We start from the raw sequence: 229,866 nt of genomic DNA on the forward strand, positions 1-229,866 counted from the left end.
AGGCTCGGCCTCGGCGTCAGGTTCGGGAGGTCGTCCGCGAGCCGGATGCCGGAACTCGCCTCTGCTCCCTCGGCCCGGCCGGCACGGCAAGTACGGCGGACCGAGGGGCTGTCAGCACATCGAGAAGGTGCTTCGAGAGGTGCTTGGAGCTGCTTCGAGAGGTACTTCCAGTGGCGCTTCGAGGAGGTGTTACTCGACGACCTTGAGCAGCTTGTTCGGCGTGCCCTCGCTCGGGTTGGTGATCTTGTCCGGCGTGGCGCCCTCGGTCAGGGCCGTGGCGACCTGCTCCGGCGTGGCGTCCTGGTGGCCACCAAGGTAGACGGCGGCGGCGCCCACGACGTGCGGGGTCGCCATCGACGTACCGGAGATGGTGTTGGTGGCCTCGTCATCGGTGTTCCAGGTGGACGTGATGTCCGAGCCCGGAGCGTAGATGTCGACGATCTCGCCGAAGTTGGAGAAGTCCGACTGCTCGTCGGTGTTGGTGGAAGAGGCGACCGTGATGGCCTCCTTCACACGCGCCGGGGAGCCCTGGCCGGCGTCCGAGGACTCGTTGCCCGCGGCGACACCGTAGGTGACACCGGCCGCGATGGACTTGCGGACGGCCTCGTCGAGGGCCTCGTCGGCGCCGCCGCCGAGACTCATGTTGGCGACGGACGGGCCCTGGTGGTTCTCGGTGACCCAGTCGATGCCGGCGACGACGCCCTCGGTGGTGCCGGAGCCGTTGTCGTCCAGGACGCGGACGGCGACGATCTTGGCCTTCTTGGCGACACCGTGGGACGCGCCCGCGATGGTGCCGGCGACGTGCGTGCCGTGGCCGTTGCCGTCATCGGCGCTGTCGTCGTTGTCGACGGCGTCGAAGCCGTGCTCCGCGCGACCCTCGAAGTCCTTGTGGCTGATGCGGACACCGGTGTCGATGACGTACGCGGTGACGCCCTCACCCGCGGCGTCGGGGTACGTGTACTTCTTGTCGCCCTCGGTGTCGGCCTGGTCGATGCGGTCCAGACCCCAGGACGGCGGGTTGTCCTGGGTCGCGTTGATCGTGAACTTCTTGTTCTGGACGACCTTCGACACGGACGGGTCGGCGGCCAGGCGCTTGGCCTCGGTCTCCGAAAGGCCGGAAGCCGAGAAGCCGTTGACGGCCGAGTCGTAGTTGCGCTTGAGCTTGCCGCCGTACTCCTTGGCGAGGTCCGTCTTGCTGCTCTTGTTGGCCTTCTCGTCGAGCATGACGATGTAGCTGCCGGCCACGGCGCCCTTGGCGTCGGCACCGTAGATCTTGCCCTCGGCCGCCGGTGCGGCGCCCGCGAACGAGGTCGCGAAGACGGTGACGCCCACGGCGGTCGCAGCGGTGGCTATCGCCGCGGTGAGCTTGAGGGAACGAGCACGCTTGTGAGTTGCCATGAAGAGGGATCTCCTCGTGGTGTGGGGGTTGTGGGGGGTAAGCGTTACTGCCTCAACCCCCGTAGACCCGGAAGATCTCCGGGGGTTGGGACGAAACCCTGTCGGATTGACGCGCGCAGATCAATACCTACATACAGCTGTGACTTGTTCAACAAGGTTCCGTAATAACAAATAGGGCGCTCTGCGCATAACGCAGAGCGCCCTCAGGGGCACCCCTGAGATCCTCCCGGCCGCCCGAAACATTTGGCTGGAAAGGCCATTTGAAAATCGGGACAGAAGTGGCGACATCCGAGCAGATCACTGAACGGATTTCGGACCCGTCAGGCAGCGGCGGCAAGCTTCCGCTGCTCAAAGCTGTCGAGCGTGCGCGTGAAGTCACGAGTGGAGAGCAACAACTTGTAGATGATGGCGAGTTCGAAGACCAGCAGCAGCGCGCCGGAGATGATGGTGGCCGGAATCACCGCGTCGAAGAGCGGTCCGATCATGAAGACGCCCATCTGGAACTCGATCCCGCTCACAAGGTGCGTACGGATCCGCTTGCTCAGCAGATACGAACGGCAGCGCAGGTACCACGGAAAGCGGTGACGGAACTCCTGGTGCAGGTCGATGACTTGGGCCTTGGAACCGGTTACAGAGGAAGCGGAAGACTCGACCGTGAGGGGAGCGGAAGACTCGACCGCAGGGGAAGCGGCGGGCTGCACCGCCGCGCCGTCGGCGCCTTCGGCACCATCGACGCTCTCCCGCAGAGTGCGCTGCGCGAGCCCGCCGCGCGCCGCCTGCAGGTCCTGCTCGATGTCCGCTGCGGGGTTCTCGCGCAACAGGTCTTCCATGAAGGCCAGTTCCGCCTGGTTCTCCGCCCGTCGGGCCTCACGCATGCGGGACTTGATCTGCTTGCGCATGGAGTGGCGGATCTTGAAGATCTCCAGGGAGTTGATGTACCGAAGCGTGTCGAGGCCGATGACCACCAGGGACAGCCAGATGTAGATGGTCTCGCCGGTCCGCTGGTACTGGCCCGCCATCAGGGCCACCGAGCACACCATGACCCTGATCCGGTCGAAGACGAAGTCCAGCCAGGCGCCGAACACCGAACCGGTACCGGTCAGGCGCGCGACCTTGCCGTCCATGCAGTCGAGGATGAAGCTGAAGTGATAGACGACGGCGCCAGCGATCAGCCAGCGCCAGTCGGCCATCGCGAAGCAGGCGGCGGACGCGAGGCCGAGCAGGAACGCACCCCATGTGATCTGGTTCGGGGTGATCCGGGTACGCATCGCGGCCTGGCGCACGAGCGGCGTCGCGACAGGGTCGACAAGCAGCACCGTCCACCAGGCGTCGCGCTTCTTCTCGGTGATGCGGCGTACCTCTGAGAGAGGCGGTATGTCTCGGCGCATGTCAACTTCCCGGCGTTCGAGTGGAATTCACTTCACGCTAAGAAGGTCGTTGCCCAAGGCACAAGAAGCCGCGCGTACAACCTTTACCCGGGGGTAAGGGTCGTAGATTCCAGACGAGTCAATGCCCTTGGTGGACCAGAGGCCTGTTACCTGAGCGTTACAACTCCAGGTCTCAGGCCACCTGGACACCTCCACCCGCCACCGAGCGTCGTGGGCTACCTCCGGGGCAGCGCGGCCTCGATCAGGTCGACCGCCTGCCGGGTCCCTCCCTCCGTCGCCATCTGCTCCTGGATGGCCCGCAGTCGACGCGCCACCTCCGGGTCCGCGACGAGTTCGAGCACGGCCTGCCGCAGCACGTCCGCCGTGGCCTCCTCGGTGGGGATGTGCCGGGCGACGCCGAGACCCTGCAGCATGTCGGCGTTGCCCGGCTGGTCGACGGCCTGCGGCACGGCCACCATCGGCGTCGCCGTCGCCAGCCCTTCCTGACTGCCGCCCGCTCCGGCATGGGTGATGAACGCGTCGGCCTTCTTCAGGATCGCCAACTGCGGTACCCAGCGGTGTACTTCGACGTTGACGGGGATCTCACCGAGCTCGCTCTCTTCGACGTGCCGGCCGATCTGCAGCACCAGGTGCCAGCCCGGCAGGTCGCCGAACGCCTCGATGCACTCCCGGTAGAACGCCGGCTGCTTGGTGAACGAGGAGCCGAGCGAGACCAGGACGACCTTCTCGGCCTCGACGGGCCGCTGCCAGTCACCCTGCGCGGACCGGTCTCCCTGACATGCACCGACGAACGTGTGGACGATCTCGTCGACCCGATCGGCGTTCGGCTGCAGCGCTTTGGGGATCAGTACGAGAGAACGGGGCGGGCGGCCCACGAACGCGTCATGCCCCTGCGTGATGCCGTTCCCCTGCAGCCAGCTCTCGAAGTTCGCGAAGTACGCCTGACCGCGCTCGGTCGCCTTCAACTCCCGGTACAGCGGCTCCCCCACCTCCTCGTGATACCCCTCCCACGCCACCAGGTTCGGCGACAGGGAGATCTCCGGTACGCCCCAACGCCGGGCGAGCACCCGCGCCGGATAGGACGTGATGTCGTACAGGACGAGGTCGGGCTCGTCGCCCTCGTAGGCCTTGGCGAGCTGCGGCAGCGCGTGGACCGCGTCCTTGAAGAACGGCTCGATGTTGTCGATCAGCGTGGTGCCCCAGGCCTCCGGATCGTCGTCCGGCGAGGGCAGGGTCGTGGTGTAGAGGACGGGTTCCGCACCGGTCTCGGCCACTTTCTCCTCGAAGATGTGCGGGATCGCGTACGTGACCCGGTGCCCTCGGGCGACGAGCTCGCGGATCACTTCGAGGCTCGGGTTCACGTGCCCGTGGGCAGCGATGGAGAACATGGCGACATGGGCACGCTGGGGAGTGGTCATGACCAGCAAGCTATGCGAGACGATACGTCTCGTGCAATCGTTTTTATGTCGCCCCGATGCGCGGCACGCGCTCGCGGCTGTCTCGCCGCGCACCGCACCCGGAACACGGCACCGAGCATCTCGCCGCACGCCGCGCCGCACTTCACCAGCAAGCGTGCAGGCGCCCGCCCGCCTGCACGCGCCCCTTCGCAGCCGTCGCCGCCCCTATCTCTGATACCGGGCCAGGACCAGATTCCCGTCCTCGACCAGCCGTCTTCTCAGCTCGCCCATGCCGATCGCCCCGCTGTAGTACTCCTGCAGAGCAGGCGTCGCGACCTTGTCCTTCCACTCCGGGTAGCCGCGCACCGACTGGGCCGGGGCCGAACGCAGATGCTCGGCGAGCGCCGTCCCCGTCGCCCAGTCGTTCTTCTTCGTGTGCAGGGCGGGGGCCTTCAGGGCCTCGGTGCCCGTCGGCAGCATCCAGTCGCCCTGGGCAAGGCGCACCATGTTCTCCGGCTGCAGCAGGAAGTCGATGAACGCCATCGCCTCCTTCTTGTGCGGGCTGTCCTCCGCGATCGACAGCGTCTGCGGACTCACGCCCTGAGTCAGCCCGTCGGCCCCCGCGGGCGCGGGCAGCACCTGCCAGTCGAAGCCGTCGGGCGCCTGCTGGACGATCTGCTGCCGGTACGAGAAGCCGAGCGGCACCATCGCGTACTTGCCGCCGAAGAAGCCCGGCAGCGTGTCCGAGCCGCCCATGCCCAGGGTCGAACTCGACGCGCTCCCATCCGAGTTGACCTGATCGTGCACCGTCTTCGGCATCACCTGGTCGGCGGCGTCGAAGCGGACCTCCACCTTGCCGTCGGCACCCCGATGGAAGACCTTGCCGCCTGTCGACAAAGAGAGATTCAGCGTGGCCGACACCGGCTCCTTCAGCGGCCAGGCCACTCCGTACTTGCCGTCGCCTGCGCCGCCGCCCAGCTCGTCCGTGATCTTCCGGAACTCCTGCCAGCTCCACGGCTCGTCCGGCGTCGGGATGCGCACACCGGACTACTTCAGCCACTTCGCGTTGGCGATCAGGACGCGCGGCTCCTGCAGGAACGGCACGCCGTAGATCCCGTCGCCGAAGGTCGCCGTCTCCCAACTCCGCTGCGGGATGTCCGACTTCAGGCGGCCCGGCAGCAGCTCCTCCATGTCCGCGAGGTAGCCGCCGTACGCGAAGTCCGCGAGGTCGTCCGAGGCGTCGTGGATGATGTCGGGCGCCTCACCGCCCTCGAAGGACGTGAGCAGCTGGTCGTGCACGCTGTCCCAACTGCCCTGCACGTACTTGACCTGGACGTCGGGGTGGGCGGCGTTCCACTCCTTCACCAGTTCCTTGTTGGCTTCGATCGACTCCTGCTGCCACGCGAGGGACTGGAACTCCAGCGTGATCCGGCCGCCGGCCTCCTCGGGCTCCCCTGAGCAGCCGGTGAGCAGCAGCCCGAGCGCCGTGGCCGCGGCGGCGACGAGCCGGGCGCGCACGCGCGGGCGGGAGCGGGGGTGGGAGCGGAGGCGGATTCGGGGGGCCATCAGTGCTTCACCGCCCCGGCCAGCATGCCGCCGGTGATGCGCTTCTGGATGAGCGCGAAGATGACCAGCGAGGGGATGGTCGCGAGGAACGCGGCAGCGGCGAGCGGTCCCAGGTCGGCGACGCCCTCGGTGCCGATGAAGCGGTTCAGGATGACCGGCAACGTCTGCTTCTCCGGGGTCTTGAGCAGGACGAGTGCGAAGAAGAACTCGTTCCATGCGGTGATGAAGGCGAACATCGCGGTCGCCACGATGCCGGGCGCGAGCAGCGGCGCGGTCACCGAGACCAGCGTGCGCAGCTTGCCCGCCCCGTCCACCGCCGCGGCCTCCTCCAACTCGGGCGGCACGGCGCGGACATAGCCGACGAGCATCCACAGTGCGAACGGCAGCGCCCACACCACGTACACCATGATCAGACCGAGCAGCGAGTTGATCAGATAGAGGTTCTTCAGGATCAGGAACAGCGGGATGATGATCAGGACGAACGGGAACGCCTGGCTGATCACCACCCAGCCGGTGGCCGCCTTGGCGAGTCGATTGCGGTGTCGCGCCATCACGTACGCCATCGGCGTCGCGATGACGACCGCGACGAGCGCCGTGCTGACCGCCACGAGCAGCGAGTTCGTCATCGCCTGCAGCAGCGGCTGCTCGTCGAAGGCCTGCGTGAAGTTCTGCAGCGTCGGGTCGTGCGGGATCCACGTGGGGTCCAGGCTGCCCAGTTCCTTCGCCGGTTTGAACGCCGTGGAGATCAGCCAGGCGAACGGGAAGGCCAGGAAGACGAGATACGCCGCGAGCGCCACGTACTGCGCTGCGCGCGCCGACTTCGTCGTACGCATCATGCCTCGTCGCCTCCCTTCAGACGGCCCACGAGATAGAAGGCGAGGATCACCGAGATCACCGCGACCATCACGCAGCCCATCGCCGCCGCATAGCCGAACTGGCCGTAGCGGAAGGCCTCTTCGTAGGCGAACAGCATGGGCAGCCGGGTGCGACCGCCGGGGCCTCCCTGCGTGAGCACGTACACGAGGGCGAAGGAGTTGAAGTTCCAGATGAAGTTGAGGGCCGTGATGGACAGGGCGACGGGTTTGATCGCCGGCCAGGTGACGGTGTGGAAGCGGCGCCAGGCGCCGGCTCCGTCCATGGCAGCCGCCTCGTGCAACTCCCTCGGGGTGTTCTGCAGTCCGGCGAGCAGCGCCACCGTCGTCTGCGGCATGCCGGCCCAGACGCCGACGACGATCACTGCGAACAGCGCGGTGGCCGTGCCCGTCAGCCAGTCCCGGCCTTCGCCGAGGCCGAGGTTGGCGAGGGTCTCGTTGAGCACGCCCGCGTCGGGGTGGTAGACGAGCCGCCACATGATGCCGACGACGACTTCCGGCATCGCCCACGGGATGATCGCGAGCGCCCGCGCCAGCCAGCGGAACCGGAGGTTCTGGTTGAGCAGCAGGGCCAGGCCGAGCGCCAGGAAGAACTGCGGCACGGTGACGCCGACCGCCCACAGCAGGCCGATCCGGAACGAGTCCCAGAACAGGGTGTCCTGCAGCAGGTCCTGGAAGTTGAGGGCGCCCACCCACTGGGTGGCGGCGGTCCGTCCGGACTGTGAGTCGGTGAACGACAGCGCGATGCCGTACAGCAGCGGGCCGACGCTCAGAACCAGAATGGGGATCAGCGCGGGCAGCACCAGGAACCAAGCAGCGTGGTCCCCCGGTGTGCGTGTGCGCTGCTGCTTCGTTGACCGCTTCGTCGCGGTCGCCAATGCCACGGAATCGGCTCCTTCGGGCAGTTGATGTGGCGGTCGCTCTGGGGGTGGACTGTGCGTCTCCCGCCACCGCCCTTCCATGGATGCGCTGCGCGCCGTGACCTGTCCCAGGCAGTCACCGTCATCGTGCTGACGGCGCGTGAGCACGTCAAGCGTCTGTGCATGCCTTGTGGCCAGTGCGAACGCGCCCGCGACAGCTGCAAGACTGGGCGGCGTACACAGTGGTCGGCGAGGTGCTCGACGGGCTCGGTGGCGGTACGCGGGACTCCGGTTCGCGTGCGCCGCACGTCGTGCGCAGCGCGGTGCAGGAGGCAGGACATGGACGAGGCACGAGCGCGGGACGTGCTGGCCGAAGCCGGGGTGGCGGGCGTCGGCGCGGCCCCGGGCGACGCAGAACTCCTCGCCCTGGGCGAGAACGCGGTGTTCGCCGCCGGGGACCTGGTGGTGAAGGTCGGCCGGGCGGCCCCGGAGCTCCTCGACCGCGCCCGACGCGAACTGGGCGTCGCGCGTTGGCTGGAGGAGTGCGAGGTGCCCGCCGTGCGCGCCGCCGAGCCCGAACCGCGGCTCGTCGACGGCCATCCGGTGACGTTGTGGCAGCGCCTCGGCCCCGCGCTGCGGCCGGCTGAGCCGGCGGACCTGGCCGGGCTGCTCCGCCTGGTGCACGCTCTTCCCTCCCCTCCTGTGGAACTGCCGCGCCGTGAACTGCTCGGCGGCGTCGAGCGCTGGCTGCGCCTCGCGGGTGATGCGATCGCGCAGGCCGACGCCGACTATCTGCGTGAGCGCAGGGACGGCTTCGCCGCTGCGGCCGCGGCGCTCACCCCCCATCTGCCGCCGGGCCCGATCCACGGCGACGCCCTGCCCCGCAACGTCCATGTCGGTCCTGACGGGCCGGTCCTGGTGGACCTGGAGACGTTCTCGGCCGATCTGCGCGAGCACGACCTGGTGGTCATGGCCCTCTCCCGCGACCGCTACGGCCTTCCCCCCGAGTCCTACGACGCGTTCGTCACGACCTACGGCTGGGACGTACGCGAGTGGGACGGCTGCGCGGTGTTGCGCGGGGCGCGGGAGACCGCGAGCTGCGCCTGGGTGTCACAGCACGCGCCGACCAACCCGAAGGCCCTGGCCGAATTCCGCAGGCGGGTCGCCTCGTTGCGGGACGGGGACCCTGAAGTGCGCTGGTATCCCTTCTGAGTTCGGGCTCAGAGTCACGGCTCTGCGGTTCGTTTCTTCGATTCGGTTCTTCGATTCGGCTCTGTGGTGTCGGCTCGCCCCTGCCCGCGCGCCGGTTCAGCCCGATATATCCCGCAGCGGCCAGATCCCGTCGATCACCGCGGTCTCGTCTCCCTTGCCGCGCAGGAACTTCTGGAAGTCGGCAGCCCATTCCGCGTACCACTCGACCTGGCGGCGGTGCAGATCGGCCGGGCCGAGGCTGCCGACCTTCGGGTGCCTGACGGCTATGGCCGAGGCGAGGCGGGCTGCGGCGAGGGCGTCGGCGGTGGCGTCGTGCGCGGAGTCGAGCCGGACTCCGTACACGGAGCAGACCGCCTCCAGGTTCCTCTTCCCCCTCCGGTACCGATCGACAGAGCGGTCGATGGTGTACGGGTCGATCACCGGCGCCGGTGCGATCCCGCCGAGGCGCTCACTCAGGGACGGCAGTCCGTGCCGATGCAGCTCCGCGGAGAGCAGGGTCAGGTCGAACGCCGCGTTGTACGCCACCACCGGGACGCCCGACTGCCAGTAACCGGTCAGGGTGCGGGCGAGTTCGTCGGCCACCTGGTCGGCCGGGCGGCCCTCCGCCCTGGCGCGTTCGTTGCTGATGCCGTGGACGTCCACGGCCTCCTGCGGTATCGGCACGCCCGGATCGGCCAGCCATTCCCGGCGTCCGATCGGCTCCCCGTCCTTGACCTCGATCAACGCGCCCGTGACGATCCGCGCCTCGCGCGGGTCCGTGCCCGTGGTCTCCAGGTCGAAGCCGATCAGCAGCTCCTGGTGCCAGCCCATCCGTGGCCCTCCTTCGTGGTGCTCTCCCCCATGTGCGTTTCACGATGCCATGCGCCACTGACAATCCGACCGGCGCGTTCCGCTTCGCCCGCTGACCTGCGGTTCGTCAAAGAAGAGGACCGATACCTCGCGGTGGTCGGGACTTCAGGAGACGGGCCGCGAGTCCGCCCAGACGGACTCGAACTCCTCGCGGTACGTCTCGAAGAGTCCGTGCTCGCCGCTCCCGCCGGCCTTGACCACGCGACCGCCACCGCGCAGCACGAGCACGGGCGCTTCCATGCCGCGGGTGCGCCGCAGGTAGGACTGGACGACGGCCACGCCGTCCGAACCGTCACTGTCGACCAGGTAAGCGGTGAATCGCGGCGTTTCGTCGAATACGTGGATCTGGAAGGCGCCCGGGTCCCGGAGGCGGGCCCGCACCCGTCGCATGTGCAGGATGTTCATCTCGACCGAGCGGCTCAACTCACCGCGTTTGATGCCGAGTTCACGTTCGCGGCGCTTGACCGCGCTGCTCGCCGGGTTGAGGAAGAGCAGCCTTATGCGGCTGCCGGTCTCCGCGAGCCGCACGAGGCGGCGGCCGGAGAAGTTCTGGGCCAGGAGGTTCAGGCCTATCCCGATCGCGTCGAGGCGCCGCGCCCCGCCGAAGATGTCCTCCGCCGGGAACTGGCGCAGCAGCCGCACCCGGTCCGGGTGCACGCCCACCACGTCCGCGTACCGGTCGCCGACTATGTCCTCGACCGCGTCCACGGGCAGGCGGCGCGCGGAGGGCACGTCCGAGTCGGCGCCGAGGATCTCCAGGAGTCGCGCCGAGGCCCGCTCCGCCTGCGCGAGGACTGTCTCCGAGAGGGCGCGGTTACGGGAGACGACGTTCCGCGCGACCTCCAGCTCGTCCAGGGCGAGTTCGACGTCACGACGGTCGTCGAAGTACGGCTCGAAACAGGGCCAATGCTGCACCATCAGCTCGCGCAGCTGCGGCAGGGTCAGGAAGCTGAGGACGTTGTCGTCGGCCGGGTCCAGCAAGTACCCCTTGCGGCGGCTGACTTCGCGTACGGCGACGGCGCGCTGCACCCATTCCTGGCCGGCGGGGCCTGCGGCGGCCACCACCCAGTCGTCGCCGTGGACTGGCTCGTACACGGGCCGGACCACGGCGGAGACGACGGCTCGCAGCCGCTGCTCGACGAGGTTCAGCCAGATGTAGGCGCGGCCGGCGCGCTGCGCGCGTGTGCGCACCTCGTGCCAGGCGTCCGCACCCCAGTCCAGTTCCGGCCCTATTTGTGCGGCCGTGTCCATCGGGCGCGCCAGGGAGACCGTAGAGGGCGGGGCGTCGCCGGCGCCTCCCTCGCGACCCTCGTCGCCAGGAGGCAGCTCAAGACCGCCCGAGCTCACCCGCGCACCGCCTTCCGCTCCCCCCTTGGGACCCCGTTCGGGATCATGGTCCGGAGTCTTGGTCGAGACCCGGTTCAACGATCAAGGAAGGGTACTCCGGGAGCGGTCGGCGGTGCAGCCGGATGCACAGGCTCCTTTCTCAACCTCCTTGCGTCACAGGGGCGTTCTGGCCCTCGAGGGCTGTCGAAGTGAGCGGATTCATAGCGGTCACCTCCCACGGGGCGGCGAGACCCCCTGCCGATGCGCCGGCATCGGTTCCTGGTCCTCGCCCCGGGGATGCGGTGGAACCCTGTGTTGACCCGGGCGTTCGGGGGCTTGAGCGCTCGGCTGTGCCCCGGATGCGGAACTCGGCGCTGCAGTCGGGGCGTTCAGGCCGTCTGTTCGCTGGGGACGCCGAGTACGGCCCGGTCCGGCGCTGCGCCGGGGTCGGTGTCCTGGTCTGCGCCTCCGCCCTGCCCCGGCCGCGTGGCGAGGGCGACGACGAAGGCCAGTGCCGCCGCCGTGCTGCCGACGGCGAACGCGGCGGCGGGACCGTACGACTCGGCGAGACGGCCGGCGACGGCGAGTGTGACGGCTTGGCCGCCCACGAAGGCGCTCGATGCGAATGTCATGCCTTCCGCCAGCCGTTCACGCGGAACGGCCCGTTCGGTGAGGCCGAATCCGGTGATCAGGTTGGGCGCGAAGACAGCGCCGAAAACCGTCACTACGAAGTAGAGGCCGGCCAGCGATTCCGTCCACACGAGAGGGAGCGAAAGCAGCGCCGCTGTGGCCGTTGCGACGCGCCAGCGCAGCAGGAGGCCGATGCGGTCGGGCAACGCGACCATGGAGAGACCGACGACCGCGCTCATGACGCCCATCGCGGCATACACGAGCCCTGCCTGGTCCGGGCGCCCCAACTCCTCTGTGAGGGCGGTGATTCCGGCGCCGCAGCCACCGAGCAGCACTCCCAGAAGCACCAGTCCCACTCGCACCACGTACACCTGACGCGGCATACGCCGTCGTGCACCACGCGCGCGTGCGCGTTCCTCCGCCGCACGCGCGCGTGGCTGTTCTCGGCTCCCCTTGCCCTGCTGGTCCGCGTGCGCCGGCTCCAGGGTTCGAGCGGTCGGGTGCAGAGCGAATCCGGTGCCGCAGACGGCCACGAGGAACGCCGCGAGGAGCATCGCGTAGGCCGGGTGGCCGACGACCGCCGCGAGCCCCACAGCGGCGGGTCCGAGCACGAAGGACACCTCGTCCATGGTGCTCTCCAGCGACATCACGGCGTCGGCGAGCCGGTCGTCGGCCCGTCTGCGGCGCGCGAGCGCCACCACGCGGGCCCGCGCCAGCGGCCCGATGCCGGGAACCGAGGCGCCTGCCAGCGCCCCCAGGAGAACCAGCAGCGGCGTGACCGCACCCAGCAGGGCGCTCGCCGTGAAGGCACCGATCGCAACTGCGTTGAGCAGTGCGAAAACCAGCACTACGCGACGCTGGCCATGGCGGTCCGCGAGGCGGCCGACGAACGGCCCCATGGCCACCTGTCCGAGGGCCAGCGCACAGGCCACCATTCCGCCCGTGGCGAGTGAGCCGCTGGTCCGGGTGACCATCAGGACGCTGCCCATCTGGATGATCGCCGTGGGCAGCCGCCCCAGGAAGGAGATCAACGGAAGCAGCGCGCCCGAGAGTGCGATCACCTCCCGGTACGTCTGCAACGTCCCGGGAGCGGCATCTCGGCACGTGCTCTGGTCCGGCGTCCCCTGCGGCATCGTTCGAAGCTATCCCCCCGGTCAGGAGCGCCCGCATGCGGTGAAGGCACGAAAGCGGAGCGGTCCGGTACGTAGGTTCGCATGACGGTGGAGCACCGGCGCAGTGTCCGTGTTTCGGGGCCGCTGCGGGCTCCCCTGCTTCGGGACAGCTGCGGGTGCCCGCCAGGCACGTGGCCCTCAGCAGTCCTCGTACGCCTTGGGAGGCTGTCCGTATCGCCGCTGTGCGGGCGGTGCGGGCGGATCGTAGGGCGGCAGAACCTCCTGCAGCACGCGGACGAAGGCGGCGGCCGCGCCCGTCGGCTCCACGCGCGCGAAGACCGTCAACATGCGCTTCCAGGGCGGCTCCACGGAGAGCACCACACAGTCCTCACCGACCGCGCCTCGCACGACATGTGCGGGTGCCGTGGCGATGCCCACTCCGGCAGCCGCCATACGCACCGCCGTGGACGTGTGCTCGGTCCACACCGCGGTACGGGGTGCGAAGCCCGCCTGCCCGCAGGCCCAGTCGAGGAATCGCTGCCCCTGGACGACGGGCTCCATCGCGCACCGCACCCAGGGCCGCCCGGAGAGCTCGTCGAGGCGCACGCTCGTACGGCCCGCCAGGTCGTCGTCGAAGGGCACGGCGAGGACGATCTCCTCCTCGCCCACGGGGGTCACCGAGCCGGTCCAGAACTGCGGCGGCGGGCCCACCGCGAGGTCGGCCACGCCCCGCTCGACCTGCTCCTCCAGGGCCTCCGTCGTGCCGTACTCGTGGAGCAGCAACTGCACTCCGGGGTGGGTGCGGCGCCAGTGCGCGAAGGCGTCCGGCAGAACGCCCACAGCGACCGCGTGGACGGCCGCCACGTGCAGTTCACCGCCCTCGGCGCCGGAGGCTGCGCGCGCGGCGCGCCGGGCCTGTTCGGAGCTGCGCACGGCGAGTTCGGCGTGCGGCAGGAAAGCGCGCCCCATGGGGGTCAGCCGCACACCGCGCGACATGCGTTCCAGGAGCGGTCCGCCGACGCTCTTCTCCAGGGCTTTGATCTGGTGGGACAGCGCGGGCTGCGTGACGTGCAGCGCCTCCGCCGCGCGCGTGAAGGACGTTTCCTCGACGACGGCCAGGAAGTACTCCATCTGTCGCAGACTCACCGCAGCCCCACTCCCCCGCTGTGGGAGGTCGGGGGGAACCGGCTCCCATAAAGGTCATGCATCGGACCCACAAGAACATTGCCTTGGACTGATGGCAAGGTCCGGCAGGAGGGTGAGGATCATGAACACAGCACAGGGGACCCACCTCGAACTCCGGCCTGCAGCACCGGATTTCACTGCTGCGGAAACCGCCTCTACTGGTGTCGATGCGGACCCGGGCAAGGCGGTCGACGTCATCGTGATCGGCGGCGGCACCGGCGGCTACTCGACTGCTCTGCGTGCGGCCCACCTGGGCCTGACCGTGGTGCTCGCCGAGCGGGACAAGGTCGGCGGCACCTGCCTGCACCGCGGCTGCATCCCGAGCAAGGCGATGCTGCACGCGGCCGAGCTGGTCGACGGGATCGCCGAGGCGCGGGAGCGGTGGGGCGTGAAGGCCACGCTCGATTCCGTGGACTGGCCGGCGCTCGTGGCGACCCGCGACGACATCGTCACCCGCAACCACAAGGGCGTAGAGGCACATCTGGCGCACGCGCGTGTGCGGGTGATCCGCGGTAGTGCCCGTCTCACCGGGCGGCGTTCGGTGCAGGTCGACGGACACGGGGAGTTCACCGCGCGGCGCGGGATCGTCCTCGCGACGGGTTCGCGACCGCGTACCCTGCCCGGTCTCGAACCCGACGGGCGCCGCGTGGTCACCAGCGACGACGCACTGTTCGCGCCCGGCCTGCCAAGGTCCGTCGTGGTGCTCGGCGGCGGCGCGATCGGGGTCGAGTACGCCTCGTTCCACCGCTCGATGGGGGCTGCCGTCACATTGGTCGAGGCGGCGGAGCGGATCGTTCCGCTGGAGGACGTCGACGTCTCACGGCACTTGACGCGCGGCCTCAAGAAGCGGGGCATCGACGTGCAGACCGGCGCGCGCATGACTGACGCCACGCTGCTCGACGAGGGCGTCCGCGTCACGGTGCGCACCTCGCGCGGCGAGACCCGCACGCTGACGGCCGAGCGGCTCCTGGTCGCGGTGGGCCGCGCCCCGGTCACGGACGGCCTCGACCTGCCCGCTGCCGGCCTCGTGGCGGACGAGAGGGGCTTCGTGCCCCCGGCGGACTGGAAACGCCTGGAGACCGCCGTGCAGGGCATCCACGTCGTCGGCGATCTGTTGCCGCCGCCGTCGCTCGGACTGGCTCACGCGTCGTTCGCCGAAGGCCTGTTGGTGGCCGAGACGCTGGCCGGTCTGAGCTCGCAGCAGGTGGACTACGCGGCGGTGCCACGGGTCACATACTCGTCGCCGCAGACCGCCGCTGTGGGGCTGAGCGAGGCCGAGGCACGCGCGCGTGGCCACGAAGTGGAGGTGAACACGCTGCCGTTGACGGCTGTCGCCAAGGGCATGGTGCATGGGCAGGGCGGCCTGGTGAAGGTCGTCGCTGACGCGGGCGGCGGCCAGGTGCGGGGCGTCCACCTGGTGGGCCCGCACGTGTCCGAGATGATCTCGGAGAGCCAGCTGATCGTCGGCTGGGACGCCGAACCGGCCGATGTGGCCCGGCACGTACACGCACACCCCACGCTGTCCGAGGCCGTGGGCGAGGCCTTCCTGACGCTCGCCGGGCGCGGACTCCACCAGCAGTAGCGGGGCGGGCAGGCAGTTGAGCGGGCAGGCGGGCTGACGCGAGGTCCGCCGAGCCCTCTCTGGGGGGGGGACGATGTGCCCTTGATCCGTCACTCAAACGACACGCCAAATAAGGCAGTTGACCGCAAAGCCGCCGCAATCCTGCACCGTCCGCATAGCGGAGCGCTTCCATCCGCATACGCACAGTGGCGCCGATGCCTTGACAGGGGCTCCAGCCCGTGGGGTACTGCGGATGCGCACGCCGGGCGGACCATACGGGGGTGAGTCACCTGACGGAGCAGCACTACCCCAGTGTGGCGGAACTCGTCCTGTCCGCACGGAACTTGGCAGCCGAGCGGCCCGACCTCTGCGAGTTGCGACGGATCGGCACCTCGCGCGCGGGACGCCCGCTGCACCTGCTGTCGGTGGGGCGGGCGGAACAGCGTGTCCTGGTCGTCGCAGGCGCGCATTCCAACGAACCGGTGGGCGGTCCGACAGCCCTGCATCTGGCTCGACGCGCGGTGCACGAACCGCAGTTGCGGTCCGGCACCAGCTGGCACTTCCTGCTCTGCGCCGACCCCGACGGCGCGGCACTGCACCGCGCGTCCGCACCCCGTTCCCTGTTCGACTACCACCGGCAGTTCTTCCGCCCCGCGGGACCCGAGCAGCCGGAGTGGGCACCTTCCGTACTGCCGCCCGACGAGTGGCCGCCCGAGACCCGCGCCCTCCTGAACGTCATCGACGAGCTGCGGCCCTACCTTCAGGTGTCGCTGCACGGCACCGATCTGGGCGGCAGCTGGGTGCAGTTGACGCAGGACATACCCGGCCTTGCGGAGCCCTTCGCCAAGTCCGCGGCGCAGCTCCACATCCCCATAGAGACCAGCACTTCCGACGCCGCGGGCTGGCCGATATCGGGCCCTGGCGTGCACGTCATGCCGGATCCCGGCACGGACGCGCTGTTCCCGAGCCTGCCCGAGGACGTGACGCGGTCGACCTGGCACCACGTGCACCGGTACGGCGGCAGCACGGCCATCGTCGAAGTGCCGATGTGGGCGAGCGATCTGGTCGACGACCCGACGCGTCACCCTGCGCCCCGTGAGGCGCTCCAGAAGGTCTCCAGAAGGCTGCGCACGGAGGCCCTGCGGGTGGAGGTCATCCTGCAGGAGACGGGCCTCAGAGAGGCCAAGGAGCAGTCGCTGCCCGAAGGTTGCGGGCCACTGCTGCGCGCCTCGCGCTGGGCACTGGGGCTCGTCCCCGGCCTCGCTGAGGACTGGCTGCGCCCACCGCCGAAGGACGCGACCATGACGTACGTGTCCAGCATCGACGCCTTCGGCCGCCGGCTGCCGATGCGGGCGGCGGCGATGCTGCTCCAGGTGCTCGATCAGGCGGAGGACCAGGCGGCTCCCCGCCTGGAGCGGCTGGTCGCCCAGTGGAGCAACGCCTTCGAGAGTCACTTCAGGGCCCGCTGGGTGCCACTGGAGCACCAGGTGGAGCACCAGTCCCGCACCGTGATCGCAGCGGCCCGGCACGCGCGCGTGAAGGTGAACTAGCCGGCACACGCGTGAAGGTAAATGGTTCGGCACGCGCGCGTGGAGCCGAATACGTTCACCGCACAGGCACGAATCATCAGCACAGGCACGAACCCATCAGCTGCATCACGGTGTCCGGCCACAAGCTGGAGTAAGTCGCAACTCACTGCACAGCGAGCCGGAAAGTCATCGACCCGAAGCTCACATGGTCGCCGTCCCGTACCACTGCGGCAGCGACCACGCGGCGCCCGTTGACACTCGTGCCGTTGGTGGAGCCCAGGTCGCGCAGCACCCAGTGGCCGCCCTGCATGCGGAGCTCGGCATGGACGCGCGAGACGGTGTCGTGGCTGAGTCGCAGGCCGCTCGACGGGTCGCGGCCGATGCGCAGCGGATAGGGGCTCGGCGCGGGAAGCAGCAGCTTGGGCAGCCTCTCGGCCTGCCAGGCCCGACGCACCCGCACGGTGAACGCGGATGCCGCACCGACCGCTCCGGTCACCAACGCGCTCCAACGCCCCTGCGCGGCCGGCAGATCAGCGGTGAGCGCGGCCAGTTGGTCCGCCTGCCGCGCGACAAGCGCGAGCTCCATACGGCGGACGTACGTGTCGTGCGAGAGCCTCCCCTGGACCACGCCCTCCTGCAGCGCGCGCAGCGCCTTGTCGCGTTCGGCGTCCGAGAGCCGCGCGGGATACGTGGGGAACTCGAAGGAGGACGTCACGTTCGCGATTGTCGGGCAGCGCCGCCGGAGTGTCCAGAAAACCCGGACCTTGGCCGGTCGGCTGACCAGCACGAGACCCGATCCGTACGCCGATTGACGACTTGACGACCTCGACGTCCCCGGCGTCCTTGACGGCCAGGCCGAGTCGGGTCGGGCAGGCCGCGTCGACCGAAAAGTGTTGGACGGGCTCGCGCGGCGCGCATAAGGTCCCCAGCGACGCCCGGCTTGCGGAAAGGAGGCGAGAGCTATGAAGTGCACGACCCTGCCACTGCGCTCCCGCCCTGTATCTGCGGCGTCTTCCCTGGTCTGAACGGGAGCGTTTCGATTCATTCGATCCGTTCGATCGATCCGTTCGATCCGTTTCCGGAGGACTCTCCATGACCGATCTGGTCATCCGTGCGCTCACAGAAGCTGACGCGCACCTGTTCAACTCCCTCGCCGATCCCGGCCTCGTGGGCCGCGCCCTCATGGGCGTCGAATACCGCACACGGGCCTCGGGCGGCGACTACCTGCCCGAGTGGACCTACGTGGCGCTGCGCGACGGCAAAGTCGTGGCCAGGGCCGCTTTTTGGGGCTCGCCGCAGGACACGGAGCCGCTGAACCTCAACTGGTTCGACTTCGCCGACGGCGAGCACGACGCGGCCGTCACACTGCTGCGCGAAGCGCCGTTCGACGTCGAGTACGAGCTGATCCTGCCCTCGGACTGGCGGGAGCGCCCAGAGGCCCACACAGCGGCCCAGGCGCGGATCTCGGCGGCCGCGGCAGCAGGTAAACGGCCGCTCGTGGAACGGCTCCGGTACACGTGGAACCCGCAATGCGGGCTTCCGGCTCGGCCGGGACGGCTGGAGTTCCGCGAGGAGCACGACGAAGCAGCGCTCCTCGACGCACTGTGTCGGATCCACTCCGACACGCTCGACGCGCACGCCCAGCGCGCCAAGGAGCAGGGCGGCGCGGAGCAAGCCGCCCGGGAGGAGTTGGAGTACATCCAGTGGTGCCCCGAGGCCTGGCCGCAGCTGGCCTTCACCCCGCAGGGCGAGCTGGTGGGGCTGCATCTGCCGTGCCGGATCCCGTCGGGGTTCGCAGCCGGGTTCATCGGCGTGGTGCCGGAGCAGCGCGGCCACGGGTACGCGTACGACCTGCTCGTGGAATCGACGCACTTCCTGAGCGAGCGCGGCGCGGAGCGCATCGTCGCGGCAACTGATGTGGGGAACTTCCCCATGGCAGCGAATTTCGCGAAGGCCGGATATCCAGTGGTGCAGATGCGCATCGACCTGGTCTGACACACGTCGATCCGGAACAGAGCCCACGCGCGCCCAAGACGCACCGCAGTCACTTCAAGTGCACGGATCCACAGCCCCACAACCTCGTTGGCGTTCTGGAGCGATGTGCCGGATTCACCGGCGAAATGATCTCTGGTGCAGCACCATGGACGGGCGAGGTCACTGACAGCGTCCGGCCGGACACGTCGGCCGGCGACACAGACGGGGGTCCGTCCGTGCAATTCGAGGTGTGGGCACCACAGGCGCAGGACCGGGTCGCGCTCCAACTGGAAGGCACCACGCACGCGTTGGAGCGTGATCCGGACCGGCGGGACTGGTGGGTGGTCGAGGCAGAGGCCGAGCACGGAGCGCGCTACGGATTCGTCCTCGACGGCCATGCCGATGTCGATGTCGACTCCGGGCCCCGCCCCGGCTCCGGCTCCGGCTCCGGCTCCGGCTCCGCTGCAGCGGTGGCTTTCCCCGACCCGCGCTCGCTCCGGCAGCCCGACGGGCCTCGCGGTCTCAGCGCGGTGGTGGACCACGCAGCCCACGCCTGGCGGACACCATGGCCGGGAAGTCCTCTCACGGGCGCGTCAGTGCTCTACGAGCTCCACGTCGGCACCTTCACCCGCGAGGGCACGCTGGACGCCGCAGCGCAACATCTGGGCCATCTGGCCGAGTTGGGGACGACGCACGTCCAGCTGATGCCGCTGAACCCCCTGCCGGGACAGCACGGCTGGGGGTACGAGGGCGGCTCCCCCTGGGCGGTGCACGAGCCGTACGGCGGGCCCGACGCCCTGAAGCGCTTTATCGACACGGCGCACGAGCTGGGGCTCGGCGTGGTCCTCGACGTCGTGCATCACCAGCTGGGTCCGGCCGCGGAGGAACTCGCCGCGTACGGGCCCTACTTCGCCGGCGAATCCGAGGCCGACGCCGTCGTCAACCTGGACGGCGAGGGGTCCGACGAGGTGCGCTCGTACCTCGTCGGCAGCGCCCTCTCCTGGCTGCGGGACTACCGCGCCGACGGCCTCCGGCTCGACGCCGTGCACAAACTGCGCGACACGCGCGCGTGCCACTTCCTGGAGGAGCTCTCCGCAGAAGTGGACGCTCTGAGTGTGGAGTTGGGGCGGCCGCTGTTCCTCGTCGCAGACGCCGGCCAGTGCGACACACGCATCACCGCACCGCGCGCGGAGGGCGGACTCGGTGTGCACGCACAGTGGAACGACGACTTCCCTCACGCCTTGCACACCGCTCTCACCGGCGAGGAACAGGGCCACTACGCCGACTTCGCACCGGCGCCCCTGAAGGCGCTCGCCAAGACGTTGACGTCCGCGTTCTTCCACGACGGCGGCTACTCGCCCGCGCGGGGCCGCAGTCACGGCCGCCCTGTGGACCGGGTGAGCACACCTGCGCACCGTTTCGTGGGCTACGCGCAGAGCCACGACCAGGTCGGAAACCGCGCCCTCGGAGACCGCCTCTCCGCATCCCTCACCCCGGGCCTGCTGGCCTGCGCGGCGGCACTCACCCTCACAGCGCCCGGCACGCCGATGGTGTTCATGGGCGAGGAGTGGGCCGCCGGAACGCCGTGGCAGTTCTTCACCGACCACACCGACCCCGACCGTGCCGAAGCGGTACGTCGGGGCCGCAGAAAGGAGTTCACAGCACAGGGGTGGGAGGAGCGCGGCCTTCCGGACCCGCTGGACCCGGAGACCAGAAACCGCTCCTGCCTGAACTGGGACGAGCCTCAAAACGAGCACCACGCGCGCGTGCTGGCCTGGTACCGCACCCTCATCGCACTCCGCCGCAGCCAGTCCGACCTGTGCGACCCGGACTTGGCGTCCGTGCGAGTGGCGTACGACGAGGCGGCACGGTGGCTGGCGTTCCGGCGGGGTGACCTGCGCATCGCCGTCAACCTCGCCAAGGAACCGGCCGCCATTCCGCTCCTCGGTGGCAAGGCCCGGGTGCTCGCCTCGTGGGACACCATCGAGGCGCCGGCCGCGGACGGCATCCTCCGTCTGCCCGCGGAGTCGTGTGTGGTCCTCGGTCCGCTGCAGTGAGAACCGCTACTCGACGATCGCCAACTCGCGTGCCGTGTTGTTGAGGCGGTGCCCACCCTCCTCAGTGACGGTCACGATGTCCTCGATGCGCACGCCGAACCGGCCCGGCAGATACACGCCGGGCTCCACGGAGAAGCACATGCCGGGCACGAGCGGTAGCTCCTCGCCCTCGATCATGTAGGGCGGTTCGTGCGTGGTGACCCCGATGCCGTGGCCGGTGCGGTGGATGAAGTACTCGCCGTATCCGGCCTCGGCGATGACAGCGCGCGCGACCCGGTCGATCTCCTGGCAGGCGACACCCGGCTGCACGGCCGCACAGCCCGCGTTCTGCGCCTCCCGGACGAGGTCGTGCACCTTCTGCTCCTCGGCGCTCGGTTCGCCCACGTGGACCGTGCGTGAAGTGTCCGAGCCGTAGCCGTGCTTGAGGCCGCCGAAATCCAGCACCACCATGTCGCCGTTCTCGATGGTCCGCTCACCCGCCTCATGGTGCGGATTGGCGCCGTTGGGACCGGAACCGACCACGGTAAAGTCCACCTGCGAGTGTCCGAACTGCCGCAGCAGATCGGCGAGATCGGCCGCCACGTCGAGCTCCCTGCGGCCGGAGAAGCGCACCTTGAGGATCTCCTCGTAGGTGGCGTCCGCCGCGGCGCCCGCCGCCGCGAGCCGCTCCAGTTCATGCTCGTCCTTGACGGCCCGCAGCATCGGCAGGGCCTCGGTCAGAGAGGCGTACGAGGTGCCGGGTAGCGCCTGCTGGAGGCCGAGCAGATGCATGGCCCAGGCGTTGTCGCTGATGCCGAACCGGCCGTCGACGTCCATGAGCGGCGCGGTGACGGCGTACGGGTCCTTGCCGTCGGTCCAGTCCCGCAGGGTCAGCGCGGGCGCCCCGGCGGCGCGCTCGGCGTCCGGCGCCTCCAGGGTCGGCACGACGAGGGTCGGGTCCTGCCCTACGGCGAGGACGAGGAGAGTGAGCCGCTCGGTGGCCGCCGTGGGCTGGTAGCCGGTGAGCCACACGAGGTCGGGACCGGGGGCGACGAGGAGCCCTGCAAGACCGGCGTCGGCCGCCGCCTCGGCGGCCCGCTCCATGCGGTCCCGGTAGTCGTCGGCGGTGAACGGCACGGGCGCGGACGTCATGGCTTGCCTCCTGAGCCTTCCGGAACTCCCCGGCAGCATCATCGCCCGCGCCCCGGCCGCGGCGCGAGCGGGCCACTACGACCCCATCGAAATCCGGCACTACGCGCGCGTGCTGTGGACTTTCACCCCGCGCAGGTGCGGGACCGCGCCGCTACGCGCGCGTGGCAGCGGATTTCGGCAGCCGGGCTCACCCTTCCAAGGCCAGTCGCACGCCGAGCAGGAGCAGGACCACCGCTGTACGAGGCCCAGCCGGAGCGCACCGTGGTCCGCCACTCCTCGTCGCGAGCCCCTGCGGAGCCATCCACCGCGCGGGCGGCCTTTCCGCGTCGGGCCTGCCACAGGGTCTGCACGCCGAACACGACGAGCACGACAGCGCCGACGATGCGCATCACGTCGTACGCGAGCTGCGAGGCGGCGAGGAGCGCGGACGGCCCGCAGGCCGCGACAACACCCCAGATGAAGACGCCGGTCTCGTTGCCGAGGACCGTGAGGAAGCCGGAACGCCTGCTCTGCAGCGACTGTTTGATGATCAAGATCGTGGAGGGCCCGGGAGAGGCGGCGATCAGGGTGCATGCGCCGAGGAAGGCGATGAGCGTGCTGAGCATGGCACCCATGCTCAAGGCTCGGGCTCCGTCACACCAAGGGTTTTCCGCCAGCGTCACTAATGGTTAGATGAGCGAAAAACATTAGCCAGATTGTGGATCCGGTGCCACGCAGCAACCGTCGGCCCGGTCAGGGGAGGGCTCACCACCGTGCTCGTACTGGCGCAGATCAGCGACCTGCATCTCGACGGCACCCCGCGGGCGACCGAACGCGCGGAGCGGGTGATGGACCGACTGCGGGGCCTGCACGCGCGCGTGGACGCCCTGCTCGTCACCGGCGACATCGCAGACCACGGCACGGAGGACGAGTACGAGGAAGCGGCACGCATCCTCCAGGCGCCGTTCCCCGTGCTCACGTGCCCGGGAAACCACGATGTGCGCGCCCGCTACCGCAAGGCCCTCTTGGGCCTCGCCGACGCACAGCGCCCCGATGCGCCGGTCAACTCCGTCCACCGCATCGGCGGAGCGGCCGTCCTCATGTGCGACTCCAGCATTCCGGGCCGCGACGACGGACTGCTCGCCCCGGAGACGTACGCCTGGATCGACGCGACCCTCGACGATCTGGGCGCGGAACTGCCGACGCTGCTCGCCTTCCACCATCCACCGGTGGCACTGCACCACCCGCTTCCGGACGCGTACCCCCTGCGTCAACCGGACGCTCTCGCCGACCTGTTGGACCGCCGACCGCAGGTCAAGGGAGTCGTCACGGGCCATGCCCACTCGCCGGGCGCCACGGTCTTCGCGGGCCGCCCGCTCGTCGTCGGGCCCGGCGTGACATGGACCCTGCAACTGCCCTGGGAGAGCCCCGAGGTGGCGGACCGTGCGGCCGATCCGGGGCTCGCGTTCCATGTGCTCGACGACGAAGGGCGCCTGCTCACGCACTTCCGGAGCGTGCAGGCCGGATGAGCGGCCACGGTCACGACCGGCCTGCGTGACCGCCCGGGGCTACGTCACCACCCCGGGCGTGACCACGAGCGACTGACTCTCGCCGGTGCGGTGCCGCACGGTCAGCGTGAGCGCCGCACCGGGCCTGGCCTTGCCCACGCTCGCGGCGAGCGCGGCGGCCGACGCGGTCCGCACCCCGCCGACCGCGAGGATCACGTCGCCGCGCACCAGGCCTGCCGCGTAGGCCGGTCCCGGCACGTGCACGCCGACGACCTGCGCGCCGCCGCCCGTCGACAGGTCGACGGCCTCCACGCCGAGGGTCGCGCGCGCCGGCGCCTCACGCCCGGCCGCGTTCGCGTGCGCCTCCTTGTTCGCAGATGCCGTGCCGCCCGCGGCCGCCCCTTCCTGGCCGCCTTGCGGTTCCTGGCTCGGCGTCCGGCCGGAATCGCTCGACGCCCCCTGGCCCGACTTGCCCGACTCCCCGAGCGGGCTGGCGAGTTGAAGCCCCTGCTGCTTCAGGCCGGCGAGGCTGCTCATACCGATGACCGTGGAGCCGACGGTTCCGAGGCCGACCCCGGCGAGCACAAGCATGAGGGCCACGAGAACGCCGAGCAAGGCGCTCAACAGCCGTCTGCCGCGCCGCCGGACGGGTTCGGGCCGGGCACCTGCCACGGACTCGCCGGCACGGCCGGGCATCGGCCTGGGACGCAACACTGTCTCTTCCATCGCTCGCCTCCGCGGAGGCTCTACCCCACGACCACCCCCGGAACGATTCACGAAAGAGTGACATATTCCGTACGGAGACGGGTGTTTACGGCCGATCCAGGCACGCACCCGCCTCCGCCCTCACCACGGTCCGGCCCGGCCCGCCTCGGCTCACCTCGGCCCGAGCGATGAATTCGCTGGTCAGAGGCGATGCCAAGTCCGTTGTCAGTGGCGGCTGTTAGCTTCGTCGACATGACAGATCGAGGGGCGCGACCTCTCGACTTTGTCGGCCGCGTGACGGTAGAGAGCCCGCTGGACGACAGAAGTCGGACGACGGGAGAGCCGGAGCGGGAGCGCCAGAAGGCACATGAGTGCTGCCCGAGCTCCCGCCGCTTCTCCCCCTCCCCCTCTTCCCCTTAGCTTCTCTCCCCGCGTCCGACCGCACCCGACCGCACCATCAGCCGACCAGCCGGCCCGTCAGCGGACCGGTCGGCCGACCGACCGTCCACTCAAGCCGCGTGCCGTCCGTGTGGTCCGCCGTGTCCGGCCCCGTGATCGAACTTCAGGGCCTCCTCCGGCATGACCACGAACGGCCGCATCATCCCCATGTCCTCATGCTCCAGGAGGTGACAGTGGTACATGAACCGCCCGTAGGCGCCGTCGAAGCGCCCCATGATCCGCAGCATCTGCTTGCCGGGCACCCTGAACACGTCTTTCCAGCCGCGCTCGTTGGGCGCCAGCGGCAGCCGCGTGCCGGGGTCGTACGCGATGGGCGCGCGGGTCCCGCCGAGCTCCAGGTCGAACCCGGACACGTCGTAGGCGTCCCGGCCGAGCGCCTGGAAGTCGGCGAGGTGGATGTGCATGGGGTGCAGGACCTCCGACAGATTGAGGAAGCTCCACTGTTCGTGGGCGCCCTCCGCGATGGTGAAGCCGAGGCCGTCGTTGAAAGTCCGCGCGATCCGTCGGTAGGTCTTCAGCACCCCCTCCGCATCGCGCACCTGAATGATCCCCTCGGTGGGCGTCTGCACGTCCGCCGCCTCGTGCTCTCCGAGTTGGGCCATCTCCCAGATCTCGGGATGCCCGCCGCCGCCCTTGGTGCCGGGCGGGGTGAGCACGACCATGCGGTGCCCGTGCTCGATGTCGTGGCTGATCCGCCGGAAGGAGCCGGAGAGCACCTCGGGCACCTCGAAGGGGTCGCATGTGCCGCTCGGCCGCACCCGGAACTCCATGACCTGCGGGTAGCGCACGTCGTTCAGCGGGTCAGGCACGCCCGGCGCCTGCTCACGGCCCTTGTCGACGAGGCGGAGCCGCCTGCCGGCCAGGGCACGGAAGTCGACCAGCAGATCGAAGCGTTCGGCGGGCGCGACGGTCAGCACGGGCAGTGCGGCGTCGAAGTCGACGGGCACCGGGCGCGGCAGGAGCCCGCCGTCGCTGCCGATCTGCTTGATCACACCGGGCACGGGATTGTCGTCCTCGTCGATCAGCACGAGGTTGTAGGTCCGGGCGTTGGAGGCGTTGACGAGCCGGAAGCGGTACCACGCGTCGTCCACATCCGCGTACGGCCAGATCTGCCCGTTGACCGTCGTGTACGGGCCGGTGAAGGGCAGCGAGACGGGCTTGCCCGTCTCGGGGTTCTCCTCCTGGACGACGACGGTCTTGTGCAGGATGCGGCCGTTGAGGGTGCCGTCCTCGTCGGTGTCGAGGTTCCGGTCGGCGATGAGCAGCGGTATCTCCCGCTCGCCGCGCGGAAGTCGAAGCGCGTCCTCCTCGTCGTCCCGGACCAGGTAGGTGCCGTACAGCCCGGCCTGGACGTTCCAGCGGGTGATGTTCATGGCGTGGTCGTGGTACCACCACTGCACGGCCTGGTGGTCGTTCGGGTACTCGGAGAGCTGCGCGTCCCCGTACCCCACCGCGTTGTCGGCCCAGCCGTCGTTGCCGCCGCCGGTCTGTGCACCGTGCAGGTGCGTCACCGTCCAGGCCGGCAGGGCCGCGACGTCCTTGTTCGGTTCGACCTCGCCGCGGCCGGGCTCGGTGCCGGCCTGGGGTTCGCCCTGCGGCCTCGCGGGCACTTCCACCGCTGTGACCGGGTATTCGGAGCCCTCAGGAATGCGGTTGGTCCAAGCCACGCGGATGCGCCTGCCGCGCCGCACCTCAATGGTGGGACCGGGCACGCTTCCGTTGTAGCCCCACATCAGAGTGGGCGGCAGCTGCGGGTGCAGCCGCACCCAGGTGGGCCGCAGCGTGATGGCCGTCTCCTGGAGCACGTCGACAGGCTGCGGCCGGAGCAAGGGCGGCACGGTCAACGGGCTGATGTACGGGACGAGTTCGCCGTCGGCGACCTTCTCCTGGACCTGGTCGAGTCCATCGGTCAGCCGGTCGGCCAAGCGCTCGATGATGTCGGTCAAGACTGTTCCCCCATGGTGAGTGCTGTGCGTCGCCGCTCCCCCGGCGGCACCGGCACACGTCGCCCCGCGACGTCACACCCGGCGCGCGCCTCTGCGACGAACCCCGTCGGGCGGCTCACGACCCGCCCTCACCCCACAAGACACCGCACATCACAGGGCAGTTGCGTTAATCCCGCATTCCGGCTGAAACCCTGTGCACATGCCAGTAATCGGGTGCGGAATCTCCACGACCGGACGGCTGTCATCGACGCTCAAGGCCGTTCCGCTTCTGCCCCCATACTCCCGTCTGCCCTGCCGCTGCCAGCAGTTCAGACCGCCGAGTGCTCCGTCACGCCGCTCCGGGAGCAGGCACCAGGAAGGTCGGACGGGCCCGTCGAATACGGCCACCGAGGCAGGACCTCAGGCACGGAATGCGCGTACGTACCGCCGCTGCCAGGGTGTTTCCACGGCATGCCGGTCGTAGTGGCGGCGCACGAAGTCCACGGCCTGCTCTGGCGGTACGCCGTCGAGGACGGCGAGACAGGCGAGCGCGGTGCCGGTGCGGCCGCGGCCGCCCGCGCAGGCGACCTCGACTCGCTCGGAGGCGGCACGCTCCCAGACGGTACGAAACACCGCGGCGGCCTCGGCACGGTCGCTCGGCAGCCGGAAGTCGGGCCAGCGCAGCCAGCGAGACTCCCATGCGGTCGCGGGCGGCTGCTTGCCGAGGAGCAGCACGGCGAAGGTGGGCGGCGGCCCGTCGGGCAACGGCTTCCGCAGGCCACGCCCGCGCACCAGTCGGCCCGAGGGCAGGCGCAGCACTCCGGGGGCTTCCGGGTCCCAGAACTCGATCACACGCTTACGGTATGCGGCCCCGCCGCCGGACCGCGGCGGAATGCCACGCCCCGGCTCCGCACGCCACTCACCGCCCTAGTGCTGAGCGTGTTGTGCGCGCTGCGCCTGCTGTGCCTGCTGTGCCTGCTGTGCCTGCTGTCAACGCTGCTGCGACTGTTGCTCCGTGTGCCCTGCCGGCGTTCGGAACCCGTACCGCAGGATGCGGCCGATGTCGCGCAGGACGGGGATGTGGGCGAGCAGGCGCATGCCGAGACGGCCGGAGCGAGGCAGGTGGTCGAGTCCGGGCACGTCCACGCTGCGCACCGAGTCGAGCAGAGTGAGTCCTGGCGCCCAGGACTCGAGGGCCTTCGGGTCGTCGACGCCCCAGTGCAGCGTCGCTCCGGCGTTGCGCACGGCCGGCACCCGGTTCTGCAGGCGGATGCCGATCGTGCCGTACACGTCGAAGAGGAGGCTGCCGCTGGGGAAGCGGGCGGTGATGCTCCGGATGAGCCGGAGGGCGTCGTCCTCGCGCAGGTACATGGACAGGCCCTCGAAGACAGCCACGGTCGGCCGGTCCGCGGGGATCCCCTGGAGCCAGCCGTCCTCCGTGACGGAGGAGCCGATCGTGCGGTAGTCCACGCCGTCCGGTTCGCTGAGCAACCGGCGGCGCAGGTCGATGACTTCGGGGAAGTCGACATCGATCCAACGGACGGTCGACGCTGGCGCGATCCGGTGCACGCGCGTGTCCAAGCCGCACGCCAGGTGGAGCACGGTGGCGGAGCGTTGTTCGGCGAGGAACTCCCGGGTCCATTCGTCGAGTTGGCGGGCCCTGAGCGCGACGCCCACGGCGCTGGTGCCTTTGACTCCGGTCTTGCGGAAGTCGTAGTCGATGCGCCTGACGGCGCGGGCCGCTGCGTCGTCGTGCAGGACGGAGCGTGGAGAGCGGCTGTCGAGGGCCCGCCCGTAGAGGGTGGCGAGCATCGTCTCCTGGGCGCCGGTCAGCGTGATCTTCTCGCGGTCCATGAGTCCTCAAGCTACTCACGGGCGGGAGGGCGAGGGCGGCCACACGGAAAGGTGGCGCGAACACGCGGCCGCCTCCGTCCCGCAGTCCGCACGACTGCCTCCGGCGCGGCGTCAGGCCAGGCGGTAGCAGTGCGCGTCGTGCGCCGGTACGTCGAGATCCTGCCGCCAGGAGGCGAGCACCCCGGCGGACGGCTCGAACAGCGCGGCGGGAAGGGCGTCGAGGCGGGTCCACACCCACCTCACGATCTTGTCCGGTTCGGTCACCCTCGCGGTGGCCCCGGCCTGCGCGGGCACGACCGCCGCGGCGGACAGCCTGATGACGCCCTGCTTCCGGTCGACGAGTACGGCGACGACCCGCACATCGTCAGGGTCCACCGACAGGCCGGTCTCTTCGGCGAGTTCGCGTGCCGCGGTCTGCTCGAAACTCTCACCCGCGTCGACCTTGCCGCCCGGCAGCTCCCAGCGGTCGTCGTGGCCGAGGCCGAGGAGGACGCGCTCCTGATCGTCGACGACGATCACGCCGACCCCTGTGACGCCGTTCGGTGCGGGAAACGCCCGCTCGGCGCGCTCGGCCTCGGGGGTGACGGGCGCGGACTGTTCCCTGCGGGACATGGCGGCCTCCAACGTGGGGGTACGGCGGCCGAGTTCCGTGCGTCATCCACGGCTCGGCGATCGACGTCACCGTATCGTCGCGCCGTCGGCCGATCGAAAGCCCTGCCGTTCAAGTGCGGGCAGCCGCCTCGCCGCCCTCCTTCACGACACGCACTGCTCGACGCCAACTCGGCACTGCTGCTCCGCCTTTGCTGCGCCGCCTGCTGCACCGACGGCCCCGCCGAGCGGGCGGATCGTACGGTCAGCCCGCCGTGGAGACCAGAGGTGCCAGGTCGGCTGTCGCCGCCGCATGGCAGGCGCCCCGGCCGTCGGCGCGGGCGACGATCCGGCCTCCGGCGATACGTACGGCCGCTTCGGTGCCGTCGCTCACGGCGGGCAGGCCTGCTGCGGCTGCGAGGGAACCCGAAGCGTCGTACACCACTTGGAGTCGCGGCCAGGCCCACGGGGGAAAGGAGGCGCGCAGGCAACTGGTGACGTCGGCGACGGCGAGACGCGCGAGCGGAATGAGCTCGTCCGGGCTGCCGGAGACGATTACCGCGGTCACCGTGGTGCCGGGCGGCACCGCGCGTACCGCTTCCTCCACGGCCTCCAGACGGTGCAGACCGAGCACGACCAGTACCCCGTCACCACCGAGGCGAGCAGGGGCGGCCCGCACGGCATCCATGGGGAGCGGAGTCGAGGTCGCATCGGCACCGCCCAAGGAGTGACCCACAGAGCTCTCAGGTGAGGCCGCTCCCCAAGGCTCGTCGACGGGGCGCGCGTGGGGCACGTACGGCAGATGAGGCGGGGCCCAGGTGTCGTGCGGGGCGGCGTCGGCGAGGCGCTCGCAGGCGTTGATCACGGTGAAGGGCTCGATGAACCCGGGGGCGGCATCGGCGAGTTGGCGGGCGCCGTGGAGGGAGGTGAGCACGGATTCGGCGACCCGCACCATGCGGGCGCGGTCGGACCGGCCGTCCTGCAGGCAATCCTGTGGGCGCTCCTGCGGGTACGCCTGCTCGGCGGGACGCAGTTGTTCGAGGGCGAGAGCGAGGAGCAGGGCGTCCAACTTCAGGAGCTGGCCGTACGGTTGGCGGGTTCGCTCGTCGGCGAGCACCTCAGACATCAGGTGGGTGTCGAGCCGCGCATCAACGGCCTCACCCGCCCCAGCAGCCGCTGCTGCGCGATCACCTGCGAGCGGCAGGCGGGCCGTCCAGGCGCGCGCGAACGCGGCGATCGCGGTGCGCGGAGAGCACTCGCCCTCGCCGCCGCGACCCGTACCGGCCCCGCTGTCGGTTCCGTACCGCTCCGGCTCGGACTCGGCCAGCTCCGCCAGGACGGCGAAGTAAAGGGCCTGTTTGCCGGGGAAGTTGGAGTAGACGGCACCACGGGTGAGACCCGCGCGTTCGGCGATGCTGTCGACCTTCGCTCCGGGAAAGCCGCGAGCAGCGAACTCCTCCCGGGCCGCTGCCAGCACCTTGGCGCGGTTGAGTTGCTGCAACTGCGCCCTGCTGAGCCGACCCATTGCCCTCACTCGCTCAAGCCCTGTATGGATTGCCGTCCGTCACGGCGCAGGATACCTTCGTTTCACATGGTGACGTCATCTGATCCCGGCATTTGAGGTACGAGTGGCACGCATCGGCGACAGCGAAAACCTGCTGAAGTGCACGTTCTGCGGCAAGAGTCAGAAGCAGGTCAGGAAGCTCATCGCGGGCCCGAGCGGCATCTGCATCTGCGACGAGTGCGTAGGGCTGTGCAACGAGCTGATCGCCGAGGAAGCCGAGGAAGCGGCCCAGAACGCACCGCGCGAACTGCCCACTCCGCGAGAGATCTTCACGTTTCTCGAGCAGTACGTGATCGGGCAGGAAGACGCCAAGAAGACCTTGTCGGTGGCGGTCTACAACCACTACAAGCGGGTACGTCAGGGCAGCACGCCGGGCGGTGCCACGCAGGGCTCGTCGGAGGCGTCGGCCCTGCCGGAACCTGTCGAACTCGGCAAGTCCAACATCCTGTTGATGGGGCCGACCGGCTGCGGCAAGACGTATCTCGTGCAGACGCTGGCGCGCATGCTGGATGTGCCGTTCGCGATCGGCGACGCGACGGCGCTGACCGAGGCCGGCTATGTCGGCGAGGATGTCGAGAACATTCTGTTGAAGCTGTTGCAGGCGGCGGACCACGATGTGGAGCGGGCCCAGCACGGCATCATCTACATCGACGAGATCGACAAGGTGGCGCGCAAGAGCGAGAACCCTTCGATCATGCGGGACGTGTCAGGTGAGGGTGTTCAGCAGGCGCTGTTGAAGATCCTGGAGGGCACGGTGGCCTCGGTGCCGCCGCAGGGCGGGCGGAAGCATCCGCAGCAGGAGTTCATCCAGTTCGACACGTCGCAGGTGCTGTTCATCGTGGGCGGCGCGTTCGCCGGCCTGGAGCGGATCATCGAGCAGCGTGCGGGCAGCCGGGGCATCGGCTTCACGGGGTCGCTGGGCGCGGCTCAAGGTGCTGCCGAGGAGCGGCCGTTCTCGGGGGCGTTGCCGCAGGATCTGCTGAAGTTCGGGCTGATCCCGGAGATCGTGGGGCGCCTCCCGATGATGGCTTCGGTCGACCCGCTGGACGGCCCGGCCCTCGTCCGTATCCTCACCGAGCCGCGCAACGCCCTCCTGAAGCAGTACCAGAAGCTCTTCGAAATGGACGGCGTGGAGCTGGAGTTCACGGACGAGGCCGTCGAGGCGATCGCCGAGCAAGCCCTGTTGCGCCGCACCGGAGCCCGCGCCGCTCGCACGATCCTCGAGGAGGTGCTGTTGAACGTGATGTACGAGGTGCCGAGCCGGGACGATGTGGCCCGTGTCGTCGTCACCCGTGACACCGTGCTCGACAACGTCAACCCGACGCTCGTACCGCGCGACGAAACAGGCCCCAGCGAGAAGACGGCGTAGCCGCACCACCCGCACGCACACGCACACGCACGCGTTCCCGCACGCGTTCCCGCACGTCGGCGCTGCTTCGCTGTTGGCAGAACGGAACTTGCCCTTCAGTCGGCCCTGCGCTCCTACTCTGAAATGGTGAGCAGCGAAGAGCCGACCGAAGCATTCGAGGCGCGAGACGGCCGCGTCAGCAGCATGGACACCTCGTCGACCACGGCCCAGGGACAGACATCCGAGGGCCGCGACGCCCAGGTGATACCGCTGCGACCTGCCCACACGGCGCCCTCGACGCCGGCCAAGGAGCCGCTGTGGCGGGATGTCGTGGGCGATGTGCTGCGTCGCGAACGGCTCGTTCAGGAGCGGACGTTGAAGGATGTGGCGGAGGCGGCGCGCATTTCGATGCCGTATCTCTCCGAGCTGGAGCGCGGCCGTAAGGAAGCCTCGTCGGAGGTGCTCGCGGCTGCGGCACGCGCCTTGGGGCTGAGCCTGACCGACCTGTTGTCCCGTGGGCACGCGGAGGTCATCCGGCTCTCCGGTGCGGGCCCCGTCAGCAGCGGGGCAGGCGGTCGCTCCGGCCCCCGTGTCACAGACCCGACGGTCAGAGCCCACCAAAGCCACATGCGGCTGGCCGCCTAGAGCCGAGGCTGGCGGGCAGAGGGAAGAGCCCGAGGGGAGGGCCGGAGGAGGGCGAAGGGCCAAGAGAAAGAGCAAGCGCCCCCTCCCCCTCCCCTCCCCTTCCCCCCTCCCCCTCCAGGCGTCCTACCCCAGCCCTCGCACGCCCTCGTTCCGCCGCGTGAGCACCTCGTCCGCGAGGCCGTACGCCACTGCCTCCTGGGCCGTGAAGACCTTGTCGCGGTCCATGTCCTGGCGGAGGGTCGCCACCTCGTGGCCGGTGTGCTGCGAGAGCACATCCTCGATCTGCGCGCGGATCCGCATCATTTCCTTGGCCTGGACCCGCAGGTCGGCGACCGTGCCGCGCTGGCCTCCGCTCGCGGGCTGGCCGAGCAGGACGCGCGAGTGGTCGAGGACGAAGCGTCTGCCCTTGTCGCCCCCGGCCAGCAGCACGGCGGCCGTGGACGCCGCCTGCCCCACGCAGAACGTGGAGATGGGGGCGCCGACGAAGGTCATCGTGTCGTAGATCGCCATGAGTGAAGTGAACGATCCACCCGGGGAGTTGATGTAAATGGCGATCTCCTGACCCGGGTTGGACGCCTCCAGATGCAGGAGTTGCGCGATGACGACGTTGGCGACGCCGTCGTCGATCTCCGTGCCGAGGAAGATGATGCGCTCGGACAGGAGCCTGCTGAAGACGTCGTAGGACCGCTCGCCCTGCGGGGTGCGCTCGACGACGTTCGGGATCGTGTAGGAACCCATCTCAGAACCCCCTGCGCTGCCTGGCCGCTGCGGGCCGTACGTCGACGAGCGAGCTGACCACGTGGTCGACCATGCCGTAGTCCCTGGCCTGTTCGGCGGTGAACCAGCGGTCTCGGTCGCCGTCCCTCGCGATGGTCTCCTCGGACTGGCCTGTGTGCTCGGCGGTGATGCGCTCGATGGAGCGCTTCAGGAACTCCAGGTTCTCCGCCTGGATCTCGATGTCCGCGACGGCTCCCCCGATGCCCGCGGACGGCTGGTGCATCATGATCCGCGCATTCGGCAGGGCGTACCGCTTCCCGGGAGTGCCGACCGAGAGCAGGAACTGCCCCATGCTGGCGGCGAAGCCCATGGCCAGCGTGGAGACGTCGTTCGGGATCAGCTGCATCGTGTCGTAGATGGCCAGGCCGGCGTGCACGGAGCCGCCGGGGCTGTTGATGTAGAGGCTGATGTCGGTACGCGGGTCCTCGGCCGACAGCAGCAGCATCTGCGCACACACCCGGTTCGCGGACACCTCGTCGACCTGGGTGCCCAGCACGATGATGCGCTGGCCCAGGAGTTGGGCGGCCAGATGGTCGTCGAAACGCGTGGGCGCCGTGTCCCCTTCCTCCGCCCGTGGGGCCTGAGCGGACCGGCCCCAGCCGACCGCGACACCCGAACCGGGCCCGGTCATGAGCGAGTTCATGCCCATCGCTCCTCCTAGCTTTCTCGCGTCGTCGCTGCGCTTGTGACTCCAATGTCGGCCCACGACAGCTGCGAGGACAGAGATCTCTGCCCTGAGCAGATCTGCCCACAGCAGAGCGAGGCCGGAGTCGTACGCTCCGCACGCCGCGCACACGCAAAGCCGCAGGTGGGCGGCCGCGAGGGGCGACGCGGCGGCCGCCGAAGCGTTCGCCTCGCCCTCGGCCCGCTCACACGGCCCTTAACTCGAGGCTCTACATTGCGTGTTGAAGATCTGTGAGCAGCGCCACCAGGAGGAGCCCGTGCCCGAACAGCCCACCCCCGACACGACTCCGGAAGACCTGCGCGCCCGGATCAACACCTCCCAGCCGCACACGGCGCGGATCTGGAACTACTGGCTCGGCGGCAAGGACAACTACGAGGTGGACCGCGCCGCCGGCGACCAGATCCGCCAACTGCACCCGGGCATCGGGGAGTACGCGCGAGCCGACCGCCGCTTCCTCGGCGAGGCGGTGCGGCACCTGGTGGACAAGGTCGGCATCCGCCAGTTCCTGGACGTCGGCACGGGGCTGCCCACCGCCGACAACACCCACGAGGTCGCCCAGTCCCTGGCGCCGGAGAGCCGGGTCGTGTACGTCGACAACGACCCGCTGGTCCTCGCGCACGCGCGTGCGCTGCTGACCAGCACGCCGGAGGGCAGCACCACCTACCTCGACGCCGACCTGCGCGACGTCGACACGATCCTGGAGCACGCGGCCGAGACCCTGGACCTGAGTCAGCCGGTCGCCCTCGTCCTGCTCGGGGTGGTCATCTTCATCGAGGACGAGGCGGAGGCCCGCGCGGTCGTACGGCGCATCATGGACGCCCTGCCCGCCGGCAGCCACCTGGTGCTCTCGCACACCATCACGAGCCCCTCGATGCCGGACGTGGACGCCGCCGTGGCGTTCTGGAACGAGCACGGCACTCCGAAGCTCACCCAGCGCACACCGGCCCAAGTGGCGGGATTCTTCGACGACTTGGAGCTCATCGGTCCCGGGGTCGTGTCCTGCAACCGCTGGCGCCCCGACATTGCCGACGAGACGCCGGACGAGGTTGCCATGTTCGGCGGAGTGGCCGTGAAGCGCTGACCCCTGCGTGCGCGCCCGCCGCGGCGCCCGGCCAGAACGCCGAGGCACCCGGCCACAACGGCGGTGGGCACGGCCGAAAGGCCGTGCCCACCGTGGTCCCACCGGACTGACCAGGCAATCGATCAGACAGCTGACCAAGGCCGATCAGGCAACCGATCAGGCAACCAAGTCGCCCCTACTCGCCTACCTGCCTACTCGCCCGCAGCCTCAAGCCGCAGCGAAACCGAGTTGATGCAGTACCGCTGATCGGTGGGCGTCGGATAGCCCTCGCCCTCGAAGACATGGCCCAGGTGGGAGCCGCAGCGGGAGCAGCGGACCTCGGTGCGGACCATGCCGTGGGAGCGGTCCTCGATCAGCTCGACGGCCGCCGACTCCTTCGGGTCGTAGAAGGACGGCCAGCCGCAGTGCGACTCGAACTTGGTCTCGGAGGTGAACAGCTCCGCACCGCAGGCACGGCAGGAGTAGACGCCCTTGGTCTTGGTGTCGGTGTACTCACCGGTGAACGCGGGCTCGGTGCCGGCCTGCCGCAGCACCGCGTACTCCGCGGGGCTCAGCTCCGCGCGCCACTGCTCGTCCGGCTTCTCGACGTCGTACGACATGATGCGCGTCCCCTCAGTTCAGTTCGACTTGCTCGACACGTCCGCCTCGCCCGACACGGCCGACGCGTCGGACAGGCGGTCCAGGATCTTCGGGCCGAGGTCCGTGACGTCGCCCGCGCCCATCGTGAGAACGAGATCGCCGGGGCGGGCCATTCCCGCGATCACGTCCGGGACAGCGTCCTTGGCGTGCTCGGGGGTGACGTCGGCGCCGGCCGTGCGGGCCGCGTCGATGATGAGCGCGCTGGTGATGCCGGGGATCGGGTCCTCACGGGCCGGGTAGATGTCGAGGACCACGGACGCGTCGGCGAGCGCGAGCGCCTGGCCCATCTCGACGCCCAGCTCCTGGGTGCGGGAGAACAGGTGCGGCTGGAAGACGACGAGGATCCGGGAGTCCCCGACCGCGCCCCTGATGGCCTCCAGGTCGGCGTTCATCTCGGTGGGGTGGTGCGCGTACGAGTCGATGACCTGGACGCCGGCGGCCTCGCCCTTGAGCTGGAGGCGGCGCTTGACGCCGGTGTACTTGCCGAGGGCCGAGGCGAGGTTGTGCGCCGGGATGCCGAGGGCGACACCGGCGGCGAGAGCGGCGACGGCGTTGTGCGCGTAGTGCCGGCCGGGCACCGAGACGGTGAAGGTGAGCAGCTTGCCGCCGAGCAGGACGGTGACCTCGCTGGTCAGCCCGCGCGGGGTGATCTTCTGGATGCGGACGTCGGCGGACTCGGACTCGCCGTACGTGACGATCTTGACGTCGGAGCGCTCGCGGACGCGGCGGGTGAGCTCGGCGGCGCCGGACTGGTCGGCGGCGACGACGAGGGTGCCGCCGGGGACGATCTTGTCGGCGAAGGTCTCGAAGGACTCGTAGATCTCGTCCATCGACGCGTAGTTGGCGTGGTGGTCGAGCTCGACGTTGAGGACGATGGCGACCTCGGGCGCGTACTTGTGGAAGCTGCGGTCCGATTCGTCGGCCTCGGCGACGAAGATCTCGCCCTCGCCGTGGTCGGCGTTGGAGCCGGGCGCGTCCAGGTCGCCGCCGATGGCGTACGAGGGGTCGAGGCCCAGGGCGGAGAGCGAGACCGCGAGCATCGACGTCGTGGTGGTCTTGCCGTGCGTGCCCGCGACCGCGATGGCGCGCAGGCCGGTCATCAGGGAGGCGAGCGCGTCCGAGCGGTGCACCACCGGGATTCCGCGCTCGCCCGCCGCCACCAGCTCCGGGTTGTCCTCGCGGATCGCGGAGGAGACGACGACGGCGGAGGCGTCCGCGGCGAGGTGGGCGGCGTCATGGCCGATGTGCACGGTCGCGCCGCGCTCGCGGAGCGCCTCGGCGGTGGCCGACTCGCGTGCGTCGCTGCCCGCGACGTGCGCGCCGCGCTGCGCGAGGATCTTCGCGATCCCCGACATTCCGGCGCCGCCGATGCCGATGAAGTGCGGTCGGTCCATGGCGGGGGGCAGGCCGGGGGTCATGTACGTCTCCTGGGCGAGCTGGCTGTCCGGGGTCGGCCGCCGGTCTCCCGGGGCCGCGCCCCCGCGCCGGGTCGGGGGCAGGCCCAGCGTAGTCGGGCCGCACGCGACCGCGTACGCAGCACCGCCCGCGGTACGCGGAGAACCCGAGCCCCACCCGCGTACGCGGAGAACCCGAGCCCCGCCCCACGTACGCGGAGCACCCGAGCCCCGAGCCCCGCCCCCGGCGCGTAACGCCGAAGCCCTACTCGCTGTGCGCGTACAGCTTGAGGACCGGGACGCCGACCTTGTGGCGGGCGCGGGAGGCCCAGTCGCGGTGAAAGAACTCCTCGACGTAGTGCGGCGCGGTCAGCACGATCACCTCGTCGGCACGGGTCTCCGCGGCGACGCTCTTCAGGACGTCCATCGGGTGGTCCTCGACGAGCTGGCCGATGGCCTCGCCGCCCGCGTCGCGCAGGGATTTCAGGGAGTGTTCGAGGGCGAGGCGGGCGGGCTCGGTGGCCTCCCCGCCCTCGGGTTCGTCGCCCTCGTGAACGGCCTCCTCCAGCTCGCCGAGCGCGACGTCGTCGAGGGCGCGCAGCAGGCGGTCCTGGTCGCCGCGCGGCTGCATGAGGACGACGAAGGAGACCTTCTCGTCGCCGTGCAACGTGGTGACGAACTCCACGTCGACGGGCGACAGGGGCTTCTCGATCATCAAAACGCTCGTGAACGACACGGCGGGCGCCCTTCTCCATACGGGGGCTCGTGGCCCCTGCGGAATCCATCCTGACCGAGCGCCCGCGGGGAGTGCGTTCCCCGCGGGCACGACGTCTGCATGTCCCAGTGTGCCCAGCGGAGGCGAAACGGAACGACTAATTCCACCGAATGTCAGGGGCGTCGATAACGGGTGAACAAGAACCCGTCCTCTTCCAGCACCGAGGCGAGCGCGAACCGTTCAGGCAAGGTCATCCGCGGTCCCCCGGCGATCCGCCGGGCATCGCCCGCAGCGAGCATCGGCGACACGGTCAGGCAGAGCTCGTCGAGGACGTCGGCGGCCACGAACTGGCCGAGCAGCGTCGGACCGCCCTCGGTGAGCAGCCGCGTGAGGCCCTGCTCGGCCAGCGCGCCGACCACTCGCTCGGGCTCCACGCCCCGGCCCTCGCCGGCGATGAGGACGTGCGTGCCCGCCTTCTCCGCGGCCGCGCGCCGCTCCGCGGAGGCCGCCGCTCCGGTCAGTACGAGGGTCGGCACGAGGGGCTCGGTGAAGAGCGGAAGCGAGAAGTCCAGGTCGAGGCTCGCGCTGATCACCGCGATGGCCGGGGCGGCCCCCTGCCCGGCGGCCGCACGCCGCTCGGTGAAGGCGTCCCGCGCGCGGGCCGGCCGGTACCCCTCCTGGCGTACCGTCTCCGCGCCCACGACCACCGCGTCCGCGAGGCCCCGGAGGATGCCGAAGATCCGCATGTCGGCGGGGCAGGAGATGGGCTGCGAGCGGCCGTCGTGCATGGCGGCGCCGTCGAGCGTGGAGACCATGTTGGCCCGCAGTACGGGACGGTCCGTCTCGGGATAGGCGTACCAGTCGGCCAGCTCGTCGAGGCTCCACTCGCGGTCGACGCCAGGAGGAGCAGGCGCACGGTCGGTGCCGGGGACGGCCTCGGGGCCCCCGGCCGGTGTCTGGTCGGTCACAGGGAACAGGCTGCGCATGTCCCGCAGTCTCGCACGGCCTTTAGAGTTAAGAGCTGTGTCGTCCTCCCCTGCTTCCTCCGCCTCCCCCGCCGGTACGAGCCCGATAGCGGACCCGTCCCCGCTGTCCCTCTGCGCCCGCGAGCCGCACGTACCCGCCGACCGTCTGGTCGCCGAGATGGTGCCGCCGCCGCGCTTCCAGTCGGCCCGCTTCGAGACGTACGTCCCGGATCCCGGACAGCCGAGCCAGGCCGAGGCCGTCGACGTGCTCAGCGGCTTCGCGGGAACGCTCGGCGGGGCGCACGCCACCGGCTCGGGCAAGCGCCGCTGGTTCTCCCGCAGGGCCGAGGCCAAGCCGGCCGGGCCGCGCGGCGTCTACCTCGACGGCGGGTACGGCGTCGGCAAGACCCACCTGCTCGCCTCGCTCTGGCACGCCACCCCGGCCGAGCCCGCGCTCAAGGCGTTCGGCACGTTCGTGGAGCTCACCAACCTGGTCGGCGCCCTCGGCTTCCAGCAGACCGTGCAGACCCTCTCCGGGCACCGGCTGCTCTGCATCGACGAGTTCGAGCTGGACGACCCGGGCGACACGGTGCTCGTCTCCACCCTGCTCGGCAAGCTGGTCGACGCGGGCGTGGCCCTGGCCGCCACCTCCAACACGCTGCCCGGCAAGCTCGGCGAGGGCCGGTTCGCCGCGGCCGACTTCCTGCGCGAGATCCAGGGCCTGTCCGCGCACTTCCGCGCGCTGCGCATCGACGGCGAGGACTACCGCCACCGCGGCCTGCCCGAGGCCCCGCCGCCGTACTCCGACGAGCAGGTCACGAAGGTCGCGTACGCCACCGAGGGGGCCTCGCTCGACGACTTCCCGCACCTGCTCGAACACCTCGCGAAGGTGCACCCGAGCCGGTACGGGGCGCTGACCGACGGCATCCAGGCGGTCTGCCTCACCGGGGTCACGCCGGTGCCCGACCAGTCGACGGCGCTGCGGCTCGTGGTCCTCGCGGACCGGCTCTACGACCGCGAGGTCCCGGTGCTCGCCTCGGGGCTGCCCTTCGACCGGCTGTTCAGCGAGGAGATGCTGAAGGGCGGGTACCGGAAGAAATACTTCCGCGCGATCTCCCGCCTCACGGCCCTGGCCCGCGACTCCCGCAAGATCCCGGGCGCGCAGGAGGGCTGAGGCCGCTCCCCCGGCGCCGAGCCGGGCGCGGGCCCGGAGCCGAAACCGGGCGCGGCCCCGGGTCGAAACGGGGCGCGGCCCCAGGCCGAAACGAGGCGCGGCCCCAGGCCGAAACGGGGCTCGGGCCCGGGGGCGAAACCGGGCTCCGGGAGCCGTGCGCGCGAGAAGGACACGTGAAACGCCTTCTACGCGCGTGGTTCCCGGAGCGTCAGCTGCGTGATACACACAGCGGGTCGTATTCCTGTCCGCCAGCAGGGAGTTGCCCGTATGTCCGAAACACGACAGACCGCACGACCCGCCGCGACGAGACGCCAAGTCCTGGCCGGCACCGGCGCGTTGGGCGTCGGCATCGCTTTCACCGGCGCCTTCTCCGAGCTCTTCGCCGGCTCGGCGGCCGCCCGCGGCAGGGCCGGCTACGGGCCGCTCGTGCCCGACCCCGACGGCCTGCTCGACCTGCCGGCGGGCTTCCGCTACAAGGTCCTGTCCCGCGAGGGCGGCCAACTGCCCTCCGGCGAGGGCAAGGTGCCCAGCAACCACGACGGCATGGCCGCCTTCCGGGCCCGGGGCGGCGGCGTCCACCTGGTCCGCAACCACGAGAACCGGGTCACCGCGAAGATCCCCGTGCCGACGGTCGAGGGCCTGACGTACGACCCGATGGGCAAGGGCGGCTGCACGGCGCTCACGCTCGACAGCCGCAACAACGTCCTGGACGAGCGCGTGGCCATCGCCGGCACCGCGGTCAACTGCGCGGGCGGGCCCACCCCTTGGCAGACCTGGCTGACCTGCGAGGAGACCGAGGACAAGGCCGGCACCAACGGCTACACCAAGGACCACGGCTTCATCTTCGAGGTGTACGGCGCCGACCCGCGCAGGACCGGCGCGGTGCCGCTGGAGGCGATGGGCCGCTTCCAGCACGAGGCGATCGCGATCGACCCGCGCAGCGGCGTCGTCTACGAGACCGAGGACGCCTTCGAGAAGCCCTTCGGCCTCTTCTACCGCTTCCGGCCGAACAAGCCGCTCGGCGGCATCGGCTCCCTGCAGGCGGGCGGCACACTGCAGGCCATGCGGGTGCCGGGCGTGAAGGACCTGTCCGCGGTGCGCGAGACGGGCACGAGCTTCAAGGGCATCACCTGGGTCGACGTACCGGACCCGCTGGCCAAGGAGACGCCCATCCGCTTCCAGGACTTCGGCGCGGGCGGCATCACGCACGCGCAGAAGCTGGAGGGCTGCTACTGGGGCGGCTCCAGCGTCTACTTCGTCTCCTCCTACGCCAAGAGCGCGGAGGGCTCCGCCGCCGACCACTACGGCCAGATCTGGCGGTACGACCCGGACCGGAACGTCCTCACGCTCGTGATCGTCTTCGGCCCGGACACCGACCTCCAACTCCCCGGCGAGGAACCGGACAACATCTGCCTCGCGCCCAGCGGCGGCCTGATGGTCTGCGAGGACGGCGAGGGCGCGCAGCACGTGTTCGGCCTGACGCGGCGCGGCGAGGTGTACGCGATGGCCCGCGGCCGACAGAACATCGGCACGCCCGAGGAGCCCGAGTGGGGCGAGTTCGCGGGCGTCACGTTCTCCCCGGACGACGACACGATGTACGTGAACTGCTACACGCCGGGCACGACGTTCGCCGTGACAGGGCCCTGGAACGGCTAGCCCCCGTACGGCCCCTCAGGCCCCTGCGGCCCCGCACTCGCTCCCCCTCGGGGCCGGGTGCGGGGCCGTTCGCGGTCGCGGCCCCCGCCCGCCCGGCGCAGGATCGTGGGAGGACGGGCGGAAGGGGCGCACGATGCCGAAAGGGAAGAAGGGCAGAGCGGCGCCGCAACGGTTGAGCGAGCTGCTCCGCGTCCCCGAGGGTGAGCCGGTGGACCTGGCCGCGTTCGACCCGCGCGCCACCCCCGGCGGCCCGGACGCTCCCGGCGGCAAGAGCGCGGGCCGCGAGGCGACGGCCCGTATGGGCCCCGGCCTCGCGGACCTGCAGGAACGCCTGTACGCGGCCAGCACGGGCGGCGACCGCCGGCGGCTCCTGCTCGTCCTGCAGGGCATGGACACCAGCGGCAAGGGCGGCACGGTGAAGCACGTCATCGGCCTCTTCAACCCGTCCGGCTGCCGCATCCAGGCCTTCAAGGCGCCCACGGCCGAGGAGCGGAACCACCCCTTCCTGTGGCGGGTCAGGAAGGCGCTCCCGCACCCCGGCGAGATCGGCATCTTCGACCGCTCGCACTACGAGGACGTCCTGATCGCCCGCGTCCGCGAACTCGCCCCGCGCGACCGACTGGGCCGCCGCTACGGCCAGATCAACCGCTTCGAGCAGTCCCTCGCCGACGACGGCGTCACGCTGATCAAGTGCTTCCTGCACATCGGGTACGAGGAGCAGCGCCGCCGCCTCCTCCAGCGCCTCGACCGCCCGGACAAGCACTGGAAGTTCGACCCGTCCGACATCGACGAGCGCGCGCTCTGGCCCGCGTACCAGGAGGCGTACGAACTGGCCCTGCAGCGCTGCTCGACGGCGGCGGCGCCCTGGTACGTGATCCCGGCCGACCGCAAGTGGTACCGGAACTGGGCGATCAGCACCCTGCTGCGCGAACACCTGGAAGCCCTCGATCCGCGATACCCGGAGGCGGAGTTCGACGTGGCGGAGTGCAGGGAGCGGCTGCTCGACGAGGGGACCTAGTCGGGCGGGAGCGTGGGTGTCGTGCTGTCGGCCTTGGCGGCGTCCGCCACCGCCTCGGCGGCCGCCTCCGCGGCCTGAGCGGTGTCGTCGGCGGCCTTGGCCGCCCTGTCGTCGTCGGGTGGCTTCTCGCGGGTCGCCGGGGACTGTGGCAGTTCCACGTTGAAGGCCTTGGAGACGCCCTGCAGCGCGGAGGTGATCTCGCTGGGGATCACCCAGAAGTTGTTGCCCTCGCCCTGCGCGAGCTGCGGCAGCGTCTGCAGGTACTGGTAGGCGAGCAGCTTCGGGTCCGGGTCGTTGCGGTGCACGGCCTGGAACACCTCGTCGATGGCGCGTGACTGGCCCTCGGCCTGGAGGATCGCGGCGGTGCGGTTGCCCTCGGCGCGCAGTACGGCGGCCTGCTTGTCGCCCTCGGCGGTGAGGATCTGCGACTGCCGCTGGCCCTCGGCGCCGAGGATCGCGGCCCGCTTGTCCCGCTCGGCCCGCATCTGCTTCTGCATGGCGTCCTTGATGGTCTGCGGCGGGTCGATGGCCTTGATCTCCACCCGGTTGACGCGCAGGCCCCACTTGCCGGTGGCCTCGTCGAGCACGCCGCGCAGCTGGCTGTTGATGGTGTCGCGCGAGGTGAGCGTCTTCTCCAGGTCCATGGAGCCGACGACGTTCCGCAGCGTGGTGACGGTCAGCTGCTCGACGGCCTGCAGGAAATTCGCGATCTCGTAGAAAGCCGCGCGCGGGTCGGTCACCTGGAAATACAGGACGGTGTCGATCTCGACGACGAGATTGTCCTCGGTGATGACGGGCTGCGGCCGGAAGGAGACGACCTGTTCGCGCAGATCGATCACCGGGTGCACGCGGTCGATGTACGGGATGACGAGATTGAGTCCGGGATTGAGGGTGCGGTGATAACGGCCGAGCCGCTCGACATTCCGCGCGCGGGCCTGCGGAACGATCCGTACCGCTCGTACGACGGTGAAGATCGCGAGTAGCGCGACGATCAGTCCGACGATGAGGAACGCAGAAATCTCCATGGCTCAGCCCCGGGGGTAGACGAACGCGGTGGCGCCGCTGATCTTCATGACGTCGACGGTCTCTCCCCGAGGAATCACCAGCGTCTCGTCATAGGGGCGGGCCGTCCACTCCTCCCCGTCGATCCGGACCCTGCCGCCCGCGGCCGAGACCTCCGAGACGACGTACGCGGCCTTGCCGACCAGGGCGTCCACGCCGAACCGCGCGACCTGGGGCCGGTTCAGATGGCGCAGTGCGACGGGCCGTACGAAGAGCAGGGTGACGGTGGCGACGGCGGCGAACACCAGGAATTGGAGAGGCGGCGGAAGTCCGAGCGCCGCGGTTCCCGCCGTGACGAGCGCAGCCGCGCTCAGCATTCCGAGCGCGGCCGTGAGCGTGAGTATCTCGGCCAGCGCCAGAACGGCTGCGACGATCAACCAGATCAGCCATGGGTCCATTGCGCACGACTTTTCGTCGGGCATTTCCGTCGGAGAACTACCGCTGATTTACCCACCGGGCCGACACGCTACTCACCACCGGAATTCCACCCGCTCTCCTACTCGCCCTTCCGCTCGCCCTTCCGCCCGATCTTCCGCTCGATCCAGTCCACCGCGAACGCGACGACCTCTTCCGCCTCGAAAAGGTGACTCTCGGCGGCGCCGACGCGAGCGCTGCGCCCGTGGCCCGCCGCGAGCAGCGCGCGGGTGATGGTCTCGAAGGGGTCCTGCCCGTCGGGCGTCACGCGCGCGTAGTCGAAGGCGCCGTGCTCCGAGTCGATGTCGCGGAAGCGGCGCCAGACGCGGCGGCCCTCGGCGACGACGGGCTGTTCGTACGTCACGTACCGCTTGCCGGGGGCGTCGGCGAGGGCTTCCGCGTGGTGCAGGAGCGTCATGGTGTCGAGCGGGGCTCCGAGCAGCAGGACGCGGCCGCGTCGGGCGACCAGGCGGGCGAGCGGGCTGCCGGGGCCGTGCGGGTCGTCCCAGGGATGGTCGGCGGTCAGCTCGACGGCCGCCGGGCCGAGGGCGGCGAAGGAGACGTCGGGGTGCCGGCTGCGCACCGCGCCCGGCCTGCGGCGCAGCGCCTCGGGGAGCCGGCCGTTGACATGGTCCGCCTCGCTCGACTCCGGGTCGTAGGCGGGGTGTTCGGCGCGCACGGCGTCCTGCCAGGGTCGCGGCCAGGTGTCGAGGTCGTACGGCGGGGCGTCGTTCCAGCCGCAGGTGACCATCAGGGTGCCGGTGGGGCCGACCGCGTCCCGCAGGGCGTCGATGACGGTGGTGGGGCCCCCGGCGACGTAGCCGATGGCGGACAGCCTGGTGTGGAACATGACGGTGTCGCCGGACCGGAGGCCGAGCGCGGTCAGGTCGTGGAGCAGGCGGCTGCGGGTGACGGGCCCGCCTGACCGTTCGAGCAGCTCGCGTTCGTCCATGGGGCGCCTTCCGGATCAGTCTCGGGGGTCGGCCATGTGGGCTCGCCACACCTGACGCAGCTCTTCCGTGTGCTGCTCCACCAGTTCGGGGCGGCCGTGGTACTGGGCCGGCGTGTTCTGGAACAGCACCGCCCGCCACTGCCCCGAGCTGCGGCGCGCGACCAGCGACTGGACCGCGTTCGTCGCCGGGTTCAGCTCGTCGCGGCCGGGCGGCACCATGCCCACGACGGCGCGCAGCAGCACCACCCCGTCGGCGAGCTGTGCCACGTCGCGCACCTTCCAGACGTACGACGCCGTGGGGTGGTCCGCGAAGATCGGCGCGAGGTGGGCCTCGACCCGGTCACCGGAGACCTGGCTGCCGTCGAAACCGACGAGCGCGGCACCGGGTTCGAAGAGGGCCGCGTACCCGGCGGCGTCACGCGCGTTCCAGGCCCGCAGCAGACGCTCGTAGAGGTCGCGTACGGCGGCATCGGCGTCGGCGGAGGCGGCGGGTTCAGGGGAAGCCGGTGTTGCTGACATGCCGCCCATGGTGGCAGCAGACGGGCCGTCACACGCCTGCCTCCCACCACTCTTCGACCACGGTGCGGCTAAGCGATTAGTCCTATTTACGGCGTTATGGTCGCCGGGTGATCGCTCCCGTACGAAGACTCGCCGCCCTCTGTGTCCTTGGTGCCGTCGTCACCGGCTGCGGTACCGGCCACAACTCCGCGCCCTCCGAACCGTCCCGCCCCTCCGATACGGCCTCGCCCGGCGGTTCGGCCTCGCCCGGTGGTTCCGTCGCCGCGCGTCCGCCGACGCTCGCGCCTGGGCCTGCGGGGCTCGCGCCCGTGTTCAAGAACGGGAAGCGCGCCGCCGAAAAGACCGTCGCGCTGACCTTCGACGCCGACATGACCGCCGACCAGGGCGCCCGCGCCGCCGGGGGCGAGCGGTTCGACAACCCGGCGCTGCTCGCCACGCTGCGCCGCCTCAAGGTGCCGTCGACGGTGTTCATGACGGGGCGGTGGGCCGAGGAGTACCCGGACCAGGCCCGCTCGATCGGCTCGGACCCGCTCTTCGAGGTGGCCAACCACTCGTACAGCCACTACGCGTTCACCTCGCGCTGCTACGGCCTGCCGACCGTCGCCCCGGACAAGATGCGGGCCGATGTGGAGCGGGCGTTCACCGCGTTCAGGAAGGTCGGCGTCAAGAACGCGATGCCGTACTTCCGCTTCCCCGGCGGCTGTTACGACCGTACGGCCCTCCGCAACGTCGCCCAGGCCGGCGTGACGGCGGTGCAGTGGGACGTCGTCAGCGGCGACGCCTTCGCGACGGACGCGGACTCGGTCGCCGAGGAGGTGCTGCGCGGGGTGCAGCCGGGCTCGGTCGTCGTCATGCACTGCACACGAAGCGCGGCCCCGACGACCGAACGAGCGATCCGCAAGGTCGTACCGGAACTGCGCAAGCGCGGGTACCGGTTCGTGCGGGTCTCGGAACTGATCGGAGCAGCCGGCCGCGGGTGACAACCTCGGCACCGTCTCCCCCGCCTTCGCCCCCGCATATGCATCGACCTCGGGCCCCGAAGGGCGTAGATCCGACGAGGTCGTCCAGGGGCGGCAGCCCAAGCCCGATCCCCCCTCACCCCCGCCGCGAACAGACCCCGCAGACCGTCGCCCCCGCCGCCACCGCGAGCAGTGCCGCGCCCGCGAGGGGCAGGAGCAGGACCGGTGTCGTGCCGGTGCGGGAGCCTGTGATGAGGGCCCATACCGTTTCGCGTGCGGGGGAGCCTGTCGTCACGATCGCCAGGAGGGCGAGCAGGGCCGTGAGGGAGACGGACCAGCCGGGGCTGCGCAGCAGCGGCCAGGTGCACAGGGCGCCGACGGCCGTGCCGAGCAGGACGCAGACCGCGACCGCGAGGAGCGCGGCGAGCACCATGGGCAGCGGGGCGATCCGCACCTCGTGGCTCGTGTTCCACCAGCCGCTCATCGCCACCACCAGCGCACTCCCCGCCGTCCCGAGCGCCGCCGCACAGCCCGAGGCCGTGAGCAGCGCGGCCAGATGAGCGCGCCCCGGGCCCGCCGCCGAGGCGGTGACGTGGCGGGCCGCGGGCGGTTCCTGCGTGGCGCTGATCCGCGTCAGCCAGGCGGCGACGGGCAGCAGTGCGGCACTGGTGTAGCCGAGCGAGTCGAGCACGGGGTCGCCGGGCTGTGCGCCGACGGCGACCAGGGCGGCGTAGACGAGTACGGGTGGCAGCCAGCGTTGGGAGCGCAGGAGCAGGGCGGTGTGGTAGCGGAGGAGGGCGGTCGAGGTCGGCGGCTTCCTCATGAGGTCAACTCCTGGGCTGCAGAGCTGGGTTGCGGCCCTTCGACCGCCCGCCCCGGTTCCCGTACGGCGCGGATGTGCCAGGGCGGGTCGGCGTGCAGCAGGGTGCGCAGGAGCGTGTCCGAGTGGGCGGCGGGGACCGTGAGGCGGGCCGAGCCGGCCGCGTCGAGCTCGGCGTGCGTGCCCTCGGGGAGGCCTCCGGGGAGGGATACTCCCGCGCGGCCACGGGCCAGGACCGTGACCTGCGGCGCGGGCTCCGAGGACGTGGCGGTGTCGGGGACCAGGGCGGCGCCGTCGACCCGGTAGGCGGCGTCCACGGCACCGGCGAGGCGTCGCGGATCGTGGTCCACATACACCGCGGTCGCGCCCGTGGACGTCAACTCCCCGACCGCCAGGTCGAGTTCGGCGCGGGCGGCGGTGTCGAGGCCGGTCCAGGCCTCGTCCAGGATCAGCAACTCCGGCTCGGCGAGCAGCGCTTGGGCGACGGCCACCTTCTGGCTGGTGCCCTTGGACAGCTCACGCAGCTGCGTACCCGCGTGCCCGTCCGCGCCGAAGCGCTCCAGCCAGGCACGCGCGCGGGCGTCGGCCACCGGCCCGCGAAGCCCGTGCACCCGGCCCAGGTGCGTGAGGTAGCCGATCGCCGTGAACGGCAGCGCGGACGGGAAGCGTTCCGGTACGTACGCGGTGCGCGGTCTGCCGTGGATCCGGCCCTCGCTGGGCGCGTCGATGCCGGCGAGCAGCCGCAGCAGCGTCGACTTGCCGCTGCCGTTGGCCCCGGAGATCCGCAGCAGCGCACCGGCCGGCACGTCCAGGTCGACCCCGCGCAGCACCCAGGGGCCGCCCGGCGCGTACCGCCGGCCGACCTTCGTGAGTCGCACGCGTGGTGCCCCGGTCAGTTCTGGCCGGGCTTGTGCGGCAGGGCCTCGCTGGGGCGCACGATCACGAACCCGTCGCCCTGCAGCATCAGTTGGACCGCCTCGCCCGAGCCGCCGCGGATCATCGAGCCGATGCTCTGCGAGCGGTGCAGCGACGTGTGCAGCTGGGTGCTCCAGCCGACGACGGCGTCCGTGTCCACGTACACCGGGGCCTGCTGGCTGACCGGGATCACGATCGGGTCGCCCTCGCAGATCACCGCGAGCTTGCCCTGCCCGGTAAAGACGCTGTTGAAGAGCCCGCCGCCGGCCATGCCCGCGCCCTTCACGGTCTGGATGTCGTACGAGAGGGTGGGGTCGAAGCAGAGGACGTTGCGGCCGTTGATGGTCAGCGAGTCGCCCGGGTCTATGTCGACGATGAAGCAGTTGGCCGCCTCCTGCGCGAACCAGGCCTCGCCCTGTCCGCGCACCGCCATCAGCGCCAGGCCCTCGCCCGTGACGGCCCGCTTGAGCATGCCGCCGACGCCCTGCCCCTTGCGCTCGAACTGCAGATTGCCGCGGTAGGCGATCATCGAGCCCTGGCGGGCGTGCATCTCGCCGTTCACGACGTACTTGACGGACTTCGAGTTCTGCAGGCTCATGCCCGGCGCCGTGGCGGGCTGTGCCATGTTCTGCGAAGCGAACAGTTCGCTCTTCATCCGAACCCCCGGATCTGCTGCTGTCGACCGGCAGTTGCGCCGGTACGGCCCTCCGGGTCGGGAGGACACGGTCGACTCTAGCGGCGGGGCTGCACCCGGCGGGAGGGATGCCCGTGATGCCCGCGTCCGCACGCTGGCACACTGGACGGAGTGAGCAGCCTGAACCCCTCCGCCGAGCCCCACTCCAGCGCCCCGTCCACCGAGCCCGAAGCCGGTCCGCGCGAGGCCGGTCCGCGCGAGGCCGGTCCGCGCGAGCGCGACTCCCGCGACGACGCCCCGCAGTTCGTCCTGCCCCTCGTCGTCCGCATCGAGAAGGCCGCGCCGCCCGCGCGCACCGACGCCCTGGAGACCGCGGCCCGAGCCGTCCTGACCCTCCTCTCCGACGAGCGCGCCCTCGACGACGGCCCCTGGGCCCAGGCCGTACGGGACTGGCAGGACGCCCGCATCCGCAAGGTGGTCCGGCGGGCGCGCGGGGCGGAGTGGCGGCGGGCCGAGGCGCTGCCCGGCATCACCGTCACGGGCGAGGCCACGGAGGTGCGGGTCTACCCGCCGGTCCCGCTCGACGGCTGGCCCAAGGACCTGGCCCGCCTCCAGGTCTCCGGCACCGACCTCGACGACCCGGAGCCGCCGGCCGCACCGGACCCGGCCGCGCCGGTCCTTTGGCTCAACCCGGACCTCGACATGTCGGCGGGCAAGTCGATGGCGCAGGCCGGCCACGGCGCCCAACTCGCCTGGTGGGAACTGTCGGACGAGCAGCGCAAGCAGTGGCGCGAAGCGGGCTTCCCTCTCGCGGTGCGCACCGCCACCCCGGCCCGGTGGCCCACCCTGACGACGAGCGGCCTGCCGGTCGTACGGGACGCCGGCTTCACGGAGATCGCCCCCGGGAAAACGGTCGCAGTCGAAGGCGGCAGCCACTTCTGCCCCCTCCCGCACCCCCCACGGGCCTGACCGCCACCGACCAGGTCAGGATGTAGGTCACGGGCCTCGACTAACGCGGGAGAACTCCAGTGGCCGCGAGCATTCCCCGTCACGATTTTCCGGTGGACGAGGTCAAGCATGACTTGCCGTCGCTCAAAAGGAGCGTGAGCAGGATTCTTGACCGGCTTGAGGTTTCCGCCGCATCTCGGGGGCGCGCTCTCGACAGCACAGTGACCGCTGCCATGTCCCACTGCGCGAACGATCCACAGGTGGAAGAGTTCGAAACGTGGGAAGCGTGGGTGACAGCCATGCAAGTAGGCTCTGCGCTGTTCGACTCGGCCACAGCATCACAAGACGTGGTGGCCTGCAGGATCGGCGTGGACGGACAGATCAAGAATCTTCCTGCCACTGGCCCGACGCCCTACACACATGCCGGGGCGTGGCTCACCACTGTCTACCTGGCGACCATCTGTCGAGACAACGCGCGTCTTGATCGGCTGATGCGGGTGCCGACCTCTTTCCTTCGCGAGTCCGGCGCCGTATTCGACGACTACGTGTACGACTGGGTCGAGACCTTGCAGCGGTACTGGTCCGGCGAGTCGACCGAGATGTGGAATCACCTGGTTGAGGCGATCCAAGAGACCGCCCCGGAAGTTGCCCGCTTCGCGGACCAGGAGCTTCTACTCAAGGTTCTTTACCCACCGCTTGAACTCTTTCAGCTTTACAACCGGCAAGCCAATGAAGAGTTCAACGAATCCCTGAGCCTGTCCCTTGAGTGGCACAGAGAATACTGGACCGGCGATCAGGCACGGCCCATCGACCGAAAAGGCCTGGTTACACTCGGTCCGCTTGCCATTTCTTGCATGGCTTACGACAACGATTTCTCCATCGACGTCGAGTCCGACTACCTGCCTGAAGGCCTCCTGAAGTTTAGCTGGGCCGGCGAAGTCGAGACGTAATGGTTCAAGATCACACAGGATTCGCAATCAGTACCACAAGCAACCTCGGGCGTGGATGTCGCTCGAGGTGCCGCGAACAGGCTCGCCTGACAGAGCTGTGCGAAGTTCCGCTTGAATTGCTGCGCGAGTCCGGAACAGAGTACGACGACTACGCTTACCACTGGATCGACGCCCTGCAATCCTACTGGCTCGAGCGTTCCGGCCTCCTGGATAAACTCAAAACGGCAATTCAAGCCTCCCATCCTGACGTCGTGCGTTTCGCGGGCGCGGATCTTTTGGACAAGATTCTCTACCCTCCCATCAACCTCTTCCACCGCTTCCTGCGCAAGGACCAGGAGGGTTTCAATCAAGCCTTGACCGAAGCCTTGGAACTACACAAGGCATATTGGACCGCTACGGAAGAACGAGAGGTGAGCGTGGAAGGCCATCTCGCGCTCGTCCCTCTCGCCATCGCCTGCCTCGCCTACGATGCCGGTTTCCCCATCGCGATCGAGTCGGATTACATCCCCGGCTAGCTGCTCAACCGTGCACGGGTCGGTGAATTCGCCACCTGAGTTGCCGGCCCTGCCCAGTTCCGCTGCGGCAAGGCGGCGCCTGCGACGCTGGCCCACCTCACGTTGACCAGTCGAAATCGTTGCTGCCAGGTCTGAGCTCGCATCGAGCCGGCCCAAGGTCCCTGAAGATGAAGCAGAGGGAAAAATCGATGCCCGTCCGCATTAGCCGTCACGATTTTCCGGAGGGCTCGGATAAATCGGCAGCGCCTGCCTTCGAGACCGCTGAGTCGGCTCTCGCGGATATCGAGACGTCGGAGTGCGACCGGGCCGATGCCCTGCCGGTACCGCGAGTGAGGGCCCGGTTGAGTGCCGAGTCGGAGTCGAGGGCGGGGTGAAGCGTCTGCCCGCCACGGGACCTCAGGAATATCTGAATTCAGGTAGTTGGCTGACTGCCTTTTACCTTGGAGTGATCTGCCGCGAGAACGACCGCATCAACCAGCTGGCCCAGGTCCCCATCGCGTTCCTTCGCGCATCGGGAGCCGAGTTCGACGAGTACATCTATGCATGGGTGGAAACCCTGCAGAACCGGTGGTTCGGTAGGAACGAGACCTGGGACACCTTGGTCACGGCAGTCGAGGGAACTGACCCCGAGGCGGCGCGAGTTGCCGGCCCAGAATTCATGCTTCAGATCCTGTATCCCCGCTTGAACTCTTCCAGCACTACCTGCGGGGAGGGGAAGCTGAGCAATTCTACGAGTCACTCGCCAGGGCTCTTACGTCACACAAGAACTACTGGACGGCTGACGCCGCCAGGTCACTGAGCGGTGAAGGGCTGGTCGCTCTCGGGCCGTTGGCCATCGCGTGCATGGCGCGTGATGACGGCGGCATGCCCATTGAGGTCGAGTCCGCGTACCTGCCGAAGGAACTCCTCGAGTTCGGGTGGGCGGGTGAAGTCGACGCATAGCAGCAGTCGAGGCTTGAAGGTCCACACAGCCGGCGCAGGAGCCATTCTCAGTGATGCGACGAGAGATCAAGTCGCCATGAGTACGGCCAAGATGAACTTCGCGACCACGGCCACACCCGCTCATCCGGTAAGGACAGCAACGAAGTCCTCAGCTCGATACGTGCCCGGCCAAGCTCAGTTGCATCCTGGCGTACGTGCCTGACTTGATTCTTCTGCGCCCAGCCGTAGGCGGACACGGCACCACCCGGGTCTGCGCTCGTCGCCGTAATCGGCTCCTACGGCGACTTCGAGCACGCCGACGTGACCACCGGCGACTTCGACAACGACGGCTACGACGGCTACGACGGCTACGACGACATCGTCGTCGGCCAGCCCATCGCCTCCGAAGCCACCGGAAGCACCGACTCGGCCACCGGCCACTCCGGCGGACAGGTCACCGTCAAACTCGGCAAGCCCGGCGGCCTCTACTACCGGGGCGACGCCACCACCTTCCACCAGGACACCGCCGGTGTCCCCGGCGCCGCCGAAGCAGGCGACTCCATGGGCGCCTCGATCGTCGTACGCGACACCGACGGCGACGGCACACCCGACATCGTCACCGGCCTGCCCGGCGAGGACCTCACCAAGGACGGCACCGCCCGCAAGGACGCGGGCACCGCCCTGGTCCTGCGCCTGGCCGCGAGCGCGGACGGCATCACGGTCGCCTCCGCCGAGTCCCTCCACCAGGGCACAGGCGGCATCGGCGGAGCACCCGAGAGCGGCGACCGCTTCGGCTCAGCCGTCGCGGCAGGCGACCTCTCCGGAACAGGAGCCACCGACCTGGCCATCGGCGCGCCCGGAGAGAACTCCGGCGACGGCACCATCGTCCACCGCACCCCGAGCGGCACCGCTACGTACATCGGCCGGACCACGATCGACACAGCCAAGGGCGGCGAACTCGGCTCCGTACTCGCTCCGTAGTCCTTCCATGAGGGCTTCGAGGAACGGCACGTACCGTGACGCTCGCCGTGGGTCCTCCACAGGCAGTACGGCGAGCGAGGAACGTCGGTGTAACGCCGCAGTACGTCCGGAACGCAGAAATAGGCGAAGCGGGGTACCGGCCGGCGGAATCGGCGTGCCCTGGGCCGAGGGCACAGACGGGTGCCACGTCAGGACGGATATCGCCGTGAGAAACACCAACCCGGTTCCCGGAGGCGGGCCGGACAGCCAGCCGCCCGGTCCGGGCCTCGCGCCGTCCTCAACTGCGGGCTTCCCGCGGTCAGCTGTGTGCTGATCGGTTACGGGGTCGCGACCGACTCAACCGACCCCCACAGCGGTCCGGCCTCTTTGCAAATCACCGCGAGAGCGCGGCCGCCTCGGTGCGCGTACGTCCGCATGCACCGTCCTCGCCCAAGAACCAAGCCGTGGCAGGCCGACGGCCCGCCGAACCAGGAAGGCCAGAAGCACAGATGGACTACTGCTCCTCATGCAGTCGGCACCTCAACGGCGCCCTGGTGTGCCCCGGGTGCGGTGCCTACGCTCCGGACATCGCCCCGCTCTTCGCCGACGGCCCCAGCGCCTCTGCCCCGGCGACGACGGGTGCCGGGCTCTCCATAACGCCCGACCAGGCCCCCTCGGCCCCACACGACGTCTCGGCCCCGCACGACGTCTCGGACGTCGAGCACCTTCCGCCCGCACAGCAGGGGCGTGCGGCCCGCCGTCGCCAACTGGCCAAGTGGCGGAAGAACAAGCGCCGGGCAGCAGTCGCAAGTGCTGTCGCGCTCGTCGGAGGCGGGCTGACCCTCGCCTCGATGGACCGTCAGTCCGTCGACCGCACCCAGGCGGCCACGGCGCCGGACGTCCCGAAGGAGGGTGCGGTGGAGAAGCAGAAGCAGAAGCCTGAGGAGAGCCCTCGGGCCTCCGCGTCGGCGACCGCTCGACACCCCCACCAGCCGTCGCAGACCGCTTCTCCGTCGCAGGCGCCGACAACCGACGCACCGCGGCAGCAGACCCTCCAGGCCTCGCCCCGCACGACAGCGCCGAGCGCCCAGCCGGAGAACACAGCGCCTTCCCGCCCGGCCGAGACCGCGCCCCCTCAGCCCCGGAGCACCGCACCGGCCACCGACGACACGAACCCGGACTCCGGTACGTCAGCGCATCAGCAGCAGGCGCCCGAGGCCGCCGACACCACGAAGCCGGACACGCCCCAGAGCACCAGCCCTTCGCTGGTGTCGACCTCACCGGAGGAGGTCTGCGTGCTCGGACTGTGCGTCGGCTGAGCTCCCGTGTGGCAGGGCGACCCCGGCGGAGCGAGCAGCAAAATCGCGAACCGAGCACCCGCGCCCCGCCACGGGCTGGACCCGACCCGAGAACCCGCACCTATCCGCACCCTCCCCCCTCCCCCCCCCGGCCGGATCCACCCCGATCCTCAGGAACAGGCCCGCCCGAGCTCGAAGAAGCGGCGTGGCACCTCGGTCAGCATCAGGTCGAACTGCTCGCGGGTCAGGCCCTGTTCGAGGGCGTACGGAATGACGTCCTCGAAGAGGTGCGTGTAGCGCCACTGCGGCAGGAGTTCGAGGGCGGCCGGGTCGATCCAGTCGAGGTAGCAGGACGCGTCCTGGGAGAGGACCATCCGGTCGCCGTAGCCGCGGCGCACCATCTCGATGAGGGTCTTCGCCCGCGCCTCGAACGTGGTGTCCAGGTTGAGGCCGAAGCGATCCATGCCCAGGACGAAGCCCGCGTCGGCGAGGGCCGCGAGGTGGTCGCAGTCCGTGGTGTCGCCGCTGTGGCCGAGGACGATGCGGCCGGGGTCGACTCCTTCCTCGTCGCACATGACGCGCTTGACGTCCCGGCCGGTGTGCGAGGCGGGATGGGTGTGCACGGTGATCGGGGTTCCCGTCTCCAGATGCGCTCGTGCGACCGCGCGCATCACCCGCTCGACGCCCGGCGTGAGCCCCTTCTCGTCGATCGCGCACTTCAGCATTCCCGCACGGACACCGGTGCCCGCGATGCCGTCGCGGATGTCGCCGACGAACATGTCGACCATGGGGTCCGGCACCTCCGGGCCGAGCGCGGGGCCGCGGTGGTGGAAGTAGAAGGGGAGGTCGTCCCAGGTGTAGACGCCGGTGGCCACCAGGATGTTCAGTTCGGTCGCCTCGGCGATGGTCTGGATTCGCGGGATGTAGCGCCCGAGACCCATCACCGTGAGGTCGACGATCGTGCGCACGCCCGCGTCGTGCGCGCCCCGCAGCCGCTCCACGGCGTCGGCGACGCGCGCGTCCTCGGAACCCCACTCCTCGGGGTGGTTGGCCTGCACGTCCGAGGTGAGCACGAAGAGGTGCTCATGCATCAGCGTCACCCCGAGAGCACTGCTCTCGACGGGGCCGCGCACGGTCTGAACCTGCGTCATCCTGAATCCTCTCGACGGCGGTGTCGGCGGACGGTCGAACGATGCCGGCGGGCAGCTCAGAGCACCCCCGACGCACACGGTCAGAGCACCCCGACGCACACAGACCGAGCGGTCGGTACCCCGGCGCGCCCACCCTGCTGCGGGTGATCAAGAGTGTCAACGGACCTGACAAGGTCACCCACGCCATGGCTGAATCCGGGCGTTGACCGGATACCGAGCGCCTCAACTGCCGCCCGCCGCAGGGAAGTCGGTCGCCGACGGGCCCCGCCGAACCCCCCGGCCCCCGATCGGCGTACAGAATCGTGAAACCTCAAATCAACCTCTGAACGTCCCTGTCCATGGATTCGGCGACCACTGCCGGGGCCATGACACCTGCACGCACAGTGTGGTGCCGACACACATGGGGCGCGGCGAAGGAGGGGGAACATGCAGCAGACAGCACACCTGGGGACCGGCATGGGCTGGCGCCCGGAGATCGCCGAGGCCGTGGAGCGGATGCCGGGGCTCGACTGGGTCGAGGCAGTGGCCGAGAACGTGTGCCCCGGCCACATCCCGGACTCTCTGGTCCGGCTGCGCGAGCGCGGCGTCACCGTCGTCCCGCACGGTGTCGGCCTCGGCATCGGCGGCGCCGAACGCCCCGCCGCCGAGCGCCTCACCGCCCTCGCGGAGCGCGCCGAGGCGCTCGGCTCGCCGCTCGTCACCGAGCACATCGCGTTCGTACGCGCCGGGGGCGCCCTGACCGCCTCGCCCCGCCTGGAGGCCGGACACCTGCTGCCCGTGCCGCGCACCAAGGACTCCCTCGATGTGCTCTGCGAACATGTGCGGATCGCACAGGACGCGCTCCCCGTGCCGCTCGCCCTGGAGAACATCGCCGCCCTGATCTCCTGGCCCGGCGAGGAGATGACCGAGGGCCAGTTCCTGTACGACCTCGTCGACCGGACCGGTGTACGGCTCCTCATCGACGTCGCCAACCTGCACACCAACCACGTCAACCGCGGCGAGGACCCGTGCGCCGCGCTCGACGAGCTGCCGGTGGAGGCCATCGCGTACGTGCATGTGGCGGGCGGCTTCGAGCGGGACGGGGTGTGGCACGACAGCCATGCCCACCCGGTCACCCAGCCGGTGCTCGACGTGCTGGCCGAACTGGCCTCCCGGGTGAGCCCGCCCGGCGTGCTCCTGGAGCGGGACGAGAACTTCCCGGAACCGGAGGAGCTGGAGCAGGAGCTGCAGGCGATCCGCCGCACCGTCGCGGCCGGCGCGGCCCGGCGGCTGCTGCCCGCCACCCCGGAACGGGCCGCCGAACTGGTCACCGTCGGCCGTACCCCGACCGGCGCCGAGCGCGCGCCGACCGAGCACGTCACCGTCGGCCGCCCGTCGGGCGCCCCGATCGGCGCCCACGCGAGCCCGGCCACGGGCGCGGACCCCCGCACCACGACAACGGCAACGGCAACGGCAGACCCCGCCTCCCCCGAAGGGGACACGGGCACCGGCCCCGACTCCCCCCGCCAGCGCCTCGCCCTCGCGCAGGCCGCCCTGCTCTCCGCGCTCGTCGCCGGCACGCCCGCGCCCGAGGGCTTCGACCGGCAGCGCCTTGCCGTGCAGAGCCGCGCGCTCACCGGCAAGCGCGCCGACGTGATCGCGAAGGTAGCCCCGGAACTCCCGGCGATCCTCGGCGATACGTACCGGCCCAGCTTCTTCGCGTACGCCTCGACGCGTCCTATGACCGGCGGATACCGGCGGGACGCGCTGGACTTCGCCGAGCATCTGCTGCTTGACGGCCGGCCGCAAGATGCGGACGCACGGCGGGAGTTGAGCGACTGGTGGCTGGAGCGGTCCGGGCCCGCGCCGGTCTCCACGCACCCGGTGGCCCGCTTCATGCGCAGGGCCCGCTACACCCTGATCGGACGGTGAGGCAGCCATGTTCGCCTTTCTGATGGTCCTCTACTACCTGGGCCTCGGCGGCTCCGCGGTCCTGCTGCTCGTCGGCGTCCTCAAGACCCGCCGTGCGGGCGCGCCCGCGAGTCCGTACGTGTCCGACCCGCTGGAGGCGGCGTTCCTCGCGGGCGGCCCCGGCCGGGTCGCGGACGCCGTACTCACCGCGATGCACGCCGACGGCCGGCTCGCCCTCGCGGGGCCCGGAGTGGTCGGCGTGCGGCAGGCCGTGGCGCACCACCCGGTGGAGCAGGCGGTCCTCGACACGCACGCCACGGCCCCAAGCGGCGCCCTGCACTGGCTGCGGATCGGCGTGATGCGCAGCCCCTCCGTACAGGCGGTCGGGGACGTTCTCGCGCAGCGCCGGCTGATGGTACGACCGGGCGAACAGCGGCCGTACCGGCGTTGGGCGGCCACGCAGACCGTGCTCTCCTTCCTGTCGTTCCCGCTGGCCGCCCTCCTGACGGCGGTCCAGTTCGGGCTCCCGAACAGTCCGGATCACGGTGCGCCCCTCATCCTCGCGGTCCTGCCGGTGATCGGCGCCGGGATCGGGATCGGCTGGCGTGCCTGTCGATGACCGGGGGCCGTGTGACTGCCGCGGGCAAGGACGCGCTGCGCCACTTCCGGGCGATGGGCGACCCCGGGGACCCGGTGTACCAGGTGGTGTGCGGCGGCCCGCGCCTCGTCCCGGACCCGACGCTGCGCGAGCAGCTGACGACGGCGAGCCGGATGCGGGCGAACAGCACGGCGGCCTCGACGGGGGCGGGCGCCACCCCGCTCGTGTTCGTCGGCGGCGACACCTCGGTGACCTGGTGCGGCGGCGGAGGATCCTCGTGCGGCGGCTCGTCCTGCGGCGGCTCCGGCGACAGCGGGTCGTCGGGCGGCTCCAGCTGCGGCGGAGGCGGGGGCGGGGGCTCCAGCTGTGGCGGGTCGTCGGGCGGCTCCAGCTGTGGCGGCGGAGGCGGCGGGGGCTGCGGCGGCGGTTCCTGAGCCGGTGCTTTGGCGGTGCTCACGGCGGGGGCCGATCGCCCAACCTCACCTTGCGGGGCGTCGTCGATCGTCCGCATCGTGAACGCCCCATGGCGCGGTGGCCCCCGCGTCGCATACAAAATCCGCCATGTCCGCAATGTTCTGGGTTCTCTTCCTCGTTCCGGCCTGGGCCGTCGCCGGTACGGCCTGCGCCCGCCTGTGCGTCGCCGCGACCCGTGCCGCGGACAGCCCCGCCGCCGAGCAGCGGGCCGCCGCCCGGCATGAACTCACCCTGTACGAGGCCGCGTTCCTGGCCGGCGGCCCGCGCCGGGTCGCCGATCTGGCCCTCGTCTCGATGGCCGACGCGGGCCGGCTGCTGCTCGCGCACACCGGCTGGGCGACCGTCGTCGATCCGGACGGCCGGGACGAGATGGAGCGTTCCGTGATCGGCGCGATCGGGCCCGAGGGGCAGCAGCGGATAGCCCCGGTCCGCGCCTCGGCCGCCGCCACCGTCCCGGTGCGCGCCCTCGCCGAGCGGCTCACCGCGGCGGGGCTCGCCGTGCCCGCGGCGGCGCGGTTGCACGTCACCGTTGCGATCCGGCAGGTGCGGGCGGCGGCCCTCGCGGTGCTCGCGCTCGCCGTGGCGTCGCTCGTGCTGCTGCCCCCGGGCACGGACGGGGTGCTTCCGGTCCTCGCGTGGTTCGCGCTGCCGCTGGCGCTCACCCTCGGCTCGCTCGTCATCGCCCGCGCCGAGATCCAGCCGTACACACGCTGGGCCTCGCCCGCGGGCCGGCGGCTGCTCGGGGCGCTCGGGCCGGCGCTCGACGAGCGGGACCCGCTCGCGGCGGTCGCCGTACGCGGCGTGGACGCCCTGTCCGACCCGCGCCTGCGGGCCGCGTTCGCGCACGGACGTACTCGTCAGGGTCAATAGCCCCGGCTGGGCGCGGCGCTGCTTTACTTCGCCAACTGCCCACCGAAGGATCCCTTTTGTTCTGCTGCTGTCCGCCGCCGAAGGGATGCCGAAGCACGATGCGTGCGCCACTGCTGTACGGATTCGCCGGTTCACTGGTCCTCACCGCCCTGGTCGCCGCCCCCGCGGGCAGCGCCCCCGCACCACCGGGTTCCGCCGAGGCGCGCGGCACCGCCCTCGCCGCGCAGCGCGCCGCGACCGCCGGGCTCGACTGGAAGGCATGCCCGGCGGAGGAGGCCCTGCCGGACTCCGTGAAGTGCGCGACCGTGACCGTGCCCCTCGACTACGCGCAGCCCGACGGGAAGAAGATCGAGCTGACCGTCAGCCGGGTCAAGGCCAAGGGCGAGGCGTCCGAGCGGCAGGGCGCGTTCGTCTTCAACCCGGGCGGGCCCGGCGGCTCCGGCATGTACTGGCCGCTGGCGGCGGGCGTCCCGGAGTGGCGGAAGGTCGCGAAGGCCTACGACTTCGTCGGCTACGCCCCGCGCGGAGTGAGCCGTTCCGCCCCGCTGTCCTGCCAGGACCCGAAGGAGTTCGCGAAGGCCCCGAGCGACGAGCCCACCCACCCGGACCGCGCGCACAAGGAGAAGCGCATCGCCGAGGCGAAGGCGTACGCGAAGGGCTGCGAGCGGAACGCGGGCGCCGACCTGCGGCACTACAACACGCTGAACAACGCCCGCGACCTGGACGTGCTGCGTGCGGCGCTCGGCGAGAAGAAGCTGAACTTCATGGGCGCCTCGTACGGGACGTACTTCGGCGCCGTGTACGCCACCCTGTTCCCCTCGCACGTACGCCGCATGGTCTTCGACTCGGCGGTCAACCCGGACCCGAAGCAGGTCTGGTACCGCAACAACCTCGACCAGTCCCTCGCGTTCGAGGCGCGCTGGACGGACTTCCGCACCTGGGTCGCCAAGCACGACAAGGCCTACCACCTCGGCAAGACGCCCCGCGAGGTGCAGGACAGCTACGAGGAGGTGCGCCGCCGGCTCGCGAAGAAGCCCGCCGGCGGCAAGGTCGGCCCCGGCCAGCTGCAGTCCGCGTTCCTGCAGGCCGGGTACTACGACGACTACTGGCCGCGCCGGGCCACCGCCCTGTCGAAGTATCTGAAGGGCAACCCGCAGCCGCTGGTCGAGCAGGCCGCGCCGAAGCCGGTGGGGGCGGCGGAGAGCGAGAACGGCAACGCGGTCTACACCGCCGTCGAGTGCAACGACTCCGGCAACTGGCCGCGGGACTTCGCCACTTGGGACCGGGACAACTCGCTCATGGCCCGGATCGCGCCGTTCGAGACCTGGGACAACGCCTGGATGAACCTGCCCTGCGCGTACTGGCCCGCGCCCCGGCAGCAGCCCGTCGATGTGCGTACGGCGCCGGGTGCGCTGCCCGGCACGCTGATCCTCGCGGCGGAGCGGGACGCGGCCACTCCGTACGAGGGCGCGGTCGAACTGCACCGCAGGCTGGCGGGTTCGGCGCTGGTCACGGAGCGCGACTCGGGCACGCACGGCATCGCCGGCGGGCTCAACAAGTGCGTCAACAAGCACGTGGACACATACCTGCTGACGGGCCGCACCCCCGAGAACCCCCGCTCGGACTGTGCCCCGCACGCGGAGCCGGAAGCGACGAGCTGAGCGGGTTCCGCCTCGGGCACCGGCGTGGTTCTTTCCCCTACCCGCCCCTTCCCGAAAGTCCTGCCGGACGGGCCTCCTCAAACGCCGGAGGGGCTGAAAATCAGCCCCTCCGGCGTTTGAGGAGCGGGGTCCGGGGGCTGGCCCCCGAACGGAACCTCAGGCCAGACCCGCCACCAGGTCGGCCACAGACTTCCGGCGCCCAGTGAAGAACGGCACCTCTTCCCGCACATGCATCCGCGCCTCGGACGCCCGCAGGTGCCGCATCAGGTCCACGATCCGGTACAGCTCGTCCGCCTCGAAGGCGAGCAGCCACTCGTAGTCCCCGAGAGAGAACGACGCGACGGTGTTGGCGCGCACGTCCGGGTAGCCGCGGGCCATCTTGCCGTGGTCGGCGAGCATGCGGCGGCGGTCCTCGTCGGGCAGCAGGTACCAGTCGTAGGAGCGCACGAAGGGGTACACCGAGACGTAGTTGCGCGGGGTCTCGTCGGCGAGGAACGCCGGGATGTGCGACTTGTTGAACTCGGCGGGGCGGTGCAGCGCCATGTTCGACCAGACCGGCTCCAGGGCGCGGCCCAGCTTGGTGCGGCGGAAGAGGTTGTACGCCTCCTGCAGCTCGTCCGAGGTCTCGGCGTGCCACCAGATCATGACGTCGGCGTCGGCGCGCAGGCCTGAGACGTCGTACGTGCCGCGGACGGTGATGTCCTTGGCGGCGAGCTGGTCGAACAGTTCCTGGACCTCGTCGGCGTAACCGGCGCGGTCCTCCGGGAGCACGTCCTTCAGCTTGAAGACCGACCACAGCGTGTAGCGGATGACCTCGTTGAGGTCCTTGGCCTTCTTGCCGGCGTTGGGGATCTTGGCGGGGGCGTCGTCACTCATGCGGCTATTCTCCTCCGCCGCCGTGCAGACTCTGCACCGGGTTCGCGCTGAGCAGATCGAGCCCGCTACGGTCCCCGCCCAGCTGGTCCACGGCCGCGTGCGCGCTCGCGATGCAGGCGGGGATGCCGACGCCGTCGTACGCCGCCCCGCACACGGCGAGACCGGGCAGCTCGGCGATGTGCGCGCGGATCCGGGCCACGCGCGCGTGGTGCCCGACGGGGTACTGCGGCAGGCCGTCGTCCCAGCGCGTGACGCGGGTGGCGACGGGCGCGGCGGTGAGGCCGACGGCGGCGCGCAGGTCGGCTCGGGACGCCTCGACCAGCTCGTCGTCGTCGCGCCGGAGCACCTCCTCCTCGCCGTGCCGACCCACGGACGTGCGCACCACGACCAGCTCGGGGTTCTCCTCGGCGATCCACCCCCACTTCTGGGATGCGAACGTGGACGCCTTGATGGTGTGCCCGTCCACGGGCGGTACGAGGAAGCCGCTGCCCGCGGGCAGGTCCACGTCCCCGCGCCGGTACGCGAGGGTCATCAGGGCCATCGACGCGTACTCGACGGCGCGCAGTTCGGCGGCGGCACCGGGCGCGTCCGCGTCGAGCAGCCGGGCGGCCTGCGCGGCGGGCACGGCCAACACCACGGCGTCCGCGCTCAGTTCACGGCCATCCGTGCGCACCGACCAGCCGTCCGGGGTGCGGCGGACCGCGTCCACGCGCGCGTGGAGGGCGATCTCGCCGCCCTTGGCGCGTACCGCCTCGGCGACGGCGACGGGCAGGCGGCCGATGCCGCCCTCGATGCCCATGAAGACGGGCCCGGTCTGCTGGTTCCGGGCGGCGCGCTCCTGTACCGCGCGGACCCCGGCGAGCAGCGAGCCGCCGGACCGGGCGACGTCGAAGAGCTGGGGCACGGCCATGCGCAGCGAGAGGCGGTACGCATCGCCCGCGTACACCCCGCCGAGCAGGGGTTCGACGAGGCGGTCGACGACCTCGCGGCCGACGCGGGACGCGACGTACTCGCCGACGGCGATGTCCTCGCCGATCTCCCCGGCCTCGGTGGGCGGCAGTTCGCGCTCGGCCTCGACGCGGCGCAGGCCCTCGGCGGACAGCACCTCAGCGAGCACGGCGGCGTCGCCGGGCACGCCCATCACGTGTCCCTTCGGCATGGGCGTGAGGTGGCCGCGGTTCCACAGGGCGGCGCTCGCGACGGCGGGCGGCTGCAGTGCGGAGTCCAGGCCCACCTCGCGGGCGAGGGCGACCGCCTCGGGTCTGCGGGCGAGCATCGACTCGGCGCCGAGGTCGACGCGGACGCCCTCGATCTCGCCGGCGTGCAGCTTGCCGCCGAGTCGTCCGGACGCTTCGAGGACGGTGACGTGCGCACCGCCGGCGAGCAGCCGGTGGGCGGCGGCGAGCCCGGCGATGCCGCCGCCGACGACGACCGCGTGCACCGCTCGTGCCTGCTCAGAACCCGTGGGGAGATCCGTTTCGCGCATGACCCAAGACTCTCAGACCGAGAGCGCGTGCGGCGGTGCGGGCGCTTCGCTGTCAGCAGAGGAAACCGGGAACTCGGGGAAGACGGCGCGGACCTGGACGTAGCGTGGGCGCATGAGGGAACGACTGGTGATCATCGGGGCCGACGCGGCGGGGATGTCGGCGGCGTCGCAGGCCCGCAGGCTGAAGGGCCCGGACGAGCTGGAGATCGTCGCGTTCGAGCGGGGCCGGTTCGCGTCCTACTCGGCGTGCGGCATCCCGTACTGGGTCGGCGGTGACGTGGAGAGCAGCGACGAGCTCATCGCCCGTACGCCCGAGGAGCACCGGGAGCGCGCCATCGACCTGCGGATGCGCACCGAGGTCACCGAGATCGACGTGCCGGGGCGGCGGGTGCGCGCCCGTGACCTGGAGTCGGGCGAGGAGGCCTGGACGGCGTACGACAAGCTGGTGATCGCCACCGGCGCCCGCCCGGTCCGCCCCGAGCTGCCGGGCATCGACGCGCCGGGCGTGCACGGCGTGCAGACGCTGGACGACGGCCAGGCCCTGCTCGACACGCTGCGGCACACGCGCGGTGAGCGCGCGGTCGTCGTGGGCGCCGGGTACATCGGCGTGGAGATGGCGGAGGCGCTGACCCGCCGCGGCTACCGGGTCACGGTCGTCAACCGCGGCCCGCAGCCGATGGCGACGCTCGACCCGGACATGGGCGCCCTCGTGGGCGAGGCCATGTCCGGCATGGGCCTGGAGATGGTCAACGACGCCGAGGTCACGAAGATCCTCACCGGCGAGGACGGCCGGGTCCGCGCGGTGGCCACGGACGACGGGGAGTACGCGGCGGACATCGTCGTCCTCGGCATCGGCGTCCGCCCGAACACGGACCTGGCCCGCGCCGCCGGCCTGCCGATCGGCGAACACGGCGGTCTGCTCACGGACTTGGCGATGCGGGTCCGCGGCCATGACGACATCTGGGCGGGCGGCGACTGCGTGGAGGTCCTCGACCTGGTCGCCGGCCGCGAACGCCACATCGCCCTCGGCACGCACGCCAACAAGCACGGCCAGATCATCGGCTCGGGCGTCGGCGGCGACTACGGGACGTTCCCCGGCGTCGTCGGCACGGCGGTCAGCAAGGTCTGCGACCTGGAGATCGCGCGTACGGGCCTGCGCGAGAAGGACGCGCGCGCGGCGGGCCTGCAGTACGTCACGGCCACCATCGAGTCGAACAGCCGCGCCGGCTACTTCCCGGGCACGGCCCCGATGACGGTGAAGATGCTCGCCGAGCGTCGCACGGGCCGCCTCCTCGGCGTCCAGATCGTCGGCCGCGAGGGCGCTGCGAAACGTGTGGACATCGCAGCGGTGGCCCTCACGGCCCGTATGACGGTCGAGCAACTCACCGCCCTCGACCTGGGCTACGCCCCACCCTTCTCCCCGGTCTGGGACCCGATCCTGGTAGCGGCCCGCAAGACGGTGACGGCGGTACGGGACAGAGGCTAGGCCCGGCCGCCTCCGCCCTGGCGGAACTCCTCCAGCGCCCCGACCACGGCCCGCGACTCCTCCCCTCCCGACAGCTCGATGTGCGGCAGCATCAGCAGCAGCCCGAAGAGCCACGGGTACGCGGGCACACCGTCCCGGAGCGCTGCCTGCAGCGACCGCACACAGTCGAGTACGAGGCGGTCCTGTTCGTCCCAGGACCCGTACTCGCCGTCACCTGCTCGCGCCAGGCGTCGGCGATCTCCTCCCGCTCCGCAGCGCTCGTTTCCAGCCAATTACAAGAGCGTTGAGAGCTCATCCCCGTCCTCCAGATCCATCTCGAAATACGCCTCATCCAGCTCGGCCACCGACTCCCCCGCCCACTGCCCGAGCAGCCCGGGGCAGGACCACACCTCCGCCGGGTAGGCGTCCGCGGGCGCCGGGTGCGTGGCCGGTGCGTAGAGGTGGTCGAGGTGCTGCTTGAACTTCTCGGCCTGGTAGCCGCCCCGGAAGCGCCGTCTGTCGGGGTGCTCGTCGGCGCGGTGCGTGCAGCCCCGCTCCGACACCTCGTCCCCGACCCGCCGCAGCAGCGCCCGCACTTCACGGCCCGGCCCGTACGGCAGGTCGAGCCCTGCGCCCACCCACAGGGCGAGGTGCAGCAGGACGAGCCGCACGTGCGGGTCGACGGCGGTGGCGTGCCGGCGGGCGGCCCACAGGCCGACGTTCTGCGCGACGGCGCCGCCTGCGGAGTCGAACGGGTCGTGGACGAGCGCCCGCGTCAACCCGCCGATGTCCAGGGCCCCTTCGGGCGTCAGGTACGCGGCGTCGAGGGCGCTGGTGTCCCGTACCGCGAACAACTCCTCGTGCCGTCCGCGGAGTTCGCCGAGCGCCTCCTCGGCCTGTTCGCGCAGGAACGCCGGGCACACCCAGGCGTCCATCGGGCCGTCGTCCTCCAGGAACCCCCTGGCCTCGGCGCGCCCGCCGGGGCTGCGCAGATAGAAGCCGAGCTGGGCGTCCGTCTCGTAGTGGCGCTCCTCGGGGTCCGGGTGCTCGCCCTCCCCGTGTACGCAGTCGGAGGCCGGAGGGAGGAGTCCGAGCGCCTGCTCCAGGCCTTCGATCATCTCGTCGAAGACAGGGCGTGCGGTGATCCTGTGGATGACGTACCAGCAGCTGACGTGCTGGGTGAGGACGAACCCGGCGAGGGCGCCGCGCGTGGGGCGGTCCGACAGGCCGCGGGCGTTGATCTCGATCGTGGGGCCGGGATCGCAGGACGGGTAGTCGTGCAGGAAGTCGGTCAGTTCCGCCACACCCTCGACGTGCTCCTCGGGCACGCGCGCGGGAATGCCGTCGACGCCGAAGGGCTCGATGGCGTCGGCGGCGAGCCGCGCGTGCCCGGCGACGTTGCCCGGACACAGGTCGGCCTCCTGTCGCGGCCGGTCCGCCGGCTCGCCCAGGAGGTACGCGACGCTGGGGCGCCAGAACAGCTCGGACTCGTCGAGGAGCGCCAACTCCTCCTCGTAGGGGTGCAGTTCGTGCCCGCACTCCCGCTCCCCCAGCGCGGACGCCGCGGCGAGCAGCGCCGCCACGGCCGCCGCACGCGCCGCCGCACCGGGCCGCCAGGCCAGGTACTCGACCATCTCGACGAGCCCCGCCACCCACACGAACGCCGCCTCCCCACCGGGATCGGCGGAGAGACGGCGGGCGCAGTCGAGTACGAGCGGTTCGGCCTCGGCGGCAGGCGTGTCGGCGCGCACCTGGCTCCAGGCCGCGTGCAGCTCGGCCGTGCGGTCGTCGGGAAAAGTGATCATGCCCCGTACGACGCGGGAGGGCCGGCCGGAGTTCCTCAGCGAGCCGTGCGCGTGTGCACGTACTCCACCAGGCGGGTCAGCGCGTCCGGGTCCGTGGTCGGGAGGACGCCGTGGCCGAGGTTGAACACATGGCCCTCCAGGTTCTGCGCGGCGGCCAGCACCTCGTCCGTCTTCGCCTTGACCGCGTCCTGGGTGGAGAACAGGACGGCCGGGTCGAGGTTGCCCTGCAGCGCCTTGCCGGGGCCGACACGGCGGGCGGCCTCGTCGAGCGGGACGCGCCAGTCGACGCCGACGACGTCCGCACCGGCCTCGCCGAGGAGCCCGAGCAGCTCACCGGTGCCGACGCCGAAGTGGATGCGCGGCACCCCGTACCCGGCGACGGCCTCGAAGACCTTCTGCGAGGCGGGCATCACGGAGCGGCGGTAGTCGGCGGGCGAGAGGGCGCCCACCCAGGAGTCGAAGAGCTGCACGGCCGAGGCGCCCGCCTCGATCTGCACCTTCAGGAACGCCGCGGTGATGTCGGAGAGCCGGTCGAGCAGATCGGCCCAGAGCTGCGGGTCGCCGTACATCAGGGCCTTGGTGTGCTCGTGGTTGCGGCTCGGGCCGCCCTCCACGAGGTAGCTGGCGAGCGTGAACGGCGCTCCGGCGAAGCCGATCAGCGGCGTCGCGCCCAGCTCGCCGGTGAGCATGCCGATGGCCTCGGTGACGTACGAGACGTCCTCGGGCGTGAGGTCGCGCAGCTGCGCGAGGTCCGCGCGGGAGCGGATCGGCCGCTCCACGACGGGGCCGACGCCGGGCTTGATGTCGAGGTCGATCCCGATGGCCTTCAGGGGGACGACGATGTCGCTGAAGTAGATCGCCGCGTCCACGTTGTGGCGGCGCACCGGCTGCAGCGTGATCTCGGTGACGAGGTCGGGGCGCATGCACGAGTCGAGCATCGGGATGCCCTCGCGCACCTTGAGGTACTCGGGCAGCGAGCGACCCGCCTGCCGCATGAACCAGACCGGCGTGTGCGGCACGGGTTCGCGCCTGCACGCCCGCAGGAAGGCGGAGTCCTTGACCGCGGCGTCGACGGTCGGGTTCGGGTTCGGCTGCTGGCCCGCTCGGGCACGGTCGTTGGCACTCACGTCGGAAAGTCTCGCACGTGCCGCGAACTGCACGGCCGGGACCGGGTGTCCTTCCCTGCACGGGCGGCCGCTTCCCCTTAACCTTCCCCGCATGGCTGCGGCGCAGGGACGACTCTCGGAGGATGCTGACGGGATGGACGGTAGGGAGGGGAATGCTGCGGATGATGCTGTTCCGCTCCCGTTCCGCACGGCCGTGGACGCGCTGCGCGCGGCCCGCCTGCGGCCGGAGATCGAGATCGACCCGGCCCCGGCGCCGAAGCGCCTCGCCCCGCACGCGTACGCCCTGGAGGCAGCGGTCGTAGAGGACGACCAGGACCTCGCCGACGGCCGCCTCGTCCTGCTGCACGACCCGGCCGGGCACGACGCCTGGCAGGGAACGTTCCGCCTGGTGACCCTGGTCCGCGCGGAGCTGGAGCCGGAGATGGCCGCCGACCCGCTGCTCCCCGAGGTCTGCTGGTCCTGGCTGACCGGCGCCCTGCAGGGCCGCGGACTCTCGTACGGCGAACCCAGCGGGACCGTGACCAGGGCCAGTTCGCACTACTTCGGCGGGCTCGGCACGCGGCAGCCCAACTCGCAGATCGAGATCAGGGCGTCCTGGACGCCGCGCGAGGGGCTCGGCGGAGTGCCGGACTCGGCGGCGCATCTCGCCGCCTGGTGCGATCTGCTCTGCCAGGTCGCCGGCCTGCCGCCGACCGGCACGGCGGACGCCTCGGTGGTGTCCCTGCCGCAGCGCCGCGGCCCGCAGACGCACTGAACCTGCCGGTCGACAGCGACCCGGAAGAAAAGAAGCAGAGAGCGAATCCGCTCTCTGCTTCTTGCGTGCGAGTTCTTGCGTGCGAGTTCTTGCGTGCGAGTTCTTGCGTGCGAGGGGTCATCCGTACGGCCCATCGACGCTTCGAACGGATGCGGTACGGGACCGGCGTTGACCGGCGACTGACCGACGGGCGACTCGGTTCGATCTTCGGATGATCGATCACACGTCTGAATTGCCCGAATTGCGAGTCACCAAATCGTGATCATTCGCTAAAGGCGGGCGCGGATGCTGCCGAAGGTGTCTGTGACCTTGAAAGCACGGTTCCACCGGCTTCTTCCCCGAGCCGGCCCCGTCCCCGCCATCCCCCCAGGAGGCCTGGTGTCCGTTCTCCTCGAGCAGCCCGCAAGCCTGGTCGCCTACCGCCCGAACAAGCCGACCGCCATGGTCGTCGTGGCGGACCCGCGCGTCCGTTCCACCGTCACCCGCCACCTCTGGGCGCTCGGAGTACGCGACGTCATCGAGGCGTCCTCGATCGCCGAGGCCCGTCCCCGCATCGGCAACCCGCGCGACATCTGCGTCGCCGATGTCCACCTGCCCGACGGTTCGGGCCTGACCCTGCTGTCCGAGACCCGCGCGGCGGGCTGGCCCAACGGCCTCGCCCTCTCCGCCGCCGACGACATCGGCGCCGTCCGCAACGCCCTCGCGGGCGGCGTGAAGGGGTACGTCGTCACCGGCACCCGCACCAACGTCGGCCTCCCCACCCGTCCCGGCGCCGCACCCATCGGCGCCGCCGCGGCCCGTATGCACCGCCGCCCGCCGGGCGCCCCGAGCCACCCGGGCGGGTACCGCGAGCTGTCCGGGCGCGAGGTGGAGGTGCTGCGACTGGTCGCGGAGGGCCAGTCCAACAAGGCCATCGGCGTCTCGATGGGCCTGTCCGCCCTGACCGTGAAGAGCCACCTCGCCCGTATCGCCCGCAAGCTCGGCACGGGCGACCGAGCCGGAATGGTCGCCGTCGCCCTGCGCACCGGCATCATCCACTGATCCGACCGACCCTCCCCACAAGGGGACGTACCCCCCTGACAAACCAGCACACCAGTCCCGCGCCCGCCGACGGAACGTTCCGTCGGCGGGCGCTCGGTCGTTGTCGGCCACGCCTCCCGAACCGCCGCCGCAGGGCACATCAGTACGAGGGGCAGCGCGCAGCGGTGAGTGCCGTCCAGATACATTTTCGCAGGTCAGCCCAGCAATCCAGCGAAGGTGCAGGTCAGACACCCGGCCGGGCAGATACCCTTGACCGGTGACCGACGCCCAAGAGACCGCAGAAGACAGACCACTGCGAACCACCGGAGGCGCTCCTCCGGACGAAGGCGTCGCAGCCCCCGAGGGAGAGCCGATTCCGCTGCTCGAACCGCGCGAGGGCATCCCCGACGTGATCGCCGACGAGGACTCGCTCGCCGCGGTCGTCGCCGCCTTCGCCGCTGGTCGGGGACCCGTCGCCGTGGACGCCGAGCGGGCCTCCGGGTACCGCTACGGCCAGCGCGCCTATCTCGTACAGCTGCGCCGCGAAGGTGCCGGCAGTGCCTTGATCGACCCGATCGCCTGTCCCGACCTGTCGGGGCTCGGGGCGGCGATCGCGGATGCCGAGTGGGTGCTGCACGCCGCGACTCAGGACCTGCCGTGCCTGCGTGAAATAGGCATGATCCCCACCCGCATCTTCGACACCGAGCTGGCCGGACGGCTCGCGGGCTTCCCGCGCGTCGGCCTCGGCGCGATGGTGGAGTCGGTGCTCGGGTACGTGCTCGAGAAGGGCCACTCGGCCGTCGACTGGTCGACCCGGCCGCTGCCCGAGCCCTGGCTGCGGTACGCCGCGCTCGACGTGGAGCTCCTCGTGGACCTGCGCGACAGCCTGGAGAAGGAGCTCGACCGGCAGGGCAAGCTGGACTGGGCGCACCAGGAGTTCGACGCGATCGCGAGCGCCCCGCCCGCACCCCCGCGCAAGGACCCGTGGCGGCGCACGTCCGGGATGCACAAGGTGCGCCGCCGCCGGCAGATGGCGGTGGTACGGGAGCTGTGGACGGCCCGCGACAAGGTGGCGCAGCGGCGTGACGTGTCGCCCGGCAAGGTGCTCGGCGACGCCGCGATCGTGGAGGCCGCGCTCGCGCTGCCGCCCAACGTGCACGCGCTGCGGCAGCTGCACGGCTTCGGCAACCGGGCGAGCCAGCGTCAGCTGGAGCAGTGGCAGGCCGCCGTGGACCGCGCCAAGGAGCTGCCGGAGAGCGAACTCCCGCAGCCGGGGCAGCAGTTGACGGGTCCGCCGCCGCCCCGCTCGTGGGCCGACCGCGACCCGGCGGCGGCCGCGCGCCTCTCGGCGGCGCGGGCCGCGGTGACGGCGCTCGCGGAGGAGCTGAACATGCCGCAGGAGAACCTGATCACGCCGGACACGGTGCGTCGGGTGTGCTGGGAGCCGCCGGCGACCCTGGACGCGACCTCGGTCGCGGCCGCGCTCGCCGGGTACGGGGCCCGGACCTGGCAGATCGAGCAGGTGACGCCGGTGCTTGTGGAGGCGCTGGCGGCAGGGGCCAAGTAGGGCCGCTGCTTCCCCCGGGGGACCCGCACCTCAGACGCCGGAGAGGCTGATTCGTCAGCCTCTCCGGCGTTTCGCGTTCGCCGCCACGGAGTGTGACCTTCGCCGCTCCGGGCGGGGGGCCTGTTCCACTTGGTTACCGGCAAGTAGCATGAGTGTCGTAGCCGCCGGAGCACGCCCAGCGGCAGCGATCCCGCACCCCTGGAGGAGAGCCATCGTGCCTCGTACCGTCAGGGACGTCGTCTTCGTCGACGGCGTCCGCACCCCGTTCGGCAAGGCGGGCCCGAAGGGCATCTACCACGAGACCCGCGCCGACGATCTCGTCGTGAAGTCCATCCGGGAGCTGCTGCGCCGCAACCCGAACCTCGACCCCGCCACCATCGACGAGGTCGCCATCGCCGCGACCACGCAGATCGGCGACCAGGGCCTGACCCTGGGCCGTACCGCGGGCATCCTCGCCGGACTGCCGCAGTCGGTGCCCGGTTACTCGATCGACCGCATGTGCGCCGGCGCCCTGACCGCCGTGACCGCCGTCGCGGGCGGCGTGGCCTTCGGTGCGTACGACGTCGCCGTGGCCGGTGGCGTCGAGCACATGGGCCGCCACCCCATGGGTGAGGGCGTCGACCCGAACCCGCGGTTCGTCAGCGAGAAGCTGGTCGACGAGTCCGCCCTGTTCATGGGCATGACCGCCGAGAACCTGCACGACCGCTACCCGAGCATCACCAAGCAGCGCGCCGACGAGTACGCGGTGCGCTCGCAGGAGAAGGCCGCCAAGGCGTACGCCGACGGCAAGATCCAGGCCGACCTCGTGCCGATCTCCGTACGCCGCACCAACGAGGAGGCGGGCGAGACCGGTTGGGGGCTCGCCACCGCCGACGAGCCGATGCGTCCGGGCACCACCCTGGAGAACCTGGCCGGCCTTAAGACGCCGTTCCGTACGCACGGTCGCGTCACCGCCGGTAACGCCGCGGGTCTGAACGACGGCGCCACCGCCTCGCTGATCGCGTCCGAGGACTTCGCGCGCGAGAACAACCTGCCGGTCAAGATGCGCCTCGTCAGTTACGCCTTCGCGGGTGTCGAGCCGGAGGTCATGGGTTACGGCCCGATCCCGGCGACCGAGAAGGCCCTCGCCAAGTCCGGTCTGTCGATCGACGACATCGGCCTGTTCGAGGTCAACGAGGCCTTCGCCGTGCAGGTGCTCGCGTTCCTGGAGCACTACGGCATCGCGGACGACGACGCGCGCGTCAACCAGTACGGCGGCGCCATCGCGTTCGGCCACCCCCTCGCCTCCTCCGGCGTGCGCCTGATGACGCAGCTGGCGCGGCAGTTCGAGGAGCAGCCGGAGGTCCGTTACGGCCTCACGACCATGTGCGTCGGCTTCGGCATGGGCGCGACGGTCATCTGGGAGAACCCGCACCACAAGGACGCCGGAGGCGACAAGTGAGCACCACCACCGCTGAGCTCCTCAAGGGCGCGGCCGAGCTGTTCCCCGACGAGGTCGTGACCCAGGCGCACGTACGCCACCTCGAACTGCCGCACGGCGCGGGCAAGTTCGCGCTCATCACGCTCGACAACGGCCTGGACCACACCAAGCCGACCACCTTCGGCCCGCAGTCGCTCGCGAACCTGAACGCGGCCGTGGACCAGGTCGAGGCGGAGGCCAAGGCCGGTGACATCGTCGGCGTCGGCCTCACCGGCAAGCCGTTCATCTTCGCCGTCGGCGCGGACCTCAAGGGCGTCGAGCTGCTGAAGCAGCACTCGGACGCGCTGGCCATCGGCAAGGGCGGGCACGACGTCTTCAAGCGTCTCGCCGGTCTGGCCGTGCCGACCTTCGCGTACTACAACGGCGCGGCCATGGGCGGCGGTGTCGAGGCCGGTCTGCACTGCACGTACCGCACCGTGTCCAAGGCGCTGCCCGCGTTCTCGCTCCCTGAGGTCTTCCTCGGCCTGGTGCCCGGCTGGGGCGGCTGCGCGCTGCTGCCGAACCTGATCGGCGCCGAGAAGGCCGTGCAGGTCATCATCGAGAACTCGCTCAACCAGAACCGCCAGCTCAAGGGCAAGCAGGTCTTCGAACTCGGCATCGCGGACGCGCTGTTCGAGGGCGCGGACTTCCTGGAGCAGTCGCTGCTGTGGACCGCCAAGGTCCTGAACGGCGACGTCAAGGTGGAGCGCCCCGAGGTGGACCGCGGTGAGGCCTGGGACCAGGCCGTCGCCAAGGGCCGGTTCATCGCGGACGGCAAGGTGCACGGCGCCGCCCCGGCCGCGTACCGCGCGCTCGACATCATCGCCGCGGCCAAGGACGGCGACCTGCAGGCCGGGTTCGACGCCGAGGACCAGGCGCTCGCCGACCTCATCATGGGCGGTGAACTCCGCGCCGGGCTCTACGCGTTCAACCTGGTGCAGAAGCGCGGCAAGCGTCCCGCGGGCGCGCCGGACAAGAACCTGGCGCGCCCGGTCAGCAAGGTCGGCGTCGTCGGCGCCGGTCTGATGGCCTCTCAGCTCGCGCTGCTCTTCCTGCGCCGCCTGGAAGTGCCGGTCGTGCTGACCGACATCGACCAGGAGCGCGTCGACAAGGGTGTGGGCTACGTCCACGCCGAGATCGACAAGCTGCTCGGCAAGGGCCGCATCAACCAGGACAAGGCCAACCGCCTGAAGGCCCTGGTGACCGGTGTGCTCGACAAGGCCGAGGGCTTCGCGGACGCGGACTTCATCATTGAGGCCGTGTTCGAGGAGATCGGCGTCAAGCAGCAGGTGTTCGCCGAGGTCGAGGCCGTCGCCCCGGCGCACGCGATCCTCGCCACCAACACCTCCTCGCTGTCCGTCACGGAGATGGCGTCGAAGCTGAAGCACCCGGAGCGGGTCGTCGGCTTCCACTTCTTCAACCCGGTCGCCGTGCTGCCGCTCCTGGAGATCGTCCGCGGTGAGCAGACCGACGACGCCTCCCTGGCCACCGCGTTCGGTGTCGCCAAGAAGCTGAAGAAGACCGCGGTCCTGGTGAAGGACGCCCCGGCGTTCGTCGTGAACCGCATCCTGACCCGCTTCATGGGCGAGGTGCAGAACGTCATCGACGAGGGCACCCCGGTCGCCGTCGCCGAGAAGGGCGTCGAGCCGCTCGGTCTGCCGATGTCGCCGCTGGTCCTCCTGGAGCTGGTCGGCCCGGCCATCGGCCTGCACGTCTCCGAGACGCTGAACCGCGCCTTCCCGGAGCGCTTCAAGGTCTCCCCGAACCTGAAGGCCGTCGTGGACGCCGGCAAGCGCGGCTTCTACGTCTACGACAGCGGCAAGCCGGAGCTCGACCCCGAGGTCCAGGCCCTCCTCCAGCAGGGCGACAGCGTCCTGACGGAGGAGCAGGTCCGCGACCGCGTGCTCGACGCCGTGGCGCAGGAGATCGGCCTCATGCTCGACGAGGGCGTCGTCGCCGAGGCGCAGGACATCGACCTGTGCCTGATCACCGGCGCCGGCTGGCCCTTCCACCTGGGCGGCATCACGCCGTACCTGGACCGTGCGGGCGTCTCCGAGCGCGTCACCGGGAAGCGCTTCCTGGAGCAGGGCGTGGCGAGCGTGCCCGCCTAGGCCGTCTCCTTCGGATCTTGCCGGGGGCGCGGGGTCTGGCACGCACAACTCGACCAGCACTTACCGCCGACCAGATCCGGCCTGATCCGAAGGAAACGGCCTAGGCCTTACGGCTGTTCTCGTACGGCTGCCCCCGATGCCCGCAGCGGCGTCGGGGGCAGCGGTGCGTGAGAGGGTCGAGCCATGCGCACTCTGCTCGTCGTCGACGCCGCCAACACCGTGGGATCCGTGCCGGACGGCTGGTGGCGGGATCGGCGGGGTGCGGCGGAGCGGCTGCGGGACGGGCTCGTCCCGTACGCCGATGCGGGGATCGACGGCCACCCCGGCCCGCTCGACGTGGTGCTCGTCGTGGAGGGCGCGGCGCGCGGCGTGGAGTCCGTGCCGGGCGTACGGGTCGACTCCGCGCCCGCGAGCGGGGACGACCGGATCGTGGAGCTGGTCGCCGAATCCGCCGCCGAGGTCACCGTCGTTGTCACCGCCGACCGTGAACTGCGGCGCAGGGTCGGCGAGTTGGGTGCCGTGTGCGTGGGGCCGCGGACGGTCTACCCGACGCGGCGGTAGATCACCGCGTCCTCGACCTCCGCCGTACGCTCGTACCCGGCGGCGAGCATCGCGCGGAGCGTGGGCAGGGCGTCGGGGGCGTACGGCTTGCCGCGGGAGTCGTCGACGATCAGGTCGGGCGGGTTCGCGGCCATCTCCTCGCGGAACACGTCCCAGGCCCCGTCGACCGCGTACTTCTCCCCCACCTGCGGGCCGTTGCGGCCTCCGCTGTAGTTGGTGAGGAAGCCCGCGGTGAGGTAGCGGGACGCGGGCGTGCGGTCGGCGAGCCAGTACGTCTCGGGGTGCATGCCCCAGACGAGGACGCGGTCGTCGGCGTCGGTGGCCCGGGAGACGGCCTGGGCGACCCGCTCCGCGTGCGCGAGGTCGGGGCGCGCCGCCAACAGCCCCCAGGCGAGGAACAGGGCGCAGGCGAGCGCGGACGTGCTGAGCGTCGCCGAGGTCCAGTCGCGCGGCAGGCTCTGCAGGGCGGCGGTGCCCAACAGGGCGAGCGCGGGCACGAGTTGCAGGTAGTAGTGGCCGAAGAAGTGGAAGCCGACGCAGACGGCGACCGCGGACGCGCCGAGCCACACCCAAAGGTCCGCCACGCCTGCGCGGGAGATCCGCAGCCCCCGCACGAGCGCCGGCAGCAGTCCCGCGCAGGCGACGGCGAGCAGCGCGGCATTGCTCAACGCCCGTGACAATACGTGCAGTTCGGAGCCGGTGAAGGAGGCGTACGCGCCCGATCCGGTGACCGTCCAGAACAGGAAGCCCCGCGGGTCGGTGGCGAGGGCGGCCGCGAGCACGGGCAGCACGGCGCCCGCCGCGAGCCGCAGCACGTCGGCCCGCCGCGCGCCGGAGACCCACAACAGCCAGAGCACGGGCAGGAGCACGGCGCCGCCGGTCTGCTTGGTGAGGAAGGCCGCCGCGACGGCCGCGCCGCACCAGACCCAGCGGCGGCGGTCGGCGAGCCACACGGCGGCCGCGGTCGCCGGGAGCATGAAGACCTCGAACGTGGCGGCCTGGGTGTCCTCGGGGTTGAGCCCGACCGAGAGGAACAGGTACAGGACACCGGCCGTGCGGCCCGCGGCGTCGCCCCAGCGGCGCCGGGCGAGGGAGGCGAGGAGCACGGCCGTGGCGAGGTGGGCGAGGACGGCGAGGACCTTGAGGGGCAGTAGCGAGTCGTCGCCGAAGAGCGCGAAGGAGGCCTCGTACAGCCAGGGCAGCAGGGGCGGTTTGCGGTCGACGACCGTCTCGTAGAGCGCGCCGCCGTCGGCCAACATGCGGGCCTGGACGGCGAGATAGCCCTCGTCCGGGTTCCACAGCTTGACGCGGAACGAGGGGATGCGGGTGAGGAGCGCGAGCAGTGCGAGGGCGGTGAGGAGGCGTGGCCAGTACGCGGAGCGCCCCGCCCGCGTGCGGACGGGGCGCGCCCCCGGTTCGACGCGCTGGTGCGGCAGCGTGGGTGTTGCGGGGGGCGGGTCGGAGCGGTTGGCCGGCATGGGGGCCAAGGTATCCGGCGCTGGGGGGCGGGGTGTTGAGGTGTGCGGTTCGCCCTACGGGCGGTTTTCTCCCCGCCCCGCCCTTTCCCGAAAGCTTGCAGCAGCTTCGGGGGCTCTGCCCTCGGACCCCTTTCGCGCCCCGCGGCGGAGCCGCTGATGTACACAGCCCCGCGCCCCTATCGGGGCGCAGCCTTTCCGCCCGTGAGCGCCTTGCCCAGCCTGCTGTGGCCTCGGCCGTACGCGAAGTACACGACGATGCCGAGGAGCATCCACCCGCCGAAGCGGGCCCAGGTCTCGCCCGGCAGGTTGAGCATCAGCCACAGCGAGGCGGCGATGGAGAGGATCGGCAGCACGGGCACCCACGGGGTGCGGAAGGAGCGCGGCAGGTCGGGGCGGGTGCGGCGGAGCACCATCACGCCGAAGGCGACGACCACGAAGGCGAACAGGGTGCCGATGTTCACCAGCGTGGCCAGCTCGTTGATGCTGGTGAAGCCCGCGACGATCGCGATGAGCACGCCGAGCAGGATGGTCGGCCGGTACGGGGTGCCGAACTTCGGGTGGGTGATGGCGAAGAACCGCGGCAGGAGACCGTCCCGGCTCATCGCGAAGAACACCCGGGTCTGGCCTAGGAGCAGGATCAGACAGACCGTCGTGAGGCCGACGGCGGCGCCGAAGCTGATCACACCCGCGTAGAAGGGATGCCCGACGTCCTTGAAGGCGTCGGCGAGCGGGGCGCTGACGGACAGTCTCGTGTAGTGCTGCATACCGGTGACGACCAGCGCCACCGCTACGTACAGGACCGTGCAGATGAGGAGCGAGCCGAGGATGCCGCGGGGCATGTCGCGCTGCGGCAGCTTGGTCTCCTCGGCCGCGGTGGCCACCACGTCGAAGCCGATGAAGGCGAAGAAGACGATGGACGCGGCGGTGAAGATGCCCATCACGCCGAAGTTGGTGGGCTCGTAACCGAACATCAGCTGGACCAGCGGGGCGGTCTCCCAGCCGCCGCCGGCCTCCGGGGTCACCGGGTCGGGGATGAACGGCTTGTAGTTGTCGCCGACGACGAAGAACAGGCCGGCGACGATGACGATCATGACCACGGTGACCTTGATCGCGACGACCAGTCCGGTGATCCGGGCGGACAGCTTCATGCCGAGGACGAGAATCACGGTCAGGACGAGGACCAGGATGAAGGCCAGGATGTCGAAGGTGCCTCCTGGCACGTCCGGCCCTTCGAGTGACGCCGGTAGGTGCCAGCCGGCGTTGTCCATCAGCGAGCGCACATAGCCGGACCAGCCGACCGCGACCACCGCCGTGCCGAGCGCGAACTCCAGGACCAGGTCCCAGCCGATGATCCAGGCCGGCAGCTCCCCGATGGACGCGTACGCGAAGGTGTACGCCGAACCGGCGACGGGCACCGTCGACGCGAACTCCGCGTAGCACAGGGCCGCCAGGGCGCAGACGATGCCCGCGGCGACGAAGGCGAGGGCGGTCGCCGGGCCCGCGTTCTCCTTCGCCACCTTGCCGGTGAGGACGAAGATGCCCGTGCCGATGATGACGCCGACGCCGAAGACCGTCAGGTCCCACCAGGACAGCGACTTCTTGAGCGCGTGCTCCGGCTCTTCGGTGTCCTGGATCGACTGTTCGACGGTCTTGGTGCGGAACAGTCCGCCGGAGGGCGGTGGTGTGCTGCTGCTCACGGGCGTGCTCCCTTGCTGACGATGCTCGCCATGATCGAAACCTGCGCGGCGTGTCTGTGTGGCGGTATGCCCGATTGGCAAGGAGTTTCACACGAAAGGCCCGGCCGAGCCACCCGTAGGGAGTGGCTCGGCCGGGCCTGATGACGCCTTGCGGGCGCCGCTGTTCCGTGGTTGCGCGGTGTCCCGTACGGGTCAGTCGCGCGCGGGTTCGACCGTGGCGCTCTGGTCGGCCGCCGGGTTCTCGTACCGCCCGTCGAGCTTGGCTACGAGGCCGGTGACCTGGCGGGCGATGTCCGGGGCCGTAAGCCCGATCTCCGCCATGACCTCCTTGCGGGATGCGTGGTCGAGGAAGCGCGGCGGGATGCCGAAGTCGCGCAGCGGTACGTCCACACCGGCGTCCCGCAGGGCCTGCGCGACGGCCGAACCGACGCCGCCCGCGCGGGAGTTGTCCTCGACGGTGACGACGACGCGGTGCTGCTCGGCGAGCGGGGCGAGCGCCTCGTCGACGGGCTTGACCCAGCGCGGGTCGACGACGGTGGTGCTGATGCCCTGCTTGTCGAGCAGGTCGGCGATCTCCAGGCACATCGGGGCGAGGGCACCCACGGAGACGAGCAGGACGTCCGGCTTGTCGGCGCCGGGCTTGCGCAGCACGTCCATGCCGCCGACCTTGCCGACCGCATTCACCGCGGGGCCGACGGCGCCCTTGGAGAAGCGGACCACGGTCGGGGCGTCCTCGACGTCGACGGCCTCGCGCAGCTGCATGCGGACCTGGTCGGCGTCGCGCGGGGCGGCGATGCGCAGGTCGGGCACGCACTGCAGGATCGACATGTCCCACATGCCGTTGTGCGAGGCGCCGTCGGTGCCGGTGACGCCGGCCCGGTCCAGGACGAAGGTGACGCCGCACTTGTGCAGGGCCACGTCCATCAGGAGCTGGTCGAAGGCGCGGTTCAGGAACGTCGCGTACACGGCGAAGACCGGGTGCAGGCCGCCGGTGGCGAGGCCGGCGGCGGAGACCGCGCCGTGCTGCTCGGCGATGCCGACGTCGTAGACCCGCTCGGGGAAGGCCTTGGAGAACTTGTCCAGGCCGACCGGCTGCAGCATGGCCGCGGTGATCGCGACGATGTCCTCGCGCTCGTGGCCGAGCTTGACCATCTCCTCGCCGAAGACGGACGTCCAGTCGAGGCCGGAGGAGGAGATCGGCAGGCCCGTGTCGGGGTGGATCTTGCCGACGGCGTGGAAGCGGTCCGCCTCGTCGTCCAGGGCGGGCTTGTAGCCGCGGCCCTTCTGGGTGAGGCAGTGCACGATGACGGGGCCGCCGAAGCGCTTGGCGCGCTGCAGCGCGGACTCCAGGGCCTCGATGTCGTGGCCGTCGATCGGGCCGACGTACTTCAGGCCGAGGTCCTCGAACATGCCCTGCGGGGCGATGAAGTCCTTCAGGCCCTTCTTCGCGCCGTGCAGAGTCTCGTAGAGCGGCTTCCCGACGACCGGGGTGCGCTCCAGGATGTCCTTCCCACGGGCCAGGAACCGCTCGTACCCGTCGGTGGTGCGCAGGGTCGCAAGGTGGTTGGCGAGGCCGCCGATCGTGGGGGCGTACGAACGCTCGTTGTCGTTGACGACGATGACGAGCGGGCGGTCCTTCGCGGCGGCGATGTTGTTGAGCGCCTCCCAGGCCATGCCGCCGGTGAGGGCGCCGTCGCCGATGACGGCCACCACGTGGTCGTCCTTCTTCCGCAGCTCGTTGGCCTTGGCGAGGCCGTCGGCCCAGCCGAGGACCGTCGAGGCGTGCGAGTTCTCGATCACGTCGTGCTCGGACTCCGCCTGCGAGGGGTAGCCGGAGAGGCCGCCCTTCATCTTGAGCTTCGAGAAGTCCTGACGGCCGGTGAGCAGCTTGTGCACATAGCTCTGGTGGCCGGTGTCGAAGAGGACCTTGTCCTTCGGGGAGTCGAACACACGGTGCATGGCGATGGTGAGCTCGACCACGCCGAGGTTCGGTCCCAGGTGGCCGCCGGTCTTGGAGACCGCGTCGACGAGGAAGCCGCGGATCTCGGCCGCGAGCTCGTCCAGCTGCTCGTGGCTGAGCCGGTCCAGATCGCGCGGCCCCTTGATACGGGTCAGCAGGCCCACCCGTGCCTCCTAGGTTCTGTGGTTCGGTCGAGCTGTTCGAGTCGAGCTGTTCAGGCTGTGCGGGTCTGTCGAGTCTAATGTTCCGCACTCGGTGGCCGTGGTCGGGTGGGGTGCCCTGTCGGGCCTTATGGGCGGAATCTGACGGTATGCGGACAAGGGTGTGCCCGGCACCTGGGGGATCGGTGCCGGGCACGTAATCCTGCGGAGCTTCGAGGGCTCTGCCCCCGGACCCCAGCTCCTCAAACGCCGGAGGGCTGATTCAGGCCCGGCCCGCCGTCTTCTGCGTACGGCGGGAGACCGAGTCGATCACGACCGCCGCGAGGAGCACCGCGCCGGTGATCATGAACTGGATCTCGCTGGCCATGCCGAGCAGGTTCAGGCCCTGCTGGATCGCCTGCAGCACGAGCATGCCGAGCAGCGCGGACCACACCTTGCCGCGGCCGCCGAAGAGGCTCGTACCGCCGATGACCGCCGCCGCGATGACCAGCATCAGGGTGTTGCCGGAGCCCAGGTTCTTCGTCGCGCCGCCGGAGAGCGAGGCGATGAAGAGGCCGCCGAACGCGGCGAGCATGCCGGAGATCGCGAAGACCGTGATGCGGATCCGGTCCACGTCGATACCGGCCCGGCGCGCGGCCTCCGCGCTGCCGCCGACGGCGAAGACCTGTCGCCCGAACGTGGTGCGCCGCGCCACGAAGTCCGCGATCACCAGGACGGCGAGGAACAGCACCAGGGCGAGCGGCAGGCCGCGGGAGCCGGGCAGCTCGTTCAGGACGTACGCGGCGACGAGCACCATGGCCGCGACGACGGCGGTGCGCAGCACGATCTCGCTGACCGGGCGGGCCGGCAGCCCCGCCGCCCTGCGGCGCCTGGTGTCCAGGAGCAGCGAGCCGGCGTACGCGACGATCGCCACGAGCGCCAGGGCGTACGCGGCGGCCTTGTCCTCGAAGTAGTAGCCGGTGAGGTTCTCGACGATGCCGCCGGTGGGCGTGTTGATGCTGCCCTCCTTGCCCATCAGCCAGATCTGCAGGCCGCTCCAGCCGAGGAAGCCGGCGAGGGTGACGACGAACGCCGGTACGCCGACCTTGGCGAAGAAGAGGCCGTGCAGCGCGCCGATGACCAGGCCGGACAGGACCGCCACGAGGACCGAGGCCCAGTCGCCCCAGCCGTTGCTGACGTTCAGGACCGCCCACACCGCGGCGCCCATGCCCGCGACCGAGCCGACCGACAGGTCGATCTCGCCGAGCAGCAGCACGAAGACGATGCCGACGGCCATGATGCCGAGGCCGGACGTGAAAACCGCGATGTTGGTGAGGCTGCTCGCGGAGAGGAACTTGTCGTTCTGCGCCTGGAAGACGATCGCGATGACGATCAGGCCGATGATGACGGGCAGCGAGCCGAGCTCGCCGCCGCGGATCTTCCGCGAGAACTCCGTCCAGTAGCCCTTGAGCCCCTGCTCACGCACGAGGAGGCGCGGGTCGACGGCCGGTACGGGCGCGGCGCTCGCCTCGGTGGCGAACGGCTCCTTGCTGACGGGGGCGGACCGCTGCTCGGGCTCCGCGGCGGGCTTCTTGGTGAGGTCGCTCACTTCGCGTCCTCCTTCGTGAACTTGCTGTCCGTGCCGCCGACTTCGGTCTGGTCGCCGCCGTTGCTCGTACGTGCCTTGCGGCGGGTCACGGCGTTGTCCGTGGCGCCGGTGATGGCGGCGATGATCTCCTCGTGGGAGGTGTCGGCGACGTCGAAGACGCCGTTGTTGCGGCCGAGGCGGAGCACCGCGACGCGGTCCGCGACGGCCTGCACGTCGGCCATGTTGTGGCTGATGAGGATCACCGCGTGGCCGCGCTCGCGCAGCCGCTCCACCAGGTCGAGGACCTGCGCGGTCTGCTCGACGCCGAGGGCCGCGGTCGGTTCGTCGAGGATGACGACCTTGGGGTCGCCGACGAGGGCGCGGGCGATCGCGACAACCTGCCGCTGGCCGCCGGAGAGCGCGGCGACCGGGATGCGGACGCTGGGGATGCGGATGGAGAGCGTGTCGAGGAGCTCCTTGGCCCGCTTCTCCATGGCGATCTCGTCCAGGACCGGGCCGTGCTTCAGCTCGCTGCCGAGGAAGAGGTTGGCGACGACGTCGAGGTTGTCGCAGAGCGCCAGGTCCTGGTAGACGGTCGCGACGCCGAGGTTCTGGGCGTCCTGCGGCCGGTGGACGCGGACGGGCCGCCCCTGCCAGACGATGGCGCCGTCGTCGATGGGGTGGACCCCCGAAATGGTCTTGACGAGGGTCGACTTGCCGGCGCCGTTGTCGCCGACGAGGGCGACCACCTCACCGGCATGGATCTCCAGGTCGACGTTCGTGAGTGCCTGTACGGCACCGAACCGCTTGGAGACTCCGCGCAACGCCAGCACGGGCGTAGCGGACACGTGAATCATCTCCTTCGCCGCCTGATGGGGCGGGACTTGCGAGATTGCGAGGGGGGTGCGCGAACTGGCGCGCCTAGAAGCCCAGATGGGGCGAAATCAAGCCCGTCCGGCGTTTGAGGACGAGCCCGGAGGGCGATCAGACGGCACCCGAGCCGACGGTACGAGCAACGGGTGCCGTACAAGCCCTACTTGATCCCCGCGGAAGCGCACGCCTTCTTGAACTCCGCCGTGCAGATCTCGCTCGCCTTGTAGACCTTGTCCTTGAGGATCGTGCCGGCGATGTCGGCCTTGGTCACGATCTGGGCGTCGTACAGCTTCGCCGGGGTGCCCTTGAACTCGCCGCTGATCGAGTCGACCTTCGTCGGCGTCAGGTCCTTGATGTCCTTGCCCTGCAGCAGGCGGACGGCGATCTCGGCGGTGGTCTCGGCCTCCGGCTTGATCTGCTTGTAGATGGTGAACGACTGCTTGTCGCTCAAGATCCGCTGCAGACCGGCGAGTTCGGCGTCCTGGCCGCCGACGGGAACCTTCACGCCGCGCTTGTCGAGGGCGGTGATGATGCCGCCGGCCATGCCGTCGTTGGCGGAGTAGACCCCGTCGAAGCCGTCCTTGCCGAGGGAGTCGATCGCGGCGGCCATCTTCTTGTTGGCCTCGTCGGGCGACCAGTCCGGGATGTCCTGCTCGTAGACGACCTTGCCGACCTGCTTGTCCAGAACGCTGTGGGCGCCCTTCTTGAACAGCGGGGCGTTCGGGTCGGTCGGCGAGCCGTTGATCATGACAACGTTCGCCTTCGCGGCGTCCTCGCCGAGCGCCTTGACCAGGCCCTCGCCCTGCAGGCGGCCGATCTTCTCGTTGTCGTACGAGACATAGGCGTCGAGCGGGCCCTCGGCGAGGCGGTCGTACGCGACGACCTTCACGCCCTGGTCCTTGGCCTTCTTCACCCAGGACTTGGTGGCCTTGTAGTCGACGGAGTCCAGGATGATCACCTTGACGCCCTCGGTGAGCAGCGCCTCGAACTGCTTCTTCTGGGTCTCGGTGTCCTGGGCCGCGTTGTTGTACTTGACCTCGCAGCCGGAGCACAGCTCCTTGATCTTGCCCTCGATGATGGGACGGTCGAAGGTCTCGTAACGCGTGGTCTTGTTCTCGGGGAGCAGCAGGCCGATGGTCTTGCTGTCGCCGCCGCCCTCCTCGCCACCGCCGGCCTTGCCGCAAGCGGTCAGCGCAACCGCCATGGAAACCGTCGCGGTGCCTATGACGACGCGGCGCGTCATTGCGTTCATGTGGGGTGCCTCCCTGACGAGGCCGCGTCGTTGCGGCCGAGGTGGCTGGAAGTCAACTCGGCCGCGAGAGCAGCGTCAAGGAGTAAATCCTTAACGAGATGACAACGGTGCCATCCGTTATCTAAGTGAAGGCGGGTGTGGGCGCCGACGCCAGGCCGTCGAGCAGCGTCGAGTCGCCCATCTCGCTCAGCGCGAGCGCGAGCGCCCCGAGCACCTCGGCCCGTCCGCCGAGCGCCCCCGGCAGTACGGAGAGCTTGCGCGCCGCACTCGGGATCGCGTACCGCCCGACCGACTCCCGGATCGGCCCGAGCACCAGCTCGCCCGACTCGGCGAGATCCCCGCCGAGCACCACGCGCGAGGGGTTGAGCAGATTGCACAGGTTGGCGACGCCGCTGCCGATGTGCCGGCCCACGTCCGCGATCACGCGCCGGCAGCCGGGGTCGCCGTCGCGGGCGAGGGCGACGACCTTCTCGATCGTCAACCCCGTGCCGTGGCTGGACTCCAGGAGCGGCAGGACGTACCGCGCGGCCGTGAACGTCTCCAGGCAGCCGCGGTTGCCGCAGCGGCAGACCGGGCCCGACTCGTCGAGCGTGATGTGCCCGATCTCGCCCGCGGTGCCGCCCGGACCGCGGTAGATCTGCCCGTTGATCACGAGCCCGGCGCCGACGCCGCTGGCCACCTTGATGTACGCGAGGTCCTTCACGCCCCGGCCGCTGCCCCAGACCAGCTCGCCGAGCGCGCCGAGGTTGGCGTCGTTGTCGACGTAGACCGGGACGCCGAGGCGGCCGGTGAGCTCCTGGCCCGGGTTGGCGCCCTGCCAGCCCGGCAGGATGGCGGTCGAGCCGAGCGTGCCGGTCTCCACGTCGATCGGGCCCGGGACGCCGAGGCCGACGCCCGCGACCTTGGAACGGTCCACGCCGCTCGCCTCGATCAGCCGGTCGACCAGCTCCTCGGCCCGGTCGAAGCCCTGCGCGGCGGAGGCGTCGACGTCCAGCGGCTCAGCCTCCTCGGCGAGCACCTGGTGGGCCAGGTTTCCGATGGCGACGCGGAGGTGCGTGTGCCCGAAGTCGACGCCCACGACCAGGCCCGCGTCCCCGCTGAGCGAGACGCTGCGGGCCCGGCGGCCGCCCGCGGAGGTCGGCGTGACCTCGACGGTGCCGCTGTCCTTCAGCTCCCGGACGATGTTGGAGACCGTGGCCGCCGACAGGCCCGTCGTCCTGGCGATCTCCGCCTGAGTGAGCGATCCCGCCATCCGCACGGCCCGCACGACCCGTTCGAGATTGGCCCGGTGCAGCGACGACTGCGACCCCGGAGTCTCCACGACGACCTCCCTTGCCGAAGCCGCTTCTCTGAGGCGCCGGCTTAGTAAAACTTGTAAACCCTAAGCTCAGCCTCCGCGGACAATGTCCGTCAAGCCCTTGAAGGAAGTACGTTCAGTCGGCACCTTCCCCGGCGGGGGCGGCGGAGGGCGCTCGACCGGAGGTTCCCGCCAACGGTTCTCGTCAACTCCCGGCCCCTGCCCGGCGGTTGACGTGACGGCCGCGCCCTCGGTGTCCACGTGCGGCAGCAGCCGCCGAGGAAGCGCGGCGTCCACCAGGCGGCCCGGCCGGGCAGGGTCATGGCGGCCGCCTTCGGGGCGCCGGTGCGCAGCCACGCCTCGTGGACGCGGGAGAGCAGGAAGATCACGTAGTCCATGGAGAGCCCGAAGACGACGGGATGATCAGCGGCAGTCGGCAATCGGCAGTCGGCTGGAGACGATGTCGAGGAAGTCCGCCTGGGCCATCTTCGTCTGGTCGATGACGAGGCCCAGCTTGCCGATGAAGCCGATGCCGGACACCCAGCCCGGAGAGCGCGATGGTCACCGTGCAGTCGTAGACCAGGACGGCCCGGCCGCTGGTGGCCGCCGCGAGACCGGCCCCGGTGACGGGGTCGCGCCCGTCCATCAGGTTCTGCCGGTGCCGGGCGATGAGGAACAGCGCGTAGTCGATGCTGGGCAGGGCGAAGTCGTCCGAGTAGGCGCCGCCGTACGTCCGGTCGAGGACCTGCGGGGTGCGGCACGTCCGCGGCGCGGGACGGGTGACGGCACGCGGGGCGGCGGACGGGGGTACGCGCGGGGGTGCGCGCGGGGCAGCGGACGGGGGTGCGCGCGGGACTTTCGGGGGACACGGTGGGTCGAGCGGGGATATGCGGAACGTCGCGCAATTCCCGTACGGATTCTGCCCAGTTGAGGCTTTTCTGCAGGCGCGTAGAGTTTGAGTAGACGCGGCCCGGATCCAGCGGTCGCGCGCAGCACCGCGCCGGTCCGTCCGAGGAGAGGAGCGTGCGCGATGAGGATGATGCTGAGAGCACGACTGGACACGCAGGCCTCGAACGAGGCGATCAAGAACGGCACCCTGCCGAAGCTCATTCAGCAGGTGACGGAGACCCTGAAGCCCGAGGCGGCGTACTTCGGCCCCAGTGACGGCGGGCGCGCCTGCACCTTCGTCTTCGACATGCAGGACAGCTCGCAGATGCCCACCATCGCCGAGCCGTTCTTCTCCGAGCTCGGCGCGGAGATCGAACTGCACCCGATCATGAACGCCGAGGACCTGCAGAAGGGGCTCTCCGCCCTGCAGAGGTGAGCTCACCGGCACCCCCGAGCGGCCGTCTCCGGATGCCCCCGCTGTTCCCTATGACGCGCGGCATCGTCCAAGGCGTGAACGAAGGGCATGCGGGGCGGCCGCTTCAGTTCAGCTCGTCCAGAAACCCGCGGATCAGCTGCCCCAGCACCTTCGGCCGCTCCAGGTGCAGGTCATGGCCCGTGCCGGGCACGCTCACCGCGCGCGTGGCGGGCCGGGCCCGCAGCATCGCGTCCACGGCCCGCGCCGGGAGGAGGCCGGTCCGGGCGAGGACCGCGAGCGTGGGGCAGCCGACCCCGCGCCACTCCTCCCCGTACGCACGAGCGCTCTCCGCAAGGGACCCGACCAGTACGACCCGCTCGAAGCGGGGCCACAACCCACCGCCCCGCACTTCAAGTCCCGCCGCCCAGGCCTCCCCCACGGGCCCGCCGCCGAAGAAGTCGACGGCGGCCGCCCGCGAGGCGAACGGCACGGGCCAGGAGTCCAGCCAGGCCCCGATCTCCGCGGGGGCCTGGGGGTTTCCGCCCGGCCCCGACTCGACGAGCACGAGGGCCCGTACGAGCTCGGGGTGGGCGGCGGCCGTCAGCATCGCGGTGTGGCCGCCGAGGGAGTGGCCGATCAGGACCGGGCGGTCGAGGCCCAACTGCTCGGCGACGGCGACGACATCGGCGACGTGGGCCGCCCGTGACACGTCCGCCGGGTGACGGTCGGAGGTGCCGTGGCCCCGTTGGTCGTATGCGATCAGGCGGAGGTGCGGGCTCAACTCCCTTGCCAGGGCGTCCCATTCGCCCGTGTGGCCCGCGAGTCCGTGCAGCAGTACGGCGTCGTGTCCCGTGCCGCCCCAGTCCCGGCAGCGGAGTCGGACGCCGTGCCGGGCGACCACGGGCCGGGCGGCGGCCGCCCCGTCAGGCACTCCTTCAGACACTGCTTCGGGCACTACTTGAGCGCCCCCGCCGTGAGCCCCGCCACCACCTGGCGCTGGAAGACGATGTACGCGGCGAGCACCGGCAGCATCGCCATGACCAGGCCCGCGAAGAGTCCCGACCAGTCGCCCTTGTAGCCCTGGCTGACGGCGAGTTGGACGAGGCCCTGGGTGAGGACCTTGTTCTGCGGCTCGCTGTTGAGCACCGTCGGCAGCATGTACTGGTTCCACTGCCCCAGGAAGTTGAAGATCGTGATGCTGATCAGGCCGGGCTTGGCCATCGGCAGCATGATCTGGAAGAACGTCCGCGTGTGCGAGGCCCCGTCGACGAACGCCGCCTCCGCCACCGAGGTCGGCAGCGTACGGAAGAACGACGTCATGAAGAACACGGTGAACGGGAGCGAGTACGCGATGTACGTGAGGATCAGACCCGGCAGGGTGTTCAGGAGCGCCATGTTCTGCATGACGTAGAACAGCGGCACGAGCGCCAGAATGATCGGGAAGCTCATTCCGCCGACGAAGAGGAAGTAGATGAAGCGGTTCCCGACGAATTCGAAACGGGCCAGGACGTACGCCGCCATCGAGCCGAGCAGCATCGTGCCGACGAGTGAACAGCCCACCACGATCAGGGTGTTGAGGAAGTAGTCGCTCATGTGCGCCTCGGTCCAGGCGCGCGCCCAGTTCTCGAAATGCAGCGTGTCCGGCAGGGACCACGGCGACGAGAAGATGGACTTGTCGTCCTTGAAGGACGTCATGACCGCCCAGAGCAGCGGCAGCACCACCATGAACGCCCAGAGGATCAGCATTCCGTGCGAGAAGACGTTCAGCGTCTTCCCCTCGGAGGAATGCGCGGAACGCTCGGGCGGGGCCTGCACTTTGGCGACGACAGAACGCTGCTCGGCTGCGTCGGCGGGAGGCGTGTCGGTCGTCTTCATCAGTACTCCAGCCGCTCGCGCCGGCCCATGCGCATCACGATCGCCACGAAAAGCAGCGTCACGACGAGCAGCGCGACACCGATCGTCGTCGCATAGGCGGCCTGACCGTCCCGGAACGCCTTCTGGTAGACGTACAGCGGAAGGACGGTCGTCGAATAGTCGGGACCGCCGCCGTTCGGGCCGACGGTCATGATCTGCACCACCGCGAAGGATTCCGCGCCGAGCGCCAGAATTCCCATATAGGCCCAGCCGGACTGCACGGTGTCCCAGAGCAGCGGCAGGGTGATCTTGAAGAACGTGGTGATGCGGTTGGCGCCGTCCAGAAGCGCCGCCTCGTAATAGTCCTTGGGTATGGAGGCCATGCCCGCGGAGAAGAGGACGACGAAGAATCCGACCGTGCACCAGACGAGCACCGCGAACACGCACCACAGCGCGAGGTCCGGATCGCCCAGCCAGTCCGGCTGGAATCCGCCGAGCCCGACGGCCTGCAGACCGGAGTTGAGCGCACCGCTGTTGGGGTTGTACGCGAACTGGAAGAGCAGCGCGACGATGGCGATGGAGAGCACCTGCGGGAAGAAGTACACGACCTTGTAGAAGGCCGAGCCCCGCACTCCCGAGACAGCCGCGTTCTTACGCCGACGCCCGCCCACGTTCAGCATGAACGCGAAGAAAAGCGCGAGCGAGAGAGTGCCGAGAGGCAGCAACAGGACGAAAAGCAGGCTGTGTTGGAGGGACTTCCAGAAGACGGAGTCCGAGAACATCTTCGTGAAGTTGTCGAAGCCCACCAGCTGGAACTCCGGGCTCAGTCCGCTCCAGTCCGTGAACGAATAGAAGATGGACTGGACGAACGGCCAGATCACGAAGAGCGCGTACAGCGCGAGCGGGGCCGCCAAGAACCCCGCGATGAAACGGTACTTACCGTGTTGCATTCCTACCGACCCCGATCTTCCCCGCGGGTGCAGCCACCGTCACCGGGCGTTCGGCCGGCGGCGTGCGCATAGAGCCGGGGCCCCGGATCGTCCGGGGCCCCGGCGTCGCTCACTGGTGCTTGTAGTGCTTGATCGAGTCGTCCTTGGCCGCCTCGTCGGCGTAGCCCTGGATCTTCTTGATGGCCTCGGCCGGCGTGAGGCGGCCCGCCATCATCTCGCCGAGACCGCCGACGCCGATCTTCTCCTTCTGGAGCGCGACGTACCAGTCCTGAAGGCGGGGGTTGACGATGTTCTCGCCGGCCTTCTCCAGGGCGGCGACGGCCGACTTGAGGCCCGGGGTCAGCTCGATGCCGTCGGTGCCGCCGTCGAACGCGGTCAGGGACTTCACGGACTTGGTGAAGTTCTTCGAGGAGTCCTCGCTGAGCATGATGCGCAGCTGCTCCATCGCCCCGTCCGGGTTCTTGGCCTTCGAGGGCACGATGAACGGCTCGCCGCCCGAGGCCCACATAGTGCCGAACGGCAGCTTGTCCGAGGAGTCGAGCCCGGACGGCGCGGACACGGCCAGGTCGAAGTCGTCCGGCATGGTCTTCGCCGCCTCGTTCTCCACCCATGAACCGTTGGGCAGGAACAGGGCCTTGCCCTCGGTCCACGCGGTCTGCGACTGGATGTGGTCGAGGCCCGGCGTGCCCTTGAGGATGTAGCCCTTCTTGTAGAGCTCGTAGTACGCCTCGAAGCAGGCCTTGACCGCCGGGTGCTTCCAGGCGTTGGGCTCCAGGTTGTCGATCGCGTCGAGCACCTCGCGGCCGCCGACCTTGGCGATCATCGGGTACAGCGAGAACGGGATGTAGTACGGGTGCTTGCCCGCGTACGTCCAGGGCGCGATGCCCTTCTTCTTCGCCTTCGCGCAGACCTTGAGCATGTCGTCCCAGGTCTCCGGGTACTCGGCGTCGAGCGAGTCGAGGGCCTTCTGCGAGTACCAGACGCCGTAGACCGTGTACGCGTAGTACATGATCCAGACCTTCTCGCCGTCGAACTGGCCCATCTCCAGGACGCCGGGGCGCAGGGTGTCGCGGACCTTCTTGTCCGGGTCGTCGACGGACGGGGCGTCCATCAGCGGCGTCAGGTCGGCGAGTTGGTCCTTGCCGACGAGGACGCCCATGTCCATCTGCTCGGCGCCGGAGTTGTCGATGAGGTCCGGCGGGTTGCCGCCGTTGAATCTCGGCTGGAGCGAGGACTGGATCTTCTGCGTGGGCGTGAACTTGACCTTGGCCTTGGGGAACTTGCCCTCGTAGACCTTGATCGCGTCCTTGGCGTACTGGGTGCCGAAGCCGCCGTCGAAGAGGACGAAGTCGAGGGGCGCGCCGCCGTTGACGGCAAGGGGGTTGTCCTTGGACTTCTTGCCCTTGTCGACCTTGTCGTCGGCGCCCCCGCCGCCGCTCGCGCAGGCCGAGAGAAAACTCATCGCCGGCACGGATATCAGGCCGAGCGCGGCCGACCGCTTGATGAGGTCACGGCGTCCGACACCGTCATTGCCATTGCGTGCTGAAGTGGATCCCATGCTCAAGTCCTCGCCTTCTCCAGGACTCAGGCGGTGAACCGGACCCTCCCCGGCACCGCGGTGTGGTGAAGCTGGGGTCGTGCGATCGTGCGATCTCTCTTCGGGCTGTTCTGCCGGCTGTGCTCGGGCTGTCGTCGGGCTTTTCTTCTTGCTGGCTTCGGCTGTCTCGGGCTCTCGTCGGAACAGCTGAAAACAAGGGGCAGTTGAAGCCTTTACACCTCGACTCCCGGCCATTCCCCGCCCCCGCGCCCGCCGCCGTGAAACGGCTGCGCAGACGCCGACAGGTATAGTCCACTCCCCTTCGGGTGAGCAAGATCGAATACAGCTTTGGTCGGCAGTCTTTCCCGAGTTGAGACCTCACGGAAGCCCTGCCGCAGCCTCCCCCGCGAACCCGCCTGCGGCCAGTGGACTTTCGTACGTGATCACCTGGACTTTTCGCGGGGTCCGGCCCTGTCGTCACAAGGCCGTCACAGGCATCCCGGGCCCCCGGGCGGGCCGTCGGCAGCCGTGGATGATGGCGGGGCCCAGCCCGGTCGGCGGCCCCGCTCAGCACTCGGGCCAGGAGAGAGGATCTCTGTCATGCGCTTCCCCGCCCGCAGCACCCTGTCCCTGGCAACACTGGCCTGCGGCGGCCTTGCCGTATGGGCGGCGACGGCGCAGTACAAGGCGAAGCAGTGCCTGGACGGGGAGTTGCACTCCGCGCTGCGCGGCGCCTCGATCACCGAGCAGGGCTGCGAGATGACCACCGCTTCGGGTTCGACGATCCTCGTGCCGATCTCCGGGCCACCGTTCGAAGCCGCACTGGCCGGCGCCGCCGGATTCGTCGTCCTGGGCGTCGCGGCCTGGGTCGTGTTTCTGCGCCACGCGCGCCGGGTCCGGAACCAGCAGCAGCACCAGTAGCAGCACGAGCAGGAGCACCAGCAGCAGTACCGCGTACGAAAGTTGGCCGTTTTACAGCTGGTCCGGCGGCCGGTCCGCTCCCCTAATGGTCCCCACACGTCGCGAATGCGCCGTACGACGGGGGAGCCGATGGACAACAGCAGAGCGGCCGCGAGCACGCCACCGATGCCGCCCATGCCGCCGCGGCCGCCGGACGGCACGGTCGACGTCACTATCACGGTCGACCAGCACATGCTGTGGATCGGCGACGCCGCCTACCCGGTGCACAACATCACGCGCGTGCACACCTTCGAGTTGAAGCCCGACCGCAAGGCGGCCTGCATGAGCTTCCTGGGGTGGGTCGCGGTCGGCGCCTTCGGCTGCCTGTTCGCGCTGGGCTCGGGCAGTGCGCCGACGGGGGTGCTCGTGGTGGGCGCCATCGTGCTGTTCGGGCTCGTCGCCGACCTGGTCCGGAAACTGAACACGCCCTCCGAGCACGTCCTGGCCATCGAGACCGCCAGCGCCTCGACCGCCCTGGTGACCCTGCCCCAGCGAGAACGGATCAGAGGGCTCAGGAACGCGCTGGTCGAGGCCATCAAGAACCCGGTCACCGAGATGACCTTCCACGCGCAGAGCGTCAACATCAACCCGAAGAAGTACCAGTACGGCGACCACGTCAATATGTACGGCGGTCAGAACAACAAGGGCATCGCCACCTGAGCCGGTGCGCCGCCGCGCCGGCCACGACGTCACCCTCGTCACTCGCCCGGAACGCGAACGCTCGCCCGGAACGCGAACAGCCGCCGCTGCTACGGGAGTTGGCGGGCCCCGGCGCCTGGCAGGCCGGGGCCCGGTCGCGGCGCGCCGGGTGCGGGTCTACCTGGGGCGCCTGGCGCGCCGGACCGCGCGGGTCACCACGGGTGGCAGGACGTCACAGGCGATCCGCTTGAGTGCCGAGCTGCGGGGCTTCGGGAGTGACGGCCCACCGTGCTTCACGGCCGTGCTGCTGAGACGCAGCATCACCGCACCGTCGATGAGGTCCTCGGCGACGACACAGTCGCGCGTCTCCCCGGCCCACTCGCGCAGCCGCTTCTGGAGCGGGCTCGGGTCGTCCCACGTGGCGTACATCTTGTTGGGCGTGACGCAGACCGGGCGCATGCCCTTGGTGAACACGCTCTCCCAGACGGCCGCGCCGACGCCCGGGGTGCGGTCGTTGCGGTAGTCGTCGAGGGAGACGACGCCGTCCCGGCGCAGGATGGTCCGCGTGGTGTCGATGTCCACGCACACGTCCTCGTACTGGTGCGAGGCGTCGACATGGACGAACCGGCAGCTGTCCTCGGCGATCCGGTCGGCCAGCACATCGGTGCGGGCCTGCACGATCTCGGGGAGCTGCTCGTGGAACGCGAGGTAGTTGTTCTCGAAGGCGCGCAGCGAGAGGGTCTTCTCGTAGAAGTCGAGCGTTGCCTTACGGCTGTAGCTGCCCTGCGTCTCGTCGCCGAACAGGTCGCAGACGGTGAACGTCTCGCCGTCCCCCCGGTGCCGGCCCATGACGATCGTGGCCTTGCCGAGATAGCAGCCCATTTCGAGCAGATCGCCCGGACGGTCGGCCGTCTCCTCCAGGAAGAAACCGAACAAAGCCTGATCGAGCGGTTTGAACCAGCCGGGCACTTCATCCAGGTGGTTCGGCTTCGTGAGTTCGGTTCGGCTGGTGCTCAACAGGTGCCTCCTGTACGTGGGTTTCTTCGGAGCGCTACGTCCACCCCCACTGGTTCTCGGCCTGTGCAGCTCCTGCCTTCACCTCACTCGGGAGCTGTACGCCGAACTGGCCTCGATCGGGCGATCGCCGTCAACTACGGGCGTCAAGGCAGGGCTTCTGAGTGGCCGCGCCCTGGGTGGGCGGACTCCGACACAGAAATGGCTGCTTTGCGACTGGCGCGGCACCCACCCCCTCCCCCTAATGGTCCTCACATGTCGCGAAACATGTCGCGAACTGCCGTACGGGGGTGCGATGGAGAGCAGTGGCGCTGGGGGCCCGGACGGCCCGGAGGAGAACGCACCGCCCGTGCCGCCGCGGCCGTCGTCCCCGCCTCGGGGGTTCACGCACGGCAACGTCGAACTCATAGTCAGCAAGCACGTGCTGCAGATCGGGACGGCCGCCTATCCGCTGCACAACATCACGAAGGTGCACACCTTCGAGCTCAGGCCCGACCGGGCGGCGGCCGTCCTCAACTTCCTCAAGTGGCTTGCCATTTGCGGTGTCGCGTTCTCCGTGCTCGGCCTCATCTTCGACGAGACGTCCTCCTCGCCGTCGTGGGACTCCAGCTACGACAGCGAGAGCTCCGACAACCCGGCGGACGCCCTGGCGGTCTTCGGCTTCCTCGTGCTCTTCGGGCTCGTCATCAACCTGATCCGGCAGCTCTCCGCGCCCACCGAGCACGTGCTGGCGGTCGAGACGGCCAGCTCCTCGGTCGCCCTCGTCACGCTGCCGGAGCCCGAACGGCTCCCGGTCCTGCGGGAGTTGATCCTCGACGCGCTGGAGAACCCGGCGACCGGCCTGGTCGTGCGCGCGAACCGCGTGGACGTGAATCCGAGGAACTACCACTTCGGCGACACCGTGAACATGTACGGCGGCATCGGCAACCAGGGGGTACGCAAATGAGCAGCGGCGGAGATTCCTACTACTTCGGCGACAGCGTGAACATGTACGGAGGTCGGGAGAACACCGGCATCGACAAACGGCAGACGGCGCTCGACACCGAGCGGCTGACCGAGGAACTGCTTCCGATGATCCGGGAGTTGAGAGACCTCCTGGCCGCAGAGGCCCCTGCGAGCGCTCAGGTCATCGACGACAACCTGCCCGTCATCGCCTCCGGTGCCGACGCATCGCCGGAGCGGCGGCGCGGCGCCCTGTACGCGGTCGCCGCCATCGCCGCAACGGTCAGCACCGTCGGCCCGCCGATCGTCGAAGCGGCCAACAAGCTGATCGCACTGCTCGGAGGCTAGGGCCTGTCGTTTGGATCTTGCCGGGGGCGCGGGGTCTGGCACGCACATCTGCGGCGTTGTCGTCGGTTGCCAACGCTCCGCGTTGACGCCCTCCTCCGCCTTGCAGCTGCACGCACCAGACCCCGCTCAACTCGACCGAACGGCACCGCCGCCGGATCCGGCCTGATCCAAACGACAGGCCCTAGCCCGCCCTCTCGAAGGTCAGCCTCGCCCTCGAATCGGCTCCCCCAAACGCCAGTTGACCTGGTACAAGGGGGCGCATGGACCACAAGACCACCCTCACCCTCACCCCCCTCGACCAGCTGCTCGCGGAACGCGCCTGCGAGCGGCTGATCGTGGACTTCGTGCACCGGCTCGACCTCGGGGAACCCAGCTCGGTGGCCGAGCTGTTCACGCCCGACGGCGTCTGGCACTGGCCGCACGGCGAGCGCCGCATCGAAGGCCGCGAGGCGCTGCGCGCCTACTTCGCCTCGCGCCCCGCGGACCGGCTCTCGCGCCGCCTGATGACCAACATCCTGGTCACCGTGGAGTCCGCCACGACGGCCCGCGCCGTCTCGTACCTGACGACGTTCCGCGTGGACGGCTACAGCGGCGGCATGGTCGAGCCCCGACTCCCCACCAACGTCGGCCACTACGAGGACACCTTCCGCAACGTCGACGGCGTCTGGCTGCTCGCCACCCGTACCGTCTTCCTCCCCTTCGGCGCCGCCACCGGCACCGAGCGCCTCCCTGCCGGCGACGCGGCACCCACCTCGTAAGCCGACAGCCGACAGCCGCCGACCGCCCGACCGCCCAGCCAGCCACCCCAGCCGTCCGCACAGCCCCCGCAGACACCCCCCAACACCCTTGACACCACAGCCCACTTGACGCCCTACTGGACCCTGCGCAGCGACTTGACAACGTTGTCCGCCCCGCCGTCCCCGTCCGGCCCGGCCTGGAGGCCCCCGCATGCAGAGACCCGAACGAATGCCGTCGCGCCGCGGAGCGCGCCGCAGAAGCCCGTGGCGCAGACCCTTCGCCGCCCTTCCCGTCGCCGCTCTCCTCCTCGCCGCCGCCGGCCAGGGCGCAGCGGCCGCCGCACCCCAACCAGAAGGGGAGAAGGGAGAGTTCAGCTCCTCCTTCGAGGCGGGCCAGCCCGCCCCCGACTGGACCAGCACCGTGGAGACCACCCCGGACGGCGAGAAGAAGGCCGCCGGCGTCAACGGCGAGTTCAGCAGCGGCATCCCGGGCAATGTCACGGACCGGGTGAGCGAGGTCCGGGCGAGCGGCGAGAACGAGGGCTCGGGCGAGGTGAAGGAGAACCTCATCGACGGGGAGTCCAGCACCAAGTGGCTGACGTTCGCCGCCAAGGGCTGGGTGGAGTACGACCTGTCGGAGCCGGTCAAGGTCCGCAAGTACGCCCTGACCTCGGCCAACGACCACGCCGACCGCGACCCGAAGGACTGGACGCTGCAGGGCTCCGCCGACGGCCAGGAGTGGAAGACCCTCGACACCCGCTCCGGCGAGACCTTCGCCAAGCGCTTCGAGACGAAGACGTACGATTTCGCCAACGACACGGCGTACGCGCACTACCGCCTCGACATCACCGCCAACAACGGCGCGGCGGACGCCACCCAGCTCTCCGACTTCCAGATCTCCGACGGCAGTTCGGGCGGGCCCGCACCCGAGGACATGCTGTCGGTCGTGCACCGCGGGCCGAGCGGCTCGCCGACCGCGAAGGCCGGCGCCGGGTTCACGGGCAAGCGGGCGCTGCGCTACGCGGGCACGCACCAGGCGGACGGCCACGCGTACTCGTACAACAAGGTCTTCGACGTGGACGTGGCGATCGGCCGCGACACCGAGCTGTCCTACCGCCTGTTCCCGGCGATGCCCGAGCCCGCGCCCGATCTGGGCTACGCGGCGACACACGTCTCGGTCGACCTGGCGTTCACGGACGGCACGTATCTGAGCGAGCTCAAGGCCACCGACAGGCACGGCGGGCTACTCACTCCGCAGGGGCAGGCCGCGGCGAAGCGGCTGTACGTGAACCAGTGGAACCATGTCGCGTCCGGCATCGGCAGCGTCGCCGCGGGCAAGACCGTCGACCGGATTCTCGTGGCGTACGACTCCCCGAAGGGCCCGTCGAAGTTCCAGGGCTGGGTCGACGACGTGACCCTGAAGAGCGCCCCACCGGCGAAGCCGAAGGAGCACCCCTCCGACTACGCGTCCACGATCCGCGGCACCAACTCCAGCGGCGGCTTCTCGCGCGGCAACACCATCCCGGCGACGGCCGTCCCGCACGGCTTCAACTTCTGGACGCCGGTGACCAACGCGGGCTCCCTGAGCTGGCTGTACGACTACGCGCGCGGCAACAACGACGACAACCTGCCGACGCTGCAGGCGTTCAGCGCGAGCCATGAGCCGAGCCCGTGGATGGGCGAGCGGCAGACGTTCCAGGTGCTGCCGTCGGCCGCCGAGGGCACCCCGGACCTGGACCGGAAGAAGCGGGCGCTCGCGTTCCGGCACGAGAACGAGACGGCCCGGCCGCATCACTACCGCGTCGAGTTCGAGAACGGCATCGAGGCCGAGATGACGCCGACGGACCACGCGGCGATGATGCGCTTCACGTACCCGGGCGACGACGCGAGCGTCCTCTTCGACAACGTCTCCGACAAGGCGGGCCTGAGCCTCGACCAGGAGAAGGGGATCGTCACCGGCTACTCGGACGTCAAGTCCGGCCTGTCCACCGGCGCCACCCGGCTCTTCGTGTACGGGACCTTCGACAAGCCCGTCACCGAGGGCGCCGCGGAGGGCGTCAAGGGCCACCTCCGCTTCGACGCGGGCAAGGACCGCACGGTCACCCTGCGCCTCGCCACGTCCCTGATCTCCGTCGACCAGGCGAAGGCCAACCTGGACCGGGAGATCCCGTCCGGCACGCCCTTCGCGAGCGTGCGGTCCGAGGCGCAGAAGCAGTGGGACGCGCTGCTCGGCAAGGTGGAGGTCGAGGGCGCGACGGAGGACCAGCTGACGACGCTGTACTCCGGCCTCTACCGCCTGTACCTGTACCCCAACTCGGGCTTCGAGCAGGTCCGTACGGACCAGGGCCTGAAGTCGCGGTACGCGTCCCCCTTCTCGCCGCAGACCGGCCCGGACACACCGACGCACACCGGGGCGAAGATCGTCGACGGCGAGGTGTACGTCAACAACGGCTTCTGGGACACGTATCGCACGACCTGGCCCGCCTACTCGTTCCTCACCCCGAAGAAGGCGGGCGAGCTGGTCGACGGGTTCGTGCAGCAGTACAAGGACGGCGGCTGGATCTCCCGCTGGTCCTCGCCGGGTTACGCGGACCTGATGACCGGCACCTCCTCGGACGTGGCGTTCGCCGACGCGTATGTGAAGGGCGTGGACTTCGACGAGAAGTCCGCGTACGACGCCGCGCTGAAGAACGCGACGGTGGTGCCGCCGAGTTCGGGCGTGGGCCGCAAGGGCATGGACACCTCACCGTTCCTCGGCTACGCGTCGACGGAGACGCACGAGGGCCTGTCCTGGTCCCTGGAGGGCTACCTCAACGACTACGGCATTGCGAGGATGGGCCGGGCGCTCTACAAGAAGACGGGTGAGAAGCGGTACGAGGAGGAGTCGGAGTACTTCCTCAACCGGGCCCGCAACTATGTGGAGCTGTTCGACGCCAAGGCCGGTGCGGCGCAAGGGAGTTCGGGCTTCTTCCAGGGCCGCGACCTGAAGGGCGACTGGCGCGTCGAGTCCGCGAAGTACGACCCGCGCGTGTGGGGCTACGACTACACGGAGACCAATGGCTGGGGCTACGCCTTCACCGCCCCGCAGGACTCCCGGGGACTGGCGAACCTGTACGGCGGCCGGGCGGGCCTCGGCAAGAAGCTGGACGCGTACTTCGACACCCCGGAGACGGCGTCCCCGGAGTTCGCCGGCTCGTACGGCGGCGTCATCCACGAGATGACGGAGGCCCGCGACGTGCGGATGGGCATGTACGGGCACAGCAACCAGGTCGCGCACCACGCCACTTACATGTACAACGCGGCGTCGCAGCCCTGGAAGACGCAGGAGAAGGTCCGCGAGGTCCTCTCCCGGCTCTACACCGGCAGCGAGATCGGCCAGGGCTACCACGGCGACGAGGACAACGGCGAGCAGAGCGCCTGGTACCTGTTCTCCGCGCTCGGCTTCTACCCGCTGGTGATGGGCAGCGGCGAGTACGCGATCGGCTCCCCGCTGTTCACCAAGGCGACCGTGCATCTGGACGACGGCCGCGAGCTGGTCGTGAAGGCCCCGAAGAACAGCGCGAAGAACGTCTACGTGCAGGGTCTGAAGGTCAACGGCGAGAACTGGACGTCGACGGCCCTGCCGCACGAGGAGATCGCGCGCGGCGGCACCCTGGAGTTCGACATGGGCCCGAAGCCGTCGAAGTGGGGCACGGGCGAAGACGCGGCGCCGGTCTCCATCACGCAGGACGACAAGGTCCCGTCGCCGCGCACGGACGCGACGAAGGGCGGCGGCGGGCCGCTCTTCGACGACTCCTCGACGACGTCGGCGGAGGTGGCCTCGGTGAACCTGCCGCTCGCCGGCTCCGACGGGACGCGCGCCGTGCAGTACACGCTCACGTCGGCGGACCGCGCGAAGGCCCCGGACGGCTGGGTGTTGGAGGGCTCGGCGGACGGCGACGAGTGGAAGGTCCTGGACCGCCGGGACGAGCAGTCCTTCCAGTGGGACCACCAGACCCGGGCGTTCACGGTCGCCGACCCGGGCACATACCGCCACTACCGGCTCGTGCCGAAGGGCGCGTCGACCTTGGCGGAGGTGGAGTTGCTGTCCTAGAGGGGCTCGCCCAGCGCCGCCAACCCCGAGCAGTCAGTCATGGGGCGGCGCGGGACGGCCGCGCGCGACGAGCAGCGCGGCCGAGACGACCACGAACCCCACAACTGCCGTCGCACTCCCGGGTGTTGAGGTGTCCGGCGTCCCCATCCGATGTCCCCCTCGTTCGCCGTCGCGCGCGAGCGCCGCGCACGCGCCGACGAGGGTACGCGGCGGGGACGTACCACCACCATCGGGCCGTTCATGGGGAGCTGCGACACTTGGGGAGGAGTAGTCGATCTCGTAGCGGGGCGCGCGTCGAGGTGCGGGGCCGTGCGGTCGGGCCCGGCGCTGTCCGTCGGCGGCGGCAGGAGGGCAGTACGCATGAAGAGCAGAACCGCGTCCGGAACGGGGGACGCAGCGCCGACCCTCATAGCCCCGCCGCGGCCGGCGCCTCCCCCGCCGCCGCGGCTGCCCCCGATCACCCGTGCCGGGCGCGCACTTCGCCGCGGCTGCACGACGGTTCTGCAGGCAGGCGACTGGCTGCTCGGGCTGCGCGGCCGGCCCCTCACGGGCGCCGTACTCCTCGCCGCCTGCGGGCAGATGGCGCTGATGGCGCTGCTCACCCGGGAGGTTCCCGAGGTCGCCGCCTCCTACCCGGACCTGCGGATCCCCGGCCTGTGGCTGCTGCTCACCACGTTTGTGCTGCTCCTCGGCCATCTGCTGTTGGGCGTCACGACGGTGGTGCTCGCGCGCGCCCTCGGCGGCCGTGGCGGACTGCACCGTACACCCGCCGTGCTCGCCGTGCTCGCCCCGCTGTCGTCGCTGCCGCTGCTGCTCGGCGGGTTCGTGGCGCCGCCCGAGAGCACGGTGGTCCAGGTGCTGCAGTTCGGCGGGCTCGCGGTGCTCGCCGGCCAGCTGACGCGGCACATCAAGCACACCCAGGACATGCTGTGGGGCCGCGCGTTCCTCTCCGTGACGCTTGCGCTGCTCGGCGAGTGGCAGTTGGCGCACGCCGCGGTGGTGCAGGCGGGCGTGCACGCCGGGATGCTCTGACCCACCCAACCGCGTGCCCTCAACCCCCTTGCACTGCGGGCGAGTTCGGGCGTCCGATCCCCAGCCGCCGCGCGGCCCGGCTCATCGCCTGGGACAGCCGGGACGGGAGCGCGTCGGGCGCCGGCAGGGTCACCGGCCGGACGCGGCCGTTGTGCAGGGCGGAGATCCGCCAGCCCGCCTCCGTACGGACCACGACGAGGGTCTGCCGTGAAAGGCGCCGCGCGGGCAGCTCGGAGCGCCACGGCATCAGCACCGACGCGGTGCCGTGCACGAGCGCCACATCCGCGGTGACCTGCCGGATCGACTCCAGGTCCCCGACGAGCGCGGACCCGGCGAGCACACCCCGGAACAGCCGCTCGTGGTTGTCCTGCAGCGCGACCCGGCCGACGGCGCGGGTGCCGTCGTACGAGACGTAGTCGGCGTCCTCGGTGAAGCAGGCGCCGAAGGTGACGGCGTCGTTGTCGGTCCAGGCCTGCATGAACCGCTGGAACAACTGCGTGATCTGCTCGTCGCTGGTAGGCATGGCGTCCTCCCGGAGCTATCATTTCGACTGTCGAAATTTACGCTAGCAGAAAGCTTCGAATGTCGAAAGAAAGAGCCTCGGGAGCTTCAGGGGCCTCGGGAGCCTCAGGCCGCACGCCCGGAGCGTCGAAGGCCGACGCCGTGCGCGAGGTCGCGGCGGGCCTGAGGCTGCTCCAGCGCAGCACCGACGCCTTCGACGAGGCGGCGGCGGCCCGCCTCGGCCTGAACCGCACCGACCTGCGCTGCCTGGACCTGATCCTGGCCGAGGAGTCCCTGTCGGCCGGCGCCCTCACCGCCGCGGCCAAGCTGAGCCCCGCCGCGACGACCACCGCCATCGACCGCCTCGAACGCGCGGGGTACGTCACCCGCACCCGCGACGCCGCCAACCGCCGCCGTGTCCTGGTGACCGCCACCGAGCAGGCCCGCACCGCGGAACGCGAGGTGTACGGCCCGCTCGCCGAGGCCGGCGCGCAGGCCCTCCGCCGCTACACCAAGGACCAACTCGCCCTGATCACCGGCTTCTTGGCGACGGCCTGCCGCGTACAGGAGGAGCAGTCCGCCCGCATCAGCGAGCTGCCGGAGGCCTGACCCGACAGCACGTCAGCGCATCGGCGGACGCACGCGCGAGGGCCGCACCCCGTACGGAACGGGATGCGGCCCTCTGTGAACTACCGGCTGCGAACTACCGGCTGCCGCCGCTTACTTGCGGATCAGCGAGCGCAGCACGTACTGCATGATGCCGCCGTTGCGGTAGTAGTCCGCCTCGCCGGGGGTGTCGATGCGGACGACCGCGTCGAACTCCACACCGGTGTCGGTGGTGACCTTGACCGTGCGCGGGGTCGAGCCGTTGTTCAGCTCGGTGACGCCGGTGAAGGAGAAGGTCTCCTCGCCGGTCAGACCGAGGGAGTCGGCGGACTGGCCCTCCGGGAACTGCAGCGGCAGGACGCCCATGCCGATGAGGTTCGAGCGGTGGATGCGCTCGTACGACTCGGTGATGACGGCCTTGACGCCGAGGAGCGCGGTGCCCTTGGCGGCCCAGTCGCGGGACGAGCCGGAGCCGTACTCCTTGCCGCCCAGGATGACCAGCGGGGTGCCCTGCGCCTGGTAGTTCTGCGAGGCGTCGTAGATGAACGACACCGGGCCGTCCGCCTGCGTGAAGTCGCGGGTGAAGCCGCCCTCGGTGCCCGGCGCGAGCTGGTTGCGCAGGCGGATGTTGGCGAACGTGCCGCGGATCATGACCTCGTGGTTGCCTCGGCGCGAGCCGTAGGAGTTGAAGTCACGACGCTCCACACCGTGCTCGGTGAGGTACTTGCCGGCCGGCGTGTCGGCCTTGATCGCACCGGCCGGGGAGATGTGGTCGGTGGTGACCGAGTCGCCCAGCTTGGCGAGCACACGCGCGCCGGTGATGTCCTCGACCGGGGCCGGCTCCATGCCCATGCCCTCGAAGTACGGGGGCTTGCGCACGTAGGTGGACTCGGTGTCCCACTCGAAGGTGTTGCCGGTGGGGACCGGGAGGGCCTGCCACTGGGCGTCGCCCGCGAAGACGTCGGAGTAGGACTTGTTGAACATGTCCTCGCCGATGGCGTTCGCGACGACGTCGTTGACCTCGGCCTCGGAGGGCCAGATGTCAGCGAGGTAGACCGGCTTGCCGTCCTGGTCGACGCCGAGGGCGTCCTTGGTGATGTTCACCTTCATCGAACCGGCGATGGCGTACGCGACGACCAGCGGCGGGGACGCCAGGTAGTTCATCTTGACGTCGGGGTTGATGCGGCCCTCGAAGTTCCGGTTGCCGGAGAGGACCGAGGTGACGGCGAGGTCGTGGTCGTTGACGGCCTTGGAGACCTCCTCCGGCAGCGGGCCGGAGTTGCCGATGCAGGTGGTGCAGCCGTAACCGACCAGGTTGAAGCCGACCTTGTCCAGGTACGGCGTCAGGCCCGCCTTGTCGAAGTAGTCGGTGACGACCTTCGAGCCCGGCGCGAGGGTGGTCTTCACCCACGGCTTGCGGGACAGGCCCTTCTCGACGGCCTTCTTCGCGACGAGCGCCGCGGCGACCATCACGTACGGGTTCGAGGTGTTGGTGCAGGAGGTGATGGCCGCGACCGTCACCGCACCGTGGTCGATCTCGTACGTCGAGCCGTCGGGGGCGGTCACGGTGACCGGCTTCGACGGGCCGCCGTTGGGGTGGTTGACCGGGGCGTCGGAGGCCGGGAAGGACTCGATGCCGGCCTCGTCGGCGGTGTCGACGTAGTTCAGGACGTCCGTCTTGAACTGCTCGGCGGCGTTGGCGAGGACGATGCGGTCCTGCGGACGCTTCGGACCGGCGATCGACGGGACGACCGTGGAGAGGTCCAGCTCCAGCTTCTCGGAGAAGTCGGGCTCGGCGGCCGGGTCCAGCCAGAGGCCCTGCTCCTTGGCGTACGCCTCGACGAGCGCGACCTGCTGCTCCGAACGGCCGGTCAGCTTCAGGTAGTTCAGCGTCTCGCCGTCGATCGGGAAGATCGCGGCGGTGGAGCCGAACTCCGGCGACATGTTGCCGATGGTGGCGCGGTTGGCGAGCGAGGTGGCGGCGACGCCCTCGCCGTAGAACTCGACGAACTTGCCGACGACGCCGTGCTTGCGCAGCATCTCGGTGATCGTGAGCACCAGGTCGGTGGCGGTCGTGCCCGGCTTCAGCTCGCCGGTCAGCTTGAAGCCGACGACGCGCGGGATGAGCATCGAGACCGGCTGACCGAGCATCGCGGCCTCGGCCTCGATGCCGCCGACGCCCCAGCCGAGCACGCCCAGGCCGTTGACCATCGTGGTGTGCGAGTCGGTGCCGACGAGGGTGTCGGGGTAGGCCTGGCCGTTGCGGACCATGACCGTACGAGCGAGGTGCTCGATGTTGACCTGGTGGACGATGCCGGTGCCCGGCGGGACGACCTTGAACTCGTCGAAGGCGGTCTGGCCCCAGCGCAGGAACTGGTAGCGCTCGCGGTTGCGGCCGTACTCCAGCTCGACGTTCTGGCCGAAGGCGTCCTTCGTGCCGAACTTGTCGGCGATGACGGAGTGGTCGATGACCAGCTCGGCCGGGGCCAGCGGGTTGATCTTCGCCGGGTCGCCGCCGAGCTCCTTGACGGCCTCACGCATGGTGGCGAGGTCGACGACACAGGGCACGCCGGTGAAGTCCTGCATGATCACGCGGGCCGGCGTGAACTGGATCTCCTGCGACGGCTGCGCCTGGGAGTCCCAGTTGCCGAGCGCGCGGATGTGGTCGGCCGTGATGTTCGCGCCGTCCTCGGTGCGGAGCAGGTTCTCCAGGAGCACCTTCAGGCTGTAGGGAAGGCGTGCGGAGCCCTCGACCTTGTCCAGCTTGAAGATCTCGTACGACTCGTCGCCCACGCGCAGCGTGCTGCGGGCGTCGAAGCTGTTCGCCGACACGACAGTCTCCTTCATATATGTGCGCGTTCCACCGCGTCCGGCCGCCGCGGCCCTGGACCGATCCGCTAAGGTAGGGCTAAGTTAGGTAACCCTTACCGGCGCGGCGGCTGCGGTGCGCCTCGGCAGATATCTCGATGTCGAGATAACTCTAGTACATGCCGCGGGATCGGTCATGCCTCGCCCCGGCCGGACGGCGCCAACGGTCGGCGAAGCGCGCGTGAACTCTGCCTCGCGCACCACCGGCCTTCGGCCCCGCCACCCCCCACTTTCGTCGCACGGAGCCGCGCCCGCCCGCTGCCGACGGCCGATGCGACTCCACGTACCCGTTTCCTACGGTGAATCCCATGACGGGGAACGAGATACGCGTCACGCGGCAGGACCGAATACGCAAACCGGACCTCGGCGCACCGAACCGACGCCGCACATCGGGCGCGACCTCGCAGGACGTCACCGAACTGCGGCAGCCGGCCTGACTGCCGCCGGCCTTCGCACTGCTCGGCACCGGCGTCGGAGCAGCCGCGAAGTACCCGGCGCTCTGGCTGGTGTCGCTGCCGCGCGCACCCTTCAAGGGTCCGGCAGAACTCCTCACTTCGCTCCCCGAACCCTGGCTCACCCTCGGCCTGCTCGTCGCGGGGGCGGCGCTCGGGCTGCTCGTCGGCCTGTTCGCGCTGCACGAGGAGCTGACCGTGCGGGTCTGCGACCAGCGGGTGCTGCTCATCCGCAGCGGCGAGCCGAACACCGTCCCGCGCGCGGAGCTCGCCCAGGCCTTCCGGGACGCCAACGACCTGGTGCTGCTCGGCCCGGACAGCTCGGAACTGGCGCGCGAGCCCTGCGACTTCACCGAGCGCCGGCCGGCCGCGGCGTTCACCCGCCACGGCCACCGCTGGGCGGACACCGACCCGTACGCCGCCGAGTTCCGCCTCTGGGTGCCCGGCGCCCCGGACCTGCCGACCGGCGCGGACGCCCTGCTCAAGGCCCGCGCCAAGGCCCTGACGCGCCCGGATTCGACGACTGCGGGCGACCGCCGCGAACTCCGCGCGGAGCTGGCCCGCCTGGGCGTGTACGTACGGGACGAGAAGAAGCGTCAGTACTGGCGCAGCCGTACGTAACGGCTGGTCAGCCCATGCTCTTGGCGCCGTCGAGAGACTCGCGGATGATGTCGGCGTGGCCGGAGTGCTGCGCGATCTCGCCGGCGATGTGCATCAGGACCCGCCGGATCGACCAGCGGTCGGCCTCGAACCACGGGGCCTTGGGCAGCGGCCAGGAGGCGTCGAGGTCGGGCAGCGCCGCGATCACCTCGTCGGTGCGGGCCGCCGTCTTCTCGTAGTCGGAGAGCACGCCTTCCAGGGTGTCGCCGGGGAGCATCCGGAAACCGTCCGCGTACTCCTTGCGCTGGGCCTCGGTCATCGAGGTGAGGTCCCCCATCGCGGCCGGGCCGTTCAGGATGAACTCCGTCCAGTTGCGTTCGACGCCGGTGACGTGCTTGATCAGCCCGCCCAGGCACAGCTCGCTCGCCGTGGTGCGCTGCGCGGCCTGTTCGTCGGTCAGGTCGCGGGTGGTGAAGCGCAGGAAGTGCCGGTGCTTGGCAAGGAGCTCCAGCCACTCGGCATGCTCCCTTGTCGGGGCGTTCCGGGTCGACTCGTTCACCGTCATGGTCTCCACCTTCCGCTGCTGCCGCCCCCTGCCGGCCGGCCGTCTGAAACGACCGTACGAAACATCGAGGCCAGGGTGTGTCCTAGTCGACACTCGGAATGCGAAACGGCTTTTCTGGCGAGATACCGTCTTCTGACGGTTCGTCCCGGATGCCGTGCTCGCGTGGCTCGTGGAGCCTGGCGTGGACGCCACAGCCCCTGACCCGCAGTCAGCGGCCAGTCCACCGGCCCGACACGCAACGCCACCCGGATGGACGCGCTCCGTTTCTCTTCTATCTCACATCCGATATACGGTCGCGCCATGTCAGACGACTACCTCGTACGCATCGGCAAGCTCATCCGTGACGCCCGTCAGCACCGGGGCTGGACACAGTCCCAGCTCGCCGAAGCGCTCGGCACCAGCCAGAGCGCGGTGAACCGCATCGAACGCGGCAATCAAAACATCAGTCTTGAGATGATCGCCCGAATCGGTGAAGCACTCGACAGCGAGATCGTGTCTCTGGGTTACGCCGGGCCGATGCATCTGCGCGTCGTCGGCGGCCGTCGCCTGTCCGGCTCGATCGACGTCAAGACGAGCAAGAACGCCTGCGTCGCGCTGCTCTGCGCCTCGCTGCTCAACAAGGGCCGTACGGTGCTGCGTCGCGTGGCCCGGATCGAGGAGGTCTTCCGGATCCTGGAGGTCCTGAACTCGATCGGCGTGCGCACCCGTTGGATCAACGACGGCGTCGACCTGGAGATCGTGCCGCCCGCCACGCTCGACCTGAACGCGATCGACGCCGAGGCGGCCCGCCGTACCCGCTCGATCATCATGTTCCTCGGCCCGCTGCTTCACCGCATGAACCACTTCAAGCTGCCGTACGCGGGCGGTTGCGACCTCGGCACCCGGACCGTCGAGCCGCACCTGATCGCCCTGCGCCGCTTCGGCCTGGACATCACCGCGACCGAGGGCATCTACCACGCGGAGGTCCAGCGCACCTCGCCCGACCGCCCGATCGTGCTGACCGAGCGCGGCGACACCGTGACGGAGAACGCGCTGCTCGCCGCGGCCCGCCACGACGGCGTCACCGTGATCCGCAACGCCTCCTCCAACTACATGGTCCAGGACCTGTGCTTCTTCCTGGAGGCGCTCGGCGTCAAGGTCGAGGGCATCGGCACGACCACCCTGACCGTGCACGGCGTGCACACCATCGACGTGGACGTCGACTACTCCCCCTCCGAGGACCCGGTCGAGGCGATGAGCCTGCTCGCCGCGGCCGTCGTCACCGAGTCCGAACTCACCATCCGGCGCGTGCCGATCGAGTTCATGGAGATCGAGCTGGCGGTCCTGGAGGAGATGGGCCTGCACGCCGACCGCTCCGCGGAGTACGCCGCCGACAACGGCCGCACCCGCCTGGTGGACCTGACCGTGCGCCCCTCCAAGCTGGAGGCGCCGATCGACAAGATCCACCCGATGCCGTTCCCGGGCCTGAACATCGACAACGTCCCGTTCTTCGCGGCCATCGCGGCCGTCGCCCAGGGCAAGACCCTCATCCACGACTGGGTCTACGACAACCGCGCCATCTACCTCACCGACCTCAACCGCCTCGGCGGCCGCCTCCAACTCCTCGACCCGCACCGCGTGTTGGTCGAGGGCCCGACCCGCTGGCGCGCCGCCGAGATGATGTGCCCGCCGGCCCTGCGCCCCGCCGTGGTCGTCCTCCTCGCGATGATGGCCGCCGAGGGCACGTCCGTGCTCCGCAACGTGTACGTCATCAACCGGGGTTACGAGGACCTGGCGGAGCGGCTCAACTCCGTTGGGGCACAGATCGAGACGTTCCGGGACATCTAAGCCACACCCGGAGTCCCGAAGCTCCCGAGGTGCCCCACCTCCCGGCCCGCTGAACTGCCGCCGGGGGCGGGGTGCTTCGGCATTTGGGGGACGTCAGAAGGTTCAGTGGGTCCAGACCATGCCGCGGGCCTCAGGTTCGGCGGGTCCAGACCGTGCTGCCGCGGGCCTCGTACTCCAGCATCGTCTCGGGCCCGGTGGCGGCGTCCGCGCCGAGGTGGCCGCGGACGATCCAGAGGGCGGCGAGTTCGAGGCCGGAGGTGATGCCTCCGCAGGTGAGGTCGCCGCCTTGGAAGGGCGTTGCGCGGTCAGGATGCTCATCAACACGGTGATTCCGACCGGGGACGCACTGGCGGTCGTCACCCACGGCGGCACTATCGCGCCGTGGCGTTGAGCGTTCACGTGTCCGCGGTGGCGGCCGTCGTCACGCTCACGGCGGCGCTGCTCCTCACCGAGACGGCCAATCAGGACGGCACTTCTGGCAGCCCCAGTGGCACAGGAACCCCGGTGACGTATCTCGACCGCGCCTGACTGTCCGGCCCTCCCTCGTTACCGATCAAGCCCGACCACCTGAGCTTTGTGCAGTCACGCCGCAGCAGATCCGGACGGTGGCCCGTCTTGGTTGAAGAGTTCGGTGGCATCGAACGCGTGCCGCTCGGCGCTATCGGGGAGGAAGCGGCTCGCCCTGCCATTCCACGTGACGATCAGCTCGTCGCGGGCACGGGTGGCTGCCACGAACAAGAGCGAGCGGGCACGCTGCATTTCCTGTCGGTGGCGTTCCGGCTGAGTCGCCCGGAACACCTCGAAGCGTTGGTGCGGAACCTGACCGTCGCTGACGCCAGTGAGGAACACGCGTTGAAACTCCAGGCCTTTGAACCTGTGCATCGTGCCGATACGGACACCCTCGTCCTTGCTGGGCCCTTCCTTCCTGAGCTCGGCCGCGGGGATGAGGAAAGGCTGCGTAGCCAGGGTCACCGCCATCTGGGTCGCAGCGGCACGGTCCGGCACGCTGATGGCCATCGCGGAGTACGGCGTGCCGTACTGGTCGTGACGTTCCTTGATGAGCGTGGCTACGGCCCGCATTTCTGTCTGCCAGTCAGGGGCGCGCCAGAACTGCGGGGCGAGCCCCATCAGGATCGAGCGGTAGCCCTTCAGATCGTCCGCACCGGCGTCGAGGTCGTCGAACGTCTCTCCGTCGATCAGCCCGTGGGCGCTGGTCAAGATTTGCTGCGTGGTGCGGTAGTTGAGGGTCAGACGGCGGGAGGCTCGGCCACGTGTCTCGATGCCCAGCCGCCCCAGGATGACGTGGTGGGCGTAGATGCGCTGGTGGGCATCGCCGACGAGGAAGATGTCGTTGGGGCCCTTGGGGACCATGGCGCGCAGCATCCGCCAGTGGGAAGCCGAGAGGTCCTGGGCCTCGTCGACGACGATGTGCTGGTAGCGGGGCTTCAGCCACATCCCGCTGCCGTCTTCGCGGTGGATGAGGTCAAGGCCGCCGTGCTCTTCCTTGTAGCTGGCCTGTTCCTCCACGCGGGCCATCCGGTGTTGCTCGACACGGGCCGCGCGGTCGGCGATCAGGGCGTACGTGGTCCTGCGCGGCGGTGCGGCAAGGTGAGCCCGATAAGCCTCGACCAGACGCCAGACCGCGATCCGGTCCCGTCGATGCAGCGGGCCGCGGCCTCTGCGCTCGGCACGCAGGTACATCGGCAGCGTCCCGCAGCCCTGCGCGAGGATGACGTGTTTGAACTCCGAGTCCAGGAAGTCCGCGTCGTAGTCGAAGACTCCCTCCTCGGTGCACACGGTGTGCCAGAGGTTCATGGCTGATTCGTCGTCGAGGGCACTGCCGAGATCCTCGCCGCGCTCTCCCGCGGTGACTTCGCGGGCCAGCTGGTCGACCGACTTCACATCGACCCGGCCCACCAGTTCCTCTCCCCCCAGTTGGCGGAGGCGCTTCCTGAGATCGGCGGCGAGGTTGGTGTTGTACGTCGTCAGCAGAACGGGTCGGGTACGGCCTGGCGGGAGCCGGTCTACGAGGTGGCGCACCCTGTGCAGGGCGACCACGGTCTTGCCTGTTCCCGGCCCACCGGTCACCTTGCCCGAGCCCTTGAAGTCGGCTGTCGCCAGGCGCCGTTGATCGGGATGCAGGAACAGGCGCCAGGCGTCGAACCCTTCCCCGAGTGCGTCCAGTACAGCCGTGTCCTCGGTGCTCACCTGTGAGACCGGGCGTCGCGCCGCCCGCGCCCAGTCATGCGGGTCGACGGGGTCGTCGGCCTGCCACGTACTGGTGATCTGCTCACGGACCGCGTCGGGGCCCATGCCGCCGTGCAGGGCGAGCAGGACGTCCTTTGTGAGCTCGGGCAGGTTGTGGCCGAGCAGAGCGTCCAGTTGTCCTTTGTCGCGTACGCGTCGCAGGGCAGGCAGCAGGGGGGCGACCACACCGAGGCCGAGGAGGACGTCGTCGTCGTAACCGGCGAACAGCGGGGCATGCAGGGCGTGCGTGGCGGCGTCGCCTGCCTGCTGGGCGTCCGTGGGCTCGGAGCGCTCCGGCAGGGCGACGACATTGGCGCTGACCTCAGCCTGGTCGATCAGCTCGATGCCGCCGGAGATCTGGTTGATACCGACGGTGAGGCGCGCGAGTTCATCGTGGGCGAGCGCGCCCTCCCGGATGGCCAGGACCGTGAAGCGGTTCTTCTCCGTCTCCAGGAGCAGGGCCATCCGCTGCCCGTCGAGTGCACCGACGAACAACCGGCCGTTGCCTCCCGCGGTCCTCAGCTCAGAGAGTCGCAATGCGCGGTTGGTGCGGTCGGCGCGGAGTCTGCGTACGAAGTCGCCGACCGCGTCCTTGGCGGGGTGGCCAAGACGCCGCAGGTCCACATGTGCCTGGGGCGAAACGGTGACCTGTGTTCTCACCTTGCTCACCGTGCACCTCCCTGCGTTGCAGCGGATCCGGCTTCTTCGGCGAGGAGTGCTGCGAGTTCATCAGCCGGCCACGCTTCGGGAGGCCGTACGACCCAACCGGCCTTCTGGCACTCCGCCATGTATGCACTGTCTGTGGCGTCCACACCGAGCACTACGCCGATCTTATGGTCCGGCCAGGCGAGTTCGACCGGTCGGGAAATGCCTTGGGCGTCGAACCCTGCCGTTGCGGGGCGCACATCTCCTCGGTCGGCGAGCGCGTGGGCAAGCGCGTCGATGTCGGGGTCACCCATGTAGGACAGTTCTCCCAACACGAGCTGCCACAAACGGCGTTCGAGGCTCGTCGCCTCCTGCTCCACCTTCTCCGGGGCAGATTCCCCGGAGGCCTCTCCCATCGGCTGGTGCTTGCCGGATGGTGCGTCGAGTTGAAGGCCGGTACCTGCCATGTCCTCGCGAAGGGCCGTCAGCACCCCGGCAGCACGGCCTGCCGTCGCCGCAAGCAGGCCCGCGTCGAAGCCGTCCAGGGAGGTGCGGGCCAGCTGTAGGCCGTCGGCTCGGCCGGTGCCGGTGGGGTCGAGGAACTGGAGGATGTTCCCCCAGCACAGCCAGGCCTTCCAGCGGCGTCGGTGCTCAGGCCTGTCGCCCGCCACTGCTTCGGGACGATCGTCCAGGACAGCGAGGGCGCTCCAGCTCAAGCCGCTGCGCCGGTCCGCGATGAGGACCAAGGGCAGCTCGGAGGCGTCCGTGGTCTTGAACAGCTTGAGGCCTTGGCCGGAGGTGTCGGGCAGCGGTTCTTCGAGCAGCGCCGCCTCGATCCACCCGGCGGCAGTGTCCGGGGCGGCGTCCACAATGTCCTGCTTACGGAGCAGCGTCAGGAACGCGCTCACGCAGAGACGGGCCATCGCCCGCCAGCGCTCCAGGTCGGGCTCACGCAGAAAGCCCAGCAGAGACGGGATGGCCCCGGTGTAGAGGAGTGCGTCGATCTCGGCCGGGTCGCGTCGGCTCTGCGCCCACTTGGCGCGGACCGTGCCACCCGGTGTGCGGTCCCCGACCACCGGGTACGGCGGCCAGGCAGCGTCGGAGGCCGGGCCTGCGACAACCTCGGCGAGCGGCTCGACGGGGGCATCCGCCATCTCGCCGTCCTGAATCGACTGGCCCTTCTGGCCGGATTTCGCGGCCAGTTCACGCTCCCAGGCCATCACGTCGTCCCAGGTGATCTGCCATACCAGCGTGCCGTCCGCGCGCAGTCGGGCACGTTTGGCGGCGTCGTCGGCGATGCGGTTGGTACGGGACGAGGCATGCCAGCGGTAGCCGTCGAGGTAGACGGCGATCGGCAGCGGCGGGGCCCCGTCCGCGGTGGTGTCTCCGGCCACGGGCCGCAGCAGCAGGTCGGGGCGGGTCACCTGCTCGGGCAGGTACTTCTGGGCGACGACTTCCCAGCGGACCGGGGAGCCGTCGGACCTGTGGAGCGTGAACTGCTTGCCCTGCCGCCCCGTCGGTGTCTCCTCGTGCTCGAGGGTGGCTTTGTTCTCCGGGAGGGCGAGCCAGCGGTCGAGGCAGTCTATGAAGCGTCGTTCCAGATCGCTCTCCGCCTGATCGGCGAAGCGCAGTTCGACCCCGTCCGACGGCTTGGCGACGTTCCAGGCGCTGTGGCCGTCCTCGCCGAGGAGGCCGTCGAGCATCCACAGCGCTTCTTGCCGGTCGATGAGCCGGTACTCGCGCTGCGGTGCGTAGCCGAGGAGGCACAAGTGGCAGGAGCGGCGCGGCCCTTGGGCGCAGCTGCAGTCCCGCAGCGCCAGCTGCGCGGCGGCGAGGACCGCGCGCAGTTCCTCGCCGTCGGCGTCCGCCAGCCGCTGGAGGTAGCCGGTGCCGCCGGGCAGAGCGTCGTACAGGACGAGGTAGTTGCGGGTGAGGTCGCTGTCGCGGTCGGGTTCGGTGCTGGGGGTGGAGCGGATGTGTGCCGGGTCGCCGCCGTAGCGCAGGGCCAGGCCGAGGTGCAGAGCGGCGGAGAACGAGGCGAGGCGTTCCTCCACGAGGAGCGTCGCGGCGGGCAGCAGGATGCGCAGGGCTTCGGTGCGGTGCTCGGTGGCCGTGATGACCCGCTGGTCCAGGGGCTGCGCGGGCCGGTCCCTCCGCCGGGTCGGGCACCAGGGGCGGTGGTGTGCCAACTCCGGTCGGCCGGCGAGGGATTCGCTCAGCTCTTCCTGGACCGGTGCATGGTTGGGCTCCCTGTCGCTGGCTCCGCCGCACTGCGGGCAGACGGTGAATCCGGTGACGACCACCGTGGTTCCGGCGAACGCGGTGTCGGCCCGGCGCCCGTGCTTGGCCGGCCCGAGGTTGAAGCGTCGGATGACCGCCTCGCGCACGTGGTCGACGCCGAAGGTCGCTCCGGTGTGCCGCCAGGTCTGTTTGATCGCGAGGGGGTCGATGTCGACGGCCGTGGCGATGGAGTACACGCCTTGGTTGCGGCTGTCGTGGTCGTCGATGATGCGCGCGTCGTCCCGCTTGTCCCGCGCCGTGACCTTGCGGGGGACGATCACCTGGTGCAGTGCCGCCCGTCCGCCGATCCCCCGCCCGCCGCAGCGCGGGCAGGCGGAGGTGTCGGTCTCCGCGTCGCGGGTGCGCACGTATCCGCATTCCTGGCACACCCGCCAGGTCTGCAGCGCCGCCGGACCGCTCCCGTCCCCGGTGGTGTTGCGCGCTCCGAGGTCGAAGCCGTCGACGACGTGCCGGTAGCCCCGCACGTAGTACGCATTGCCGGGGGCCAGTTCGGTCAGGGCGGATTCGGCGGGCCGTTCATACACGCGAGGGTCCGTACGCCAGCGCGTCCGGGGTGTCGCGTCGGCGTCCCCAGTGCGGGGTTTGCGGGCGGGTTCCTTGTGGGTGAGCATCGCCTCGAGGCGTACGCCGTCCTCGACCAGGCTGTAGTTGGGCAGCAGGCCCCGCTCGACCAGGAAGCTCTGGGCACCGGTCTGCCCCAGCTCCTGGAGTCGCTTGCTGACGCCGATGGCCTCTCGCTGGAGGTTGCGCATCTCGCGCGCCTCGTCCTCGACGTTCGCCTGGAGGGCGTCCACCGCCTCGTTGATCATGGCGCGCCGGTCGACGAGCTCGGCCCGCTCCGCCTCCCAGGCCCGCTCGGCCTCACGCAACACCCTGGCCAGGCCGCCCGCGGCGTACTTCCGCAGGGCCTTGCGGGCATCGCGCGAGACACCGGAGTCGGCTACGCCCTCGATCTCCGGGAACAGCCGCAGGAATTCCTCGACCAGATCCATGCGGTTGGTGACCGCCGTGCCGAACGTGCGCAGCCAGCCGCTCCTGCCCATCAGCAGGGTCACCCGGTCGGGCAGCGGAAGCACGTCCGCGAGCCGTCCCCGAGCGGCGAGGTCGATGAGGTGGGCGGTGTACTGGCGGCGCAGGAGTTCCCCCGCGGAGAGGAAACAGCCGGGCGGCAGGATGGGGCCGGCGATGAGCTGGCGGGGTTCGGCCAGGTGGTAGAGGGCACGCGGGCTGGTGTCGGCCAGGGACACCATCAGGGCGTTGCCGGTGGAGCGGCCGGCGCGGCCGACCCGCTGGACGTATCCCGCGGTGGACGGCGGCAGCGAGGCGAGGATCACGGCCTCCAACTGGCCGATGTCGATGCCCAGTTCGAGGGTGGGGGTGCAGGAGAGGACGTTCGGGTCGGTGTGCCGGATGCCCTGCCGGAACCCCTTCTCGACCTCTTCGCGCTCCTTGCGCTTGAGCACCCCGGTGTGTTCGGCGGCGACGACGCTGTACGGACCCGACTCGCGGTAGAGGCGCCGGTAATAGTCGGCGCGGTAGTCCCGGGCGGCCCGCCCGTCGGCAGCTGACGACGGCACGGTCAGGGCTCCCGAGCAGCGCTTGAGCGGGCACGGCAGCCCCTGCCACACGGGCACCCGCTCCGGGGGAACGGTCTGGGTCCAGCCGCAGTCCGGGCAGGTGAGCGCGGCGTACGCGGTCTGTGCGTCGTCGAGGGGCCGCACCCGGATGTGGCCCGGGGTCAGTCCGTACACGCCATGGTTGTGCGCCGCTCCTTGCTTGACCTCTCCGGTGCGCCGGTACGCGAGTGCCCCGATGCTGTCGGATGCGAGGAGCGGCACGAGTTCGTTCAGGTAGGCGCCCGCGGCGGTGGCGTCCAGGCCGAGGCACCGGCTGGTGAAGTCGACGTACCAGCTCTCTCGGGTGGCGACCCGCTCGAAGTCCGTACGTCCGGTCCTGGCGCCGACGAGGACGAAGGCGGGCGCCTCGGAGTTCCGGCCGAAGGCGGGCATGCCTTCCGGGCGGCCGTTCCACACCGGGTACCGGCTGCGGCCCTCCTCGTCGATGAACCGGTCGAGCCAGGCGTGCTGGATGCCGCCGCTCTGCCGGACGTGTTCAAGAAGGCCGCGCACGTAGCCCTCGAAGCGGCGGAGTCGTTCGGGACCGGCCGGTGGCAGGGAATGCGCCTCCGGTGAATGCCCTTTCCCGCCGGACTCGTCCGCGTCGTCGGCGGCGAGGGGAAGCTGGCGCCGCAGATGCTCCTCGTACAGCGCCTGGGCGTGCTGGGCGGCGCTCACCGAGTCGGCGAGGTGCACCTCGGCGGCCACCGTGCGGGTCAGCTCAAGGGTGCGGCCCATGCGGGAGCTGAGGCCGAACTCCAGGAGGGTGTTGAGCGCGAGCCGTTCACCCACCAGGTTCCAGGTGCTCGCCGGGATCCGCTTCTTGCCGTCGAGGAGGCGCTTGACCCGGTCGACGTCGTGCAGGTCGGGCGGTACGACGGAGGCGAGGAGCCGCTCCTCGGGCACGGCGGCACGGGCCACCAGGGAGGCGATGAGCTCGTTCAGCGGGACGCCGTCGTTGGCGTACGACGGGTCTGTGGACGTGCGCAGGTGGAGTTGTTCGTGGATGAGTGAGCGCAGCGAGAACTTCCAGGCGCGGCTCGCGACGAATCCCGCGCGGTGCGCGGCGTCCTGAACCGAGTCGTTGAAGAGGAGCGTGCGGCGGCGGTCGTGCCCCTTCTCGTCGCTCGCGGGCAGCTCACCGCCGGTGAAGAGCTGGGTGACGACGACCGAGGCGAGCGGGGCGACTCCCGCGCCGAGGAAGCGGATTCCCTGCGCCTGGCCGCAAGCGGGGCAGCGGTCCTGACGTGCGTAGGCGTCGGCTTCGGCGTTGTCGTACCAGGCCAGGACGTACACGCCGTTCTCGGGGGCCTCGGCCACTCGCCCTTCGCCCAGGAGCACCTCATCGGGGTCTACGCGCCGCAGCGCCGCCCCGCTGTCCTCAAGGACGAGGACGCTCGCCTCGTTGCTCGCCGCCCGGCGGCCTCGACGGGCGCGCTGGGCGAGCATGGCCCGCGCCTGCTCGGCGGCCTCGGCCGGGGTGGCGGCGATCATGGACCTGACCCGGCCCTTGGCTGCGCCTCCGGCCACGCTTCGCCGGTAGATCTCGGTCGCCTCGGTGACCAGCGCGGACGGGTTGCGTTCGGGGCAGATGGCGCTCCAACCGGAGCGCCCGCAGTGCCGGCAGTACGCCGTGGGCAGCCGGCCGGAGCGCTGGGCGCTGCGGCGGCGCTCCTCCTGGGCCGCCACCGCCACTCCACGGGAACCGCCGGTGTCCTGCCCGCCTGCAGCGGTGTTCTGCTCTCCCGACCCGGCGATCGCCGTGGCTGCCGCCTGGTCGGCGTCGGACCAGGAGAACACCGGCTGCGGCGACACGAACCGCAGCACCCTCGACAGGGCGCGCAGCCACACATGCGTCTCGACGAGCAGCAGCGGCCGCTCCCGGTCGGCCGGGGCGTCGGGGTGGCGCGCGACCGAGATCAGGGCGACGAACCTGGCCAGTGCGTTGGCGGCGTCGGCCGGCTCCTGCACCGCCGCCGTGCGCCACACGGAGGTCGGGTCGAAGGAGGACAGCGCCTCCAGAGCGGTGAGCGGCTCATCCACGTCAGCGTGCAGAAGGGCGTGGGTGAGGGGGTGAGCGAGGAGCCGGCGGCCGAGCTCCCGCGCGTCCGAGGTGTCGCACCCGACGGTGGCGAGGGCGACCGCGTCGAGGCCGTCGCCCGTACGAGTCGGGTCGGGCAGTTCCGCAAGGTCCTCCGGCGAGGGCAGCGGCAGGGTCAGGTCGACCGGCCGGAGGAAGTCCGCCAGCTCCTGCCGGTCCTCCCCCACGACGGCGTCGTCCGGGAAGCGCACGCCGAAGACCTTCGAGGCGACGTCCAGCATGGGCCGCGGCCCGCCGACATCCGCCGAACCCGGCTCGGCGCCGAGCGTCGCGGAAGTGGCGACGGGGCAGATGGAACCCAGCGGCCGCCCCTCCTCGGCGGCCCCGACGGCGGACGCGAGGCGCCGCAGCAGCATCGCCACGTCCGTGCCCTGCGCGCCGTCGTACGTGTGGAACTCGTCGATCACGATGTACGCGAGGTCCGCTTCGCCCCACAGCGGGGCGTCCTGCTGCCGCTGGAGCAGCAGGTCCAACATCTTGTAGTTGGTGATCAGGAGGTCCGGCGGGTTGCGGCGCATCTCGGCCCGGTCGACCATCACCCGCCCGTACGGGGAAGGCGCCTTGGACGCACTCGCCTCGCCGATGTACAGCCCAGCGGTCACCTCTGCGAGCCGCGGGTCCTCAAGAAGCTCGCCGAGCCGGTCCGCCTGGTCCCCCGCCAGCGCGTTCATCGGATACAGCAGGACGGCCTTGATCCCCGGCCGTCCGGCGGCCTTCGCCCGACGGCAGTGGTCGAGCACGGGCAGCAGGAAGGACTCCGTCTTGCCGGAGCCCGTGCCGGTCGTGATCAGCGTCGGCTCGGGCCTGTGCCCGCCCTTGCTGGTGAGGCGGGCGAACGCCTCTGCCTGGTGGGCATAGGGCCAGAACTTGTCCTGACACCAGTCCAGTTGGGACTCCCAGCCCGCCTCGGCACTGCGGTACGGCCGCCGGATCCGCAGATACGGGCCGCGGAACAGGCCGTCGACCGGGTCGGTCAGGAAGTCGGTCAGCGCATCCTGTGTCTCGGGCTCCGCCAGGGCGAACGTCGTCGTCAGATACTCGACCATCGTGTCGCGCAGTTTCTGCGCAGCGAGTGTGGGTCTCATGACGCCCGCCAGCCCCCGAATCCAGTGCACATCTCATCGTTCGTAGATCGCGTTCCACCTTACGTCTGAGCTCTGACAACAGGCAGCCGATGGCGTGATCCGCCCGCCCGCACCGACCGCACCGACCGCTGCCGCTGGGAGCGGAGGGCGTGCAGGTGGCTGGTCACCCGGCCTGACGAGCAGGGGGCGCGCTCGTCGGCGCCGGACCTCAGCCGCCGAGCTCCGCAGGCAGTACGAACTCCGCCCATACAGTCTTGCCGGGAGCGGCGGAGCGGGGTGTCCAGCCCCACCGCGAGGCCAGGCACTCCACGAGGAGCAGGCCCCGCCCACCCTCGGCGTCCGCCCCCACGGGCAGCGAGGGCACCGGCACCCGTTCGGTACGGGTGTCTGTGACCTCGGCCCGCGCAGTCGCCCCGGCGGCCAGCAGACGGAGGTGGAAGTCCCGCCCCGGTACGCGCCCGTGCTGCACGGCGTTCGCGGCCAGCTCGGCCACGATCAGCACGACCGCGTCATGCGCATCGCTCCCGTACGACACGCCCCACGCGTCCAGCCGCTCGGCCGCGAGCCGTCGCGCGAGGCGGGCCCCGCGCGGGGTGGAGCTGAAGCGCATCGCGAAGTGGCGTGCGGTGCGGTCGAGTTGGGCGGCGCTCGCGGGCGGCGAGGGCGCGGTTTCATTGGTCATGGGGGCTACGGTTCCGGCGCGGGCGCGGGCCTGACCAGGCGTTTCGGGCCTACAGGGCGGGGTTGTACGCGGTGGTGGGCGCGGGCGCGCGCGGGGTGGGGCTTTCGTCGGGCTGCGCCCCCTCAACTCCCCCTGTCCGGTGGGATTCCCGGGTCCGGCCGCCTTCAGCCTGCTGGTGGCGTAGCGTGACGAACGGTGACTCGCCGACGCGGTGCGGATGTACGCGCGCGTGCGGCGGATGTACGAGGCGTGCGGCGTGACGAGGGGAACCACGCGCGCGTTGAGCCGGGGAGGCGGTGCCAGTGGAGCCATTCGGCCAGAACGAACGGGACGAGAACGGTACGGGCGGGGGCGGCGGCCCCGGAGTGGGCGCGCGACCGGAGGACGAGCCCGGGACGGGCGTAGTGGCCGCATTCGGACGGCAGTTGAAGCTGCTGCGGGTGCGGGCGGGGTTGGAACGGGCGGAGTTCGGTACGCGGACGGGGTACTCGGCGGCGACGATCGCCTCGTTCGAGCAGGGCCGTCGAATCCCGCCGCCGAGATTCATCGACCAGGCGGACGAGGAGTTGGGGGCCGGGGGTGTGCTGCGGGCGCTGAAGGAGGAGGTGGCTCGGGCTCAGTATCCGGCGTTCTTCCGCGACGCAGCGCGGCTGGAGGCCGACGCGGTCGAGTTGTTCCTGTACGCGGTGCAGGTCATCCCCGGCCTGTTGCAGACCGAGGAGTACACGCGGGCGCTACTGAACATGCGGCGACCGCTGTTGGACGAGGAGACGATCGAGCAACGGGTACTCGCACGCACCACTCGCCAGGAGATCCTCAACCGGTGGCCCGCGCCGTTGATGAGCTTCGTCATCGAAGAGGCCGTGCTCCGCAGGCCGCTCGGCGGGCTGTCTGTCCTGCGGGGCTCGCTCGAACAGATCCTCCTCATCGGCCAGAAGCGCAACGTAGAGATTCAGGTCATGCCGAACGACCGCGAGGACAACGCCGGCGTGGACGGACCGTTCACACTGATCACCCGCAAAGGCAGTGATCAAGTCGTGTACCTGGAGGTCCAAGGGCGCAGTAGCCTGCTCACAGATCGAGAACAGGTCCGGACGGTCGCCGCGCGGTCCGGGATCATTCGGTCGCAGGCTCTCACTCCGCGAGAGTCCTTGCGATTCGTCGAGAAGTTGCTGGGAGAGGTATGAGCATCAAGAGAGCCTCGGTCACTGAGCTGGAACTTGCCTGGTTCAAGAGCAGTTACAGCGGCGCCGAGGGTGGAGAGTGCGTCGAGGTCGCCGAGGCCCAGGATGCCGTGTGCGTGCGGGACTCCAAGGTTCTCGGCGGATCCGTTCTGGTCCTGTCACGCGGGGCGTGGGCCGGGCTCGTCGGCCTCGCCGCAGCAGATCGAACCGTCTGACCTGACGCGACGGGAGCCCTCCGCCGAGGCTTCGGCGGAGGGCTCCCGTCTTTCGCATGGCCCCGGACTACTTCTCCGGCGGCTCCGTATCACCGGGCTCCCATCCCGCCTCGCGCATGCGTCGAGTGAACTCCGCGTGCGCGGCGCGCATTTCTTCCTTGCGGTTGGCGCGGTAGAGGGGGCCGGTGTAGCCGTCGGGGACGTTCGCCTCCAGCGGGAAGTTCTCGTGCGAACTGAGCTTCTTCCAGGCGTCCTTGGGCTGTCCGTAGCCGTGCACCTGGTGCGCCTTGGTGATGCGGCGACCGGTCGCGTCGAACCACATGTTCTCCTCGTACTGCTGGAGTACGGGGAAGCGGGCCTGGTACATGGCGACCAGTTCGTCCGCGCTGATTCCGAGCCAGACGGCTACGAGGGCGTCGATCTCAACTAGGGCTGCTCGGCGGGTGAATTCGGCGCGGAGGGGGGTGTCACGGGTCCACGCCCGGGTAACGCTGTCGGTGATCGACACGATGCCAGACGGCCATTCTGTTGCGGCCGCCCATTGGTCTTCAGCCCAGACTGGATCGTGCAGGCTCGTCCAGAGTCGAGCGTAGGCATTGGTCTGGCAGTTCAGGCGAAGAGTCCGCAAGAGCAATGCCGCTTCCAGCGGGTGACCAGGGGTCGGGGCAGGCATGGTCTGGGCCTCGCGGACCTGGAGGTCCGAGCGACCTGTTGCCCGCAGAAAGTAGTCCAACGGCAGGGCTGCCCAGAAACCAGCGGTGAGGGCGGTCTCCCGTTCACTGCCCAACGCCATGCTGTGCACCATGTGGATGTGGGCGGGACCTGGCGGCATGAGGGCCGCAAACAGGCTTCGCTCGGTGTTGGACGCGATCTGACGACGCCACACCATGCGAGTGAACCGTGCGTACGGGCGCGTGGCCAAACCGGCCAGAAGACTCTCATACTCAGGCGTGCCGGATGGCGCAAGCTGCTCCTCAATTCGTTCGTCCGCATGCAGGTTGCGCACTAGTTCCGGATCGATCCAACTGTGCCTGGATACTGCCGAGTTGTAGTTGACAAGGCTGCATTCCGGTGACCGTCGATAGTTAGTGCGTGGAACCTCACCCTCCGGAAGCTCAGCAAGGTTCCACGGCTCCATCTGGAGCGACGTGCGCGCTCCCTCCACGGGCCGCTTCGCGAAGGGCGTCGCAATGCCGAAGAACGGGCCCTGGAGGATCACGTCGTTCCAGCTCTCCGCCGGGCCAGAGTCCCAGGTGAAGTAGCCCGCCGTGCGGTCTGTTTTCTCGTTGAAGCCAGGGGTGATACGCGGGCCCAACTCCCCAACACGGTGCGGCCACTTCGCAAGCGCAGCGATGGCAGTTTCCTCCGCCACCGTCACCGGGAACAACAACTTCGCCTCTTCGATCGGGAACGCGTTGTCCTCCCCTGCAAGCTTCTGCCAATCCGAAAGGGTAGAGCGCGTGACCGTTACCACCCGATCGCGGTGCGGGCGGGGGTCCCAAGTCCCCTTGTGCTTGATGCCTGGAGAGTCGCCCGCGCCATTGTGCCGTACCGATTGGCTGAGAACTGAGGGGTAGAAGATCCAACTAAGGTGCTGGAACCGAATCTCACGCGACCGTCCGTAGACGTTCACGCTGAAGTGCGTGGTGTCACTCACAGGAGGAGCGAACAACAACTTCGCGTTGACGAAGTCCGCGTGCAGCCGCAAATGCTGGTACGCCGCCTTCCTAAGAACGCCCTCCTTAGCCCCCGTGAGGTGCGTAGACGGATGAATAATCCCCGCAATCCCCCGCTCCCCAGTAGCCCGCCAAGCCAGCAGCATGAACGCCCGATACATGTCCGGCCGAGTACCCACCAGCTCCGGGTACGTGTCCGCCGAAGACAGGTAGCTGGAAACTCCGGCCACTGTCGCCAACTCGCTGAGATAGAAGGAGCGGTGACGCGGAACACTCAGGACCTGACTCACCCGCTCGTCCCGCCCGACCTCGGCCGCCTTACCCCCCAGAACAAACCAAGGCTCAACCTCCGCCAGAACCGCGTTCTCGTCCCACTCCTGCCGAACCCAAGGCGGATTCCCCACCATCAAGTCGAACCCGCCATCCGCAAAGACATGTGCGAAGTCCAACTCCCAGTGGAAGAAGCCGCGTTCCTCCGAAATCTCCTGCATACGGTCGAACCAGCCGAACACGTCCCCCAGGTCGAGCGCGTCCTTCCACGCCTTGAACTCGACCATCTGCTCGTCGAGTTGGCGCTCCACGTCATCGAGCTCCGGCAGATCCCGCACTTCCGGAATCTCCATCAGCGAGGCACGACTCAAGTCCGCCCGCCCGAGAACCGCCTCCGCGAACTCCAGCCAGTCGTCGAGGGACTTGAGCGCGACCTTGCGCCGCTCGTCGTCGAAGCCTCGCTTGAGCAGCGTCAGGTCCTCGTCGCCGTTGAAGTACGCCTCCCGGTCCGAGCCGTCCAACAGCCCCACCTCCTCCAGCGGCCAGAACCACAGCGCGCACCACGCGTCCATGACCTGCTTGAGGCGCCAGTACGGGCTGCCCATCGCATGCAGGGCGGCCACGACCGCCTCGCGGTCCATCGCCGGGCGGGTGCCCTCCGGAAGGCTCGCGCCCCACACATCGACGCTGCGCGCGATCTCCTCCTCGGACAGGCGGAGCCGAAGGATCACAAGCTCCCAGAGGTACTCGACGCGCTTCGCCAGCTCCCTCAACCGGCCGGTCTGCGTCTGGAGTTGCTTCTCCTGACGCTTCTCCTCCTGCTTGGCCGTCAGCTTCGGCTCGGGAGCGGCGGCCGCAGCAGCCGCCCCGCTGTCCGCCTCCAGGCTCGGCTGGTCCCAGATCTCCAAGCACAGGTCGAACGCACCCTGGCCGGAAGGTTCCTCCACGGGCAGGTTCACCACACGCGCCGGAGTCTTCTCCGCTGCCGCAGCCGCCTTCTTCGCCGCCGCCTTCCTGGCCGCCGCCTTCTCGCCCCCCTTCGGCTTCCGCCGCATCACCGAACGCCACCGCTTCATGACCTCGATGAGTTCCGGCTCCAGCCACTCCGCCACCGACCCCGCAACGACACTGACCGGCGACTGATCCTCGGCGCCCTTCTTCGGCTTGCGTACCGAGACGTCCTCGCACACCGAGCCCCAGCCGAGCGCGGGCAGCAGGAACTGGTGCACAGACTGGTGGACGGAGTTGCTCTCCGAGCCCGACGGGATCGGCTGCCCCAACGGCACGTGCCTCGGCGGCTTCTGGTCCTTGGCGTTCAGCCAGCCGCCGTCGCTGAGCGACTGCCCGGCGTACACCTTCCGCACCGCGCCGATCAGCGAGTTGCCCCGGTGCAGGTGCAGCCCGTACCAAGGAGCCTTCATCCCCGGGTACATGGTGTTGAGCCACAGCGAGATCTCCGCCAGCTCGACGGCGGTGTCGTTGAGGTCGACGCCGTATGCGTTGTGCAGCGCGATGTACGCCTTGGTCTTCTGGAGTTCGCGCTGGTAGTCCTCCGGGTCGATCTCCACGCCGCGCTCGCGCTGGGCCAGCTTCAGATACAGCTCGGCGAGCTGGTTGACGGCCTCGTTGAGGAACGCGCCCGAACCGAGGGCCGGTTCGCACACGCGCCAGCGCAGCACGTCCGCGGCGTTCACCCACGCCTTCTCGGGCGACTGCGGGTCGACGCCGCCCTCGTCGTCGAGCCGGAACCGCAGCGCCTGCTCGACGGTGGCCTGGGTGAGGGACTCCGGGGTGTAGTACGAGGCGCTGGTCTGCCGGTCGCGGCCGGCCAGGCGGTAGACGTACGAGCCCACCGGGTACGGCACCGTCTCGGGTTCGCCGGATTCTGAGTTGCGGCCGGTCTTCACGAAGACGCTGCCGTCCGGCCCGTCGGGGTAGCGGCCGGAGTCGACCTGGCTCGCGGTGATCAGCCAGGAACCGCCCTCCGGATCACCGCCCTTGGCGACCTCGTACAAGGCCTCGTCGGCGATGAAGCCGGTGTACGACATCAGGCCCTCGTACACGGCGCCCAGATGGTTGATGCTCAGATTGGCGTAGCTGATGAAGCCGCCGCGGCCACCCGCCTTGCCCTCCTTCAGGGTGAGGTGGCGCAGCACCTGGTGCAGCACGTCGTTGCGAAGGCGCAGGTCGAGAGGCGGTGGGGCCGGAGTGCCGTCGGGGCGCTGCGCGTCCGGGTAGTCGATCAACTGCCCTACGAGCCTTGTCGACTTCGGGTCGAAGAGGGTGGAGCGGAGGGCCTCGATGCGTACGCCCTCGTAGCCGTCGTCCTTGGTCTGCGGCGCGGTGTCCGTCTCCTGCGGCGGCTCAGCGGCTGAGCGTCCCACCGCGCTGCGGTCCGTGACCGTGTCGGCCGTCGGGTGGCCGGTGTACACCTTGTCGAAGAGCAGGGCGAGCGACTCGTGGAAGTGGCGGCCCTTGCGTGACGTGGAGCCGAGCTTCTCCGCGATGACGAGTTCACGCAGACGGGCGATGCTGTAGCCGGTGGCGTACTCCTCGCTCTTCATCGGGAGGATGTCGAGCTCGGGCCGGGCCTCGGCGTACAACAGGAACAGGATGCGGTACAGGTAGCGCAGCGACTCGGTGGTCAGCAGTTTGGGGAGGCTGTCGCGCTCCTTGAGGTCCTGCGGCAGCCACTCGGGGAGGTCATCGGGGCGCACGCCCTGTTCGCGGGCGCGGTTCAGGACCTCGTTGGCGATGAGCTGGACGGACTTCTGCAGGCCGGAGCGGAGTTCGGCGGTGACGCCGACGGAATGGTCCCGGGACTCCGTGACCAGCTTGGTGATCTCGTCGTCGGCTCCGTCCGCGCCGGGGCGCAGCGAGGGCGCGCCGAAGACCGCCGCGATGAGGTCGATCTCGTTGGCGGAGGCGCCCTTCTCGGCCTTGCGCGGGAGAGCGGTGTCCAGGTTGACGGCGAGATAGCGGCCGCGGGCGAACTCGTGGTCGGCGAGGATCACGATCGGGCCGAAGAGGAGCAGGGCGTAACGCGGGGCGTCGTCGGCGGTCAGCAGCCAGGCGGCCAGGTCGGTGACCGTGGTGAGGGTCTTGCCGGAGGCGACGCGGACGGGTGCGGGCAGCCGGCCCGCATGCCCGTCGGCACGCACGGCGTCGAGCTCGGTGGCGAAGCCGCCGGTGAGGACGGCGATGCCGGGCTCACTGTGGGCGACCGGGACGGTGACCGGGCCCGTGGGCGTGTGCACGGTGAGGTGGCCGGGTGCCGGGTCGAAGCCGAGGGCCTTCAGAACACCGGTGTGCCAGGCCGTGAGGCCCGTACGCCATTCGCCCTCGGGGCTGTCGTCGTACGCCGTCGCCTCGGCGGTGAGGGGCTGGAAGGCGGGCGGCTCCTCGTCGGTGCCGAGGGACTTCAGGGCGGCCGCTGCACTCTCGTACGCCGCGACCGCTTGTGCGTCCGCGATCTGGCCGAACTTCTCGGCGTCCGGGCTCAGCGCCATGCGCACGTCGAAGTAGGGGCCGGCGAGATCCCGCAGGCCCTGGCGGGGTGTGGCCTCGCCCTGACGCTCCTTGGCGGTCCACTCCTTGAGGGGGCCCGAGCGCAGCTGCTTGGGGAGGATCTCGTCCAGGTAGAAGGACGGGAAGTACTCGCCTTCGTTGACCAGGGAGTCGAACGTCACGCCTGCTGCTCCTGCCCGCTCGCGGTACTGCCGGTGTTCATGTGGTCAAGGGTGGTGCGCCGGGTGCTCATTCGGCGGGCTCCAGGACGGCGAGGATCCGCACCATCGGCTCGTCGCCCGAGGTGCGCAGGTCCTGGGCGGCTTCGGTGAGCGTCTTGGCGGCGGCGTCCCGGGCCGGCCGGCCGCCGGTGAAGCCGGGCAGCGTCTGCTGCTGCCAGTCGCCGACCCGCTTCTCGTACTCGCGCAGGGGTGCGTCCACCTCTCGGTCCGCGATCTTGCGCAGTTCGTCCAGCTGCCGGCGGGTGGCGGCGACGGCCGCCGGTACCAGCGGCTGGAGGTCGTCGATCTCGCCCGCCGCGAAATGGTCGTCCATGCCGGGCCCGACCCCGAGTTCGGCCAGGAGCTCCCCGGTCAACTCCCTTACGCGGGGCTGCTTTCCGTCGGCCAGCCGGTCGACGGCGAGCCAGGCGACGACGGTCGGGCGGCCCTCGGCGTTGGACCACAGGCCCTGGGTGAGCACGACCGGCTCGGGGACCTTCTCGCCGCGCACGACCTGCAGAACCGGAGCCTCCTGGCGGCCGAGCTGGACCAGAACCTTGTCGGTGATCCACTCCACGACGGGGTGCAGTTCGCCGACGTAGTGGGCGTCCGGCCACAGGGAGGTCGAGTCCGCGTCCTCGCGGGCCCGCTTGAGCGAGTCCGCGGCGTCCTTCTTGCTGAAGGTCAGCTTCATCCGCTGGGCGATGCGCTGGTCCCGGAGGTACCCGCTCGGCAGGACGTCGAGGCGGTCGGCCAGGTCGTCCGGGGTGTCGAAGCTCAGATCGGTGCCGTCGACCTCGGTGTCCAGGCGGAACGACTCCAGATCCGCGAGCTCGTCCAGGCCGGTGAGGACGTACTCCCGGCGGTCGTTGAACAGGCGCAGTTCGTCGACGGTGGGGACGACTGCGGCCGCCTCCGCGCCGTCGGCCGGCGTGGTCACGGCTTCGGCCTCCGTCTCGGCGTGGAGGCCGATCATGCCGCCGTCGGTGTCGAAAGCGCCGAAGTCGTCGCCGTCGTCGGCGTCGGCGTCGGCGAAGGCGAAGGCGTCGAACTCGTCGAACACGTCGAAGTCCGGGAAATCCGCCTCCGGTTCGGTGCCGAACTCGCTCATCGTCTGCTGCTCGATGGGGAGTTCACCCGGCTCGTCCCCGTCCCCCGCTGCCGGGTTCGTCTCCAGATCACGTACCGCGTCATCGGGTGCGACTCCCCTGAGCAGCGCCTCCATCACCCGGACTTCCTCCTGCCGGGCGTCGTTCTCCTTGGTCGCCGCCTCGACCGCGCCGAGGACCTCATGGACCTTCGCTTCCCGGTCCAGGACCTTTGCGGCGATGGCCCGGTCGTCGAGTGCTCCCTCGACCTGCGACGTGAGGATCATCGCCCGGAACTCGGGGGGTTCGGTCTGCCCGTACCGGTCGATGCGGCCGTTGCGCTGCTCGACCCGGATGAGGCTCCAGGGGAGGTCCCAGTGGATGAGGTGGTGGCACTGGCGGTGCAGGTTGACGCCCTCGGAGGCGCCGTCGCCGGTGAGCAGCACGCGTACGTCGCTTCCGGCGCGGGCGAACTCGTCGACGTAGTCCATCTGCACGGTGTCGGGCACCGTGCTGTGCAGCACCTTGACGGCTGCCTCGGCGGGCTTCCCCGCCTTCCAGCCGAGCAGGGGCGGCAGGACCGTGCCGAGCCAGTCGAGCGTCTCCCGGCGCTCGGAGAAGACGACGGCACGGATGTCACTGCCGGGCCTCACGCCGATCTTCCGCAGTTCGGTGACGAGGCCGGCGAGCTTGGACGTGGCGCTGAGGTCGCGGTCCTTCGCCGGCCGCTCGGCGGCTTCTCGGGACGCCGACTCGATGGCACGCGCCAGGTCGGCCAAACGCAACAGAGAGGCGATCTCCGAGGGGACAGCTGCGGACGGAGGCTCCTCGACCGGCGGGTGGAAGACCTTGTTGTGCTCCTGCGGGAGCTTGTGGCCGCGCTTGGCCAGCCGCTCGCGGACCGTGGTGAACAGCGCCCGGTGAGAGGAGAGGAACGACTTCAGGAGGACGTACGGGAAGAGGTGGTCGTCTGCGTTCCGGCCACCCGCAGCCGGGGCTGCCCCGTCGGCGGCCGAACCCGCCAGCCAGTGTGCGGCGAGCTCCGCGAACACCTGCTCCTCAAGGTCGCTCGCCGCGCAGGGAACGGAGTACGAGCCGCCCCGCGGCGCCCACGATCCCTTGAGGGCGCCTTCGACCTCGGCGCTGACCTTGGTCCGTCGCAGCATGAGGTGGCGCAGCTCCTCTGCCTTCGGCTGCTTCGGATCCTTGACGGCCATGGGGTCGAGAAGCCGGATCAGGCCGGTGAAGGAGGGCATGTCGCCGTTGTGCGGGGTGGCGCTGGCCAGGATGAGCGCATCGGTGCGCTCGGCCAGCAGATCCGCGAGCGCACGGCGCTCGCTCCCCCGGCTGATGAGGTTGTGCGACTCGTCGATGACGACGGCGTCCCAGCGGATGTTCTCCAGCCACGGCTTGTAGCGCTTGGGGTTCTTCAGCGTGTCCATGGAGACGATCACGCGCTGGTAGTACGTGAACGGGTTGCGCCCCGCCGGGATCTTCCGCTCGATCCGGGCGATACCGGCGCTGTCGAGTCGTACCAGCGGCAGGGAGAAGCGCGTCCACATCTCGTGCTGGAACTGCTCCAGGACCGGTGCCGGGGTGACGACCAGAATGCGCTCGCCGCGGCCGCGCCGGATCAACTCGCCCAGCAGCACGCCGATTTCCAGGGTCTTGCCGAGGCCGACCACATCGCCGATGAGCAGTCGTGGCCGCAGCGGGTTGGCGAGTGCCTTCACTGCGGGGCGCAGCTGGTAGTCCATGCGGTCGAGGAGGAAGCCGTCGGTCAGGGCGAGCCGGCGTTCGATCTGCGGCAGCGGTGTCTTGCGCAGCACGGCCTCGAGGAAGAGGCGGCTGCGTCGGAACGCGAGCGAGCCGTCCGCGACAAGCCTGGTGTCCTCGGGCCGCAGGATGCGCGGGCTGTCCAGCGAGGTGACGAAACGGGCTGCGTGCCCTCGTACGAGATCCGAGGCACCGACGGCCTCGATCAAGAACTCCCCCGGACGCACCTCGCGGCTGGCGCGGACCAGCCACTCCTCGTCCCGGACCTCCACCACTGTGCCTGCCGGAGGGGGGCCTTCATGTGCGGTCAGCTGGTGCGAGGCGTGCTCGCCGAGCGTGCCGGCATCGACGTCGAGCGCAGGTGAGGCAAGCACGGCCTCGGGGGAACTGGGCGCTGCGTCGGTCATAGGGGGCGGTCCTTTCGACGAACCATGGAGACGGCCGGGGTGGTCGGTGCGGTCGGAGCGACCAGGGTGGCGGTCGGGGCGATGCGGGACATCTCGCCCAGCACTCTAGAACCCGGGGACGACCGTGTCGGACCGCGGTCGCCCCCGGGGAACCAGCCGGCCGCGACCCCCGCAAGATCCGAACGACAGGCCCCTCAGGTCTCCAGACAGGACCTAGAGCCGCCTGCTTTGCGCATAGGCCTGACGCAGCCGCTCCGCGGCCTTGAGAGCTGCGGGCGGTGCCTCGGCCGGGCTCGGGGCCGCACGCCGCGGGAGCGGAGGGGCCAGCCGATAACTGGTCGCCGCGTTCTCCGCGGGTCGCTCATCGGGCTTGTCCACGAGCGTCGGCGGGTGGGTGCTCCCCGCCGGCTGCTCCGGGCTGGGCGCGGGTTCGATGTTCTCGGCCCCGGACTCGTCCGGCTCCTGCGGCCGCTGGGGCTCGGCGGGCTGCGAAGCCTCCGAGGGTTCGGAGGGTTCGGAGGGCTCCGACGGCTCCGACGGCTCCGACGGCTCCGACGGCTCCGACGGCTCCGGGTAGAACTCGTCGAACAGCTCCAGGCCTTCCCGCCAAGGGCTGTCGGGGGCGGCGCCCTCGTCCACCGCTTTCTGCGCTGCCTCCTGCACGTGGGAGTCCCCGGTGTCCGAGAGCGCCGAGGCCGGGATCTCGGGGATCAGACCGGACGCCTCCACCACAGCGCGAAGCTCTTTCTCTGCGGCTTCGATCGTGATCCCGTGCTGTGCCAGCAGGAACTGCAAGCTCTCGTCGACGAAGTCGAGGGTGGGCCGCTGATCGGGGATCTGGACCAGGATCTGCGCGAGGAGCGGGATGAACTCCGGGTTCATGTCTCCGTAGATCGGCGGGGCGATCAACGGACCGTTCGGGTAGGGAGCCCTACCGGTCGCCGCGAAGAACAGCGTGGCGCCCAGGCCGTAGACGTCGGCCGGCTCCTTGACGCTCTTGGCGTCGTGATGCTGCTCCAGCGGGTAGTACGGGACGGTGCCCCAGCCTTCTCCGGTCTTGGTGAGGGCCTGACCGGAGTTGCGCTCGGACAGCACGGCGAGTCCGAAGTCCAGGACCACCGGGCCCGCCGGGCCAAGGGCCACATTCCCCGGCTTGAGGTCGCGGTGCAGCAGGTTCGCCCCGTGAATGGCGCGCAGGGCGTCCACCATGCCCAGGCCCAGTGCGACATACGGACCGAGCCCGAGCGGGCCGACCTCTCGCACCAGCTCCCCCAGATTGGGACCGTGAACATAGTCCATCGCCAGCCACGGCTGTTCCGCGTGCGCATCGGCCGCGATCAAGGCAGGGGTCCGGTCACTGACGACCGCGCGTACGGCATCGACCTCGCGGGCGAACCGCTCCCGAGCCTGGTGTTCCTGGCCGGCAGTGCCGCCGCTGAGGAAAGCCGGACTGATCACCTTCACGGCCACCAGGCCGGGCTCCACCTGGTCGAGAGGCCCCGCAAGGTGATAGGCGGCTTCCCACTCCGGGCCCAGCCTGTCAAGAGGGAGCTGACGGCCCAGATACGCGCGGGCCATTCCGCCCTGGCCCAGTACGCCATGGAGTTCGAAGGGGCCCAGGACGGGGGGATCCTCGGCGGCGTCCAGCGGCTTGATCGGCACCCTCTTACCCCCACCCACATCGAGCCTCGGCTCGGATCTGCAGCACTGCCTCATGCACCCTTTCGATCAGTCTACGGTCGGGGCCACCGACGGACGGCTTCCCCCGACCACCGTCACATCCCTCTCGGGCCCTGCGGTTCCGCTGCCCCGAGAGGACCAGAGGCAAGTGCCTCTGACACGGCCAGAACCGGCCAACTCCACGAGCACAGCCCCAAGTTGCTCCGCCCGTGCTGAACGACGGTCCTACAATGATCAATCCATCAGCACCAAGACGGGGGACGCACGGATGCGCGCATGGGTGGTACGAGCCGGGCGTGAGGGCGAACGGGAGCAAGCGGCCCTCGACGAGGGACTCGCGATCGCCGGCTGGACGGGACTGGGCGACCTGACCGACTCCCGATGGCGTGACGACATCCGTGAGCGCGTAGCGGCCGCGTACCCGGACGAAGGGGCGCGCGTCATCTCGAACTGGACGGGCCAGCTCTACCGGTTCCGCCACGAGATCCAGGTCGGCGACCTGCTCGTGCTGCCTCTGACCTCGGGAAACCTGGCCATCGGCCGAGCGGACGGCGGTTATGCATACCGCGACAGCGCTCCCGCCGATCTGCGGCACGTGCGGCACATCGACTGGCTGGTCAAGGACGTGCCGCGCGCAGCCGTCCGTCAGGATCTTCTGGACAGTCTCGGCTCGCTGCTGACCGTCTTCGAGCTCAGTCGGTACAACGGTGCGGAGCGCATCGCCGAGCTGGTCTCCAGTGGAACCGACCCCGGCCGCCCGGACGCGGACACTTTCGCCGCAGGTCTGACCTCACCGGCCAAGCTTTATGACGCGGTGAGCAAGCGGAGCCCCGGCGACCCTCTCAAGCTCTCCAACCGGGACTTCCTCTCCGTCTGGAACGCCGCTCGGCGCTACTCCACGGTGGTCGACCAGATCGAGCAGGACCTTTCGCTCCTGGGCCTCACCACCACGCCTGCATTCACCGAAGGCAACCTGGACAGTGTGATCACCGTGCTCCCGCTCGGTGACGAGCCCGACCGCGAGCGCACCAGCGCCATCACCCGTTCCGGTATCCAGGTCGAGGAGGAGGCCGAGCAACAGCCCGTCGCCTACCTGGTCAGCAACCTGGACGCGGCGAACCGGCCTCCGGAGTCCGTACGCGTCGGGGACTCCCTGCAGTCGGCGATGACGCTGATGATCCTGCGCAAGTACGCCCAACTGCCGGTTCTCGACGAAGAGGACCGCCTGCGGGGCGTCGTGAGCTGGGAGTCCATCGGTCGTGCGCGCATGTCCAACCCCTCGGCCGACCTGGCCGAGGCCACGGCGAAGGCGCGCGAGGCCGACCGGTCCGACGACCTCCTGGACTGGATCGGCGAGATCTACCAGACCGGCTACGTCTTCGTGCGTGATCACGACTTGAAGGTGTGCGGCTTGGTGACCGCGGCCGACCTGGCCCTGCAATTCCGGGCCCGGGTCCGCCCGTTCGTACTCATCGAGGAGATCGAACAGCGACTGCGTCGCGTTGTCGACGCGCACATTCCGCTCGATGCGATGAGGAGCGTGGTCAAGGGGCGCCGTCCTGACTCCGTGCACTCCGCCGCCGACCTCTCCTTCGGCGCGTACAAGCACCTGCTGAAGAACGACGAGAACTGGCGTCGCCTCGGCTGGGCCGCGGACCGCGACCTGTTCTTGAACTGGCTGGAGGCGTGCCGCGGGTTCCGCAACGACGTGATGCACTTCAGCCCGGACCCACTCACTGACGATCAACTCGCCCCAGTGCAGGGGATGCTCGATCTGCTGAGGTCGCTCGACCCGAACTCCTGACATCTCACAGGGCGATCGCGGTCTTCACCGCGCGATTGAGGCATTGCGGGTCGCGCCCCGGGCGCCGGCATGTCTCGGCCAACCGTCACAGCTCAAGAACTCTGATCGGCTCTGTCCGCCGTACCGCTTCACCGTGATCAGCGACCGGGGAGTTGTGGGCCGTGGCGGAGTCGGTGATCTGTTTCCCAGGAAGAGGGCAAGTTCGCGTGCGCATCGCAAGATCGGTGGCTTCTGCCACCCTGACTCTCGTGTTCCTCTCCGGTTGCAGCGACAGCACGGACCACAAGAGCGCCCCGTCAGAGACTGGCGGGTCTCAGCCCGGCCGGCCCACTGAACCCCTCGAGAAGCTGACGCTCCCCGAGGGGTACGAAAAGTCACGTGGATGGGACCAGGAGCTCAACTGGATCCCTGACCACGTCAGCACGCTCCCGGTGGCGTTGGTCTCTCGGTTGAACACGGTGGTCTATCTGCTTGCTGCATCGGGCGGCTACAGCGTCCAGGCACGCGATGCGGATTCCGGCAAGGTGCGCTGGACCGGCAAGGCGTGGAACCCGCCACCCCCGATGGAGGGCTCCCAGGGCGATGCCAACTTGGGTGAGCCCGCGGAGATTCCCGAGGTGTCCACTGTGCGCCAGGGCGGTGAGGAATACGTTGTGGTCTCTGCGCACGGAATGGAGGGCAAGGACGACCTGCACGAGGGCAAGGAGGTAGTCCGACTCGCCGTCTTCCCAACGGACACTTCCGGCACCGGTGTTGCTCCGCTCCGGGAAATCTCCGTTCCCGTCGACGCCAAGATGGGCTCCCTCCGAGTCACAGGCACGGACGGCGGTCTCCTCGTCAAGTGGACGGCGCTTTTCAATGAGCATCACAGTGCCTCCGTCAACGTCACTACCGGCAAGGTGAGGCAACACGGGAACGCCGACGCGCTGCTGCCGCAGTGCGAAGCCATGGTCGAATGCAACGGCAGCCAGGTGGCCACGATGACCGAGACCGGCCCCTTGGTCTCGCTCGGCGGCGGTGGCTTCGGTATGCCGGACAGATGGCTGAGCAAGGACGTCACTCCGCCAGGAGTCTCCAAGGAGCAAGGGGTTCTCGGGTCGTGGAACGGCACCGTGGTCGCAGTCTCCGGCGACCACGTGCTCGCTTCGTGGACGACCGGCAAGTACGGGGACGGCACACCAGTCTGGAGCATCCACGACATCAGGACGGGCCGAGTCAAGGCAAGCATGTCTTGCAGCACCGAAACGAAGGCCGGCAAGGCAGACGATCCCGGTTCGCTGATCGTCTCTCCAGGCGGACGCTTTCTCGCTTCCGGGTCCGTGGCATTCGACACCACGACGCGTAAGGGCACGTGCCTGGCAGGAGATGGCGACCGCAAGGCGATGGCGGTCGCCTCAATCACCAAGAACGGCACTGCCTACGGCGTTGTCACCGAAGGCACCGATGACGATGACAGCGTGGTGGTCGAAGTGCCGCTCAGTGGTGGCCGCCCAAGGTCGATCGGCGCTGGAGTCGACATCCCCATGCAGCCACTCGATCGAGCCGGCCTGTTCATGACTCGCAACAGCACTGGCCAGGTTGTCGTTTCGGTGCGCGCCAAAAGCTGAGCAGAAACGAAGGGCGCCAACCCCACACCGACCGGGCCCTCACGGCGCCCAGCTTCGCGCGGCTCGGGCAACTGCAGCTCGCGACCAGCACGCGGCGGCAGCCGCATATCGGACACAGCCGGGAAGGGGCGGGGAGGGGAGAAGAAGGCGACTACTCCAGCACCGCGACCCCCTCCAGTTCCACCAAGCACTCCTCGTCCCACAGCCGGACCGCGCCGATGACCGCCATCGCCGGGTAGTCGCGGCCGGCCAACTGCCGCCAGATTCGGCCGAGTCGGGATGCGTTCGCGCGGTAGTCCGCGACGTCCGTGGCGTAGACCGTGACGCGGGCGAGGTCGGCGGGGGTGCCGCCGGCCGCGTGCAGCGCGGCCAGCAGATTGGTGAGGGCGCGCTCGAACTGTTCCGGGAGTGTGCCCCGTACGGGCTTGCCGTCCGGGTCGAGTGCCGTCTGGCCCGCCAGGAAGACGATGCGGGAGCCGGTGGCGGTGACGGCGTGGGAGAAGCCGGTGGGCGGGGAGAGTTCGGCGGGGTTGACGCGTTCCAGGCTCACTCGGCGGCCTCCTCGGGGAGTTGTGCGTACAGCTCCTTGGCGATGATGGTGCGCTGGACCTCGGTGGCGCCCTCGTAGATGCGGGGCGCGCGGACCTCTCGGTAGAGGTGTTCGAGCAGGTGGCCGCGTTGCAGGGCGCGGGCGCCGTGGAGTTGGACGGCGGCGTCGACGACCTGCTGTGCGGTCTCGGTGGCGAGGAGTTTCGCCATGGCCGCCCGGCGGGGCACGTCCGGTTCGCCGCGGTCGTACGCCGCGGCGGCCGCGTAGACGAGGAGGCGGGCGGCCTCGGTGCGGGTGGCGAGTTCGGCGATCTGGTGGGCCACGGACTGGAGGTCCTTCAACTTGCCGCCGAATGCGCTGCGTCGGGCGGTGTGTGCCAGGGTCGCGTCCAGGGCGGCCTGCGCCATGCCGACCGCGAACGCGCCCACGCTGGGCCGGAACAGGTTGAGCGTGCCCATCGCGACGCGGAAGCCCCGGTCGACCTCGCCGAGCAGGTCGTCGCGGGTCACCGGCACGCCGTCGAAGGCGAGGGCGCCGATGGGGTGCGGGGAGATCATGTCGAGCGGCGTGCCGGTCAGGCCGGGGCGGTCGGCGGGGACCAGGAAGGCCGAGACGCCGCGGGCCCCGGCGCCGGGGGTGGTGCGGGCGAAGACGGTGTAGAAGTCGGCCTCGGGGGCGTTGGAGATCCAGCACTTCTCGCCGGTGAGCCGCCAGCCGCCCCCCGAGTCGCGGTCCGACTCCGCCGCCAGTGCGAGCGCCGCCGCGTCCGAGCCCGCGTCCGGCTCGGAGAGCGCGAAGGCCGCGACCGCGCTGCCCTCTCTGACCTGCGGCAACCAGCGGGCGCGCTGGGCGGGCGAGCCGTGCGCGTGCACCGGGTGCGCGCCCAGGCCCTGCAGGGCGAGCGCGGTCTCGGCCTCCGTGCAGCCGTACGCGAGGGACTCCCGCATCAGGCACAGTTCGAGCGAGCCCGAGGTGAACAGCCTTTCCAGGAGGCCGAGTTCACCGAGCGCGCGGACCAACGGGCGGTTGATGCGGCCCGGCTCCCCCTGCTCGGCCGGCGGCCGCAGGCGCTCGGCGGCCAGGGCGCGCAGCTCCGCACACCACTGGAGTTCCTTCGGATCGAGCGCGAATTCTGACACCGGCACGCCTCCTTGCGGCGGAGTTATCGCGATGCGTTGACTGTCGTCACCAACACGATACGCTCGATGGGCGACGCCACCACCGTCCTCGGCACTTCTGAGGGGCGCACGATGGAGCTGACAACCTCGGCCCACGCCGACACCTTCCCCCGCGACCACCTTCCACCGCACGACCAGTGGCCGCACCTGGACTTCGGACTGCCCGAGCTGCAGTACCCGGAGCGACTGAACAGCGCGACCGAACTCCTGGACCGCACCGTGGCCCGCCTCGGCCCGGACCGCCCCGCCTTCCGCACGGCCACCGGCGAGACCTGGTCGTACGGCGAACTGCAGGACCGGGTCGACCGCATCGCGCGGGTGCTCACCGACGAGCTCGGCGTGGTGCCCGGCAACCGCGTGCTGCTCCGCGGCCCGACCACGCCCTGGCTGGCCGCCTGCTGGCTGGCCGTCCTGAAGGCGGGCGCGGTCGCCGTCACCGTTCTGGCGCAGCAGCGGGCCGCCGAGTTGGCCACGGTCTGCGAGATCGCCCGGGTCGAGCACGCGCTGTGCGACGCCCGGCATGTGGAGGACCTGGCCAAAGCGGAGGTCCCCGGGTTGCGGATCACGCCGTTCGGTGGTGCGGGCCCCGACGACCTGGTGCGGCGCGCGGCCCGGCAGGAGGGCGGGTTCACCGCGGTGGACACGGCCGCGGACGACGTCGCGCTGATCGCGTTCACCAGCGGCACGACCGGACGCCCCAAGGGCTGTATGCACTTCCACCGGGACGTCCTCGCGATCGCCGACACCTTCTCGCAGCACGTCCTGCGGCCCACCCCGGACGACGTGTTCGCGGGCAGCCCGCCGCTCGGCTTCACCTTCGGGCTCGGCGGCCTCGTGGTCTTCCCGCTCCGTGCCGGGGCCTCGGCTCTGCTGCTCGAACAGGCGGGCCCCAAGCAGCTGTTGCCCGCGATCGCCGAGCACCGGGTGTCGATCGTGTTCACCGCGCCGACCGCGTACCGCGCGATCCTCGACGAGGTGTCCGCGTACGACATCTCCTCGCTGCGCCGCTGCGTCTCGGCGGGCGAGAACCTGCCCGAGGCCACCTGGGAGGCATGGCGGGAGCGGACCGGGCTGCGGATCATCAACGGCATCGGCGCGACGGAGCTCCTGCACATCTTCATCTCCGCCGCCGACGACGCGATCCGCCCCGGCCGCACCGGCCTTCCCGTGCCGGGCTGGCAGGCGCGGATCGTCGACGGGCAGGGGAAGCCCCTGCCGGACGGCGAGCCCGGTCTGCTCGCGGTGCGCGGCCCGGTCGGCTGCCGCTATCTCGCCGACCCGCGCCAGCAGGAGTACGTGCGCGACGGCTGGAACCTCACCGGGGACACGTACGTGCGCGAACCGGACGGCTACTTCCGGTACGTGGCCCGCGCGGACGACATGATCATCTCGGCCGGGTACAACATCGCGGGCCCCGAGGTCGAGGACGCGCTCCTTCGCCACCCCGACGTCGTGGAGGCCGCGGTGGTGGGCCGGCCCGACGAGCTGCGCGGGCAGAGCGTCGTCGCCCATGTGGTGCTGCGCGACGGGGTGCCGCGCACGGAGGCGACGGTCGCGCTGCTGCGGGACTTCGTGAAGGGCGAGTTGGTGCCGTACAAGTGCCCGCGCGAGATCGTCTTCCCGGACGCGCTGCCGCGCACGCCCACCGGCAAGCTGCAGCGCTTCCGCCTGCGCACGCACTGATCGCCGCCGGTCGTACGGGTTCTAGAGTGATCACGTGGCAGAGCTGCACACTCCGCGGTCCCTGATCGTCACGTACTACGGCGCGTACGGCCGTCGCACGCCCGGTCCCGTACCGGTGGCCGAACTCATCCGGCTGCTCGGCGCGGTCGGCGTCGACGCGCCGTCCGTGCGCTCCTCGGTGTCCCGCCTCAAGCGGCGCGGCCTGCTCGTGCCGGAGCGCACGGCGGACGGCGCCGCCGGGTACGCCCTGTCCGCGGACGCCCGCCAGCTCCTCGACGACGGCGACCGGCGCATCTACGCGCACGAGCAGCCGCGGGGCGAGGCGGGGTGGGTGCTCGCCGTGTTCTCCGTGCCGGAGTCCGAGCGGCAGAAGCGGCACGTGCTGCGTTCCCGGCTCACCGGCCTCGGGTTCGGCACGGCCGCGCCCGGCGTGTGGATCGCCCCTGCCCGGCTGCACGAGGAGACCCGGCACACCTTGGAGCGGCTCCAACTCACCGCGTACGTCGACCTGTTCCGGGGTGAGCACCTCGGGTTCGCCGCTACGGCCGAGGCGGTGGCGCGGTGGTGGGACCTGGCGGCGGTGGCCGAGGAGCACGAGCGGTTTCTGGGGGCGCACGAGCCGGTGCTACGCGCGTGGTCCGCGCGCTCGGACACTCCGGCGGAGGCGGCGTACCGGGACTATCTGCTCGCCCTCGACAGCTGGCGCCACCTTCCTTACGTCGACCCGGGCCTGCCTGCCGAGCTGCTGCCCTCGGACTGGCCGGGCGGGCGCTCGGCCCGGGTCTTCGCGGCGTTGGACGCGCGGTTGCGGGTGGCGGGGGCGGGGTTCTGCGGGGTGCCGGCGGGCGCGTGATTGTCCATTCCCCACCCCGCCCCTTCCCGAAAGCCTGCGGCGCTGATTCTTTTGTCTGCTGCGCCGTCGTGGCTGGTCGCGCAGTTCCCCGCGCCCCTAAAAACAGCCCCTCCGGCGTTTGAGGAGCGGGGGTCCGGGGGCTGGCCCCCGTGCCGACGGCAGGCTTTCGGGAAGGGGCGGGGCGGGGAGAACAAAGCGCGGAGCGCGATACGGGGGCCGGGGCGGAGCCCCGGGGTCAGTCCAGGCGCAGGCGGGGGCGGGGGGCGTCTGTTCGGCCTGTTTGGGGGCGGCGGCTGCCGGCGCGGTACGGGGCCGGCCACTCCACGCCCGGCCCCGTATAGCCCTGCTCAGCGGCAGCGTGCAACGTCCAGTGCGGGTCGTACAGGTGCGGACGCGCCAACGCGCAGAGATCCGTACGGCCCGCCAGGACAAGGGAGTTGACGTCGTCCCAGGACGAGATCGCCCCCACCGCAATCACCGGCACGCCGGTCTCGTTGCGGATGCGGTCGGCGTACGGCGTCTGGTAGGAGCGCCCGTACGCGGGCTGCTCGTCGGCGACGACCTGACCGGTGGAGACGTCGACCGCGTCCGCGCCGTGGGCGGCGAAGGCGCGGGCGATCGCCACGGCGTCCTCACCCGACGTGCCGCCCTCGGCCCAGTCGGTGGCGGAGATGCGGACGGTCATGGGCCGCTCGTCCGGCCACACCTCCCGTACGGCGTCGAAGACTTCGAGGGGGAAGCGGAGCCGGTTCTCCAGCGTGCCGCCGTACGCGTCCGTGCGCCGGTTGGTGAGCGGGGAGAGGAAGCCGGAGAGCAGATACCCGTGGGCGCAGTGCAGTTCGAGCAGGTCGAAGCCGGCGTCCGCGCCGCGCCGGGCCGCGGCGGCGAACTCCTCGCGGATCAGGGGGAGTTCAGTGACCGCCAGCTCGCGCGGCACCTGGCTGACGCCCGGCTTGTACGGGAGCGGGGACGGGGCGACGAGCGGCCAGTTCCCCTCGTCGAGCGGGTCGTCGATGCCCTCCCACATCAGCTTGGTGGAGCCCTTGCGGCCGCTGTGCCCGAGTTGCAGGCCGATCGCCGTGCCGGGGGCCTGGGTGTGCGTGAAGTCGACGATGCGGCGCCAGGCCTCGGCCTGTCCGTCGGTCCACAGGCCCGCGCAGCCCGGCGTGATGCGGCCCTGCTCGCTGACGCACACCATCTCGGTCATGACGAGCCCGGGACTGCCGAGCGCCCGCGCCCCGAGGTGGACGAGGTGGAAGTCGCCGGGCACGCCGTCCACGGCCGAGTACATGTCCATCGGGGAGACAACGACGCGGTTGCGCAGCTCCAACTCTCGTAGCCGCAGCGGCGTGAACATGGGCGGGGTGCCGGGCGGGCAGCCGAACTCCTCCTCCACCCGGCGCGTGAACTCGGCGTCGCGCAGGCGCAGGTTGTCGTGCGTCACCCGGCGGCTCCGCGTGAGCAGGTTGAAGGCGAACCGCCGCGGCGGCTGGTCGACGTACCGGCCGAGCTCCTCGAACCACTGCAGGCTGGCGCGCGCGGCCCGCTGCGTGGAGGCGACCACGGGGCGCCGCTCGGCCTCGTACGCGGCGAGGGCCTCGGGCAGGGTGGGCTGCTCCTCGACGCAGGCGGCGAGCGCGAGGGCGTCCTCGACGGCGAGTTTGGTGCCGGAGCCGATGGAGAAGTGCGCGGTGTGCGCGGCGTCCCCGAGGAGCACGCAATTGCCGTGCGCCCAGCGGTCGTTGACGACGGTGCGGAACGTGGTCCAGGCGGACTTGTTGGAGCGCAGTGGGCGGCCGTCGAGGGCGTCGGCGAAGAGCTTCGCGCAGCGCTCCACGGACTCGGCCTCGCCGAGCCCGTCGAACCCTGCGGCCCGCCAGACCTCTTCGCGCATCTCGACGATGACGGTGGAGGAACCGGGCCCTCCGGCGGCTGAGCCGGGGTCGGTGGCGGATGCGGCCTCGTACGGGTAGCCGTGCAGCTGCATGACGCCGTGCTCGGTCTCGACGATCTCGAAGCGGAATGCGTCGAAGGCGAAGTCGGCGGCCAGCCAGATGTACCGGCAGCGGTGTTCCTCGATGCGGGGGCGGAACACGTCGGCGTGCGCGGTGCGGGTCGCGCTGTGCACCCCGTCGGCGGCGATGACCAGGTCGTACGTCTCCGAGAGGGCGGCGGCGGGCGGGGCCTCGGCGGCGAAGCGGAGGTCGACGCCGAGCTCGCGGCAGCGGGCGTGCAGGATCTGCAGGAGCCGGCGGCGGCCGAGTGCGGCGAAGCCGTGGCCGCCGGAGGTGTGGCGGCGGCCACGGTGCACGATGTCGATGTCGTCCCAGCGCACGAACTCGGCCTGCAGCGCGGCATACACGGCGGGGTCGGCGTGCTCGATGCCGCCGAGAGTCTCGTCGGAGAGGACGACGCCGAAGCCGAAGGTGTCGTCGGGGGTGTTGCGCTCCCAGAGCGTGATCTCGCGGGCCGGGTCGAAGCGTTTGAGCAGCGCGGCCGCGTAGAGCCCGCCGGGTCCGCCGCCGATCACGGCGACCTTCAGCGGGCGGCCCGCCCCGGTGGTCATCGGCCCTGCCACTTGGGGGCGCGCTTCGCCGTGAACGCGGCGTGGAACTCGGCGTAGTCCGCGCCGTTCATCAGGTGCGCCTGGGTTGCCGCGTCCATCTCGACGGCGGCCGCTAGCGGCATGTCGAGCTCTGCGGTGAGCAGCGCCTTGGTCTGCGCGTACGCGAGGGCGGGGCCTTCGGCGAGGTGGCGGGCGAGTTCCTGGGCGCGCGCGTCGACGCCGCCGTCCTCGGTCAACTCGCTGATCAGGCCGATGCGTTCGGCCTCCGCGGCGCGCACCGTGTCGCCGAGCATCAGCAGCCGCGTGGCGTGCCCGAGGCCGACGACGCGGGGCAGCAGGTAGGCGGCGCCCATGTCGCCGCCGGAGAGGCCGACGCGGGTGAAGAGGAACGCGAAGCGCGCGGTGGGGTCGGCGATGCGGAAGTCGGCGGCCAGGGCGAGGACCGCCCCGGCCCCCGCGGCCACCCCGTGCAGGGCGGCGATCACCGGGAAAGGGCACTCGCGCAGGGCGCGGACGACCTGGCCGGTCATGCGGTTGAAGTCGAGGAGCTGAGAGGTGTCCATGGCGAGGGTGGCGCCGATGATCTCGTCGACGTCGCCGCCGGAGCAGAAGCCGCGCCCCTCCCCCGCGAGCACGAGGGCCCGCACGAACTTCTCCCGGGAGAGCTCGGCGAGCAGATCGCGCAGGTCGGCGTAGGCGCCGAAGGTGAGCGCGTTGAGCTTGTCGGGGCGGGCCAGGGTGACGGTGGCGACACCGCTGTCGTCGGTGGTGAGGCGGATGTGCTGCCACTTCGGGGTGCGTGCTGCGGATCCGGTGAAGGGACTCATCGTGCGCGGCCTCCTTCGGCCGTCGTCGGTCACCGTCGGCCGTCGTCGTCGGTCGGGAGCCTTGCAAGCCTGCACCGAAGTTATCACTCGTACGTGACTGTCGTCACGGGTACGCGATAACGGAGGGGGTGTGCGCCGCCCCGTATGCGGAGGATTCCGCCGAAAGTCCCGCCCCGCTGGGGGCGCAGGCCCCGTACAGACCCGCACAACGCCTCTTCGGGAGCCCGCTTACCATTCATACGGTTGAAAGCAGGACGACCCGCCCTGCCGCCAGCTCGAACGGAACCGCCTTGCACGAGCCACTCGCCCCGACCGCCCCCTCGTGGCGGATATCGCTTCCGCACAGCACAGCAGCTGTGCCCGTGGCTCGCGCCCTGGTCCGCACCGCCCTGGACGAGCTGGACGAGCGGGCCGACTGTGAGACCGCCGAGCTGCTCACGGCCGAGCTGGTCGCGAACGCCGTCGAGCACACGGCGGGCCTGCGCCCGATCGAGCTGGTCGTGGAGCTGCTGCCGACCGGCTGCCAGGTCGAGGTGCACGACTCGGACCCGCGCCCGCCCGGCGGCCTCTCCGGCCCGGCACCCATCGAAGAGCCGGACCCCTGGCAGGAGCACGGGCGCGGCCTGCTCCTGATCCGCACCCTGAGCCGGTCGTGCGGCCACCGCACGACGGACTCGGGGAAGGCGGTCTGGTTCACGGTGGGCACCCGCCTGAGCTGAGCGCCCGGATCAGCCCTTGCGGGTGTTGATCTCTTCGGTGAGCTGCGGGACGACCTCGAAGAGGTCGCCGACCACGCCGTAGTCGACCAGGTCGAAGATCGGGGCCTCGGCGTCCTTGTTGATCGCCACGATCGTCTTCGAGGTCTGCATGCCCGCACGGTGCTGGATCGCACCCGAGATGCCGGACGCGATGTACAGCTGCGGCGAGACCGACTTACCGGTCTGGCCGACCTGGTGCGCGTGCGGGTACCAGCCCGCGTCCACCGCCGCACGCGAGGCCCCGACGGCCGCACCGAGCGAGTCGGCGAGCGCCTCCACCACAGCGAAGTCGCCGTTCACACCCCGGCCTGCCGAGACCACGATCGCGGCCTCGGTCAGCTCCGGACGACCGGAGGACTCGCGGGGCGTGCGAGCCGTCACCTTGGTGCCGGTCGCGCCCGGCGAGAACGACACGGACAGCGCCTCGACCGCACCCGCGGCCGGAGCGGCCTCCACTGCGGCCGAGTTCGGCTTGACCGTGATGACCGGAGTGCCCTGCGTGATACGGGACTTGGTCGTGTACGACGCGGCGAACGCGGACTGCGTCGCGACCGGACCCTCCTCCCCCGCCTCCAGGTCCACGGCATCCGTGATGATGCCGGACTTGATACGGACCGCCAGACGCGCGGCGATCTCCTTGCCCTCCGCGGGCGGGGGAACGAGCACAGCGGCAGGCTGCACAGCCTCGTACGCGGCCTGCAGCGCGTCCACCTTCGGGACCACCAGGTAGTCCGCGAACTCCGGTGCGTCCGCGGTCAGTACGCGCGTCGCACCGTGCTCGGCGAGCTCGGCGGCGGTGTCCGCAGCGCCCGCGCCGAGGGCGACGGCGACCGGCTCGCCGATACGACGGGCCAGCGTCAGCAGCTCAAGGGTGGGCTTGCGGACGGCGCCGTCCACATGGTCGACGTAGACCAGAACTTCAGCCATGAGAATCTCCTCAACTCCCCGCGTTTCAGACGAACTTCTGACCAGCCAGGAACTCGGCCAGCTCCTTGCCGCCCGCCCCCTCGTCCGTCACGACCGTGCCCGCCGTACGAGCCGGACGCTCGGCGGCCTCGTCGACCTTGGTCCAGGCGCCCTCAAGACCGACTTCCTCGGCCTCGATGTCCAGGTCGTCCAGGTCCAGGGACTCCACCGGCTTCTTCTTCGCCGCCATGATCCCCATGAACGACGGGTAGCGGGCCTCGCCCGACTGGTCCGTCACCGACACCACCGCAGGCAGCGACGCCTCCAGCTGCTCGGTGGCCGCATCCCCGTCCCGGCGGCCGCGCACCACCCCGTCCCCGACCGACACCTCGGACAGCAACGTCACCTGCGGAACCCCGAGCCGCTCCGCGAGCAGCGCCGGCACCACACCGGCCGCACCGTCCGTCGACGCCATACCGGCGATGACCAGGTCGTACCCCGTCTTCTCGATCGCCTTCGCCAGCACCAACGACGTACCCATGACATCCGAACCGTGCAGGTCGTCGTCCTCCACATGCACAGCCTTGTCGGCACCCATCGAAAGGGCCTTGCGCAGCGCGTCCTCGGCGTCCTCCGGGCCGACCGTCAGAACGGTCACCTCGGCATCGTCCCGAGCCTCCGCGATCTGCAAGGCCTGCTCGACGGCGTACTCGTCGAGCTCCGACAGCAGACCGTCCACGTCGTCGCGGTCGACGGTCAGGTCATCGGCGAAACGCCGGTCACCCGTGGCGCCGGGCACGTACTTCACACAGACGACGATCCTCAAAGCCATGTCCCTCTCTCGAAGTTGACGGTTCTGTGCGCGCCGCGCACGGTCCACAGCGCCTCGCCGCTCACCGGGTGCGCAGCAGTTGACGGGCCATCACGATTCGCTGGATCTGGTTGGTGCCCTCGTAGATCTGCGTGATCTTCGCGTCGCGCATCATGCGCTCGACGGGAAAGTCCTTCGTGTAGCCGTAGCCGCCGAGCAGTTGCACCGCGTCGGTGGTCACCGCCATGGCGACGTCGGAGGCGAGGCACTTGGCGGCGGCCCCGAAGTACGTCAGGTCGGCGGAGCGCGCGTGGCTGCGGGCCCCGGCCGCGTACACCATCTGCCGCGCCGACTCCACCTTCGTCGCCATGTCGGCGAGCATGAACTGGACGCCCTGGAACTCGGCGACGGCCCGGCCGAACTGCCGCCGCTCCCGCACGTAGTCGACCGCGGCGTCGAGGGCTCCCTGTGCGATGCCCAGGGCCTGAGCGCCGACCGAGACCCGCGTGTGGTCGAGGGTGCCGAGGGCGAGCCGCATCCCCTTGCCCCGCTCGCCGAGCAGGCGGTCGCCCGGAATCCGGCAGTCGTCGAAGTACACCTCGCGGGTGACCGAGCCCTTCAGGCCCATCTTGCGCTCGGGTTCGCCGTAGGAGATGCCGGCGTCGTCGGCGTGCACGACGAACGCCGAGATCCCGCGGGACCCCGCCTCCGGGTCGGTGACCGCGAAGACGATCAGATACCGGGCGACACCGGCCGAGGTGATCCAGGTCTTGACGCCGTCGAGCACCCAGTCGTCGCCGTCGGCCACCGCCCGGCAGCGCATCGCGGCGACGTCGCTGCCCGCCTCCCGCTCGCTGATGGCGTACGCCAACAGCGCCTCACCCGCGGCGACTTCGGGCAGATACCGCTGCCGCTGCTCCGCCGTTCCCGCGAGCAGCAGCGGCACGACGCCGAGCTTGTTGGAGGTCTGGACCGTGGACGACGAGGCGCACACGCGGGCGACCTCCTCGACGGCGATCGCCGCGGCGATGGCGTCCACCCCGTCGCCGCCGTACTCCTCGGGAATGCCGGGCGCGTGCAGCCCGGCGGCCACGAGCGTCGCGTAGTTGTCGTGCGGGAAGCCGCCCCGCTCGTCGACCTCGGCCGCCCGCGGCCCCAGCTCCTTCTCGGCGACGGTGCGGGCCACCGCGCGGAACTCGTCGTACATCGGCGGCAGCAGGTACGGCGTGGACGTCATGGTGTGCTCCTTCTACGGGGTGCGCGTTTCTACGGGGGTACGCGGTGCTGCTCCATTCCGGCGTACGGGGACCCGGCACGCCAACGTGCGCACGCACGAAGCTCCCTGCGATGGTCGTGCGCCCGCACATCGACCGCCCGCTCGGGCCCCGCATACGTTCCGCAGACCGCCATGCGATCCACCGACCGAAAGGCATGAAGCGATGAGCGTTCTCCAGGGCCTGCGCGTGCTCGATCTCAGCCGGGTACTGGCCGGCCCGTACTGCACGGCTCTGCTGGCCGACCTCGGCGCGGACGTGGTCAAGGTCGAGCCGCCCGGCGGTGACGACGCCAGGCACCTCGGGCCGTTCCGCGAGGGCGAGAGCGTCTACTTCGCGCAGCTCAACCGGGGCAAGCGGAGCATCGCCCTTGACCTGAAGAACCCGGACGACCACGCGCTGCTGCTGCGCCTCGCCGAGCGCGCCGACGTCGTCGTCGAGAACTTCCGCCCCGGCGTCGCCCAGCGGCTCGGCATCGACCACCCCACGCTCGCGGCGCTCAACCCGCGCCTGGTGTACGCGAGCATCTCCGGCTTCGGGCAGAGCGGCCCGATGCGGGAGCACCCCGCGTACGACCTGATCGTGCAGGCGATGTCCGGTCTGATGGCGGGCACCGGCACCTGCGACGGGCCGCCCACCAGGGTGGGTGAGTCGGTCGGCGACCTGCTGGCCGGGCTCTTCGCCTCGTGGGCCGTGAACGCTGCGCTGTTCGACCGGGAGCGCAGCGGCCGGGGCCGGTACATCGACGTCGCGATGCTCGATTCCCTGGTGTCCCTGCAGGTGACCGGCATGAGCCTGCTCACCGCCACGGGGCAGCTGCCGGGCCGGGTCGGCAACCGGCATCCGGTCTCCACGCCCTTCGACACGTACCGGACCGCCGACGGGCTCGTGGCCCTGGCTGTGGCGAGCGACGCGGTCTTCGCGCGGTTCGCCGGCCTCGTGGGGCGGCCCGATCTGCCGCACGACCCCAGGTTCTGCGACGACTCCGCCCGCTCGCGCCACGTCGAGCAGGTCCGGGAGATCACCGAGTCCTGGTCGTCCCGCATCACCACGGCGCAGGCTCTGAAGCTCGCGCAGGAGGCGGGCGTGCCGGCCGGTCCGATCTGGGAGCTGACCGACGCGGTACGCAGCGAACAGATCCAACGGCGGGGCCTGGTCGGCGCGTTCGACCACCCGGTGCTCGGCCGCACACCGTTCCTGCGGCAGCCGGCGCACTTCGGTCCCGCCTCCGCAGACCCCGCGGGGTCCGCGCCCGACGAGCCCGCGGCGACGGCTTCGAGCCCCGCCCTGAACGAGCACGCCGACGACGTGGTCGAGCAGTGGCTCTCCGGCGACCGGGGCTGAACCACCCGCGGCCCCCGCGCGGACCACGAACTCCCGCTCCGCAGCAGCCCTTTCCATCACTCATCGTCCGGCTGGCTCCCGTCCCGCCACTCCCCGTCCCGCCACTCCCCGTCCCGCCGACTCCCCGTCCCGCCGACTCCCGTTCCGCCGACTCCCGTTCCGCCACTCCCCGTTCCGAACTTCTCCCGAAGAGGGGCACGCCCATGGCAAGCGTCGTAGAACAGCACTCGATCGACGTGGTTCCCGATGCCGAACGGCACGGCACCGCGTTCAGCCAGTTCACCCTGTGGCTGGGCGCGAACCTCCAGATCACCGCGGTCGTCACGGGCGCCCTCGCGGTCGTCTTCGGCGGCGGGGCCTTCTGGTCGATCGTCGGCCTGCTGGTCGGCAACCTGTTGGGCGGCGCGGTCATGGCGCTGCACTCCGCGCAGGGGCCGCGCCTCGGACTGCCTCAAATGATCTCCAGCCGGGCCCAGTTCGGGGTGCGCGGCGCGGTCGTCCCGCTGGCTCTCGTCATCGTCATGTACGTCGGCTTCTTCGCCAGCGGCAGCGTGCTCGCCGGGCAGGCGGTCGGCGAGCTCACGCATCTCGGCGACACCACGGGCATCATCGTGTTCGCCCTTGCCACCGCGGTCACGGCAGCGGTCGGCTACCGCCTGATCCACACGCTCGGTCGGATCGCCAGCGTCGTCTGCGCCCTCGCCTTCGTCTACCTGGGCATCCGGCTCGTGGAGCGCGCCGACGTCTCCGCCCTGCTCGCCGACCGCGCCTTCGACCTGCCGCTCTTCCTGCTCGCGGTCTCGCTCTCCGCGTCCTGGCAGCTCGCCTTCGGCCCGTACGTCGCGGACTACTCGCGCTATCTGCCGCGTACGACCTCCGGCCGTGCGACGTTCTGGTGGACGCTCGCCGGCTCCGCCCTCGGCTCCCAGTGGTCGATGGCCTTCGGCGCCCTCGCGGCGGCCTCGGCCGGCGGCGCCTTCGTCGACAACCAGGTCGGGTACGTGATCGGCCTGGGCGGCGCGGGGCTCATCGCCTCGTTCCTCTACTTCGTCATCGCCCTCGGCAAGTTGACGATCAATGTGCTCAACACCTACGGCGGCTTCATGTCGTTGGTGACCGGCATCAGCGGATTCCGCGGTCAGCGCACGCTCTCCCCACGCGGCCGCGCCGCCTACATCGCCGGAATCATGATCGCGGGAACCGCGGTCGCCCTCCTCGGCAAGGACAGCTTCCTGTCCTCCTTCAAGGACTTCCTGCTGTTCCTGCTGACGGCGTTCACCCCGTGGTCGGCGATCAACCTCGTCGACTACTACCTCATCGCCAAGGAGCGGTACGACCTGCCGGCCCTGAGCGACCCGCACGGCCGGTACGGGGCGTGGCGCGGGAAGGCCCTCACGGTCTACGGCATCGGCCTCCTCGTCCAACTCCCGTTCCTGGTGACGGGTTTCTACACCGGCCCCCTGGTGGCGCCGCTCGGCGGCACGGACATCTCCTGGATCGTCGGCCTGGGCGTCCCGGCCGCGCTCTACTGGCTGCTGGCCCGCCACGACACCGCCCACGTCCCGGAGCGCACCATCCTCACCGCGGCGGACGCTTCGTAGGACCTACTCGGGGTCGGCGGGTGCGCCGTCGGGGTCCGCCTCCAGTGCTGCGAGCGCCAGCCACAGCTCCATCCGGTCGGCCAGGCGGTCGAGGTCGCGGCCGGTGAGCTGCTCGATCAGGCCAAGGCGGTAGCGCAGGCTGTTGCGGTGGAGGGTCAGTTCGGCGGCGGTCGCGCCGGGCGAGCAGTCGTGGGCGAGGTACGCCCGCAGAGTGGGCACGAGCGCGGCCCGGTGTGCCTCGTCGTGGCGCAGCAGCGGCGCGAGCACGGAGTGCCCCAACTCCCGCAGCGGCAGGTCCAGATTGCCCAGGAGCAGGCCGGCGATGCTGAGCGGCGCCGCCCGGTGCACGCCGGGTCCGGTCCGGGCCGCCTGGCGGGCCTCGAAGTAGCCGAGCCGCAGCCCGGTCACGCCCCGGCGCGGTTCCGCCACGCCGACCCGGACCTGCGGGTCGACGACGCGAAGGTGGTCGGCGACGGTACGGGCGGCGCCCTCGGCGTCGACGCCGTCCGGCACGACGACCATCACGGTGTCCTCGATCAGGGCGGTGGGCAGCCGGTCGCCGGCCCGCTCCAGGAGCGGCTGGAGCGTCCACGGCAAGCTGCGCAGCCGCGCGGGGTCGCCGCCGACCCGTGCGACCACGACCGCGTGCTGCCCTTCCACGGCAAGGCCGTACGCCACGAGCCGACGGCGGGCGTCACCGTCGGAGACCGTACGGTGCAGGACGTCTTCGAGCAGCTGGCCGAGGAGTTCCCGCCGCCCGGTGAGCACAGCCTGGTGACGGGCCACTTCGAGGCCGAGGATGCTGCTGGCGAACGACAGGATGTCCGGCCGCCGCGTGGGGCGCTGGGTGCGCAGCTCGGCGACGGGCACACCGTCCACCGTGATCGGCACGGACGCCCCCGCGGCCTGCGGCGCCCTGCCGTCCGTACCGGCGGCCTCGTCCTCGGGCCAGGTGGACGAGGCGGGGTGCCGTGCCAGGACGCGGCCGCCCGGCTCGACCACGGCGACCGGTCCGGCGCCCGCCTGCCGGTGCAGCTGCCGCAGCAGCCCGCGCAGCCCGCCGCCGGAGAGCAGCTCCCGGACCAGCCGGTCCTGCAGGGTGGCGGCCGACCGCACCGCGTCGTACCGCTCGGCGAAGATCCGGTCGGCGACCCAGCGGCTGATCTGCGCGAAGGGCACTTCGACCGGTGAGCCGACGAGGGCCAGACCGGCCCGGTCCGCGGCCTCGACGACGACGGGCGGCACTTCCTGGTGCACGAGACCGGTGCCGAAGCACAGCGCGGCCACGGGCAGCTCCGCGAGCCGTTCGATGAGCCGGGCCCACTGGGGCTCGTCCCGCTCCAGCATGCCGGTCGTCATCACGAGCTCGTCACCGCGCAGGAACGGCAGCGGGTCGGGCAGCTCCGTCGTGGAGACCCAGGCGATCCGCCGGTCCGCGTCATGGCAGTGGCTGTTCAGGGCGCGGAGCCGCAGGGCGGGCTCGGCGAGCAGATCTGGCACGGAGACGGGCACGCACCGATTCTGCACCAGGGCCCGTCGTTCGGCTCTTGCCGGGTGCGCGGGGCCTGGCACGCACCACGCCCCGCTCTGCTCGACCGAGCGGCACCGTCGACCAGATCCGACCTGATCCGGCCCAACCCGAACGGCCGGACCTAGCCCAGCGTCGCCACCATCACGGCCTTGATGGTGTGCAGCCGGTTCTCCGCCTCGTCGAAGACGATCGAGTGCTCCGACTCGAAGACCTCGTCGGTCACTTCGAGGGCGGTCAGGCCGTGGCTCGCGTAGATGTCCTGGCCGACCTTGGTGCCCAGGTCGTGGAAGGCCGGCAGGCAGTGCAGGAACTTCACGTCCGCGTTGCCGGTGGCGCGCAGCACGTCCATCGTGACCGCGTACGGGCCGAGGGCCTTGATCCGCTCGTCCCAGACGCTCTTGGGCTCGCCCATGGAGACCCAGACGTCGGTGGCGACGAAGTCGGCCCCGCGCACGCCCTCCGCGACGTCCTCGGTGAGCGTGATCTTCGCGCCGCTCTGCTCGGCGAGGCGCTTGGCCTGCTCGACGATCTCGGCGGACGGCCAGTACGCCTCGGGCGCGACGATCCGTACGTCCATGCCGAGCAGGGCGCCGGTGACCAGGTACGAGTTGCCCATGTTGAAGCGGGCGTCGCCGAGGTAGGCGAAGGTCAGGCCGTCGACCGGCTTGCTGCTGTGCTCGGTCATCGTGAGGACGTCGGCGAGCATCTGCGTGGGGTGCCACTCGTCGGTGAGGCCGTTCCACACCGGCACGCCGGAGAACTCGGCGAGCTCCTCGACGGAGGACTGGGCGTCGCCGCGGTACTCGATGCCGTCGAACATCCGGCCCAGGACGCGCGCGGTGTCCCGGACCGACTCCTTGTGCCCGATCTGCGAGCCGGAGGGGTCGAGGTACGTCGTGGACGCGCCCTGGTCGGCGGCGGCGACCTCGAACGCGCAGCGCGTACGGGTCGAGGTCTTCTCGAAGATCAGGGCGATGTTCCTGCCCTTGAGCCGCTGCTCCTCGGTCCCGGCCTTCTTGGCCGCCTTCAGCTCCGCCGCGAGCTCGATCAGGCCGCGGAACTCCTCGGCGGTGAAGTCCAGCTCCTTGAGGAAGGGGCGGCCGGTGAGTACGGGGGCCATGGGCGCTCCTGACGGGTCGAGGGCGGAGTACGACTGATCAATTTCTGGAAGTCTATACGATGCTCAGAATTATTATTCAGCCCCACCCTTGCTTATGCGTAAGCCCTGCTGATGCGTCCCTCTACACCGCGTCCCGCTCCACCGGGCAGCTCATGCAGCGCGGACCGCCCCGCCCCCGGCCCAGTTCACTGCCGCGGATCTCGATGACCTCGATGCCCTCCTTGCGCAGATGCGTGTTGGTGGTCGCGTTCCGCTCGTACGCCACGACCACGCCCGGCTCGACCGCGAGCACGTTGCAGCCGTCGTCCCACTGCTCCCGCTCGGCCGCGTGCACGTCCTGCACGGCGGTGAGGACCCGGATGCCGTCGAGGCCGAGGGCCGCCGCGATGGCGTGGTGCATGTGCTCCGGCGGATGGTCGGTGACCTTCAACTCCCGTTCCCCGTGGCCCGCTTCGATGGTGTACGAGCGGAGCATGCCGAGCCCGGCGTACTGCGTGAACGTGTCCCCGTCGACCATCGTCATCACCGTGTCCAGGTGCATGAACGCCCGCCGCTTCGGCATGTCCAGGGCCACGATCGTGGTGGCGCTGCCCGCCGCGAACAGCTTGTGCGCGAGCATCTCGACGGCCTGCGGCGTGGTCCGCTCGCTCATCCCGATCAGCACCGCGCCCCGCCCGATGACCAGGACGTCCCCGCCCTCGATCGTCGACGGGTAGTCGCTCTGCCCCTCCGACCAGTGGTGGAACGCCCCGGCCTCGGGGCTCGTGAACAGCGGGTGGTGCCGGTAGATCGCCTCGAAGTGCACGGTCTCGCGCTGCCGCGCCGGCCAGCGCATCGCGTTGATCGACACCCCGTCGTAGATCCATGCGGAGGTGTCCCGGGTGAACAGGTGGTTGGGCAGCGGCTTCAGGAGGAAGTCGTCGAGGTCCATGGCGTGGAACCGCACCGACGTCGGCTCCGGGTTCCGCTCCAGGAACTCCCGCTTCGTCATCCCACCGATCAGCGCCTCCTCCAGGTCGCCGAGCGGCATCGCCTCGAAGGCCTCCCGCAGCGGGTCGGTGGCCAGCGGCCCGTACTCCTTCTCCTCGAAGACCCGGTCCAGTACGAGGGACTTGGCGGCCGGCACCTCCAGGGTCTCGCGCAGCAGATCGCCGAAGAGGTGCACCTCGACGCCGCGTTCGCGCAGCACGTCCGCGAAGCCGTCGTGCTCCTGGCGGGCGCGCCGCACCCACAGCACGTCGTCGAAGAGCAGGGCGTCCTTGTTGCTCGGCGTGAGGCGCTTCAGCTCCAGATCGGGCCGGTGCAGGATGACGCGGCGCAGCCGCCCGGTCTCGGAATCGACATGGAATCCCATGCGCCTATCCTGGCCCGCCGCCGCCCGCTTCACCCGCCGAAACCGGCCGTTGCCGGGTGCCTGCCAGGCCCTTGTGGTTCAAGGGCCTGGCCTGCCCGACCTGTTCGTCGGCGACTGCGGCGTAGGGGCGGGTGCGCGGTGGCGGTGGGCGGTGGCCGAGCTCTGGGGTTACTCGTCCATGTAACCGTCGCCGTCTTCAGCCGCCTCGCGCGTGCGGGCGTCGATCGTCCCGTCCTCGTCCGTGTCGAGCACCGCCGCATCGAGCACCGACGCATCGAGCACCGCCGTGTCCAACTCGCCGTCCCCGTCGGCGTTCCCGCCCAGAGGGGCGAGCCCGGCGGTGGGTGCGCCGCTGCTGTCCCCGGCCGGGACTACGCCCCGTTCGTGCTCGCCCCCGGCCGTGAGGCGGTCGCCATCACCGTCGGAGTCGTACTGCGGGGCGGCGACCGAGCCGATGCCTCCCGTCACCAGGAGTGCGACCGCTGCCGCGCGTGCCACTGCGTGCCTCATGCGTTCCCCCTTCTCGGCCTTCTCGTCGCTGACCGCTGTACGGACGATGGCCGCCGGCCCGCGGGCCCGCCCAGCTCTTTCGGTGCTCCCCGAAACAGCGGGCGGGCCGGTGCCGGGCCGGCTCGGTGGGCGGGCGGGCCGGCTCAGACCACCGCGCCCGAGTTCTTTCTGCGGGCCTCCAGCGGGCCGCCCGCCCGTCGCCGGTCCTTGCCGGGGCGCGCGGGGCGCTTCGGCTCGGCGGGCCACCGCTGTTCCAGGCTCACCGCGAGCGGCACCGCCGTACCGACCGTCGAGGCCATGCCGACGAGGACGCCCGCGATCAGGGCGACGGAGAAGTCCGCGAGCGAGTCGCCGCCGAGGACCGCGAGCGCGGCGAGGACGAACAGCGCGCCCATGCCGGTGTTCACGGTGCGCGGCAGAGTCTGCACCACGGCCGTGTTGGCGGTGTCGACCAGGGTCGTGCGCGGATCTCGGCGGCGCCCCTCGCGCACCCGGTCGAAGACCACCACGGTGTCGTTGACGGAGTAGCCGATCACCGTGAGCAGGGCCGCGAGGAACACGCTGTCCACCGGCTTGCCCAGCCACGCGAACAGGCCCACCACGAGCAGCACGTCGTGCACCATCGCCGCGACCGCGGCCGCCGCGAAGGTCCAGCGGAACCGCACGCTGAGGTACAGGAGTTGGGCCGCGACGGCCACGCCGAGCGCGATCAGGGCCTTCTGCCGCAGCTCGTCGCCGAGGCTCGGGCCGATCAACTCGTCCCGCTCCACGGTCACTTCGCCGCCGGGACGCTCCAGGGCCTCCTTGATGGTGTGCTGCTGGTCGTTGCTGAGGCGTTCCGTGCGCACCGAGATGTCGCCGTCGCCCGACTCCTGGACGACGGCGCGCGGGAACCCGGCGTCCGCGACGGCCTCACGCGCGGTGTCCACCGGCACGGGCTTGCTGGTGCTGTACTCGACGAGGCGGCCCCCGGTGAACTCCACGCCGAAGTCGAGGCCGCGCAGCGCGATGCCCGCGATCGCGACGGTGACGAGCAGGGCACTGGCGCCGAGCCAGCGCCGCCGGTGGTGCACCAGGCGCGGGTCCCGTTTGGCGAGCCAGGCCCGCACCCGGCCCGTGGACGTGATCCCGGTGAGCGCGGGCCGTTTGCGGACGAAGCCGCGGGAGACCGCGAAGTCGGCCAGGACGCGCGTGATGACGAGAGCCGAGACCATGGAGGCGAGCACACCGATGGAGAGCGTCACGCCGAAGCCCTTGACCGGGCCGACGGCGAAGAAGAACAGCAGCCCCGCGGCGAGCAGCGTCGTCACGTTGGAGTCGACGACCGCGCTCCACGCCTTCGCGAACCCGGTGGTCAGCGGCTTGTCGAGACGGCCGACGGAACTCTTCGCGCGAGCCCCCAGATACTCCTCGCGGGCCCGCTCGAACACCAGGACGTTGGCGTCCACCGCCATGCCGACGGCCAGCACGAACCCGGCGAGTCCGGGCAGCGTCAGCGTCGCGCCGAGGGCGACGAGCGCCGCGTACGAGATGAGTCCGTAGAGGGCGAGGGCGAGGGTGGCGAGGAAGCCGAGCAGGCGGTAGACCACGACGATGAACAGGCCGGTGAGGGCGAGGCCGATGAGGGCGGCCTGGGCGCTCGCGGCGATGGCGTCGGCGCCGAGCGTCGGGCCGACGGTGCGCTGCTCGACGACCTCGACGGGAACCGGCAGGGCGCCGCCCTTGACGAGCGCGGCGAGCTCTTCGGCCTCGGCCTGCTGGAAGCTGCCGGTGATCTGGGTGCTGCCGCCGGTGATGCCGACGCGGCAGGCCACGTCCGGGTTGACGCTGGGCGCCGAGATGACCCGGCCGTCGAGCACGATGGCGACGCGGCGCTGCGGATCGCCCTGCGGCGCGCAGGCCGCCTGCCCGGTGACGCGGGCCCAGTCCTCGCCCGCCGCCTTGCGGAACTTGAGGTTCACCACCCAGCCGGCCATGTTCTGCTGATCGAGGACCGCCTCCGCGTCCCGCACACCGTCACCGGTCAGCGCGGCCTTGCCGAGCTGCAGATACGCGCCCTTCTGATCGGGGTCGGGAAGGGTGCGGGGCTCGCCCGCGGGCTGCTCCGCGCCGTCCGGCTGCGGCTTCGGCTTCGTGCCGGTGGTTCCGCTCACCGGGTGCACGGTGAGCTGCGCGGTGCGGCCGATGACCTCGGCGGCCTCGCGCGGGTCCTGGACGCCGGGCAGTTCGACGATGATGCGGTCGTCGCCGGAGCGGGTCAGGCTCGGCTCGGCCACGCCCAGGGCGTCGACGCGCTGCCGCAGCACTTCGAGGGCGCGCTGCGTCGACTCGGCGTCGGCGCGGGTCGTGGGCGAGTCCTCGGTCTGGAGGACGATCTGGGTGCCGCCGCGCAGGTCGAGGCCTAGGCGGGCGGACTGGGTGAGGGCGAAGAAGAGCGAGGCGGCGATCACGCAGAGCGCGACGACCGCCCGCCACAGGGGCGCGCGAGACATGGTTCTCCCGAGGAGGGGTGCTCGATGAGCGGGCACGGACAGCCGGAACCGGCGCCCTGACCCGCACCGCCTCGGCGGCAACGGTCAGGCGGCGACCGGCAGTTGAGGTCTCTCCCGACCGCTCGGCGGCCCGCGCGGCTGCGGCACGGCGAGGTCCCGGCCGTTCGGCGGGCCGTCCCCGCCGGTGCGCGCCCGCGGCCCGCCGTGCGCCCTGCGCCCCGCCGCCTCACCGGCGCCTGCCGAGAAGAACGGGGGCGGGGGTGTGGTCTCCGGGTGCGAGCCGATCTGTCCGTACGACGCGTGCGCGCCGCTCTTGCCGCCGTGGCCGAACTGCACCCCGGCCGAGCCGTGCGTGAACTGGGTCGCGCCGCCCGCGCGATGCGACTGGACCTCGGCCGCCACGCTGGACGTGGGCAGCAGCAGGAACGCGACGGCCGCGAGGAGGGCGGAGAGGGCGGTGGTGAGGGGACGGCGCTGCGCCGTCACCCGCACGTACTGGTCACGCACGTCTGCCCTCCCCCTCCCGGGTCCCGTCGATCTCCCCTCACAACGCGGCCGGGCCCGGAGGCGTTCCCGCCGCCCCCGGACCCACACGAACGAGTGAACGAAGCCCCCGCCACGGCCCCCGCCAGGGCATCCGCCACAGCCTCGGGCACCCGCTACAACCGCGGGTCCACCGGCTCCGATTCGAGTGCGAGGACCGCGAAGACCGCCTCGTGCACGCGCCACAGCGGCTCGCCGTCCGCGAGCCGGTCCAGGGCCTCCAGGCCGAGCCCGTACTCGCGGATCGCCAGGGACCGCTTGTGGCCGAGGGAGCGGCTGCGCAGGCGCTCCAGGTTGTCCGGGCGGGTGTACTCGGGGCCGTAGATGATCCGCAGGTACTCGCGGCCGCGGCACTTGATCCCGGGCTGGACGAGGCGGCCCTTGCCGTCGCGGGCGAGGGCGCGGGCCGGCTTGACGACCATGCCCTCGCCGCCGCGCCCGGTCATCTCCAGCCACCAGTCGACGCCCGCCTGCACGGACGCCGGGTCGCCGGTGTCCACGTAGAGGCGTCGGGTGGTCTGCAGCAGGCCGGCGGTGTCGTGCTCCACCATGCGGTCCAGGTAGGCGAGTTGCTCGTCGTGGCCGAGGCCCGCCAGGCTGCGGCCCTGCACGGCGAGGATCTGGAACGGGGCGAGCCGCACGCCGTCCAGGCCCTCGGTGCTCCAGCAGTAGCGGCGGTAGGCCTGCGTGAACGCCTCCGCGTCGGCGGCCCGCTCGCGCTGCCGTTCCAGCAGGTCGCCGGTGTCGACGCCGCGCGCCGAGGCCGCTTCGAGCGCGGCGAGCGCGCCCGGGAACACCGCCCCGGCGGCCGCGCCCACCGCCGCGTACTGGCTGCGCAGCAGGCCGCCGGCCTTGAGCGACCAGGGCAGCAGCTCGGCGTCCAACAGGAGCCAGTTGGTGTCGAGTTCGGCCCAGAGGCCCGCCTCCGACACGGCCGCGCGGACCCGGCGCAGGACCTCCTCGGTGACCGCGTGGTCGTCGAAGAACGGCCGGCCGGTGCGGGTGCAGAGGGAGCCGGTGACGCCCTCGACGCCGAAGCGCTCCCGCGCGGCCTCCTCGTCCCGGCACACCAGGGCGACGGCCCGCGAGCCCATGTGCTTCTCCTCGCACACGACCCGCTCCACGCCGTCCGCCGCGTACTGCGCGAACGCCTCCGCCGGGTGCTCCAGGTAGCCGTCCACCCGCGAGGTGGCCGTCGGCGCCATGGTCGGCGGCAGGTACGGAAGCAGCCGCGGGTCGACCGCGAAGCGGCTCATGACCTCCAGGGCCGCGGCCGCGTTCTCCTCGCGCACCGTGACCCGGCCGACCGTCCTGGTCTCCACGCTGCGGCGGCCGTACACATCGGCCAGGTCGAGGGGGCGCCCCTCGTGCCCGCCGGGCGCTTCCGTCGCGAGCGGCTTGGCCGGTTCGTACCAGACCTGCTCGGCCGGTACGTCGACGAGTTCGCGCTCCGGCCAGCGCAGCGCGGTCATCTTGCCGCCGAACACCACACCGGTGTCGAGGCAGATGGTGTTGTTCAGCCAGGTGGCGTTGGGCACCGGGGTGTGGCCGTACACCACAGCCGCGCGGCCCCGGTACTCCTCGGCCCACGGGTAGCGCACGGGCAGGCCGAACTCGTCGGTCTCGCCGGTGGTGTCGCCGTACAGGGCGTGCGAGCGGACGCGGCCCGAAGTGCGGCCGTGGTACTTCTCGGGCAGGCCGGCGTGGCAGACGACGAGCTTGCCCTCGTCGAGGACGTAGTGGCTGACCAGGCCGTCGATGAACTCCCGCACCTCCGCGCGGAATTCCTCGCTCTCGGCGTCCATCTGCGCGATCGTCTCGGCGAGGCCGTGGGTGTGCTGGACGTTGCGGCCCTTCAGATGGCGGCCGAACTTGTTCTCGTGGTTGCCGGGCACGCACAGCGCGTTGCCGGACTTCACCATCGACATGACGCGGCGCAGGACGCCCGGACTGTCCGGCCCGCGGTCCACGAGGTCGCCGACGAACACGGCCGTACGGCCCTCGGGGTGCGCGCCGTCCACATAGCCGAGCTTGCCGAGCAGGGTGTCGAGCTCGGAGCGGCAGCCGTGGATGTCGCCGATGATGTCGAAGGGGCCGGTGAGGTGGCTGAGGTCGTTGTACCGCTTTTCCAGGCGGATCACGGCGTTCTCGACCTCGTCGACACCGCGCAGCACGTGCACCTTGCGGAAGCCCTCGCGCTCCAAGTGCTTGAGCGAGCGCCGGAGTTCACGGGTGTGGCGCTGCACCACGCGGCGCGGCATGTCGGCCCGGTCGGCGCGCGCGGCGTTGCGCTGCGCGCAGACCTCCTCGGGCACGTCGAGGACGATCGCGATGGGCAGGACGTCGTGCTGCCGAGCCAGCTGGACGAGCTGCTTACGGCTCTCCTGCTGCACGTTGGTGGCGTCCACGACGGTGAGCCGGCCGGCGGCGAGCCGCTTGCCCGCGATGTAGTGCAGGACGTCGAAGGCGTCCCGGCTGGCGCCCTGGTCGTTCTCGTCGTCGGAGACGAGGCCGCGGCAGAAGTCGCTGGAGATGACCTCGGTGGGCTTGAAGTGCCGGCGCGCGAAGGAGGACTTGCCGGAGCCGGACGCGCCCACGAGGACGACCAGGGACAGGTCGGTGACGGCCAGTTCACGGGACGCGGCGGCGGCCGCGGCGGCGGAGTCGGACACAGTGCTCATGCGGCCTTCGCTCCCTTCGGGTTCGCGGTGCTGTTGGCGGTGCTGTTCTCGTTGCCGCTCTCGTTGCTGTTCTCGTTGCTCGTACGGAGGGTGAAGACGGCCATCTGCGTGGGCGGCCCGACCTCCGGGTCGTCGGGGCCGACGGGCGTGAACTCCACGTCGTAGCCGTGCCGTTCGGCGACGGCGTGCGCCCAGGCGCGGAACTCCTCGCGGTTCCACTCGAAGCGGTGGTCGCCGTGCCGGGTGTGCCCGGCAGGCAGGGTCTCCCAGCGGACGTTGTACTCGACGTTCGGCGTGGTCACGAGGACGGCGCCGGGCCGCGCCGAGCCGAACACGGCGTACTCGACCGCGGGCAGCCGCTCCAGGTCGACGTGCTCGATGACCTCGCTGAGCACGGCCGCGTCGTACCCCTTGAGCCGCTTGTCGGTGTACGCGAGCGAGCCCTGCAGGAGCGTGACGCGCGCGGCCTGCCGCTCGCCCATGCGCTCCAGGCCGAGCCGACGGGAGGCGACGGTCAGGGCCCGCATCGACACGTCGACGCCGACGACCTCGGTGAACGTCACGTCCTTGAGGAGCGCCTGCACCAACTGGCCCTGGCCGCAGCCGAGGTCGAGCACGCGGTGCGCCCCGGAGGCGTGCAGCGCGGCGAGGATCGCGTCGCGCCGCTGCACGGCGAGCGGCACGGGCTTCTCCTCGGTGTCGGCGTCCTCGTCGACGGCGTTGTCGAGCTCCTCGACGGCCACGTCGTCGGCGTCGGCGAGCCGGGCCAGTTCGAGCCGCTCGTTCGCCTCCCGGGCCAGGGAGCGGCGGCCCGCGAGGTAGCGGTCGACGATGAGCCGCTGCTCGGGGTGGTCGGCGAGCCAGCCCTCGCCGACGCGAAGGAGCTTGTCGACCTCGTCGGGCGCGACCCAGTAGTGCTTGGTGTCGTCGAGCACGGGCAGCAGCACGTACAACTGCCGCAGCGCCTCGGCGAGTTGGGCCTCCCCTTCGAGTACGAGCCGTACGTACCGCGAGTCGCCCCACTCCGGGAACTGCTCGTCGAGGGCGACCGGTTCGGCGGTGACCGTCCAGCCGAGCGGGCCGAACAGCTTCTGCACGAGTGCGGCGCCGCCGCGCGCGGGCAGCACCGGCACCTCGACGCGCAGCGGCAGCGACCGGTCGACGAGCTCGGGCCGGGCCGCGCAGGACCGGTTGAGGGCGCTCTTGAACACGGCGCTCAGGGCGACGGCGAGCAGCGAGGAGGCGGCGTACGGCCGGTCGTTGACGTACTGCGCGAGTGCCGCGTCCGGCGCGCCGCCGCGCCCCTTGCCCTTGCCGCGCCGCACCAGCGCCACGGGGTCCACCTCCAGGAGCAGCGCCGCCGTGCAGCGCTCCGCGCTCGCCTCCGGGTAGAAGACGTGCGCCCGCCCGTGCGAGGTGGAGAACGCCTGCGCCTTCTCCGGATGCTTGTGGAGCAGGAACCCGAGGTCGGTGGCGGGGCGGTCGGGGGTGCCGGTGGTGGTGATCGTCAGGAACACGGTGGGCCTCGAAACACGGTCTGAGCTGCGCACGCGGGTGCGAACACAGCTGCGAACGCCCTCAAGGTACCCGGAAGATCAACCGAGGAGGCAGGGGTTTTCGGGCCCCTCCGCCTCCCCCTCGAACCCTGAGGCATGCCCCCCCCTGAGACATGACCGCTGAGACATGACCGCTGAGACATGACCGCTAAGGCGCGAGCCCCCGGCAGTGCGCGAGGAACCCCGCGAGCGTCAGGTCGAAGGCGCGGTCGGCGCGGGCCGGGCCCGTGGCCTTCTGGGCGGAGGCCAGGCGCGGGGCGGCCGACTCGTCCTCGACGACCCACATCACCTCGGGCGCCGACATGTCCAGGGCCGAGCCGAGGACGAGGTTGTCGAGCCCGGTGATGATCGGCATGACGTCGTCCTCGGCGAAGCCCGCGTCCACGAGGAGCCCGGCGACCTGCTCGTACTGCCCGATCACGCGCGGCGCGCGCACCGGCGACGTCATCAGGATGGAGATGGCCCGCGGGTGGGCGGCGAAGGCCGCCCGGTATGCGCGAGCCCAGGCCTCCAGGGCGGTGTCCCAGGGGCGCAGGTCGAGGGTGGCGGGGTCGAGCTTGTCGACCACCCGCTCGCGGACCAGCTCGACGACCCCGGCCCGGCCGTCCACGTGGTGATACACCGACGCCGTCTGCACACCGAGCCTGCGGGCCACCTCCGGGACGGTGAAGTCGCCCTTCTCGTCGATGAGTTGGAGGGCCGTCGCACCGATGCGCGCCCGGTCGAGCAGGGCCTTCCGCGGCCGCCCCATGTGTTTTCTCCCGTCGCGAGGTCTTCCCGAATCGTACGGCCGCCCTCTACATTGCCTAAACCGAAACGGTTTAGGTTTCGGCGGTTCCGCCCGGCGTCCCACCCCTGCACACGCTCACGGCCCGCCGCCCGCTCCCCGCATCCCGCTCTCCCGAACCTGAGCTCCCGCTCTCCCGACGAAGGGCCGCGCGTCATGGACGTAGAGTCCGCACCCCGCAAGGGGGCGCCAGCGGGCGTCGTGCCGCAGCACGCCGCCGCAACCGCACCCCGACCCGCTCGACAGGACGCCTCCCCCGGCCTGCGCCGGGCCCGCCTCGGCGTCGCCGACATCGCGTTCTTCGTCGTCTCGGCCGCCGCGCCGCTGACCGTGATGGCCGGGGTCGCCCCGCTCGCCATCGGCGTCGGCGGGCTCGGTGCGCCCGTCGGCTACCTCCTGGCCGGCGCGACACTCGCGCTCTTCGCGGTCGGCTTCACCACGATGACCCGGCACGTGCGGCACGGCGGCGGCTTCTACGCGTTCATCAGCCGCGGCCTCGGCCGCCCGGCCGGCTTCGGCGCGGCCACGCTCGCGCTGCTCGCGTACAACGGCATGCAGATCGGCGTGTACGGGCTGCTCGCCACCGGCACGCAGGACGCCCTGAAGGCGCTGTGGGGCGTGGACGTGCCGTGGCCGGTGATCGCGTTCGCGGGCGTGGGCGTGATCTGGTTCCTCGGCTACCGCAGCATCGAGTTCGGCGCGAAGGTCCTCGGCGTGCTGCTGCTCGCGGAGACCGGCATCCTCGTCCTGCTCGCGGGCGGGGTGCTGCTCGACGGCGGCGCGGAGGGCCTGGCCCTGGACTCGTTCGCGCCGTCCAACGTGCTCGTGCCCGGCACCGGGGCCGTGCTCGCCTTCGCCTTCGCCGCGTTCACCGGCTTCGAGTCGACGGCGATCTACCGGCGCGAGGCCCGCGACCCCGGCCGGACGATCCCCCGCGCCACCTATATCGCCGTCGCCTTCCTGGGCCTGTTCTACGCGTTCACCGTGTGGATCGTCATCCAGGCCTTCGGCAGCTCCCGCGTCCTGCGGGCGGTCGCCGACGATCCGCTCGGCCTGTTCTTCACCGCCACCTCGCACTACGTCGGCGACTGGGCGGCCGCGCTCATGCACCTCTTCATCGTGACCAGCATCATCGCCTCGCAACTCGCCTTCCACAACGCGATCAACCGGTACGCGCTCTCCCTCGCGCAGGAGGGCGTGCTTCCGCCCGCGCTCGGCCGGGTCCACCCCAAGCACCGCTCGCCGCACGTCGCCGGGATCGCGCAGAGCGTCCTCGCCCTGGTGATCGTCGCGGGCTTCGTCGCCGCCGACGCCGACCCGTACCAGCAGCTGCTGCTGTGGATGAACACCCCGGGAATGATCGGCCTGTTGGCGCTGCAGGCGATCACCGCCGTCGCCGTCTTCTGCTTCTTCCGCCGCATCCCGCACGACGAGGGCCGCTGGCGCACCGCGGTCGTCCCGATCGCCGCGACCGTCCTGATGGCCGGGGCGCTGTGGCTGGTCATCGCCAAGATCGACCTGATGACGGCGGCCGGGTTCACCACCAACACCCTGCTCGTCCTCACCGCCCCGGCCGCCTTCGCCCTGGGCGTCGTCGCCGCCTTCCGTATCCGCCGTACGCGACCGGAGGTGTACGCGGGCTTCGCGGCGGAGCCGAAGGAGCCGGAGCAGCCCGACGAGCCGACCCGCGCACCCGTCCCCACCAGCTGACTCGCGCCTCTCGTAGCACCGCACCCCCCCGACGCAAGGAACCCTCTCCGTGTCCCAGTCGACCGCCCGCCCGCTTCCCGCCGCCGACACCGTCCTGACCGGCGCCCGCGTCCGCACCCTCGACCCCGCGCGGCCGCACGCCACCGCCGTCGCGGTCAAGGACGGCCGGATCGCCGCCGTCGGGAGCGACGCGGACGTACGGGACTGGCGCGGCGCGCACACCGAGGTCGTCGACCTGGGCGGCGCCACGCTCACCCCCGGACTCGTCGACGGGCACAGCCACCCCGTCCTCGGCCTGGAGATGGCCACGGGCCTCGACCTGTCCGGCTGCCGCGACCTGGACGCACTGCGCGCCGCCCTCGCCGACGCCGCCCGCGCGGCCGCGCCCGGCGAGTGGGTCATCGGCTACGGCCTGGACCACAACACCTTCGGCGGCCGCCCCGTCCACCACACCCTGATCGACCCGGCACTCGGCGGCGTACCGGCCTTCCTGCGGCTCTACGACGGGCACTCGGCGCTCGCCAGCGGGCCCGCCCTCGCGGCCGCCGGGATCGACGGGCCGCGGGAGTTCGCCCAGCGGGCGCAGGTGGTGTGCGACGCGGAGCGGCGGCCCACCGGGCATCTGGTCGAGCCCGCCGCGATGGACCTGATGCAGCCGGTCCTGCCGGCCGAGGACGCCTCCGTGCGCCGGGCCCGGCTCCTGAAGCTGCTGCAGGACATGGCGTCGACCGGCCTGACCGGCGCGCACGTCATGGACCTGCAGGGCGTCGGCGTGCTCGACCTGCTCGCGGGCTGCGAGGAGGAGGCGGGCCCGCTGCCGGTGCGGCTGCGGATCGCCCCGTGGTGCATGCCGGGCACGGACACGGCGGGCCTCGACCACCTGGTCGCACTGCAGCGCGAGCGGGGCCTGCACTGGCGGGTCGGCGGCGTGAAGTTCTTCATGGACGGCACCGTCGAGGGCGGCACGGCCTGGCTGGAGCACGCCGACTGCCACGGCCAGGGCACGGAGGCATTCTGGCCCGACCCGGCCGCGTACACGGCCGCCGTGCACCGCCTCGCGAAGGCCGGGGTGCGCACCGCGACGCACGCCATCGGGGACGCGGCCGTACGCCATGTCCTGGACACCGTCGAGCAGTTGACGGACCCTCAGGCACGGTCGCTGCACCGGATCGAGCACATCGAGACCGTGCCCACCGGCCAGTTGGAGCGGTTCGCGCAGCTCGGCGTGGCCGCGTCGATGCAGCCCACGCACACCGCGTACACCCGCGCCGACCACACCGACGAGTGGTCGAAGCGGGTCGGCGAGGAGCGCGCCGGGCGGGCCTGGCGCTGCCGCGACCTGCGGGACGCCGGGGCGACCCTGGTCCTCGGCTCGGACTGGCCGATCGCGCACTACGACCCGCGCGAGGTCCTCGCCACCGCCCGGCTCCGCCGGCTCCCCGGCCGCCCTGAGGTGGCCCCGGTCACCGCCGAGCAGGCACTCACAGGCCTGATGGCCCTGGAGGGGTACACATCGCACGCCGCGCGCGCGGCCGGCGAGCAGGACGTCGTGGGCCGGATCGCACCAGGGTTCCGGGCCGACCTCACGGCCTTCACCGTCGACCCGGTGGACGCGCCCGCCGACGAACTGGCCGAGGCCCCGGCCGCGTTGACGATGACGGGCGGCAGGGTCGTACACCGCGGCTGAGCGGCTCGGGGGCGGGAACCCACGATGGGGGCCCAACCACGCTCCGGCCGACTATGCGTCGCGCAGCTGCTACGAGGCGGGAGCCAAGGCCTAGGCCTACGCTGAATTCATGGTGACGGTGCAGGTCAGCGGGTTGAAGGTCGCCTACGACCGGGTGGGCGACGGGCCGCCCCTGGTGTTCCTGCACGGTGCCGGGGAGGACGGCCGTACGTGGCGGCCGCAGCTCGACGCGCTCGCGGACGAGTTCACGGTCGTGGCCTGGGACGAGCCGGGTGCCGGGCGCTCCTCCGACCTTCCGGCGCCGTCCGACTCGGCCGAGCCCTTCGCTCTCGCGGACTACGCGCACTGTCTTGCGGCGGTCGTGGAGTCGCTGCGGCTCGGCCCCGCGCACATCGCCGGGCTCTCCTGGGGCGGCACGCTCGCCCTGGAGTTCTACCGCCGGCGCCCGGACCTCGTACGGACACTGCTCCTCGTCGACACCTACGCGGGCTGGAAGGGCTCCCTGCCTCCGGAGGAGGTGCGGGCCCGGGTGGCGGGCGCGCGCCGGATGCTGGCCGCCCTGCCCGGTGAGTTCGACCCCACCCTGCCGGGGCTGTTCGCCGGCGAGCCGCCCGCCCTGTACGCGCCGCTGCTCGACGCGATGGCCGCCGTCGTACGCCCGGAGAGCATGCGGACGCAGCTGGCCCTCATGGCCGAGACGGACCTGCGGGACGTCCTGCCCACGGTGTCGGTGCCGACGCTGCTGCTCTGGGGCGAGCAGGACGCCCGCTCGCCGCTGAGCGTGGCCCGGCAGTTCCAGGAGGCGTTGCCGGATGCCGAGCTGGTCGTGATCCCGGAAGCGGGGCACGTCAGCAACCTCGAACGGCCGGCGGAGTTCAACCGGGCCGTACGGGCCTTCTGCCGGGCTCACTCGTAACGGAACCGGGGCTCGGGCTACATGCCTCCCCAGCCTCCGCCGCTGCGCACGCCCGTCCCCCATGTCCGCTCACCGGGCGGGGCTCCGGCGGGGAGGGCGAGCCCCCAGGTGCCGGGCGGTCCCGGTTCCTCTGCGGTCTCCTCGCCACCGTCGCCGTGGTTGCCGTCGCCGTCGGCGTCTCGGTCGCCGTCTCGGTCGTCAGCGTCCTCCGTGTCTCCCTCGGGGCCCAGGTCGATGGCGGGGACCTTGCCCACGAGGCCGGTCGGTATCTGCCCCGGACCGATCTCGACGCCGGTCATCTCCTGGAGCAGGGCGAGGCCGAGGGCTTCGACGCCGGGCGCTTCGGTTTCGCGTTCCCCCACCCTCCGCAGGGGTTCCCGCAGCCGGGCCGGATCGAGACCGCGCTCGTCGTCCAGCTGCTGGGGGCCGTGCGGCGAGACGATCTGGACGTCGGCGATCAGCTCGCCGTCCTCCCAGTACGCGAAGCGTGTCCGCAGGTCCACGCTGTAGCAGCACACCGCCCGTGTCCCCGCGGAGGCCGCACCGATCCGTTCGGCGATGGAGCCCCAGAAACTCGACGTCTCCAGAACGAAGGCCCAGTCCCCGGCCACACCGGCGTGCCCGAGCCCCCAGTCCCAGTAGTGCTCGGTGCCCCAGTCGAGCTCGTCGACCTCTTCCTCGTCGGCGACCGTCAGGACCGCGTCGTCCGCGCAGCCCAGGTGCCGCAGCAACTCCCGCGCGGACAGCCCTTCGACGAGCGTCAGACAGTGCACCTCGTGCCACTCCGCGATCCAGGCCAGGCCGACCCGTTCCCCCGCCACTGTCCGTCCGTCTCCTCTCACAAGCAGTCCAGTCGCAAGCAGTCCGGTCACAGGTAGTCGAAGAAGCGCATCCACCAGGTCGACACCTCGCCGGGCCGGTACGCGGCGAGGTCGCTCACTCCGTCGTATCTCGTCTCCAGCAGGTGCGGCGAGACGGAGATGTAGCCGAGCGCGTCGAGCTCGTCCTGGATGCGGTGGCGGTCGTCGTCGTGGAAGAGCGCGCGCTCCTCGTCCTCGTCGAGGCTTCCGGGAGGCGCCAACGTCACCGTGACGAGGCCGCCGAAGTTGCTGACGATCACGGCGATGCAGTGCCCGCTGCGCGTGGCGGCCTCCGGGACGTCGATCCGCCCGTGGTGACTGGCGTCCTGGACCCCCCGGTCCACCTCGCAGGCGCACCCGAACCGCCGGTCGAGCCCCGCCGCGAGCTGCTCGAACCGGGACCGGACCGCCCGGTGGTCATGGCCGCGCGGGAACTCCATGTGATCCGGATCGTCCAGTTCCCGCAGCAAGGCCCACGTCCCGCTGCTGTCCAGCTGCACGCCCACCCTCTCCTTGCCGTCTCGGCCGGGTCACCGGTCCGCCGCGTGGATCTTCATGCCGCGTGGATCTTTATGCCGCCGCCGGTGAACAGGTGCACGTACCCACAGCTCAGGCAGATCAGGCCCGTGGCGCTCTCGTTCGCCCAGGCCAGCTTCATGAACTCCATGCCGCTGCTGTTCAGCAGCACCTCGCGCCGCCGGAACAGGTCCCCCTCGCAGACCCGGCAGGTGAACCAAACGTCGTTCAGCGCCGCCCGCACCGTTTTCGCCATCGTGTGCACGCCCCCGTTCACGCAACCCTGTCGACCGCCCGGTCCGTGGCCGTCGACCTGGTCCCAAACCTACGTGCCGCCACTGACACTTGACGTCACCAGGGTCACCGCCGCGGGTCCCACACGTACCGCACGTCCGGCTCCCGCTCCTCGTTGTGCCGCCCGTCGGTGTGCGCGACGGCGACGAAGCCGTGCCGTTCGTAGAAGCGCCGGGCCGGGGCGTTGACCTGGAACGTCCACAGGGCGAGCCCGCTCGGCCGGCGGCACTTGGCCAGGTCGACGAGGCGGTCGCCGATGCCCCGGCCACGGCGGTCCGGGTCGAGGTACAGCTGCTCCAACTCACCGCCCTCACCCCCCGCACCGCCCTCGTCGCCCAGCACGAGGAGCCCGACGACCGTGTCCGCGGCGAGCGCCACCCACGTCTCCTGCTCCGGTACGACGAAGTCCCGGAACCAGGACCGGACTTCGTCGTCGGAGTGCGCCCGCCGTACGCCGGGAAGCGCCGCGGCGAACGAGCGCAGCCACACCTCGGCCACCGCTCCCGCATCGGCGTCCGCCGCTCGCCGCAATACCAGTTCACGCATGTCCACAGGCGGATGCTCGCAGACCGAGCGCCGCCCGGCATCCGAGTTGCGGCCCCCACACACCACCCCACCACGGCCGCAGCCCGTACCACCTCCCTCAACTCCCCCGACCTGCAAGGGGATGCGAGACTGGGCCGCCGCCGCAGCAGCCGTACCGGAAGGTCTGCGGAGCGCACGCGTCGGGGGAAGCCTGGGGAATTCGGGGGAAGTCGTCATGGGGTCACGAGGGACACGGGTGTCGCGGGGCGCCGTTCTGGCGGTGGTCGCAAGCCTGACCCTGTCGGCCTGCGGCTACCTGCTGCGGGATCTCGGCCCGCTGCCGTCTCGGCCGACGGTTCCCACGCCCTCGGCGGACCGCGTCGTCGCCGACCTGACGTCCGCCCTGGCCGCGGAGGGCATCGCCGTACGACGGCTGCCTCAGGACGAGCTCCCGGCCACCGGCGTCGAGCGTCTGTCCGGCCAGGCCGACCCGGCGACCGCCGCGTCCGCCCTGAAGTCCGCGTTCGCGCACGCCCGTTCCGACGACGGCTGGCGTCGGGCCCGCCCTCTGACCGACTCGACGCTCACCATCCGCAAGGGCAACTGGACGGCCTCGACCGACCTCCGGCTCGTACGCGCGGGTGTCCGGCCGGGGTCCTTCCACGTGACGTTGATCTGTGACGTCTCCAGGTCGAAGACGGGGCCGTCGCCCACACCCACGACGCCCACCCCCACGGCCACACCCACATCCACACCCACATCCACGCCCACATCCACGCGAGCGTCCTGACCGGCCTACTCCTCGGACGCCGTCTCGGGCTCCGCCTCGGACGCCTCCTCCGACGCCGCCGCCGACTCCGCGACCGCTCGCTCCCTGCGGCTCACCACCACGCCCGTCGCGACCGCGCTCGCCGCGAAGGCGAGGACCAGCGTGACGGGGCTGTCGAGGCGGTGCCGGGTGAGGTGGTCGAGGGAGTAGCGGCCGGGCCCCGCCAGGCCCAGGCCCGCGGCGACGAAGCCCAGGTAGGCCGGGTACTCGTAGCCGCCCTGCATGGCGAAGAACCCGGCGGGCCGGTGGACGGCGACCGCGCCCGCCATGGCGCCTGCCGCCGCCGCGCCCGCCGCGGGCGTGGCCGCGCCGAGCGCGAGCAGCGCTCCGCCGCCCGCCTCGCCCAGGCCCGCCGCGACCGCGCTCTGCCTGCCGGGGCTGAACCCCATGGCCTCCATCGCCTGCGCCGTACCGTCGATCCCGCCGCCGCCGAACCAGCCGAAGAGCTTCTGTGCGCCATGTGCGGCGAGCACACCGCCCGTGCCGAGCCGGATCGCCAGCAGTCCGAGGTCCTTGCGGTTGAGGCAGCCCATGTCGTGTTCCTTACGCAGACGGCGCGGCGTACCGCGGCCCTTCACCGGGCCGCGCGGACAGGGCCGGAACGGCCGTACGGGCCGCCCCGGTCCAGCCCCTCCAGTGTTCGCCGGGGCCGAGCCGCCCGCCACTCAGGACCGCACGCCCGTCAGCGCCGTCGGCGCCGGCTCACCGCCCGGCGGCCGCCGGATCAGGGACGAGCCCGTCCGCGACCAGACCCGCCAACACCGCCTCGCCCAGGGCCTGTACGGCGGACTGCGGCCGCACCATCACCGTGAACTCCTTGATCCGGCCCGCGGCGTCGAAGTGCAGCAGGTCGATGCCGTGGATCTCCCGCCCGTTCGCCACCGCCCGGAACAGCAGGACCGTCGACGGGCACTCCTCGCCGTCCGCGCTGGTCTCGGCCACGCCGGCGTACCGCCCGACGTACCGGAAGTCCTCGAAGGTGCGCAGCAGGACCCCGAAGAGCCCTTCGATCATCGGCTTGCCCTCGAAGGGCGTGAACTTGACCGGGCTGTAGAAGCGGACGTCGTCGGTGAACAGCTCGTCCAGGACGCCCAGTTCGCGCGCTTCGACCGCCGCCTTGAAGCGGTCCGTGGTCCGGTCGTACACCGTGACCTCCGCGCCTGCCGTTTCTGACATGGCTCCTGCTCCTCCTCCGAAAGCGTCATAGTCATGAATATGACTACTCACTTTCTTGAGTATCATGGCGTACGCACGACTGACCAGACCGCCAGCAGAACCAGACCGGCGAAGGAGTCGACCCGATGACGCTGCGCCACGCCGTCCTCGCGGCCCTGCTCGACGAGGAGCGGAGCGGGTACCAGCTGGCCAAGGCCTTCGACATGGGCGTGGCCAACTTCTGGTACGCGAAACCGCAGCAGCTCTACGCCGAGCTGACCCGCCTGGAACAGGGCGGGCTGGTCTCGGGCCGCGAGGTGGTCCAGGCGGGCCGCCCCAACAAACGCCTGTTCACGGTCACCGACACCGGGCTCGCCGAGCTGGAGGAGTTCACGGCCGCCGCCGCCAAGCCGTCCGTGCTCCGCGACGACCTGATGGTCAAGGTCCAGGCCGCCGACAGCGTCGACACGGACCACCTGATCGCGCGGCTCACCGAGCGCATCGGCTTCGCCCGGACCAAGGCCGAGCTCTTCGAGCACCTGCTGCGGACCATGCGCGGCGACCGCTCCGAGGAGGACTTCCTGCTGCACGGCCGGCCGATCGGCCCGTATCTGACCTGCCTGCGCGGCCTCGCCTTCGAGCGCGGCAACCTCGACTGGGGCGAGCGCGCGATCGCCGTCCTGCGGGCCCGACAGGACCGGCCGAAGACGCGGGACGCGGAAGGGGACGACCGGTGACGACCGCCGACCCGAGCACCCCACACCGCCCGTACGAGCGCTACGTGGCCCTGGGCGACAGCCAGACCGAAGGCCTCGGCGACGGCGACGACACGGTCGGGCTGCGCGGCTGGGCCGACCGCTTCGCCGAGCAACTGGCCGCCCACAGCCCGGAGTTGACGTACGCGAACCTGGCCGTGCGCGGTCGCCTCGCGGGGCAGGTGCGGGCCGAGCAGCTCGGCCCCGCGCTCGCCCTGCGGCCCGATCTGGCCACGGTGATGGCCGGGGTGAACGACGTGCTGCGGCCGAAGTTCGACGTCGACGAGGTGGCCGGTCACCTGGAGGCGATGTTCGCCGCGCTCACCGCGCAGGGCGCACGCGTCGCCACCGTGACGTTCCCCGACCCGGCGCGGCTCACCCCGCTCGCGCGCCCGCTGAGTCCTCGGGTCGCCGCGCTCAACGACCGGGTCCGGCGGGCGGCGCTGCGGCACGGGGTCGCCGTCGCCGAGGCCGACCGCCATCCGGTGGTCTCCGACCCGCGCCTGTGGAGCCCCGACCGGCTGCACGCCGCCCCGATCGGCCACCAGCGCATCGCGGCGGCCTTCGCGCACGCCCTCGACCTGCCCGGCAGCGACGACTCCTGGACGCATCCCCTGCCGGCCGCCGAACCGGCCGGATCCGCAGGTCGCGGCCGGGCCGTCGGCGCCGAACTGCGCTGGGCCGCCACGTTCCTCGGCCCGTGGCTGCGCCGCCGCCTCACCGGCCGGTCCTCCGGCGACGGCCACACGGCGAAGCGCCCGCTCCTGCTTCCCGTGCGTACGGACCAGGCCTGAGGCCCCCGACCTGCGAACGGTCGGGGGCTACTCCGCCGGATCCTCGTGCGCCCGGCGGGCCGCCTTCAGGACCGCCTCCTCCACGGACTCCCGACTGCGGCCCGTCGCCTCCGCGTGCCGGGCGATCGCGGACTGCACGTTCTCCGAGGCGCTGCGCCATCGCTCGCGCTGTGCCTCGTACGCCCCGCCGGAAAGGCCCGCGAGCTTCGCCCGCTCTTCCTCCGCGAGGCGTTCCAGCCTGATCAGTTCATCGGAGATCTCAGCCACACCCGAATCCTAAGGACCCCGGAAACGCGGCGCTCGCGCTCGGCCGACGCGGCAACCCGGATACCCGGACACCCAGCCTCAGGACAGCTGCGACTGCACCTGCGAGGAGATCAGCTCCAGGTGGTCCAGATCGTCCAGGTCGAGGACCTGCAGATAGGCGCGGCTCGAACCGATCTCCGCGTACCGGCCGAGCTTGTCGACGACCTCGGCGGGCGAGCCGGCCAGGCCGTTGGCGCGCAGCTCGGCCGCGTCCCGGCCGATGGCCTCGGCCCGCCGGGCCACCGCGGCCTCGTCCTTGCCGACGCAGACGACCAGGGCATTGGAGTAGACGAGCTCGTCGGGCTTCCGGCCGATCTCCTCGGCGGCGGCCCGGACCCGGCCGAACTGGCGCTCGCTGTCCTCGATCGAGGCGAACGGGATGTTGAACTCGTCCGCGTACCGGGCGGCGAGGCGCGGCGTGCGGGTCGCGCCGTGACCGCCGATCAGCACCGGGATCTTCTCCTGCGCGGGCTTGGGCAGCGCGGGCGAGCCGGCGAGCTGGTAGTGCTTGCCGTCGAAGTCGAAGGTCTCGCCGACCTTCGTGCCCCACAGGCCGGTGACGATGGCCAGCTGCTCCTCCAGGCGGCCGAACTTCTCCTTCGGGAACGGAATGCCGTACGCGGAGTGCTCCTCCTCGAACCAGCCCGCGCCCAGGCCCAGTTCGACGCGGCCGCCGGACATCTGGTCGACCTGCGCGACCTGGATGGCGAGCACGCCGGGCAGTCGGAACGTACCGGCCGTCATCAGCGTGCCGAGCCTGATCCGCCGGGTCTCACGGGCGAGCCCGGCGAGGGTGATCCAGGCGTCGGTCGGGCCGGGCAGACCGTCGCTCGAACCCATCCGCAAGTAGTGGTCGGACCGGAAGAACGCGTCGAAGCCGAGGTCCTCGGTGGCCTTGGCGACGGTGAGCAGAGTGTCGTAGGAAGCGCCCTGCTGGGGCTCGGTGAAGATGCGAAGATCCATGGGTCCATCCTGCATCCTGCCCCGCCGCCCCGCCTCGGCCCAGGGCGGTGCTCCTCGGCCCCGGTTCGCCTCAGCTCCGGCCGGCCCTCCTCGGTCCCGGGTCGTCTCAGCCGCGGGCCGCCAGGAACTCCTCCACCTCGTCGCGCGTGGGCGAGGACGGCTGCGCGCCCGTGCGCGTCGTGCTGATCGCCGCCGCCGCGCACGCCCAGCGCGCCGCCTGCTCCAACGTCCGGTCCTCGGCGAGCGCCACGGCCAGGGCGCCGCAGAAGGAGTCGCCCGCTCCGGTCGTGTCGGTCGGGGTCACGGCGAACGCGGGGATGTGCAGGCTCGACCTGCCTTCGAGGAGCAGCACACCGTCCCCGCCGAGGGTCACGACGACCGCGCCCGCACCGCTCAACTTCCGTGCGGCGGCGACGATCTCCTCGACCGTACCGGCCTCCGGGGTGCCGGTGAGCGCGGCCAGCTCGGTGCGGTTCGGCACGAGCAGGTCCACGCTCACGGGCGGCACCGCGCCGTCGACCGCCGGGGCCGGGTTGTAGAGGACCAGGCCGCCCGCGAGGCGCGCCGCGGCGTGGTTGGCCGAGTCCGGCACCTCCTGCTGCAGGACGGTGACCTTGGCGGCGCCGAGCGGACTCCAGGCGGCCTCGCAGTCGGCCGCCGTCAGACGGGAGTTGGCGCCGGGGCTGACGATGATGGAGTTCTCGCCGTGCGGGTTCACGGCGATCAGGGCGCGGCCGGTGGGCACGCTCTCGGTGCGCCGGATGTGGGTGGTGTCCACGCCCTGCGCGCGGGCCGCGTCCACCAGGACGTCGGCGGCGGCGTCGTCGCCCACCCGCCCCACGAAGGCGACCTCGCCGCCGAGCCGGGCCGCGGCCACGGCCTGGTTGGCGCCCTTGCCGCCGGGGTGCTGCACGATGTCCCCGCCGAGGACGGTCTCCCCGGGGACGGGGTGGTGCGGCACCGGGGCGACGAGGTCCAGATTGAGACTTCCGACGACGGCGATCACTGCGCTTCCTCCAGCTTGGCGGTCCTGTTGTTGTCCGGTGTGCCCTGCGGGCGACGCCCGCCCTGCGGCGGCGCGCTGGATTCCCGTACGACGAGCTCGGGTGCGAGCCGTATCGTGCGGTGCGGGCGGGGGCCGCCGCCCTCCGGGGGGCGGCGGAGCAACCGGGCCGCCTCCGCGGCGAGTTCGGCGACCGGCTGGCGGACCGTGGTGATGCCGGGCGCGGCGAGCGCCGCCATCGGGATGTCGTCGAAGCCGGTGACGGCGATCCGCCCCGGCACGTCCACGCCGAGCTGCTGCAGGCGCTGCAGAGCACCGACGGCGATCAGGTCGTTGGCGCACACCAGCGCGTCCGGGCGCTGCTCCCACACCTCGTCGACGGCGGCCCGGCCCCACTCCACGGAGAAGTCGCCGAGGAACACCCGCCCCGGCGCGTCCGGGTCGAGCGTCCCCGCCCCCGACTCGTACGCGATCCGTCGCTCGGCGGCCGCGGAGGCCGTGCCGGCGGCGCCGACGAAGCAGACGCGGCGGCGGCCGGTCGCGGCGAGGTGGTCGAGGACGAGGGCCATGCCGGCGGTGTTGTCGACGGCCACCGAGTCGGCGAGGCCGGCGCCGCAGCCGCGATCCATCAGGACGAGCGGGACGCGTTCGGCGGCGGCGGCCACGGCCTTGCGGCTGCGCCGCTCGTGGGCCGGGATGACGAGGAGAGCGTCGACGCGGCGGGCGAGCAGGTCGGCGATGTGCTCGGCCTCCGCCCCCGGGTCGTCGTCGCAGTCGGCGAGGAGCACGGCGCGGCCGTCGGCGTGCAGGGCGTGCGTCAACTCGCGTACGAGGGCGGGGTAGAAGGGGTTCGTGATCTGCGGCAGGACCAGGCCGACGGTGCCGGTGGCGCGGCTGCGGAGCGCGCGGGCGGCCTGGTTGGGGCGGTAGCCCAGCTGGGCCGCGGCGGCGCGGACGCGCTCGGCGGTCTCGGCGCCGACGGGGCGCGTGCCGGCCAGGACGCGGGAGACCGTGGCGACGGAGCAGCCCGAGGCGCGGGCCACGTCGCGCAGCGTCGCCTCGGTCACGCCCGGCTCCCGTCCGTCCATATTCGACCCCCTTTGACCGTACCTACGGCCAGAGTTTCGGAAAACGTTATCAGCCCCCGCCCGCAGTAGCCACTGTCGATCAACTTCCCATTACATGGGTTTTCGCGAACGGGCTCGACGGGCCACCCCTGACCGGCATTGACATAATTCGGACGCCTGCTCATCCTCTCTGGATAACGTTTTCCCAACTCCGCACCGCAGCGGCAGTTCGGCTGAACAACCTGGACAAAGAGGTTCCGCGATGCCCCGAAAGATCATTCTCGACTGCGACCCCGGACACGACGACGCCATCGCCATGCTTCTCGCGCACGGCAACCCGGACGTCGAGCTCGTCGCCGTCACCACCGTCGTCGGCAACCAGACCTTGGAGAAGGTCACCCGCAACGCCCTCTCGGTGGCCCGCATCGCGAACATCACCGGCGTCCCGTTCGCCGCCGGCTGCCCCCGTCCGCTCGTACGCGAGGTCGAGACGGCCCCCGACATCCACGGCGAGTCCGGCATCGACGGCCCCGTGATGCCGGAGCCGACCCTGGAGCTCGACGAGCGGCACGCCGTCGACCTCATCATCGACACGGTGATGAGCCACGAGCCCGGCGAGATCACCCTCGTCCCGACGGCCGGCCTCACCAACATCGCCCTCGCCGTGCGCAAGGAGCCGCGCATCGCCGAGCGGGTCCGCGAGGTCGTCCTGATGGGCGGCGGCTTCCACCAGGGCAACTGGAGCCCGGTCGCCGAGTTCAACATCAAGATCGACCCGGAGGCGGCGCACATCGTCTTCAACGAGCGCTGGCCCGTCACCATGGTCGGCCTCGACCTCACCCACCAGGCCCTGGCCACCCCCGAGGTGGTGGAGCGGATCGCGAAGGTCGGCACGAAGCCCGCCACGTTCGTGACCGAACTCCTGGACTTCTTCGGCGCGATGTACCTGGAGGCGCAGGGCTTCACCTCCCCGCCGGTGCACGACCCGTGCGCGGTCGCGTACGTCATCGACCCGGACGTGATGACGGTCCGCAAGGCGCCCGTCGACATCGAGCTGACGGGTTCGCTGACGCTCGGCATGACCGTGACGGACTTCCGCGCCCCCGCGCCCGCCGACTGTCACACGCAGGTCGCCGTGGACCTCGACCACCGCCGGTTCTGGGACCTCGTCGTGGACGCCCTCGAGCGCATCGGCGAGGTGACCGTATGAGCCACGACCGCCCGAACTCCGCTTCCACCGCGGCGAGTTCAGGGACGGCGACCGGGCGGGGTGCGCCCAGCGGCCGCCGTATCACCGTCCTGGTCGCCGCGCTGCTCACCGCGTGCTTCGCGTTCCAGCTGAACGCGAGCATGCTCAGCCCGGCCCTGAAGAACGTGGAGGATTCGCTCGGCGCGACCTCCGCCGAGGTCGGCCTGACGCAGACCGCGTTCTTCACCTCGGCCGCGCTGTTCTCCCTGTTCCTGCCGCGCCTCGGCGACCTCGTCGGCCGCCGCAAGGTGCTCACCGGGATGATGGCCCTGATGGTCGTCGGCTGTGTGCTCGCCGCGCTCGCGACGAACGTGCCGCTGCTGTTCGCCGGCCGCGTCGTCCAGGGCGTGTCCGGGCCGACCGTGCCGCTCTGCCTGATCATGCTGCGGAACGAGGTCCACGACCCCAAGCGGTACGGGCTGCTGCTCGGCGTCATCACGGCCGTCAACGGCGGTATCGCGGGCGTCGACTCGATCGCGGGCGGCTGGCTCGCCGACCACTTCGGCTTCCAGTCGGTGTTCTGGGTGATGGCCGTCGTCGCCGGTCTCGCCGCGCTCCTGGTCGCCACGCTCACCCCGGAGTCGGTGGCCTCGCGCGCCGACGTCGACGTGCCGCGGATGGACTGGCCGGGCGTGGCCCTGCTCGTCGTGTCGGTCGGTGCGGCCCTGATCGCCCTCAACGAGGCGGGCAAGCTGGCGGCCGCGAACTGGACGCTCGTCGCCGCCCTGTTCGTACTCTCGGCGCTCGCCTTCGCCCTGTTCTGGCGTACGGAGAACCGCAGCCCGCACCCGCTCGTCGCCACCCGCCATCTGCGCCGCCGTTCCACCTGGGCGCTGCTCCTGACGACGGTCCTGACGATGACCGGTGTGTTCGCCGTGATGAACGGTCTGATCCCGGCCTTCGCGCAGGACGCCGACGCCGGCTTCGGCATGACCGCCGAGGCCTCGGCCTGGTGGACCCTCACCCCGTACGCCCTCGCGGGCCTCGCCATGGGTCCGCTCGCCGGCCGCCTCGCCGCGACCTTCGGCTACGGGCGGATCCTGCGCATCGGCCTGATCGGCGCGGCGGCGATGGTGGGCCTGATGATCGTCACGCTGCAGGGCGACTCGAAGGCGCTGCTCCTCGCGTCCTCGATCCTCATCGGCGTCACATACGCGGGGATCGGCAACATCGTCCTCAACGGCCTCGGCATCGTGCTCTCCCCGCGCGAGAACCCCGGCTTCCTGCCGGGTCTGAACGCGGGCGCGTTCAACCTGGGCGCGGGCCTCAGCTTCGCCGTCCTGTACGCGGTGCAGACGGCGACGAAGCCGGACGACCCGGCGTCGACCGCGGGCTACACGGCCGGCATGATCGCCGGCGTCGCACTCCTCGCGGCGGCCTTCCTGACGTCCTTCCTGATCCCCAAGCCGGTGGAGGCGGAGGCGCAGTAGGCACGGCTTCGCGGGCGGGGCTCCTCAGGGAGGCCCCGTCCGGGAGTCCGGGGCGGGGAGGTCCTGGGTGCGGCCCTCGCCGCGTTCGTCGCTGAGGGCGAGTCTGCGGAGCATCTCCAGGACGCGGTCGCGGGACTCGTCCGCGGCGTCGATGGCCTCCACGCAGCTCCAGTAGTGGACTTCGCCCTCGGCCGAGCAGGAGACGCCGACCAGCGCCATGCCCACCTCGCCGAGGAGTCCGCCGAGGCTGACGAGCGCGGCTCTCGGGTCGCGGATCTCGGTGAGGTCGGCCGCGCGTATCGCCGCCGTGCCGGGGTGGGCGGCGGCGAGGGCGCCGCAGCCGCGGCCGCTCACCTCGCTCAGGGCGAGGGCCTCGCCGCGCAGTTGGGGCGGGCCGCCCACCGCGAGGCGGCTGCCTATCGCCTGGGCGAGCGCCTCGGCCTGCCAGGCCTCCGTCATCACGGACGCCGCGTCGTGTCCGCGCGCGAGCGCGCCTCTGCTCGCCCTGATGAGTTGCACCGCGTCCATCTGCCGTCCCCGTTCGTCGCCATGGCGCGACCGGCCGCGCGCCCATCGCCCGTCTTCCCGAACTGCCGCTCCCTGCAGGTCCGTTCGACCGGATCGGGCGCTGCGGTCGGTCAGCCCCAGTCACACTCTTCCAGTCCACTACCCAGAGTGAAGGTAATCAGACCAAAAGACCAGGGGAATACGGAAATCTCTGGACAGAATCTCGAATCGGGCTCTTTCGATCACTCCGCAGAGTGACGGCGAGGGATCTTCGGTTCGGCCGAACCCACCGGAAAACGCTGCTCGTTGCGCTCGATCTTCGCAGCAAGGGCGGCCGGCGCGTCGATCCCGAGCACCTCGCAGAGCTGCAGAAGATACGCGAGTACGTCGGCCACCTCGTCGGTCACGCGGTGCGCGGACTCCGGGTCGTCCATCACCGCGGCCGACTGCTCGGGCGTCAACCACTGGAAGATCTCGACCAGTTCGGCCGCCTCCACGCTCAGCGCGGAGGCCAGGTTCTTCGGGGTGTGGTACTGCTGCCAGTCGCGCGCCGCGGCGAACTCCGCGAGCCGGCGCTGCAGTTGCTTCACGTCCAGGTCAGTCACCCCTCAGGTCTACCACCTCCGCTCCGGCCACCCCGCACGCCCAGGACGCTCCGCTCACCGCGGCCACCAGCCGTACCCCGCCGCTCCCCGCGCAGCGCACCGCCAGCTCCACGAGCCGGCGCGCCTGCACCTCGTCGAGGCCGCGCGCGAACCCGTCGGCGAGCACCGTGAGGGCCCCGGAGGCGGTCGCCGTCCCTGCGGGGCCGGCCGCGCCCGCCGGGTCCGCGGCGCGCACGCCGGGCCCGGTGAGCAGGACCAGGGCGAGCGCCAGAAACCTCAACTCGCCGTCCCCGAGCCGTCCGAGCGGCGTCGCGACCCGGTCGGGGCCGCGCTCCAGGACGCCCCGCACGGTGCCGTCGTCGAGCACCTGGGGCGTCACGTCGACGACCGGCCCCGCGCACCCGGCCCTCGCCACGCCCACGAGCGCCGCGTGCCGGTCCTCGCACTGGGCCCGGGTACGCCGAAGGACCTCGGCGAGGTTGTCGCAGCCGGGCCGCAGCAGCCCCTCGCCGACGCGCACCGTCGCCCGCATCCGCTCGGGCAGCGGGTCGCAGGGAAAGGCCGAGCGCAGGGCGACGACGACCTGTTCGGCGGCCTGCAGGACCCGGCGCTGCGCGTCCGTACTGCCCGCGACGCGCAGCGGGACCATGGCCGTGCCGAGGCGGTCGTCGGGGAGCGGGGCGCGGGTCACGGCGCTGGTGCCGGCCGTGTGCCAGGCGGCCTGCACGACATGGGTGGAGGGGTCGCGCAGCGCGGTCTCGAAGAGCACGCCCCCGCCTCTGCCCGCGCCCCTGCCCGCGCCCCCGCCCGCGCTCAGCCGCTCGCCGACGATCCGCAGGTCGGGCTCGGCCTGCACGGCGACGTCGAGGCGTACGGGTCCCGCGGGGCCCTCGGCCGTACAGCCGATGCGAAATCCGCGCCGCCGCTGCCGGTCGGGGCGGGCCTGGTCCGGTACGCAGTCGACGGCGTCGGGGAACGCCTCGTAGACGCTGCGCCCGTGACCGAGGCGGGCGAGTGCCTCGTACGCCTGCAGGGCACTGGACTTGCCGCTGCCGCTGGGGCCGTCGAGGAGGGTGACCGGGGCGAGCGGGAGGGTGGTGCCGCGGTGCGACTTGTAGGCGGAGAGGCGCAGTTCGGTGATCGCGGGGCAACTGCCGTCCACTGCTTGCGGGTTGCCCTCTTCGCGCACGGTCATGCTCGCGACGCTACGGAGCGGGCGGTACGGCGAACCGTTCCTCCTGAGGGCGGTTCGCGCGAAAGGGTTAGGGCTCTGGGGGTCGGTAGCCTGGGGGCACAGCCGTAGGCGTACGCCCCCCGTAGGCGTACGGCAGACCGCTCGACGGCTGGGGCCGCTCAGCCGCGCGGGGCGGTCTCCGCGTCCTCCACGAAGCCCTGCACCTCGGTGCCGGGCGGGGTGAGGAGGAAGACGTTCCGGTCGACCCGGTGCATACCGCTGCCGAGGCCCATGACGACGCCGCTGCTGAAGTCCAGTACGCGCTTGGCGACTTCGCTCTCCGCGCCGGACAGGTCGAGCAGCACCGGGATCTCGGACATCAGGGTCTCGGCGACCTCGCGGGCGTCGGAGAAGACGTTGACGCGGTGCACGACGAACTGGCGGCGGCTGTCGTGCTCGACGCCGGGCATGGCCCGGTGGCCCGGCCAGGAGGGCCACTCGTTGCTGCTGCGCAGCGGCACGACCTGGGCGAGCCCCTCCCACTGTTCGTCAGTGGCGTCGTGGCCGTAGCTGTTCACTGCCCCACCCCGTCCGGGCTCGCGATCGTTGTCTGTACCGGCCAATTCTTACGCCAACTCACCCGTTCGGCCCAACTGCGACACGGGGTGGGGGCGGGACGGTTGTACGGGGCTTCGCTTCTGCCTCCCCCGCCCCTTCCCAGCTGCGCCGATCTGCGGCTGCGGCCGCGTGCTGGACCTCGCCCGCCCTACGCTCAGGGCGTGGACGGAGACGAGCAGACAGCGCAGCTGGAGTGGTGGGCTAACCCGTCCACCTGCCTGGTGCGAATTCCGGTCACGGTGACGGCCGTTGGCGACGGCACCGCGTGGGATGCCTCACCCCGGCTCGACGACACCGCCGCCCGGGAAAGCCTGGCCCAACTCATCGCCGACGACCCGTGGTTCACCCTCCGCGTGGAGGGCTCGGAGTCCGTCGTACGAGTCGAGCTCATCGACAGGCTCGACAAAGCCGCTCCCCTCCGGCTGACCGCACCCCTACCCTCACCCCATGACTGACCAACTGCTCCCCGTCAACGGCGTCGAGTTGTGTGTGGAGGCATTCGGAGACCCGCGTGCGCCGGTCGTGCTGCTCATCGGGGGCCGGGGCAGTTCGATGGACTGGTGGGAGCGCGGGTTCTGTGAGCGGCTCGCGGTGCGGCGGCGGGTGGTGCGGTACGACCTGCGGGACACCGGGCGTTCCCGCACCGCGCCGGCCGGGCGGCCCGACTACACCTTCGCCGATCTCGTCGAGGACGCGGCCGGTCTTATCGAAGCCCTGGACGTGCCCGCCGCCCACGTCGTGGGGATCTCGATGGGCGGCGCGATCGCGCAGTGCCTCGCCGTGAACCGGCCGGACCTTGTCCGCACCCTGACCCTGGTCGCGACCACCGCGACCCTCCCCGGCGTACCCGACGAACTGCCCGTCCCCGAACCGGAGTTGACGGCCTACTTCGAGTCGGCCGGGCAGCTCCCCGCACCGGACGGGGCAGACCGGGACGCCCTCGCGGCGAGGCTCGTCGAGGACCAACGGGCCCTGATGCGCGCCGGGTTCGAGGAGCACCGGATCCGCGCCCTCGCCGAGCAGGCGGTGGACCGCTCCACCGACCCGGCCGCGATGGGCAACCACGAACTCCTCGAACCGGGACCGGAACCCTCCGCCGCCTTGGCGGACATCACCGCGCCGACCCTCGTCCTGCACGGCAGCGCCGACCCGCTCTTCCCGCTCGCGCACGGCCGGGCCCTGGCCGACGCGATCCCGGGCGCGGAGCTCCTCGTACTGGACGGGGCCGGCCACGAACCCCCGCCGCCCGCCTCCTGGGACACCGTGATCCCGGCGCTCCTGCGGCACACCTCGGCCGGGCCGGAGGCCGAGGAGAAGCTGATCGTGCGGGGCGCGGCCGCGGACCCGACCGGCTGGTTCGAGCAGCTCTACGCCGCCGGGGCCGCCGGCGAGACCGAGCTGCCGTGGGCTCGTACGGTGCCCAACCCGCTGTTGGCCGACTGGGCGCGGGACCGCGGCGTCTCGGGACCCGGGCGGGCGGTCGTGGTGGGCTGCGGGCTGGGCGCGGACGCCGAGTTCGTCTCCGGGCTCGGCTTCGAGACCAGCGCGTTCGACCTCAGCGAGACCGCGATCAGGCTGTGCCGGGAGCGCTGGCCCGGCACGACCGTCGACTACCGGACGGCGGACCTGCTCGACCTGCCCGCCGAGTGGCGCGGCGCCTTCGACCTGGTGGTCGAGGTGATCACCGTCCAGGCCCTGCCCCCGGCGCTCCGCACACCCGCCACGGCCGGCGTCCGCAGCCTGCTCGCCCCCGGCGGCACACTCCTCGTCGTGGCACTTCGGCAGGAGCGGGCGGAACCGGCGGGGACAGGCCCGACCGGGGCAGGACCGACCGGGGCAGGGCCCGCGGGTTCCGGGCCCGCGGGTTCCGGGCCCGCCGGTTCCGGGCCCGCCGGTTCCGGGCCCGCCGATTCCGGGCCCGCCGATTCCGGGCCGCCCTATCCGCTCACCCGGGCCGATCTGGACGCGTTCGCCGCCGACGGCGTCGAGGCCGTCGCGATCACCCCGGCCGACCAGCCCACCGCCGGCCCCGGCCGGTCCTCGGCGGTCGCCGCGGGACCCCGCTGGCTCGGGGAGTTCCGCCGGAGCCGATGACAGCGCGAAGCGGACGACCGAGCCGTGAGCACCGCTCCGGGCGGATGCGGCGGCGGCCCGGTCGGAACGTAACCCTGCGGGCACCCGATGGCACATCAACTTCCCTATGCTGACGGCCAGTTGACCAGCCACCCCCTGGAGCCCGCCATGCCCGTCCCGGAGAACACCCCCGCCGCCCTGCGCATCGACACCAGCCGGCCGCATCCCGCGCGGATGTACGACTGGTTCCTCGGCGGCAAGGACCACTACGAGGTGGACGAGGCGATGGGCCGTCAGATGCTGGCGGTGGAGCCGAGCATCCCGGTGATGGCGAAGGTGAACCGCGCGTTCATGCACCGCGCCACGCGCTGGCTGACCCGGCACGGCGTCCGGCAGTTCCTGGACATCGGCACCGGCATCCCCACCGAGCCCAACCTCCACCAGGTCGCGCAGCGGTCCGCGCCCACGACGCGCGTCGTGTACTGCGACAACGACCCGATCGTCCTCGCCCACGCGGAGGCCCTGCTCAGCGGCACCCCCGTAGGGCGCGATCGACTACGTACAGGCCGACGCGCGCGATGTGGACGAGATTCTCGAACAGGCGGGCAGAACCCTGGACTTCGAGCGTCCGGTGGCGCTTTCGCTGATCTCGCTGCTGCACTTCGTGACCGAGGAGGACGGCGCGTACGAGCTGGTGGCGCGACTCATGGACGTACTCGCGCCGGGCAGCCACCTGGTGATCTCGCACCTCACGGCCGACTTCCACCCGGAGGAGGCGCGGCAGGTCGACGCCCTGTACAAGGCCAAGGGCCTCACCCTCGCGCCGCGCGACCGCGAGCAGTTCGCGCGCTTCTTCCAGGGCCTCGACCTCGCCGAACCCGGCATCGTCGCCGCCGAGTCCTGGCACCCGGAACTCGGCGACCCGGTCCCCGGCCAGGAGGACATCGTGAGCGCGGGGTATGTGGCGGTGGGGCGGAAGGGGTGACTTGCTTCTCGGGCCAGCCGTTTCCTACGGGTCCTGCGTCGACGGCCCGTCGAGGTCGAGGCGGATCAGGGCGAGTGCTTCTGCGATCTCCTCGGTCAGTTCGTGGTCCGGGCCGTAGACGACGCACAGGTCTTCGTACAGCGGTTCCAGGATGTGCCGGGACTCGGTCGTCCGACCCTGCGCGAGCAGCAACATCCCGATGTCTCGCCGGAGTTCGACGGCTTCCTCGCTGACGTCGCCGTCCACGGACCGGACCAGGGCCAGGAGGTCTTCGAGGGCGGCGAGCGCCTCGGTGACCTGGCCCAGCTCCGCACGGCAGCGCGCGGCCTGGGCTCGGCAGGCGCGGGCCTGCTCGCTGCCGGGGCCGGAGGTGCGGCCGTAGGCGTCCGCCAGAGAGTCGAACTCGGGCAGCGCCGACCGGTAGTCCCCGCCGAGCAGCTGGATGGCGGCTCGATGGGTACGCAGTTCCAGGACCTGTCGGCTCTCGGAGCCGAGGGCGTGCGCCGCTCGCTCGACGATCTCGCCGAGCACCTCGGCGGCCTGCGCGAACCGCTCCTCGTCGAGGAGGTCGTTCGCGTGCGCGTAGGCGTCCTTGATCTCCTCGCGAAGCACGCCGGGGACCGGGGCGGGTCCGGGCTGCGCGGCCGGTTGCCCTCCCTCGGCCGGAGGCTGCTGCTGCGCCCGCGCGCGGGCGCGGGGCGCGTACGGGTTGCGGAACAGCCCCGTCGGGTCGGGCACTCCGGTCGGCCCGGCTTCGTTCCGTGCGGGCTCCGATCCCGGCGGAGGCAGGTACGGCCGCAGCCGCTCGTACACCTCCTGAACGTCGGCAGGCCGTGCCTCGGGGGCCTTGCGCAGCAGGTGCAGGACGAGCTCCTCCAGCGGGGACGGCACGTCCGCCCGCAGCTCGCACAACGGCTGGGGCGCGGCGTTCACGTGCTGGAACATGAGCGCGTATTCACTGTCCGCGGTGAACAGGAGCTGCCCGCCGAGGAGTTCGTGCAGCACGCACCCGAGGGCGTACAGGTCGGTCTGCGGGGTGATCCGGCCGCCGCGGACCTGCTCGGGGGCCATGTACTGGTAGGTACCGATGGGTGTCCCGGTGGCGGTCAGTTTCGTGACGTCCGTGCGGAGGATCGCGGCGATCCCGAAGTCGAGGACCTTCACGGTTCCGTCCCGCGCCACGAGGATGTTGCCCGGCTTCAGGTCGCGGTGGATGGCCGGCACGTCATGAGCGTGCGACAGCACCGTCGCCACCTGCGCGGCGACGGCCACCGCCCACTCCACGGGCAGCGGCCGGCCGTCCCGGAGGTAGGCGGACAGCGGTACGCCGTCGACCAGCTCCATGACGAGAAACAGCCGCTCCAGGGAGTCGTCGAGCACCGCGTCGTACACCTGCGGCACACCGGGATGCTGAATGCGGGCGGTGATGCGCGCCTCGCGCCGGAACCGTTTCGCGAACTCCTCGGCGAGTTCCGGCGAGGTGACGGACTGCCGGCGGACCAGCTTCACGGCGACGGGCCGGTCGAGCACGGCGTCGTATCCACGCCACACGTCCCCCATGCCGCCGTGGCTGAGCTCCTCCACGAGCTCGTACCGGTCGCCGATCCTCTGCTGTGACACCTTGCCTGCCCCCGTGGCGTACTGCTTGCGCTTCGGCTCGCTTGCCCGGTGGCGGTGGCGGCCGACTCGACCTGGTCGGAGCAAGTCTCACCTCTGGGGCGATCTTCCGTCCAGGAGGGCGAGCGGGGGCGCGGGCCTTACGGCTGAAAAGCAGCGTCGACGGTTACGGATCGCGGCCGGTCGTACTCTGCCCAGACGGTCTTGCCCGGACCGCCGCAGGTGCGCGGGTGCCAGCCCCAGCGGGTGGCGAGGCAGGCGACAAGGAGGAGACCCCGTCCGCCGGTTCCGAGCAGGTTGGTGCCAACGCTTGCGGGTTCCGGCTCTTGGTCGCCGCGGGTGTCGGTGACTTCGGTCCGTACGGCGTTGGTGTGGGCGGCGAGCCGGAGGCGGAAGTCCCGGCCAGGAACGCGGCCATGGCGTACGGCGTTCGCGGCAAGCTCGGCCACGAGCAGTGTGAGGGCGTCGTGCTCGTCGGAGCCGTAGGGAATGCCCCAGGTATTCAGTCGCTCTCCACAGAGGCGTCGGGCCAGGCGGGCACCGCGCGGGGTGGAGGTGAACCGCATCTCGAACTGCACTTCCTTGTCGCCGAGTTGGGTGGGTCGGTCTTCCGTTGTGGGGTTGTTCGTCATGGCTCCACGGTGCGGTCCGGTGGCGTAGCGTGACCATGGGTGGCGCGCTGTCACGACGGCTCTGTACGCGGGGGCTGTGCGCGTTGTACGCGGCGGGAAGGGCGGGCGCGATGGAGCGCGAGGAACACGACGGGGAGCTGGGCGAGCGCCCTGAGGACGACCCCGGCTCGGGCGTAGTGGTGGCGTTCGGGCGGCAGTTGAAGGCGTTGCGGTTGCGGGCGGGCCTCGACCGTGCGGAGTTCGGGAGGCTCGTGGGGTACGCGGCCCAGTCCGTGGCGTCGTTCGAGCAGGGGCGCCGGATTCCGCCGCCGCGGTTCATCGAGCGGGCGGATGAAGTCCTGGATGCGCGGGGGGTGTTGACCGCCATGAAGGAGGAGGTGGGGCGGGCTCAGTATCCGGCGTTCTTCCGGGACATGGCCCGCCTGGAAGCAGAGGCGGTGGAGTTGTGCGTCTACGACACGCATGTGATCAACGGCCTGTTGCAGACCGAGGACTACACGCGTGCGCTCCTCAGGATGCGACGCCCCTTGCTGGATGAGGAAACCATCGAATCCAGGGTGGCGGCCCGCCTCGCGCGGCACGACATCTTCAACCGGTGGCCGGCCCCGTTGCTGAGCTTCGTGCTGGAGGAGTCTGTTCTCCGTAAGCCGCTCGGCGGCAGGGCAGTCCAGCGGGGGCAGCTGGAGCAACTGCTCCTGATCGGGCAGAAGCGGAGCGTGGAACTTCAGGTGATGCCACTCGACCGGGAGGACAACGCCGGGGTCGACGGCCCGTTCACCGTGATCGCACGCAAGGGCGGTGAGCAGCTCCTGTACACCGAAGTACAGGGTCGCAGCCGCCTGTTGTCGGATCGGGAGGAGACCCGACTGGCTGCCGCACGCTATGGGATCATCCGGAGCCAGGCCCTCACTCCACGAGAGTCACTGACGTTGGTCGAGAAGTTGCTGGGAGAGCTATGAACACCGGAGAAACCACGCCTGCTCGGCCGGAGCTCGCTTGGTTCAAGAGCAGCTACAGCGGCGCCGAAGGCGGCCAGTGCGTCGAGGTGGCCGCCACCGCCGATGCCGTGCACATCCGGGACTCCAAGAGGCCACTTACCAGCCCAACCCTGGCCGTTGGACGCGAAGCATGGGCCGGATTCCTCGACCTGGCCGCCGAGTCGCCGGCGTAAGGCGAACGCACCGCGGGCCCGCGTACACCACCCCGGTGTACGCGGGCCCGCCTGCATCCCACTCCTACTCGTCCAGCCCCGTCTCGCGCCGGATCATGCGCCAGGCCGCACGGCGCGCGCTGCGGTCGAGGTTGGACTTGAAGCTCTGGTCAGCACCGAAGTAGCGCTTGCCGAGGGCGTCGACGGTGGAGACGTGATCCATCATGTAGCCGTTGAACGCCTTGTCGAAGACGACGCCGAAATTCTCCTCGTCGTTGACGACGGCCGCGGCACGGACCTTCGGGTCGTTCTTGGCGGCGTTGAAGGCGGGGAGGACATCCTCCTCCGTGAACTCGGTGCCGAACTTCGCGTTGAACTTGTCGATGAGTTCGGACAGGAGCGACTTCTCGGCCTCCTTGGCGCCGCCCGACCCGTCACCGAAGCCCTTGAGCTCGGCCGCGCCCTCGGGGTTGAGGGACACGTCGTACTCGCCGGTCTTCTCCACGCGCAGGTGGCTCAGGTCGACTTCGCCTATGTCGACGCCACCGTCGGCACGGCGCGGCAGGCGGTTCAGCAAGTACCGCCCGTACAGGTGCAACCGCTCCAACTCCGGGTCCTGGTACGGCACGATCTGCGCGAGGAACCCGTACTTGCGGACGTAGTCGTGAAGATCCGCGCGGAAGTCCTCGGCGGTCTCGATCCGTTCCTCGTCGTCCTCGTCCTCAAGGAGCTCGGCGAAGCGCGTGACCGCGGGCGACAGCAGCCGGTACAGCTCAGCGTGCAGCTTCTCCCACTTGGCCTGCGAGCCGGCCGCCTTCTCCTTGGCCTCGAAGCAGGCCGCGACGAACTCGTCCATCTCCGATTCCGAGATGACCGGGGCCGACATGACCCGACTCTGGGCCGTGTAGAGGAGGTTGGGGTCCGAGGGCAGAGTGTGCGCCTCTTCGAAGTACGGGCGGAAGGCGTCCTGGATGTCCTCGGCCTCGTTGACGAAGTCCAGGACGGCGAGGTCGGCCTGGGACTTGCGCTCGGCGGTGCGGTTGAGCCGGGACAGGGTCTGCACCGCGGAGATGCCGGTCAGCACCTTGTTCACGTACATCGTGGTGAGGAGCGGCTGGTCGAAGCCGGTCTGGTACTTCTCCGCCACGACGAGGATCTTGTACTCGGGCTGCCCCTTGCCGCCGGCCTTCACGGCCTTGTCGTCGGCACGGACGTACGCGAACGCCTTCGGCAGGGCACTCTCCGCGAGGCCGCCGTTCTCCTTCGACTCGGTGGTCTCCTCGTCGTCGATGGTGAGGGACCCCGAGAAGGCGACGAGGACACCCAGGTCCGGGTACTTGGTGTCGTAGTCCCGGTCCTTGATGTAGCTCTTGATGGCGCGTGCCATCTGCGCGGCGGACTGCCGGGACGCGGTCACGACCATGGACTTGGCGCGCCCGCCGAGCCGACCGCGGGTGTGCGCGAGGAAGTGCTCGACGATCACCTGGGCGTGCTGGGAGACCGTGTGCTCGTGGGTGAGCGCGAACCGGGCGAGCAGGCTGTTGGCCTTGGAGGGGTCGACCTCCAGCTCGTCGGGGTTCTGGTTCACCAGCTTCCAGTACGTGTTGTACGTGACGTAGTTGCGCAGCGGGTCGAGGATGAAGCCTTCGTCGATGGCCTGGCGCATGGAGTACGTGTGGAAGGGCTTGTAGACCGCTTCTCCGTTCTCCTTGCCCTCGACGCCGAAGAGTTCGAGGGTCTTGGACTTCGGGGTGGCGGTGAAGGCGAAGTAGGAAAGGTTGGTGGCGCGGGAGCGCTCCAGGGCCTTCCGCTTCAGCTTCTTCTCGACCGGAGTGGTGGTCGCGCCCGCGTCGTCCGAGTCGGAGTCGAGGCCGAGGTCTCGGAGTGCCGCCCTGACATCGGTGGCGGCGTCGCCGGACTGGGAGGAGTGCGCCTCGTCGATGATGATCGCGAAGCGGCTGCCCTTGAGTTCGGTCGGGTTCCGCTTGAGGTAATCGAGCAGCGCCGGGAACGAGTGCAGGGTGACCGTGACGATCTTGCCGGTGTCGCGGGAGAGGGCGCGGGCGAGCTGTTCGCTCTTGGCGCCGTGCTTCTCGTCGATCTTCACGACGAGGCCGTCGGTCTGCGAGAAACTGCCGACGGTTTCCCGGAGTTGGGCGTCCAGGTTGCGGCGGTCGGTGATGACGATGGTCTTGTCGAAGACCGGCTCACCGGGGACGATCCGGCCGGCGGTCAGGGCGTCCTGGTCGAGCTTGCGCGGGTCGGTGTCGGCGTGCAGGTCGGACAGCCGGTGGGCGAGCCAGCCGATGGTGTTCGACTTGCCTGACCCGGCGGAGGCCATGACGAGGTAGTTCTCGCCCGAGCCGTGGGTGGCGGCGTGGGCGGTGAGCTTCTTGACGACGTCCCACTGGTGGTAGCGGGGGAAGATCGTGGACTTGGTGGTGCCGCCGCCGGGCGTCTTGTGCTTCTGCTGATGCGCGAAGCGCTGCAGCAGGTCCAGCCAGTTCTCCCGCTCCCAGACCTGCTCCCAGAGGTAGCTGGTCGCATACGTGCCGAAGGTGGTGGGCTCGGGGTTTCCGGCACCACCGGGCTGACCGGGGCCGTTGGATCCGGTGTTGAAGGGCAGGAACCGGGTGTTCTTGCCACGGAGCTGCGTCGCGACGAAGACCAGGTCCTGGTCGACGGCGAAGTTCGCGATGACGCGCTTCGTGAAGATCAGCTCGGTGGGGTCACGGTCGGAGCGGTACTGCTCCTTGGCGTGCTCGACCGTCTGATGCGTGTGCGCGTTCTTCAACTCGGCGGTCGCTACGGGGATGCCGTTGAGGAACAGGGTCAGGTCGAGTCGGTGACCCCAGTCCAACTGCTTGGTGGCGTAGGGGAGTTCACGTACGACGGTGAGGCGGTTGGCACGGTAATTGTCGAGGACGGAGTCGTCGGGGACGAGGTTGGGCTTGAAGTAGGCGACGCGGATGCGGACGCCTCGGTCCTTGACGCCGTTACGGAGGACGTTGAGCAGGCCGTCATCGGCGATGGCTTTGTCGAGCCGCTGAGCGAAACCGCGCTGGGCGTCTTCTTGGGTTCCGTAGATACCGGCGAGCTCGTACCACTCTTCGGCCTGGGTGCGCTCGATGAAGGTGAAGAGTTCGTGGGTGTCGAGCCCGATGTCGGGGCGGTAATCCTCGGAGTTGGCCTCGCGCCATCCGCGTTCGGTGAGCGCAGCGACTATGGCGGAACCGAAGGCGTTCTCGTCGTGCACGGGGCTCATGAGGCGGTGACTCCGTCCGTTACGTTGCGACCGCTGGCGGTTGAGACGTCGAATTGGCCGGTTACTGCGGCTGTGATTAGGGCTTGGCGGCGTTCGGCGAGGAGTTGCAGCTGCCCCCGCAACAACTGAACTAGGTTGTCACGGCGCTCTCGGATCGCTCCTGTGGCCCGTAGCAGATCCTCCTGAGATTCCGCAGCAACCGGCCAGGAGAGATTGAAATTGCCAAGGTCTTCCATACCCAACGTTGGTTGTGCCGTGTCCGAACTGGTCACATCAACGGCTTGCCGAAGGAACGAAGGTGTCGTCAACCAAGTTGACATCAGTTGCGGCGACACTCCGGTCTGGGGACGAAGGGATGCCACGGCACGCGCAACGTTCGCTCCTGCGAGCTCTGGCGGAACGACTGCTGACCGCCCCATGGTCCCAACAACGCTGAGCAGGACGTCACCAGGCCGTGCCACAGTGCGCGCGTACTGCGCGGAAAGACTGTCCGGGATCTTCGCGAGGGATTCCGCGCGCCCCGGCAAGTCGAGAAGATCATTGACGCGAATAAAACGAACTCCGGCGTCGGCGAACTGAGGAACAAGTACGCCATATCGCGGCTTGACCGCCAACAAATACTTAAGCCGCGTAAGCTTATGCGAAGCCCGATTAAAAGCATCTTCGAGAGCGGAGCTAGCACGCTCCTCCGTAAGTCGGATCTGCCGATCTCGCAAGCGCACCATTAGCCCGATTCGAGCCGTCTCAGCATCAAGGAAGTCAGCGATGCGGCACTGCTCCTCCAAGGCGGGAGCACACATCGGAATGTTCGCGTATCGATCCGCATTGAAATTCTGAATCGTCGAAGCAACCGCTTGCGAATGAACCGCTTCCTGAAACTTCACTGACTGAGTCACATAGCTCAAGAAGCGGGGCTCTACACTCTTCCTTGGCCTGAATCTAATTAGGAAACCGGCATACGTATGCCCGTTCGCCTCCTCCGGAACTAGAAAGGAGCGCCCCAACGTCCCGCTGCGAGACAAAAGAATGTCTCCGCTCTGCAGCTCATGACGAGGACCAACAGCCTCTTCCACAAAAATTCCGAACTCGGCATCTCTGAGCGATCCATCGGCAGCAATGTCCGACGTCCTGATCAGCCGCGTCCCGGACGCCGTGTAGCTGTCAGCAGCCACGTTCAGGCCGTATTGGCCCGAGTCGACACATAGATACTTCAGGCGAGTATCTACCCAAGTCATTCCGTAACCTCCCCCAACAGCCCCTGAATCTCCGCCTCCAGAGCCTTAAGCTCCGCGTCGATTTCCGCCAGCGGCCGCGGCGGCTCGTACACATAGAAGTGCCGCGTGAACGGAATCTCGTACCCGACCTTCGTCTTGCTGTGGTCGATCCACGCATCCGGCACATGCGGGTGGACCTCCCGCTTCAGGTACTCCTCGACGTCCTCCCCCAACGGGACGTTCTCGTAGTCCCGCAGCTCCGAGTCCGGCTCAGGCGCGCCCTTGACCAACTGCACCTCGCCCTCCGGATCCCGTACCCCGACCGCCTCCCGCAAGGCCTTCGCGAACGGCGCACCCGAGGGCCACATCAGGCCGGCGCCCACCGCCGCGTCCTTGAGCGCCACGAACGCCTCGGACTTCGTCTCCCACGACGACCCGAGCAGCGACCGCACCGCGGCCACGAACTCCTCCGCCCGCTCCAGCTTCTGCACCGGCTTCGCCGCGCCCAGCGCCGCCAGCGTCTCCTCCGTCACCTCGAAGCGGAGTTTCAACGGCCGTTCCACGGTGATGCGTTGGTAGCCGAACGCCTCGTTGTCGAAGACCTTGACCTTCGCGTGGAGGGGGTGGCCTTCATCGACCGCCGCGTCCAGCGCCTCCCCGTACAGCCGCGTCACCTCGCCGATGTGGTTCGGCGAACCGCCCGTACCGTCACCCAGCCGCTTCCGCTTGTCGCCGAGCGACTTCCGCATCTTGACCCACTGGTCACGCGCGTCGAGCAGGACGACCTTGCCCTTGTGATCCGGGGACTTGCGGTTCGTGAGGATCCAGAAGTACGTGGAGATGCCGGTGTTGTAGAAGAGCTGGTCGGGGAGCGCGACGATCGCCTCCAGCCAGTCGTTCTCCAGGATCCAGCGGCGGATCTCCGACTCGCCCGAGCCGGCCGCGCCCGTGAACAGCGGGGAGCCGTTGAAGACGATGGCAATACGCGAACCGCCCTTACCGTTCGCGTCGACCGGCTTCATCATCGAGATCATGTGCTGCAGGAAGAGCAGCGAACCGTCGTTGATGCGCGGCAGGCCCGCGGCGAAGCGACCCGCGTCGCCGAGGTTCTTGTGCTCGTACTCGACGTCCTCCTTGACCTTCTTCCACTCCACGCCGAACGGCGGGTTGGCCAGGAGGTAGTCGAAGTTCTTGCGCGTGAATGCCGGGTCGGAGAAGGAGTTGCCGAATGCGATGTGGTCCGGGTCCTGCTCCTTGATCATCAGGTCGGACCGGCAGATCGCCCACGACTCTGGGTTCAACTCCTGCCCGTACACCTCGACTTCGGCGTCCGGGTTCAGCTCGCGGATGTGCTCCTCCGCCGCCGACAACATGCCGCCGGTGCCGCAGGCCGGGTCCATGACTGTGCGGACCGTGCCGGGGAGGGTGAGCGCGTCGCCGTCCGGGGCGATGAGGAGGTTCACCATGAGCTTGATGACCTCGCGCGGCGTGAAGTGCTCACCGGCCGTCTCGTTGGACTGCTCGGCGAAGCGGCGGATCAGCTCCTCGAAGATGTAGCCCATGTTGTGGTTGGGCACGTTGTCCGGGTGCAGGTCCAGGTCCGTGAACTTGCCGATGACCTTGTACAGCAGGTCCGAGCTGTCGAGCCGCTTGATCTGCTGCGCGAACTCGTACTTCTCCAGGACCTCGCGGGCGTTCTCCGAGAAGGCACCCACGTATACCTGCAGGTTCTTGGCCGCGTTCTTCGGGTCGCCGGCGATCTTCTTCAGGGTGAGGCCGGAACGGTTGTAGAAGGAGTGGCCTGAGGCGCGGCGCAGGAAGGCGTCCGGGTTGAAGTCCTCCTCGTCCTTGTACTTCTCCGCGACCTCGGTGACCTTGTCCCGCGTCGGCTCCAGGACGCATTCCAAGCGGCGCAGGACCGTGAACGGCAGGATCACCTTGCCGTAGTCGGACTGCTTGTAGTCACCGCGCAAGAGGTCGGCGACGGACCAGGCGTGGTTCGCCAGCTCCGTGTGCTTGTTGCTGTTCAAAGGACTTCCCCGGTTTCCTTCCAAGGGCTTCCCGCCCATTTCGGGCGGATGGAGTCAGTGTGGTCGATGTGGGTGCGCCGAAGGCGCGGATCTTCAGTTCCGGCCGCAATGCGGTCACCGGTCGCAGTGCGGTCAGGGGCCTTCAGGCGGTACGAGTCCTCCGGACGTGAGGCCGAGGACCATTGCCGTGGCCATCTCCTCGCCGGTCACCGCTGTCGCGCGCGCCGCGGCGCGCAGCTCGTCGACCCGGCGGAAGGCCTCCCCGTAGCGCTGCTGTTGGGCGAGGGGCAGCAGCGGAATCCGCAGGCGTCCCGGGTTGATCTGAGTCAGTCCGGCGGTGCCCGTGGACGCGACGGCGATGTTGTCGTCCGCCCCCACGAAGCCCGCGAGGAACCAGGCGTCGAGCCGCGCCGGGTCGGGACGCAGGATGTGCAGGTGCGGGCCGAGCCAGGCCCCGGCGTCCTCGTCGCCCACGACTCTGGCCATCACGCCCCGCGTGCCCTGAGGTGCCGCACCGCGCAGGACCACGTCACCTGCGGCGACCCGGTGCGCGGTGTCCGTACGAATACGGTCGGGCGTGCCCGAGGGGGACGTTCCGGCAGTCAGGTCGCCGACGGTCAGCACTCGGGCATCGGCTCCCGTCCCCGCACCAGCCCCACTTCCCTTGTCCTGCCCGGCCGTTGAGCCACTCCCCGTGTCACGGGACGCCGGCATCGCCCCCCTCAGCAAGGTGAGCGCTCCGCCGCGCGCCAGGTCGGAGACGGTGGCTGTACGCCAGCCCTCCCGCGCCGCCCCGTCCACCGCGTCGGCCGGCTCCCACTCGCCCGCCTCGGATTCGGAGGCTGCGCTCAGCGCGCCCACCTGCTCGGCCAGCTTCCCGCGCAACTCCGTGACACGACGCTTCAACGCCCGAGGCGAGACATCGGCGGCCGTCGCCCGGACGTGTCGTGCCGGGCTGAAGTCGACGACGTCACCGAGAAGGTCGACGACCGGCACCGCACGCGCCACACCCGGCTCATCGGTGAACGCGTCCGGATCTGCCACGAAGGACGTCCACGAGGCGAGGACCCGCTTCGTCAAGTCCAGCCATTCAACGGAAGGTTGGGCGGAACCGCCACGGCTGCGTGCGCCCCGAGAACCAGGCCCGCTCCCTTCCCCCTGTGCCTCGACCTCTCCGCTGACGAAGAGAACCGACGTACGCTCCGGCCCACCAGGCTCAGGCCGCTGCAGCACCCAGATGTTCAGCCCGACGTGGAAGGGCTGGGCGGCACGCGCAGGAAGTGAGACCACGGCGCGCAGAGCTCCGCTGCGCGCGAGCTCGGTGCGGATCCGACGGCCCGAAGAGCGGAAGGCGAGCGCAGGCGGCAGCAGCAGCACCGCATAACCGCCCGGTTCGACATGCGCCAACGCATGCTGCACCCAAGCCAGTTCGGACTCCGACCGGGGTGGGACGCCATACGCCCATCGAGGGTCGTACGCCAGCTCTTCCTGACCCCAGTCACGGTCACCGAACGGCGGATTGCACAGGACCGCGTCCACCAACAGGCCGGGGAACGCGTCCGCCCTCAGGCTGTCGCCCGCTTCGATCCGCACCGACTCCGCCAGTGCCGGATCCTTCGCCGCTTTCCCTCGGCGCGCGGCTCCGGATCGGGCATCGCCCGCAGGAAGCAGCAGCCGCACCGCGGCCCGCTGCGCCTGAACAGGCAGTACGTCCTGCCCGTAGAGCGTGCGCACCCCCTCTTGTGCGGCGGCCACGAGGAGGCCGCCGCCACCGCAGGCCGGGTCGAGTGCAGAGTGCGCGCCGGCCGGAAGCAGGCGGGCCATCAGCGAGGCCAGCTCATCCGGCGTCCGGTACGTGCCGGTCGCCGCGCTTTCCTCCAACTCTCGCTCCGCCAGGACATCGAGGGCGGCCTGGGCCCCCACCTCACGGACACAGCGGGCCAGCGCGCGTACGGCAGCGGCGTCCGCCGTCTCGTACGAGCCGATGGATTCGAGGTTCGCGACAGCGGCAGGGAGGCGGTCGACAGCCTCGCGGGCCGCCACAAGCACCTCCGTGTCCGACAACGAGTCGAGCTCCGGCTCCCCGCGTTCACCGTCGAGCGCCAGAGCGGCCACCAGCGGGAAGAGTCGCGACGCCATCCCCGCCGGACGCAGCCGCAGAGCCGTGCGCAATTCCTCGGCAGGCGCCCCTGCCGAGCTCTGCCCGCGCTTGCGCAGCCACTCCTGGACGGCCTGAAGGTCGTACAGCGGACTGCTTTCAGTGCCCCCGTCGGGCTCGGGGAAGTCGGCGTGGCGGCGCCGCCAGTTACTGACCGTGGCACGCGTGACCCCCGCGATGCGGGAGATCTCGGCAGCCGTGACCTGCGCCGACGCCCCTGGCGAAGCGCCATGTGCGGTCTGCTGCTTGGGCATGGCGTGAAGTCCTAACGCATCGAGGATGAACTGCTCACACCTTACCCTCACCGTCAAACACGTCAAGACGTTTGACAGTGCTTTCACGCACCTGTTTACTCGTTACTGCTTGCACTGAGCGAGCGCTGCCACACCCGACTTGCACACAGGAGCCCTCATGCGCCTCACCATGCCGACCACGGTCATCGAAGGAACCCGGATCACCGTCATGCCGTTCCGCGACAACGCGGTGCTCGGAACGGTCTCGCTCCCCGCCCTGCTCCAGCTCGTGCCGTCACCCCGCCGGGAGGAGGACCAGAAGAGCCTCAAGGCCGCATCGGGGCACGTCCGCCAGCACGCGGAGATCCGCGCGCAGGTACAGCGCACCCTGAAGTCCACAGGCAAGGGCAAGAACGCCACGTCGTACGCCGAATACATCGCCGGAGGCATCAACGGCGAGTTCGGCGACGCCTGGTCGCTTCCGCCCATCACGTTCTGGCACGCCGACGACGTCGCCGCGGTCAGCGACGAGCTCGTCCCCGGCACCGGGCTGCGGAACATCACGATCGCCCCCGGCGCCACCGTCGTAGCCGTGGACGGCGAAACCCAGCTCACCGCCTGGCACGACCTCTTCGACGACCCCGAGAAGTTCGGTCTCGGATATGAGCAGCTCGCTGCCGTGCGCATCCCGTTCGAGATGTACGTGGGCCTCTCCTCGGCAGACGCCCGCCAGGTCTTCCACGACCGCAACGTGCTCGGCGTCGACGTCTCCAAGAACCTCTCCATGTCCATGGACCAGCGCGACCTGGCCACCCGACTCGCCCACCGCGTCGCCGAGGCCGTGAAGGTGGAGGTCGACGGCAAGCTCATCCCGTTCAGCAAGCTGGTCAACGCGAGCAAGCGACAGGTCGGAAAGACGGACCCCGAGGTCGTCACGCTCTCCGCGCTGCGCGCCCTGGTCGTCGCCTCGGTGTACGGCCGCTCCGGACTGAACCTGTCCTCTGCGACCATCCACGAGGAAGACCTGCCGGCGGGCACCGGCAGTGAAGTCGTGGAGCGCACGATCGTCCCGCTCCTCGCCGGACTGATCACCGAGCACCTCGAGTGCTTCACATCCCGCAGCGCCATCACTGCGCCTGCGGTGATCGCGGGCCTCGGCGTGGCCGTGCACCAGACGACACCCTGGGCCGACTCGTTGAACGGCCTGCACGCAGACGACCTGCGCGCACTCCTCGCCGACATTCGCTGGGAACGGGAGGCCTCCTACTGGGACGGCATCGCCGCCAAGACCGGCACCACCGGCCGCCTCAACTTCAGCGGCGGCGTGAAGGACTCCGGCGGGCGCGTTGCCGACGCGATCCTCTACCCGGCCACCGAGTCAGGACAGAAGATCCGCGGGCATCGGGCGTGATGAGCGCAAGGTTCCACGGGGTGCGGCAGCGAGCGAGTCGACGCGGTGCCGCGCCCCGCCGGCGCCACCCCGCTCAATCTGGACGCACCCCAAGAGGGAAGTTAGGTTAGCCTTACCTGACTCGATCGGCGGGCGTTGCCCACCGCGTTTCGGGTACCCCAACCTGCCCCGCCCCGCAAGGAGTTCACCATGAGCCCCTCCGCAGACCACGACCCGGCCGACCTCCGCAACTCCCAGAACCCCCACGACCCCCGCAGCCCCCACAGCCCCCACGACCTGCCCGAACTGCCCGAACAGAGCGCCGCGGAGCGCGTGCGCTCCCTCCTCGCTCAGGCCGTCTCCCTGTCGCTCACCACGGACGGGCAGGAGTACGACCTCATCGGCATGCACTCCGTCGACGCCAAGGGCCGGATCACCCTGCACCCGCAGGGCGACACCCCGCTCGCCGCCCAGATCGCCGGAGCGCCGCGCGGCAGCCTCGCCGCGCTCCTGGAGTTCACCGACATCGCACCTACGGCGCTCCGCGACCGCGTGCGGGCCCGGGTCACCCTGTCCGGCTGGCTCGCCGCGGCGGAGGACGGCACGCTCCGGCTCGACCTCGCCCGCGTCACCCTGCGCACGGCGACCGGCAGCCATGAGGTCGGCCTGGACGAGTACGCCCTCGCCGAGGCCGACCCGCTCGCCGTCGAGGAGGCGGCGATGCTGACCCATCTCGCCGACGCGCACGGCGACATGGTCGTCGACCTCCTGCTGCGCAGCGGCTCCCGCCTCCCGCACGGCGTGCAGCGCACCCTCCCGCTCGCCGTCGACCGGCACGGCATCACGCTGCGCTGCGAGTACCGCGAGGGCCACTGCGACCTGCGCCTGCTCTTCCCGACGACGGCCACCGACGCGGTGGCGGCCGGCGAACAGGTCCGCCGCCTTCTGACGCAGCCCGCGCCGAGCCCGCGCTGCGGTCACCGGCCGCAACGGGGATCGTCACTCCGCGGCTGAGCCCCCGACACCCTCACCCCCCGGCCACCTCGACCTCGACCCCCTCGACCCTCGGCCCCCGACCCCCCGGGCTCTCTCCCCGCCTCAACTCCGCTGTTCAGCGCCCCGGTTGCCTCGTACCACAAGACTTGAGGCGGCCGCATCCCCCAATCGGGATCCCATTTCTGGCACTACCAGGCGTGCCCAAATCCCGTATCCCCAAGCCTCTTGACGCCACCCCCAACTCCACATGAAGCTTCCGCTTGCCGAAAATGGTATTCCATTTTTGGCTTCCGCTCCTGCTCGGAAGGAACCTCATGGAAGCTCCCCCGGTGAATCGCGCCCAGGACGCAAGTCCCCGGCATCGCCAACTGGAGGACACGCTCGACCGGATCGGCGTCACCGGTGCGCACAAGCAGATCGGCGCCATGGTGCTGCTCGGCGTGTTCTTCGACGCGCTGGAACAGAACGCGGTCGGGTTGGTGGGCCCGGTCCTGCAGGAGTCGTGGGGCACCACGGCCGCCGAACTCGGCTTCCTGAACACGATCACCTTCACGGCGGCCGCGCTCGGCCGGCTCACCACCGGCATCATCGGCGACAAGACGGGCCGCCGGGCGATGCTCACCGTCAACCTGCTGCTGTTCTCGCTCGGCGCGCTGATCTGCGCGTTCGCGCCCAACTACGCGGTGGTGGCGCTCGGTCGGTTCATCGTCGGCTTCGGCCTCGGCGGTGAGATCGCCATCGCGGTCACGATGATGTCCGAGTTCTTCGCGGCCCGGCACCGCGGCACCGCCGTCGGCATCATCAACGTCACGGCCGGCGGCCTCGGCAACATGCTGGCGCCCGGCTTCGGCGTCCTGGTGTTCACCTTCGTCTCCGGGCCCGACCGCTGGCGCTGGCTGTTCGGCCTGCTCGCCGTGCCCGCGCTCCTGGTGCTCTTCTACCGCCGGTACGTCCCCGAGACCCCGCGCTATCTGCTCTCCCGCGGCAAGGTCGGCGAAGCCAACCAGGTCCTCAACCGGCTCGCCTCCGGCAGGCTCCGCGGCCGCCTGGACAAGCCCGAGCAGTACATCGACGCGGTCGAGAGTGGCGAGCAGGTCATGCCCGAACGCAACCGGCTGCGGGACGTGTTCGCCGGTGCGCTGCGCCGCCGCACCCTCTCGCTCGGCGTCGCCGTCTGCATGTCGTACGGCGCGCAGATCTCGATCCTGTCGCTGATGCCGACGATCCTGGTCGCGCAGGGGCACAGCATCACCAAGTCCCTCGTCTTCACCCTGGTCATGCAGTCCGGTTCGCTGCTCGGCGCGCTGATCGCGTCCACGGCGGCCCGCTACGTACCGCGCAAGCTCGTCCTCACGATCACCGCGGGCCTGGCCTGTGCGGCCGCGTTCGCCTTCGGCTTCCTGGCCACGAACGTCGCCCTGATCCTGATCCTGGGCGCGCTGGTCAACTGCTGCATCATCACGCTCAACACCACGATCTGGATCTTCGCGCCCGAGCAGTTCCCCACCCGCGTAAGGGCGTTCGGCACGTCGATCATCCTGGCCCTCGGCTCGCTCGCCGGCGGCCTGACGCCGATCTTCGCCGGTGCGGCGTTCGACGCGTACGGCATCGCGGGGATGTTCACGCTGCTCGGCGTACTGTTCGTGGGTCTCGCGGTGTCGGTGCAGTTCCCGCCGGAGACCTTCGGCAAGTCCATGGAAGAGTCCGGGGAAGAGCCCGGGGAAAAGGCGTGGGAGACCCCGGCGGACGCCGAGACCCCGACGGACACGGAGAGCAGCAAGTGACCGAGACAGCCAAGACCGTCGTCACCGTCATCAACCCCAACACCTCGCAGGCCACCACCGACATGATGGCCGCGATCGCCCGCCGCACCCTGCGGTCCGAGGACGGCTACGAGGTGCACGGCCGCACCGTCGCCGAGGGCCCCGCGATGCTGGTGGACGAGGAGGTGCTGCGCGCGGCGGCCCCTCAGGTCGTACGAGCCGCGGAGCTGGCCCTCGCCGGGCCGGACGGCGCGCGCATCGGGGCGTTCGTGGTGAGCGCGTTCGGCGATCCGGGCGTGGAGGAGCTGCGGGCCCGCACCGACGTTCCCGTGGTGGGCATCGCGGAGGCGGCCATGGCGGAGGCCGCGGCCTCGGGCCGGCGCTTCGGCATCGCCACGACGACCCCGGGGCTCGCCGATGCGATCTCGGCGCGCGTCGCCCACCTCGGCTGGTCCGGGCAGTACACGGGCATCCGGCTCACCCCGGGCGACCCGGTCCAACTGGCCGCTTCCCCCGAGGAGATGAGGGAGGCGCTGGCCGAGGCGGTCGAGACCTGCATCACGAAGGACGGCGCCGAAGCGGTGATCATCGGCGGCGGCCCCTTGGGCGAGGCGGCCGAGTCGCTCCGCGACCGCTTCCCGGTCCCGGTGATCGGCCCGATCCCGGCGGCCTGCCGGGCGGTACGGGACGTACTGGCGCGCGGCTGAACCCCCGGCCTTTCGCGGCCGGCCGCCGACGGCCTGCCTTCTGGTACGGAGGCAGGCCGTCGGCGGCCCTGAGGGCGTCAGGCGGAGGCCGCGACCAGGCGGTCGAGCTCGCCGCCCTTGGCCTGGGCGACCAGGTCGGCGAACTGCTCCTCGCTCATCTGCACCTGCTGACCGAAGTCGTCGGTGATACGCACGCGCTTGTCCGCGGGCGCGTCGACGTCGACGAACAGCTGCGGGCAGCCGCAGTCGCATTTGCCGCAGAAGGTCGCGATCGGTTCCGGACTCGTGTCGGGCATCAGTGCCACCTCGCCGTTTCGGGATGTGTGGTCGTACCGCCAACGTCAAGCCTGCCCAACTGCCGCTCCGGAACAAACAGTTCACGCAACCACGCGCCGGTCCGCCCCTCCACACCCACCCGGCGTGCGCCGTACCGCTGTGCGTGAGCCCGGAACAGCCCCTGTTTCACGGCTGGTTGGCAGCTCTGTCACAGAACTCGACGACGGGCGCACGGACATGACAGCCCGCCTCGGTCCCTGGCATGCTCGCAACCGAAGATCAAGATCTGGATGTGCGGTTCGACGCACAGAGATCAGCGAACCATCGGGGGAAACATGGGCCAGGGTTCCGGAGGATTCTCGGCACGAGCCGAGTCCATCGACGGGAGTTCGCACCTTCTCAGCGAACTGGCGGGGCTGCTGCACGCCGGCCGGATGGACGGGGAGAACGCGACGGCGTGCCGCAAGCCGAGGTCGCACGCCGAAGTGGCCAGTGCAGTCGAGGACTTCGCACGGTTCACACAGGACCAGTACGACAACATGGTGACGCTCCTCACCGCCCTGTCGACCAAGCTGCAGTCCACCGGAAACGCCTATGTGCAGGCCGACGCCGGAGCGCAGCGCGCGCTGGACGCGATGCTCGCCGACGGGCGCTACGTCGCCCCCGAGAACCGCTGAGTCGAGAGGAGGTCACGGATCATGGCGTATCGCGAAGAGGTCGAGTTCCTCGAACTGTCCAGCCCACCGCTGATCGAGCAGACCGCGAACGAGTACCAGCGGCTCCGCAGGCTCATGTCCTCCTGCGACGAGGACTTCCGCAAGGCCGGAAGGGTCGAGTGGGAGAGCGAGCACCGCGAGCGGTACACGAAGCGGCTGCGCGAGGCCACCGACCTCGCCGAGCATCTGTCGGCGGCGTTCAAGCGGGTCGGCGACGCTCTGGACGCGTACGGCAAGGCGGTTGAGACGGCCCGCGGGCACTACGAGAGCGGGCAGACGACCGAGTCCCGGCTCAGCGAGGTCATCTCCCGTGAGGCGGAGGCCGTCACGCAGACCGCGAAGGCCGCCGAGCCACTGCGGCAGTGGGAGGACGTACGCGGCACCACCGGGTTCTTCGACTGGGTGGCGGAGATCGGCGTCGACGTGGACGCGATCCGCGAGGAGGCCGAGCACTACTACAACGCCACCAAGGGGCACTTCGGCGACGCGAAGCGCGTGGAGGCCGAGGCCCGCGAGGAGTGCCTGCACGAAGTCCGGGCCGCGTACCGCTCGCTGCCCGACTTCCGTGGCGGCGGCTTCGCCGACGCCACCCAACTCCTGGGCGGCGTGGACGCGCTGCGCCGCGAGACCCGGGACGCGGCGGACGACCCGTACGCACAGCTGCGCGGCACCGGCGCCAAGGTCGACACGATCCCCAAGGTCGGCCCCGACGTCGTCGTCTCGCCGGCGCTGATGCGGATCAACGAGAAGACCGCGGGCAAGGACGCGGAGGGCAACTACATCTGGGTCTACAGCAATGACGACGACGACCGGCGCGAGTACATCTCCAAGAACAAGGAGCTCCTCACCGCGGCCGCAGCCGACTCCGGCCTGCCCCCCGAGATGGTGGCCGGCATCGCCTGGAAGGAAGTCGAGGGCCAGCCCAGCTGGACGGACGAGGTCCTGCCCGTCATCCGGGACGTCGTACCCGGCACCACGGACCCGGACCTGACGTCGATGGGACCGATGTCCGTACAGGTGCGCAGGGCCGCCGAAGTCCTCGGCTACGACCCGCAGAACCTCACCGACCTGCAACGCGAACAGGTCGTGGACGCGGTCAAGGACCCGGCGAAGAACATCTACATCGCCTCGGAGTACCTGGCCCAGCTGAAGGCGGAGAGCGAGTTCGCGAACGTACCGCCGGAGCAGATGACCCCGGAACAGATGCAGGAGCTCGCCGCGCGCTACAACGGCGGCCCCTACTACGAGAACGAGCAGGCGCAGAACTACGGCCGAGACTTCGACAGCCACCGCGAAGAGGCGAAAAGGGCGCTCGGCCGATGAGCCCGCAGGCGCGGGCGCGCGTGGGGGCAGCAGTGTGTGGGGCTCTGCTTACGGTCCTGAACGCCGTACTGGCCTTCGTCACTCTCGCCGTCGGCCCGTGGATGCCGGCCGAGGACGCCGAAGCGCTCGCCGTTTACCACGACCTGGCGCTCGGCGTACTCCTCGGCTGCATCCCCGTCACGGGCCTGACCTGGGTATTCGTGAAGGCCCAATGGCTACGACCGTGGTGGTACGCGCTACCGGGCCTTCTCGCTGTGCTCAGCCTGATCCGGGTGGCGATGGCGTGACGGGTGCATCGGCCGGCGCGCCACGCGGTAGCGGATGCAGACGACCTTCTAGCGAGGAGGAGCAGTTCAGAGTCCCTTGGCGCTGGGCTCCAGAATCGCCACGCACTCCAGATGATGAGTCTGCGGAAAAAGATCGAACGCCCGAAGCGTCCGCACCCGATACCCCGCCTCCCCGAAGTACCCGAGGTCGCGGGCCAGCGCGGCGGGATCGCAGGCCACGTAGGCGATGCGGCGGGCGCCCAGGCCGGCGAGGTGGCGGACCGTCTGCTTGCCGGCGCCCGCGCGGGGCGGGTCGAGGACGATGAGGTCGACGTCCGTGATGCCCGTGCGCGGCAGCACCGACTCGACCTTGCCCTGCTCGATGCGGACCCGGTCGAAGGACTCCAGGTTGTGCCGCGCGTCCTCGACCGCCCGCTTGTTGGACTCGATGCCGAGGACCGCGCCCTGCTCGCCCACCCGGTCGGCGATCGCGCCGGCGAAGAGGCCGACGCCGCAGTACAGGTCGAGGGCCGTGTCGCCCTTGCGCGGCAGCAGGCCCTGCATGACGGCGAGGACGAGGGTGTCGGCGGCCTTCGGGTGGACCTGCCAGAAGCCGCCGTTGCCGACGCGGTACGTACGGCCGTCGGCGCGCTCGCGGACGAAGGGGCGCCCGTGCACCCGGTGCACGCCCTTGTCCTTCTCGCCGACCCGCATCACCGAGACGGGACGGTCGAGTTCGACGATCGGGAGCCGCATGCCGGGGCGCGGGGTGAGGATCACCTGGCGGTCCTGGGAGCCGGTCGCGGCGATCGCGTCGATCGACGCCATGCCCGACCAGTCGCGCTGTTCGATGCCCAGCTCCGAGACGCCCTCGGCGGCGATCATGCAGTGCTCGATCGGCTCGACCTCGTGCGAGCGGTGGCGGCGCAGGCCGGCCTTGCCGGTCTCGGCGTCGACCGCGTACTGCACGCGCGTGCGCCACTGCGGCACCTCGCCGGCGGGCAGCTTGTCGCCCTCGGCGGGCATGACCGTGCCGTCCCAGCCGGCCTCTTCCGGGGTCAGGCCGGCGAGCCGCTGCAGCTGCTCGGCGAGGACCTCGCCCTTGAGGCGGCGCTGCGCACCCGGCTTCGCGTGCTGCCAGTCGCAACCGCCGCAACGACCGGGCCCGGCGTACGGGCACGGCGCCTCGATGCGGTCCTTGGACGGTTCGAGGATCTCCACCGCGTCGGCGCGCAGGAACCGGGAGTCCTCCTCGCCCTCCGTGACGCGGGCCACGACCCGCTCGCCGGGCAGCGTGTGCCGGACGAAGAGCACGCGGCCCTCGGACGTACGGGCGATGCAGTGGCCGCCGTGGGCGACGGGGCCGACCTCGACCTCGTACTCCTCCCCCACCAGCGAGTTCTTCGGTTCTGCCTGCATGGCGGGGTGGCTCCAGGTGCGAGAAAGGGGACGGCCGGACAACAGCCCACCAGTCTACGTGGACGTTGCCCGGCCGCTCACCACACCTGCGTACCGGCTACCGCTGCCGGCTACTTGTCGGTCTTGCCCTTCGCGGAGTCGCCCTTGACGGAGTCCTTGGCGGAGTCCTTGCCGGACGTGCCGGCGCCGTTCGCCGCCTTCGGCTTGCGCTGCTCGACGGGGCCGCGCCGCACCGCGCCCGGAGCGTTCCACTCCTGGCGCCTGCGGGCCCGCAGCTTGGCGGCCTCGGAGGACTCCAGCTGGTACGGCACGGAGGTGACCATCACGCCGGGCGTGAAAAGCAGCCGGCCCTTGAGCCGCAGCGCGCTCTGGTTGTGCAGCAGATGCTCGTACCAGTGGCCCACCACGTACTCGGGAATGATCACGCTGACCGCGTCCCGCGGCGACTCGCGGCGCAGGCTCTTCACGTACTCGATGATCGGGCGGGTGATCTCCCGGTACGGGGAGTCGAGGATCTTCAGCGGTACGGAGATGCCGCGCCGCTCCCACTCGTCCTTGAGGGCCTTGGTCTCCTCGGGGTCGACGTTGATGCTGACGGCCTCAAGGGTGTCGGACCGCATCAGCTTCGCGTACGCCACCGCGCGCAGGGTGGGCCGGTGGACCTTGGACACCAGGACGATGGAGTGCACGCGCGAGGGCCGCACACTGTCGTCGGAGGGGCCCTCGGGGGCGGCGATCTCCTCGGCGACCCGGTCGTAGTGGCGGCGGATCGCGGTCATCGTCGCGTAGAAGATCACCATGCCGAGCAGGGCGACCCAGGCGCCGTGCGTGAACTTGGTGACGAGGACGACGACCAGGACGAGCCCGGTGAAGAACGCGCCGAAGGTGTTGATGGCCCGGGAGCGGATCATGCGGCGCCGCTTGGCCTGGTCCTTCTCGCCCCGCAGGTGCCGGTTCCAGTGCCGGACCATGCCGATCTGGCTGAGCGTGAACGACACGAAGACGCCGACGATGTAGAGCTGGATCAGGCGGGTCGAGTCGGCCCCGTAGATGACGACGAGGAGCGCGGCCGCGCCGGCGAGCAGCACGATGCCGTTGGAGAACGCGAGCCGGTCGCCGCGGGTGTGCAGCTGGCGCGGCAGGTAGCGGTCCTGCGCGAGGATCGAGCCGAGCAGCGGGAAGCCGTTGTACGCGGTGTTGGCCGCGAGGAACAGCACGAGCGCGGTGGCCGCGGCGAGCACGATGAACAGGAACGAACCGTCGCCGAAGACGGCCTCGGCGACCTGCGAGATCACCGGGTTCTGGACGTAGTCCCCGCCGACGGGCTGCCCGTCGCGGAACAGGTCGTGCGCGGGGTTCTCGGCCATCCGGACGTCGGTGACCATGGCGAGCCCGATGATGCCGCAGAACATGGTGACGGCCAGGGCGCCCATCATGGCGAGCGTGGTGCCGGCGTTCTTCGACTTGGGCTTGCGGAAGGCGGGCACACCGTTGCTGATCGCCTCGACTCCGGTGAGCGCCGCACAGCCGGAGGAGAAGGCGCGCAGCAGCAGGAAGACGAGGGCGAAGCCCGCGAGCCCCTGGTGCTCGGGCTTGATGACCAGGTCGGCGGTCGGCGCCTTCATGTCGTCGCCGAGGACGAGCCCGCGGAACGCACCCCACACGATCATCAGGAAGACGCCGGTCACGAAGACGTACGTGGGGATCGCGAAGAGCTTCCCGGACTCCTTCACGCCGCGCAGGTTCATCAGCGTGAGCAGCACGATCACGGCGACCGCGCAGAGCACCTTGTGCTCGACGACGAACGGGATCGCGGAGCCCAGGTTCTCGATGCCGGAGGAGATGGACACGGCGACGGTCAGGACGTAGTCGACGAGCAGCGCGCTCGCGACGGTCAGTCCGGCCTTGGGGCCGAGGTTGGTGTTGGCGACCTCGTAGTCACCGCCACCGCTCGGATACGCGTGCACGTTCTGCCGGTACGACGCCACGACAGTGAACATCAGCACCACGACGGCGACGGCGATCCACGGACTGAAGTGGTACGCCGAGAGCCCCGCGATGGAGAGCACAAGGAGCACTTCGCCCGGCGCGTACGCCACCGACGACAGCGGGTCGGAGGCGAAGACGGGGAGTGCGATGCGCTTGGGGAGGAGCGTTTCTCCCAGCCGGTCGCTGCGCAGTGCGCGCCCGATGAGAATCCGTTTGGGCACGTCGGTCAGTTTGGACACGCTGAGGATCGTAAGCGTTCGAAAGGGGGGCCGCCCACCCGCCTCTCGGCGGCTGTGTAGCTTGTGCGTCTGTCTGAGACCCTGTTAATCCTGAGCTTGGGACCTATCGGGGCCTCAGCGGGACATGGCAGCCGACGAGTTGCTAACGCATTACTAACGCATTCCTGATGCAGGACATACGCGTTCCACACACACGCGTTCCTGATCCAGGACAACGCCAGCCGGAAGGACGGTCGTGCACATCGTCATCATGGGCTGCGGACGAGTGGGCGCCGCACTCGCGCAGACCCTGGAGCAGCAGGGGCATACGGTCGCGGTGGTCGACCAGGACCCCACAGCGTTCCGTCGGCTGGGCTCCGGCTTCGGCGGGCGCCGCGTCACGGGCGTCGGCTTCGACCAGGACACCCTGCGTGAGGCGGGCATCGAGGACGCGGGCGCCTTCGCCGCCGTGAGCAGCGGCGACAACTCCAACATCATCGCGGCCCGGGTGGCCCGCGAGATGTTCGGCATCGAGAACGTCGCGGCCCGTATCTACGACCCGCGCCGCGCCGAGGTCTACCAGCGCCTAGGCATCCCCACCGTCGCGACGGTGCGCTGGACCGCCGACCAGATGCTGCGGCGGCTCCTTCCGTCCGGCGCGGAGCCGCTGTGGCGTGACCCCACAGGCGGCGTCCAGCTCGCCGAGGTGCACACGTCCAGCTCCTGGGTCGGGCACAAGATCAGCAAGCTGCAGGAGGAGACCGGCGTCCGGGTCGCGTTCCTCACCCGCCTGGGCGAGGCGATTCTGCCGACCTCGCAGACGGTCCTGCAGGAGGGCGACCTGGTGCACGTGATGATGCGCACCGACGAGGTCGCGAAGATCGAAGCGGCGTTCGCCGAGGGCCCTGAGGAGGGCGGTCACTGATGCGCGTCGCCATTGCCGGAGCAGGCGCGGTGGGTCGTTCCATCGCCGGCGAGCTCCTGGAGAACGGGCACGAGGTTCTCCTCATCGACAAGGCCCCCACCGCCATCTCGGTGGAGCGGGTGCCGCAGGCCGAGTGGCTGCTCGCGGACGCCTGCGAGATCACGTCCCTGGACGAGGCGGCCCTGCAGCGCTGCAACGTGGTGATCGCCGCGACCGGCGACGACAAGGTCAACCTGGTCGTCTCCCTGCTCGCGAAGACCGAGTACGGCGTGCCGCGCGTCGTCGCCCGGGTGAACAACCCGAAGAACGAGTGGCTGTTCAACGAGTCCTGGGGCGTCGACGTCGCGGTGTCCACGCCGCGCCTGATGTCGGCTCTGGTCGAGGAGGCCGTCAGCGTCGGCGACCTGGTGCGGCTGCTGCGCTTCAGCCACGGCGACGCCAACCTGGTCGAGCTGACCCTGCCGCCGGAGTCCGCGCTCGCGGGCACGACGATCGGCGACATCGAGTGGCCGCAGGACACGTCCCTGGTGACGATCATCCGCGGCGCGCGCGTCCTGGCCCCGACCCCCGAGGACTCCCTGGAGGCGGGCGACGAGCTCCTGTTCGTCGCAGCCCAGGCTCGCGAGGAACAGCTGGAGGACCTGCTCTCGGTCCGCAAGGAGAGCTGACACTCGTACGCGTACGAGGAAGGGCCCGGAACCTCCGCAGGTTCCGGGCCCTTTCCGGCTCTTGAGGTCACGGCCTCACGGCTTGCGGTGGCGCGGCTTGGCCGGGGTCTCGTCGACCAGGCGCTGCAGCGTCTCCTCGACGGCCGGGCCCATCTGCTGCGCGAACTGCGAGTCGGTGCGGCGGCGCTCCTCCTCCGCCTTCTTCCGCTCCTCCTCGGCCTTCTCCTCCGCTTCCATCTCCGCGAACACGTCGATCGGGGCCGGCGCCTTCGCCAGGAAGACCCAGGTCAGCCAGACGGCGAGCAGGAACGGCGGGATCTTGAGGGCGACCAGGACCCAGCCGAGCTGAGTGGTGTCCGCCCACCAGTACAGCGGGAAGAGGATCGCGCACTTGGCGAGCAGGATGAAGCCCCAGGCGTAACTCGCCTTCCCGTAGGCCTTCTTGCGGCCGGGGTTGCGAGTACGCCAGGAGAGGTTCTCCTTGAACACCGGACCGAGGATCAGTCCGATCAGCGGCACCCCGGCGAGCGTCGTCACGATGTACGCGAGGGCCAGGCCGAGGGTGTAGAGCATGCCCGGCAGGTAGAAGTCCTTGGCGTTGCCGGTCATCATCGCGAAGACCACGCCGAAGCCCACGCCGAAGACGCCGCTGAAGGCGTGCTTGACGGTGTCCCGCATGGCGAGGCGGACCACGACGAGCAGCAGGGAGACCCCGAGCGCGGCGATCGCCGACATCTTGAGGTCTTTGTCGACCGTGTAGATGGTCACGAAGAGCAGGCCGGGCAGGACCGTCTCGATCATGCCGCGCAGACCGCCGAAGGCCTCGAAGAGGGCGGCCTCGGTCACAGCCTTCGCGTTGCTGTCGGGGTCGGCCTGACCCGCGGTGGTGTGGTCGGTCGGCTTGTCGACAGACGTCACCGGCTACTCCCGTCCGAGCGGTCTGAGTTCGTACTTCGGGTTGAACAGCACCCGGCGGCCCCGGCTCATCGAGACCCGCCCTGATGCGATGAGTCTGCGTCCCGGCTCGATGCCCACGATGGAGCGTCGGCCGAGCCACACCACGTCGAGGGCGGCGGAGCCGTCGAACAGCTCGGCCTCCAGGGCGGGCACTCCGGCCCGGGGGCGCAGCGTGACCGTGCGCAACGTACCAGTAACCGTGACTATCTCGCGGTCGTGGCAGTCACCGATGCGGGTGCAGCCGGTCGTCTCCGTGTCCTCGCGGAGCTCCTCCGAATCCAGCTCCTCCTGGGACGAGGACAGCCGGTCCAGCATCCGGCGGAACCGGCCTGCCGGCTTTTCTGAACGAGGAACAGCACTCATACAGGAAGCGTACCGGGGTGCGCCGACAACGGTTCAAGGCCGGTGGCGGGCGGTGATCGAGACCCGCCCGCCGTGTCACCGTTCGAACCGATATCCCATTCCGGGCTCGGTGATGAAGTGCTTGGGGTGCGAGGGGTCGACCTCCAGTTTCCGGCGCAGCTGGGCCATGTAGACCCGCAGATAGTTGGTCTCGGTGCCGTAGGACGGGCCCCAGACCTCCTGCAGCAGCTGCTTCTGGCTGACCAGGCGGCCGGTGTTGTGCACGAGCACTTCCAGGAGGTGCCACTCGGTGGGGGTGAGGCGTACGTCGCGGTCACCGCGGTGGACCTTCTTCGCCGCCAGGTCCACGGTGAAGTCGCCGACGTCCACGACGGCCGCGTCCTCGCCCGCGCCGTCGGCCGCGGGTTCGGCCCGGCGCACGGCGGCCCGCAGCCGGGCGAGCAGTTCGTCCATGCCGAAGGGCTTGGTGACGTAGTCGTCGGCGCCCGCGTCGAGGGCCTGGACCTTCTCGTCGGAGCTGTGCCGGGCGGAGAGCACCAGGATCGGCACCCTCGTCCAGCCGCGCAGCCCCTTGATCACGTCGACGCCGTCCAGGTCGGGCAGGCCGAGGTCGAGGACGACCACGTCGGGGTGGCGGTCGGCGGCGAGCTGGAGGGCGGTGGCGCCGTCGGCGGCCGAGTCGACCTCGTACTTGCGCGCCTTCAGGTTGATCACGAGGGCGCGTACGATCTGCGGCTCGTCGTCGACCACGAGCACCCGGGTCATCTGGTCCTGCCTTTCTGCGGTGGCGCGGCGCTGGCCGCGGAGGTCGGGGCGCGCGGTCATGTGCTGACCTGCGCGGTGAGGCCGGGCTCGGCTCCTTCGTGGGCGGGGGCGGCGCGCAGGGTGAGCACCATGCTGAGGCCGCCGCCCGGGGTGTCCTCCGCGTTGAGGGTGCCGCCCATCGCCTCGACGAAGCCGCGGGCGACCGCCAGGCCGAGGCCCACGCCGGCCCCGCGCGGAGCGTCCCCGTGCCGCTGGAACGGCTCGAAGATGCGGTCCTTGGCGTCGTCGGGGACGCCGGGCCCGCGGTCCACGACGCGCACCTCGACCCGGTCGCCGAGCGCGCTGCCGGAGACGGTGACGGGGCGGCCGCCGGGGCTGTACTTGACGGCGTTCTCGACGATGTTGGCGACGGCCCGCTCCAGGAGGCCCTTGTCGACCTCGACCATCGGCAGAGTCTCAGGGATGTCCAGGTCGACGCTGCCCTCGGGGACGCCGCCGAGCGCCATCGGCACGACCTCGTCCAGGTCGACGGCGCGGATCAGCGGCATCACGGTGCCGGTCTGCAGCCGGGACATGTCGAGCAGGTTGCCGACGAGGTGGTCGAGCCGGTCGGCCCCGTCCTCGATCCCTTCGAGGAGTTCGGCCTGGTCCTCCGGCGACCACTCCACGTCGTCGGAGCGCAGCGAGGTCACCGACGCCTTGATGCCCGCGAGGGGCGTACGGAGATCGTGGCTGACGGCGGCGAGCAGGGCGGTGCGGATGCGGTTGCCCTCGGCGAGCGCGCGGGCCCGGTCCGCCTCGTGCTGCAGGCGCTGCCGGTCGAGTACGACGGCGGCCTGGGCGGCGAAGGCGGCGAGGACGCGGCGGTCCTCGGCGGGCAGCACCCGGCCGGACAGGGCGAGCGCCATGTGGTCGCCGACGGGCATGTCCACGTCGGCGTCCTCGGGCCGGTCGAGCTCGGTGGGCCCGACGCTGCCGGCGCAGGTCCAGGGGTCGCGGTCGCCCGCCCGTTCCAGGAGCGCCACGGAGTCCATGGCGAACGTCTCCCGTACGCGTTCCAGGAGGGCGTCCAGGGTGGTCTCGCCGCGCAGCACGCTGCCCGCGAGGAACGACAGGATCTCCGACTCGGCGCGCAGCCGGGCCGCCTGGTGGGTGCGCCGGGCCGCGAGGTCGACCACCGACGCGACGGCCACAGCGACGCCCACGAACACCACGATGGCCACGATGTTGCGGTTGTCGGAGACCGTCCACAGGTGCAGCGGCGGCGTGAAGTAGTAGTTCAGGAGCAGCGAGCCGAACGCCGCCGAGGCCAGCGCGGGCAGCAGTCCCCCGAGCAGCGCGGCGGCCACCGTGAGGGACAGGAACAGCAGCATGTTGTTGGCGAGGCCGAGGTCCGCGTCGATGTTGCCGAGCAGCAGCGTCATCAGGACCGGCCCGACCACGCCGACCAGCCAGCCGGAGAGCAACCGGGCCCGGCCGAGCCGCGCGCCCCTGGCCACCGGCAGGCCGCGGCCCTTGGCGACCTCGTCGTGCGTGACGATGTGCACGTCCAGGTCGGGCCCCGAGTCCCGGGCGACGGTCGCGCCGACGCCGGGCCCGAACACGTACTGCCAGGTCTTGCGGCGGCTGGAGCCGAGCACGATCTGGCTGGCGTTGACGCCGCGCGCGAACTCCAGGAGCGAGGCGGGCACGTCGTCGCCGATGACGTGGTGGAAGGAGCCGCCGAGATCCTCGACGAGGGTGCGCTGTACGGCGAGTTCCTTCGGGGACGCGGAGGTCAGGCCGTCGCTGCGGGCGATGTAGACGGCGAGGATCTCGCTGCCCGAGCCCTTGGCGGCCATGCGGGCGGCGCGCCGGATCAGGGTGCGCCCCTCGGGCCCGCCGGTGAGGCCGACGACGATGCGCTCGCGGGCCTGCCAGGTGGAGCGGATGTTGTGCTCGCCGCGGTACTGCTGGAGGTACTCGTCGACCCGGTCGGCGGTCCAGAGCAGCGCCAACTCCCGCAGGGCGGTGAGGTTTCCGGGCCGGAAGTAGTTGGCGAGGGAGGCGTCGATCTTCTCGGGACGGTAGATGTTGCCGTGCGCCATGCGCCGCCGCAGCGCCTCGGGCGACATGTCGACGAGCTCGATCTGGTCGGCCCTGCGCACCACTTCGTCGGGCAGCGTCTCGTGCTGTCGTACGCCCGTTATCGACTCGACGACGTCGCCGAGTGACTCCAGGTCCTTGATGTTGACGGTGGACACCACGTCGATGCCGGCGGCGAGCAGCTCTTCGACGTCCTGCCAGCGTTTGGCGTTGCGGGAGCCGGGTGCGTTGGCGTGCGCCAGCTCGTCGACGAGGGCGACGGCGGGGCGGCGCTCCAGGACCGCGTCGACGTCCATCTCGGTGGCGCCAGGTTCGAGGGGGCGGCCCGCCACCTGCTCCAGGCCGTCGAGGAGGGCCTCGGTGCGCGGCCGGTCGTGGTGCTCGACGTGGGCGACCACGCAGTCCGTGCCGCGCTCCACGCGACGGTGGGCCTCGGACAGCATGGCGTAGGTCTTGCCCACGCCCGGTGCCGCACCGAGGTATATCCGTAGCTTGCCGCGTCCCATGGCCTCATTGTCTTCCGAAATCCGCTGCCCACGCCGCGTAGACCTTACGGCCAGGATTTCCGGACATCGGCCCCCGAGGTGGTCGCACGCCCCTCATTTGACGCGATTCTGACGCGGCGGGCACATGGCGAAGGGCCGCATCCCCGCTGCGGGGATGCGGCCCAAGGCAAGCAAATCAAGGAACCCCTAGCGAACCTCGGTGATCTCCGGGCCACGGGCCAGCTGGCCCATCCCGCCGGAGAACCGGGACTCCTCCTGGTTCTCCTCCTTCACGCCGCCCTCGGCCACCATCTGCGCGTCGTCGGGAAGCTTCAGGACGATCGGGTCGCGGGGCGCCATCGGGCCGTCGCCGCGCACGACGACGGTGTCCCGGACGATCTGCTCGAGCAGCCCCGCGGCCTCGGGCTGCACCGCGCCCTGGCCGGAGATCACGCCGCGCAGGAACCAGCGCGGCCCGTCGACACCCACGAACCGGACGACCTGCACGCCGCCCGTGCCGTCCGGCAGCTGCACCGGAACCTGGGCGCGCAGCTCCCAGCCGAGGGGACCCTCGACCTCGTCGATCACTCCGCCCTGCTGGGTGATGCCGGAGGCGATCTCCTCCCGGACCTCGCCCCAGATGCCCTCGCGCTTGGGGGCGGCGAAGGCCTGCAGCTGTACGGCGCTGTCGCGCAGCACCACGGTGGCCGCGACGATCGCGTCGCCCGCGACCTCCACGCGGAGCTCCATGCCCTCGACGCCGGGCACGAAGATGCCGCCCAGGTCGACCCGGCCCTCGCCGGGCTCGCGCACCTCGGAGACGTCCCAGGGGCCGTCGGGACGCGGGGCGGGCGGCAGATTCGTGCGCCGCGGCTCGTCCTGCGCCGTCTCGTGCTGTGCTGTCCCGTCCCCGGCGACCACGCCCTCGGCGACCTGCTCGGCCTCGCCGGCCGCGCCGTCGGCGGCGTCACTCTTCTTGCGACGTCCGAACACGTCACTGTCCTTCCCGGTCGGATACGACCGAAGCGTATCGATTCCCGCCCTGTTGCCCACCCGTGTTGCCGTCCACTGCGGCGTGCCCCCCGGTGGACCCGAAGCCCCCCTCGGCGCGCACCGAACCGGGAAGCTCCGCGACCTCGTGGAAGCGGACCTTCTCGACCTGCTGGACGACGAGTTGAGCAATCCGGTCGAAGCGCTCGAACCGCACGGGCTCGCGCGGATCGAGGTTCACGACGATCACCTTGATCTCCCCACGGTACCCGGCATCAACCGTCCCCGGGGCATTCACCAGAGCGACACCGCAGCGGGCGGCGAGCCCCGATCGGGGGTGCACGAAGGCCGCGTACCCCTCGGGCAGCGCCACGGCCACCCCGGTGGGCAGCACCGCCCGCTCCCCCGGGGCGAGTTCGACCGCCTGGGTGGTGCACAGATCGGCCCCGGCGTCCCCGGGCTGCGCATAGCTCGGAAGCGGTACGTCCGGGTCCAGGCGCTTGAGTCGTACGTCGAGGGGGGTGCGGCTCACGGGTTCACCTCGAAGGCGCGGGCGCGCCTGACCTGGTCCGGGTCGTCCATGGCGGCCTTGATCTCCTCGGGCCTGCCGTTCTCGATGAAGTGGTCGACCTTCACCTCGATGAACAGGGCGTCGGCGCGGACCGCGACCGGCCCGTCCGGTCCGCCGATCCGGCCGGTGGCCGTCGAGTAGATCTTCCGCCCGGCGACCGCGGTCACCTCGGCGTCGAGATGCAGCACCGTGCCGACCGGCACCGGCCGTACGAAGTCGGTCTCAAGCCGGCCGGTCACCGCGATCACCCGCAGCAGCCAGTTCAGGGAGCCGAGGGTCTCGTCGAGGGCGGTGGCGAGGACCCCGCCGTGCGCGAGCCCGGGTGCGCCCTGGTGCTCGGGCTTGACCGTGAACTCCGCGGTGATCGCCACGGCGTCCGGATCGTCGCCGGCCCGCGCCTCCAGGTGCAGGCCGTGCGGCTGCCCGTGCCCGCAGCCGAAGCAGTGCTCGTAGTGCGCGCCGAGCAGCTCGCCGGGCGCCGGGGCCTCGGGGTGCCGCACCGGCCGGGCCGCGTCGTCCGGAGGCGTCAACGAAGGTGTACGTCCACTCACAGGCGCAGACCTTACCCGCGCAGCCTGGGAACGCGGGCACCGTGCCAAGCTTGCGGTATGCAGCTCACCGCCGAAACCTACGACGAACGCCTCACCGCACCCCGCTCCTGGTGGGTCATCACCGCACTGGTCGGGATCGCGGGCGGCCTGATCCTGCTGCCCCTCGGCCCGCTGCCGATGCTCGGCGGCCTGATCGGCGCGGCCGCGCTCGCAGCGGTGGGCGTCTCCTCGTACGGCTCGGCGCGCATCCGCGTGGTCGCGGACTCGCTCGTCGCGGGCGACGCCAAGCTCCCGCTGTCCGCCCTCGGCGCCCCGGAGATCCTGGACCAGGAAGAGGCCCGAGCCTGGCGCTCCCACAAGGCCGACCCCCGCGCCTTCATGCTGCTGCGCAGCTACGTCCCGACAGCGGTACGCGTCCCGATCACGGACGACCAGGACCCGACGCCGTACCTGTACCTGTCGACCCGAAACCCTGAGGCGCTGGCGGCTGCGCTGCAGGGGAGCCCGTCCGGCGACTGAGGCCGGGCCTTCGGGCGATCGAGGTCCGGGGGCTGCGCCCCGGTCAGAGGCCGAGTTCCTCCGGCTGCTCCCCCGGCTTCGGCAGCGCCAGCCGCGGGAGTTCCTCCAGCGCATCCCAGGGGACCTGCTGCTTGCGGAGGTCCTTGCGGATCTTGTCGGCGAGCTTGCCGGTCTCGCGGCGGTTCATGACCGCGCCGACGGCGGCGCCGACCATGAACGGCATCAGGTTCGGAAGGTTCTTGACCATCCGCTTCGTGATCTGCTGGCGCAGTTCGCGCTTCAGCTGGCCGCCGAGGGCCGCGTTGATCGACATCGGCTTGGCCACGTCGATTCCGCGCTCGTCCGACCAGGAGTGCAGATAGGCGGTGGTGCGCTCCTTGAGGCCGCCGGGCGGGCGTTGGCCGTAGACCTCGTGCAGCTCGGCGACGAGCTTCAGCTCGATCGCGGCGACACCGGTGATCTCGGCGGCCAGCTCGGCGGGCATGGCGGGCGGTACGGGCAGCATCGCTGCGGCGCCCACACCCGCGCCGACGGTCGAGGTGGCGTTGCGCGCGCCCGCCACCAGCTTGTCGGCGATCTGCTCGGGCCCGAGGCCCGGGAACTGCTTGCGCAGGGTCGCCAGATCCCGGACCGGGACGCGCGGGGCGTTCTCGATGATCCGGTCGGCGAGGTAGGCGATGCCGGCCTTGGCGCTCTGGCCGCCCTTGAGCACGCCTGCCTTGGCACTCTGGCCGCCTCGGCGCACGCCGTCTCTGACGGCGGCGAAGCGTCCGGCGTTCGCCGGGGACACGTCCTGGCGGGGCGCTCTTTCGACGGCCGTGCCGTCGCCGTCGCGCCTTGCGCTCGGTCCGTGGGCGTCCGCTGCTTCGAGCGAGGCCTGGGGGCCTCGCTCGTCGTCACGTACGCCGTCGAGCGGGCTGCCGCCGGTGGCCGGGCCACCGGTTGCCGTCCGCTTCCGGAAGATCCGCTTCCGGGGCGGGGTCGAGCCTGTCACGGCCGACCCCCGCCTCAGTCGCAGTCGCGGCAGATCGGCTGGCCGTTCTTCTCGCGGGCCAGCTGGCTGCGGTGGTGTACGAGGAAGCAGCTCATGCAGGTGAACTCGTCCTGCTGCTTGGGCAGGACGCGAACGGCCAGCTCCTCGTTGGAGAGGTCCGCGCCGGGCAGTTCCATGCCCTCCGCGGCCTCGAACTCGTCTACGTCGACGGCCGAGGTCGACTTGTCGTTCCGGCGAGCCTTCAGTTCTTCAAGGCTGTCCGAGTCGACGTCGTCGTCGGTCTTGCGTGGAGTGTCGTAATCCGTTGCCATGTCGCTCTCCCCCTCTGGGTGTCTGCGGTGTCTCCAGCGCACGTAACGCGTGAGAGGCCGGACTTGTGCCCGACCCGAGGCGGAGATTTTGCCTCACATCAAGGTCTGTTACTCAATCGACACCCAACCGCACCCCTGAAGGGGCGACCGGCTTGGATGGCGATCGGGACCGTACACGGTCCGTTTGTCGCACTACACGGGCGCCACCCCGTGTACTTCCCGTGATCCGTACCCCTGAAAACCCGGATTTTCCAGGCTTTCCGGTGGTCAGAGCGATCACGGAGAGTAGAGGGCCGAGGATTCGCCTCTGTGATCGATTCCACACGGATCTCGGGGGTCCAGGTCCCGAAAATTCCGCTAAAAGCGAACGTCGACGAATCCTCAGCAGCGTCTCAGACAGGCAGCGTGACTCGCATCACGAGACCACCCCCCTCGCGCGGCTCCGCGATGATACGGCCTCCGTGTGCACGGGCCACCGACCGGGCGATGGACAGACCGAGGCCCACTCCCTTGTCGCTCCCGGTCCGCTCCGTGCGCAGCCGCCGGAACGGCTCGAAGAGGTTGTCGATCTCGTACGCCGGGACGACGGGGCCGGTGTTCGAGACGACCAGGACCGCCTGGCCGTCCTTGATCTCCGTCCGCACCTCTACCCAGCCCCCTTCGGCGACGTTGTACCGCACGGCGTTCTGCACCAGGTTCAGGGCGATCCGCTCCAGCAGGACGCCGTTGCCCTGCACGACCGCGAGGCCGCGCTCGCCGCGGATCTCCACGCCCTTCTCCTCGGCCTCCGCCCGCACCTGGTCGATGGCGCGCGAGGCGACCTCGGCGATGTCGACGGGCTTGCGCTCGACGATCTGGTTGTCGCTGCGGGCGAGCAGCAGCAGCCCCTCGACCAGCTGCTCGCTGCGCTCGTTGGTGGAGAGCAGCGTCCTGCCGAGCTGCTGCAGCTCCTGGGGCGCACCCGGGTCGGACAGGTGCACCTCCAGGAGCGTGCGGTTGATCGCCAGGGGCGTACGGAGCTCGTGCGAGGCGTTGGCGACGAACCTCTGCTGGGCCGTGAAGGCGCGCTCCAGGCGGTCCAGCATCTCGTCGAAGGTGTCCGCGAGCTCCTTCAACTCGTCGTCGGGGCCGTCGAGTTCGATCCGCCGGGACAGGTCGGAGCCGGCCACGCGGAGGGCGGTGCGGGTGATCCGGCCGAGCGGCGAGAGCACCCGGCCGGCCATCGCGTACCCGAAGGCGAAGGCGATGACGCTGAGGCCGAGGAGGGCGAGCAGCGAGCGGCTGAGGAGGTCGTCGAGGGCCTTCTGGCGCTGGTGGTTCAGGCAGGCGTTCAGGGCGGCGTTGAACTGGTCCTGGCTGCCGGCGGCGGCCGGCAGGTTGGGGCACGCCTCGCTGTAGACCTTGACCTCGCTGCCTTCCATGATCTTGAACGGCAGCTCGTTGCCCACGTGCACGGCCTGGGCCGCGAGCAGGTAGATGATCGAGAGCAGCAGGATGCCGGCGATCAGGAACATGCCGCCGTAGAGCAGCGTGAGCCTTATCCGGATCGTGGGACGCAGCCAGGGGAACGGAGGCTCCGGACGGTCCGGGGCATACGTCGGTTTCGGAGGCGCCGTCGGCGGCGCCGGGGTCGCGGCCATGGGTGGATCAGATCCGGTATCCGGAGCCGGGCACGGTGACGATGACGGCGGGCTCGCCGAGCTTGCGGCGGAGCGTCATCACGGTCACGCGCACGACGTTGGTGAACGGGTCGGTGTTCTCGTCCCAGGCCTTCTCCAGGAGCTGCTCGGCCGAGACGACGGCTCCCTCGCTGCGCATGAGCACCTCCAGGACGGCGAACTCCTTCGGCGCGAGCTGGATCTCCTTGCCGTCGCGGAAGACCTCGCGGCGGTTGGGGTCCAGCTTGATGCCGGAGCGCTCGAGGACGGGCGGGAGCGCCACCGTCGTACGCCGCCCGAGGGCGCGCACGCGCGCGGTGAGCTCGGTGAACGCGAAGGGCTTGGGCAGGTAGTCGTCCGCGCCCAGCTCCAGGCCCTCCACGCGGTCGCTGACGTCGCCGGAGGCGGTGAGCATCAGGACGCGGGTGGGCATGCCCAGCTCGACGATCTTGCGGCAGACGTCGTCCCCGTGGACGAGGGGGAGGTCGCGGTCGAGCACCACGACGTCGTAGTCGTTCACGCCGATGCGTTCGAGGGCGGCCGCGCCGTCGTACACGACGTCGACCGCCATGGCCTCCCGGCGCAGTCCGGTGGCCACCGCATCGGCGAGCAGCTGCTCGTCCTCGACGACGAGTACGCGCACGTCTTCTGTCCTTCCGCTTGGCGCCCTTGCAGGGCAGGCCTGATCACGAGTGGTGAGTCACTCCATCCTGCCTCTTTCGGCCATAAACCGGCTGTAAGGCGATCTCCGGAAGATGAATTCCGGGATTCGGGGGCGAGTTGAGGTTTCCGTGGATCCGAGCCTGGGGAGGACGACTCCACACCCGCGATCACTCTTTGCATGTGGCACGCCACGGCGCAGCGCTCCCAGGCTGCGACAGACGTGATCGCCCCTTCCCGAGGGCACACTCCGTGCCACCGACCACGACCCACGACGAGGGGGCGCAACCATGGACGCATTCACCGCAGGGCTCCTGCACCGCATAAAGACCACCGAGTCCGACCTTTCGCAGGCTCGCGCGGACGGCGACGACTTCCTCGTGGAGGTCGAAGAGGCCGAGCTCGACGACCTGCGTCGACTCGCCGCCGAGCACGGCGTGCAGGTCGCCTGAGCCGTTCCGCAGACCGTTCCACCCGTTCCGTACGCGAAGAGCCCCGGCACTTTCCAGGTGCCGGGGCTCTCGTATGTGCGGGGTGCTCAGTCGTGCCAGGCGCCGAGGTCCTCCAGCTTGGCCTGCAGGGTTTCGAAGAGTCCGGGCGGCGCGGCCACGGTCAGCTCGGTCGAGAGTTCCTCGCCGGGCCGGCCGCCGACGAGGGCGCCCGCCTCCCGCGCGATCAGCTCGCCGGCCGCGTAGTCCCAGGGGTTGAGGCCCCGCTCGTAGTACGCGTCGAGGCGGCCGCAGGCGACGTCGCACAGGTCGATGGCCGCGGAGCCGCCGCGGCGGATGTCGCGGACCTGCGGGATCAACTGCCGGACCACCTCGGCCTGGCGGATCCGGCGCTCCTCGCGGTAGCCGAAGCCGGTGCCGAGCAGCGCCAGGCCGAACTCGGGCGCGGTCCCGACCTTCAGCTGCCGCTCGCCGACGTACGCGCCCTCGCCGAGGGAGGCCCGGAAGGTCTCGCCCTGCATCGGCACGTGCACGACGCCGACGAGGGTCTCGCCGTCCTTGCGGGCGGCGATGGAGACGCACCAGGCGGGGCGTCCGTACAGGTAGTTGACGGTGCCGTCGATGGGGTCGATGACCCACTGGACGCCGCTGCTGCCCTCGACGCTCGCGCCCTCCTCGCCGAGGAAGCCGTCGTCGGGCCTGCGCTCGCCGAGAAAGCCGGTGATCAGCTTCTCGGAGGCGATGTCCATCTCGGTGACGACGTCGACGGCGCTGGTCTTGGTGGCGGCCACGCCCAGGTCGGCGGGGCGGCCGTCGCGCAGGAAAGCGCCCGCGCGCTCGGCGGCCTCGACCGCCAGGTCGAGGAGTTCGGCATGCAACTGCTGGGTCACGGTGGGGAGTTCCTTACGCGTAGGGGCTGTCGACGCCGGCCGCGGCGGGCTTCGGCGTCCGGGCCGGGCAGCAGCCGACGGGGCACAGGTCGTGGCTCGGGCCGAGCGCGCCGAGGAAGCAGGGGCTGACGTCCTCGCCGCGTTCGGCGCGGGCGCGCTCCTGGACGAGGTCGCGGATCGCGGCGGCGAAGCGCGGGTCGGCGCCGACGGTCGCGGAGCGGGCCACGGGCAGGCCGAGCTCGGCGGCCTTGGCGGTGGCCTCGGTGTCGAGGTCGTAGAGGACCTCCATGTGGTCGGAGACGAAGCCGATGGGGACCATGACGACCGCGGCGGCCCCGGCCTCGTGCCGCTCCTCCAGGTGGTCGCAGATGTCCGGCTCCAGCCACGGGATGTGCGGGGCGCCGGAGCGGGACTGGTAGACGAGCTGCCAGGGGCGGTCCGCTACGCCGGTCTCCTCGGCCACCGCGTCCGCGATCAGCCGGGCCACGTCCAGGTGCTGCGCGACGTACGCCCCGCCCTCGCCGTGCTCCTCGACCGTGCCCGAGGTGTCGGCGGCGGCGGTCGGGATGGAGTGCGTGGTGAAGGCGAGCTGCGCGGACTCCCGTACGTCCTCCGGGAGTTGGGCGAGGGACTGCAGCACGCCGTCGATCATGGGGCGGACGAAGCCGGGGTGGTTGAAGTAGTGCCGGAGCTTGTCGATCCGCGGCAGCTCCAGGCCCTCCGCCTCCAGGGCGGCGAGGGAGTCCGCGAGGTTCTCGCGGTACTGCCGGCAGCCGGAGTACGAGGCGTAGGCGCTGGTGGCCAGGGTCAGGATGCGGCGGTGGCCGTCGCGGACCAGCTCGCGCAGGGTGTCCGTGAGGTACGGGGCCCAGTTGCGGTTGCCCCAGTACACCGGCAGGTCCAGGCCGTGGTCGGCGAAGTCCTTGCGCAGGGCGTCGAGCAGCGCGCGGTTCTGGTCGTTGATCGGGCTGACCCCGCCGAACAGGAAGTAGTGCTGCCCCACCTCCTTGAGCCGCTCCTTCGGGATGCCGCGGCCCTTCGTCACGTTCTCCAGGAACGGCACCACGTCGTCGGGGCCCTCGGGGCCGCCGAAGGAGAGCAGCAGCAGGGCGTCATAAGGGGTGGAGTCAAGCGCTTCTGGCATGGCTCCGATCCTGCCACCCCCGCTGAGCGCCGGAAAACGCGGTGCGTCCCGGGTTTCCCCGGCCGTAAGCTGTATGGACCATCTACACGCCTTACCGGCACCCCTCGCCGGACCCCTCACCGAACGCCGCAAGCGGAGCCCTCCTTGCCCAGCCCCTACCGCGCCATCTTCGACGCCCCCGGCACTCGGGCGTTCTCCGCCGCCGGCTTCATCGGCCGCCTGCCGCTCGCCATGATGGGCATCGGCATCGTCACGATGATCTCCCAGCTCACCGGGCGGTACGGGCTCGCGGGCGCGCTCTCGGCCACCGTCGCGCTGTCGGCCGCGGTGATCGGTCCGCAGATCTCCCGGCTCGTCGACCGGCACGGCCAGCGCAAGGTGCTGCGCCCGGCGACCCTGGTCGCACTGTTCGCGGTGACCGGGCTGCTCGTCGCGGCGAAGCTGGAGCTGGCCGACTGGACGCTGTTCGTCTTCGCGGCCGGGGTCGGCTGCGTACCGAGCCTCGGCTCGATGATCCGCTCGCGCTGGGTGTGGGTGTACCAGACGGATCCGCGCAAGCTGCACACCGCGTACTCCTTCGAGTCCGTGGTGGACGAGGCCTGCTTCATCTTCGGGCCGATCGTCTCCATCGGGCTCTCCACCGCCTGGTTCCCGGAGGCCGGGCCGCTGCTCGCCGCGCTGTTCCTGGCCGTCGGCACGTTCTGGCTGACCGGGCAGCGCGCCACCGAGCCCGTGCCGCATCCGCGCGAGCACCACGCCAAGGGCTCGGCCCTGAAGTCGCCGGGACTGCAGGTCCTGGTCCTCACGTTCGTGGCCACCGGCACGATCTTCGGCGCGGTCGACGTGGTGACGGTGGCCTTCGCCGAGGCCGAGGGGCACAAGTCGGCGGCCAGCCTGGTGCTCGCGGTGTACGCGCTCGGCTCCTGCCTGGCCGGCGTGGTCTTCGGGCTGCTGCACCTGAAGGGCCCGGCCGCCCGGCGGTGGCTGCTGGGCGTCTGTGCGATGGCCGTGAGTATGATCCCGCTTCAACTGGTCGGGAACCTTCCGTTTCTGGCCGTGGCGCTGTTTGTCGCGGGCCTCTCCATCGCGCCGACGATGGTGACCACCATGGCCCTGGTCGAGCAGCACGTACCACGCGCGAAACTGACCGAGGGCATGACCTGGACGTCCACCGGGCTCGCGGTCGGCATCGCGCTCGGCTCGTCGGCCTCAGGCTGGGTGATCGACGCGGCCGGGGCGGACGCGGGGTACTCGGTGCCGGGAGTCGCCGGCATCGCCGCGGTCGCGGTCGCGTTCCTGGGGTATCGCCGGCTGAAGAGGCCGGTGCCGCAGCGGGGAGGGGCCCATGAACACGCAGCACACGGCACAGGCGAACGGCCGGAACGGATCGCGGACGCAGCGCCCGACGCCGTGGCGTAACTGGGCGGGCAACGTCGTCTCGCGCCCGACGCGGGAGGTGACCCCCGCCTCCGTGGACGAGCTGGCCGAGGCCCTGCGTACGGCCGCGGAGCGCGGCGAGCGCGTGAAGCCGGTCGGCACCGGCCACTCCTTCACCGCGGCCGCCGCGACGGACGGCGTCCTGATCCGCCCGAACCTGCTCACCGGCATCAGGAAGCTCGACCGGGAGGCCGGCACCGTCACCGTGGAGGCGGGTACTCCGCTCAAGCGCCTGAACGTGGCCCTGGCCCGCGAGGGCCTGTCGCTCACGAACATGGGCGACATCATGGAGCAGACCGTCGCGGGCGCCACCAGCACCGGCACGCACGGCACCGGCCGCGAGTCGGGCTCGATATCCGCCCAGATCACGGCACTTGAGCTGGTCACGGCCGACGGCACGGTCCTGACCTGCTCGGCCGACGAGAATCCCGAGGTGTTCGCGGCCGCCCGGATCGGCATCGGCGCGCTCGGCGTGGTCACGGCGATCACCTTCGCCGTGGAGCCGGTGTTCCTGCTCACGGCCCGCGAGGAGCCGATGAGCTTCGACAAGGTCACCGCCGAGTTCGACCAACTCTTCGCGGAGAACGAGCACTTCGAGTTCTACTGGTTCCCGCACACCGGCAACTGCAGCACCAAGCGCAACAACCGCAGCTCAGGACCCGAGAACCCGGTGAGCGCCCTGAGCGGCTGGTTCGAGGACGAGTTCCTCTCCAACGGCCTCTTCCAGGCGGTCAATTCGCTCGGCCGCGCCTTCCCGGCGACGATCCCCTCGGTCGCCAAGATCTCCAGCAGGGCGCTCTCCGCCCGCACCTACACGGACATCCCCTACAAGGTCTTCACATCACCGCGCCGGGTCCGCTTCCTGGAGATGGAGTACGCGGTGCCGCGCGAGGCCCTCGTTCCCGCACTGCGCGAGCTGAAGGCCATGGTCGAGCGCTCGCCGCTGCGGATCAGCTTCCCGGTCGAGGTCCGTACGGCGCCCGCGGACGACATCGCCCTGTCGACGGCCTCGGACCGCGACAGCGCGTACATCGCGGTCCACATGTACAAGGGCACGCCGCACCAGGCGTACTTCACCGCCGCCGAGAAGATCCTCACCGAGCACGCGGGCCGCCCGCACTGGGGCAAGATCCACACGCGCGACGCGGAGTACCTCTCCTCCGTCTATCCGCGCTTCGGCGAGTTCACCGCGCTGCGCGACCGCCTGGACCCGGACCGCCTCTTCGGCAACGACTACCTGCGCCGGGTCCTCGGCGACTGACGCGCTTCACTCGACGGGCCTGCCGGTCGGCTCCGGGTCGGCGTCGGTCGCGCTCTCGGTCGGCTCCGGGCTCGACGGCTCGGCGCTCGGGTCGGCCTCGGACTCCGTCGGGCTCGGCTCCGCCGTCGGCTCCGTGCCGTCCGAGGACTGCGAGGCGCTGGGCCGGGGCTGCGGCTCGGTACCGTCCGAGCCTCGGTCCGGCGTGACCGTCGGCTCGGCGGCCGGGTTCCGCTCGCCGCTGTCCGCGCCGCCCTCATCGGTCGGCGTCGACGGCGAAGGGCGGTCGTCCGGGGTGTCGCCCCGCCGCTCGTCGGCCGAGGCGCCGCCCCACGAACTGGGCCGCAGCACCTGCGAGTCGTTGCCGCTGAAGCTGTTCCCCGAGACCAGTTCGTACGTCGAGATGCCCGCCATGGTCACGCCGAAGATCAGCGCGGCACCGAGCAGCGGCCGCTTCCAGCTCTTGATGCGCTTGCCCTGGACGGGGACGTCGACGGGAGCCTCCGGCGTCACGATGCCGAGGAAGCGGGTCTCGTCGTCGGAACTCCCGCCCGGACCGCCGCTGTTCGCGCGCAGCAGCATCGTCGCGTCGGCCCGCGCCAGCACGGTGGTCGCGTCATCCTCGGGCTCGGGCTCGGGCCGGCGCACGGGCGTGAGGAGTCGGGTGCGCTCGGCGTCGACCTTGGTGAGGAGCTGCGTACGGTCGCCGTCCGCGACGCCGACAGGGGCGAGGAGCTGCGTACGGTCCGCTTCGGCCCGGCCCGCGGTGGGCAGCACGGTGGTCGCGTCGGCGGCGCCCGCGACAGGCAGCGCCGTCGTCGCATCAGCGGCGCCCGTGGCAGGCAGCGCCGTCGTCGCGTCGCCCTCGGCCGTGACGACGCCGGGGCGCCAACTCGTCGTGACCGGGCCGGTGCTGGGGTTCGCCGCGCGGGCCGACGCCACCGACGGGGCTGACGGGGCCGACGGCTCCGACGAGGCGCGGAAGGTGGCAGGCACCGGGCGGCCGTCCGCGGTGAGCGGCACCTGCCGCACGCGCGGCTTGGCCTTCTCGGCTGCCTCGCGCACCTGCTCGCCCGTACGCGAGAAGAAGTGCTGGAAGACGGAGCCGCCGCAGGTCGCGATCACGCTGACCAGGCCGGCGCCGAGGATCGTGCCGTAGACGCCGAAGCTGGAGGCGAGTTTGGCCGCCACGACCGCGGCCACGGCGCTGCCCGCGACCTGAGGCACGTTCAGGTCGATCTTCTTGCGCTTCCGCTCCCCCTCCTTCGCCCCGGACTCCTTCGACCCGGACTCCTTCGCCCCGGACTTCCCGGTTTCGGCCTTCTTTTCCATCCCCGTCCCTTGATTGCCGCTCGCTCCTGACTGCACTCTCAAGTGACATTTGAGCGACACGGATAGTTCCGGTTCTGGAGATTCTGTGAAGCAAGACACCCCTGCGGGCACCGGGGATGTGATCCACGCCGCCCAACTGCCTTGCCCTGTGAGAAGTTCGGCGGCGCGGCGGTCCACCCGAGTGGCCCGAATGGAGTACTGTTGCGAGCCCTGGGTCCGGTCTCCAACCTGGGTGCCCGGGAGCGGTTTCAGCATCTCCGGGAGGGGGCTCGCTGCACAGAGTGACGATCAGTCACTTAGCGTTGCGAATAGGTAACCGTGCCATAACGGCGATCCAGGGCCCATGCCCGACACGCCGGGCAACTCGGCAAGGTTGTGGCAGGCTGCACCCGGGCAGGCCACACTCGACTAGCGGAAGCAGCGTTACGCACGTGACGTCGGCAGGCACCACCCGGGAGGTCCCCATGCCCGAACTGCGTGTCGTGGCTGTCAGCAACGACGGCACACGGCTGGTGCTGAAGGCTGCGGACTCGACGGAGTACACGCTTCCGATCGATGAACGGCTGCGCGCAGCAGTGCGCGGCGATCGCCCACGCCTCGGCCAGATCGAGATCGAGGTGGAGAGCCATCTCCGCCCCCGCGACATCCAGGCCCGTATACGGGCCGGCGCCTCCGCCGAGGAGGTCGCCCAACTCGCCGGCATCCCCGTCGACCGCGTCCGCCGCTTCGAGGGCCCCGTCCTCGCCGAGCGCGCGTTCATGGCCGAGCGGGCCCGCAAGACGCCCGTGCGTCGCCCCGGCGAGAACACCGGCCCCCAGCTCGGCGAAGCCGTCCAGGAACGGCTGTTGATCCGCGGCGCCGACAAGGACTCCGTCCAGTGGGACTCCTGGCGCCGGGACGACGGCACCTGGGAAGTGCTGCTCGCCTACAGCGTCGCCGGCGAGCCGCACACCGCGAGCTGGACGTACGACCCGCCCCGGCGGCTCGTCCAGGCCGTCGACGACGAGGCGCGCTCGCTGATCGGCGAGGCCGACGACATCGCGCCGCCCGAGCCGAGCTTCCCGTTCGTGCCGCGGATCGCACGGCTGCCCCGGGACCGGCCGCTCGACCGCGCCCTGGACCGGCAGTTGGAGCGTCCGAGCATCCCCTCGCCCACCCCCGAGCCGGTCGAGGAGAGCGAGGACGAGCGGGACTCCCTGACCAGCCTCCTGGAAGCGGTGCCGAGCTTCCGCGGCGACCTGGTCGTGCCCGAGCGGCCCGCGCCGCCCGCGCCCGCCACCGGACCGTCCGCCGCCCCCGCGGCGAGCGCCAACTCCACCTCCACCACGGAGCGACCCTCCGTCGAGGAGCCCGAGCAGGAGCCCGAGGTCGAGGAGCCCCCGGCCCCCGCTGCCTCCGCCGGATCGGCGTACGCGGACGTGCTGATGCCGCGCGCCGTCGCCGGACACCGCGACCGCCTGGTCGGCACCACCGACCGGCAGGCCGAGGCGGACGGCGTCCGACCGGGCCGCCGCGCCGCGGTGCCCAGTTGGGACGAGATCGTCTTCGGCACGCGCCGCAAGAAGCAGGACTGAGGCGTACGTAGCGACGCCGCAAGAGGAGGGGCCCGAGCCGTGATTCCGGCTCGGGCCCCTCCTCACGTACGCGCGCTACGCACGCCAGTCACGCCCCCTCACTGCGGGTCCGGGCCCGTGGCCACCGGGCGGGACTCGTCCGCGGACCACTGCGACCACGAGCCCGGGTAGAGGACCGCGGGGATGCCCGCGACCGCCAGGGCGAGGATTTCGTGGGCGCCGGAGACGCCCGAACCGCAGTAGACGCCGACCTCCGTGCCCTCGACGGCCCCAAGTGACCTGAAACGCTCGGCCAGTTGCTCGCGCGGCAGGAAACGGCCGTCCGGGCCCACGTTCTCCGTCGTCGGCGCCGAGACCGCGCCCGGGATGTGGCCGCCGACCCGGTCGATGGGCTCGACGTCACCGCGGTAGCGCTCCGCGGCGCGGGCGTCCAGGAGCAGTCCGGAGCGGGCCAGGGCGGCCGCGCCGTCCGCGTCCACCGAACCGGTCTCCCCCGTCGCACCCGGCTTCGGCACGAAGTCTCCCGGCTCGGGTGCGGGCGTACACGTGGACAGCTCGCCCGACCATGCCGCGAGGCCGCCGTCGAGGACACGCACCGAGGGGTGGCCCGTCCAGCGCAGCAGCCACCAGGCGCGGGCCGCCGCCCAGCCCTGGCCGCCGTCGTACACGACCACGTCACGGTCCGCGGACACCCCGGCCGCGCGCATGGCCTCACCGAAGACGTCCAGGTCGGGCAGCGGATGGCGGCCGTCGGCGCCGGGCGGCCCGGCGAGCTCGGCGTCCAGGTCGACGAAGACGGCCCCCGGCAGATGCCCGGCCGCGTACTCGGCACGGCCGTCGAAGGCGGGCTCGCCCGCCGCCTTCGCCGCGCTCAGCTGCCAGCGGACGTCGAGGAGCACCGGCGGAGTCTGCCCCGCCAGGTCGCTCGCGAGTTCGGATCCAGAGATGATGGCTGTCATGGGGCCCATCCTCGCGCAAAGTCTGGTCGCCCCGTCCAGGAACGACTACCCTGCACCGCCGGCTGTTCCGTAGATCGACATTCGATCGACATTCCATCCGCAGCCGATCCGCATCCGGTTCGTATTCGATCCGTATTCGACCCGTATTCGGCGGAAACAGCGCGGAAGCGGATGAGCGGTGATGATCCGGGCATCCTTCCTGGGATCCCCGGACACGGCCCCCGGTGGATCACCCTGACGGTCCGAGGAGACGAGGCACGATGACCGAGTCCACAGCTCGGCACACGCCCGGCACACCTTGCTGGGTGAGCCTGATGGTGCACGGCATGGCCGCGACCCAGGAGTTCTACGGCGCGCTGTTCGGCTGGGAATTCCGGCCGGGGCCCGAGCAGTTGGGACCGTACGTGCGGGCGTTGCTCGACGGTCACGAGGTGGCCGGAATCGGCGAGCTGCCGGACGACCGGCAACTGCCCGTCGCCTGGACGCCCTACCTGGCGACGGACGACGCGGACGCCACCGCGGAGACCGTCCGGCACTGCGGCGGCACCGTCGGCGTCGGGCCGCTCGACGCCGGTGACGCGGGGCGGCTCGCCATCGCGTCCGACTCCGTGGGCGCCGTCTTCGGCGTCTGGCAGGCCGCCGACCATCGCGGCACCTCGGGCGCCGGCAGGCCGGGCACCCCGGTCTGGAACGAGCTGATCACCCACGAGACAGCCGCGGTCGGCACGTTCTACTCGCACCTCTTCGAGTACCGCGAGGAGCCGCTCGACGCCGACCCCCGATCCGGCTCCGGCTCCGGCTCCGGCTCCGGCTCCGACTACCTGACCCTCCGGCTGGAGGGCCGCGCGGTGGTCGGCATCCACGGCATCGGGGACGTACTGCCGCGCGAGCGCGGGCCGCACTGGATGACGTACTTCGAGGTCGCAGACGTGGACGCGGCGGCGACCAGGGTCGTCGAGCTCGGCGGGCAGGTGCTGCGCGCCCCGCTCGACAGCGCCCACGGTCGCCTCGCGACGGTCGCGGACCCGGAGGGCGCGGTGTTCAGCATCGTGCACTCGGCGGGCTGAGCGGGAGCTTTCGGGCCTCTGCCGCGGAGGGGCGTCAGGCGTTGCCCGCCGGCAGCACGTCCGGCGACAGGGCCGCCGCCCGGGACGAGGCGCTCGTCATGCGGCGGCGGTGGTGGCGGCGGCACAGGACCTCGTAGCCGACCTCCTCGGTCGGTCGGTCCACATCGCCGACGACGACCTGCTCGCCCTCGACGACCATCGCCCCGCCGACCGTACGGGCGTTGTGGGTGGCGCGGGCGCCGCACCAGCACAT

The 229,866-nt window shown here is 70.7% G+C and carries 192 protein-coding genes and 6 pseudogenes (1 of these 198 cut by a window edge); 82 read left to right on the forward strand and 116 right to left on the reverse strand.

Annotated elements, in window-relative coordinates; all coding sequences use genetic code 11:
• Positions 1 to 189: 189 nt before the first annotated feature.
• The 6 genes and pseudogenes from QIS96_RS00260 to QIS96_RS00285 form a co-directional block, all read right to left on the reverse strand.
• Positions 190 to 1,398 carry a S8 family peptidase gene (locus QIS96_RS00260; RefSeq protein WP_282540241.1) on the reverse strand — a complete coding sequence of 403 codons (1,209 nt, stop codon included), beginning with the start codon at positions 1,396 to 1,398 and terminating at the stop codon, positions 190 to 192.
• A 320-nt stretch (positions 1,399 to 1,718) separates the two neighbouring features.
• A complete protein-coding gene (locus QIS96_RS00265; RefSeq protein ID WP_282540242.1) occupies positions 1,719 to 2,786 on the reverse strand; it encodes a CDP-alcohol phosphatidyltransferase family protein in 1,068 nt (355 codons plus the stop codon).
• 215 nt (positions 2,787 to 3,001) lie between these two features.
• Positions 3,002 to 4,241: pseudogene (gene mgt, locus QIS96_RS00270) on the reverse strand (macrolide-inactivating glycosyltransferase).
• Between the two features lie 167 nt (positions 4,242 to 4,408).
• Positions 4,409 to 5,749 (reverse strand): annotated as a pseudogene (locus QIS96_RS00275) (ABC transporter substrate-binding protein).
• Positions 5,749 to 6,582 (reverse strand): carbohydrate ABC transporter permease, encoded by an 834-nt coding sequence (locus tag QIS96_RS00280; protein WP_282540508.1) that lies wholly within the window; start codon positions 6,580 to 6,582, stop codon positions 5,749 to 5,751. Before QIS96_RS00280 ends, QIS96_RS00275 begins: the two are co-directional and overlap by 1 nt.
• A complete protein-coding gene (locus QIS96_RS00285) occupies positions 6,582 to 7,505 on the reverse strand; it encodes a carbohydrate ABC transporter permease (protein ID WP_408907087.1) in 924 nt (307 codons plus the stop codon). Before QIS96_RS00285 ends, QIS96_RS00280 begins: the two co-directional genes overlap by 1 nt.
• A gap of 315 nt (positions 7,506 to 7,820) precedes the next feature.
• On the opposite strand from QIS96_RS00285, the gene QIS96_RS00290 reads away from it, so the two are divergent.
• Positions 7,821 to 8,693: a phosphotransferase gene (locus QIS96_RS00290; RefSeq protein WP_282540244.1), complete on the forward strand. Its 873-nt coding sequence runs from the start codon at positions 7,821 to 7,823 to the stop codon at positions 8,691 to 8,693.
• A 96-nt stretch (positions 8,694 to 8,789) separates the two neighbouring features.
• Here the strand turns inward: QIS96_RS00290 and QIS96_RS00295 are convergent, their stop codons facing one another.
• From QIS96_RS00295 to QIS96_RS00310, 4 genes are all read right to left on the reverse strand, one after another.
• Positions 8,790 to 9,503 carry a 3'-5' exonuclease gene (locus QIS96_RS00295; protein ID WP_282540245.1) on the reverse strand — a complete coding sequence of 238 codons (714 nt, stop codon included), beginning with the start codon at positions 9,501 to 9,503 and terminating at the stop codon, positions 8,790 to 8,792.
• Between the two features lie 144 nt (positions 9,504 to 9,647).
• Positions 9,648 to 10,889 carry an SAV2148 family HEPN domain-containing protein gene (locus QIS96_RS00300; RefSeq protein WP_282540246.1) on the reverse strand — a complete coding sequence of 414 codons (1,242 nt, stop codon included), beginning with the start codon at positions 10,887 to 10,889 and terminating at the stop codon, positions 9,648 to 9,650.
• Between the two features lie 368 nt (positions 10,890 to 11,257).
• Positions 11,258 to 12,559 carry an MFS transporter gene (locus QIS96_RS00305; protein ID WP_349017356.1) on the reverse strand — a complete coding sequence of 434 codons (1,302 nt, stop codon included), beginning with the start codon at positions 12,557 to 12,559 and terminating at the stop codon, positions 11,258 to 11,260.
• Positions 12,560 to 12,808: 249 nt separating this feature from the next.
• Positions 12,809 to 13,756, reverse strand: coding sequence for a LysR family transcriptional regulator (locus tag QIS96_RS00310; protein ID WP_282540248.1), 948 nt, complete (start codon positions 13,754 to 13,756; stop codon positions 12,809 to 12,811).
• 121 nt (positions 13,757 to 13,877) lie between these two features.
• On the opposite strand from QIS96_RS00310, the gene lpdA reads away from it, so the two are divergent.
• Positions 13,878 to 15,377 carry a dihydrolipoyl dehydrogenase gene (lpdA, locus tag QIS96_RS00315; protein WP_282540249.1) on the forward strand — a complete coding sequence of 500 codons (1,500 nt, stop codon included), beginning with the start codon at positions 13,878 to 13,880 and terminating at the stop codon, positions 15,375 to 15,377.
• Between the two features lie 260 nt (positions 15,378 to 15,637).
• Entirely contained in the window at positions 15,638 to 16,906 is a 1,269-nt protein-coding gene (locus tag QIS96_RS00320) for a M14 family zinc carboxypeptidase (RefSeq protein ID WP_282540250.1), read from the forward strand.
• Positions 16,907 to 17,048: 142 nt separating this feature from the next.
• Here QIS96_RS00320 and QIS96_RS00325 read toward each other — a convergent pair whose 3' ends face one another.
• Complete coding sequence (locus QIS96_RS00325; protein WP_282540251.1) at positions 17,049 to 17,600, reverse strand: DUF1707 and FHA domain-containing protein; 552 nt, start codon at positions 17,598 to 17,600, stop codon at positions 17,049 to 17,051.
• 377 nt (positions 17,601 to 17,977) lie between these two features.
• Between QIS96_RS00325 and QIS96_RS00330 the strand changes: the two genes are divergently transcribed.
• Complete coding sequence (locus tag QIS96_RS00330; protein WP_282540252.1) at positions 17,978 to 18,880, forward strand: GNAT family N-acetyltransferase; 903 nt, start codon at positions 17,978 to 17,980, stop codon at positions 18,878 to 18,880.
• A 215-nt stretch (positions 18,881 to 19,095) separates the two neighbouring features.
• Positions 19,096 to 20,916 (forward strand): malto-oligosyltrehalose trehalohydrolase, encoded by a 1,821-nt coding sequence (gene treZ / locus QIS96_RS00335; protein ID WP_282540253.1) that lies wholly within the window; start codon positions 19,096 to 19,098, stop codon positions 20,914 to 20,916.
• Between the two features lie 6 nt (positions 20,917 to 20,922).
• Here the strand turns inward: treZ and QIS96_RS00340 are convergent, their stop codons facing one another.
• Positions 20,923 to 22,047 carry an aminopeptidase P family protein gene (locus QIS96_RS00340; RefSeq protein WP_282540254.1) on the reverse strand — a complete coding sequence of 375 codons (1,125 nt, stop codon included), beginning with the start codon at positions 22,045 to 22,047 and terminating at the stop codon, positions 20,923 to 20,925.
• Positions 22,048 to 22,274: 227 nt separating this feature from the next.
• Positions 22,275 to 22,652: pseudogene (locus QIS96_RS00345) on the reverse strand (LysE family translocator); the annotation flags it as partial.
• A gap of 147 nt (positions 22,653 to 22,799) precedes the next feature.
• Here QIS96_RS00345 and QIS96_RS00350 point away from each other — a divergent pair.
• Positions 22,800 to 23,555: a phosphodiesterase gene (locus QIS96_RS00350; RefSeq protein WP_282540255.1), complete on the forward strand. Its 756-nt coding sequence runs from the start codon at positions 22,800 to 22,802 to the stop codon at positions 23,553 to 23,555.
• A gap of 39 nt (positions 23,556 to 23,594) precedes the next feature.
• Here the strand turns inward: QIS96_RS00350 and QIS96_RS00355 are convergent, their stop codons facing one another.
• From QIS96_RS00355 to QIS96_RS00380, 6 genes are all read right to left on the reverse strand, one after another.
• The gene (locus tag QIS96_RS00355; RefSeq protein ID WP_282540256.1) at positions 23,595 to 24,260 is read right to left on the reverse strand and encodes a PDZ domain-containing protein; all 666 of its coding nucleotides are present in this window, start codon (positions 24,258 to 24,260) and stop codon (positions 23,595 to 23,597) included.
• A gap of 488 nt (positions 24,261 to 24,748) precedes the next feature.
• Positions 24,749 to 26,644 carry an O-aminophenol oxidase PhsA gene (gene phsA / locus QIS96_RS00360; protein ID WP_408907088.1) on the reverse strand — a complete coding sequence of 632 codons (1,896 nt, stop codon included), beginning with the start codon at positions 26,642 to 26,644 and terminating at the stop codon, positions 24,749 to 24,751.
• A gap of 399 nt (positions 26,645 to 27,043) precedes the next feature.
• Positions 27,044 to 27,472, reverse strand: a complete 429-nt coding sequence (locus QIS96_RS00365; RefSeq protein WP_282540511.1) for a protein-tyrosine phosphatase family protein — start codon at positions 27,470 to 27,472, stop codon at positions 27,044 to 27,046.
• A 141-nt stretch (positions 27,473 to 27,613) separates the two neighbouring features.
• Positions 27,614 to 28,477, reverse strand: a complete 864-nt coding sequence (locus QIS96_RS00370) for a class I SAM-dependent methyltransferase (RefSeq protein WP_282540257.1) — start codon at positions 28,475 to 28,477, stop codon at positions 27,614 to 27,616.
• 111 nt (positions 28,478 to 28,588) lie between these two features.
• Entirely contained in the window at positions 28,589 to 29,089 is a 501-nt protein-coding gene (locus QIS96_RS00375) for a nucleotide triphosphate diphosphatase NUDT15 (RefSeq protein ID WP_282540258.1), read from the reverse strand.
• 241 nt (positions 29,090 to 29,330) lie between these two features.
• Complete coding sequence (locus QIS96_RS00380; protein WP_282540259.1) at positions 29,331 to 30,590, reverse strand: TetR/AcrR family transcriptional regulator; 1,260 nt, start codon at positions 30,588 to 30,590, stop codon at positions 29,331 to 29,333.
• Between the two features lie 103 nt (positions 30,591 to 30,693).
• On the opposite strand from QIS96_RS00380, the gene clpX reads away from it, so the two are divergent.
• Both clpX and QIS96_RS00390 read left to right on the forward strand, forming a co-directional pair.
• Positions 30,694 to 31,998: an ATP-dependent Clp protease ATP-binding subunit ClpX gene (gene clpX / locus QIS96_RS00385; protein WP_282540260.1), complete on the forward strand. Its 1,305-nt coding sequence runs from the start codon at positions 30,694 to 30,696 to the stop codon at positions 31,996 to 31,998.
• 183 nt (positions 31,999 to 32,181) lie between these two features.
• On the forward strand, positions 32,182 to 32,622 hold the full coding sequence (locus tag QIS96_RS00390) for a helix-turn-helix domain-containing protein (RefSeq protein ID WP_282540512.1): 441 nt from the start codon (positions 32,182 to 32,184) through the stop codon (positions 32,620 to 32,622).
• Between the two features lie 123 nt (positions 32,623 to 32,745).
• Here QIS96_RS00390 and QIS96_RS00395 read toward each other — a convergent pair whose 3' ends face one another.
• Complete coding sequence (locus QIS96_RS00395; protein WP_282540261.1) at positions 32,746 to 33,360, reverse strand: ClpP family protease; 615 nt, start codon at positions 33,358 to 33,360, stop codon at positions 32,746 to 32,748.
• A 1-nt stretch (position 33,361) separates the two neighbouring features.
• Positions 33,362 to 34,030 carry an ATP-dependent Clp protease proteolytic subunit gene (locus tag QIS96_RS00400; RefSeq protein ID WP_282540513.1) on the reverse strand — a complete coding sequence of 223 codons (669 nt, stop codon included), beginning with the start codon at positions 34,028 to 34,030 and terminating at the stop codon, positions 33,362 to 33,364.
• A 310-nt stretch (positions 34,031 to 34,340) separates the two neighbouring features.
• On the opposite strand from QIS96_RS00400, the gene QIS96_RS00405 reads away from it, so the two are divergent.
• Positions 34,341 to 35,165, forward strand: a complete 825-nt coding sequence (locus tag QIS96_RS00405; RefSeq protein ID WP_282540514.1) for an SAM-dependent methyltransferase — start codon at positions 34,341 to 34,343, stop codon at positions 35,163 to 35,165.
• 191 nt (positions 35,166 to 35,356) lie between these two features.
• On the opposite strand, the gene msrB is transcribed toward QIS96_RS00405, so the two are convergent.
• The 4 genes from msrB to QIS96_RS00425 all read right to left on the reverse strand — a co-directional run bounded on the left by msrB (position 35,357) and on the right by QIS96_RS00425 (position 38,899).
• Complete coding sequence (gene msrB, locus QIS96_RS00410) at positions 35,357 to 35,764, reverse strand: peptide-methionine (R)-S-oxide reductase MsrB (protein WP_282540262.1); 408 nt, start codon at positions 35,762 to 35,764, stop codon at positions 35,357 to 35,359.
• An 18-nt stretch (positions 35,765 to 35,782) separates the two neighbouring features.
• Positions 35,783 to 37,222, reverse strand: a complete 1,440-nt coding sequence (murC, locus tag QIS96_RS00415) for a UDP-N-acetylmuramate--L-alanine ligase (protein WP_282540263.1) — start codon at positions 37,220 to 37,222, stop codon at positions 35,783 to 35,785.
• A gap of 241 nt (positions 37,223 to 37,463) precedes the next feature.
• Positions 37,464 to 37,913, reverse strand: a complete 450-nt coding sequence (locus tag QIS96_RS00420) for an indole-3-glycerol phosphate synthase (RefSeq protein ID WP_282540264.1) — start codon at positions 37,911 to 37,913, stop codon at positions 37,464 to 37,466.
• A 173-nt stretch (positions 37,914 to 38,086) separates the two neighbouring features.
• Positions 38,087 to 38,899, reverse strand: a complete 813-nt coding sequence (locus QIS96_RS00425; protein ID WP_282540265.1) for a pyrimidine reductase family protein — start codon at positions 38,897 to 38,899, stop codon at positions 38,087 to 38,089.
• Positions 38,900 to 38,936: 37 nt separating this feature from the next.
• Between QIS96_RS00425 and zapE the strand changes: the two genes are divergently transcribed.
• The 3 genes from zapE (at position 38,937) to QIS96_RS00440 (ending at position 42,726) form a co-directional block, all read left to right on the forward strand.
• Positions 38,937 to 40,052: a cell division protein ZapE gene (zapE, locus tag QIS96_RS00430; RefSeq protein ID WP_408907089.1), complete on the forward strand. Its 1,116-nt coding sequence runs from the start codon at positions 38,937 to 38,939 to the stop codon at positions 40,050 to 40,052.
• A 267-nt stretch (positions 40,053 to 40,319) separates the two neighbouring features.
• Entirely contained in the window at positions 40,320 to 41,708 is a 1,389-nt protein-coding gene (locus tag QIS96_RS00435; protein ID WP_282540267.1) for an alkaline phosphatase PhoX, read from the forward strand.
• A 133-nt stretch (positions 41,709 to 41,841) separates the two neighbouring features.
• A complete protein-coding gene (locus QIS96_RS00440) occupies positions 41,842 to 42,726 on the forward strand; it encodes a PPK2 family polyphosphate kinase (RefSeq protein WP_282540268.1) in 885 nt (294 codons plus the stop codon).
• Here the strand turns inward: QIS96_RS00440 and QIS96_RS00445 are convergent.
• The 4 genes from QIS96_RS00445 to QIS96_RS00460 form a co-directional block, all read right to left on the reverse strand.
• Complete coding sequence (locus QIS96_RS00445; protein ID WP_282540269.1) at positions 42,723 to 43,751, reverse strand: SPFH domain-containing protein; 1,029 nt, start codon at positions 43,749 to 43,751, stop codon at positions 42,723 to 42,725. The genes QIS96_RS00440 and QIS96_RS00445 overlap by 4 nt on opposite strands.
• A 3-nt stretch (positions 43,752 to 43,754) precedes the next feature.
• Positions 43,755 to 44,186, reverse strand: a complete 432-nt coding sequence (locus QIS96_RS00450) for an NfeD family protein (protein ID WP_282540270.1) — start codon at positions 44,184 to 44,186, stop codon at positions 43,755 to 43,757.
• Positions 44,187 to 44,284: 98 nt separating this feature from the next.
• A complete protein-coding gene (gene aac(3) / locus QIS96_RS00455) occupies positions 44,285 to 45,154 on the reverse strand; it encodes an aminoglycoside 3-N-acetyltransferase (protein WP_282540271.1) in 870 nt (289 codons plus the stop codon).
• 15 nt (positions 45,155 to 45,169) lie between these two features.
• Positions 45,170 to 45,673, reverse strand: coding sequence for an SgcJ/EcaC family oxidoreductase (locus QIS96_RS00460; RefSeq protein WP_282540272.1), 504 nt, complete (start codon positions 45,671 to 45,673; stop codon positions 45,170 to 45,172).
• 107 nt (positions 45,674 to 45,780) lie between these two features.
• On the opposite strand from QIS96_RS00460, the gene QIS96_RS00465 reads away from it, so the two are divergent.
• Positions 45,781 to 46,653, forward strand: a complete 873-nt coding sequence (locus QIS96_RS00465; RefSeq protein ID WP_282540273.1) for a polysaccharide deacetylase family protein — start codon at positions 45,781 to 45,783, stop codon at positions 46,651 to 46,653.
• Between the two features lie 115 nt (positions 46,654 to 46,768).
• On the opposite strand, the gene QIS96_RS00470 is transcribed toward QIS96_RS00465, so the two are convergent.
• The 3 genes from QIS96_RS00470 to QIS96_RS00480 are packed head-to-tail and all read right to left on the reverse strand — an operon-like array spanning position 46,769 to position 49,022.
• On the reverse strand, positions 46,769 to 47,455 hold the full coding sequence (locus tag QIS96_RS00470) for an ABC transporter (RefSeq protein ID WP_282540274.1): 687 nt from the start codon (positions 47,453 to 47,455) through the stop codon (positions 46,769 to 46,771).
• Entirely contained in the window at positions 47,452 to 48,330 is an 879-nt protein-coding gene (locus QIS96_RS00475; protein ID WP_282540275.1) for an ATP-binding cassette domain-containing protein, read from the reverse strand. The genes QIS96_RS00470 and QIS96_RS00475 overlap by 4 nt, the downstream gene beginning before the upstream one ends.
• Before the next feature lie 14 nt (positions 48,331 to 48,344).
• Positions 48,345 to 49,022 (reverse strand): AIM24 family protein, encoded by a 678-nt coding sequence (locus QIS96_RS00480; RefSeq protein ID WP_282540276.1) that lies wholly within the window; start codon positions 49,020 to 49,022, stop codon positions 48,345 to 48,347.
• 150 nt (positions 49,023 to 49,172) lie between these two features.
• Here QIS96_RS00480 and QIS96_RS00485 point away from each other — a divergent pair, with 150 nt between their 5' ends.
• The 6 genes and pseudogenes from QIS96_RS00485 (at position 49,173) to QIS96_RS00510 (ending at position 54,614) form a co-directional block, all read left to right on the forward strand.
• Positions 49,173 to 49,970: a peptidyl-tRNA hydrolase gene (locus QIS96_RS00485; protein ID WP_282540277.1), complete on the forward strand. Its 798-nt coding sequence runs from the start codon at positions 49,173 to 49,175 to the stop codon at positions 49,968 to 49,970.
• A gap of 92 nt (positions 49,971 to 50,062) precedes the next feature.
• Complete coding sequence (locus QIS96_RS00490; protein ID WP_282540278.1) at positions 50,063 to 50,899, forward strand: immunity 49 family protein; 837 nt, start codon at positions 50,063 to 50,065, stop codon at positions 50,897 to 50,899.
• Complete coding sequence (locus QIS96_RS00495) at positions 50,899 to 51,414, forward strand: immunity 49 family protein (protein ID WP_282540279.1); 516 nt, start codon at positions 50,899 to 50,901, stop codon at positions 51,412 to 51,414. The genes QIS96_RS00490 and QIS96_RS00495 overlap by 1 nt, the downstream gene beginning before the upstream one ends.
• Positions 51,415 to 51,784: 370 nt before the next feature.
• A pseudogene (locus QIS96_RS00500) lies at positions 51,785 to 52,356 on the forward strand (immunity 49 family protein).
• Between the two features lie 300 nt (positions 52,357 to 52,656).
• The gene (locus tag QIS96_RS00505; RefSeq protein ID WP_282540280.1) at positions 52,657 to 53,316 is read left to right on the forward strand and encodes an FG-GAP repeat protein; all 660 of its coding nucleotides are present in this window, start codon (positions 52,657 to 52,659) and stop codon (positions 53,314 to 53,316) included.
• Positions 53,317 to 53,804: 488 nt separating this feature from the next.
• Positions 53,805 to 54,614: an SCO2400 family protein gene (locus tag QIS96_RS00510; protein ID WP_282540281.1), complete on the forward strand. Its 810-nt coding sequence runs from the start codon at positions 53,805 to 53,807 to the stop codon at positions 54,612 to 54,614.
• Between the two features lie 149 nt (positions 54,615 to 54,763).
• Here the strand turns inward: QIS96_RS00510 and QIS96_RS00515 are convergent, their stop codons facing one another.
• Complete coding sequence (locus QIS96_RS00515; protein ID WP_282540282.1) at positions 54,764 to 55,744, reverse strand: phosphotriesterase family protein; 981 nt, start codon at positions 55,742 to 55,744, stop codon at positions 54,764 to 54,766.
• A gap of 426 nt (positions 55,745 to 56,170) precedes the next feature.
• On the opposite strand from QIS96_RS00515, the gene QIS96_RS00520 reads away from it, so the two are divergent.
• From QIS96_RS00520 to QIS96_RS00540, 5 genes are all read left to right on the forward strand, one after another.
• Positions 56,171 to 57,655 carry a DUF692 domain-containing protein gene (locus QIS96_RS00520; RefSeq protein WP_282540283.1) on the forward strand — a complete coding sequence of 495 codons (1,485 nt, stop codon included), beginning with the start codon at positions 56,171 to 56,173 and terminating at the stop codon, positions 57,653 to 57,655.
• A gap of 7 nt (positions 57,656 to 57,662) precedes the next feature.
• A complete protein-coding gene (locus QIS96_RS00525; protein WP_282540284.1) occupies positions 57,663 to 58,253 on the forward strand; it encodes a TIGR04222 domain-containing membrane protein in 591 nt (196 codons plus the stop codon).
• Between the two features lie 11 nt (positions 58,254 to 58,264).
• Positions 58,265 to 58,666 (forward strand): hypothetical protein, encoded by a 402-nt coding sequence (locus tag QIS96_RS00530; protein ID WP_282540285.1) that lies wholly within the window; start codon positions 58,265 to 58,267, stop codon positions 58,664 to 58,666.
• A 136-nt stretch (positions 58,667 to 58,802) separates the two neighbouring features.
• Positions 58,803 to 59,576, forward strand: a complete 774-nt coding sequence (locus QIS96_RS00535) for a TIGR04222 domain-containing membrane protein (protein ID WP_282540515.1) — start codon at positions 58,803 to 58,805, stop codon at positions 59,574 to 59,576.
• Positions 59,577 to 59,674: 98 nt separating this feature from the next.
• A complete protein-coding gene (locus tag QIS96_RS00540) occupies positions 59,675 to 61,237 on the forward strand; it encodes an alpha/beta hydrolase (RefSeq protein WP_282540286.1) in 1,563 nt (520 codons plus the stop codon).
• Between the two features lie 156 nt (positions 61,238 to 61,393).
• Here the strand turns inward: QIS96_RS00540 and hemQ are convergent, their stop codons facing one another.
• Positions 61,394 to 62,113, reverse strand: coding sequence for a hydrogen peroxide-dependent heme synthase (gene hemQ / locus QIS96_RS00545; protein WP_282540287.1), 720 nt, complete (start codon positions 62,111 to 62,113; stop codon positions 61,394 to 61,396).
• Positions 62,114 to 62,117: 4 nt separating this feature from the next.
• A complete protein-coding gene (hemG, locus tag QIS96_RS00550) occupies positions 62,118 to 63,599 on the reverse strand; it encodes a protoporphyrinogen oxidase (protein ID WP_282540288.1) in 1,482 nt (493 codons plus the stop codon).
• Positions 63,600 to 63,711: 112 nt separating this feature from the next.
• Here hemG and QIS96_RS00555 point away from each other — a divergent pair, with 112 nt between their 5' ends.
• Positions 63,712 to 65,085: an FAD-dependent oxidoreductase gene (locus QIS96_RS00555; protein WP_282540289.1), complete on the forward strand. Its 1,374-nt coding sequence runs from the start codon at positions 63,712 to 63,714 to the stop codon at positions 65,083 to 65,085.
• On the opposite strand, the gene QIS96_RS00560 is transcribed toward QIS96_RS00555, so the two are convergent.
• From QIS96_RS00560 to hemE, 3 genes are read right to left on the reverse strand one after another with little or no spacing between them, the layout of a single operon-like run.
• Complete coding sequence (locus QIS96_RS00560; protein WP_282540290.1) at positions 65,082 to 65,357, reverse strand: hypothetical protein; 276 nt, start codon at positions 65,355 to 65,357, stop codon at positions 65,082 to 65,084. The two genes, QIS96_RS00555 and QIS96_RS00560, sit on opposite strands and share 4 nt — an antisense overlap.
• Positions 65,358 to 66,869, reverse strand: a complete 1,512-nt coding sequence (locus QIS96_RS00565; RefSeq protein ID WP_282540291.1) for a hypothetical protein — start codon at positions 66,867 to 66,869, stop codon at positions 65,358 to 65,360.
• 35 nt (positions 66,870 to 66,904) lie between these two features.
• On the reverse strand, positions 66,905 to 67,996 hold the full coding sequence (gene hemE / locus QIS96_RS00570) for a uroporphyrinogen decarboxylase (protein WP_408907090.1): 1,092 nt from the start codon (positions 67,994 to 67,996) through the stop codon (positions 66,905 to 66,907).
• 91 nt (positions 67,997 to 68,087) lie between these two features.
• On the opposite strand from hemE, the gene QIS96_RS00575 reads away from it, so the two are divergent.
• From QIS96_RS00575 to QIS96_RS00600, 6 genes are all read left to right on the forward strand, one after another.
• On the forward strand, positions 68,088 to 68,750 hold the full coding sequence (locus QIS96_RS00575) for a DUF3000 domain-containing protein (RefSeq protein WP_282540292.1): 663 nt from the start codon (positions 68,088 to 68,090) through the stop codon (positions 68,748 to 68,750).
• A gap of 378 nt (positions 68,751 to 69,128) precedes the next feature.
• The gene (locus tag QIS96_RS00580; RefSeq protein ID WP_128374800.1) at positions 69,129 to 69,791 is read left to right on the forward strand and encodes a response regulator transcription factor; all 663 of its coding nucleotides are present in this window, start codon (positions 69,129 to 69,131) and stop codon (positions 69,789 to 69,791) included.
• A 256-nt stretch (positions 69,792 to 70,047) separates the two neighbouring features.
• Positions 70,048 to 71,337: an HRDC domain-containing protein gene (locus tag QIS96_RS00585; protein ID WP_282540293.1), complete on the forward strand. Its 1,290-nt coding sequence runs from the start codon at positions 70,048 to 70,050 to the stop codon at positions 71,335 to 71,337.
• Between the two features lie 214 nt (positions 71,338 to 71,551).
• Entirely contained in the window at positions 71,552 to 72,778 is a 1,227-nt protein-coding gene (locus tag QIS96_RS00590; RefSeq protein ID WP_282540294.1) for a thiolase family protein, read from the forward strand.
• Entirely contained in the window at positions 72,775 to 74,907 is a 2,133-nt protein-coding gene (locus QIS96_RS00595; protein WP_282540295.1) for a 3-hydroxyacyl-CoA dehydrogenase NAD-binding domain-containing protein, read from the forward strand. The genes QIS96_RS00590 and QIS96_RS00595 overlap by 4 nt, the downstream gene beginning before the upstream one ends.
• A 183-nt stretch (positions 74,908 to 75,090) precedes the next feature.
• Positions 75,091 to 75,468 carry a PIN domain-containing protein gene (locus QIS96_RS00600; protein WP_282540296.1) on the forward strand — a complete coding sequence of 126 codons (378 nt, stop codon included), beginning with the start codon at positions 75,091 to 75,093 and terminating at the stop codon, positions 75,466 to 75,468.
• On the opposite strand, the gene QIS96_RS00605 is transcribed toward QIS96_RS00600, so the two are convergent.
• From QIS96_RS00605 to QIS96_RS00635, 7 genes are all read right to left on the reverse strand, one after another.
• Positions 75,450 to 76,946, reverse strand: coding sequence for an ArnT family glycosyltransferase (locus QIS96_RS00605; RefSeq protein WP_282540297.1), 1,497 nt, complete (start codon positions 76,944 to 76,946; stop codon positions 75,450 to 75,452). The two genes, QIS96_RS00600 and QIS96_RS00605, sit on opposite strands and share 19 nt — an antisense overlap.
• Positions 76,947 to 77,122: 176 nt before the next feature.
• Positions 77,123 to 78,643: an amino acid permease gene (locus tag QIS96_RS00610; protein ID WP_282540298.1), complete on the reverse strand. Its 1,521-nt coding sequence runs from the start codon at positions 78,641 to 78,643 to the stop codon at positions 77,123 to 77,125.
• 192 nt (positions 78,644 to 78,835) lie between these two features.
• Positions 78,836 to 80,767: a 1-deoxy-D-xylulose-5-phosphate synthase gene (dxs, locus tag QIS96_RS00615; protein ID WP_282540299.1), complete on the reverse strand. Its 1,932-nt coding sequence runs from the start codon at positions 80,765 to 80,767 to the stop codon at positions 78,836 to 78,838.
• A gap of 259 nt (positions 80,768 to 81,026) precedes the next feature.
• Positions 81,027 to 82,352 carry a sugar ABC transporter permease gene (locus QIS96_RS00620; protein ID WP_282540300.1) on the reverse strand — a complete coding sequence of 442 codons (1,326 nt, stop codon included), beginning with the start codon at positions 82,350 to 82,352 and terminating at the stop codon, positions 81,027 to 81,029.
• Positions 82,349 to 83,188, reverse strand: a complete 840-nt coding sequence (locus QIS96_RS00625; protein WP_282540301.1) for an ATP-binding cassette domain-containing protein — start codon at positions 83,186 to 83,188, stop codon at positions 82,349 to 82,351. The genes QIS96_RS00620 and QIS96_RS00625 overlap by 4 nt, the downstream gene beginning before the upstream one ends.
• Positions 83,189 to 83,364: 176 nt before the next feature.
• Entirely contained in the window at positions 83,365 to 84,456 is a 1,092-nt protein-coding gene (locus tag QIS96_RS00630; RefSeq protein ID WP_282540302.1) for a substrate-binding domain-containing protein, read from the reverse strand.
• A gap of 121 nt (positions 84,457 to 84,577) precedes the next feature.
• Positions 84,578 to 85,777, reverse strand: coding sequence for an ROK family transcriptional regulator (locus tag QIS96_RS00635; protein WP_282540303.1), 1,200 nt, complete (start codon positions 85,775 to 85,777; stop codon positions 84,578 to 84,580).
• 237 nt (positions 85,778 to 86,014) lie between these two features.
• Here QIS96_RS00635 and QIS96_RS00640 point away from each other — a divergent pair, with 237 nt between their 5' ends.
• Positions 86,015 to 86,146 carry a hypothetical protein gene (locus QIS96_RS00640; protein WP_282540304.1) on the forward strand — a complete coding sequence of 44 codons (132 nt, stop codon included), beginning with the start codon at positions 86,015 to 86,017 and terminating at the stop codon, positions 86,144 to 86,146.
• Positions 86,147 to 86,257: 111 nt separating this feature from the next.
• Here the strand turns inward: QIS96_RS00640 and QIS96_RS00645 are convergent.
• Positions 86,258 to 86,444: pseudogene (locus QIS96_RS00645) on the reverse strand (MMPL family transporter); the annotation flags it as partial.
• Between the two features lie 339 nt (positions 86,445 to 86,783).
• Here QIS96_RS00645 and QIS96_RS00650 point away from each other — a divergent pair.
• Positions 86,784 to 87,077, forward strand: coding sequence for a DUF3303 family protein (locus QIS96_RS00650; protein WP_282540305.1), 294 nt, complete (start codon positions 86,784 to 86,786; stop codon positions 87,075 to 87,077).
• 103 nt (positions 87,078 to 87,180) lie between these two features.
• On the opposite strand, the gene QIS96_RS00655 is transcribed toward QIS96_RS00650, so the two are convergent.
• The 4 genes from QIS96_RS00655 to ngcE form a co-directional block, all read right to left on the reverse strand.
• Positions 87,181 to 87,999: an alpha/beta fold hydrolase gene (locus tag QIS96_RS00655; RefSeq protein WP_282540306.1), complete on the reverse strand. Its 819-nt coding sequence runs from the start codon at positions 87,997 to 87,999 to the stop codon at positions 87,181 to 87,183.
• Between the two features lie 11 nt (positions 88,000 to 88,010).
• Complete coding sequence (locus QIS96_RS00660) at positions 88,011 to 88,931, reverse strand: carbohydrate ABC transporter permease (RefSeq protein ID WP_282540307.1); 921 nt, start codon at positions 88,929 to 88,931, stop codon at positions 88,011 to 88,013.
• Positions 88,931 to 89,860, reverse strand: a complete 930-nt coding sequence (locus QIS96_RS00665; protein ID WP_282540308.1) for a carbohydrate ABC transporter permease — start codon at positions 89,858 to 89,860, stop codon at positions 88,931 to 88,933. The genes QIS96_RS00660 and QIS96_RS00665 overlap by 1 nt, the downstream gene beginning before the upstream one ends.
• Before the next feature lie 109 nt (positions 89,861 to 89,969).
• Complete coding sequence (gene ngcE, locus QIS96_RS00670) at positions 89,970 to 91,418, reverse strand: N-acetylglucosamine/diacetylchitobiose ABC transporter substrate-binding protein (protein ID WP_282540309.1); 1,449 nt, start codon at positions 91,416 to 91,418, stop codon at positions 89,970 to 89,972.
• A 579-nt stretch (positions 91,419 to 91,997) separates the two neighbouring features.
• Here ngcE and QIS96_RS00675 point away from each other — a divergent pair.
• Together QIS96_RS00675 and QIS96_RS00680 are read left to right on the forward strand one after the other, a co-directional pair.
• On the forward strand, positions 91,998 to 92,318 hold the full coding sequence (locus QIS96_RS00675) for a hypothetical protein (RefSeq protein ID WP_282540310.1): 321 nt from the start codon (positions 91,998 to 92,000) through the stop codon (positions 92,316 to 92,318).
• Positions 92,319 to 92,447: 129 nt separating this feature from the next.
• Positions 92,448 to 93,017 (forward strand): DUF6232 family protein, encoded by a 570-nt coding sequence (locus tag QIS96_RS00680; protein ID WP_282540311.1) that lies wholly within the window; start codon positions 92,448 to 92,450, stop codon positions 93,015 to 93,017.
• 156 nt (positions 93,018 to 93,173) lie between these two features.
• Here QIS96_RS00680 and QIS96_RS00685 read toward each other — a convergent pair whose 3' ends face one another.
• Positions 93,174 to 94,013 (reverse strand): class I SAM-dependent methyltransferase, encoded by an 840-nt coding sequence (locus QIS96_RS00685; protein WP_282540312.1) that lies wholly within the window; start codon positions 94,011 to 94,013, stop codon positions 93,174 to 93,176.
• A 292-nt stretch (positions 94,014 to 94,305) separates the two neighbouring features.
• On the opposite strand from QIS96_RS00685, the gene QIS96_RS00690 reads away from it, so the two are divergent.
• The 5 genes from QIS96_RS00690 (at position 94,306) to QIS96_RS00710 (ending at position 101,162) form a co-directional block, all read left to right on the forward strand.
• On the forward strand, positions 94,306 to 94,956 hold the full coding sequence (locus QIS96_RS00690; RefSeq protein WP_282540313.1) for a DUF6232 family protein: 651 nt from the start codon (positions 94,306 to 94,308) through the stop codon (positions 94,954 to 94,956).
• Entirely contained in the window at positions 94,953 to 95,300 is a 348-nt protein-coding gene (locus QIS96_RS00695) for a hypothetical protein (protein ID WP_282540314.1), read from the forward strand. Before QIS96_RS00690 ends, QIS96_RS00695 begins: the two co-directional genes overlap by 4 nt.
• 260 nt (positions 95,301 to 95,560) lie before the next feature.
• Entirely contained in the window at positions 95,561 to 96,058 is a 498-nt protein-coding gene (locus QIS96_RS00700) for a nuclear transport factor 2 family protein (protein ID WP_282540315.1), read from the forward strand.
• A gap of 190 nt (positions 96,059 to 96,248) precedes the next feature.
• Positions 96,249 to 100,130 carry a GH92 family glycosyl hydrolase gene (locus QIS96_RS00705; protein ID WP_282540316.1) on the forward strand — a complete coding sequence of 1,294 codons (3,882 nt, stop codon included), beginning with the start codon at positions 96,249 to 96,251 and terminating at the stop codon, positions 100,128 to 100,130.
• A gap of 360 nt (positions 100,131 to 100,490) precedes the next feature.
• A complete protein-coding gene (locus QIS96_RS00710; protein ID WP_282540317.1) occupies positions 100,491 to 101,162 on the forward strand; it encodes a hypothetical protein in 672 nt (223 codons plus the stop codon).
• A gap of 19 nt (positions 101,163 to 101,181) precedes the next feature.
• On the opposite strand, the gene QIS96_RS00715 is transcribed toward QIS96_RS00710, so the two are convergent.
• Positions 101,182 to 101,685 carry an SgcJ/EcaC family oxidoreductase gene (locus QIS96_RS00715; protein ID WP_282540318.1) on the reverse strand — a complete coding sequence of 168 codons (504 nt, stop codon included), beginning with the start codon at positions 101,683 to 101,685 and terminating at the stop codon, positions 101,182 to 101,184.
• Between the two features lie 140 nt (positions 101,686 to 101,825).
• On the opposite strand from QIS96_RS00715, the gene QIS96_RS00720 reads away from it, so the two are divergent.
• Entirely contained in the window at positions 101,826 to 102,272 is a 447-nt protein-coding gene (locus QIS96_RS00720; protein ID WP_282540319.1) for a MarR family winged helix-turn-helix transcriptional regulator, read from the forward strand.
• A gap of 111 nt (positions 102,273 to 102,383) precedes the next feature.
• Here QIS96_RS00720 and acnA read toward each other — a convergent pair whose 3' ends face one another.
• The gene (gene acnA / locus QIS96_RS00725; RefSeq protein WP_282540320.1) at positions 102,384 to 105,101 is read right to left on the reverse strand and encodes an aconitate hydratase AcnA; all 2,718 of its coding nucleotides are present in this window, start codon (positions 105,099 to 105,101) and stop codon (positions 102,384 to 102,386) included.
• 344 nt (positions 105,102 to 105,445) lie between these two features.
• On the opposite strand from acnA, the gene QIS96_RS00730 reads away from it, so the two are divergent.
• The gene (locus QIS96_RS00730) at positions 105,446 to 105,574 is read left to right on the forward strand and encodes a hypothetical protein (protein WP_282540321.1); all 129 of its coding nucleotides are present in this window, start codon (positions 105,446 to 105,448) and stop codon (positions 105,572 to 105,574) included.
• Between the two features lie 18 nt (positions 105,575 to 105,592).
• Positions 105,593 to 106,210 carry a YqeB family protein gene (locus tag QIS96_RS00735; protein WP_456316757.1) on the forward strand — a complete coding sequence of 206 codons (618 nt, stop codon included), beginning with the start codon at positions 105,593 to 105,595 and terminating at the stop codon, positions 106,208 to 106,210.
• A gap of 7 nt (positions 106,211 to 106,217) precedes the next feature.
• Here the strand turns inward: QIS96_RS00735 and QIS96_RS00740 are convergent, their stop codons facing one another.
• Complete coding sequence (locus tag QIS96_RS00740; protein ID WP_282540323.1) at positions 106,218 to 106,754, reverse strand: DinB family protein; 537 nt, start codon at positions 106,752 to 106,754, stop codon at positions 106,218 to 106,220.
• A gap of 300 nt (positions 106,755 to 107,054) precedes the next feature.
• Between QIS96_RS00740 and QIS96_RS00745 the strand changes: the two genes are divergently transcribed.
• Positions 107,055 to 108,581: a helix-turn-helix domain-containing protein gene (locus tag QIS96_RS00745; protein WP_282540324.1), complete on the forward strand. Its 1,527-nt coding sequence runs from the start codon at positions 107,055 to 107,057 to the stop codon at positions 108,579 to 108,581.
• A gap of 130 nt (positions 108,582 to 108,711) precedes the next feature.
• Here QIS96_RS00745 and QIS96_RS00750 read toward each other — a convergent pair whose 3' ends face one another.
• Positions 108,712 to 108,945, reverse strand: a complete 234-nt coding sequence (locus tag QIS96_RS00750; RefSeq protein ID WP_282540325.1) for a hypothetical protein — start codon at positions 108,943 to 108,945, stop codon at positions 108,712 to 108,714.
• A gap of 17 nt (positions 108,946 to 108,962) precedes the next feature.
• Here QIS96_RS00750 and QIS96_RS00755 point away from each other — a divergent pair, with 17 nt between their 5' ends.
• Positions 108,963 to 109,109, forward strand: a complete 147-nt coding sequence (locus QIS96_RS00755) for a hypothetical protein (protein WP_282540326.1) — start codon at positions 108,963 to 108,965, stop codon at positions 109,107 to 109,109.
• 54 nt (positions 109,110 to 109,163) lie between these two features.
• Here QIS96_RS00755 and QIS96_RS00760 read toward each other — a convergent pair whose 3' ends face one another.
• The 3 genes from QIS96_RS00760 to QIS96_RS00770 all read right to left on the reverse strand — a co-directional run bounded on the left by QIS96_RS00760 (position 109,164) and on the right by QIS96_RS00770 (position 119,258).
• Positions 109,164 to 111,497, reverse strand: coding sequence for a UvrD-helicase domain-containing protein (locus QIS96_RS00760; protein WP_282540327.1), 2,334 nt, complete (start codon positions 111,495 to 111,497; stop codon positions 109,164 to 109,166).
• Positions 111,494 to 118,576 (reverse strand): DEAD/DEAH box helicase, encoded by a 7,083-nt coding sequence (locus QIS96_RS00765; RefSeq protein ID WP_282540328.1) that lies wholly within the window; start codon positions 118,574 to 118,576, stop codon positions 111,494 to 111,496. The genes QIS96_RS00760 and QIS96_RS00765 overlap by 4 nt, the downstream gene beginning before the upstream one ends.
• Before the next feature lie 208 nt (positions 118,577 to 118,784).
• Entirely contained in the window at positions 118,785 to 119,258 is a 474-nt protein-coding gene (locus tag QIS96_RS00770) for an ATP-binding protein (RefSeq protein ID WP_282540329.1), read from the reverse strand.
• Between the two features lie 365 nt (positions 119,259 to 119,623).
• Here QIS96_RS00770 and QIS96_RS00775 point away from each other — a divergent pair, with 365 nt between their 5' ends.
• Entirely contained in the window at positions 119,624 to 120,445 is an 822-nt protein-coding gene (locus QIS96_RS00775; RefSeq protein WP_282540517.1) for a helix-turn-helix domain-containing protein, read from the forward strand.
• A complete protein-coding gene (locus QIS96_RS00780; protein WP_282540330.1) occupies positions 120,442 to 120,657 on the forward strand; it encodes a DUF397 domain-containing protein in 216 nt (71 codons plus the stop codon). The genes QIS96_RS00775 and QIS96_RS00780 overlap by 4 nt, the downstream gene beginning before the upstream one ends.
• Positions 120,658 to 120,724: 67 nt before the next feature.
• Here the strand turns inward: QIS96_RS00780 and QIS96_RS00785 are convergent, their stop codons facing one another.
• From QIS96_RS00785 to QIS96_RS00795, 3 genes are all read right to left on the reverse strand, one after another.
• Complete coding sequence (locus QIS96_RS00785) at positions 120,725 to 126,292, reverse strand: Eco57I restriction-modification methylase domain-containing protein (protein WP_282540331.1); 5,568 nt, start codon at positions 126,290 to 126,292, stop codon at positions 120,725 to 120,727.
• Between the two features lie 67 nt (positions 126,293 to 126,359).
• A complete protein-coding gene (locus QIS96_RS00790) occupies positions 126,360 to 129,602 on the reverse strand; it encodes a DEAD/DEAH box helicase (RefSeq protein ID WP_282540332.1) in 3,243 nt (1,080 codons plus the stop codon).
• Positions 129,603 to 129,815: 213 nt separating this feature from the next.
• Positions 129,816 to 131,264, reverse strand: a complete 1,449-nt coding sequence (locus QIS96_RS00795; protein ID WP_282540333.1) for a serine/threonine-protein kinase — start codon at positions 131,262 to 131,264, stop codon at positions 129,816 to 129,818.
• 286 nt (positions 131,265 to 131,550) lie between these two features.
• On the opposite strand from QIS96_RS00795, the gene QIS96_RS00800 reads away from it, so the two are divergent.
• Both QIS96_RS00800 and QIS96_RS00805 read left to right on the forward strand, forming a co-directional pair.
• The gene (locus QIS96_RS00800; protein WP_282540334.1) at positions 131,551 to 133,086 is read left to right on the forward strand and encodes a CBS domain-containing protein; all 1,536 of its coding nucleotides are present in this window, start codon (positions 131,551 to 131,553) and stop codon (positions 133,084 to 133,086) included.
• 449 nt (positions 133,087 to 133,535) lie between these two features.
• Entirely contained in the window at positions 133,536 to 134,693 is a 1,158-nt protein-coding gene (locus tag QIS96_RS00805; protein WP_282540335.1) for a hypothetical protein, read from the forward strand.
• Between the two features lie 151 nt (positions 134,694 to 134,844).
• On the opposite strand, the gene QIS96_RS00810 is transcribed toward QIS96_RS00805, so the two are convergent.
• Together QIS96_RS00810 and QIS96_RS00815 are read right to left on the reverse strand one after the other, a co-directional pair.
• Complete coding sequence (locus QIS96_RS00810) at positions 134,845 to 135,243, reverse strand: RidA family protein (protein ID WP_282540336.1); 399 nt, start codon at positions 135,241 to 135,243, stop codon at positions 134,845 to 134,847.
• Complete coding sequence (locus QIS96_RS00815; protein ID WP_282540337.1) at positions 135,240 to 136,382, reverse strand: acyl-CoA dehydrogenase family protein; 1,143 nt, start codon at positions 136,380 to 136,382, stop codon at positions 135,240 to 135,242. The genes QIS96_RS00810 and QIS96_RS00815 overlap by 4 nt, the downstream gene beginning before the upstream one ends.
• Positions 136,383 to 136,493: 111 nt before the next feature.
• On the opposite strand from QIS96_RS00815, the gene QIS96_RS00820 reads away from it, so the two are divergent.
• Both QIS96_RS00820 and QIS96_RS00825 read left to right on the forward strand, forming a co-directional pair.
• Positions 136,494 to 138,104, forward strand: coding sequence for an AMP-binding protein (locus QIS96_RS00820; protein ID WP_282540518.1), 1,611 nt, complete (start codon positions 136,494 to 136,496; stop codon positions 138,102 to 138,104).
• Between the two features lie 34 nt (positions 138,105 to 138,138).
• The gene (locus tag QIS96_RS00825; protein WP_282540338.1) at positions 138,139 to 138,957 is read left to right on the forward strand and encodes a PaaX family transcriptional regulator; all 819 of its coding nucleotides are present in this window, start codon (positions 138,139 to 138,141) and stop codon (positions 138,955 to 138,957) included.
• Between the two features lie 235 nt (positions 138,958 to 139,192).
• On the opposite strand, the gene QIS96_RS00830 is transcribed toward QIS96_RS00825, so the two are convergent.
• Both QIS96_RS00830 and QIS96_RS00835 read right to left on the reverse strand, forming a co-directional pair.
• Positions 139,193 to 141,523 carry a bifunctional salicylyl-CoA 5-hydroxylase/oxidoreductase gene (locus QIS96_RS00830; protein ID WP_282540339.1) on the reverse strand — a complete coding sequence of 777 codons (2,331 nt, stop codon included), beginning with the start codon at positions 141,521 to 141,523 and terminating at the stop codon, positions 139,193 to 139,195.
• Positions 141,520 to 142,350 (reverse strand): enoyl-CoA hydratase family protein, encoded by an 831-nt coding sequence (locus QIS96_RS00835; RefSeq protein ID WP_282540340.1) that lies wholly within the window; start codon positions 142,348 to 142,350, stop codon positions 141,520 to 141,522. The genes QIS96_RS00830 and QIS96_RS00835 overlap by 4 nt, the downstream gene beginning before the upstream one ends.
• A gap of 290 nt (positions 142,351 to 142,640) precedes the next feature.
• Between QIS96_RS00835 and QIS96_RS00840 the strand changes: the two genes are divergently transcribed.
• Entirely contained in the window at positions 142,641 to 143,069 is a 429-nt protein-coding gene (locus tag QIS96_RS00840) for an ATP-binding protein (RefSeq protein ID WP_282540341.1), read from the forward strand.
• Between the two features lie 9 nt (positions 143,070 to 143,078).
• Here the strand turns inward: QIS96_RS00840 and QIS96_RS00845 are convergent, their stop codons facing one another.
• The 3 genes from QIS96_RS00845 to QIS96_RS00855 form a co-directional block, all read right to left on the reverse strand.
• A complete protein-coding gene (locus QIS96_RS00845; protein ID WP_282540342.1) occupies positions 143,079 to 144,035 on the reverse strand; it encodes an electron transfer flavoprotein subunit alpha/FixB family protein in 957 nt (318 codons plus the stop codon).
• 25 nt (positions 144,036 to 144,060) lie between these two features.
• Entirely contained in the window at positions 144,061 to 144,846 is a 786-nt protein-coding gene (locus QIS96_RS00850) for an electron transfer flavoprotein subunit beta/FixA family protein (protein ID WP_282540343.1), read from the reverse strand.
• Positions 144,847 to 144,907: 61 nt separating this feature from the next.
• The gene (locus QIS96_RS00855) at positions 144,908 to 146,062 is read right to left on the reverse strand and encodes an acyl-CoA dehydrogenase family protein (RefSeq protein WP_282540344.1); all 1,155 of its coding nucleotides are present in this window, start codon (positions 146,060 to 146,062) and stop codon (positions 144,908 to 144,910) included.
• A gap of 202 nt (positions 146,063 to 146,264) precedes the next feature.
• On the opposite strand from QIS96_RS00855, the gene QIS96_RS00860 reads away from it, so the two are divergent.
• On the forward strand, positions 146,265 to 147,443 hold the full coding sequence (locus QIS96_RS00860) for a CaiB/BaiF CoA transferase family protein (protein WP_282540345.1): 1,179 nt from the start codon (positions 146,265 to 146,267) through the stop codon (positions 147,441 to 147,443).
• 203 nt (positions 147,444 to 147,646) lie between these two features.
• Positions 147,647 to 149,044: a purine-cytosine permease family protein gene (locus tag QIS96_RS00865; protein ID WP_282540346.1), complete on the forward strand. Its 1,398-nt coding sequence runs from the start codon at positions 147,647 to 147,649 to the stop codon at positions 149,042 to 149,044.
• Between the two features lie 3 nt (positions 149,045 to 149,047).
• Here QIS96_RS00865 and QIS96_RS00870 read toward each other — a convergent pair whose 3' ends face one another.
• The 9 genes from QIS96_RS00870 to QIS96_RS00910 form a co-directional block, all read right to left on the reverse strand.
• Positions 149,048 to 150,556 (reverse strand): PucR family transcriptional regulator, encoded by a 1,509-nt coding sequence (locus QIS96_RS00870; protein WP_282540347.1) that lies wholly within the window; start codon positions 150,554 to 150,556, stop codon positions 149,048 to 149,050.
• 140 nt (positions 150,557 to 150,696) lie between these two features.
• Positions 150,697 to 151,695, reverse strand: coding sequence for an ornithine carbamoyltransferase (gene argF, locus QIS96_RS00875; protein WP_282540348.1), 999 nt, complete (start codon positions 151,693 to 151,695; stop codon positions 150,697 to 150,699).
• Between the two features lie 121 nt (positions 151,696 to 151,816).
• A complete protein-coding gene (locus tag QIS96_RS00880; protein ID WP_282540349.1) occupies positions 151,817 to 153,049 on the reverse strand; it encodes an arginine deiminase in 1,233 nt (410 codons plus the stop codon).
• A 168-nt stretch (positions 153,050 to 153,217) separates the two neighbouring features.
• Positions 153,218 to 153,559 carry a hypothetical protein gene (locus QIS96_RS00885; protein WP_282540350.1) on the reverse strand — a complete coding sequence of 114 codons (342 nt, stop codon included), beginning with the start codon at positions 153,557 to 153,559 and terminating at the stop codon, positions 153,218 to 153,220.
• A 143-nt stretch (positions 153,560 to 153,702) separates the two neighbouring features.
• A complete protein-coding gene (gene secD, locus QIS96_RS00890; protein ID WP_282540351.1) occupies positions 153,703 to 156,051 on the reverse strand; it encodes a protein translocase subunit SecD in 2,349 nt (782 codons plus the stop codon).
• Positions 156,052 to 156,135: 84 nt separating this feature from the next.
• Positions 156,136 to 156,558: a hypothetical protein gene (locus tag QIS96_RS00895; protein ID WP_282540352.1), complete on the reverse strand. Its 423-nt coding sequence runs from the start codon at positions 156,556 to 156,558 to the stop codon at positions 156,136 to 156,138.
• 152 nt (positions 156,559 to 156,710) lie between these two features.
• Positions 156,711 to 159,275, reverse strand: coding sequence for a polynucleotide kinase-phosphatase (locus QIS96_RS00900; RefSeq protein WP_282540353.1), 2,565 nt, complete (start codon positions 159,273 to 159,275; stop codon positions 156,711 to 156,713).
• On the reverse strand, positions 159,272 to 160,792 hold the full coding sequence (locus QIS96_RS00905; RefSeq protein WP_282540354.1) for a 3' terminal RNA ribose 2'-O-methyltransferase Hen1: 1,521 nt from the start codon (positions 160,790 to 160,792) through the stop codon (positions 159,272 to 159,274). The genes QIS96_RS00900 and QIS96_RS00905 overlap by 4 nt, the downstream gene beginning before the upstream one ends.
• A gap of 187 nt (positions 160,793 to 160,979) precedes the next feature.
• The gene (locus tag QIS96_RS00910; protein ID WP_282540355.1) at positions 160,980 to 161,582 is read right to left on the reverse strand and encodes a TetR/AcrR family transcriptional regulator; all 603 of its coding nucleotides are present in this window, start codon (positions 161,580 to 161,582) and stop codon (positions 160,980 to 160,982) included.
• Positions 161,583 to 161,774: 192 nt separating this feature from the next.
• Between QIS96_RS00910 and QIS96_RS00915 the strand changes: the two genes are divergently transcribed.
• The 3 genes from QIS96_RS00915 (at position 161,775) to QIS96_RS00925 (ending at position 165,931) form a co-directional block, all read left to right on the forward strand.
• Positions 161,775 to 163,328, forward strand: a complete 1,554-nt coding sequence (locus QIS96_RS00915; RefSeq protein WP_282540356.1) for an APC family permease — start codon at positions 161,775 to 161,777, stop codon at positions 163,326 to 163,328.
• A gap of 49 nt (positions 163,329 to 163,377) precedes the next feature.
• A complete protein-coding gene (locus QIS96_RS00920; protein ID WP_282540357.1) occupies positions 163,378 to 165,015 on the forward strand; it encodes an amidohydrolase in 1,638 nt (545 codons plus the stop codon).
• Between the two features lie 109 nt (positions 165,016 to 165,124).
• A complete protein-coding gene (locus QIS96_RS00925) occupies positions 165,125 to 165,931 on the forward strand; it encodes an alpha/beta fold hydrolase (protein WP_282540358.1) in 807 nt (268 codons plus the stop codon).
• Positions 165,932 to 165,948: 17 nt separating this feature from the next.
• On the opposite strand, the gene QIS96_RS00930 is transcribed toward QIS96_RS00925, so the two are convergent.
• The 4 genes from QIS96_RS00930 to QIS96_RS00945 all read right to left on the reverse strand — a co-directional run bounded on the left by QIS96_RS00930 (position 165,949) and on the right by QIS96_RS00945 (position 168,153).
• Positions 165,949 to 166,752 carry a DUF6461 domain-containing protein gene (locus QIS96_RS00930; RefSeq protein WP_282540359.1) on the reverse strand — a complete coding sequence of 268 codons (804 nt, stop codon included), beginning with the start codon at positions 166,750 to 166,752 and terminating at the stop codon, positions 165,949 to 165,951.
• 47 nt (positions 166,753 to 166,799) lie between these two features.
• Positions 166,800 to 167,291 (reverse strand): hypothetical protein, encoded by a 492-nt coding sequence (locus QIS96_RS00935; protein WP_282540360.1) that lies wholly within the window; start codon positions 167,289 to 167,291, stop codon positions 166,800 to 166,802.
• 53 nt (positions 167,292 to 167,344) lie between these two features.
• Entirely contained in the window at positions 167,345 to 167,563 is a 219-nt protein-coding gene (locus QIS96_RS00940) for a hypothetical protein (RefSeq protein ID WP_282540361.1), read from the reverse strand.
• A 104-nt stretch (positions 167,564 to 167,667) separates the two neighbouring features.
• Complete coding sequence (locus QIS96_RS00945) at positions 167,668 to 168,153, reverse strand: GNAT family N-acetyltransferase (RefSeq protein ID WP_282540362.1); 486 nt, start codon at positions 168,151 to 168,153, stop codon at positions 167,668 to 167,670.
• Between the two features lie 253 nt (positions 168,154 to 168,406).
• On the opposite strand from QIS96_RS00945, the gene QIS96_RS00950 reads away from it, so the two are divergent.
• The gene (locus tag QIS96_RS00950) at positions 168,407 to 168,916 is read left to right on the forward strand and encodes a hypothetical protein (RefSeq protein WP_282540363.1); all 510 of its coding nucleotides are present in this window, start codon (positions 168,407 to 168,409) and stop codon (positions 168,914 to 168,916) included.
• Between the two features lie 5 nt (positions 168,917 to 168,921).
• Here QIS96_RS00950 and QIS96_RS00955 read toward each other — a convergent pair whose 3' ends face one another.
• Both QIS96_RS00955 and QIS96_RS00960 read right to left on the reverse strand, forming a co-directional pair.
• Entirely contained in the window at positions 168,922 to 169,488 is a 567-nt protein-coding gene (locus QIS96_RS00955) for a DoxX family protein (protein ID WP_282540364.1), read from the reverse strand.
• A 169-nt stretch (positions 169,489 to 169,657) separates the two neighbouring features.
• Positions 169,658 to 170,131, reverse strand: coding sequence for a nuclear transport factor 2 family protein (locus QIS96_RS00960; protein WP_282540365.1), 474 nt, complete (start codon positions 170,129 to 170,131; stop codon positions 169,658 to 169,660).
• A gap of 125 nt (positions 170,132 to 170,256) precedes the next feature.
• Between QIS96_RS00960 and QIS96_RS00965 the strand changes: the two genes are divergently transcribed.
• Positions 170,257 to 170,847, forward strand: coding sequence for a PadR family transcriptional regulator (locus QIS96_RS00965; RefSeq protein ID WP_282540366.1), 591 nt, complete (start codon positions 170,257 to 170,259; stop codon positions 170,845 to 170,847).
• Positions 170,844 to 171,659, forward strand: a complete 816-nt coding sequence (locus QIS96_RS00970) for an SGNH/GDSL hydrolase family protein (RefSeq protein WP_282540367.1) — start codon at positions 170,844 to 170,846, stop codon at positions 171,657 to 171,659. The genes QIS96_RS00965 and QIS96_RS00970 overlap by 4 nt, the downstream gene beginning before the upstream one ends.
• A 27-nt stretch (positions 171,660 to 171,686) precedes the next feature.
• Here QIS96_RS00970 and QIS96_RS00975 read toward each other — a convergent pair whose 3' ends face one another.
• From QIS96_RS00975 to QIS96_RS00990, 4 genes are all read right to left on the reverse strand, one after another.
• Positions 171,687 to 171,926, reverse strand: coding sequence for a hypothetical protein (locus QIS96_RS00975; protein WP_282540368.1), 240 nt, complete (start codon positions 171,924 to 171,926; stop codon positions 171,687 to 171,689).
• 78 nt (positions 171,927 to 172,004) lie between these two features.
• On the reverse strand, positions 172,005 to 172,928 hold the full coding sequence (locus tag QIS96_RS00980; RefSeq protein ID WP_282540369.1) for an LLM class F420-dependent oxidoreductase: 924 nt from the start codon (positions 172,926 to 172,928) through the stop codon (positions 172,005 to 172,007).
• 106 nt (positions 172,929 to 173,034) lie between these two features.
• The gene (gene rbsK, locus QIS96_RS00985) at positions 173,035 to 173,934 is read right to left on the reverse strand and encodes a ribokinase (RefSeq protein WP_282540370.1); all 900 of its coding nucleotides are present in this window, start codon (positions 173,932 to 173,934) and stop codon (positions 173,035 to 173,037) included.
• Positions 173,931 to 175,019: a LacI family DNA-binding transcriptional regulator gene (locus QIS96_RS00990; RefSeq protein ID WP_282540371.1), complete on the reverse strand. Its 1,089-nt coding sequence runs from the start codon at positions 175,017 to 175,019 to the stop codon at positions 173,931 to 173,933. Before QIS96_RS00990 ends, rbsK begins: the two co-directional genes overlap by 4 nt.
• Before the next feature lie 241 nt (positions 175,020 to 175,260).
• Between QIS96_RS00990 and uriH the strand changes: the two genes are divergently transcribed.
• Both uriH and uriT read left to right on the forward strand, forming a co-directional pair.
• Positions 175,261 to 176,208, forward strand: a complete 948-nt coding sequence (uriH, locus tag QIS96_RS00995) for a uridine-preferring nucleoside hydrolase UriH (RefSeq protein WP_282540372.1) — start codon at positions 175,261 to 175,263, stop codon at positions 176,206 to 176,208.
• The gene (gene uriT / locus QIS96_RS01000; protein ID WP_282540373.1) at positions 176,205 to 177,677 is read left to right on the forward strand and encodes a uridine transporter UriT; all 1,473 of its coding nucleotides are present in this window, start codon (positions 176,205 to 176,207) and stop codon (positions 177,675 to 177,677) included. The genes uriH and uriT overlap by 4 nt, the downstream gene beginning before the upstream one ends.
• 24 nt (positions 177,678 to 177,701) lie before the next feature.
• Here uriT and QIS96_RS01005 read toward each other — a convergent pair whose 3' ends face one another.
• From QIS96_RS01005 to QIS96_RS01020, 4 genes are all read right to left on the reverse strand, one after another.
• Entirely contained in the window at positions 177,702 to 178,205 is a 504-nt protein-coding gene (locus tag QIS96_RS01005) for a DUF6099 family protein (RefSeq protein ID WP_282540374.1), read from the reverse strand.
• A gap of 221 nt (positions 178,206 to 178,426) precedes the next feature.
• Positions 178,427 to 178,789: a nucleotide pyrophosphohydrolase gene (locus QIS96_RS01010; protein WP_282540375.1), complete on the reverse strand. Its 363-nt coding sequence runs from the start codon at positions 178,787 to 178,789 to the stop codon at positions 178,427 to 178,429.
• A complete protein-coding gene (locus QIS96_RS01015) occupies positions 178,782 to 179,984 on the reverse strand; it encodes an AAA family ATPase (RefSeq protein ID WP_282540376.1) in 1,203 nt (400 codons plus the stop codon). Before QIS96_RS01015 ends, QIS96_RS01010 begins: the two co-directional genes overlap by 8 nt.
• Before the next feature lie 158 nt (positions 179,985 to 180,142).
• Positions 180,143 to 180,541, reverse strand: a complete 399-nt coding sequence (locus QIS96_RS01020; protein ID WP_282540377.1) for a cell division protein SepF — start codon at positions 180,539 to 180,541, stop codon at positions 180,143 to 180,145.
• Positions 180,542 to 180,742: 201 nt separating this feature from the next.
• Here QIS96_RS01020 and QIS96_RS01025 point away from each other — a divergent pair, with 201 nt between their 5' ends.
• From QIS96_RS01025 to QIS96_RS01035, 3 genes and pseudogenes are all read left to right on the forward strand, one after another.
• On the forward strand, positions 180,743 to 181,036 hold the full coding sequence (locus tag QIS96_RS01025) for a hypothetical protein (protein ID WP_282540378.1): 294 nt from the start codon (positions 180,743 to 180,745) through the stop codon (positions 181,034 to 181,036).
• A complete protein-coding gene (locus QIS96_RS01030) occupies positions 181,029 to 182,675 on the forward strand; it encodes an alpha/beta fold hydrolase (protein ID WP_282540379.1) in 1,647 nt (548 codons plus the stop codon). The genes QIS96_RS01025 and QIS96_RS01030 overlap by 8 nt, the downstream gene beginning before the upstream one ends.
• Before the next feature lie 147 nt (positions 182,676 to 182,822).
• Positions 182,823 to 183,639: pseudogene (locus QIS96_RS01035) on the forward strand (SAM-dependent methyltransferase).
• A 24-nt stretch (positions 183,640 to 183,663) separates the two neighbouring features.
• On the opposite strand, the gene QIS96_RS01040 reads toward QIS96_RS01035, so the two are convergent.
• Together QIS96_RS01040 and QIS96_RS01045 are read right to left on the reverse strand one after the other, a co-directional pair.
• Positions 183,664 to 185,199, reverse strand: coding sequence for a serine/threonine-protein kinase (locus QIS96_RS01040; RefSeq protein ID WP_408907099.1), 1,536 nt, complete (start codon positions 185,197 to 185,199; stop codon positions 183,664 to 183,666).
• Positions 185,200 to 185,396: 197 nt separating this feature from the next.
• Positions 185,397 to 185,888, reverse strand: a complete 492-nt coding sequence (locus QIS96_RS01045) for an ATP-binding protein (RefSeq protein ID WP_282540381.1) — start codon at positions 185,886 to 185,888, stop codon at positions 185,397 to 185,399.
• Between the two features lie 110 nt (positions 185,889 to 185,998).
• On the opposite strand from QIS96_RS01045, the gene QIS96_RS01050 reads away from it, so the two are divergent.
• Complete coding sequence (locus QIS96_RS01050; protein ID WP_282540382.1) at positions 185,999 to 186,847, forward strand: helix-turn-helix domain-containing protein; 849 nt, start codon at positions 185,999 to 186,001, stop codon at positions 186,845 to 186,847.
• Positions 186,844 to 187,059, forward strand: coding sequence for a DUF397 domain-containing protein (locus QIS96_RS01055; RefSeq protein ID WP_282540383.1), 216 nt, complete (start codon positions 186,844 to 186,846; stop codon positions 187,057 to 187,059). Before QIS96_RS01050 ends, QIS96_RS01055 begins: the two co-directional genes overlap by 4 nt.
• Before the next feature lie 64 nt (positions 187,060 to 187,123).
• On the opposite strand, the gene QIS96_RS01060 is transcribed toward QIS96_RS01055, so the two are convergent.
• The 4 genes from QIS96_RS01060 to QIS96_RS01075 form a co-directional block, all read right to left on the reverse strand.
• Positions 187,124 to 190,303, reverse strand: coding sequence for a type I restriction endonuclease subunit R (locus tag QIS96_RS01060; RefSeq protein WP_282540384.1), 3,180 nt, complete (start codon positions 190,301 to 190,303; stop codon positions 187,124 to 187,126).
• Positions 190,300 to 191,475, reverse strand: coding sequence for a restriction endonuclease subunit S (locus QIS96_RS01065; protein ID WP_282540385.1), 1,176 nt, complete (start codon positions 191,473 to 191,475; stop codon positions 190,300 to 190,302). The genes QIS96_RS01060 and QIS96_RS01065 overlap by 4 nt, the downstream gene beginning before the upstream one ends.
• Before the next feature lie 59 nt (positions 191,476 to 191,534).
• Positions 191,535 to 193,547 carry a type I restriction-modification system subunit M gene (locus tag QIS96_RS01070; protein ID WP_282540386.1) on the reverse strand — a complete coding sequence of 671 codons (2,013 nt, stop codon included), beginning with the start codon at positions 193,545 to 193,547 and terminating at the stop codon, positions 191,535 to 191,537.
• Positions 193,548 to 193,679: 132 nt separating this feature from the next.
• Complete coding sequence (locus tag QIS96_RS01075) at positions 193,680 to 195,959, reverse strand: N-6 DNA methylase (RefSeq protein ID WP_282540387.1); 2,280 nt, start codon at positions 195,957 to 195,959, stop codon at positions 193,680 to 193,682.
• A gap of 157 nt (positions 195,960 to 196,116) precedes the next feature.
• Between QIS96_RS01075 and QIS96_RS01080 the strand changes: the two genes are divergently transcribed.
• The 4 genes from QIS96_RS01080 (at position 196,117) to QIS96_RS01095 (ending at position 200,794) form a co-directional block, all read left to right on the forward strand.
• Positions 196,117 to 197,349, forward strand: a complete 1,233-nt coding sequence (locus tag QIS96_RS01080; protein ID WP_282540388.1) for a DNA sulfur modification protein DndB — start codon at positions 196,117 to 196,119, stop codon at positions 197,347 to 197,349.
• 189 nt (positions 197,350 to 197,538) lie between these two features.
• Positions 197,539 to 198,342, forward strand: coding sequence for a DUF2470 domain-containing protein (locus tag QIS96_RS01085; RefSeq protein WP_282540389.1), 804 nt, complete (start codon positions 197,539 to 197,541; stop codon positions 198,340 to 198,342).
• A gap of 296 nt (positions 198,343 to 198,638) precedes the next feature.
• Positions 198,639 to 200,108 (forward strand): MFS transporter, encoded by a 1,470-nt coding sequence (locus QIS96_RS01090; protein WP_282540390.1) that lies wholly within the window; start codon positions 198,639 to 198,641, stop codon positions 200,106 to 200,108.
• Positions 200,105 to 200,794 carry an aspartate/glutamate racemase family protein gene (locus tag QIS96_RS01095; protein WP_282540391.1) on the forward strand — a complete coding sequence of 230 codons (690 nt, stop codon included), beginning with the start codon at positions 200,105 to 200,107 and terminating at the stop codon, positions 200,792 to 200,794. Before QIS96_RS01090 ends, QIS96_RS01095 begins: the two co-directional genes overlap by 4 nt.
• Positions 200,795 to 200,871: 77 nt before the next feature.
• Here the strand turns inward: QIS96_RS01095 and QIS96_RS01100 are convergent, their stop codons facing one another.
• A complete protein-coding gene (locus tag QIS96_RS01100) occupies positions 200,872 to 201,090 on the reverse strand; it encodes a hypothetical protein (RefSeq protein ID WP_282534616.1) in 219 nt (72 codons plus the stop codon).
• Between the two features lie 315 nt (positions 201,091 to 201,405).
• Between QIS96_RS01100 and QIS96_RS01105 the strand changes: the two genes are divergently transcribed.
• Genes QIS96_RS01105 through QIS96_RS01115 form a run of 3 tightly spaced genes read left to right on the forward strand, consistent with a single transcriptional unit; the run spans position 201,406 to position 203,396 of the window.
• Positions 201,406 to 201,747, forward strand: coding sequence for a hypothetical protein (locus QIS96_RS01105; RefSeq protein ID WP_282540392.1), 342 nt, complete (start codon positions 201,406 to 201,408; stop codon positions 201,745 to 201,747).
• A gap of 21 nt (positions 201,748 to 201,768) precedes the next feature.
• Positions 201,769 to 203,109, forward strand: a complete 1,341-nt coding sequence (locus QIS96_RS01110) for a lysozyme family protein (RefSeq protein ID WP_282540393.1) — start codon at positions 201,769 to 201,771, stop codon at positions 203,107 to 203,109.
• 20 nt (positions 203,110 to 203,129) lie between these two features.
• A complete protein-coding gene (locus QIS96_RS01115) occupies positions 203,130 to 203,396 on the forward strand; it encodes a hypothetical protein (RefSeq protein ID WP_282540394.1) in 267 nt (88 codons plus the stop codon).
• A 66-nt stretch (positions 203,397 to 203,462) separates the two neighbouring features.
• On the opposite strand, the gene QIS96_RS01120 is transcribed toward QIS96_RS01115, so the two are convergent.
• Both QIS96_RS01120 and QIS96_RS01125 read right to left on the reverse strand, forming a co-directional pair.
• The gene (locus QIS96_RS01120) at positions 203,463 to 204,794 is read right to left on the reverse strand and encodes a class I SAM-dependent RNA methyltransferase (protein WP_282540395.1); all 1,332 of its coding nucleotides are present in this window, start codon (positions 204,792 to 204,794) and stop codon (positions 203,463 to 203,465) included.
• Positions 204,795 to 204,904: 110 nt separating this feature from the next.
• A complete protein-coding gene (locus QIS96_RS01125; protein ID WP_282540396.1) occupies positions 204,905 to 207,022 on the reverse strand; it encodes an APC family permease in 2,118 nt (705 codons plus the stop codon).
• Between the two features lie 235 nt (positions 207,023 to 207,257).
• Between QIS96_RS01125 and QIS96_RS01130 the strand changes: the two genes are divergently transcribed.
• Together QIS96_RS01130 and QIS96_RS01135 are read left to right on the forward strand one after the other, a co-directional pair.
• Complete coding sequence (locus QIS96_RS01130) at positions 207,258 to 207,926, forward strand: potassium channel family protein (protein WP_282540397.1); 669 nt, start codon at positions 207,258 to 207,260, stop codon at positions 207,924 to 207,926.
• Positions 207,926 to 208,594, forward strand: coding sequence for a potassium channel family protein (locus tag QIS96_RS01135; RefSeq protein WP_282540398.1), 669 nt, complete (start codon positions 207,926 to 207,928; stop codon positions 208,592 to 208,594). Before QIS96_RS01130 ends, QIS96_RS01135 begins: the two co-directional genes overlap by 1 nt.
• Positions 208,595 to 208,669: 75 nt before the next feature.
• Here the strand turns inward: QIS96_RS01135 and QIS96_RS01140 are convergent, their stop codons facing one another.
• The 7 genes from QIS96_RS01140 to QIS96_RS01170 form a co-directional block, all read right to left on the reverse strand.
• A complete protein-coding gene (locus tag QIS96_RS01140) occupies positions 208,670 to 209,512 on the reverse strand; it encodes a DUF3159 domain-containing protein (RefSeq protein WP_282540399.1) in 843 nt (280 codons plus the stop codon).
• Positions 209,513 to 209,515: 3 nt separating this feature from the next.
• On the reverse strand, positions 209,516 to 209,914 hold the full coding sequence (locus QIS96_RS01145; protein ID WP_282540400.1) for an OB-fold nucleic acid binding domain-containing protein: 399 nt from the start codon (positions 209,912 to 209,914) through the stop codon (positions 209,516 to 209,518).
• 75 nt (positions 209,915 to 209,989) lie between these two features.
• Positions 209,990 to 210,679, reverse strand: coding sequence for a response regulator (locus QIS96_RS01150; RefSeq protein ID WP_282540519.1), 690 nt, complete (start codon positions 210,677 to 210,679; stop codon positions 209,990 to 209,992).
• Positions 210,680 to 210,735: 56 nt separating this feature from the next.
• Positions 210,736 to 213,270, reverse strand: coding sequence for an ATP-binding protein (locus tag QIS96_RS01155; RefSeq protein ID WP_282540401.1), 2,535 nt, complete (start codon positions 213,268 to 213,270; stop codon positions 210,736 to 210,738).
• Positions 213,271 to 213,456: 186 nt separating this feature from the next.
• The gene (locus QIS96_RS01160) at positions 213,457 to 214,242 is read right to left on the reverse strand and encodes a DUF3710 domain-containing protein (protein ID WP_282540402.1); all 786 of its coding nucleotides are present in this window, start codon (positions 214,240 to 214,242) and stop codon (positions 213,457 to 213,459) included.
• 1 nt (position 214,243) lies between these two features.
• The gene (dut, locus tag QIS96_RS01165; protein ID WP_282540403.1) at positions 214,244 to 214,771 is read right to left on the reverse strand and encodes a dUTP diphosphatase; all 528 of its coding nucleotides are present in this window, start codon (positions 214,769 to 214,771) and stop codon (positions 214,244 to 214,246) included.
• Positions 214,768 to 215,361, reverse strand: a complete 594-nt coding sequence (locus QIS96_RS01170) for a PaaI family thioesterase (protein WP_282540404.1) — start codon at positions 215,359 to 215,361, stop codon at positions 214,768 to 214,770. Before QIS96_RS01170 ends, dut begins: the two co-directional genes overlap by 4 nt.
• A 57-nt stretch (positions 215,362 to 215,418) precedes the next feature.
• Here QIS96_RS01170 and QIS96_RS01175 point away from each other — a divergent pair, with 57 nt between their 5' ends.
• Entirely contained in the window at positions 215,419 to 215,880 is a 462-nt protein-coding gene (locus tag QIS96_RS01175) for a DUF3093 domain-containing protein (protein ID WP_282540405.1), read from the forward strand.
• Positions 215,881 to 215,923: 43 nt separating this feature from the next.
• Here QIS96_RS01175 and QIS96_RS01180 read toward each other — a convergent pair whose 3' ends face one another.
• The 4 genes from QIS96_RS01180 to QIS96_RS01195 form a co-directional block, all read right to left on the reverse strand.
• The gene (locus QIS96_RS01180) at positions 215,924 to 216,874 is read right to left on the reverse strand and encodes a hypothetical protein (RefSeq protein WP_282540406.1); all 951 of its coding nucleotides are present in this window, start codon (positions 216,872 to 216,874) and stop codon (positions 215,924 to 215,926) included.
• A 14-nt stretch (positions 216,875 to 216,888) separates the two neighbouring features.
• The gene (locus tag QIS96_RS01185; protein WP_282540407.1) at positions 216,889 to 217,185 is read right to left on the reverse strand and encodes a DUF4193 domain-containing protein; all 297 of its coding nucleotides are present in this window, start codon (positions 217,183 to 217,185) and stop codon (positions 216,889 to 216,891) included.
• Positions 217,186 to 217,577: 392 nt separating this feature from the next.
• A complete protein-coding gene (locus QIS96_RS01190; RefSeq protein ID WP_282540408.1) occupies positions 217,578 to 218,825 on the reverse strand; it encodes a sensor histidine kinase in 1,248 nt (415 codons plus the stop codon).
• A gap of 7 nt (positions 218,826 to 218,832) precedes the next feature.
• On the reverse strand, positions 218,833 to 219,486 hold the full coding sequence (locus tag QIS96_RS01195) for a response regulator transcription factor (RefSeq protein ID WP_282512128.1): 654 nt from the start codon (positions 219,484 to 219,486) through the stop codon (positions 218,833 to 218,835).
• Between the two features lie 307 nt (positions 219,487 to 219,793).
• On the opposite strand from QIS96_RS01195, the gene QIS96_RS01200 reads away from it, so the two are divergent.
• Positions 219,794 to 219,955, forward strand: a complete 162-nt coding sequence (locus QIS96_RS01200) for a hypothetical protein (protein WP_282512129.1) — start codon at positions 219,794 to 219,796, stop codon at positions 219,953 to 219,955.
• A gap of 86 nt (positions 219,956 to 220,041) precedes the next feature.
• On the opposite strand, the gene QIS96_RS01205 is transcribed toward QIS96_RS01200, so the two are convergent.
• Both QIS96_RS01205 and QIS96_RS01210 read right to left on the reverse strand, forming a co-directional pair.
• Positions 220,042 to 220,842 carry an inositol monophosphatase family protein gene (locus QIS96_RS01205; protein ID WP_282540409.1) on the reverse strand — a complete coding sequence of 267 codons (801 nt, stop codon included), beginning with the start codon at positions 220,840 to 220,842 and terminating at the stop codon, positions 220,042 to 220,044.
• 13 nt (positions 220,843 to 220,855) lie between these two features.
• Complete coding sequence (locus tag QIS96_RS01210) at positions 220,856 to 221,986, reverse strand: ferrochelatase (RefSeq protein WP_282540410.1); 1,131 nt, start codon at positions 221,984 to 221,986, stop codon at positions 220,856 to 220,858.
• A 144-nt stretch (positions 221,987 to 222,130) separates the two neighbouring features.
• On the opposite strand from QIS96_RS01210, the gene QIS96_RS01215 reads away from it, so the two are divergent.
• Entirely contained in the window at positions 222,131 to 223,405 is a 1,275-nt protein-coding gene (locus QIS96_RS01215) for an MFS transporter (protein ID WP_282540411.1), read from the forward strand.
• Entirely contained in the window at positions 223,332 to 224,684 is a 1,353-nt protein-coding gene (locus QIS96_RS01220; protein WP_282540412.1) for a D-arabinono-1,4-lactone oxidase, read from the forward strand. Before QIS96_RS01215 ends, QIS96_RS01220 begins: the two co-directional genes overlap by 74 nt.
• 6 nt (positions 224,685 to 224,690) lie before the next feature.
• Here QIS96_RS01220 and QIS96_RS01225 read toward each other — a convergent pair whose 3' ends face one another.
• On the reverse strand, positions 224,691 to 226,013 hold the full coding sequence (locus QIS96_RS01225; RefSeq protein WP_282540413.1) for a hypothetical protein: 1,323 nt from the start codon (positions 226,011 to 226,013) through the stop codon (positions 224,691 to 224,693).
• Between the two features lie 464 nt (positions 226,014 to 226,477).
• Here QIS96_RS01225 and sepH point away from each other — a divergent pair, with 464 nt between their 5' ends.
• Positions 226,478 to 227,587 carry a septation protein SepH gene (gene sepH, locus QIS96_RS01230; protein ID WP_282540414.1) on the forward strand — a complete coding sequence of 370 codons (1,110 nt, stop codon included), beginning with the start codon at positions 226,478 to 226,480 and terminating at the stop codon, positions 227,585 to 227,587.
• 98 nt (positions 227,588 to 227,685) lie between these two features.
• Here the strand turns inward: sepH and QIS96_RS01235 are convergent, their stop codons facing one another.
• Positions 227,686 to 228,546, reverse strand: a complete 861-nt coding sequence (locus QIS96_RS01235; protein ID WP_282540415.1) for a sulfurtransferase — start codon at positions 228,544 to 228,546, stop codon at positions 227,686 to 227,688.
• A gap of 260 nt (positions 228,547 to 228,806) precedes the next feature.
• Between QIS96_RS01235 and QIS96_RS01240 the strand changes: the two genes are divergently transcribed.
• Positions 228,807 to 229,613 carry a VOC family protein gene (locus QIS96_RS01240; RefSeq protein ID WP_282540416.1) on the forward strand — a complete coding sequence of 269 codons (807 nt, stop codon included), beginning with the start codon at positions 228,807 to 228,809 and terminating at the stop codon, positions 229,611 to 229,613.
• A 34-nt stretch (positions 229,614 to 229,647) separates the two neighbouring features.
• On the opposite strand, the gene QIS96_RS01245 is transcribed toward QIS96_RS01240, so the two are convergent.
• Positions 229,648 to 229,866: the 3' end of a thymidine kinase gene (locus tag QIS96_RS01245; protein ID WP_282540417.1), read on the reverse strand. Its footprint extends 432 nt past the window's final position; only the last 219 of its 651 coding nucleotides appear in the window; its start codon lies beyond the right edge, outside the window; the stop codon is at positions 229,648 to 229,650.

Origin of the sequence: Streptomyces cavernicola (assembly GCF_029968035.1) — a bacterium.
Lineage (GTDB): Bacteria > Actinomycetota > Actinomycetes > Streptomycetales > Streptomycetaceae > Streptomyces > Streptomyces cavernicola.

Bases quoted from the DNA above. Each gene is read 5' to 3' on its own strand.
- QIS96_RS00400 (WP_282540513.1), bottom strand. From the start codon at position 34,030: ATGACCGGGCCCGGTTCGGGTGTCGCGGTCGGCTGGGGCCGGTCCGCT.
- QIS96_RS00910 (WP_282540355.1), bottom strand. From the start codon at position 161,582: ATGGGGCGGCCGCGGAAGGCCCTGCTCGACCGGGCGCGCATCGGTGCG.
- QIS96_RS00395 (WP_282540261.1), bottom strand. From the start codon at position 33,360: ATGGGTTCCTACACGATCCCGAACGTCGTCGAGCGCACCCCGCAGGGC.
- QIS96_RS00860 (WP_282540345.1), top strand. From the start codon at position 146,265: ATGAGCGTTCTCCAGGGCCTGCGCGTGCTCGATCTCAGCCGGGTACTG.
- QIS96_RS00790 (WP_282540332.1), bottom strand. From the start codon at position 129,602: ATGACCGACGCAGCGCCCAGTTCCCCCGAGGCCGTGCTTGCCTCACCT.
- QIS96_RS00780 (WP_282540330.1), top strand. From the start codon at position 120,442: ATGAGCATCAAGAGAGCCTCGGTCACTGAGCTGGAACTTGCCTGGTTC.
- murC (WP_282540263.1), bottom strand. From the start codon at position 37,222: ATGACCCCCGGCCTGCCCCCCGCCATGGACCGACCGCACTTCATCGGC.
- QIS96_RS00515 (WP_282540282.1), bottom strand. From the start codon at position 55,744: ATGACGCAGGTTCAGACCGTGCGCGGCCCCGTCGAGAGCAGTGCTCTC.
- QIS96_RS00520 (WP_282540283.1), top strand. From the start codon at position 56,171: ATGCAGCAGACAGCACACCTGGGGACCGGCATGGGCTGGCGCCCGGAG.
- QIS96_RS00690 (WP_282540313.1), top strand. From the start codon at position 94,306: ATGGAGAGCAGTGGCGCTGGGGGCCCGGACGGCCCGGAGGAGAACGCA.
- QIS96_RS00525 (WP_282540284.1), top strand. From the start codon at position 57,663: ATGTTCGCCTTTCTGATGGTCCTCTACTACCTGGGCCTCGGCGGCTCC.
- QIS96_RS00295 (WP_282540245.1), bottom strand. From the start codon at position 9,503: ATGGGCTGGCACCAGGAGCTGCTGATCGGCTTCGACCTGGAGACCACG.
- QIS96_RS00765 (WP_282540328.1), bottom strand. From the start codon at position 118,576: ATGAGACCCACACTCGCTGCGCAGAAACTGCGCGACACGATGGTCGAG.
- QIS96_RS01220 (WP_282540412.1), top strand. From the start codon at position 223,332: ATGAACACGCAGCACACGGCACAGGCGAACGGCCGGAACGGATCGCGG.
- QIS96_RS01185 (WP_282540407.1), bottom strand. From the start codon at position 217,185: ATGGCAACGGATTACGACACTCCACGCAAGACCGACGACGACGTCGAC.
- QIS96_RS01105 (WP_282540392.1), top strand. From the start codon at position 201,406: ATGGGCCAGGGTTCCGGAGGATTCTCGGCACGAGCCGAGTCCATCGAC.
- QIS96_RS00845 (WP_282540342.1), bottom strand. From the start codon at position 144,035: ATGGCTGAAGTTCTGGTCTACGTCGACCATGTGGACGGCGCCGTCCGC.
- QIS96_RS00990 (WP_282540371.1), bottom strand. From the start codon at position 175,019: ATGGACGGACGGGAGCCGGGCGTGACCGAGGCGACGCTGCGCGACGTG.
- QIS96_RS00925 (WP_282540358.1), top strand. From the start codon at position 165,125: ATGGTGACGGTGCAGGTCAGCGGGTTGAAGGTCGCCTACGACCGGGTG.
- ngcE (WP_282540309.1), bottom strand. From the start codon at position 91,418: ATGGGATCCACTTCAGCACGCAATGGCAATGACGGTGTCGGACGCCGT.
- QIS96_RS00480 (WP_282540276.1), bottom strand. From the start codon at position 49,022: ATGAAGAGCGAACTGTTCGCTTCGCAGAACATGGCACAGCCCGCCACG.
- QIS96_RS00830 (WP_282540339.1), bottom strand. From the start codon at position 141,523: ATGACCACCGGGGCGGGCCGCCCGCTGAAGGTCGCCGTGATCGGCGGC.
- QIS96_RS00915 (WP_282540356.1), top strand. From the start codon at position 161,775: ATGGACGTAGAGTCCGCACCCCGCAAGGGGGCGCCAGCGGGCGTCGTG.
- msrB (WP_282540262.1), bottom strand. From the start codon at position 35,764: ATGTCGTACGACGTCGAGAAGCCGGACGAGCAGTGGCGCGCGGAGCTG.
- QIS96_RS00700 (WP_282540315.1), top strand. From the start codon at position 95,561: ATGGACCACAAGACCACCCTCACCCTCACCCCCCTCGACCAGCTGCTC.
- QIS96_RS00660 (WP_282540307.1), bottom strand. From the start codon at position 88,931: ATGAAGACGACCGACACGCCTCCCGCCGACGCAGCCGAGCAGCGTTCT.
- QIS96_RS00855 (WP_282540344.1), bottom strand. From the start codon at position 146,062: ATGACGTCCACGCCGTACCTGCTGCCGCCGATGTACGACGAGTTCCGC.
- QIS96_RS00375 (WP_282540258.1), bottom strand. From the start codon at position 29,089: ATGTCCCGCAGGGAACAGTCCGCGCCCGTCACCCCCGAGGCCGAGCGC.
- QIS96_RS01080 (WP_282540388.1), top strand. From the start codon at position 196,117: ATGCGCCTCACCATGCCGACCACGGTCATCGAAGGAACCCGGATCACC.
- QIS96_RS00705 (WP_282540316.1), top strand. From the start codon at position 96,249: ATGCAGAGACCCGAACGAATGCCGTCGCGCCGCGGAGCGCGCCGCAGA.
- QIS96_RS00435 (WP_282540267.1), top strand. From the start codon at position 40,320: ATGTCCGAAACACGACAGACCGCACGACCCGCCGCGACGAGACGCCAA.
- QIS96_RS00745 (WP_282540324.1), top strand. From the start codon at position 107,055: ATGTCAGACGACTACCTCGTACGCATCGGCAAGCTCATCCGTGACGCC.
- QIS96_RS01030 (WP_282540379.1), top strand. From the start codon at position 181,029: ATGACTGACCAACTGCTCCCCGTCAACGGCGTCGAGTTGTGTGTGGAG.
- QIS96_RS00510 (WP_282540281.1), top strand. From the start codon at position 53,805: ATGGACTACTGCTCCTCATGCAGTCGGCACCTCAACGGCGCCCTGGTG.
- QIS96_RS00900 (WP_282540353.1), bottom strand. From the start codon at position 159,275: ATGAGCACTGTGTCCGACTCCGCCGCCGCGGCCGCCGCCGCGTCCCGT.
- QIS96_RS01120 (WP_282540395.1), bottom strand. From the start codon at position 204,794: ATGCAGGCAGAACCGAAGAACTCGCTGGTGGGGGAGGAGTACGAGGTC.
- QIS96_RS01060 (WP_282540384.1), bottom strand. From the start codon at position 190,303: ATGAGCCCCGTGCACGACGAGAACGCCTTCGGTTCCGCCATAGTCGCT.
- QIS96_RS00770 (WP_282540329.1), bottom strand. From the start codon at position 119,258: ATGACCAATGAAACCGCGCCCTCGCCGCCCGCGAGCGCCGCCCAACTC.
- QIS96_RS00680 (WP_282540311.1), top strand. From the start codon at position 92,448: ATGGACAACAGCAGAGCGGCCGCGAGCACGCCACCGATGCCGCCCATG.
- QIS96_RS00445 (WP_282540269.1), bottom strand. From the start codon at position 43,751: ATGGAGATTTCTGCGTTCCTCATCGTCGGACTGATCGTCGCGCTACTC.
- QIS96_RS01045 (WP_282540381.1), bottom strand. From the start codon at position 185,888: ATGACGAACAACCCCACAACGGAAGACCGACCCACCCAACTCGGCGAC.
- sepH (WP_282540414.1), top strand. From the start codon at position 226,478: ATGCCCGAACTGCGTGTCGTGGCTGTCAGCAACGACGGCACACGGCTG.
- QIS96_RS00955 (WP_282540364.1), bottom strand. From the start codon at position 169,488: ATGGGCTGCCTCAACCGCAAGGACCTCGGACTGCTGGCGATCCGGCTC.
- QIS96_RS00715 (WP_282540318.1), bottom strand. From the start codon at position 101,685: ATGCCTACCAGCGACGAGCAGATCACGCAGTTGTTCCAGCGGTTCATG.
- QIS96_RS01235 (WP_282540415.1), bottom strand. From the start codon at position 228,546: ATGACAGCCATCATCTCTGGATCCGAACTCGCGAGCGACCTGGCGGGG.
- QIS96_RS00600 (WP_282540296.1), top strand. From the start codon at position 75,091: ATGCGCACTCTGCTCGTCGTCGACGCCGCCAACACCGTGGGATCCGTG.
- QIS96_RS01200 (WP_282512129.1), top strand. From the start codon at position 219,794: ATGGACGCATTCACCGCAGGGCTCCTGCACCGCATAAAGACCACCGAG.
- QIS96_RS00290 (WP_282540244.1), top strand. From the start codon at position 7,821: ATGGACGAGGCACGAGCGCGGGACGTGCTGGCCGAAGCCGGGGTGGCG.
- QIS96_RS01135 (WP_282540398.1), top strand. From the start codon at position 207,926: ATGCGCGTCGCCATTGCCGGAGCAGGCGCGGTGGGTCGTTCCATCGCC.
- QIS96_RS00340 (WP_282540254.1), bottom strand. From the start codon at position 22,047: ATGACGTCCGCGCCCGTGCCGTTCACCGCCGACGACTACCGGGACCGC.
- QIS96_RS00665 (WP_282540308.1), bottom strand. From the start codon at position 89,860: ATGCAACACGGTAAGTACCGTTTCATCGCGGGGTTCTTGGCGGCCCCG.
- QIS96_RS00425 (WP_282540265.1), bottom strand. From the start codon at position 38,899: ATGCGCAGCCTGTTCCCTGTGACCGACCAGACACCGGCCGGGGGCCCC.
- QIS96_RS00695 (WP_282540314.1), top strand. From the start codon at position 94,953: ATGAGCAGCGGCGGAGATTCCTACTACTTCGGCGACAGCGTGAACATG.
- QIS96_RS00865 (WP_282540346.1), top strand. From the start codon at position 147,647: ATGGCAAGCGTCGTAGAACAGCACTCGATCGACGTGGTTCCCGATGCC.
- secD (WP_282540351.1), bottom strand. From the start codon at position 156,051: ATGTCTCGCGCGCCCCTGTGGCGGGCGGTCGTCGCGCTCTGCGTGATC.
- QIS96_RS00605 (WP_282540297.1), bottom strand. From the start codon at position 76,946: ATGCCGGCCAACCGCTCCGACCCGCCCCCCGCAACACCCACGCTGCCG.
- QIS96_RS00355 (WP_282540256.1), bottom strand. From the start codon at position 24,260: ATGGAAGAGACAGTGTTGCGTCCCAGGCCGATGCCCGGCCGTGCCGGC.
- QIS96_RS00540 (WP_282540286.1), top strand. From the start codon at position 59,675: ATGCGTGCGCCACTGCTGTACGGATTCGCCGGTTCACTGGTCCTCACC.
- QIS96_RS00730 (WP_282540321.1), top strand. From the start codon at position 105,446: ATGACGGGGAACGAGATACGCGTCACGCGGCAGGACCGAATACGCAAA.
- QIS96_RS01090 (WP_282540390.1), top strand. From the start codon at position 198,639: ATGGAAGCTCCCCCGGTGAATCGCGCCCAGGACGCAAGTCCCCGGCAT.
- QIS96_RS01015 (WP_282540376.1), bottom strand. From the start codon at position 179,984: ATGACCGTGCGCGAAGAGGGCAACCCGCAAGCAGTGGACGGCAGTTGC.
- QIS96_RS00980 (WP_282540369.1), bottom strand. From the start codon at position 172,928: ATGGATCTTCGCATCTTCACCGAGCCCCAGCAGGGCGCTTCCTACGAC.
- QIS96_RS00710 (WP_282540317.1), top strand. From the start codon at position 100,491: ATGAAGAGCAGAACCGCGTCCGGAACGGGGGACGCAGCGCCGACCCTC.
- QIS96_RS01145 (WP_282540400.1), bottom strand. From the start codon at position 209,914: ATGAGTGCTGTTCCTCGTTCAGAAAAGCCGGCAGGCCGGTTCCGCCGG.
- QIS96_RS01040 (WP_408907099.1), bottom strand. From the start codon at position 185,199: ATGGGGGACGTGTGGCGTGGATACGACGCCGTGCTCGACCGGCCCGTC.
- QIS96_RS00280 (WP_282540508.1), bottom strand. From the start codon at position 6,582: ATGCGTACGACGAAGTCGGCGCGCGCAGCGCAGTACGTGGCGCTCGCG.
- uriT (WP_282540373.1), top strand. From the start codon at position 176,205: ATGAGCCACGACCGCCCGAACTCCGCTTCCACCGCGGCGAGTTCAGGG.
- QIS96_RS01075 (WP_282540387.1), bottom strand. From the start codon at position 195,959: ATGCCCAAGCAGCAGACCGCACATGGCGCTTCGCCAGGGGCGTCGGCG.
- QIS96_RS01055 (WP_282540383.1), top strand. From the start codon at position 186,844: ATGAACACCGGAGAAACCACGCCTGCTCGGCCGGAGCTCGCTTGGTTC.
- QIS96_RS00265 (WP_282540242.1), bottom strand. From the start codon at position 2,786: ATGCGCCGAGACATACCGCCTCTCTCAGAGGTACGCCGCATCACCGAG.
- QIS96_RS00625 (WP_282540301.1), bottom strand. From the start codon at position 83,188: ATGATTCACGTGTCCGCTACGCCCGTGCTGGCGTTGCGCGGAGTCTCC.
- QIS96_RS01100 (WP_282534616.1), bottom strand. From the start codon at position 201,090: ATGCCCGACACGAGTCCGGAACCGATCGCGACCTTCTGCGGCAAATGC.
- QIS96_RS00880 (WP_282540349.1), bottom strand. From the start codon at position 153,049: ATGGGATTCCATGTCGATTCCGAGACCGGGCGGCTGCGCCGCGTCATC.
- QIS96_RS01085 (WP_282540389.1), top strand. From the start codon at position 197,539: ATGAGCCCCTCCGCAGACCACGACCCGGCCGACCTCCGCAACTCCCAG.
- hemQ (WP_282540287.1), bottom strand. From the start codon at position 62,113: ATGAGTGACGACGCCCCCGCCAAGATCCCCAACGCCGGCAAGAAGGCC.
- QIS96_RS00420 (WP_282540264.1), bottom strand. From the start codon at position 37,913: ATGATCGAGAAGCCCCTGTCGCCCGTCGACGTGGAGTTCGTCACCACG.
- QIS96_RS00460 (WP_282540272.1), bottom strand. From the start codon at position 45,673: ATGTCAGCAACACCGGCTTCCCCTGAACCCGCCGCCTCCGCCGACGCC.
- QIS96_RS00495 (WP_282540279.1), top strand. From the start codon at position 50,899: ATGGTTCAAGATCACACAGGATTCGCAATCAGTACCACAAGCAACCTC.
- QIS96_RS01110 (WP_282540393.1), top strand. From the start codon at position 201,769: ATGGCGTATCGCGAAGAGGTCGAGTTCCTCGAACTGTCCAGCCCACCG.
- QIS96_RS01150 (WP_282540519.1), bottom strand. From the start codon at position 210,679: ATGACCCGGGTGCTCGTGGTCGACGACGAGCCGCAGATCGTACGCGCC.
- QIS96_RS01005 (WP_282540374.1), bottom strand. From the start codon at position 178,205: ATGGACGCGGTGCAACTCATCAGGGCGAGCAGAGGCGCGCTCGCGCGC.
- QIS96_RS00535 (WP_282540515.1), top strand. From the start codon at position 58,803: ATGTTCTGGGTTCTCTTCCTCGTTCCGGCCTGGGCCGTCGCCGGTACG.
- QIS96_RS00675 (WP_282540310.1), top strand. From the start codon at position 91,998: ATGCGCTTCCCCGCCCGCAGCACCCTGTCCCTGGCAACACTGGCCTGC.
- QIS96_RS00850 (WP_282540343.1), bottom strand. From the start codon at position 144,846: ATGGCTTTGAGGATCGTCGTCTGTGTGAAGTACGTGCCCGGCGCCACG.
- QIS96_RS01240 (WP_282540416.1), top strand. From the start codon at position 228,807: ATGACCGAGTCCACAGCTCGGCACACGCCCGGCACACCTTGCTGGGTG.
- QIS96_RS00650 (WP_282540305.1), top strand. From the start codon at position 86,784: ATGAGGATGATGCTGAGAGCACGACTGGACACGCAGGCCTCGAACGAG.
- QIS96_RS00575 (WP_282540292.1), top strand. From the start codon at position 68,088: ATGGCTGCGGCGCAGGGACGACTCTCGGAGGATGCTGACGGGATGGAC.
- QIS96_RS00740 (WP_282540323.1), bottom strand. From the start codon at position 106,754: ATGACGGTGAACGAGTCGACCCGGAACGCCCCGACAAGGGAGCATGCC.
- QIS96_RS00470 (WP_282540274.1), bottom strand. From the start codon at position 47,455: ATGAGGAAGCCGCCGACCTCGACCGCCCTCCTCCGCTACCACACCGCC.
- QIS96_RS01050 (WP_282540382.1), top strand. From the start codon at position 185,999: ATGGAGCGCGAGGAACACGACGGGGAGCTGGGCGAGCGCCCTGAGGAC.
- QIS96_RS00330 (WP_282540252.1), top strand. From the start codon at position 17,978: ATGACCGATCTGGTCATCCGTGCGCTCACAGAAGCTGACGCGCACCTG.
- QIS96_RS00555 (WP_282540289.1), top strand. From the start codon at position 63,712: ATGAGGGAACGACTGGTGATCATCGGGGCCGACGCGGCGGGGATGTCG.
- QIS96_RS00965 (WP_282540366.1), top strand. From the start codon at position 170,257: ATGACGCTGCGCCACGCCGTCCTCGCGGCCCTGCTCGACGAGGAGCGG.
- QIS96_RS00820 (WP_282540518.1), top strand. From the start codon at position 136,494: ATGGAGCTGACAACCTCGGCCCACGCCGACACCTTCCCCCGCGACCAC.
- QIS96_RS00450 (WP_282540270.1), bottom strand. From the start codon at position 44,186: ATGGACCCATGGCTGATCTGGTTGATCGTCGCAGCCGTTCTGGCGCTG.
- QIS96_RS00390 (WP_282540512.1), top strand. From the start codon at position 32,182: ATGGACACCTCGTCGACCACGGCCCAGGGACAGACATCCGAGGGCCGC.
- QIS96_RS00885 (WP_282540350.1), bottom strand. From the start codon at position 153,559: ATGAGGCACGCAGTGGCACGCGCGGCAGCGGTCGCACTCCTGGTGACG.
- uriH (WP_282540372.1), top strand. From the start codon at position 175,261: ATGCCCCGAAAGATCATTCTCGACTGCGACCCCGGACACGACGACGCC.
- QIS96_RS01210 (WP_282540410.1), bottom strand. From the start codon at position 221,986: ATGCCAGAAGCGCTTGACTCCACCCCTTATGACGCCCTGCTGCTGCTC.
- QIS96_RS00835 (WP_282540340.1), bottom strand. From the start codon at position 142,350: ATGAGTCCCTTCACCGGATCCGCAGCACGCACCCCGAAGTGGCAGCAC.
- argF (WP_282540348.1), bottom strand. From the start codon at position 151,695: ATGGCCCCCGTACTCACCGGCCGCCCCTTCCTCAAGGAGCTGGACTTC.
- QIS96_RS01155 (WP_282540401.1), bottom strand. From the start codon at position 213,270: ATGGGACGCGGCAAGCTACGGATATACCTCGGTGCGGCACCGGGCGTG.
- QIS96_RS00800 (WP_282540334.1), top strand. From the start codon at position 131,551: ATGCGCGCATGGGTGGTACGAGCCGGGCGTGAGGGCGAACGGGAGCAA.
- QIS96_RS00370 (WP_282540257.1), bottom strand. From the start codon at position 28,477: ATGGACCGCGAGAAGATCACGCTGACCGGCGCCCAGGAGACGATGCTC.
- lpdA (WP_282540249.1), top strand. From the start codon at position 13,878: ATGAACACAGCACAGGGGACCCACCTCGAACTCCGGCCTGCAGCACCG.
- QIS96_RS00380 (WP_282540259.1), bottom strand. From the start codon at position 30,590: ATGGGTCGGCTCAGCAGGGCGCAGTTGCAGCAACTCAACCGCGCCAAG.
- QIS96_RS00940 (WP_282540361.1), bottom strand. From the start codon at position 167,563: ATGGCGAAAACGGTGCGGGCGGCGCTGAACGACGTTTGGTTCACCTGC.
- QIS96_RS00440 (WP_282540268.1), top strand. From the start codon at position 41,842: ATGCCGAAAGGGAAGAAGGGCAGAGCGGCGCCGCAACGGTTGAGCGAG.
- QIS96_RS00630 (WP_282540302.1), bottom strand. From the start codon at position 84,456: ATGAACGCAATGACGCGCCGCGTCGTCATAGGCACCGCGACGGTTTCC.
- hemG (WP_282540288.1), bottom strand. From the start codon at position 63,599: ATGCGCGAAACGGATCTCCCCACGGGTTCTGAGCAGGCACGAGCGGTG.
- QIS96_RS01175 (WP_282540405.1), top strand. From the start codon at position 215,419: ATGCAGCTCACCGCCGAAACCTACGACGAACGCCTCACCGCACCCCGC.
- QIS96_RS00565 (WP_282540291.1), bottom strand. From the start codon at position 66,869: ATGATCACTTTTCCCGACGACCGCACGGCCGAGCTGCACGCGGCCTGG.
- QIS96_RS00260 (WP_282540241.1), bottom strand. From the start codon at position 1,398: ATGGCAACTCACAAGCGTGCTCGTTCCCTCAAGCTCACCGCGGCGATA.
- QIS96_RS01225 (WP_282540413.1), bottom strand. From the start codon at position 226,013: ATGGAAAAGAAGGCCGAAACCGGGAAGTCCGGGGCGAAGGAGTCCGGG.
- QIS96_RS00960 (WP_282540365.1), bottom strand. From the start codon at position 170,131: ATGTCAGAAACGGCAGGCGCGGAGGTCACGGTGTACGACCGGACCACG.
- QIS96_RS01190 (WP_282540408.1), bottom strand. From the start codon at position 218,825: ATGGCCGCGACCCCGGCGCCGCCGACGGCGCCTCCGAAACCGACGTAT.